Origin of the sequence: Pseudoxanthomonas composti (assembly GCF_004122095.1) — a bacterium.
In the GTDB taxonomy this organism is placed as follows: domain Bacteria; phylum Pseudomonadota; class Gammaproteobacteria; order Xanthomonadales; family Xanthomonadaceae; genus Pseudoxanthomonas_A; species Pseudoxanthomonas_A composti.
This window is the reverse complement of record NZ_SAWZ01000005.1, coordinates 228,044-390,821: the sequence shown is the minus strand read 5'-3', so window position 1 is coordinate 390,821 and position 162,778 is coordinate 228,044. Positions and strand designations below refer to the sequence as shown.

At 67.4% G+C, this 162,778-nt stretch carries 158 protein-coding genes and 2 pseudogenes; 117 read left to right on the top strand and 43 right to left on the bottom strand.

Annotated features, from left to right (window positions below; all coding sequences use genetic code 11):
* The 31 genes from EPA99_RS12015 to EPA99_RS11865 all read left to right on the top strand — a co-directional run.
* Positions 1 to 321: EF-Tu C-terminal domain-related protein (locus EPA99_RS12015; RefSeq protein WP_484573119.1), on the top strand; the 321-nt coding region annotated here is incomplete at its 5' end.
* Between the two features lie 382 nt (positions 322 to 703).
* Positions 704 to 1,015, top strand: coding sequence for a 30S ribosomal protein S10 (gene rpsJ / locus EPA99_RS12010; protein WP_014161383.1), 312 nt, complete (start codon positions 704 to 706; stop codon positions 1,013 to 1,015).
* An 11-nt stretch (positions 1,016 to 1,026) separates the two neighbouring features.
* Entirely contained in the window at positions 1,027 to 1,680 is a 654-nt protein-coding gene (gene rplC / locus EPA99_RS12005; protein WP_129471456.1) for a 50S ribosomal protein L3, read from the top strand.
* An 11-nt stretch (positions 1,681 to 1,691) separates the two neighbouring features.
* Positions 1,692 to 2,297 (top strand): 50S ribosomal protein L4, encoded by a 606-nt coding sequence (rplD, locus tag EPA99_RS12000; protein ID WP_129471455.1) that lies wholly within the window; start codon positions 1,692 to 1,694, stop codon positions 2,295 to 2,297.
* Positions 2,294 to 2,593, top strand: a complete 300-nt coding sequence (gene rplW, locus EPA99_RS11995; protein WP_129471454.1) for a 50S ribosomal protein L23 — start codon at positions 2,294 to 2,296, stop codon at positions 2,591 to 2,593. Before rplD ends, rplW begins: the two co-directional genes overlap by 4 nt.
* Positions 2,594 to 2,604: 11 nt before the next feature.
* Positions 2,605 to 3,432 (top strand): 50S ribosomal protein L2, encoded by an 828-nt coding sequence (gene rplB / locus EPA99_RS11990; RefSeq protein ID WP_129471453.1) that lies wholly within the window; start codon positions 2,605 to 2,607, stop codon positions 3,430 to 3,432.
* Positions 3,433 to 3,438: 6 nt separating this feature from the next.
* Entirely contained in the window at positions 3,439 to 3,714 is a 276-nt protein-coding gene (gene rpsS, locus EPA99_RS11985) for a 30S ribosomal protein S19 (protein ID WP_129471452.1), read from the top strand.
* A 12-nt stretch (positions 3,715 to 3,726) separates the two neighbouring features.
* Positions 3,727 to 4,068: a 50S ribosomal protein L22 gene (rplV, locus tag EPA99_RS11980; RefSeq protein WP_129471451.1), complete on the top strand. Its 342-nt coding sequence runs from the start codon at positions 3,727 to 3,729 to the stop codon at positions 4,066 to 4,068.
* Between the two features lie 4 nt (positions 4,069 to 4,072).
* Complete coding sequence (rpsC, locus tag EPA99_RS11975; RefSeq protein ID WP_129471450.1) at positions 4,073 to 4,792, top strand: 30S ribosomal protein S3; 720 nt, start codon at positions 4,073 to 4,075, stop codon at positions 4,790 to 4,792.
* A 6-nt stretch (positions 4,793 to 4,798) separates the two neighbouring features.
* The gene (gene rplP, locus EPA99_RS11970) at positions 4,799 to 5,212 is read left to right on the top strand and encodes a 50S ribosomal protein L16 (protein WP_129471449.1); all 414 of its coding nucleotides are present in this window, start codon (positions 4,799 to 4,801) and stop codon (positions 5,210 to 5,212) included.
* On the top strand, positions 5,212 to 5,397 hold the full coding sequence (rpmC, locus tag EPA99_RS11965; RefSeq protein ID WP_129471448.1) for a 50S ribosomal protein L29: 186 nt from the start codon (positions 5,212 to 5,214) through the stop codon (positions 5,395 to 5,397). Before rplP ends, rpmC begins: the two co-directional genes overlap by 1 nt.
* A gap of 11 nt (positions 5,398 to 5,408) precedes the next feature.
* Complete coding sequence (rpsQ, locus tag EPA99_RS11960; protein ID WP_129471447.1) at positions 5,409 to 5,675, top strand: 30S ribosomal protein S17; 267 nt, start codon at positions 5,409 to 5,411, stop codon at positions 5,673 to 5,675.
* Positions 5,676 to 5,690: 15 nt separating this feature from the next.
* Positions 5,691 to 6,059, top strand: coding sequence for a 50S ribosomal protein L14 (gene rplN, locus EPA99_RS11955; RefSeq protein WP_014161372.1), 369 nt, complete (start codon positions 5,691 to 5,693; stop codon positions 6,057 to 6,059).
* Positions 6,060 to 6,074: 15 nt separating this feature from the next.
* Positions 6,075 to 6,392 carry a 50S ribosomal protein L24 gene (gene rplX / locus EPA99_RS11950; RefSeq protein WP_129471446.1) on the top strand — a complete coding sequence of 106 codons (318 nt, stop codon included), beginning with the start codon at positions 6,075 to 6,077 and terminating at the stop codon, positions 6,390 to 6,392.
* Between the two features lie 11 nt (positions 6,393 to 6,403).
* Positions 6,404 to 6,946, top strand: coding sequence for a 50S ribosomal protein L5 (gene rplE / locus EPA99_RS11945; protein ID WP_129471445.1), 543 nt, complete (start codon positions 6,404 to 6,406; stop codon positions 6,944 to 6,946).
* Between the two features lie 16 nt (positions 6,947 to 6,962).
* Entirely contained in the window at positions 6,963 to 7,268 is a 306-nt protein-coding gene (gene rpsN / locus EPA99_RS11940) for a 30S ribosomal protein S14 (RefSeq protein ID WP_129471444.1), read from the top strand.
* Between the two features lie 184 nt (positions 7,269 to 7,452).
* On the top strand, positions 7,453 to 7,851 hold the full coding sequence (gene rpsH / locus EPA99_RS11935; protein WP_129471443.1) for a 30S ribosomal protein S8: 399 nt from the start codon (positions 7,453 to 7,455) through the stop codon (positions 7,849 to 7,851).
* Positions 7,852 to 7,866: 15 nt separating this feature from the next.
* A complete protein-coding gene (gene rplF / locus EPA99_RS11930) occupies positions 7,867 to 8,394 on the top strand; it encodes a 50S ribosomal protein L6 (protein WP_129471442.1) in 528 nt (175 codons plus the stop codon).
* A 116-nt stretch (positions 8,395 to 8,510) separates the two neighbouring features.
* Positions 8,511 to 8,867: a 50S ribosomal protein L18 gene (rplR, locus tag EPA99_RS11925; protein WP_129471441.1), complete on the top strand. Its 357-nt coding sequence runs from the start codon at positions 8,511 to 8,513 to the stop codon at positions 8,865 to 8,867.
* A 152-nt stretch (positions 8,868 to 9,019) separates the two neighbouring features.
* Positions 9,020 to 9,562 (top strand): 30S ribosomal protein S5, encoded by a 543-nt coding sequence (gene rpsE / locus EPA99_RS11920; RefSeq protein WP_129471440.1) that lies wholly within the window; start codon positions 9,020 to 9,022, stop codon positions 9,560 to 9,562.
* Entirely contained in the window at positions 9,555 to 9,740 is a 186-nt protein-coding gene (gene rpmD, locus EPA99_RS11915) for a 50S ribosomal protein L30 (RefSeq protein WP_129471439.1), read from the top strand. Before rpsE ends, rpmD begins: the two co-directional genes overlap by 8 nt.
* On the top strand, positions 9,740 to 10,183 hold the full coding sequence (gene rplO / locus EPA99_RS11910; RefSeq protein ID WP_164978645.1) for a 50S ribosomal protein L15: 444 nt from the start codon (positions 9,740 to 9,742) through the stop codon (positions 10,181 to 10,183). The genes rpmD and rplO overlap by 1 nt, the downstream gene beginning before the upstream one ends.
* 6 nt (positions 10,184 to 10,189) lie before the next feature.
* Entirely contained in the window at positions 10,190 to 11,545 is a 1,356-nt protein-coding gene (gene secY, locus EPA99_RS11905) for a preprotein translocase subunit SecY (RefSeq protein WP_129471437.1), read from the top strand.
* 301 nt (positions 11,546 to 11,846) lie between these two features.
* On the top strand, positions 11,847 to 12,203 hold the full coding sequence (gene rpsM / locus EPA99_RS11900; protein WP_129471436.1) for a 30S ribosomal protein S13: 357 nt from the start codon (positions 11,847 to 11,849) through the stop codon (positions 12,201 to 12,203).
* A gap of 12 nt (positions 12,204 to 12,215) precedes the next feature.
* A complete protein-coding gene (gene rpsK, locus EPA99_RS11895; RefSeq protein WP_014161360.1) occupies positions 12,216 to 12,608 on the top strand; it encodes a 30S ribosomal protein S11 in 393 nt (130 codons plus the stop codon).
* Between the two features lie 15 nt (positions 12,609 to 12,623).
* Positions 12,624 to 13,250 (top strand): 30S ribosomal protein S4, encoded by a 627-nt coding sequence (rpsD, locus tag EPA99_RS11890; protein WP_129471435.1) that lies wholly within the window; start codon positions 12,624 to 12,626, stop codon positions 13,248 to 13,250.
* A 51-nt stretch (positions 13,251 to 13,301) separates the two neighbouring features.
* Positions 13,302 to 14,300 (top strand): DNA-directed RNA polymerase subunit alpha, encoded by a 999-nt coding sequence (locus tag EPA99_RS11885; protein ID WP_129471434.1) that lies wholly within the window; start codon positions 13,302 to 13,304, stop codon positions 14,298 to 14,300.
* Positions 14,301 to 14,575: 275 nt separating this feature from the next.
* Positions 14,576 to 14,950 carry a 50S ribosomal protein L17 gene (rplQ, locus tag EPA99_RS11880; RefSeq protein ID WP_129471433.1) on the top strand — a complete coding sequence of 125 codons (375 nt, stop codon included), beginning with the start codon at positions 14,576 to 14,578 and terminating at the stop codon, positions 14,948 to 14,950.
* A gap of 192 nt (positions 14,951 to 15,142) precedes the next feature.
* The gene (locus EPA99_RS11875) at positions 15,143 to 15,649 is read left to right on the top strand and encodes a disulfide bond formation protein B (RefSeq protein WP_129471432.1); all 507 of its coding nucleotides are present in this window, start codon (positions 15,143 to 15,145) and stop codon (positions 15,647 to 15,649) included.
* A gap of 17 nt (positions 15,650 to 15,666) precedes the next feature.
* Positions 15,667 to 17,079, top strand: coding sequence for a class II 3-deoxy-7-phosphoheptulonate synthase (locus tag EPA99_RS11870; RefSeq protein ID WP_129471431.1), 1,413 nt, complete (start codon positions 15,667 to 15,669; stop codon positions 17,077 to 17,079).
* A 130-nt stretch (positions 17,080 to 17,209) separates the two neighbouring features.
* On the top strand, positions 17,210 to 18,358 hold the full coding sequence (locus EPA99_RS11865; RefSeq protein WP_129471430.1) for a mechanosensitive ion channel family protein: 1,149 nt from the start codon (positions 17,210 to 17,212) through the stop codon (positions 18,356 to 18,358).
* Positions 18,359 to 18,623: 265 nt separating this feature from the next.
* Here the strand turns inward: EPA99_RS11865 and EPA99_RS11860 are convergent, their stop codons facing one another.
* From EPA99_RS11860 to typA, 3 genes are all read right to left on the bottom strand, one after another.
* A complete protein-coding gene (locus EPA99_RS11860) occupies positions 18,624 to 20,231 on the bottom strand; it encodes an amidase (protein ID WP_129471429.1) in 1,608 nt (535 codons plus the stop codon).
* 66 nt (positions 20,232 to 20,297) lie between these two features.
* Positions 20,298 to 20,774 (bottom strand): DUF2127 domain-containing protein, encoded by a 477-nt coding sequence (locus tag EPA99_RS11855; protein WP_129471428.1) that lies wholly within the window; start codon positions 20,772 to 20,774, stop codon positions 20,298 to 20,300.
* Between the two features lie 96 nt (positions 20,775 to 20,870).
* A complete protein-coding gene (typA, locus tag EPA99_RS11850) occupies positions 20,871 to 22,700 on the bottom strand; it encodes a translational GTPase TypA (protein ID WP_129471427.1) in 1,830 nt (609 codons plus the stop codon).
* A 116-nt stretch (positions 22,701 to 22,816) separates the two neighbouring features.
* Here typA and EPA99_RS11845 point away from each other — a divergent pair, with 116 nt between their 5' ends.
* Positions 22,817 to 23,311: a peptidylprolyl isomerase gene (locus tag EPA99_RS11845; RefSeq protein ID WP_129471426.1), complete on the top strand. Its 495-nt coding sequence runs from the start codon at positions 22,817 to 22,819 to the stop codon at positions 23,309 to 23,311.
* Positions 23,312 to 23,682: 371 nt separating this feature from the next.
* The gene (locus EPA99_RS11840; protein ID WP_129471425.1) at positions 23,683 to 24,669 is read left to right on the top strand and encodes a malate dehydrogenase; all 987 of its coding nucleotides are present in this window, start codon (positions 23,683 to 23,685) and stop codon (positions 24,667 to 24,669) included.
* Positions 24,670 to 24,911: 242 nt separating this feature from the next.
* Here the strand turns inward: EPA99_RS11840 and EPA99_RS11835 are convergent, their stop codons facing one another.
* Entirely contained in the window at positions 24,912 to 26,570 is a 1,659-nt protein-coding gene (locus EPA99_RS11835) for an FAD-dependent oxidoreductase (RefSeq protein ID WP_129471424.1), read from the bottom strand.
* Positions 26,570 to 28,081 carry a polyamine aminopropyltransferase gene (locus EPA99_RS11830; RefSeq protein ID WP_129471423.1) on the bottom strand — a complete coding sequence of 504 codons (1,512 nt, stop codon included), beginning with the start codon at positions 28,079 to 28,081 and terminating at the stop codon, positions 26,570 to 26,572. The genes EPA99_RS11835 and EPA99_RS11830 overlap by 1 nt, the downstream gene beginning before the upstream one ends.
* 107 nt (positions 28,082 to 28,188) lie before the next feature.
* Here EPA99_RS11830 and EPA99_RS11825 point away from each other — a divergent pair, with 107 nt between their 5' ends.
* The 5 genes from EPA99_RS11825 to prpE all read left to right on the top strand — a co-directional run bounded on the left by EPA99_RS11825 (position 28,189) and on the right by prpE (position 33,246).
* A complete protein-coding gene (locus tag EPA99_RS11825) occupies positions 28,189 to 28,596 on the top strand; it encodes a DUF350 domain-containing protein (RefSeq protein ID WP_206733751.1) in 408 nt (135 codons plus the stop codon).
* A 23-nt stretch (positions 28,597 to 28,619) separates the two neighbouring features.
* A complete protein-coding gene (locus EPA99_RS11820; RefSeq protein ID WP_129471422.1) occupies positions 28,620 to 29,624 on the top strand; it encodes an SPFH domain-containing protein in 1,005 nt (334 codons plus the stop codon).
* A 10-nt stretch (positions 29,625 to 29,634) separates the two neighbouring features.
* The gene (locus EPA99_RS11815; protein WP_129471421.1) at positions 29,635 to 31,092 is read left to right on the top strand and encodes a DUF4178 domain-containing protein; all 1,458 of its coding nucleotides are present in this window, start codon (positions 29,635 to 29,637) and stop codon (positions 31,090 to 31,092) included.
* Between the two features lie 3 nt (positions 31,093 to 31,095).
* The gene (locus EPA99_RS18720) at positions 31,096 to 31,233 is read left to right on the top strand and encodes a hypothetical protein (protein WP_164978644.1); all 138 of its coding nucleotides are present in this window, start codon (positions 31,096 to 31,098) and stop codon (positions 31,231 to 31,233) included.
* 111 nt (positions 31,234 to 31,344) lie between these two features.
* A complete protein-coding gene (gene prpE, locus EPA99_RS11810) occupies positions 31,345 to 33,246 on the top strand; it encodes a propionate--CoA ligase (RefSeq protein WP_129471420.1) in 1,902 nt (633 codons plus the stop codon).
* Between the two features lie 57 nt (positions 33,247 to 33,303).
* Here the strand turns inward: prpE and EPA99_RS11805 are convergent, their stop codons facing one another.
* Complete coding sequence (locus EPA99_RS11805) at positions 33,304 to 34,518, bottom strand: citrate synthase family protein (RefSeq protein WP_129471419.1); 1,215 nt, start codon at positions 34,516 to 34,518, stop codon at positions 33,304 to 33,306.
* Between the two features lie 108 nt (positions 34,519 to 34,626).
* Here EPA99_RS11805 and prpB point away from each other — a divergent pair, with 108 nt between their 5' ends.
* The 4 genes from prpB to EPA99_RS11785 all read left to right on the top strand — a co-directional run bounded on the left by prpB (position 34,627) and on the right by EPA99_RS11785 (position 39,831).
* Positions 34,627 to 35,514 (top strand): methylisocitrate lyase, encoded by an 888-nt coding sequence (gene prpB / locus EPA99_RS11800; protein WP_129471418.1) that lies wholly within the window; start codon positions 34,627 to 34,629, stop codon positions 35,512 to 35,514.
* Between the two features lie 33 nt (positions 35,515 to 35,547).
* Positions 35,548 to 36,150 carry a DUF1003 domain-containing protein gene (locus EPA99_RS11795; protein WP_129471417.1) on the top strand — a complete coding sequence of 201 codons (603 nt, stop codon included), beginning with the start codon at positions 35,548 to 35,550 and terminating at the stop codon, positions 36,148 to 36,150.
* Positions 36,151 to 36,181: 31 nt separating this feature from the next.
* The gene (gene prpC, locus EPA99_RS11790; protein ID WP_129471416.1) at positions 36,182 to 37,333 is read left to right on the top strand and encodes a bifunctional 2-methylcitrate synthase/citrate synthase; all 1,152 of its coding nucleotides are present in this window, start codon (positions 36,182 to 36,184) and stop codon (positions 37,331 to 37,333) included.
* Between the two features lie 215 nt (positions 37,334 to 37,548).
* Positions 37,549 to 39,831, top strand: coding sequence for a glycoside hydrolase family 3 N-terminal domain-containing protein (locus EPA99_RS11785; protein ID WP_129471415.1), 2,283 nt, complete (start codon positions 37,549 to 37,551; stop codon positions 39,829 to 39,831).
* A gap of 90 nt (positions 39,832 to 39,921) precedes the next feature.
* Here the strand turns inward: EPA99_RS11785 and EPA99_RS11780 are convergent, their stop codons facing one another.
* The 3 genes from EPA99_RS11780 to EPA99_RS11770 form a co-directional block, all read right to left on the bottom strand.
* Positions 39,922 to 40,533, bottom strand: a complete 612-nt coding sequence (locus EPA99_RS11780) for a glutathione S-transferase family protein (protein WP_129471414.1) — start codon at positions 40,531 to 40,533, stop codon at positions 39,922 to 39,924.
* 514 nt (positions 40,534 to 41,047) lie between these two features.
* Positions 41,048 to 41,506 carry a cell wall hydrolase gene (locus EPA99_RS11775; RefSeq protein WP_129471413.1) on the bottom strand — a complete coding sequence of 153 codons (459 nt, stop codon included), beginning with the start codon at positions 41,504 to 41,506 and terminating at the stop codon, positions 41,048 to 41,050.
* Positions 41,507 to 41,821: 315 nt separating this feature from the next.
* Complete coding sequence (locus EPA99_RS11770; RefSeq protein ID WP_129471412.1) at positions 41,822 to 43,882, bottom strand: NADPH-dependent 2,4-dienoyl-CoA reductase; 2,061 nt, start codon at positions 43,880 to 43,882, stop codon at positions 41,822 to 41,824.
* Positions 43,883 to 44,422: 540 nt separating this feature from the next.
* Here EPA99_RS11770 and EPA99_RS11765 point away from each other — a divergent pair.
* From EPA99_RS11765 to EPA99_RS11755, 3 genes are all read left to right on the top strand, one after another.
* On the top strand, positions 44,423 to 45,502 hold the full coding sequence (locus EPA99_RS11765) for an OmpA family protein (RefSeq protein ID WP_129471411.1): 1,080 nt from the start codon (positions 44,423 to 44,425) through the stop codon (positions 45,500 to 45,502).
* Between the two features lie 240 nt (positions 45,503 to 45,742).
* Positions 45,743 to 46,228 (top strand): hypothetical protein, encoded by a 486-nt coding sequence (locus EPA99_RS11760; protein WP_129471410.1) that lies wholly within the window; start codon positions 45,743 to 45,745, stop codon positions 46,226 to 46,228.
* A gap of 19 nt (positions 46,229 to 46,247) precedes the next feature.
* On the top strand, positions 46,248 to 47,093 hold the full coding sequence (locus EPA99_RS11755) for a pseudouridine synthase (protein ID WP_129471409.1): 846 nt from the start codon (positions 46,248 to 46,250) through the stop codon (positions 47,091 to 47,093).
* On the opposite strand, the gene EPA99_RS11750 is transcribed toward EPA99_RS11755, so the two are convergent.
* The 3 genes from EPA99_RS11750 to tdh all read right to left on the bottom strand — a co-directional run bounded on the left by EPA99_RS11750 (position 47,026) and on the right by tdh (position 49,834).
* A complete protein-coding gene (locus tag EPA99_RS11750; protein WP_129471408.1) occupies positions 47,026 to 47,424 on the bottom strand; it encodes an HNH endonuclease in 399 nt (132 codons plus the stop codon). The genes EPA99_RS11755 and EPA99_RS11750 overlap by 68 nt on opposite strands.
* Positions 47,424 to 48,620 carry a glycine C-acetyltransferase gene (kbl, locus tag EPA99_RS11745; protein WP_129471407.1) on the bottom strand — a complete coding sequence of 399 codons (1,197 nt, stop codon included), beginning with the start codon at positions 48,618 to 48,620 and terminating at the stop codon, positions 47,424 to 47,426. Before kbl ends, EPA99_RS11750 begins: the two co-directional genes overlap by 1 nt.
* Before the next feature lie 179 nt (positions 48,621 to 48,799).
* Positions 48,800 to 49,834, bottom strand: coding sequence for an L-threonine 3-dehydrogenase (gene tdh, locus EPA99_RS11740; RefSeq protein WP_164978643.1), 1,035 nt, complete (start codon positions 49,832 to 49,834; stop codon positions 48,800 to 48,802).
* Between the two features lie 159 nt (positions 49,835 to 49,993).
* Between tdh and folC the strand changes: the two genes are divergently transcribed.
* The 6 genes from folC (at position 49,994) to EPA99_RS11710 (ending at position 56,020) form a co-directional block, all read left to right on the top strand.
* Positions 49,994 to 51,271: a bifunctional tetrahydrofolate synthase/dihydrofolate synthase gene (gene folC / locus EPA99_RS11735; RefSeq protein WP_129471405.1), complete on the top strand. Its 1,278-nt coding sequence runs from the start codon at positions 49,994 to 49,996 to the stop codon at positions 51,269 to 51,271.
* Positions 51,272 to 51,332: 61 nt separating this feature from the next.
* Complete coding sequence (locus EPA99_RS11730) at positions 51,333 to 52,298, top strand: SPOR domain-containing protein (protein ID WP_129471404.1); 966 nt, start codon at positions 51,333 to 51,335, stop codon at positions 52,296 to 52,298.
* Between the two features lie 115 nt (positions 52,299 to 52,413).
* Positions 52,414 to 53,175, top strand: a complete 762-nt coding sequence (locus EPA99_RS11725) for a CvpA family protein (RefSeq protein ID WP_129471403.1) — start codon at positions 52,414 to 52,416, stop codon at positions 53,173 to 53,175.
* 30 nt (positions 53,176 to 53,205) lie between these two features.
* The gene (purF, locus tag EPA99_RS11720; RefSeq protein ID WP_129471402.1) at positions 53,206 to 54,672 is read left to right on the top strand and encodes an amidophosphoribosyltransferase; all 1,467 of its coding nucleotides are present in this window, start codon (positions 53,206 to 53,208) and stop codon (positions 54,670 to 54,672) included.
* A 20-nt stretch (positions 54,673 to 54,692) separates the two neighbouring features.
* On the top strand, positions 54,693 to 55,181 hold the full coding sequence (locus EPA99_RS11715) for a T6SS immunity protein Tdi1 domain-containing protein (protein WP_129471401.1): 489 nt from the start codon (positions 54,693 to 54,695) through the stop codon (positions 55,179 to 55,181).
* Positions 55,178 to 56,020, top strand: coding sequence for a ferritin-like domain-containing protein (locus EPA99_RS11710; RefSeq protein WP_129471400.1), 843 nt, complete (start codon positions 55,178 to 55,180; stop codon positions 56,018 to 56,020). Before EPA99_RS11715 ends, EPA99_RS11710 begins: the two co-directional genes overlap by 4 nt.
* A 318-nt stretch (positions 56,021 to 56,338) precedes the next feature.
* On the opposite strand, the gene lpxH is transcribed toward EPA99_RS11710, so the two are convergent.
* Both lpxH and EPA99_RS11700 read right to left on the bottom strand, forming a co-directional pair.
* A complete protein-coding gene (lpxH, locus tag EPA99_RS11705; protein WP_129471399.1) occupies positions 56,339 to 57,085 on the bottom strand; it encodes a UDP-2,3-diacylglucosamine diphosphatase in 747 nt (248 codons plus the stop codon).
* A 194-nt stretch (positions 57,086 to 57,279) separates the two neighbouring features.
* Positions 57,280 to 59,361, bottom strand: coding sequence for a TonB-dependent siderophore receptor (locus EPA99_RS11700; RefSeq protein ID WP_129471398.1), 2,082 nt, complete (start codon positions 59,359 to 59,361; stop codon positions 57,280 to 57,282).
* A 146-nt stretch (positions 59,362 to 59,507) separates the two neighbouring features.
* On the opposite strand from EPA99_RS11700, the gene gltX reads away from it, so the two are divergent.
* The 3 genes from gltX (at position 59,508) to EPA99_RS11685 (ending at position 62,241) form a co-directional block, all read left to right on the top strand.
* A complete protein-coding gene (gene gltX, locus EPA99_RS11695) occupies positions 59,508 to 60,911 on the top strand; it encodes a glutamate--tRNA ligase (RefSeq protein WP_129471397.1) in 1,404 nt (467 codons plus the stop codon).
* A 17-nt stretch (positions 60,912 to 60,928) separates the two neighbouring features.
* Complete coding sequence (locus tag EPA99_RS11690; protein ID WP_129471396.1) at positions 60,929 to 61,432, top strand: transcriptional repressor; 504 nt, start codon at positions 60,929 to 60,931, stop codon at positions 61,430 to 61,432.
* Positions 61,433 to 61,536: 104 nt separating this feature from the next.
* A complete protein-coding gene (locus EPA99_RS11685; protein WP_129471395.1) occupies positions 61,537 to 62,241 on the top strand; it encodes a hypothetical protein in 705 nt (234 codons plus the stop codon).
* Positions 62,242 to 62,244: 3 nt separating this feature from the next.
* On the opposite strand, the gene EPA99_RS11680 is transcribed toward EPA99_RS11685, so the two are convergent.
* The 4 genes and pseudogenes from EPA99_RS11680 to EPA99_RS11665 form a co-directional block, all read right to left on the bottom strand.
* Entirely contained in the window at positions 62,245 to 63,474 is a 1,230-nt protein-coding gene (locus EPA99_RS11680; RefSeq protein WP_129471394.1) for an MFS transporter, read from the bottom strand.
* Positions 63,471 to 63,917, bottom strand: coding sequence for a MarR family winged helix-turn-helix transcriptional regulator (locus EPA99_RS11675; RefSeq protein WP_129471393.1), 447 nt, complete (start codon positions 63,915 to 63,917; stop codon positions 63,471 to 63,473). Before EPA99_RS11675 ends, EPA99_RS11680 begins: the two co-directional genes overlap by 4 nt.
* A 266-nt stretch (positions 63,918 to 64,183) precedes the next feature.
* Positions 64,184 to 66,118 (bottom strand): annotated as a pseudogene (locus EPA99_RS11670) (TonB-dependent receptor); the annotation flags it as partial.
* A 258-nt stretch (positions 66,119 to 66,376) separates the two neighbouring features.
* On the bottom strand, positions 66,377 to 68,524 hold the full coding sequence (locus tag EPA99_RS11665; protein ID WP_241688364.1) for a TonB-dependent receptor: 2,148 nt from the start codon (positions 68,522 to 68,524) through the stop codon (positions 66,377 to 66,379).
* 120 nt (positions 68,525 to 68,644) lie between these two features.
* On the opposite strand from EPA99_RS11665, the gene EPA99_RS11660 reads away from it, so the two are divergent.
* The gene (locus tag EPA99_RS11660; RefSeq protein ID WP_129471390.1) at positions 68,645 to 69,049 is read left to right on the top strand and encodes a MerC domain-containing protein; all 405 of its coding nucleotides are present in this window, start codon (positions 68,645 to 68,647) and stop codon (positions 69,047 to 69,049) included.
* 39 nt (positions 69,050 to 69,088) lie between these two features.
* The gene (locus EPA99_RS11655) at positions 69,089 to 69,460 is read left to right on the top strand and encodes a 30S ribosomal protein THX (RefSeq protein WP_277751645.1); all 372 of its coding nucleotides are present in this window, start codon (positions 69,089 to 69,091) and stop codon (positions 69,458 to 69,460) included.
* Positions 69,461 to 70,398: 938 nt separating this feature from the next.
* Here the strand turns inward: EPA99_RS11655 and EPA99_RS11650 are convergent.
* Complete coding sequence (locus EPA99_RS11650) at positions 70,399 to 71,745, bottom strand: chloride channel protein (RefSeq protein WP_129471389.1); 1,347 nt, start codon at positions 71,743 to 71,745, stop codon at positions 70,399 to 70,401.
* A 239-nt stretch (positions 71,746 to 71,984) separates the two neighbouring features.
* On the opposite strand from EPA99_RS11650, the gene EPA99_RS11645 reads away from it, so the two are divergent.
* Positions 71,985 to 72,722: a CPBP family glutamic-type intramembrane protease gene (locus EPA99_RS11645; protein ID WP_129471388.1), complete on the top strand. Its 738-nt coding sequence runs from the start codon at positions 71,985 to 71,987 to the stop codon at positions 72,720 to 72,722.
* Between the two features lie 34 nt (positions 72,723 to 72,756).
* Here EPA99_RS11645 and EPA99_RS11640 read toward each other — a convergent pair whose 3' ends face one another.
* From EPA99_RS11640 to EPA99_RS11630, 3 genes are all read right to left on the bottom strand, one after another.
* A complete protein-coding gene (locus tag EPA99_RS11640; RefSeq protein WP_129471387.1) occupies positions 72,757 to 73,302 on the bottom strand; it encodes a methylated-DNA--[protein]-cysteine S-methyltransferase in 546 nt (181 codons plus the stop codon).
* Positions 73,299 to 74,834 carry a DNA-3-methyladenine glycosylase 2 family protein gene (locus EPA99_RS11635; protein WP_129471386.1) on the bottom strand — a complete coding sequence of 512 codons (1,536 nt, stop codon included), beginning with the start codon at positions 74,832 to 74,834 and terminating at the stop codon, positions 73,299 to 73,301. The genes EPA99_RS11640 and EPA99_RS11635 overlap by 4 nt, the downstream gene beginning before the upstream one ends.
* A gap of 84 nt (positions 74,835 to 74,918) precedes the next feature.
* Complete coding sequence (locus EPA99_RS11630; RefSeq protein WP_129471385.1) at positions 74,919 to 76,181, bottom strand: alkaline phosphatase family protein; 1,263 nt, start codon at positions 76,179 to 76,181, stop codon at positions 74,919 to 74,921.
* A 210-nt stretch (positions 76,182 to 76,391) separates the two neighbouring features.
* Here EPA99_RS11630 and EPA99_RS11625 point away from each other — a divergent pair, with 210 nt between their 5' ends.
* Positions 76,392 to 77,480, top strand: coding sequence for a COG3904 family protein (locus EPA99_RS11625; protein ID WP_206733750.1), 1,089 nt, complete (start codon positions 76,392 to 76,394; stop codon positions 77,478 to 77,480).
* A 9-nt stretch (positions 77,481 to 77,489) separates the two neighbouring features.
* Here the strand turns inward: EPA99_RS11625 and EPA99_RS11620 are convergent, their stop codons facing one another.
* On the bottom strand, positions 77,490 to 77,720 hold the full coding sequence (locus EPA99_RS11620; protein WP_129471384.1) for an RNA-binding S4 domain-containing protein: 231 nt from the start codon (positions 77,718 to 77,720) through the stop codon (positions 77,490 to 77,492).
* 93 nt (positions 77,721 to 77,813) lie between these two features.
* Here EPA99_RS11620 and EPA99_RS11615 point away from each other — a divergent pair, with 93 nt between their 5' ends.
* The 5 genes from EPA99_RS11615 to EPA99_RS11595 all read left to right on the top strand — a co-directional run bounded on the left by EPA99_RS11615 (position 77,814) and on the right by EPA99_RS11595 (position 83,870).
* Positions 77,814 to 78,344, top strand: coding sequence for a DUF4019 domain-containing protein (locus tag EPA99_RS11615; protein WP_129471383.1), 531 nt, complete (start codon positions 77,814 to 77,816; stop codon positions 78,342 to 78,344).
* Between the two features lie 95 nt (positions 78,345 to 78,439).
* Complete coding sequence (gene ubiM / locus EPA99_RS11610) at positions 78,440 to 79,639, top strand: 5-demethoxyubiquinol-8 5-hydroxylase UbiM (RefSeq protein WP_129471382.1); 1,200 nt, start codon at positions 78,440 to 78,442, stop codon at positions 79,637 to 79,639.
* A 169-nt stretch (positions 79,640 to 79,808) separates the two neighbouring features.
* Positions 79,809 to 81,713: a DEAD/DEAH box helicase gene (locus EPA99_RS11605; protein ID WP_129471381.1), complete on the top strand. Its 1,905-nt coding sequence runs from the start codon at positions 79,809 to 79,811 to the stop codon at positions 81,711 to 81,713.
* 268 nt (positions 81,714 to 81,981) lie between these two features.
* Positions 81,982 to 82,710 carry a pseudouridine synthase gene (locus EPA99_RS11600; protein WP_129471380.1) on the top strand — a complete coding sequence of 243 codons (729 nt, stop codon included), beginning with the start codon at positions 81,982 to 81,984 and terminating at the stop codon, positions 82,708 to 82,710.
* A gap of 89 nt (positions 82,711 to 82,799) precedes the next feature.
* On the top strand, positions 82,800 to 83,870 hold the full coding sequence (locus EPA99_RS11595) for a GGDEF domain-containing protein (protein ID WP_129471379.1): 1,071 nt from the start codon (positions 82,800 to 82,802) through the stop codon (positions 83,868 to 83,870).
* Between the two features lie 161 nt (positions 83,871 to 84,031).
* Here the strand turns inward: EPA99_RS11595 and EPA99_RS11590 are convergent, their stop codons facing one another.
* Positions 84,032 to 84,979 (bottom strand): DMT family transporter, encoded by a 948-nt coding sequence (locus tag EPA99_RS11590; RefSeq protein ID WP_129471378.1) that lies wholly within the window; start codon positions 84,977 to 84,979, stop codon positions 84,032 to 84,034.
* Between the two features lie 129 nt (positions 84,980 to 85,108).
* Positions 85,109 to 85,966, bottom strand: a complete 858-nt coding sequence (locus EPA99_RS11585; protein ID WP_129471377.1) for a DUF72 domain-containing protein — start codon at positions 85,964 to 85,966, stop codon at positions 85,109 to 85,111.
* A 141-nt stretch (positions 85,967 to 86,107) separates the two neighbouring features.
* Between EPA99_RS11585 and EPA99_RS11580 the strand changes: the two genes are divergently transcribed.
* The 4 genes from EPA99_RS11580 (at position 86,108) to EPA99_RS11565 (ending at position 91,920) form a co-directional block, all read left to right on the top strand.
* A complete protein-coding gene (locus EPA99_RS11580) occupies positions 86,108 to 87,145 on the top strand; it encodes a lipid A deacylase LpxR family protein (protein ID WP_129471376.1) in 1,038 nt (345 codons plus the stop codon).
* A gap of 217 nt (positions 87,146 to 87,362) precedes the next feature.
* Complete coding sequence (locus EPA99_RS11575) at positions 87,363 to 89,207, top strand: ABC transporter ATP-binding protein (RefSeq protein ID WP_129471375.1); 1,845 nt, start codon at positions 87,363 to 87,365, stop codon at positions 89,205 to 89,207.
* Positions 89,208 to 89,264: 57 nt separating this feature from the next.
* A complete protein-coding gene (locus EPA99_RS11570) occupies positions 89,265 to 90,494 on the top strand; it encodes an HD-GYP domain-containing protein (RefSeq protein ID WP_129471374.1) in 1,230 nt (409 codons plus the stop codon).
* A gap of 205 nt (positions 90,495 to 90,699) precedes the next feature.
* A complete protein-coding gene (locus EPA99_RS11565) occupies positions 90,700 to 91,920 on the top strand; it encodes a putative bifunctional diguanylate cyclase/phosphodiesterase (RefSeq protein WP_164978642.1) in 1,221 nt (406 codons plus the stop codon).
* 22 nt (positions 91,921 to 91,942) lie between these two features.
* Here the strand turns inward: EPA99_RS11565 and EPA99_RS11560 are convergent, their stop codons facing one another.
* Entirely contained in the window at positions 91,943 to 93,754 is a 1,812-nt protein-coding gene (locus tag EPA99_RS11560; RefSeq protein ID WP_129471372.1) for a DUF885 domain-containing protein, read from the bottom strand.
* A 115-nt stretch (positions 93,755 to 93,869) separates the two neighbouring features.
* Between EPA99_RS11560 and EPA99_RS11555 the strand changes: the two genes are divergently transcribed.
* Positions 93,870 to 94,217: a GFA family protein gene (locus EPA99_RS11555; RefSeq protein ID WP_129471371.1), complete on the top strand. Its 348-nt coding sequence runs from the start codon at positions 93,870 to 93,872 to the stop codon at positions 94,215 to 94,217.
* Between the two features lie 21 nt (positions 94,218 to 94,238).
* Here EPA99_RS11555 and EPA99_RS11550 read toward each other — a convergent pair whose 3' ends face one another.
* Complete coding sequence (locus EPA99_RS11550; RefSeq protein WP_129471370.1) at positions 94,239 to 95,204, bottom strand: LysR substrate-binding domain-containing protein; 966 nt, start codon at positions 95,202 to 95,204, stop codon at positions 94,239 to 94,241.
* A gap of 207 nt (positions 95,205 to 95,411) precedes the next feature.
* Here EPA99_RS11550 and EPA99_RS11545 point away from each other — a divergent pair, with 207 nt between their 5' ends.
* The gene (locus tag EPA99_RS11545; protein WP_129471369.1) at positions 95,412 to 96,305 is read left to right on the top strand and encodes a DMT family transporter; all 894 of its coding nucleotides are present in this window, start codon (positions 95,412 to 95,414) and stop codon (positions 96,303 to 96,305) included.
* 70 nt (positions 96,306 to 96,375) lie between these two features.
* Here the strand turns inward: EPA99_RS11545 and EPA99_RS11540 are convergent, their stop codons facing one another.
* From EPA99_RS11540 to EPA99_RS11530, 3 genes are all read right to left on the bottom strand, one after another.
* Complete coding sequence (locus tag EPA99_RS11540) at positions 96,376 to 97,284, bottom strand: peptidylprolyl isomerase (RefSeq protein ID WP_129471368.1); 909 nt, start codon at positions 97,282 to 97,284, stop codon at positions 96,376 to 96,378.
* 486 nt (positions 97,285 to 97,770) lie between these two features.
* Positions 97,771 to 99,018: a polyhydroxyalkanoate depolymerase gene (locus EPA99_RS11535; protein ID WP_129471367.1), complete on the bottom strand. Its 1,248-nt coding sequence runs from the start codon at positions 99,016 to 99,018 to the stop codon at positions 97,771 to 97,773.
* An 83-nt stretch (positions 99,019 to 99,101) separates the two neighbouring features.
* Entirely contained in the window at positions 99,102 to 99,692 is a 591-nt protein-coding gene (locus tag EPA99_RS11530) for a class I SAM-dependent DNA methyltransferase (protein WP_129471366.1), read from the bottom strand.
* Positions 99,693 to 99,756: 64 nt separating this feature from the next.
* Here EPA99_RS11530 and EPA99_RS11525 point away from each other — a divergent pair, with 64 nt between their 5' ends.
* Complete coding sequence (locus EPA99_RS11525) at positions 99,757 to 100,176, top strand: CopD family protein (RefSeq protein ID WP_129471365.1); 420 nt, start codon at positions 99,757 to 99,759, stop codon at positions 100,174 to 100,176.
* Between the two features lie 74 nt (positions 100,177 to 100,250).
* Here the strand turns inward: EPA99_RS11525 and EPA99_RS11520 are convergent, their stop codons facing one another.
* Positions 100,251 to 101,954: an alkaline phosphatase gene (locus EPA99_RS11520; protein ID WP_129471364.1), complete on the bottom strand. Its 1,704-nt coding sequence runs from the start codon at positions 101,952 to 101,954 to the stop codon at positions 100,251 to 100,253.
* A 149-nt stretch (positions 101,955 to 102,103) separates the two neighbouring features.
* Between EPA99_RS11520 and EPA99_RS11515 the strand changes: the two genes are divergently transcribed.
* Together EPA99_RS11515 and EPA99_RS11510 are read left to right on the top strand one after the other, a co-directional pair.
* Complete coding sequence (locus EPA99_RS11515; RefSeq protein WP_129471363.1) at positions 102,104 to 103,423, top strand: dicarboxylate/amino acid:cation symporter; 1,320 nt, start codon at positions 102,104 to 102,106, stop codon at positions 103,421 to 103,423.
* A 593-nt stretch (positions 103,424 to 104,016) separates the two neighbouring features.
* Positions 104,017 to 104,520, top strand: a complete 504-nt coding sequence (locus EPA99_RS11510) for an acyl-CoA thioesterase (protein WP_129471362.1) — start codon at positions 104,017 to 104,019, stop codon at positions 104,518 to 104,520.
* A gap of 96 nt (positions 104,521 to 104,616) precedes the next feature.
* Here EPA99_RS11510 and EPA99_RS11505 read toward each other — a convergent pair whose 3' ends face one another.
* Together EPA99_RS11505 and EPA99_RS11500 are read right to left on the bottom strand one after the other, a co-directional pair.
* Positions 104,617 to 105,438, bottom strand: a complete 822-nt coding sequence (locus tag EPA99_RS11505) for a C40 family peptidase (RefSeq protein ID WP_164978641.1) — start codon at positions 105,436 to 105,438, stop codon at positions 104,617 to 104,619.
* Positions 105,439 to 105,559: 121 nt separating this feature from the next.
* Positions 105,560 to 106,090: a C40 family peptidase gene (locus EPA99_RS11500; protein WP_241688363.1), complete on the bottom strand. Its 531-nt coding sequence runs from the start codon at positions 106,088 to 106,090 to the stop codon at positions 105,560 to 105,562.
* Between the two features lie 114 nt (positions 106,091 to 106,204).
* On the opposite strand from EPA99_RS11500, the gene EPA99_RS11495 reads away from it, so the two are divergent.
* From EPA99_RS11495 to EPA99_RS11475, 5 genes are all read left to right on the top strand, one after another.
* On the top strand, positions 106,205 to 106,684 hold the full coding sequence (locus tag EPA99_RS11495; RefSeq protein WP_129471360.1) for an FKBP-type peptidyl-prolyl cis-trans isomerase: 480 nt from the start codon (positions 106,205 to 106,207) through the stop codon (positions 106,682 to 106,684).
* Positions 106,685 to 106,811: 127 nt separating this feature from the next.
* Complete coding sequence (locus EPA99_RS11490; RefSeq protein ID WP_129471359.1) at positions 106,812 to 108,068, top strand: DUF418 domain-containing protein; 1,257 nt, start codon at positions 106,812 to 106,814, stop codon at positions 108,066 to 108,068.
* A gap of 75 nt (positions 108,069 to 108,143) precedes the next feature.
* A complete protein-coding gene (gorA, locus tag EPA99_RS11485) occupies positions 108,144 to 109,505 on the top strand; it encodes a glutathione-disulfide reductase (RefSeq protein WP_425479198.1) in 1,362 nt (453 codons plus the stop codon).
* 130 nt (positions 109,506 to 109,635) lie between these two features.
* A complete protein-coding gene (gene mdtD / locus EPA99_RS11480; RefSeq protein WP_129471357.1) occupies positions 109,636 to 111,048 on the top strand; it encodes a multidrug transporter subunit MdtD in 1,413 nt (470 codons plus the stop codon).
* A 231-nt stretch (positions 111,049 to 111,279) separates the two neighbouring features.
* The gene (locus tag EPA99_RS11475; RefSeq protein ID WP_129471356.1) at positions 111,280 to 111,582 is read left to right on the top strand and encodes a hypothetical protein; all 303 of its coding nucleotides are present in this window, start codon (positions 111,280 to 111,282) and stop codon (positions 111,580 to 111,582) included.
* Between the two features lie 41 nt (positions 111,583 to 111,623).
* On the opposite strand, the gene parE is transcribed toward EPA99_RS11475, so the two are convergent.
* Positions 111,624 to 113,513: a DNA topoisomerase IV subunit B gene (gene parE, locus EPA99_RS11470; protein ID WP_129471355.1), complete on the bottom strand. Its 1,890-nt coding sequence runs from the start codon at positions 113,511 to 113,513 to the stop codon at positions 111,624 to 111,626.
* A 222-nt stretch (positions 113,514 to 113,735) separates the two neighbouring features.
* Between parE and EPA99_RS11465 the strand changes: the two genes are divergently transcribed.
* The 11 genes from EPA99_RS11465 to truD all read left to right on the top strand — a co-directional run bounded on the left by EPA99_RS11465 (position 113,736) and on the right by truD (position 123,502).
* The gene (locus EPA99_RS11465) at positions 113,736 to 114,773 is read left to right on the top strand and encodes a glucokinase (RefSeq protein ID WP_129471354.1); all 1,038 of its coding nucleotides are present in this window, start codon (positions 113,736 to 113,738) and stop codon (positions 114,771 to 114,773) included.
* 22 nt (positions 114,774 to 114,795) lie between these two features.
* Positions 114,796 to 115,797, top strand: coding sequence for a glycosylasparaginase (locus tag EPA99_RS11460; RefSeq protein WP_129471353.1), 1,002 nt, complete (start codon positions 114,796 to 114,798; stop codon positions 115,795 to 115,797).
* A gap of 5 nt (positions 115,798 to 115,802) precedes the next feature.
* Positions 115,803 to 116,534, top strand: coding sequence for a copper homeostasis protein CutC (locus EPA99_RS11455; protein WP_129471352.1), 732 nt, complete (start codon positions 115,803 to 115,805; stop codon positions 116,532 to 116,534).
* 129 nt (positions 116,535 to 116,663) lie between these two features.
* A complete protein-coding gene (locus EPA99_RS11450; RefSeq protein WP_129471351.1) occupies positions 116,664 to 116,921 on the top strand; it encodes a hypothetical protein in 258 nt (85 codons plus the stop codon).
* A 132-nt stretch (positions 116,922 to 117,053) separates the two neighbouring features.
* The gene (gene pyrG, locus EPA99_RS11445) at positions 117,054 to 118,712 is read left to right on the top strand and encodes a CTP synthase (RefSeq protein ID WP_129471350.1); all 1,659 of its coding nucleotides are present in this window, start codon (positions 117,054 to 117,056) and stop codon (positions 118,710 to 118,712) included.
* Positions 118,713 to 118,833: 121 nt separating this feature from the next.
* Positions 118,834 to 119,316: a hypothetical protein gene (locus EPA99_RS11440; protein ID WP_129471349.1), complete on the top strand. Its 483-nt coding sequence runs from the start codon at positions 118,834 to 118,836 to the stop codon at positions 119,314 to 119,316.
* Positions 119,313 to 120,605 (top strand): phosphopyruvate hydratase, encoded by a 1,293-nt coding sequence (gene eno, locus EPA99_RS11435; RefSeq protein ID WP_129471348.1) that lies wholly within the window; start codon positions 119,313 to 119,315, stop codon positions 120,603 to 120,605. The genes EPA99_RS11440 and eno overlap by 4 nt, the downstream gene beginning before the upstream one ends.
* A 9-nt stretch (positions 120,606 to 120,614) precedes the next feature.
* Positions 120,615 to 120,935: a cell division protein FtsB gene (ftsB, locus tag EPA99_RS11430; protein WP_129471347.1), complete on the top strand. Its 321-nt coding sequence runs from the start codon at positions 120,615 to 120,617 to the stop codon at positions 120,933 to 120,935.
* Positions 120,932 to 121,642: a 2-C-methyl-D-erythritol 4-phosphate cytidylyltransferase gene (gene ispD / locus EPA99_RS11425; protein ID WP_129471346.1), complete on the top strand. Its 711-nt coding sequence runs from the start codon at positions 120,932 to 120,934 to the stop codon at positions 121,640 to 121,642. The genes ftsB and ispD overlap by 4 nt, the downstream gene beginning before the upstream one ends.
* A gap of 239 nt (positions 121,643 to 121,881) precedes the next feature.
* Positions 121,882 to 122,376 (top strand): 2-C-methyl-D-erythritol 2,4-cyclodiphosphate synthase, encoded by a 495-nt coding sequence (gene ispF / locus EPA99_RS11420; protein WP_129471345.1) that lies wholly within the window; start codon positions 121,882 to 121,884, stop codon positions 122,374 to 122,376.
* Positions 122,377 to 122,419: 43 nt separating this feature from the next.
* Entirely contained in the window at positions 122,420 to 123,502 is a 1,083-nt protein-coding gene (gene truD, locus EPA99_RS11415; protein WP_129471344.1) for a tRNA pseudouridine(13) synthase TruD, read from the top strand.
* A gap of 42 nt (positions 123,503 to 123,544) precedes the next feature.
* Here the strand turns inward: truD and EPA99_RS11410 are convergent, their stop codons facing one another.
* A complete protein-coding gene (locus EPA99_RS11410) occupies positions 123,545 to 124,123 on the bottom strand; it encodes a Smr/MutS family protein (protein ID WP_129471343.1) in 579 nt (192 codons plus the stop codon).
* A gap of 102 nt (positions 124,124 to 124,225) precedes the next feature.
* Here EPA99_RS11410 and surE point away from each other — a divergent pair, with 102 nt between their 5' ends.
* The 5 genes from surE (at position 124,226) to poxB (ending at position 129,036) form a co-directional block, all read left to right on the top strand.
* Complete coding sequence (gene surE / locus EPA99_RS11405; protein WP_129471342.1) at positions 124,226 to 125,005, top strand: 5'/3'-nucleotidase SurE; 780 nt, start codon at positions 124,226 to 124,228, stop codon at positions 125,003 to 125,005.
* Positions 125,002 to 125,682: a protein-L-isoaspartate(D-aspartate) O-methyltransferase gene (locus EPA99_RS11400; RefSeq protein WP_129471341.1), complete on the top strand. Its 681-nt coding sequence runs from the start codon at positions 125,002 to 125,004 to the stop codon at positions 125,680 to 125,682. The genes surE and EPA99_RS11400 overlap by 4 nt, the downstream gene beginning before the upstream one ends.
* Positions 125,679 to 126,293: a YqaA family protein gene (locus EPA99_RS11395; protein WP_129471340.1), complete on the top strand. Its 615-nt coding sequence runs from the start codon at positions 125,679 to 125,681 to the stop codon at positions 126,291 to 126,293. The genes EPA99_RS11400 and EPA99_RS11395 overlap by 4 nt, the downstream gene beginning before the upstream one ends.
* The gene (locus EPA99_RS11390) at positions 126,272 to 127,072 is read left to right on the top strand and encodes a peptidoglycan DD-metalloendopeptidase family protein (protein ID WP_425479200.1); all 801 of its coding nucleotides are present in this window, start codon (positions 126,272 to 126,274) and stop codon (positions 127,070 to 127,072) included. Before EPA99_RS11395 ends, EPA99_RS11390 begins: the two co-directional genes overlap by 22 nt.
* 239 nt (positions 127,073 to 127,311) lie before the next feature.
* Positions 127,312 to 129,036: a ubiquinone-dependent pyruvate dehydrogenase gene (gene poxB / locus EPA99_RS11385; RefSeq protein WP_129471338.1), complete on the top strand. Its 1,725-nt coding sequence runs from the start codon at positions 127,312 to 127,314 to the stop codon at positions 129,034 to 129,036.
* Positions 129,037 to 129,592: 556 nt separating this feature from the next.
* Here poxB and EPA99_RS11380 read toward each other — a convergent pair.
* Both EPA99_RS11380 and yhbY read right to left on the bottom strand, forming a co-directional pair.
* Positions 129,593 to 129,967 (bottom strand): Mth938-like domain-containing protein, encoded by a 375-nt coding sequence (locus EPA99_RS11380; RefSeq protein ID WP_129471337.1) that lies wholly within the window; start codon positions 129,965 to 129,967, stop codon positions 129,593 to 129,595.
* Between the two features lie 57 nt (positions 129,968 to 130,024).
* Entirely contained in the window at positions 130,025 to 130,330 is a 306-nt protein-coding gene (yhbY, locus tag EPA99_RS11375) for a ribosome assembly RNA-binding protein YhbY (protein WP_129471336.1), read from the bottom strand.
* A gap of 86 nt (positions 130,331 to 130,416) precedes the next feature.
* Here yhbY and rlmE point away from each other — a divergent pair, with 86 nt between their 5' ends.
* From rlmE to hflX, 8 genes are all read left to right on the top strand, one after another.
* The gene (rlmE, locus tag EPA99_RS11370) at positions 130,417 to 131,049 is read left to right on the top strand and encodes a 23S rRNA (uridine(2552)-2'-O)-methyltransferase RlmE (RefSeq protein ID WP_129471335.1); all 633 of its coding nucleotides are present in this window, start codon (positions 130,417 to 130,419) and stop codon (positions 131,047 to 131,049) included.
* Between the two features lie 49 nt (positions 131,050 to 131,098).
* Positions 131,099 to 133,036, top strand: coding sequence for an ATP-dependent zinc metalloprotease FtsH (gene ftsH, locus EPA99_RS11365; RefSeq protein WP_164978640.1), 1,938 nt, complete (start codon positions 131,099 to 131,101; stop codon positions 133,034 to 133,036).
* An 80-nt stretch (positions 133,037 to 133,116) separates the two neighbouring features.
* The gene (locus EPA99_RS18715; RefSeq protein ID WP_164978639.1) at positions 133,117 to 133,287 is read left to right on the top strand and encodes a hypothetical protein; all 171 of its coding nucleotides are present in this window, start codon (positions 133,117 to 133,119) and stop codon (positions 133,285 to 133,287) included.
* Positions 133,288 to 133,401: 114 nt separating this feature from the next.
* Positions 133,402 to 133,605: a hypothetical protein gene (locus EPA99_RS11360; RefSeq protein ID WP_164978629.1), complete on the top strand. Its 204-nt coding sequence runs from the start codon at positions 133,402 to 133,404 to the stop codon at positions 133,603 to 133,605.
* Positions 133,606 to 133,646: 41 nt separating this feature from the next.
* Positions 133,647 to 134,549, top strand: coding sequence for a dihydropteroate synthase (gene folP, locus EPA99_RS11355; RefSeq protein WP_129471332.1), 903 nt, complete (start codon positions 133,647 to 133,649; stop codon positions 134,547 to 134,549).
* 60 nt (positions 134,550 to 134,609) lie between these two features.
* Positions 134,610 to 135,566: a tRNA (adenosine(37)-N6)-dimethylallyltransferase MiaA gene (gene miaA / locus EPA99_RS11350; protein WP_129471331.1), complete on the top strand. Its 957-nt coding sequence runs from the start codon at positions 134,610 to 134,612 to the stop codon at positions 135,564 to 135,566.
* Between the two features lie 113 nt (positions 135,567 to 135,679).
* Positions 135,680 to 135,952, top strand: coding sequence for an RNA chaperone Hfq (hfq, locus tag EPA99_RS11345; protein ID WP_129471330.1), 273 nt, complete (start codon positions 135,680 to 135,682; stop codon positions 135,950 to 135,952).
* Between the two features lie 95 nt (positions 135,953 to 136,047).
* The gene (hflX, locus tag EPA99_RS11340; RefSeq protein WP_129471475.1) at positions 136,048 to 137,364 is read left to right on the top strand and encodes a ribosome rescue GTPase HflX; all 1,317 of its coding nucleotides are present in this window, start codon (positions 136,048 to 136,050) and stop codon (positions 137,362 to 137,364) included.
* 191 nt (positions 137,365 to 137,555) lie between these two features.
* On the opposite strand, the gene EPA99_RS11335 is transcribed toward hflX, so the two are convergent.
* The 3 genes and pseudogenes from EPA99_RS11335 to EPA99_RS11325 all read right to left on the bottom strand — a co-directional run bounded on the left by EPA99_RS11335 (position 137,556) and on the right by EPA99_RS11325 (position 141,558).
* Positions 137,556 to 138,125, bottom strand: coding sequence for a gluconokinase (locus EPA99_RS11335; RefSeq protein WP_241688361.1), 570 nt, complete (start codon positions 138,123 to 138,125; stop codon positions 137,556 to 137,558).
* A gap of 20 nt (positions 138,126 to 138,145) precedes the next feature.
* Positions 138,146 to 139,759: pseudogene (gene zwf / locus EPA99_RS11330) on the bottom strand (glucose-6-phosphate dehydrogenase); the annotation flags it as partial.
* Positions 139,756 to 141,558, bottom strand: a complete 1,803-nt coding sequence (locus EPA99_RS11325; protein WP_129471328.1) for a glycoside hydrolase family 15 protein — start codon at positions 141,556 to 141,558, stop codon at positions 139,756 to 139,758. The pseudogene zwf and the gene EPA99_RS11325, both read right to left, overlap by 4 nt.
* Before the next feature lie 223 nt (positions 141,559 to 141,781).
* Here EPA99_RS11325 and hflK point away from each other — a divergent pair, with 223 nt between their 5' ends.
* From hflK to EPA99_RS11260, 13 genes are all read left to right on the top strand, one after another.
* Positions 141,782 to 142,927 carry an FtsH protease activity modulator HflK gene (gene hflK / locus EPA99_RS11320; protein ID WP_129471327.1) on the top strand — a complete coding sequence of 382 codons (1,146 nt, stop codon included), beginning with the start codon at positions 141,782 to 141,784 and terminating at the stop codon, positions 142,925 to 142,927.
* Positions 142,924 to 143,787, top strand: coding sequence for a protease modulator HflC (gene hflC / locus EPA99_RS11315; RefSeq protein ID WP_129471326.1), 864 nt, complete (start codon positions 142,924 to 142,926; stop codon positions 143,785 to 143,787). Before hflK ends, hflC begins: the two co-directional genes overlap by 4 nt.
* Before the next feature lie 16 nt (positions 143,788 to 143,803).
* Complete coding sequence (locus tag EPA99_RS11310) at positions 143,804 to 143,989, top strand: DUF2065 domain-containing protein (protein ID WP_129471325.1); 186 nt, start codon at positions 143,804 to 143,806, stop codon at positions 143,987 to 143,989.
* 312 nt (positions 143,990 to 144,301) lie between these two features.
* Complete coding sequence (locus EPA99_RS11305) at positions 144,302 to 145,594, top strand: adenylosuccinate synthase (RefSeq protein ID WP_129471324.1); 1,293 nt, start codon at positions 144,302 to 144,304, stop codon at positions 145,592 to 145,594.
* 184 nt (positions 145,595 to 145,778) lie between these two features.
* Complete coding sequence (locus EPA99_RS11300) at positions 145,779 to 145,958, top strand: hypothetical protein (RefSeq protein WP_129471323.1); 180 nt, start codon at positions 145,779 to 145,781, stop codon at positions 145,956 to 145,958.
* Positions 145,959 to 146,041: 83 nt separating this feature from the next.
* Positions 146,042 to 146,572, top strand: a complete 531-nt coding sequence (locus EPA99_RS11295; protein ID WP_129471322.1) for a MarR family transcriptional regulator — start codon at positions 146,042 to 146,044, stop codon at positions 146,570 to 146,572.
* The gene (locus EPA99_RS11290) at positions 146,559 to 146,888 is read left to right on the top strand and encodes a hypothetical protein (RefSeq protein ID WP_129471321.1); all 330 of its coding nucleotides are present in this window, start codon (positions 146,559 to 146,561) and stop codon (positions 146,886 to 146,888) included. Before EPA99_RS11295 ends, EPA99_RS11290 begins: the two co-directional genes overlap by 14 nt.
* A gap of 201 nt (positions 146,889 to 147,089) precedes the next feature.
* On the top strand, positions 147,090 to 149,591 hold the full coding sequence (locus EPA99_RS11285; RefSeq protein ID WP_129471320.1) for a type I restriction-modification system subunit M: 2,502 nt from the start codon (positions 147,090 to 147,092) through the stop codon (positions 149,589 to 149,591).
* The gene (locus tag EPA99_RS11280) at positions 149,584 to 150,858 is read left to right on the top strand and encodes a restriction endonuclease subunit S (protein WP_129471319.1); all 1,275 of its coding nucleotides are present in this window, start codon (positions 149,584 to 149,586) and stop codon (positions 150,856 to 150,858) included. The genes EPA99_RS11285 and EPA99_RS11280 overlap by 8 nt, the downstream gene beginning before the upstream one ends.
* Entirely contained in the window at positions 150,855 to 152,516 is a 1,662-nt protein-coding gene (locus EPA99_RS11275; RefSeq protein WP_129471318.1) for an ATP-binding protein, read from the top strand. The genes EPA99_RS11280 and EPA99_RS11275 overlap by 4 nt, the downstream gene beginning before the upstream one ends.
* 170 nt (positions 152,517 to 152,686) lie before the next feature.
* A complete protein-coding gene (locus EPA99_RS11270) occupies positions 152,687 to 156,028 on the top strand; it encodes a type I restriction endonuclease subunit R (RefSeq protein WP_129471317.1) in 3,342 nt (1,113 codons plus the stop codon).
* Between the two features lie 16 nt (positions 156,029 to 156,044).
* Positions 156,045 to 156,746, top strand: a complete 702-nt coding sequence (locus EPA99_RS11265; RefSeq protein WP_129471316.1) for a M48 family metallopeptidase — start codon at positions 156,045 to 156,047, stop codon at positions 156,744 to 156,746.
* Between the two features lie 388 nt (positions 156,747 to 157,134).
* Positions 157,135 to 157,785 (top strand): XAC0095 family protein, encoded by a 651-nt coding sequence (locus EPA99_RS11260; protein ID WP_129471315.1) that lies wholly within the window; start codon positions 157,135 to 157,137, stop codon positions 157,783 to 157,785.
* A gap of 104 nt (positions 157,786 to 157,889) precedes the next feature.
* Here the strand turns inward: EPA99_RS11260 and EPA99_RS11255 are convergent, their stop codons facing one another.
* Complete coding sequence (locus EPA99_RS11255; protein WP_129471314.1) at positions 157,890 to 158,249, bottom strand: helix-turn-helix domain-containing protein; 360 nt, start codon at positions 158,247 to 158,249, stop codon at positions 157,890 to 157,892.
* 357 nt (positions 158,250 to 158,606) lie between these two features.
* Here EPA99_RS11255 and EPA99_RS11250 point away from each other — a divergent pair, with 357 nt between their 5' ends.
* Entirely contained in the window at positions 158,607 to 159,269 is a 663-nt protein-coding gene (locus EPA99_RS11250) for a hypothetical protein (protein ID WP_129471313.1), read from the top strand.
* A 103-nt stretch (positions 159,270 to 159,372) separates the two neighbouring features.
* Positions 159,373 to 160,830, top strand: a complete 1,458-nt coding sequence (locus EPA99_RS11245; RefSeq protein WP_425479196.1) for a glycoside hydrolase family 30 protein — start codon at positions 159,373 to 159,375, stop codon at positions 160,828 to 160,830.
* Between the two features lie 489 nt (positions 160,831 to 161,319).
* On the opposite strand, the gene EPA99_RS11240 is transcribed toward EPA99_RS11245, so the two are convergent.
* The gene (locus tag EPA99_RS11240; RefSeq protein ID WP_129471311.1) at positions 161,320 to 161,757 is read right to left on the bottom strand and encodes a type II toxin-antitoxin system death-on-curing family toxin; all 438 of its coding nucleotides are present in this window, start codon (positions 161,755 to 161,757) and stop codon (positions 161,320 to 161,322) included.
* A gap of 1 nt (position 161,758) precedes the next feature.
* Entirely contained in the window at positions 161,759 to 161,980 is a 222-nt protein-coding gene (locus EPA99_RS11235) for an AbrB/MazE/SpoVT family DNA-binding domain-containing protein (RefSeq protein WP_129471310.1), read from the bottom strand.
* Positions 161,981 to 162,110: 130 nt separating this feature from the next.
* On the opposite strand from EPA99_RS11235, the gene lexA reads away from it, so the two are divergent.
* Positions 162,111 to 162,716, top strand: a complete 606-nt coding sequence (lexA, locus tag EPA99_RS11230) for a transcriptional repressor LexA (protein WP_129471309.1) — start codon at positions 162,111 to 162,113, stop codon at positions 162,714 to 162,716.
* Positions 162,717 to 162,778 lie beyond the last annotated feature (62 nt).

Sequence of the window (162,778 nt, the reverse complement as noted above, 5' to 3'; positions counted from 1 at the left end):
CGTGGCCAGGTGCTGGCCAAGCCGGGTTCGATCAAGCCGCACACCGATTTCGAAGCCGAAGTCTATGTGCTGTCCAAGGACGAGGGTGGCCGTCACACCCCGTTCTTCAAGGGCTACCGTCCGCAGTTCTACTTCCGCACCACCGACATCACCGGTGCGATCGAGCTGCCGGAAGGCACCGAGATGGTGATGCCGGGCGACAACGTGAAGATGGTGGTCACGCTGATCAACCCGGTGGCGATGGACGAAGGCCTGCGCTTCGCGATCCGCGAAGGCGGCCGCACCGTCGGCGCCGGCGTCGTCGCCAAGATCATCAAGTAAGATCAGAAGGCCCCGGTTTCGGCCGGGGCCTGATGCTGTATCTGCCGGTCCCCCCTGGGAGGTTGACCGGCCAACCGCGAAAAGAGGTGCAGGAAGCGCCTCGTGTTCGCCAGACAGGAAAGTCGCGTGTGAACCGACCGCAGGCAGATGCCTGCGGATTGTGGCGTCCGGTTGTTGACGGACGCCGTAACGCGTTCTATACTTTTCCGTCTTGGCAGGCCGGCTTACCGGCCTGCCTCGTTTTTCAGGAAGAACCCCAGGGCCTGCGGGCCTGTTCCGGTGAGGTCTTGCCGGGGCAGGGGAGTCCACAGTGCACTGGAATTAATCGGGGCAAGGCATCCCAGAGGCCGCGCCCGTCGCTCTTTAACGAAGGAAACCCGTCATGGCGGACCAAAAGATCCGTATCCGGCTGAAAGCTTACGATCATCGCCTGATCGACCGCTCGGCCAGCGAGATCGTTGAAACGGCCAAGCGGACAGGCGCGCAAGTGCGCGGCCCGATCCCGCTGCCGACCAAGATCGAGCGCTACACCATTCTCGTTTCGCCGCACGCCGACAAGGACGCGCGCGACCAGTACGAGACCCGCACCCACAAGCGCGTGCTGGATATCGTCGACCCCAACGACAAGACCGTTGACGCGCTGATGAAGCTCGAGCTGGCGGCTGGCGTTGACGTCCAGATCAAGCTGACCTAAAGGCACCGACCATGACTGCGAAGAAATATTCGTTGGGCATCGTCGGCCGCAAGGCTGGCATGACCCGGGTTTTCACCGAGGACGGCAAGTCCATTCCGGTGACGCTGATCGAAGCGACCCCGAACCGTATCACCCAGATCAAGACCACCGAAGCCGACGGCTACACCGCCGTGCAGGTCGCCGTGGGCACCCGTCGCGCCTCGCTGATCACCAAGCCGGTCGCCGGTCACCTGGCCAAGGCCAAGGTCGAAGCCGGTCGTGGCCTGTGGGAGCTGCGCGTGGAAGCCGACAAGATCGGTGACTACGCCATCGGCGGCGAGATCAAGGCCGACATCTTCGAGGTGGGCCAGAAGGTCGACGTCCAGGGCGTGACCAAGGGCAAGGGCTTCCAGGGCACGATCAAGCGCTGGAACTTCACCATGGGTGACGCCACCCACGGTAACTCGCTGTCGCACCGCTCGCCTGGTTCGCTGGGTCAGCGCCAGACGCCGGGCCGCGTGTTCCCGGGCAAGAAGATGTCCGGTCACATGGGCGCCGTGCAGCAGAGCACGCAGAACCTGGAAGTCGTCCGCGTGGACGCCGAGCGCGGCCTGATCGCCGTTCGCGGTGCCGTGCCGGGTGCCCCGGGTGGCGACGTGATCGTGCGTCCGGCGAGCAAGGGCTAAGGAGAACGATGATGGAACTCGCCATTAACGGCAGCGCCAACAAGTTGTCGGTCTCCGACGAAGTGTTTGGTCGCGAATTCAATGAAGACCTGATCCACCAGGTCGTCGTGGCTTACCGCAACGCCGGTCGCTCGGGCACCAAGGCCCAGAAGACCCGCGCGGAAGTCAACGGCACCACCAAGAAGTCCAAGAAGCAGAAGGGTGGCGGTGCACGTCACGGCGCCCTGACCGCTCCGATCTTCGTCGGTGGCGGCGTGACCTTCGCGGCCAAGCCGCGCAGCTTCGCGCAGAAGGTCAACCGCAAGATGTACCGCGCCGCGATGCAGGCCATCCTGTCCGAGCTGAACCGCCAGGGTCGCCTGACCGTGGTCGAGGCGTTCGACCTGGATGCTACCAGCACCAAGTCGCTCATCTCCAAGCTGAAGGGCCTGGAGACCGGCAAGCGTCCGCTGATCGTGACCGAAGAGGCCTCCGAGCACCTGTACCTGTCGGCCCGCAACCTGCCGTACGTCGAAGTGCGTGACGTCCAGGGTCTGGACCCGGCCTCGCTGGTCGGTGCCGACACCGTCGTCATCACCGCCGACGCGGTCAAGAAGATCGAGGAATGGCTGGCATGAGCAGCAACGAGAAAATCTTCAGCGTTCTGCGTGCGCCGCGCGTCTCCGAGAAGACCGCGCGCCTGCAGGAAGTTTCCAATCAATACGTCTTCGAAGTCTCGAACGATGCCACCAAGGCCGATGTGAAGGCTGCGGTCGAGCAGCTGTTCGACGTCAAGGTCGAGGCGGTCAACGTGGTCAACGTCAAGGGCAAGAACAAGTCCTTCCGTAACCGCAATGGTCGTCGTGGCGACTGGCGCAAGGCGTACGTGCGTCTGGCCGATGGCCAGGCCATCGACGTGTCGGCCAAGGCCTGAGGTAGACCCACATGCCATTGATGAAATTCAAGCCCACCTCCGCTGGCCGCCGTTCGGCAGTTCGCGTGGTGACCCCTGACCTGCACAAGGGTGCTCCGCACGCCCCGCTGCTGGAGAAGCAGGGCAAGACCGGTGGTCGCAACCACCACGGCCGCATCACCACCCGTCATATCGGTGGTGGCCACAAGCAGCACTACCGCCTGATCGACTTCAAGCGCGACAAGGAAGGTATCGCGGCCAAGGTCGAGCGGATCGAATACGATCCCAACCGCACCGCGCATATCGCCCTGCTGTGCTATGTCGACGGCGAGCGCCGCTACATCATCGCCCCGAAGGGTCTGAAGGCGGGCGATCAGGTGATCGCCGGCACCGACGCCCCGATCCGGGTCGGCAGCTCGCTGCCGCTGCGCAACATCCCGGTCGGTACGACGGTGCATTGCGTCGAGCTGAAGCCGGGCAAGGGCGCCCAGATCGCCCGCGCCGCCGGCGCTGCCGTCCAGCTGGTCGCGCGTGAGCAGGGTTTCGCCACGCTGCGTCTGCGCTCGGGCGAAATGCGCAAGGTGCCGATCGAATGCCGCGCCACCATCGGTGAAGTCGGCAACGACGAGCACAGCCTGGAGAAGCTGGGCAAGGCCGGTGCCAAGCGTTGGCGCGGCGTCAGGCCGACCGTCCGCGGTGCCGCCATGAACCCGGTGGATCACCCGCACGGTGGTGGTGAGGCCAAGGCCGGTCAGGGTAATCCGCATCCGGTCACCCCCTGGGGTGTCCCGACCAAGGGTTACAAGACGCGCAAGAACAAGCGCACCACGCAATTCATCGTCCGCGATCGTAGGGGCTAATCGACCATGGCACGTTCACTCAAGAAGGGCCCGTTCGTCGATCACCACCTCGTCAAGAAGGTGGAGGCCGCCGGCGGCAGCAAGCGCCCGATCAAGACCTGGTCGCGTCGCTCCATGATCCTGCCGGAAATGGTGGGTCATACCATTGCAATCCATAACGGCAAGAACCACGTTCCGGTGCTGGTCAACGAGAACATGGTCGGCCACAAGCTCGGCGAGTTTGCCGTCACCCGGACCTTCAAGGGTCACGGTGGCGACAAGAAAGCCGGCGGCAAGAAGTAAGGGGCGATGACAATGGAAGCGAAAGCAATCCTGCGCACCGCGCGCATCTCTCCGCAGAAGGCCCGCCTGGTCGCCGACCAGGTCCGTGGTCTGCCGGCCGAACGCGCCGTCAACCTGCTGAAGTTCTCGGACAAGAAGGCTGCGGCCCTCATCAAGAAGGTCGTCGAATCGGCCATCGCGAACGCCGAGAACAACCAGGGCGCCGACGTCGACGAGCTGAAGGTCACGACGATCATGGTCGACGAAGGCCCGATGCTGAAGCGTTTCATGGCCCGCGCCAAGGGCCGCGGCACGCGCATCCTCAAGCGCACCAGCCACATCACCGTGGTGGTGGGCGAAGGCAAGGGCAAATAAGACTATGGGCCATAAAGTACATCCGACCGGTATCCGTCTTGGCATCGCCAAGGACTGGAACTCCAAGTGGTACGCCAGCAAGGGCGAGTACGCCTCGTACCTGGCCGCTGACCTGAAGGTCCGCGAGCTGCTGCGCAAGAAGCTGGCCCAGGCCGGCATCAGCAAGATCCTGATCGAGCGTCCGGCCAAGACCGCGCGCGTGACGATCCACACCGCCCGTCCGGGCGTGGTGATCGGCAAGCGTGGTGAGGACATCGAGAAGCTGCGTAAGGAAGTCAGTGCGGTGATGGGCGTCCCGGCGCACATCAACGTGACCGAGGTGCGCAAGCCCGAACTGGACGCGCAGCTGGTGGCCGAGTCCATCGCGCAGCAGCTCGAGCGCCGCATCATGTTCCGTCGCGCCATGAAGCGTGCGGTGGGCAACGCGATCCGCCTGGGTGCCCTGGGCATCAAGGTGAACGTCGCCGGCCGTCTGAATGGCGCGGAAATCGCCCGCTCGGAGTGGTACCGCGAAGGCCGCGTGCCGCTGCATACCCTGCGCGCCGATATCGACTACGGTTTCGCCGAGGCGAAGACGCAGTACGGCATCATCGGCATCAAGACGTGGGTCTACAAGGGCGAAGTGTTCGACTTCAGCCAGGTGGGTCAGGAGAAGCAGGACGACGCGCGCCCCGAGCGCAGCGAACGTCCGTCGCGCCCGTCCCGCGATCGTGACGCGAGGTAACCGGCAATGTTGCAACCCAAGCGAACCAAATACCGCAAGATGCACAAGGGCCGTAACTCCGGCCTGAGCTGGAGTGCGAACCTCGTCAGTTTCGGCGAGTACGGCCTGAAGGCCACCGCGCATGGCCAGCTGACCGCGCGCCAGATCGAGGCCGCACGTCGTTCCATCAGCCGCTACGTCAAGCGCGGCGGCAAGATGTGGATCCGTGTGTTCCCCGACAAGCCGATCACCAAGAAGCCGATCGAAGTCCGCATGGGCTCCGGTAAGGGCAACGTGGAGTACTGGGTCGCCCAGATCCAGCCCGGCCGCATGATCTATGAAATCGAGGGTGTGGACGAAGCCACCGCACGCGAGGCGTTCCGCCTGGCCGCCGCCAAGCTCTCGGTCACCACCACCTTTGTGACCCGGACGGTGCGCTAATGGAACTCAAGCAACTCCGCGAGAAGTCGGCTGACGAACTGAAGTCCCACCTGGTCGAGCTGCGCAAGGAACAGTTTTCCCTGCGCATGCAGAAGGCGACCGGTCAGCTGCCGAAGACCCACGAAACCCGCCGGGTTCGCCGCGAGATCGCTCGCGTCAAGACCCTGCTCGGCAGCACGAAGTAAGGATTGCCGCCATGAGTGATAACGAACAGAAAACGCAGCGCACGATCGAAGGTCGTGTCGTGAGCAACAAGATGGACAAGACGGTCACCGTGCTGGTGGAACGTCAGGTCAAGCACGCCCTGTACGGCAAGTACATCAAGCGCTCGACCAAGCTCCATGCCCACGACGCCGAGAACACCTGCAACGAGGGCGATATCGTCCGCGTGCAGGAGATCGCGCCCATGTCCAAGACCAAGAACTGGCGGGTGGTGGAAGTTGTCACCCGCGCGGCCGAATAAGAGGAGGCCTGAATCATGATCCAGATGCAGAGCTATCTCGACGCCGCCGACAACTCCGGTGCCAAGGAACTGATGTGCATCAAGGTGCTTGGTGGTTCCAAGCGCCGTTATGCCGGCATCGGTGACATCATCAAGGTCACCGTCAAGGACGCCATTCCGCGTGGCAAGGTCAAGAAGGGCGAAGTCTACGACGCCGTCGTGGTGCGTACCCGCAAGGGTGTGCGTCGCGCCGACGGCTCGCTGATCCGCTTCGACGGCAACGCCGCCGTCCTGCTCAACAACAAGCAGGAGCCGATCGGCACCCGTATCTTCGGACCGGTGACCCGCGAGCTGCGCTCCGAGAAGTTCATGAAGATCGTCTCGCTCGCACCCGAAGTGCTGTGAGCGGAGGAAACCAAGATGGCTAACCGTATCAAGAAGGGCGACCAGGTGGTCGTCATCACCGGCAAGGACAAGGGTAAGCAGGGCGAAGTGGTGCGCGTGGATGGTGACCGTCTGGTCGTCTCCAACGTCAACATCGTCAAGCGCCACACCAAGCCGAACCCGCAGGCAGGTATCGCCGGCGGCGTGGTCGAGCGTGAAGCCTCGATCCATATCTCCAACGTGGCGGTCTTCAACTCGGCGACGGGCAAGGCGGATCGCGTTGGCTTCAAGGTGCTGGAGGATGGACGCAAACTGCGTGTGTTCCGCTCCAGCGGTGAGGCGCTCGACGCCTGAGGAATGAGGTCATGACCACTCGTCTGGAAAAAATCTACAAGGAAGAGGTCGTCCCGGCCTTGACCAAGAAGTTCGGGTACACCAACCCGATGCAGGTCCCGAAGATCACCAAGATCACCATCAACATGGGTGTGGGTGAGGCGGCGACCAACAAGAAGATCCTGGAAAACGCCGTGGCCGACCTGGCCAAGATCTCCGGCCAGAAGCCGATCACGACCAAGTCCCGGATCTCGGTGGCTTCGTTCAAGATCCGCGACGGCTGGCCGATCGGCTGCAAGGTCACCCTGCGTCGCGCCCACATGTTCGAGTTCCTGGACCGCCTGATCAGCATCTCGCTGCCGCGCGTCCGCGACTTCCGTGGCGTGTCCGGCCGTTCCTTCGACGGCCGTGGCAACTACAACATGGGCGTCAAGGAGCAGATCATCTTCCCGGAAATCGACTTCGACCAGGTCGACGCCGTGCGTGGTATGGACATCGCCATCACCACCACCGCCAAGACCGACGCCGAAGCCAAGGCGCTGCTCGAAGCGTTCAAGTTCCCGTTCCGCAACTGATCCGCAGGAAACCGAAATGGCAAAGACCTCGATGGTGAACCGCGATATCAAGCGGGCCAAGCTTGCAAAGCAGTACGCCGACAAGCGCGCTGCTCTGAAGAAGATCATCTCCGGCACCGATTCCTCCTACGAGGAAAAGATGGACGCCGCGACCAAGCTGGCCAAGCTGCCGCGCGATTCTTCGCCGAGCCGCCAGCGCAACCGCTGCGAACTGTCGGGCCGCCCGCGTGGCGTGTACCGCAAGTTCGGCCTGGGCCGCAACAAGCTGCGCGAAGCCACCATGCGTGGCGACGTGCCGGGCCTGCGCAAGGCCAGTTGGTAAGTCGTCGTACCCGACCCGCGGTTTTTTTAGCGTGGTCATCAAGGAGTCCGGTGCAAACCGGGCTCTTTGTCGTATAATCCCGCTTCTGTCTCGCCTCCAGGCGGGCAGGGCACGGGCCCTGGCCCCTCCAGGACAACTTAGATTTTCGCGAAAGCGGATATCGGTGCACTCATAGGAATCGCACATGAGCATGACTGATCCCATCGCCGACATGCTGGTCCGCATCAAGAATGCGGCCGCCGTCGGCAAGCAGACGGTGAAGATGCCGTCGTCCAAGATCAAGGTCGCCATCGCCGGCGTCTTGAAGGCCGAGGGCTACATCGCCGACTCGCGCGTCACCAAGACCGAGAACAACAAGGCTGAGCTCGAGATCGTCCTCAAGTATTTCGAGGGCAAGCCGGTCATCGAGTCGCTCAAGCGCGTCTCGCGCTCGGGTCTGCGCCAGTACCGTGGCAAGACCGAGCTGCCGAAGGTCCTCAACGGCCTGGGCGTTGCCATCATCTCCACGTCGAAGGGCATCATGACCGATGCGCAGGCCCGTCAGGCCGGCGTGGGTGGTGAAGTCCTGTGCTTCGTGGCCTAAGGGAAGGAGTAGACCATGTCCCGCGTCGCCAAGAAGCCGATCGCCCTGCCGAAGGGTACTGAACTGAACAACGCCAACGGTACGCTGACCGTCAAGGGCCCCAAGGGCACCCTGTCGCTTACCCAGCCCGAAGGCGTGAACGTGTCCGTGGACAACGGCACGATCAACCTGTCGCCGTCCTCGCTGGACCACGACGCCATCACCGGCACCATCCGCGCGATCCTGGCCAACATGGTCAAGGGCGTGTCCGAAGGGTTCGAGCGCAAGCTGGAGCTGGTGGGCGTGGGTTACCGCGCCGCCATGCAGGGCAAGGACCTCAGCCTGTCGCTGGGCTTCTCGCACCCGGTGGTGTTCCAGGCGCCGGAAGGCATCACGCTCGCCACCCCGACCCAGACCGAAATCCTGGTGCAGGGCGCGGACAAGCAGCGCGTCGGTGAGGTTGCCGCCAAGATCCGCGGCTTCCGTCCGCCGGAGCCGTACAAGGGCAAGGGCGTGAAGTACTCCGACGAAACCATCATTCGCAAGGAAGCCAAGAAGGCTTAAGGCAGAAACGAGGGGAGAGGAACGAGGAACAAGTAAAGACGCTGGTTTTTGCTTTCATCCGTTTCGCTTCACCCGTTGCTCGCTCCAAGTCGATCCGCTTCCACGAGGTCAAGAACATGAGCATCAAGAACACCGCCCGTCTGCGCCGCGCCAAGTCGACCCGCGCCCACATCCGCACCCTCGGCGTGCCGCGCCTGACCGTGCTGCGTACCGGTCAGCACCTGTATGCGCAGGTCTTCACGGCCGACGGTTCCAAGGTGATCGCTGCGGCGAATACCCTGCAGGCCGACGTGAAGGAAGGCCTGAAGAACGGCAAGAACAGCGACGCGGCCACCAAGGTCGGCAAGCTGATCGCCGAGCGCGCCAAGGCGGCGGGCATCGAGAAGGTCGCCTTCGACCGCTCGGGCTATCGTTACCACGGCCGCGTCAAGGCGCTGGCCGACGCCGCGCGCGAAGGCGGCCTGCAGTTCTGATTGATCGCCCGGGCTCGCCCGGGCCGTTCCACCTGCCGATGCGGGTTGCATCGGGCGCCACGACGCTTCTGTCGTCGCTGGCGGTCCACGGCATCAGCCCACAACGATAAGCGGCCAAGCCGCAAATCCTTCCAAACCAGAGAACGAAGACAATGGCAGAAGAACGTGCACCGCGCGGCCGCGATCGTGATCGCAACCGCGAAGAGAAAGTCGACGACGGCATGATCGAGAAGCTGGTCGCGGTCAACCGCGTCAGCAAGACCGTCAAGGGTGGTCGCCAGTTCACCTTCACCGCGTTGACGGTGGTGGGCGACGGCAACGGCCGCGTGGGTTTCGGCTATGGCAAGGCGCGCGAAGTGCCGGTGGCCATCCAGAAGTCGATGGAGCAGGCTCGCAAGAACCTGGCCAACGTCGACCTCAACAACGGCACCCTGTGGCACCCGGTGAAGGCCGGCCACGGCGCAGCCCGCGTGTTCATGCAGCCGGCCTCGGAAGGTACGGGCGTCATCGCCGGCGGTGCCATGCGCGCCGTGCTGGAAGCGGTGGGCGTGAAGAACGTGCTGGCCAAGGCCGTCGGCTCGCGCAACCCGATCAACCTGGTCCGCGCCACCCTGGCCGGCCTGAACGGCATGCACTCGCCGGCCCGCATCGCGGCCAAGCGCGGCAAGTCGGTGGAGGAATTGAACCATGGCTAATGACAAGACGGTCAAGGTCCGCCTGGTGCGTGGCCTGCGTGGTTCCCAGTCGCGTCACCGCCTGTCGGTGAAGGCGCTGGGTCTGAACAAGCTCAACGATGTGCGTGAACTCAAGGACAGCCCGCAGGTGCGCGGCCTGATCGCCAAGGTTCACTACCTCGTCCAGGTCGAGGAGTAATTCACATGCGTCTCAACACTTTGTCGCCTGCAGAGGGCGCCCGCACCGAGCGCAAGCGCGTCGGTCGCGGTATCGGTTCGGGCCTGGGCAAGACCGCTGGCCGCGGCCACAAGGGTTCCTTCGCCCGCGCCGGTAAGGGCAAGATCAAGGCGAAGTTCGAAGGCGGCCAGATGCCGCTGATCAAGCGCCTGCCGAAGGTCGGTTTCCGCTCCAAGCTGAAGAAGGACACCGCCGAGGTGCTGTCCTACCAGCTGGACCGTCTGGAAGCCGGCGAGATCGACTTCGCCGCGCTGCGCGCCGCCAAGCTGGTGCCCAGCACCGCAAAGCGCGCGAAGATCGTGAAGAAGGGCGAGCTGAGCAAGAAGTTCGTGCTGAAGGGTGTGCTGGCCACGGCCGGCGCGAAGGCGGCCATCGAGGCTGCCGGCGGAAGCGTGCAGGAGTAATCGTTGATGGCGCAGGGCAACATTGGCGGGTTGGCGGGTGGCATGGGCAGGTTCACCGAGCTGCGGCAGCGTCTGCTGTTCGTGCTGGGGGCGCTGATCGTCTACCGCATCGGCTGCTATGTGCCCGTTCCGGGTGTGAACCCGGACGCCATGATCGCGATGATGCAGGCGCAGGGTGGCGGCATCGTGGACATGTTCAACATGTTCTCGGGCGGCGCCCTGCACCGTTTCAGCATCTTCGCCCTGAACGTGATGCCGTACATCTCGGCATCGATCGTGATCCAGCTGGGCGTGCACATCTTCCCGGCGCTCAAGGCGCTGCAGAAGGAGGGCGAGTCCGGCCGTCGCAAGATCACCCAGTACTCGCGCCTGGGCGCGGTGCTGCTGGCAGTGGTGCAGGGCGGCAGCATCGCCACCGCGCTGCAGAACCAGGTCGCGCCGGGCGGCATGCCCGTGGTCTATGCGCCGGGCCTGGGCTTCGTCATCACCGCCATCGTGGCGCTGACGGCGGGCACCATTTTCCTGATGTGGGTCGGTGAGCAGGTGACCGAGCGCGGCATCGGCAACGGTGTGTCGCTGATCATCTTCTCGGGCATCGTGGCCGGCCTGCCGGGCGCGGTCCTGCATACCTTCGAACTGTTCCGCGACGGCAGCATCAGCGCCATCTCGATGATCCTGATCGCCCTGGTGGTCGCGGCCTTCACCCTGCTGGTGGTGTTCGTCGAGCGCGGCCAGCGCCGGATCACGGTGAACTACGCACGCCGCCAGGGTGGCCGCAACGCGTACATGAACCAGACCTCGTTCCTGCCGCTCAAGCTGAACATGGCAGGCGTGATTCCGCCGATCTTCGCCTCCTCGATCCTGGCCTTCCCGGCCACGCTGTCGATGTGGTCCGGCCAGGCCGCCGGCGCCACCTGGCTGCAGCGCGTGGCCAATGCGCTGGCCCCGGGCGAGCCGCTGCACATGATCGTGTTCGCGGCCATGATCATCGGTTTTGCTTTCTTCTATACCGCGCTGGTCTTCAACTCGCAGGAAACTGCCGAGAACCTGAAGAAGTCCGGCGCGCTGATCCCGGGCATCCGTCCGGGTCGCGCCACCGCCGACTACGTCGACGGCGTGCTGACCCGCCTGACGGCCGCCGGTTCGCTGTACCTGGTGGCGGTCTGCCTGCTGCCGGAGATCATGCGCACCCAGCTGGGGACCTCGTTCTACTTCGGCGGCACCTCGCTGCTGATCGTGGTGGTGGTGGTGATGGACTTCATCGCCCAGGTGCAGGCGCACCTGATGTCCCACCAATACGAAAGCCTTCTCAAGAAGGCCAATCTGAAGGGTTCCTCCCGCGGCGGTCTGTCCCGCGGCTGAGGAACAGTAATTGGGCGGCTCGTGCGGCGGTCTCGCGCGCGAGTGTGTTCGGGCCAGTTCCTGCGCAAGAGTAGCGCGGGCGGTCACCGGCCAGTTCCGGTGGTGACCAGGCCGGATCCGGCGCCGGAGCATGGGCACACTCCCCATGCCGGGCTTGACCTGTTCCCGCGAGGGGACGGGGTCGGGCTTCCATGTAACCCGAGACCTTGCTAGAATTTCGAGTTCCCTTCTGTCCGTGCCGCGCAACCCGTCGTGGGGCGTCGTGCCGGGGTCAATACATTCATCGTTGGAGAATCGCGTCATGGCGCGTATTGCAGGTGTCAACCTGCCTGCCCAGAAGCATGTCTGGGTGGGGCTGCAAAGCATCTACGGCATCGGCCGTACCCGGTCCAAGAAGGTCTGCGAAGCCGCAGGCGTCACTTCGACCACGAAAATCCGTGACCTGTCCGAGCCGGAAGTCGAGCGCCTGCGCGCCGAGATCGGCAAGTACATCGTCGAAGGCGACCTGCGTCGCGAAGTGGGCATGGCGATCAAGCGCCTGATGGACCTGGGCTGCTACCGCGGCCTGCGCCATCGCCGCGGTCTGCCGCTGCGCGGCCAGCGCACCCGCACCAATGCACGCACCCGCAAGGGTCCGCGCAAAGCCATCAAGAAGTAAGGGGCGGACAACATGGCAAAGCCAGCTGCTAAGGCACCCAAGAAGAAGATCAAGCGCGTCGTCACCGACGGCGTCGCCCACGTCCACGCGTCGTTCAACAACACGATCGTCACCATCACCGACCGCCAGGGCAATGCACTGTCCTGGGCGACCTCCGGTGGCGCCGGTTTCCGTGGTTCGCGCAAGTCCACGCCGTTCGCTGCCCAGGTGGCTGCCGAGAAGGCCGGTCGCGCTGCGCTGGACTACGGTCTGAAGTCGCTCGAAGTGCGCATCAAAGGCCCGGGTCCGGGTCGCGAGTCCGCCGTGCGTTCGCTGAACAACGTCGGCTACAAGATCACCAACATCATCGACGTGACGCCAATCCCGCACAACGGGTGCCGTCCGCCGAAGAAGCGTCGCGTCTAAAGGAGCGATAAGAAAATGGCTCGTTATATCGGTCCCACCTGTAAGCTCGCGCGCCGCGAAGGCGCCGACCTTTCCCTCAAGAGCCCGGCCCGTGCGCTGGACTCCAAGTGCAAGCTGGAGCAGAAGCCCGGCCAGCACGGCGCCGCCCGCAAGGGCAAGCTGTCCGACTACGCCACCCAGCTGCGCGAGAAGCAGAAGGTCAAGCGTATCTACGGCCTGTTGGAGCGTCAGTTCCGCAATTACTACAAGAAGGCCTCGACCAAGAAGGGCAACACCGGCGAGAACCTGCTGCAGCTGCTGGAAACCCGTCTGGACAACGTCGTCTACCGCATGGGTTTCGCCGTCACCCGTCCGGCCGCGCGCCAGCTGGTGTCGCACCGTGGCGTGCTGGTCAACGGCAAGTCGGTGAACCTGCCGTCCTACCAGGTCAAGGCCGGCGACGCGATCGAGCTGTCGGAGAAGGCCCAGAAGCAGCTGCGAGTGCAGGAGTCCCTGACCGTGGCCGAGCAGCTGGACCTGAGCCCGTCGTGGGTCGAAGTGGACTCGAAGAAGTTCAGCGGCGTGTTCAAGACCGTGCCGCAGCGTTCGGACCTGCCTGCGGACATCAATGAAGCGCTGATCGTCGAGTTGTACTCGAAGTAATTCATTCACGCTCCCCCGGTCACCCCGGGGGATGGCAGGAGACAAAGCAACATGACGGGTATTACTCAGCAAGTGCTGCGCCCCCGCGGTCCTCAGATCGAGCGCCTCACCGGCAATCGTGCCAAGGTCGTGATCGAGCCGCTGGAGCGTGGTTATGGCCACACCCTCGGCAATGCGCTGCGCCGCGTGCTGTTGTCGTCCATCCCCGGCTTCGCCATCACCGAAGTCGAGATCGACGGCGTGCTGCATGAGTACAGCACCATCGAAGGTCTGCAGGAGGACGTGCTGGAAGTCCTGCTGAACCTGAAGGATGTGGCGATCCGCATCCACACGGGCGACACCGCCACCCTGAGCCTGTCCAAGCAGGGTCCGGGCGTGGTCACCGCCGGTGACATCACCACCGATCACAACGTCGAAGTGCTGAACCCCGACCTGGTCGTCTGCAACCTGACCAAGGACACGGCGATCAACATGCGCCTGAAGATCGAGCGTGGCTTCGGCTACCAGCCGGCTGCTGCGCGTCGTCGTCCGGATGAAGAGAGCCGTGCGATCGGTCGCCTGGTGCTGGACGCCTCGTTCTCGCCGGTCCGCCGCGTGGCCTATGCCGTCGAGTCGGCCCGCGTCGAGCAGCGCACCGACCTGGACAAGCTGGTCATCGACATCGAGACCAACGGCACCATCGACGCCGAAGAAGCCGTCCGCACCGCGGCCGACATCCTCAGCGACCAGCTGTCGGTGTTCGGCGACTTCACGCACCGCGATCGCGGCGCGCCGAAGCAGCAGACCGGTGGCGTGGATCCGGTGCTGCTGCGCCCGATCGACGACCTGGAGCTGACCGTGCGTTCGGCCAACTGCCTGAAGGCCGAGAGCATCTACTACATCGGCGATCTGATCCAGAAGACCGAAGTGGAGCTGCTCAAGACCCCGAACCTGGGCAAGAAGTCGCTGACCGAGATCAAGGAAGTGCTGGCTCAGCGCGGCCTGTCCCTGGGCATGAAGCTGGAAAACTGGCCGCCGGCCGGCGTTTCCGCCCACGGCATGCTGGGGTGAACCGACGCCGCCCAGCCGTTGCCATCAGGCAACGGCTGGCGTCGGTGAACGCCCGGCGCGCTGCGCCGGGCCGGGGATGCAAACGCGGCAAAGCCGCGGCTCCAAGCAGTTGATGTACCAACGTTAGAAGCATCTGCAGTTCAAAAGCCGACGAACCAAGTTCGCGGCACGTCCGGCCAGGGATGCCGGATCCGGACCAACCGCAGTCCATGCGTTAACGCCACGATGGCGACAGCGAAATCCAATCGTTCCAACCTTCACCAGGAATCACACTCATGCGTCACCAGAAAGCCGGCCGCAAGTTCAGCCGCACCAGCTCCCACCGCGAAGCGATGTTCCGCAACATGGCCGCCTCGCTGATCAAGCACGGTCTGATCAAGACCACCCTGCCCAAGGCCAAGGAGCTGCGTCGCGTCGCCGAGCCGCTCATCACTCTGGGCAAGGTCGATGGCGTTGCCAACCGTCGTCTGGCGTTCTCCCGCCTGCGCGACAAGGAAGCCGTCGGCACCCTGTTCACCACGCTGGGCCCGCGTTACGCGAGCCGTCCGGGTGGTTACCTGCGCATCCTGAAGTGCGGCTTCCGCGCTGGCGACAACGCCCCGATGGCGTATGTCGAGCTGGTCGACCGTCCGGAAGTCGCTGCCGAGTAATCCGGCTCGCGCTTCATGGCTCACGAGAACCCCGGCCGATGCCGGGGTTTTTCGTTGGCGCCGGGGCTGGCCGTCCATGCCATCGGCATGACCGTCGACGCGATGCGGTCAAGTGCGCGGCGCCGGTGCGGGTGACGTCGATGGGCCGGCATTGCGATAATCGCCGCGTCCGTCGCTCTCATCAGAAGCTGCATGAATCCTTTCCGCTGGTCCCTGCGCGCGCGTTTCCTCACCGGCTTCGTGGTCTGCGCCGGCTTGCTCGCCTTCGCGCTGTACACCCAGTACGTCGGTGGGCTGGTGCCGTGCCCGCTGTGCACGTTCCAGCGCGGCGCCTTCCTGGTGCTGGGCCTGGTGTTCCTGATCGCAGGATTGCACGCGCCACGATCGCGCGGCGCGCGGGCCACCTATGGCGTGCTGGGCGCGGTGGCCGGTGTCGCCGGCATCGCCATCGCCGGCCGCCATGTCTGGTTGCAGCACCTGCCGCCGGACCAGGTGCCGGCCTGCGGACCGGACCTGAACTACATGCTCGAGGCCTTCCCGCTGGGCGACGTGCTGCGCCGCGTGTTCACCGGCTCGGGCGAATGCGCGCTGGTGGACTGGCGCCTGCTTGGCCTGAGCATGCCGGAATGGAGCCTGTTGTGGTTCGTCCTGCTGACCGCCTGGTTGCTGTCCACGGCCTTCGCCCGCCGCCGCCGTTGAATGTCTGAGACCACCGCATGAATTCCCCCAACGTCCCCGCCGCTGTTTCCGCATCTTCCGACACCTCGTGGAGGCCTGACAGCTGGCGCGCGCGACCGGCGATCCAGATGCCGACCTATCCCGACGCAGGCGCGCTTGAGTCCGCGCTGGGCGAGCTGCGCAAGCTGCCGCCGCTGGTGACTTCGTGGGAGATCTTCGCGCTGAAGAAGCAGCTGGCCGAAGCGCAGGAAGGCAAGCGCTTCCTGTTGCAGGGCGGTGACTGCGCGGAGAATTTCGACGACTGCGAGTCCGGCCTGATCTCCAACCGGCTCAAGGTGCTGCTGCAGATGAGCCTGGTGCTGGTGCATGGCCTGCGCTTGCCGGTGGTCCGTGTGGGGCGATTTGCCGGTCAGTACGCCAAGCCGCGTTCGGCCGACACCGAGACCCGTGGCGACATCACCCTGCCCAGCTATCGCGGGGACCTGGTCAATGGCCCGGCATTCACCCCACAGGCGCGGGTCCCCGATCCGCAGCGCATGATCCGCGCGCATTCGCGCTCGGCGATGACGATGAACTTCGTGCGGGCGCTGATCGATGGCGGCTTCGCCGACCTGCATCACCCCGAGTACTGGAACCTCAACTGGGTCGATTACTCGCCGCTGGCCAGCGAGTACCAGCGGATGGTGGCCGATATCGGCAGCGCGGTCAGGTTCATGGAGACCCTGGCCGGCGTGGAGGTGCACAACCTCAACCGGATCGATTTCTACACCTCGCACGAGGCGCTGCTGCTTCCGTACGAGGAGGCGCTGACGCGCGAGGTGCCGCGCCAGTCCGGCTGGTTCAACCTGAGCACGCATTACCCTTGGATCGGCATGCGCACCGCGGCGCTCGATGGCGCCCACGTGGAGTACCTGCGTGGCGTGCGCAACCCGATCGCGATCAAGGTCGGGCCCTCGGTGCAGCCGGACCAGCTGCTGCGCCTGATCGATGTGCTGAACCCGGACGACGAGCCCGGCCGCCTGAGCTTCATCCATCGCATGGGCGCGGCGCAGATCGCCGAGAAGCTGCCGCCGCTGCTGGAGGCGGTCAAGCGCGACGGCCGGCGCGTGCTGTGGGTCTGCGATGCGATGCACGGCAATACCGAGAGCACCTCCAACGGCTTCAAGACACGTCGCTTCGACAACATCCGCAGCGAGGTGGAGCAGTCCTTCGACCTGCATGCAGCGGCCGGCACCCGGTTGGGCGGGGTGCACCTGGAGCTGACCGGCGAGGATGTCACCGAGTGCACCGGTGGCGCCCGCGAGTTGACCGATGTCGATCTGGAGCGCGCCTATCGTTCCAGCGTCGACCCGCGCCTGAACTACGAGCAGTCGCTGGAGATCGCGATGCTGATCGTGCGTAAGCAGCGGCAGTCTGGGGGCTTGAGGCCAGGAGTGGGTGGGGAGGAGTGAGGAGTGAGGAAGGGCTGAGGTGTCGGTTTTCGCTCCCGCTCTGATTGCTTCGGTCACAGCCGCGCCGGCTGGCCGGCCCGGGCGCCTGCCGACATGATCTGAACACGGGGTTTGGCAGTTTCGGACGTCGATGAACGACCTGCACTGGAACGAGATCAGCCCCTACGCGGTTCCGCTGGGCATTTCGGCTTTGACCGGCCTGCTGGCCTGGGCCCTGTTCGCCTGGCTGGCACATCGCTCGCGCGGCAAGGATTACCGACGCGCGCGCATCACCCGCATTCTCAGCCTGCCGCTGGCCTTCCTGCTGCCGCTGGTGTTCCTGCGGGCCGGCCTGGAAGCCACGCCGCTGAAGGACACGCAGTTGGCGCTGGTGAAGCTGGCCCTGCATGTGGGCATCGTCGGCTGCGTAACCTGGCTGGGCGTGCGCGTGGTCAGCGGCATCGTCGCGGCGATCCTGCGCGATCACCGCATCGATGTGGCCGACAACCTGGCTGCACGCCAGATCCATACCCAGGCGCGGGTCCTGGGGCGCGTCGCCTCGGGGCTGGTGATCCTGCTGGGCGCCTCGGTGGTGCTGCTGCAGTTCGACGAGGTGCGTCAGCTCGGCAAGACGCTGCTGGCCTCGGCGGGCATCCTGGGATTGGTCGCCGGCATTGCCGCCAAGCCGGTGTTCGGCAATCTCATCGCGGGCCTGCAGATTGCGCTGTCGCAGCCGATCCGGCTGGATGATGTGGTGATCGTCGAGGGCGAGTGGGGGCGGGTGGAAGAGATCACCAGTTCCTTCGTGGTCGTACACATCTGGGACGAACGGCGCATGGTGGTGCCCTTGACCTGGTTCATCGAGAATCCGTTCCAGAACTGGACCCGGCGCAGTGCCGACATGCTGGGCACTGCGTTCCTGTGGCTGGACTACACCACGCCGATGGCGGCGGTGCGCAGCGAGCTGGAAAGCATCTGCAAGAGCGATCCGCGCTGGGATGGGCGGGTGTGCATCGCGCAGGTCACCGAGACCGACCAGACCACGATGCAGGTGCGCCTGCTGGTCAGTGCGCGCAACTCCGGCGATGCTTTCGACCTACGCTGCGTGGTGCGCGAGCGCATGATCGATTTCCTGGCGCGCAAGTACCCGCACGCGCTGCCGCGCACGCGCGCCGAGCTGTCTTCCGACCCGGCCGACACGCCGCGCGGTCCGCGGATCCTGCCGAGCATGGCCGATACCCAGTCGCCCGGCGCCGAGGATGGGCCACCGCCGGTGGTGCCGGACGACGCAGCGCGGTAGGCGCCATCTACAAACCTCATCTTGGCTGAGCGCTGAGTGCTCGCAAGCACACGAGGAGTGCGCTGTGTGAGCAGCTTCGCCGGGAAGGCCCCTTCGTGGCTGATGGCCCACGGCCACCTAGAGCCGCTCCCACGGGGATTTCAACGAGCGTTGCCACCACGCTTTTCTGGACAATGTTCCTCTTTCCGGTTTCCAGCTGATGTCGGCCTTGCTCTGTTCTCTCAAGGCAGGCACGTATCAGGGCGGCCGCCGCTGCTAGGGACGCTCAGCGCTTGCGCTCGCCCTTCGGCGCGGCTGTCGGCGCGCCAGGCAGGTACTGCGGCGGGCGCCGGGCGCGGGTGCGCTGTTCGTAGGCGTAGGCCAGCTCGATCAGGCGCGACTCGCTCCAGGCCTTGCCGATGAAGACCATGCCCAGGGGCAATCCGTCGCTGGCGCCGATCGGCACGCTCAGGCTGGGGTAGCCGGCAACGGCGGCCACGCCATAGCCTGCGCCCGGGAAGTCATCGCCATGGACGTGGTCGGTCTTCCATGCCGGTCCGGTAGTGGGGGCGATCAGCGCATCCAGGCGCTGCGCCTTCAGCGCGGCGTCGATGCCTTCCGGGCCGGCCAGGCGTCGCGCGCGGGTGCGTGCGCTGATGTATTCGGGCGTGTTGAGGCCGCCCAGGGCCGCCGATTGCTCGAACAGCTCCTGGCCGAAGAACGGCATCTCACGGTCGCGGAACTGCTGGTTGAAGCCGATCAGCTGCGCAAGCGTGGTCAGCGGCGCGTCGTGTTCGGCCAGATAGCGCTCCAGATCGGCCTTGAACTCGTACTTCAGCAGCAGGTTCTCGTCCTCGTCCCACTGACCATCGGTGGGGATCTGCGCATCGACCACCACCGCGCCGGCCTCGCGCAGCTGGGCGGCGGCGCGCTCCATGGCGGTGGCCACGTCCGGATGCATGTCCAGGTGCTTGCGCAGCAGACCGATGCGCGCGCCCTTCAAACCGTCGGCGCGCAGGTGGGCGGTGTAGTCCAGCGGCGCGTTCCAGGTGGCCAGGCCGGTGGCCGGGTCGGCACTGTCGCGGCCGGCGATCACCTGCAGCAGCGCGGCCGCATCGGCCACGCTGCGCGTGATCGGCCCGGCAGTGTCCTGGCTGTGGGAAATGGGGATGATGCCGTCGCGGCTGACCAGGCCGACCGTGGGCTTGAGCCCGACCACGCCGTTGACCGCGGCCGGGCAGACAATGCTGCCATCGGTCTCGGTGCCGATCGAAGCGGCCGCCAGGTTGGCCGAGGTCGCCACCGCGCTGCCCGAGCTGGAGCCGCAGGGGTTGCGGTCCAGCACGTAGGGGTTGCGCGTCTGCCCACCGCGCGCGCTCCAGCCGGAGCTGGAGTGGGTGGAACGGAAGTTGGCCCACTCGGACAGATTGGTCTTGCCCAGGATCACCGCGCCGGCCTGCCGCAGGCGCTTGACCAGGAAGGCGTCCTGCGCCGGGCGGAAATCCTTCAGCGCCAGCGAGCCGGCCGAGTTGACCATGGGCACCGCGTCGATGTTGTCCTTCAGCAGGATCGGGATGCCATGCAGCGGGCCGCGCGGCAGGCCGTTCTTGCGCTCGCTGTCGCGCAGGCTGGCTTCCTTGATGGCATCGGGATTGACCTCGATCACCGCGCGCAGCATCGGCCCGGCCTGGTCGACCTGGGCGATGCGCTCGAGATAGGCCTGGGTGAGCGTGCGGCTGTCCAGCTCCCCGGCCTGCATGCGCTGCTGCAGGCTGGCGATGTCCTGTTCGGCGTAGCGGAAATCGGTCGCCGCCGGTGGCTGGTCCGACGGCGCGTTGCTCTGGCAGCCGGCCAGCGCCACGGTCAGCAGCAGCGGGCGAAGCATCATGTTCATCCCTATCAGGTCCCCACGGGCGAGGCTACGCAGGCCCGGTGACAGGTGCAAGTCGCGCCAGGCGGCTCAGCCGCGTCGGCGCCGCAGCAGGTCGCGCGCCAGCACCCAAACCACCAGCAGGTTGATCAGCAGCACCGCCCAGGTATGCCAGCCGTGATGCTGGTACAGGGCGTAGAGGTCCAGCGGCAGATACGCTGCGGTGCCGACACAGCCCAGCCAGGACGCCCAGGCCTTGGCCCGCCACAGTCCCCAGGCTTCGACCAGGCGCCAGACGGCATAGAAGCCGACGATGGCCACGGCCAGGTGGACCGCCTGCGGATTGATCAGCTTGAGCAGCGAGGGCAGGGCGCCGCGGTCCGGATCCAGATTGAAGCGGACGATGAGATCGTCGATGAAGCGGCGGATGGGGTTGGGGCCCATCACTTCCAGGCTGGCCGCGGCCAGCAGGGCCAGGACGCCCTTGACCAGTTCAAACACGGCCAGCGCATGCAGGCCCGGATGCGTGCGGGGATCCGGGTCGTAGGGGCGCTGGGTGTCGTGCATGGGGTCGGAAGGATACGCCTGCCGGATGATGGCAGCTCAAACGAACGCCGCGCCTGCCAGCAGGCAGGCGCGGCGCGCTTTTGCGGCCCGGGCGCCTTAGGCGGCGCGCGAGGCCTTCTTGCGGTCGCTCTCGGTCAGGAACTTCTTGCGCAGGCGGATTTCCTTCGGCGTGATCTCGACCAGCTCGTCGTCGTCGATGAAGTCCAGGGCCTGCTCCAGGGAGAACTTGATCGCCGGCGTCAGCTGGATCGCATCGTCCTTGCCCGAAGCGCGCATGTTGGTCAGCGGCTTGGTCTTGATCGCGTTGACGGTCAGGTCGTTGTCCTTGGAGTGGATGCCGATCAGCTGGCCTTCGTAGACGTTGTCGCCTTCTGCGGCGAACAGCTTGCCGCGCTCCTGCAGCGGGCCCAGCGAGTACGCCGGCGTCACGCCCGGCGCATTGGCGATCATCACGCCGTTCAGGCGCTTGGCGATGGCGCCCTGTTCCTTCGGACCGTAGTGGTCGAACACGTGGAACAGCAGGCCGCTGCCCTGGGTCAGGGTCTTGAACTCGTTCTGGAAGCCGATCAGGCCGCGCGCCGGGATTTCATAGTCCAGGCGCACGCGGCCCTTGCCGTCGGGCTCCATGTTCTTCAGCTGGCCCTTGCGGGTGCCCAGCTTCTCCATCACGCCACCCTGGTGCTGTTCTTCCACGTCCACCACCAGCTGCTCGATCGGCTCCATGAGCTTGCCGTCGATCTCCTTGATGATCACTTCCGGACGCGACACGGCCAGCTCGTAGCCTTCGCGACGCATGTTCTCGATCAGCACCGACAGGTGCAGCTCGCCGCGGCCGGAGACCAGGAACTTGTCCGCATCTTCCAGCTGCTCCACCTTCAGCGCCACGTTGTGCACGGTCTCGCGCTCCAGGCGGTCCTTGAGCTGGCGGCTGGTCAGGAACTTGCCGCCGGACAGGTCCTTGTTGCCCGCGAAGGGCGAGTTGTTGACCTGGAATGTCATCGAGATGGTCGGCTCGTCCACGGTCAGGGCCGGCAGTGCTTCGGGGGTGTCCAGGGCGCACACGGTGTCGGAGATGGTCAGCTCCTGGATGCCCGAGATGGCGACGATGTCGCCGGCCTCGGCGCTTTCCTGCTCGATGCGCTCAAGACCCAGGAAGCCCAGGACCTGCATCACCTTGCCCTGGCGCTTCTTGCCTTCGCGGTCGATCACCGCCACCGGCATGTTCTTCTTCAGCGTGCCGCGCTGGATGCGGCCGATGCCGATCACGCCGACGAAGTTGTTGTAGTCCAGCTGGCTGATGCGCATCTGGAAGGCGCCTTCCGGATCCACGTCGGGCTTGGGCGCGTGCTGCATGATCGCTTCGTACAGCGGGGTCATGTCGCCCTCACGCACGCTGTCGTCCAGCGAGGCGTAGCCATTCAGCGCCGAGGTGTAGACGATCGGGAAATCCAGCTGCTCGTTGGTCGCACCGAGCTTGTCGAACAGGTCGAACACCTGGTCGATCACCCAGTCCGGACGCGCGCCGGGGCGATCGATCTTGTTGACCACCACGATCGGCTTGAAGCCCATCGCGAAGGCCTTCTGGGTCACGAAGCGGGTCTGCGGCATCGGGCCGTCCATCGCATCGACCAGGATCAGCACGGTGTCCACCATCGACAGCACGCGCTCGACCTCGCCGCCGAAGTCGGCGTGGCCCGGGGTGTCGACGATATTGATGCGGTTGCCCTGCCAGGTGATGGCCGTGTTCTTGGCCAGGATCGTGATGCCACGTTCCTTTTCCTGGTCGTTGCTGTCCATCACGCGCTCGGCCAGCACGGTGCGCTCGGAAAGGGTGCCGGACTGCTTCAGCAGGCAGTCGACCAGGGTGGTCTTGCCGTGGTCGACGTGGGCGACGATGGCGATATTGCGGAGATTTTCGATAGACATGCGGCGGCGGGCGCGCCGAATGCGCGCAGGGCTAGGGAGGGAAGGGCGCTATTATAGCCGGCTGCGCCCGCCCAACGGGTGGTTCCTGAACGCTATTTTCACAAAGTGGAGTGCATATGTCCCTCACCGCGACCTTCAACACCTCCCGCGGCACCATCGTCATCGAGCTGGCCCCGGAAAAGGCCCCGCTGACCGTGGCCAATTTCGTCAACCTGGCCAAGCACGGCTTCTATGACGGCCTGAACTTCCACCGCGTGATCCCGGATTTCATGATCCAGGGCGGTTGCCCGAACGGCACCGGCACCGGTGGCCCGGGTTACCGCTTCGAGGACGAGACCCGCAATGGCCTGGCCCATGACCGCGGTGTGCTTTCCATGGCCAACGCCGGCCCGAACACCAACGGCAGCCAGTTCTTCATCACCCACGTGGCCACCCCGTGGCTGGACGGCAAGCACACCGTGTTCGGCAAGGTGATCTCGGGCCTGGACGTGGTCGATGCGGTCAAGCAGGGCGACACCATCGATTCGGTCAAGATCGACGGCGACGCCGAGGCCGTGCTGTCGGCCCAGGCCGAGCGCGTGGCCGAGTGGAACAAGCACCTGGCCGCCTGACGCACCCGTCAGCGATGCTCTGCGCCTTGCCGGGCGCAGCTGCGCGGCACCCGCGGCGGACTGTCGCGGGTGTTGCGGGCCGGCGCGGCATCAGGCACTGCCAGCGGCCTGCGCCGATGCCTGCCGGGCCGTCTGTAGGCATTTGGTCGAAAGCCGTCGAAAACGGCCCGCATGCTAAAATTCCGCGCCGCACAATCACGGCGGCGCCTTCAGGAGTCCGTTGTCCATGTCCAGCGCGCCGGTTCATCCGCTGCAGGCGTGCGAGGTGGCGACAGCGTGCCCCGTGAGCCCTCCATCCGCCTGGCGCGCCTAGCGCCTTTCCCTTGAGGCGGGCATCAGGCCCGCCGCCCGATGCACGAGGAATCCACACCATGAAACAACCCGTCCGTGTTGCCGTCACCGGTGCTGCCGGCCAGATCGGCTATGCCCTGCTGTTCCGCATCGCCTCCGGCGAAATGCTGGGCAAGGACCAGCCGGTCATCCTGCAGCTGCTGGAGCTGCCGATCGAGAAGGCCCAGGCCGCGCTGAAGGGCGTGATCATGGAGCTGGAAGATTGCGCCTTCCCGCTGCTGGCCGGCACCGTGGCCACCGACGATCCGGAAGTGGCCTTCAAGGACGCCGATATCGCCCTGCTGGTCGGCGCCATGCCGCGCGGCCCGGGCATGGAGCGCAAGGACCTGCTGCTGAAGAACGCCGAGATCTTCACCGTGCAGGGCAAGGCCCTGAACAAGGTCGCCTCGCGCGATGTGAAGGTGCTGGTGGTCGGCAACCCGGCCAATACCAACGCCTACATCGCCATGAAGTCCGCACCTGACCTGGACCCGAAGAACTTCACCGCCATGCTGCGCCTGGACCACAACCGCGCGCTCAGCCAGCTGTCGACCAAGGCCGGCGTGGCCGTGGGCGAGATCGAGAAGTTCGTGGTGTGGGGCAACCACAGCCCGACCATGTACCCGGACTACCGCTTCGCCACCGTGGGCGGCGCCTCGCTGAAGGACAAGATCAACGACGCCGACTGGAACGCCAACGACTTCATCCCCAAGGTCGGCAAGCGCGGCGCGGCGATCATCGAGGCCCGTGGCCTGTCCTCGGCCGCTTCGGCCGCCAATGCCGCCATCGACCACATCCACGACTGGGTGCTGGGCACCAACGGCAAGTGGACCACGATGGGCATTCCGTCCGACGGTTCCTACGGCATTCCGGAAGGCGTGATCTTCGGCTTCCCGGTCACCACCGAGAACGGCAAGTACACCATCATCAAGGACCTGCCGATCGACGAGTTCAGCCAGAAGGCCATCGACAAGACCCTGGCCGAGCTGGAAGAAGAGCGCGGCGGCGTTGCCCACCTGCTGGGCTGAAGCCACGCACCGGCGCGTCCTGCGCTGGCTAATGTAAAGAGAACGCCGGGTCGAAAGATCCGGCGTTTTCTTTTGGCTTCACGGCATGCCTTGGAGGACGCGCAATCGGTTGCCGATGTTGTTGGGGCGGCCGTCGCTGATGTCCGTGCAGGTCCTCGAGGCACTCCGGCAGGCAGCGGCCGGCATGGAAGGCGTGGGCGTGCAGGGGTGCAGGCCCATGGAGGACCGCCAAGGACATTGCCTCACAGCAGCGACGTCGCCGCGTGCACGCCCCACCAGGCGGCTTCCTCGAAGATGGAATAGCCGGACAGGTCCGAGTGGGCGACCAAGACGCGCCCTTCCAGTTCGCGCAGGGCGGCCAGTCCGGGATTGTCGAGGAAGCCCGGCGTCGGGACGGCCATGGCGTGCCCGCGCACCGTGATCTCCAGCCGGCGGACGTGGCGCCAGAGTGACTGGCCGTAGGCAGCAAGCAGGTCGCTGGCCGCATGCGCGCGGAGCTGGTCCGGCCCGGCCTGCAGCAGCCAATGACGTGCGGCTTGCGGCGACTGTTGATCCAAAGCACGGTAAGCGGTGAGCACGGTATGACGCGGCGGCGCCACGCGCAGGAGCTGATGGGTCGAGACGACGTATCCGAGCCCCTGGCCGTATTCCACGACGTTGTCCCAGGCCAGCGGCTGCCCCGGCGCCTCCGTCGGCAGGCCTTCCATCAGGAAGTTGGATACCAGCCAGGCCGCGTGCGGGCTGCCGTGCTGGTCATGTCGATAGCCGCTGGACTGCAGTCCAGGCCAGAGATGTCGCAGGACGTGCAGTGGCACCGCGCTCACCACGCGCTCGGCGCGAATCGAGGTGATCTGCGATGGGAACCCAGCAGCCCCGCCTTCGGCGCAGAGCACGTCGACATGCGTGGCGGTGTCGGCAATGCGAACGGCAAAGCCCGGCCTCAACCAACGTGCGTGGCCTAGCCGCGCGGTGATGCGCTCGCGCATCCGCCTGGTCAGCTCGGACAGGCCGCCGGGCCAGGTCAGCACCGCGTCGCCCTGGGCATTTGAGGCATGGCCATTGCGGGCCGCGAAGTAATGCAGCCCGGCCCAGGCGGAGACCTGCTCGCTTCCCGCGCCGTAATCGTCACGGCAGCAGTAGTCCAGGTACCAGCGCAGCGCCGGCGCGTCGTATCGCTCGGCTTTGAGCCATTGCGCGAACGTTTGCCGGTCCAGGGCACGCCATTGCGGGTCCTGTGAGCTCAGATGCGCTGGGATGGCGAACACCCGGCGACCGTCGCTGCCGCGCTGCTCCCGCAAGCGCTCGACCACGGCGAAAAAGCGCTGCTGCTGGGTCGATTGCCGGCTGGCGGTGCTCATGTCGGGGAGCAGGCCGTCCAGCCACTTTCCTTCGCGCAGCAGGCGCTCATGTGGCGCGTGACCCAGGGCGCGCTCGTCGAACGCGGGGCGTTCGGCGTTGGGGTCGTCCAAGAGTTCGAGGTCGGCCAGCAGCTCACGCACATGCTGCGACTCGGTCGAGGGCAGCGGCAAGTAGTGGGCACCGGTGGGGCAACGCAGGTCGTCGGCGTGCGCGGCGCCTGAGCTTGCAAGATCGGCCCCCGCGGCGTTGCCGTCCGGCTCAGGACCGGCCAGGACGATGAAATCGTGCCGGCCCGCCTGCGCCAGTTTCCAGGCGCAGGTCAGACCCGCCACGCCGGACCCGAGGATGACGATGCCTGCCAGCTCCCGGGTGCCCGATGGCGGCAAGCGGACCAGATCGCGCAACTGATGGCCTTCGCGCATGCCCGGCACCGACACCACTGGCGTGGGCTCGACGATACGCTGCCGATGGTAGGCGGTACCGGCCGCAGCGCCCAAGAGACAACCCTGCCCCGCGCCAAGCAGAAACGTGCGACGTCGCATCAGCGAACGACCCTGCGCCAGTCCTCGTCGAAGTAGCGCACCAGTGACTGCTCGTTGAGGCGATTGGGCGGCATGTCCAAGCGTGGCATGTCGGCAGGAAAGCGGAACAGCGCCGCCAGGGCTTCGGGGTCGAGATAGCGGGTGGGAACGCTTAGCCTGCGCGGTGGCTGATAATCGCTGCGCTTGCCGGCCAGGATGAAACCCCAATCGCCGAAGGAGGGAACGTCGCAGTGATACGGCCAGGTATGCAGCCCGGCTTCGCGCAGGGTCGCATCGATGCTCCAGTAGGACCGTGGGGCGAAATACGGCGAGGTGGACTGCACTACCAGGTAGCCGCGCTCGGCGAGGTGATGGCCGATCAGGCGGAACACCGGCGTGGAATACAGGCGGCCGAGTCCGAAATTGGACGGGTCCGGAAAGTCCACGATGATGAAATCGAACATGTCCCGGCTTTCCTCCAGCCAGCGGCCGGCATCCTCATTGACCACAGTGATCCGCCGGTCGTGCAGCGCATCCCTGTTGAGCGCGCGCAAGGGGGCCGAGGTCGAGAAAAGGCGCGTCATCGCCGGATCCAGGTCCACCAGCGTCACCTGCTGGACCGTGGCGGACTTCAGGACTTCACGCGCGGCCAGGCCGTCGCCGCCCCCGAGGATCAGCACCCGTCGCGCGCCGGGCAACGCCTGCAGGCCAGGGTGCACCAGCGCTTCGTGGTAACGATGCTCGTCGCGCGTGGAAAACTGCAGGTTGCCGTTGATGTACAGGCGCATGTCGTCCTTCCAGCGGGTTACCACCAGGCGCTGAAAGGGCGTGGTCTCGGCGTGGATCACCCGGTCGCCATAGATGCCGTTCTCGGCCCAGGTCGTCATGCGGCCGGCGTAGCCAAGGCCAAGCGCGAGCAATCCGATCACCAGCACGCCGCGGAGGCCGCGATACCGCGCCCGACGGATCTCCCCGCGAAAGGCCAAAATGGTCCACAGGGCCACGCCCGTGTTGAGGATGCCGAACAGAAATGCGGTGCGCAGCAGGCCCAGGCGTGGCGCCAGCAGGATCGGGAACACTAGAGAAACCACCAGAGCGCCGAGATAATCGAAGGTGAGCACGCGGCTGACCAGTTCGCGGAACTCGCTGCGGCGCTGGTTGAAGATGCGCATCACCAGCGGGATTTCCATGCCGACCATCATGCCCAGCACGAAGACGGTGATGTAAAGGGCGGCCCGGAACGGCGCGGACAGCCAGGCGAATACGAGGAAAAGCACGGCCGCCGAAACTCCGCCGACGAGTCCGATCAGCATCTCGATATCGATGAAACGGTCCAGGACGTCCTCGTCCTCGACATAACGCGAAAGCCAGGAGCCAATCCCCATGGCGAACAGGTAGCAGCCGATGACCGAAGAGAACTGGAGGATCGAGTCGCCCAACAGGTAGCTGGCAAGCGCGCTGGTGATCAGCTCGTAGCCGAGGCCGCATGAGGCGACGATCAGCACCGAAAGGATGAGGGCGCGATCGCGCATCTGTCGTCTGTCCGTCAGTCAGCAGGGCGCCCGGAACCTGGGCCGCTCCAGTATATCGGCCTGTCTTTGTCCCAAGCGCTCGGTATACTGCGCTCACGCCTGTCGGAATGGATTTCAAGCACGTGGCCCTGTCTCCTGCGGTGGTTTATCTCGCCTACCTCGCCTCGGCCCTGGTCCTGCTCTGGGGGTTCGTGGCGGTATACACGCGGGTGACGCATTTCGATGAGTGGCAGTTGATCCATGAGGGCAATGTGGCCGCTGCCCTGTCACTCGGCGGCGCCACCTTGGGTTTCAGCTGCACGCTCGCCACCAGCATCGCCCTGCATGCGGGTTGGCTGATGTTCCTGGTCTGGGCCGTGGTGGCGATGGTGATCCAGCTGATGGCGTATGCGGTCATGGCAAGGGGACTGCCCGGCATCAACAAGGCCATCCACGAAGGCAACGCCGCCATGGGCGGCACGATGGGCTTCACCTCCCTGGCGGTCGGCATCGTCAATGCCGCCTGCCTCACCTAAACAGTCGAAAAAGGAATCTCGCGATGGGTCTGGGCTCGTTCCTGCGCAAGCAGCTGGTCGATATCCTGCAGTGGACCGAAGAAGGCGACGGCGTGCTGGCCTGGCGCTTCCCGATGGAGGATATGGAGATCCAGTACGGCGGAAGCCTGACCGTACGCGATTCCCAAGCAGCGATCTTCGTCAACGAAGGCAAGGTGGCCGATGTCTTCGGCCCGGGCATGTACAAGCTGTCCACCCGCACGTTGCCGCTTCTGACCGCGCTGCAACACTGGGACAAGGGCTTCGAATCGCCGTTCAAGTCCGATGTCATTTTCTTCTCCACCCGCCTGCAGCTGGGACGGCGCTGGGGAACCGCGCAGCCGGTGACCGTGCGCGACAGCGAGTTCGGCATGGTGCGCCTGCGCGCGCATGGTGTTTACAGCTATCACGTGGTGGACGTGCAGCAGTTCTACAAGGAAATTGCCGGCACGCGGGCGGTGTATACCGTCAACGATCTGGAGGCCCAACTGCGCAACCTGGTGGTGGCGGGCATGGCCGATGCGCTGGGCAAGTCCGGCGTTCCTTTCCTTGACCTGGCGGCCAACCAGGCATTGTTGGCCGAGCGCATGCTGGAGCAGCTCACGCCAGTGTTCGCGCGGTACGGGGTACGGCTGGATAGCTTTGCCGTGGAAAGCGTGTCCTTGCCCGAGGAACTGCAAAAGGCCCTCGATACCCGCATTGCGGTCGGCATGGCAGGCGATATGGACCGCTTCACTCGCTACCAGGCGGCCACGTCCATTCCGCTGGCGGCCCAGAACGAGGGCGGCATCGCCGGCATCGGGGCGGGGATCGCCGCGGGAGCGGCGCTCGGGCAGGCGATGACTCAGGCCTTGGGCAGCGGGCAGGCGCCGGTCACGACCGCACCCGGTCCCGGGGGCGACTTCGCAGCCAGGCTGCAGCAGCTCAAGGGCCTGCTCGAACAGGGGCTCATCACCCAACAGGATTACGAAACAGCCAAGGCCGACGTGCTGCGCAAGCTGACCTCCTGAAGCGACCGCCATGCACCAGGTGCTTTGTCCCCAGTGCGGGGCGCAGGCCGTCTTCCAGTCCACCGCCTCGGTCATGGTGGTGTGCAACGCATGCCACAGCACCCTGCTCAAGGATGCAGAAAGCGTGCGGTTGCTCGGGCAGCTCTCGCAGGTGCTGGAGGATTGTTCGCCCATCCGGCTGGGCAGCGTGGGTGACTACGAAGGCCGACACTTCACGGTCGTTGGCCGCCTGCAGATGCGCTATGAGGCCGGGTACTGGAACGAGTGGTACGTGTGGTTCGGCGACGGCCGCGACGGCTGGTTGTCCGACGCCTCGGGGCAGTACGCGCTGACCTTGCGCGTGGACGATCCGCATCCGTCGGTGGATCGTCCGCTTTTCGAGAACCTCAGGCCCGGGTTGCCGTTCACGTTCGAGAAGACGCCGTTCGTGGCCGCGGATATCCGCGACTGCCGCTGCGTTGGTGGCGAAGGCGAACTTCCTTTCGTTGTCGCAGACGGCTGGCAGGCGCGGGTGGCGGACTATCGCCATGGCCTGGCGTTCCTGACGCTGGACTACTCCGACGGCGTGCGCCCGACCTTCTATCTCGGCAAGTCGGTTTCCCTGGATGTGCTGCAGCCTGGCAGCCTGCGCAGCGAGGCGGAGATCCTCGAGGCGGCAGGGCGCTACCGAGGGCAGGTCAAGCCCGTCGAATGTCCGAACTGCGGCGCGCCCATCGTCATCGTGGCGGGGCTGACCACGATGGCCACCTGTGCCGCGTGCTCCTCGCAGGTCGATTTCAGCGACACGCAGGCAGTGGTGGTGCAGGCGCACCATCGGCAGCAGATGCTGCGGCCAAAGCTTCCCCTGGGAAGCAAGGGAAGGTTCTTCGACGCCGAATACACGGTCATCGGCTTGCTTCGGTTCGATGTGCCGGACGATGCGTCCGAGCCCATCTGGTCCGAGTACCTGCTGTTCAACGCCGGACGTGGCTACCTGTGGTTGATCGAGTCGCAGCAGGGGTGGCTACGCACGCTGGTCTGCGATGTGTGGCCTTTGCATTCGCCTGGTGGCAGTGCGCGTCTGGAGGGGCAGGCGTGGCACCAGCAGTACAGCTATCGCGCGCGGGTTACGGCCGTGAGCGGGGCGTTCAACTGGCAAGTGGCCAAGGGCGATATCACTCTTGTGACGGATTTTTCGCATGGCGCGCGGGTGTTGTCTTGCGAGGTCAGCGATCACGAGATGACCTGGTCCATGAGCGTTCCGATGCCGGATGCTGCCATCGCCAAGGCGTTCAATCGGCCGGACCTGGTGAGGAAGCTTGCAGCTACTCCCGTCAATGCCGAGAAGGAGAAATACCTAATCGAGTTGGCATTGCTAGCGAGCGTAGCGCTGGTAGCTTTCGCTGAAGATGTGGACCTGATGACGATCATGATCGGTCTGTTGTTCCTTTGGGCACCCGTCGCCGTGCAGTACCTGATGAAGGAGTGAGCAGTGGGGAAATGGCTATACGTGCTCTACGCGATCGTGGTGATCCTGATCGTCGCCACCGCGGCCAAGCGCAGCGATCGTACCTGGGGCGGAAGTGCCTCGGGTCACTCGGGCTGGTCCTCAGGCGGCGGTCACAAGTAATCGCGGCGCTGTCGTCGTAACGGGAACCTCCACTGGTTCGACCATGGTCGGAAGGTTGGAGCCTGCGCGCGGGCCTATGCTCAGCCCATCTTGGCGTCTGGGAGGGCGGTCATGGGCTATGAAGAGATCCATCGCAGGTCGGTGGAGGAGCCGGAGGCGTTCTGGGCCGAGGAGGCCAAGGCCATCCACTGGCACAGGCCGCCGCAGCAGATCCTGGAATACGACAAGCCGCCGTTCCGGCGCTGGTTCGTCGGCGGCCTCACCAACCTTTGCTACAACGCGGTTGACCGGCACCTGGCCGAGCGTGCCGACCAGCTGGCGTTGGTGGCGATCTCCACCGAGACCAACGTCACCCGCGAGGTGACCTATGCGCAGCTGCATGCCGAGGTCAACGCCTTCGCCGCGGTGCTCAAGCGCCTGGACGTGCAGCGCGGCGACCGCGTGGTCATCTACATGCCGAACATGGCCGAGGCGGTGTTCGCCATGCTGGCCTGCGCGCGCATCGGCGCGGTGCATTCGGTGGTGTTCGGCGGGTTCGCCGCGCACAACCTGGCGCTGCGGATCGACGACGCCCAGCCCAAGCTGCTGATCGCCGCCGATGCCGGCAGCCGCGGCGGCAAGGTGATCCCGTACAAGCCGATGATCGATGCGGCCTGCGCCGAGGCCGAGTACGCACCGCCCAGGGTGCTGATCGTCTCGCGCGGGCTGGACGCGGCCGAGCCCAAGGTCGCCGGGCGCGATGAGGACTACGCCACGCTGCGCGCGGAAGTCGGCGATGCGCAGGTGCCGGTGGAGTGGCTGGAATCCAACGAGCCCAGCTATCTGCTCTACACCTCCGGCACCACCGGCAAGCCCAAGGGTGTGCAGCGCGATGTCGGCGGCTACGCGGTGGCGATGGCGCAATCGATGCGCACCATCTTCGATTGCGCGCCCGGGCAGGTGATGTTCTCCACCTCCGACGTGGGTTGGGCGGTGGGGCACTCCTACAACGTCTACGGCCCGCTGATCGGGGGCTGCACCTCGCTGCTGTACGAAGGCCTGCCGCTGACGCCCGACGCGGGCATCTGGTGGGCGCTGTGCGAGCAGTACGGCGTGCGCACGATGTTCTCCTCGCCCACGGCGATCCGCGTGCTGAAGAAGCACGACGTGGATTTCATCAAGCGCCACGACCTGTCCGAGTTGAAGTACCTGTTCCTGGCCGGCGAGCCGCTGGACGAGCCGACCGCGCACTGGATCAACGACGCGCTGCACAAGCCAGTGATCGACAACTATTGGCAGACCGAGACCGGTTGGCCGGCGCTGTGCCTGTTGCCTGGGCTGGACATGAAGCCGGTGCGGTTCGGCTCGCCGGGCTTTGCGAATCTCGGCTACAGGATGAAGGTCATCGACGAGGCAACGGGCCAGACCGTCGGGCCGAACCAGAAGGGCGTGCTGGTGATCGAGCCGCCGCTGCCGCCGGGCTGCATGAGCACCATCTGGCGCGACGACCAGCGTTTCGTCGACAGCTACTTCAGCCATTTCAAGGAGCTGCTGTACAGCTCGCTGGACTGGGCGATCCGCGACGAGGATGGATACACCTTCATCCTGGGGCGCACCGACGATGTCATCAATGTCGCCGGCCATCGCCTGGGCACGCGCGAGATCGAGGAGTCGGTTTCCGGCTACGGCGCCGTGGCCGAAGCGGCGGTGATCGGCGTGGCCGACGAGGTCAAGGGGCAGGTGCCGGTGGTGTTCGCCACCCTGCGCCAGGTCACGGAGGAAACCCAGGCGCGCAGCGCCGCGGCCGATGGCATGCGCAAGATCGTGGTCGACCACCTGGGCGCGGTGGCGCGCCCGGCGCGGGTCTACATCGTCAACGCCTTGCCCAAGACGCGCTCGGGCAAGCTGCTGCGCCGTTCCATCCAGGCCCTGGCCCAGGGCGGCGACCCCGGCGACCTGTCCACGCTGGACGATCCCAATGCGCTGGAAGAAGTGCGCCGGGCGTTGTCGCGTGGGCCGGATGCGGGGAGTTGAAGACGAGGAACGAGTGGAGAGGAACGAGGAACGAGTGAAGGCAGGAGCGCCGGCTTTTCACTCGTTCCTCGTTCCTCGCTCCACCGCACTCGTTCCTCGCTCCACGCCCACGTACCGCGCACGCGGCCGGATCAACTTGCCCAGGCTCTGCTGCTCCAGCGCGTGGGCCAGCCAGCCGGCCAGGCGGCCGGTAGCGAACAGGGTCAGCGCGGGCGCGGCGGGCAGGCCGTGCAGCCAGCAGATCGCGGCCAGCATGAGGTCGACATTGGGCTGCAGGCCGCTGACCTCGCCCGCCCGTGCGATGACAGCCTCCAGCTGCGCCATGCGCGGCAGGTCGGCATGGCGCAGCAGCGCCAGCAGCTCGGCCGCGCGCGGATCGCCCTGCAGATACAGCGCGTGGCCGAAACCGGGCAGGTCCTCGCCGTGCTGCCAGCGCTGGGCGAGCGCCTGGGCGCCGCCTTCGATCACGGCATAGGCGCGTGCGGTGGCGCCGCCATGGCGTGGCCCGGACAGGGCGGCCAATCCACTGCACACGGTGGCATGCAGATGCGCGCCGGTGGAGGCCACCACCCGTGCGGCGAAGGCCGAGACATTTAGTTCGTGATCGGCGCACAGCACCAGGGCCGCGCGCACCAGCTCGGCAAAGCGGGGATCGCCTGGGCACAGGGCCTGGGACACCTGCAGATGCACCGGCGCGGCATCGGGCGCGCGCGCGATCAGCAGGGCGGCGTTGTGTCGCAGCAGGTCCGCCGCGATCTGTCGGCGCACCTGCGCCGACTGGTTGAACGAGTGGCGCACCTGCAGCGCCAGCAGCGGCGTCACCGCCAGCGTGCGTTCCAGCGCCGGCAGCGCGGCATCCTGGGCGATGGCGCGCACCACCGCCGGCCACGGCGCTGGCGGCGCCTGGAAGGGGTCATCGTCTTCGCAATCCCAGAGCAGGCGTGCGGTGTCCTCCAGGCTCGCCCCGTCGCGCACCATGGCGATGGCCGAGCGCCCGCGGTAGTAGGGCCCCTCGGGGCGGATCAGCGAGATCCGCGTTTCCATCACCGGCAGGCCGCGGTCCAGGCTCTGCGCCGCCCCGCGGGCTGCGCCGCGGCCCGCGCGCTTGTTCTGCAGCAGGCGCTCCACGTCCTGCCTGCGGTACATGCGGCTGCGCGCCTCGGCGCCAGGGCGCGATTCCAGCAGCCCGCGGCTGACATAGGCATACAGGGTGGCCGCGCTGATGCCAAGGATGCGGCAGGCTTCGCGGGCAGGGATGAGATCGTCGGCCATGAAGATGCGTTGATTGATGGAATCAAGATTGATCAACGTGTTGAAGAGTGCCAGATTCCTCGCCGTCCTGCCGCACCGGCGGCACCGTGCAAGTTCGAAGGAGGCCCCATGTCCATCCCGTCCGCAGGCGCGCGCTTCCGCGCCGCCCTGGCCGCCGAGTCCCCTCTGCAGGTGATCGGCGCGATCAACGCCAACCACGCGCTGCTGGCCAAGCGCGCCGGCTACAAGGCGATCTACCTGTCCGGCGGCGGCGTGGCCGCCGGCTCGCTGGGCATGCCGGACCTGGGCATCAACACGCTGGAAGACGTGTTGATCGACACCCGCCGCATCACCGATGTCTGCGACCTGCCGCTGATGGTGGATATCGATACCGGGTTCGGCGCCAGCGCCTTCAACATCGAGCGTACGGTGAAGTCGCTGATCAAGGCTGGCGCGGCCGCCTGCCACCTCGAGGACCAGGTGGGCGCCAAGCGCTGCGGGCACCGCCCAGGCAAGGAGATCGTCTCCCAGGCCGAGATGGTCGATCGCATCAAGGCCGCGGCCGATGCCAAGACCGATCCGCAGTTCTTCCTGATCGCGCGCACCGATGCGATCCAGGTCGAGGGCGTGGACAAGGCCATCGAGCGCGCCATCGCCTGCGTTGAAGCCGGTGCCGATGGCATCTTCGCCGAGGCCTCCTACGACCTGGAGACCTACCGCCGTTTCGTCGAGGCGGTGAAGGTGCCGGTGCTGGCCAACATCACCGAGTTCGGGGCCACCCCCTTGTTCACGCGCGAGGAGCTGGCCAGTGTCGGCGTCGGGATCCAGCTGTATCCGCTGTCGGCGTTCCGGGCCATGAACAAGGCCGCCGAGCAGGTCTACGAAAGCATCCGTCGTGAGGGCCACCAGAAGGCGGTCATCGACACCATGCAGACCCGCGAGGAGCTGTACGAGCGCATCGGCTACCACGCCTTCGAAGGCAAGCTGGATGCATTGTTCGCCACCAAGCGCGCATGATCGGCCTCCCCCCAGCCCGCGATCGCGCACGCCATGAACACGCCGCACCCGCCGACCTCCGAATCCAGGCACCGTAGCCGCATCGACCGGCGCCAGACCGCCCGCCAGCTGCTGCAGCGCGAGCTGGACACCCTGCAGGAAGAAGAACGCGCGATCGTGGAGCGCTTCATTTCGCGGCGCCAGGTCGCGCGCAATGTCGACCGGGAGTTCGATCAGGGCCGCAGCTTCGGCGAGCGCGTGGCCGACAAGGTCGCCGCGGTGGGCGGCAGCTGGCGCTTCATCATCGCCTTCGGCGTGTTCCTGGCGGTGTGGATGGCGCTCAACAGCCTGGTGCTGGCCAAGGCCTTCGATCCATACCCCTACATCCTGCTCAACCTGTGCCTGTCGTGCCTGGCGGCGATCCAGGCGCCCATCATCATGATGAGCCAGAACCGGCAGGCCTCGGCCGACCGCCTGCGCGCGGAGAACGACTACCAGGTCAACGTGAAGGCCGAGCTGGAGATCCTGCAGGTACACGAAAAGCTCAACCAGCTGCGCGAGCAGGACTGGGCCGCGCTGGTGGAGCTGCAAAACCAGCAGATCCAGATGCTGCAGCAGCTGCTGGCCCAGCGCACACCGCCGTCGGACCAGCGCTGACGCGTCAATGCCACCATCGGGAGGAAACACCATGTCAGACACCACCACCGCCACCGGCTTCAAGCCCAAGAAATCCGTCGCCCTGTCCGGGACCCCGGCGGGCAACACCGCTCTGTGCACCGTGGGACGCAGCGGCAACGACCTGCACTACCGCGGCTACGACATCCTGGACCTGGCCAAGAGCGAGTTCGAGGAAATCGCCTACCTGCTGGTGCATGGCAAGCTGCCGACCAAGGCCGAGCTGCGCGGCTACAAGGCCAAGCTGAAGATGCTGCGCGGCTTACCTGCGGCGGTGAAGACCGCGCTGGAACAGCTGCCGCCCAGCGCGCATCCGATGGATGTCATGCGTACCGGCGTGTCGGTGCTCGGCTGCGTGCTGCCGGAGAAGGACGACCACAATCATCCCGGTGCGCGCGACATCGCCGACAAGCTGATGGCCAGCCTCGGGTCGATGCTGCTGTACTGGTATCACTTCGCTTTCAACGGCAAGCGCATCGAGGTGGAGACCGATGACGACTCCATCGGTGGGCATTTCCTGCACCTGCTGCACGGGAAGAAGCCGGCCGAGTCCTGGGTCAAGGCCATGCACACCTCGCTGGTGCTGTATGCCGAGCATGAGTTCAACGCCTCGACCTTCACCAGCCGTGTCGTTGCCGGCACCGGCAGCGACATGTACAGCGCCATCTGCGGCGGCATCGGCGCCTTGCGTGGGCCTAAGCACGGCGGCGCCAATGAAGTGGCCTTCGAAGTGCAGAAGCGCTACGACAGCCCGGACGAGGCCGAAGCCGACATCCGCGCGCGGGTGGAGCGCAAGGAGGTGGTCATCGGTTTCGGTCACCCGGTCTACACCGTCAGCGATCCGCGCAACAAGGTCATCAAGCAGGTCGCCAGGGAGCTGTCCGAAGAGCAGGGCAGCATGAAGATGTACGACATCGCAGAGCGCCTGGAGTCGGTGATGTGGGACATCAAGAAGATGTTCCCCAACCTGGACTGGTTCAGCGCGGTCAGCTACCACATGATGGGGGTGCCGACGGCGATGTTCACGCCGCTGTTCGTCATCGCCCGCACCGCGGGGTGGAGCGCGCATGTGATCGAGCAGCGCATCGACGGCAAGATCATTCGCCCCAGCGCCAACTACACCGGCCCGGAAGATCAGACCTTCGTGCCGATCGACCAGCGCTGAGCGCAGGTCCGGTCTCGATCAGGCGCAAGCGGCGTTTCGTTGAATCGCCGCTTTGTAGGGCAGTATCGGCCGCCCGGCGATGGCGCTCGACGCTTGTCAACAGTAGGTCGGCGCGTTTTCGCTGCAGTGCGTCATGCCTTCGCCTGGGGCGGTGGTTACCGTAAACGTTTTCACCGGTCGCGCTCGCGGCCGTGCCGCTTGCCCAAGGATGCCCCATGAAAGCCCGTATGACGCGCCGCTCGCTGCTGCTTGGCGCCAGTTCCCTTGCCCTGATGTCGCGCATGCCGATGGGCCTGGCCCTGGGGCCGATGGCCGACGCCGAGCGCTCGGCCTTCATCGATGGCTTGATCGCCAAGATGACGCTGGAAGAGAAGGCCGGTCAGCTGACGCTGATGGCTTCTTCTTTCACCAGCAAGGAAGCGGCCGCGGCCAATCCTGCCGCCGCCCAGCAGCGCACCGGTCAGCAGCTCACCGAGGCGCGTGCCGGGCACCTGACTGGCGTGTTCAACGGCTCGGATGTGGACTGGCATCGCCAGCTGCAGCGCGAGGCCCTGAAGAGCCGGCTGAAGATTCCGATGCTGTTCGCGGCCGACGTCATCCATGGCTTCCGCACCATCTTCCCGGTGCCGCTGGGCGAGGCCGCCAGCTTCGATCCGGACCTGGCACGCCGCACCGCCCGTGCCGCGGCGCTGGAGGCCAGTGCGGTCGGCATCGACTGGACCTTCGCGCCGATGGTGGATATCGCCCGCGACGCGCGCTGGGGGCGCAGCGTGGAGGGCAGTGGCGAGGACCTGCTGCTGGGCAAGCGCATGGCCCAGGCGCGCGTGCGCGGGTTCCAGGGCGATGGCATCGCTCGCAACGACGCGGTGGCAGCATGTCCCAAGCATTTTGCGGCCTATGGCGCCGCTGAAGGCGGCCTGGACTACAACACGGTCGACGTGTCCGAGCGCACGCTGCGCCAGACCTACTTCCCGCCGTTCCAGGCCGGCTTCGATGCCGGTGCGCTCACCACGATGGCCGCCTTCAACGAGATCTCCGGCGTGCCCGCGCATGGCAATGCCTGGCTGCTGGACCAGGTGCTGCGTGGTGAGTGGAATTTCAGCGGGCTGGTGGTGTCGGACTACACCGGCGACAACGAGCTGATCCTGCACGGCTACGCCACCGATGAGAAGGACGCCGCGCGCCTGGCGCTGCTGGCCGGCGTGGACATGAGCATGCAGAGCGGGCTGTACCTGAAGTACGTGCCCGAACTGGTGCGCGAGGGCAAGCTGCCGCTGGAGAAGGTCGACACCGCGGTGCGCCGTGTGCTGCAGTTCAAGGCGGCGCTGGGCCTGTTCGACGACCCCTATCACCGCATGGACCGCAAGCGCGCCCAGGCTGCGCAGCGCACGCCGGAAACGCTGGCGCTGGCCCGCGAGGCGGCGGTCAAGTCGGTGGTGCTGCTGAAGAACGAGCGCAAGCTGCTGCCGCTCAAGCGCAGCGGCCAGCGCATTGCGCTGATCGGTCCGATGGCGCGCAACTGGGAGCAGACGCGCGGCCCCTGGGTGCTGTTCGCCGGTGATGACAGCAAGGCCGACCTGGCCACCGGCATGCGCGGGCTGATGGCCGATGCCTCGCAGCTGACCGTGGTCGATGGCAGCGATTTCGAAGAGGCCTTGCCCGGCGGCGTGGAAGAGGCGGTGGCCGCGGCGAACAATGCCGACGTGGTGGTGATGGCGGTGGGCGAATCGCTGCAGCAATCGGGCGAGGCGCAGTCGCGCACGGCCATCGTCATGCCGGCCCCGCAGCAGGCTTTGATCGAAGCGGTCGCCGCCACCGGCAAGCCGCTGGTGATCGTGCTCAGCAATGGCCGCGCCTTGGCCTTGGAGGGGGCCACGCTGGAGGCGCCTGCGATCCTGGTGAGCTGGTTCCTGGGCTCGGCGTCAGGGCAGGCGCTGGCTGATGTGTTGTTCGGCGAAGCCAGCCCCTCGGGCCGCCTGCCGGTCAGCTTCCCGCGCCAGCCGGGGCAGGTGCCGTACTACTACGACCACAAGCCCACCGGTCGTCCCAACCCCGAGGGCGAGAAGCTGGAGCCGTTCAAGACGCACTACCGCGGCATCCCCAACAGCGCGCTGTTTCCCTTCGGCCACGGCCTGACCTACGGCGATGTCGAGTACGGCAAGCTCACGCTCAGCGGCAAGTCGATGGCGGCAGACGGCACCATCGAAGTCTCGGCCGAAGTCCGCAACCGCGGCACGCGCGCGGTGGAGGAGGTGGTGCAGCTCTATGTGCACGACCGCGCCGCCAGCATCACCCGCCCGGTGCGCGAGCTGAAGGACTACCGCAAGGTCGCCCTGGCCGCCGGTGCCTCGCAGACCGTGCGTTTCACGCTGCGCGGGCAGGACCTGGCCTTCATCGGCTGGGACCTCAAGCCGGTGGTGGAAGCCGGCGTGTTCGACGTGTGGGTCGCGCCCTCGGCCGAAGCCGATGGCGCGCATGGCAGCTTCACCGTGCAATAAGCCGGCAGGCCCGTGCCGGGCGCACGGGCAGGGCGCAAACGAACAACGCCGCGTGAGCGGCCTTGTTCATGCGTGGGCTGACGCCGCGCTTCAGATCACGCCTTCGGCCTTGAGTGCGGCCTGCACGCCGGCATCGGCGTCCATGCGCGCGCGGAACGCGGCCAGGTTGGGCATGTCCGACAGGTCCACGCCGGTGCGCTCGGCCCAGCGCAAGGTGATGTAGAGATACGGGTCGGCCACGCTGCGGAAACCGGTCAGCCAGTCGCGTCCCTGCAGCTGCGCCTCGGCGCGCGCGAACAGCGTGCGCACGCGCTCGCGCGCCGTGGCACGCAAGGCATCGTGCTGCGCGGCATCGGCCAGGAACCGGGCCGGCCCGAACATCGGGGTAAAGGCCGGGTGCAGATCGGCATTGACGAAGGACAGCCAGCGCTGCGCCTCGGCCCGCTGCCGCGGCGAGCCATCGCCGCTCAGGCCGGCCTGCGGGGCCAGATCGGCGATGTAGCCCAGGATGGCCGCGTTCTGCGTCAGCACGAAGTCCCCATCGACCAGGGTCGGGACGCTGCCGGCCGGATTGATCGCCAGGTAAGCCGGCGCCTTCATCTCCTCGGCATTCAAGGCCTGGAACTCGAACGGCAGGCCGGACCATTGCAGCGCGATGTGGTCGGCGGTCGAACAGGCACCGGGCTTGGTGTACAGCTTCATGCTGAAATCTCTCGATGGCGGAAAAGGTTGCCGAGCATAGCCGCTGGCATTGCCACCGCGATGCCAGCGCGGCAAGTTGCGGAAGTTCCAAGCCATCTTGATACATCCTAGGGGAGCGGCTTCAGCCGCGAATGGGGCTTTACCGGGCAAGCCCATTCGCGGCTGAAGCCGCTCCCACAGAACAAAGCGCACGCAGCTTGGTCTTGGTGAAAAGAGCAGATTCGATTCCGCTTCGCCGCGAAGTCACTCTGCCGGGCCAGTCAGTGCGCAGCTGAAGCCGCTTCTATGCGGCATGTGCACTTGGCTCGTCGCCGAAAACACGTGCGGACATGCATCGACGCCGATGCGAACTCGCATCTGCATGGCATCTCCGGGTTGATACATGCGCATCGCACCTGCCGACGCTGCTCTTTGCAGGCGGCTGATCTTCGGTGCGGAAGATACGTTGACCAAAACGAAGATGCCCGGCAAGCAGGCCGGGCATCGCGTTATCGCGGCAAGTCGCAGGCGTGGGTCAGGAAGAACGAGGGCTCAGCTTCTGTACGCGATAGAACGTGTGATCGCCAATGGTCGCCACCTGGTAGGAGTTACGCCAGCTCGGGCTGGCGATGGCGTGGGCGGCGAAGTGACTCGCCCCCGGCACGATCTCCTTGCGCTCGCCCGCCGGCAGCGCCCAGTTCTGCTCCGCCTTGAGGGCGACATCGACCGAGCGGTTCCATGCATTGGAATTGCCCAGGCGCGTGCCGGGCGAGACCAGGGCGGGGGCAAACTGCTTGCGCGCAGTGACCACATCGCACATCGAGTTGCCCCACAGGCCGCTTTCCAGGCGGCGCAGGGCGACTTCGGCGACGGCCTGCTGGCCGCGGACGGACTGGTCGCGCGCTTCCAGGTAGACCGTGGTGGAAAGGCACAGCGAATCGGCGGCGGGTTGCGGCAGCAATTGCGACAACCACAGGATCCAGGCCAGTTTCATGAGACTCCTTGCTCCGTCTTGGCCACAGCATCGTGTCCAACCCCATAACAAGCTGGGGAAGGCCGATGACGTGGCAGGGCGTCATGGGGAGGCAGCCAACACGCGGGCTGCCCGGTGTTCGGTCTCAATCGAGGAGGGAGACCGAACCGGCTCGCCGTACTGGGTGGCGGGCCGGTGAGAAAGTTGGCGCACGGTACGGGCGCGGTTCCCAACACGGACTGAACGGTCCGGCTTGACTTGGTGGCCGTTCGATGGCCTCGAATTCGTGATGCGCCGCACTTTTCACCGCGCCCACCAAGCGTTGCTGGCTTGCCCTCACAGACTCGCGGCCAGGCGACTGCCTTGCGCGATGGCGCGTTTGGCATCCAGCTCGGCGGCCACGTCGGCGCCGCCGATCAGGTGCACCTCGCACCCAAGCGCCTGCACCGCCGCATGCAATTCCCTGCGCGGCTCCTGGCCTGCGCAGACCACGACGTGATCCACCTCCAGCACCTGGTGCTGTCCGTCGATCTGCAGGTGCAGTCCTTCATCGTCCACACCCTGGTAGTCCACGCCGCCCAGCATGCGCACGCCCTTGGCTTTCAATGTGGCGCGGTGCACCCAGCCACTGGTCTTGCCCAGCCGCGCGCCGGGCTTGCCCGCGGTGCGCTGCAGCAGCCACAGCTCGCGTACCGGCGGTTCCGGCTCCGGCGCAAGCAACCCGCCGGGCGCCTCGAACGCCGGGTCCACGCCCCATTCGCGCATCCAGCGCCCGGCATCCAGACTGGGCGAGGGACCTTCATGGGCCAGGAACTCGGCCACATCGAAGCCGATGCCGCCGGCACCGATCAGCGCCGCGCGCGCACCGACCTTCACCTTGCCGGAAAGCACGTCCACATAGCTGACCACCTTGGCGTGGTCGCTGCCCGGGAAGCTCACCGTGCGTGGGCTGATGCCGGTGGCCAGCACCACGACATCGAATCCTTGCAGCGCCGCTGCATCCACATGCTGGTTCAACCTCACGGCAACGCCGGTCTCCTCCAGTCGATGCTGGAAGTAGCGCAGCGTCTCGTGGAACTCCTCCTTGCCGGGGATGCGCTTGGCATAGTTGAACTGGCCGCCGATCTCGGCAGCGGCATCGAACAGAGTGACCGCGTGCCCGCGCTGCGCGGCCACGCTTGCGCAGGCCAGTCCCGCCGGCCCGGCGCCGACCACGGCGATGCGGCGCGGTGTCGTGGTGGTCAGGTAGTTCAATTCGGTCTCGGCCGCCGCGCGCGGATTGACCAGGCAACTGGCGCGCTTGTTCTCGAACACATGGTCCAGGCAGGCCTGATTGCAGGCGATGCACGTATTGATGCGCTGCGCCTGTCCACTGCGGGCCTTGTTGGCCCACTCCGGATCGGCCAGCAGGGGCCGCGCCAACGACACCATGTCGGCCTTGCCCGCGGCCAGGATGCCTTCTGCCACCTCCGGCATATTGATGCGGTTGGTCGCCACCAGCGGCACTTGCACATGCGGCTTCAACTTGGCGGTGACATCGACGAAGGCCGCGCGCGGCACCGAGGTCACGATGGTCGGCACACGCGCCTCGTGCCAGCCGATCCCGGAATTGATGATGCTCGCGCCCGCATATTCCACCGCCCGTGCCTGGGCCACGATGTCCTCCCAGGCATTGCCGCCTTCCACCAGATCCACCAGCGAGAGCCGGTAGATGATGATGAAGTCCGGGCCACAGGCCTCGCGCACCCGGCGCACGATCTCCACCGCCATGCGCATGCGCCGGTTGGCATCGCCACCCCAGGCATCGTTGCGCTTGTTGGTGCGCGGGGCGGTGAACTCATTGATGAAGTAACCCTCCGAGCCCATCAGCTCCACGCCGTCGTAACCGGCCTGGCGCGCCAGCTGCGCCGAGCGCGCGTAAGCATCGATCTGGCGTTCGACGCCGCGGGAGGACAGCGCCCTGGGCTTGAAAGGATTGATCGGCGCCTGGATCGCCGAAGGCGCCACGCTGAAGGGGTGGTAGGCATAGCGCCCCGCATGCAGCAGCTGCAGGCAGATGCGCGCCCCGTGGGCGTGCGCGGCCTGGGTCAGCTGCCGATGCGGGCGCGCTTCCCAGGGCCAGGACAGCTTGCCGCCGAAGGGCTTGAGCCAACCGCGCACGTTCGGCGCGAAACCGCCGGTGACGATCAGCCCCACGCCGCCCGCGGCGCGCTCGGCGAAGTAGGCCGCCAGTTTCGGAAAATCCCGAATGCGGTCTTCCAGTCCGGTGTGCATGGAGCCCATCAGGATGCGGTTGCGCAGCGTGGTGAAGCCCAGATCCAGTGGCTGGAACAGGTGCGGGTACGGGGAAGGAGACTCGCTCGCGGGCAGGGCGGAAGCGGCGGGCTGGCGATTCATGTGTCAATACGCTTGCGTACGGAATGCGCGAACGATGCCGGAAGGCCCGCAACGGGGCAAGCACGACCTTGGTCGCCGCTTCGATGGAAGCGCCCAAGCCGGGTATGTTCCGCAAGCAGGGCTCGGCTCGCGCTTTCGTTATGGACAGGCCAAGAAAGCGTTGGAGTGCGCACAAAGCGCTTGCATGGCGTAGAGTTCCCTGAATTGGCGCTTGCGTCAGAATGCGTTCATCTAGCTTGGCGGGGATTTCCCAGCCGCGGGTAGAGTCGCTCAAGGGCGTTTCAAAACAATAAGTTGTGTGGCGCGCGGGCGGGCGGAGCATCTTGATCTTCCTGTCTGCGGGCCGTCCGTAGGGGCAGAAAAGTGCCGAACCGGCCCCAGGTTTGTTAGATGCCTGTTAACACAGCCTTCACGACTGCGTGGCTAGTGTGCGCCCCGTTGGCGTGCGGGACATGGCCGGCCGGCAAGCAAGCATTCGCCTGCCTTGAACCATCGACAGCTGCTGATTGAGTCCATCCTCGATTTTTCTAGGAGCAATACATGAACAAGAAACTCCTCTGCGCCGCCTTGATTGCCGGCATGAGCGTTGCGCACGCCGCCTCCGCTCAGGAGACCGATTTCGATGATCGTTGGTACCTGACCGGCGCCGTTGGTTACAACTTCCAGGACAGCGACCGTCTGACCGACGACGCGCCGTTCGGCAGCATCGGCCTGGGCAAGTTCGTCAGCCCGAACTGGTCGCTGGATTTCGAACTGAACTATCAGAACCCGAACTTCGAAGCCAACAAGGATCTGAACTGGAGCCAGTACGGCGCCTCGCTGGATCTGCGTCGCCACTTCATCTCCGAAGGCCGTGGCTGGAACCCCTACGTGCTGATGGGCCTGGGCTACCAGCGCTCTGAGGAAGAGTACTCGGCCGGTATCGGCGGCCCGATCGACCGCAAGGACGGCAACTTCGCCGCCAAGGTCGGCGTCGGTCTGCAGACCACCCTGGAGAAGCGTGTCGGCGTGCGCGCCGAGGTCGCCTACCGCGCTTCCTTTGACGACCAGAGCGTTGCCGCTCCGGACGAAGATTACTTCGGTGACGTGCTGGCCTCGGTCGGCGTCGTGATCCCGCTGGGCACCCGCGCCGAAGCCGCTCCGCCGCCGCCGCCGCCGCCGCCGACCACCACCTGCGCCGATCTGGACGACGACGGTGACGGCGTGAACAACTGCGACGACAAGTGCCCCGGTTCGCAGGCTGGCCAGACCATCGGTCCGGACGGCTGCCCGGTGCCGGTCTCGATCGACCTGAAGGGCGTGAACTTCGATTTCGACAAGGCCACCCTGCGTCCGGATGCCGTCAGCATCCTGTCCGAGGCCACCGAGATCCTGAAGCGCTACCCCGAGCTGAAGGTCGAAGTCGCCGGTCACACCGACTCGGTCGGTACCGACGCCTACAACCAGAAGCTGTCCGAGCGTCGCGCCAAGACCGTGTACGACTACCTGACCAGCAACGGCGTGGACGCTTCGCGTCTGGTCGGTCCGATCGGCTACGGCGAGAGCCGCCCGATCGACACCAACGACACCGCCGAAGGCCGTGCGCGTAACCGTCGTACCGAGCTGAACGTCCAGAACTAAGGTTCCGGACGGGCCAGCACACCGGCCCAGCTGTGATATGGAAAAGCCTGGCGCAAGCCAGGCTTTTCTTTTGTGCGTTCGTTTGATCGGGCCCGGCGCGAGCTGCTGCGCACAGCGATGCGAGCGCAGCGTATTCATCCTTTTATTTCAGGGATTTGCATAAAAAACATGCAGCAGTGGTTGATCGCCGAGGCCCGGGTTTCTTACACTTCCGGGCACCACCTGCCCGGATCAATCGACATGCGTGTCGCGCTTTTCGCTGCTTCGCTTTTCCTGATGGCGCCCGCCGCCTACGCCGACACCTGCAATGCCCTGTCCCCGCAGCCGACGCCGGCCCGCACCACGATCCTGCAGCCGGTGGCGCCCGAGCTGTTCGCCAACACCACCCAGCTGGGCGCACCCAGCGGCGTGCTGGCGCAGCCGGCCGACGAATCGCAATCCGTGGATCGCGTGTTGCAGCGGCTGAAGCTGGAGGGTTGCAATGTCGCGATGGCCGCACCCGCCGCGGCGGCAACTGCCGATGCGGGCTACAAGCCCAAGACCCAATTCGACAACGGTCCGTGGCGCTTTGACATGAACCAGAACGGCAAGCGCATGACGGCCGAGGAGTTCGATGCCTGGATGAAGTCCCGTGGCGTGCGCGTGGCCAAGGGCAACGTGGTCAAGCCCGCCGCCGCAGCAGCGCCCGAGGCCGCGCCGGCCGCACAGCCGGAAAAGAAGGACTGATGCTGACGCTGCGGTCCGCATGACCACGCGCAAGCCCCAGGGCCGTCGTCCGCAAGGACGGCGGCCTTCTGCTGTCGGCGCCACGGCGGCCGCGGGCGTGCAGGCGCCGCGGCATGGGGTGGCGCGGGTGCTTTCCAAGCATGGCCTGTGCTCGCGCACCGAGGCGGCCGCCTGGGTCCGCGAGGGACGGGTGCAGGTGGACGGGCGCGTGGTGCGCGACCCGGAGTTTCCGGTGGTGGCCGGGCGCCAGGTGGTGAGCGTGGATGGGCAGGCCTTGGACGCGCCGCACCGCCACTACCTGATGTTGAACAAGCCGCGGGGCCTGGTGACCACCGCGCGCGACGAACAGGGGCGAGACACCGTCTACAGCTGCCTGCGCGAGACCGGCCTGCCCTGGCTGGCGCCGGTCGGGCGCCTGGACAAGGCCAGCGAAGGGCTGCTGCTCTTCAGCAACGATCCGCAATGGGCCGCGGGCATCACCGATGCGCAGGGCGGGGTGCTCAAGACCTACCACGTGCAGATCGACGCCGTGCCCGACCCGGCGCTGCTGCAACAGCTGCAGGCAGGCGCCCGTGTGGATGAAGCGGTGCTGCGCGCGGTGTCGGTGCGGCTGCTGCGCAGCGGGCAACGCAACAGCTGGATCGAAGTGGTACTGGATGAAGGCCGCAACCGGCATATCCGCCGCCTGCTCGAGGCCTTCGACATCGGCGTGCTGCGCCTGGTGCGCGTGGCCATCGGCGCGCTGCACCTGGGGGCGCTGCCGAAGGGGCAGTGGCGCCTGCTCGAGGCCGGCGAGCTCAGCGCGCTCGCTCAGCCTCCGGTAGCGCCCGCCAGCGCGCCAGGCGCGTGGCCAGCAGACGGCTGACGATCTCGAAGGCGCGCGGATCGGCAGGCCCGCGCGCATCCTGGCGCCGGCCCTTGGCGTGATTGCAGCTGGCGCAGGCCAGGGCGAGGTTGCGGGCGTCATCGTCCTGGTCCCCCACCTGCGAGGTCAGCGCCCGTGCGGCGGGTCGCCCGAACCAGGCGCTGGGCACGACATGTTCCAGCGAGGTCACGCCCAAGGCATCGCCCTGAGCACTGAGCTCCAGATGCGCCCTGCAATGCAGGCAGCGCGTGCGCCAGCGCTGACCATCGAACTGCGCCAGCGCGTCGGTCTGCGCCGCCAGCAGCAGCCTGCGGCGCAGTGCGCTGCGCATCAGTCGCGCTTGAGCACGCCGAGTTCGTGGCCGATGCGGGTGAAGGCGTCGATGGCGCGATCCAGGTGTTCGCGCGTGTGCGCCGCGCTCAGCTGCGTGCGGATGCGCGCCTGGCCCTTGGGCACCACGGGGAAGAAGAAGCCGATGGCGTAGATGCCTTCCTCCAGCAGCCGCTCGGCGAATCGCTGCGCCAGCGGCGCGTCGTACAGCATCACCGGGCTGATCGGATGCACGCCGGGCTTTATGTCGAAGCCGGCCGCGGTCATGCGCTCACGAAAATAACGGGTGTTCTCCACCAGCTGTTCGCGCAGTTCGCCGGCCGCCTCGAGCATCTCGAAGGCCTTGATGCCGGCGGCCACCACATGCGGCGGCAGCGAGTTGGAGAACAGGTAGGGGCGCGAGCGCTGGCGCAGCAGCTCGATGACTTCCTTCTTCGCCGTGGTAAAGCCGCCCAGCGCGCCGCCCATGGCCTTGCCCAGGGTGCCGGTGATGATGTCGATCTTCTCCAGCACGCCCTTGACCTCGGCCGAGCCGCGGCCGGTCTTGCCGAGGAAGCCGGTGGCGTGGCACTCGTCGATGTGCACCAGGGCGCCGTATTTCTCGGCCAGTGCGGTGATCTCATCCAGCGGGGCGATGAACCCGTCCATCGAGAACACGCCGTCGGTGGTGATCAGCTTGGTCTTGCAGCCGGCCGCATCGGCGGCCTGCAGCTGCGCCTCCAGGTCGGCCATGTCGCAGTTGGCGTAGCGGAAGCGCTTGGCCTTGCACAGGCGCACGCCATCGATGATGGAGGCGTGGTTGAGCGCATCGGAGATGATCGCATCGTCCTCGCCCAGCAGCGGCTCGAACAGGCCGCCGTTGGCGTCGAAGCAGGCAGCGTAGAGGATGGTGTCCTCGGTGCCGAAGAAGCGCGCGATCTGCGCTTCCAGCTGCTTGTGCAGGTCCTGGGTGCCGCAGATGAAGCGCACCGAGGCCATGCCGAAGCCGTGCGTGTCCAGCGCGTCCTTGGCCGCGGCGATGATGTCCGGGTGATCGGCCAGCCCCAGGTAGTTGTTGGCGCAGAAGTTCAGCACCGTGCGGCCATCGGCCAGGGTGATCTGCGCCGACTGCGGGCTGGTGATGATGCGTTCGGACTTGAACAGCCCGGCATCGCGGATTTCGTCGAGGGTCTCGGCGTAGCGCTGGGTCAGGGACATGGGCGAGGAGTGAGCGAAGAGGAGTGAGGAGTGAGTAAAGGCGAGGAGCGGGTGGAGCGAAGTGAGGAAAGACGGGAGCGAGGTTGAGGTGGCCGTTGAGTGGGCGGGTCGGATCGAAGCGGCGATCCCGCATTTACTCACTCCTCACTCCTCGCCTTTCCCATTCACTCCTCGCCCCATCAGTTCCAGCTCAGCACGACCTTGCCGGCCTTGCCTTCTTCCATCAGGTCGAAGCCCTTCTGGAAGTCGTCGATGGGCAACTGGTGGGTCAGCACCTTGCCCAGCGGGAAACCGCTCAGCACCAGTTGGGTCATCTTGTACCAGGTCTCGTACATCTTGCGGCCGTAGATGCCCTGCACGGTCAGGCCCTTGAAGATGATCTTGTCCCAGTCGCAGCCGGCGCCCTTGGGCATGATGCCGAGCATGGCGATCTTGCCGCCGTGGTACATGCATTCCAGCATGTCGTTGAAGGCGCGCGGGTTGCCGCTCATCTCCAGACCCACGTCGAAGCCTTCCATGTGCAGGTCGGCCATCACGTCCTTGAGCGAGGTGTTGGCCACGTTGACCACGCGGGTGGCGCCCATGTCGGCGGCCAGCTTCAGGCGGAAGTCGTTGACGTCGGTGACCACCACGTTGCGCGCACCGATGTGCTTGCAGATGCCCGCGGCGATGATGCCGATGGGGCCGGCGCCGGTGATCAGCACGTCCTCGCCGATCACGTCGAACTCCAGCGCGCAGTGCGCGGCGTTGCCGTAGGGGTCGAAGAAGGCGGCCAGTTCGGACGGGATCTGGTCCGGGATCGGCCACAGGTTGCTGGCCGGCATCACCATGTATTCGGCGAAGGCGCCGTTGCGGTTCACGCCGATGCCCACCGTGTTGGGGCACAGGTGCGGGCGGCCGCCACGGCAGTTACGGCAGTGGCCGCAGACGATGTGGCCCTCGGCCGAGACGCGCTGGCCGATCTCGTAGCCGGTCACCGCCGAGCCCAGCTCGGCGATGCGGCCGACGAACTCATGGCCGATGGTCAGGCCAGGGGTGATGGTGCGCTGGCTCCACTCGTCCCACAGGTAAATGTGCAGGTCGGTGCCGCAGATCGCGGTCTTCTCCAGCTTGACCAGCACCTCGTTGGGGCCGGGGGTGGGCTTGGCCACCTGTTCCATCCAGATGCCCTTGCCCGCTTCGCGCTTGACCAGCGCCTTCATCGTGTCCGCCATGGTGCGAAGAACCCCAACCGTAGAGGAGGCGAAGTATAGAGGGGCGGGCTTGAATCGTTTCACCTGTGATCGCTTGCGCGATGCAGCAGGCCAGGCCGGCCGTCGCGCCTGGGCGGCGTGGCGGTCACAATATCCGCCCAGTTTCCGCCGTGCCGTGCCGTGTCCACACCCCGCGCCCTTGCCGATTGGCTGTCCCATATCCAGGCCCAGCACCCCCAGGCCATTGCCATGGGCCTGGACCGCGTGCGCGCGGTGGCGGGGCGACTAGGGCTGCAGCGCCCGGCCGCGCGGGTGATCACGGTGGGCGGCACCAACGGCAAGGGCTCGACCGTGGCCTTCATCGAGGCCATCGGCCGAGCTGCGGGCTGGAAAGTGGGCGCCTACACCTCGCCGCACCTGCTGCGCTACAACGAGCGCGTGCGCATCGACGGCGCGCAGGCCGATGACGCCGCGCTGGTGGAGGCTTTCGAAGCGGTGGAAGCCGCGCGCGGCGAGATCGCGCTGACCTACTTCGAGTACGGCACGCTGGCGGCGCTGTGGCTGTTCCAGCGTAGCGCGCTGGACCTGGCGATCCTGGAAGTGGGGCTGGGCGGGCGCCTGGATGCAGTCAACGTGGTCGATCCGGACGTGGCGGTAATCACCACCGTGGATGTGGACCACACCGAGTGGCTGGGCCCGGACCGCGACAGCATCGGTCGCGAGAAGGCCGGCATTGCCCGTGCCTGGAAGCCGCTGGTGCTGGGCGAGGTGAGCATTCCCGGCACCGTGCTGCGCCATGCCTACGCCATCGCCGCGGCGGTCATCCAGGGCGGCAACGATTTCTTCCATGAGCCCCTGGAGGACGGCCGCTGGCGCTGGCGCGAAGTCGGCTACGAGCTGGAACTGCCGGCGCTGCCGCTGGACGCGCCGGTGCAGCGGGCCAACGCGGCCACGGCGATCGCGGCGGTGCGCGCGCTGGACGGTGGCGAAGCGCTGGCCCCGGCGGTGTTCGCCAGCGGGGTGGCGCAGGCCACGGTGCCCGGCCGCCTGCAGCGCCTGGAGCGCGACGGCGTGGAGATCCGTCTGGACGTGGGCCACAACCCGCAGGCCGCGCGTGCCCTGGCCGACTGGCTGCAGGCCCACCCGGTGCAGGGACCAACGGTGGCGGTGTTCGCCGCGCTGGCGGACAAGGCGGTGGAGGAGGTGGTGCAGGCGCTGGCGCCGCACATCGCCCGCTGGCAACTGGCCGGGATCGACGACGCCGGCCCGCGCAGCCTGTCGGCCGAGCAGCTCTTGCAGCGAGCGCCAACGCTGCAGGGCCGTGCGGTGCTGCACGAAACCGTGGCCCAGGCCGTGGAGGCGGCGGTGGCGCAGGCCGGCCCGGCCGGCCGGGTGCTGGTGTTCGGCTCGTTCCATACCGTGGGTCAGGCGCTGGCCGCCCTGCATTCACACAAGTAGGGCGGCGGTCCGGGGACGGGCCTTTATACTGTGCGGCGTTCTCCCGCTGCCGCTGGTCTTGATGGACACCAAGCTGAAACAACGCCTGATCGGTGCCGTGGTGCTGATTGCACTGGCCGTGATCTTCCTGCCGATGCTGATCAAGGGACCTGCGCCCGACAGCGGTGTGTCCAACGTGTCTACCGACGTGCCGGCCGCGCCGGCTTCGGGCGAATACGAGACCCGCGAATTGCCGCTGGTGGCTCCGCCGGGCGCGGCGCCGCAGGGCGGTGCCACCGGCATGCCGGCGGCCACCACCGAGCGCAACCCTGATGCGGCCGACCTGGCCGAGCCGGCGCAGCAGGCCCAGGCCGCCAGCGAGCCCGCCCTGCCGGCCACCACCGCCGGTGGTAACTGGGCGGTCAGCTTTGGCGCCTACGCCAGCGCCCAGGACGCCGACGTGGTGGTCCAGCGCCTGCGCCAGGCCAATCTGCCGGGCTTCATCGCGCCGGACCAGATCAATGGCAAGCCGGCCTGGCGCGTGCGCGTGGGGCCGTATGCCGACCAGGCCCAGGCCGAGATCGTGCGCCTGAAGGCTGTGCAGGTCCGCAACGACGTCAACGCGCAGGTGATCGCGCTCAATGCCGATGCCCCGCCGCCGGCCGCCACGGCGGCCGCCAAGCCGGCCACCCCGCCGCCGGCGCCGAAGCCGGCGCCGACCGAAACCGCGCAGGCGCCCAAGCCGGCCAGTACGCCGGCCGCGACCAAGCCGGTGGAGGCACCCAAGCCGCCGCCTCCCCCGGCCGCCAGCGGCGTCGGATTCGCCGTGCAGTTGGCCGCCTACAGCCAGCAGGCCCAGGCCGATGCGCTGCGCGACAAGCTGCGCGGCGCGGGCTTCTCCGCCTTTTCCGAGCCGGTCCGCACCGACAAGGGCACGCTGATCCGGGTCAAGGCCGGCCCGGTGGCCGACCGCGCCGCGGCCGACGCGCTGAAGGCGCAGATCGCGGCCAAGCTGGGCATCAACGGCATGGTCCGGCCGCACCCCTGAGATGCCTGCTGTGTTCCCAGGGAGGGGATGAGATGGCCTACGACGCACCTGCCCGCATGTTGCTTCCGCTGCCATCGCCACATCGCGCGGTCGCCCCGGCCATGGGGGCGTGGGCATGATCGACCTGCTGCTGGGCGCGATCATCGGCATCTCGGCCCTGCTGGGCCTGCTGCGCGGCTTCGTCGGCATCGTGGTGGGCACCGCGTCCTGGCTGCTGGCCGGCTGGGCGTCCTTCCAGTTCGGCAACGACGCCGCCCGCTGGCTGGCCGATGGCCGCGCCCCGACCATGACCCAGTCCCTGGGCGGCTACGCCCTGGCCTTCGTGGTGGTGCTGGTGGTGGTGGGGCTGATCGGCTACGTCCTGCGCACCGCGGTGCAGGCCACCCGCCTGGGCGCGGCCGACCGGGCGCTAGGCCTGGGCCTGGGGCTGGTCCGGGGTGGGTTCCTGGCGGCGGTGCTGGTGGTGCTGATGAGCTTCACGCCGCTGACCCGGGAGGCGTCCTGGCAGCAGTCGCGGATCCTGCCGGTGATCGAGCCGGGCGCGGGCTGGATGCGCGCCCAGCTGCCGCGCTGGGAGGCGCCGAACATGAACCTTGACCAGATTCGCAAAGTGGACTTGGGCAAGCTGCCGCTGGCAGGCGATAATGCACGCCTGAACGACACACTCAAGGCATCGGGGCTTGAGGGCGACGGGTTGAAGCGACTGATGTCGCAGACGCTCGAACAGGTCCGGGAACACGGCGCGCTTTCCCCGCAGGGGACGCAGGCCGATCCGGCACTGCCCACCCCGATCGCGGATCCGGCGCAGGTGCGTCCGGGCCACCCCGATCCGGCACGGGTCGAGGGCAACGGCCAGGCAAGGCCTCCTTCCCAGTAGCAACAGCCCAGCCAGCGGAGAACGCGCCCCATGTGTGGCATCGTCGGTATTGTCGGAAACCAGAACGTCGCCGGTCAGCTCTATGACGGCCTGACCGTGCTGCAGCACCGCGGGCAGGATGCGGCGGGCATCGCCACGGCCAACGGCACCCGCCTGCGCGTGCAGAAGGCCAACGGCCTGGTGCGCGATGTGTTCGACGAAAAGCGCATGGCCGTGCTGGAGGGGCGGGTGGGCATCGCCCATTGCCGCTATCCGACCGCAGGGTCCGAGGGCATGGACGAGGCGCAGCCGTTCTATGTGAATTCGCCCTACGGCATCGCCCTGGCGCACAACGGCAACCTGACCAACACCGAGGCCCTGCGCAAGCAGGTGTTCGAGGCCGACCTGCGCAACATCAACACCGACTCGGACAGCGAGGTGCTGCTGAACGTGTTCGCCCACGAACTGGACGCGCAGCGCATGCTGACCCCGGAAGCGGCGATCCGCGCGGTGGCCGGCGTGCACCGCCGTTGCCGCGGCGGCTACGCGGTGGTCAGCGTGGTGCTGGGCCTGGGGCTGGTGGCCTTCCGCGACCCGCATGGCATCCGCCCGCTGGTGCTGGGCAAGCGCGAGAACGTGGATGGCGAGGAGTACATCGTCGCCTCCGAGTCCTCGGTGCTGGACATCCTGGGCTTTGCGCGCGTGCGCGATGTGCGCCCGGGCGAGGCGCTGGTGATCACCGCCCGCGGCGAGCTGTTCTCCGAGGTCTGCGCCACCAGCACCGACCATGCCCCGTGCATCTTCGAGTACGTCTACTTCGCCCGGCCCGATTCGATGATCGACAACGTGTCCGTGCACAAGGCGCGCATGCGCATGGGCATGAAGCTGGGCGAGAAGATCCTGCGCCTGCGCCCGGACCACGACATCGACACCATCATCCCGATCCCGGACACCTCGCGCGATGCGGCGCTGGAGATGTCCAACGTGCTGGGCGTGAAGTACCGCGAGGGCTTCGTCAAGAACCGCTACGTGGGCCGCACCTTCATCATGCCGGGGCAGGGCGAGCGGGTGAAATCGGTGCGCCGCAAGCTCAACCCGATCCACCTGGAGTTCCGCAACCGCGTGGTGCTGCTGGTGGACGATTCCATCGTGCGCGGCACGACCAGCCGACAGATCGTGCAGATGGCGCGCGATGCCGGCGCGCGCAAGGTCTACCTGGCCAGCGCCGCGCCGCCGGTGCGCTACCCCAACATCTACGGCATCGACATGCCCGCGGCCGAGGAACTGGTGGCGCACAACCGCAGCGAGCAGGAAATCCAGGAGTTCCTGGGCTGCGACTGGCTGGTGTACCAGGACCTGGAAGACCTGGAGAGCGCGGTGCGCGAGGGCAACCCGCACCTGACGCGCTTCGATTCGTCCTGCTTCAACGGCGAGTACATCACCGGCATCGAGCCGGGCTATTTCGAGCGCATCCAGGCCCTGCGCTCGGATGAAGCCAAGCACAAGCGCCGCGCCTGACGGACCGGGCCGCGCGGGCGATGACGATCACCCTGGAAGACCTGTGCGTAGCGTTGGACCAGGACCTGGACCGCGCCAGTTTGCTGGCGGACTGGGAATGGCTCACCGGGCCCGGCGCGCGGGTGCTGATGCTGGGCGTGGCCGGCGATGCCTTCGTGCAGCTGGGGCAAGGGCAGGACGTGTATTTCCTTGATTGCGTCGATGGCGTGCTGGAGAAGGTCGCCGACGACCTGGGTGAGTTCCTGCAGCGCCTGGGCGATGTCGATTTCGTCGCGCATTGCTTTCGCTACGACCTGGTGGCGCCGCTGTTGCGCGAGGGCGCGCGCCTGCCGGAGGGCAGCGTGTGGGCCTTCCGGGTCCCGCCGGTGCTGGGCGGGGCGCGTGACACCGCGGCGCTCGAGCCCACCGCCCTGGCCGACTATCTCTCGCTGAGCGGGCAGATCCATGCGCAGGTCGCCGCCCTGCCGCCGGGCGTGACCGTGGGCGATCTGTCCCTCGCGGTCGAATGACGCGCCTGGAGACGGCCGCGGGCGATGTGTTCTCCGCGGCCCGGCAGTGCCTGGACGCAGCCGATCCGCAGGACAAGGTGGCCCTGACCCAGCATTACGCCGCCGCGTTCGCACGCGGCGCGCTGTCGATCCCGGCACACGCGCCGGCGCCTGTGCCGATCGGCATGCCGGGCCGGCCAGCGCGCCCTGCGCTGGTGCACCCGCGCCATCTGCGCAAGCGCGGGCTGGGCAGCGTCGAGGGACGTGCTGCGTTCCTGCATGCCATCGCCCATATCGAACTCAATGCCATCGATCTGGCCTGGGATGCGGTCTATCGCTTTCGCGGCCTGCCTGATGCGTTCTATGCCGACTGGGTTGGTGTGGCGCGTGACGAGTCGCGACATTTCGCGTTGCTGCGCGGGCGCCTGCAGGCCTTTGGTTACGATTATGGCGACTTCGACGCGCATAACGGCCTGTGGGAGATGTGCGAGAAGACCGCCCACGACGGGCTGGCGCGCATGGCGCTGGTGCCGCGGGTGCTGGAAGCGCGCGGCCTGGATGTCACCCCGGGCATGATCGCCAAGCTGCGCGCGCTGGGCGACGATGAGACGGTGCGGATCCTGGAGCTGATCCTGCGCGAGGAAGTGCCGCACGTGGCCGCCGGCTCGCGCTGGTATCGCTGGTACTGCGCGCGCCAGGGCGTGGAGCCGCGCGCGACCTTCCTGCAGCTGCTGCGCGATTACGCCGGGCCTTACTTGCGTGGCCCGTTCAACGTGCAGGCGCGCCTGCTGGCGGGGTTCGAGCAGGAAGAGCTGGATGCGCTGGTGGCGCTGGAGCCGCCGCGCTTGCCGGGGAGCTAGTGCGAAGCGAGTGGGGCTGTCTGGTATCGACCTGGGAAGAACTGTTGGAACCTGGGGCCCAAAGCGCAAGTCGAGCGCGAATCGGTCCGACTGTGCGTGGGTCTTCTGTGGGAGGGGCTTCAGCCGCGAAGAAGCTTTCCCAAGAAAGCCTCTTCGCGGCTGAAGCCGCTCCCACAAAAGTCGGCTGCCACAGAGGTCGGCTGAGGAATGAAAGGTTTCAAGGCAGCCGACCCGCTCCCGCCTGCACAGGCGGCGCACACGCTTGCAAACACCCGGCAGCCGAACACGCGACGCCATGCAAGCTCCACACGCGGCCAGTCACGCCAGCGGCAGCACCTGCAGGTCATCGCCCTCGGCGGTCACGCGCAGCACCGAGCCTTGCTCGTACCAGTCGCCCAGCACGATGCGCCGGCAGGTACGGCCTTCGATCTGCAGCTCATGCACGGCGGGGCGGTGGGTGTGGCCGTGGATCATGGTATCGACGCCGTAGCGCACGAAGGTCGATTCGACTTCCTCCGGCGTCACGTCGGTGAGGGTCTCGTACTGCGCGCGGTCGCCGTCCTTCATGCCGCCCTGGTGCGCGGCGCTGGCCGCGCGCGCCTGCTTGGCGAAGCCGATGCGCACGGCCAGCGGCTGGGACAGCATCTGCTCCTGCCAGGCCGGGTTGCGCGTCTGCGCACGAAAGGCCTGGTAGGCCACGTCGCTGGTGCACAGCAGGTCGCCGTGCAGCACCAGCACCGGCTTGCCGTACAGGTCGATCACCGAGGGGTCGGGCAGGATGCGCATGCCGCAGCGGCGGGCGTAGTCCTCGCGCAGCAGGAAGTCGCGGTTGCCGCGGATGAAGAACACCGGCACGCCTGCGGTGGACACCGCGCGCAGGCCCTGGGCGACCTCGGTGGCCAGCTCGGAAGGGTCGTCATCGCCGACCCAGGCCTCGAACAGGTCGCCGATGATGTACAGCGCATCGGCGGTCATGGCCTCGCGCTGCAGGAATTCCAGGAACAGCGCGGTGGTCTGCGGACGCTCGGCGTCCAGGTGCAGGTCGGAGATGAAGAGCGTGGTCATCGGCGCATTCTAGCCGCTGTCCCAGGCTGGTCATGCTGGCGAGCTGTTTCCGTGTTGGGTCGGCGCAGCCCCTGCGGCGCCAGTCCGGCACCACAGGTTCAGCCGGTGCGCTGGCCGTCGTGCCGGCAAACGCTTTGCCTGCTTAAGCGGCATCGCCCTGCCGGAGGGCACGACGGCAACGGCGCACCGAGCGCTCAGTACCGGAAGCCCACCTTGAATAGCAGCGTGCGCGGGTCGCCCAACGCCACCGCGCGCTGCAAGCCACCGGCGAAGTAGTCCTTGTCCAGCAGGTTGCGCACGTTGAGCGCCGCGTCCCAGCGCCCCAGCCGATAGCCCACGCCGAAGTCGGCGGTGACATAGCCGGGCAGGGTGTAGCCATAGGTGTCGCGACGGCCCACCGCGCGCAGGCCGCCGCTGAGGCTCCAGCCATCGCCCTCGCGCGCCGGGGCGTAATGCAGCCACAGGTTGCCGCTGTGCAGCGGCACGTTGTTCAGGCGCTGGCCGACCGTGTTGGCGGGTTGGCCGCCATCGTCGGTGATCCGCGCGTCGGTATAGGCGTAGCCGGCGTTGACGCTCAGGCCGCTGCCGAGATCGGCGGTGAGGTTGAGCTCCCCGCCGCGGCTGCGCTGCTCGCCCACGGCGATGCTGTAACCGTCGTTGACCGGGTCGGACTGCAGCACGTTCTGGCGACGCAGGTCATAGACCGCGGCGGTCAGGCTGGCCAGGCCGCCGGCCAGGTCGAGCTTGATGCCGGCTTCCAGCTGGCGGCCCTGTTCGGGATCGAAGCCCTGGCCGGCGCTGTCGGTGCCGGTGTTGGGATAGAACGAGGTGGCATAGCTGACGTACGGGCGCACGCCGTCGGCGGCCTCGAACATCAGCGCCGCCGAGCCGGTGTTGGCGCTGTCGCGGCTGGCTTGGCGGGTGTCGGTCAGATGGTTCTCGGTGGCCACCTCGCTGCGATCGTGGCGCAGGCCCAGCAACAGCTGCCAGCGGCGGGCGATCTCGATCTGGTCGCGCAGGTACAGGCCGCCCGAGCGCACTTGGCTGAGGTTGTCGCGGCTGAAGTTGGCCGGGCAGACGATGCCGGTGTAGACCGGCGCATACACATCCAGCGTGCCGGCGCGGCAGGTGGCCTGCCTGGAGATTTCACGGGTGCGGAAGGCGTCCACACCGAGCGTCACGGTATGGCGCAGCGCCTCGGGGCCCAGCGTGCCGGACAGGTAAGTGTCCTGCACCAGGGTGTCGCCGCCCCAGACCTGATGTACCGCGCTGCGGCGCAGGGTGCGCAGGTTGGCGGCCATGCCGTTGTTGCTGACGAAGTCGCCGGTGATGTCGAAGTCCTGCCAGCGCAGTCCGTTGTGCAGGCGCCAGCCATTGTCGAAACGGTGATCGATCAGCGTGCCGATGCGGGTCTGCTCGCCGTCGTAGGGACGCTGCGTGGGCTCGCCGGTGAACAGGTCGCGGCGGATCTGGCCGTTCGGATTGGCCAGCACGCTGCCTTCCGATGGCAGCCCCTGCTGGCGCAGGTAGCGGCGCTGCTGGTGGCTGCCCAGCACGATAAGCTCGGTACGCTCGCCCAGCTGCAGCGATAGCGCCGGCGCGACCCAGCGCTCGCGGAAGGTGACGTGATCGGTGGGGTCCTCGCTGTTCATCGCCATCGCGTTGACGCGCAGCGCCGCGCGCGCACCCAGCGGCGTGTTGGCATCCACACCGGCCTGTCGCAGGCCGTAGCTGCCGGTGCGCAGCTCGCCGCTGACAAAGGCCCGATCCTGCGGGCGGCGGCTGACCATGTTCACCAGCCCACCCGGCAGCACCTGCCCGAACAGCAGCGAGGCCGGCCCCTTGAACACCTCCACGTCCTGCACGCCGAACATCTGCTCGGCCACGCGATTGGACGAGGCCGTGCGCAGGCCGTCCACGAACAGGGAATCGGACGCGACCTGGCCACGGATGATCAGATCGTCCCAGCCGCGGCGACCGAAGGCACCCGGGGTGACGCCGGCGGCATTGCCCAGGGCGTCGGCCAGGCTGCGGGTCTGCTGGCTGTCCAGCAGGGCGCGGGTCAGCACGGAGACGGAGAAGGGCAGGCGCTCGGGCGGCGTGTCCCCCTTGGAGGTGGAGGCCGCGCCACGTGGCAGGAAGCCGGCGGCCTGCTGGCCGGTCACCTTGACCGCGTCCAGGTCGATGGCTGGATCCTTGAGACGTTCTTCCGAGCCAAGGGCCGGGGAAGCCAGGCTGCAGAGGCAGACCAGCACGAGGGGCAAGCGGAAGGTCATGGGGCGTGGGGGGATGGTAGAAAGCTTGTCTAAGATAATGAGAATCGATATCAAATGCATCCCCTCGACGCACCGGAGAGGGCATCCAGGCGCCCGCGCACGCCCTCCGGTAAAATTCATCGTTTCCCGTCGTGCCCGAGCGCTTCATGACCTGCCGTACCCGCTTCGCCCCCAGTCCCACCGGCTACCTGCACATCGGCGGCGCGCGTACCGCGCTGTATTGCTGGTTGGAAGCGCGTCACCGCGGCGGCGAGTTCGTGCTGCGCATCGAGGACACCGACCGCGAGCGCAGTACCCAGGCCGCCATCGACGCGATCCTGGAGGCGATGGACTGGCTGGGCCTGGACTACGACCAGGGCCCGATCTACCAGACCGACCGCATCGCCCGCTACAGGGAAGTGGCCGAGCAGCTGATCGCCGATGGCAAGGCCTACTACGCCTACGAGACCAAGGAAGAGCTGGACGCCATGCGCGAGGCCGCCATGGCCAGGCAGGAAAAGCCGCGCTACAACGGCGCGGCGCGCGAGCTCGGCCTGCCGTACCGGGACGACCCCAACCGCGTGATCCGCTTCAAGAACCCGCTGGAAGGCACGGTGGTGTTCGACGACCTGATCAAGGGCCCCATCGAGATCGCCAACAGCGAGCTGGACGACATGGTGATGTTCCGTCCGGACGGCTATCCCACCTACAACTTCGCCGTGGTGGTGGACGACTGGGACATGGGCATCACCGAGGTCATCCGCGGCGATGACCACATCAACAACACCCCGCGCCAGATCAACCTCTATGAAGGCATCGGCGCGCCGGTGCCGAAGTTCGGCCATATGCCGATGATCCTGGACGAGCAGGGCGCCAAGCTGTCCAAGCGCACCGGTGCGGCCGACGTGATGCAGTACAAGGACGCCGGCTACCTGCCCGAGGCGCTGCTGAGCTATCTGGCGCGACTGGGGTGGTCGCACGGCGACCAGGAGATCTTCAGCCGCGACGAGCTGATCGCGCTGTTCGACGTGCGCAACTGCAACTCCAAGGCCTCGCGCCTGGACATGGCCAAGCTCGGCTGGGTCAACCAGCATTTCCTCAAGAGCGAGGGCGCCATGGCCATCGCCCCGGCCCTGGTCTACCAGCTGGAGAAGCTGGGCCTGGACGTGTCGGCAGGCCCGGCGCCGGCGGACGTGGTCATCGCCCTGCGCGAGCGCGTGCAGACCCTGAAGGAAATGGCCGAGAAGGCGGTGGTCTGGTACCGGCCGCTGGAGACCTACGACGAGGCGGCGGTGGCCAAGCACCTGAAGGCCGGGGCGCAGGCGCCGCTGGCCAAGGCGCGCGAGCTGCTCGCCGCGCTGCCGGAGTGGACGGTGGAGACCGTCTCTCAGGCGCTGCACGAGGTGGCCGCGGCGCTGGAACTGGGCATGGGCAAGGTGGCCCAGCCGCTGCGCGTGGCCATCACCGGCACCCAGGTCAGCCCGGATATCTCCCACACCGTTTATCTGGCCGGACAGGCGCAGGCCTTGAAACGCATCGATGCGGCGCTCACCAAGGTCATAGCGGCCTGATCGAACGGAGTCATTCCATGTCCAAGCACGTCCATGCCCACGCCGAGGCCTGCACCGATCCGCATCACCACGTCGACAGCGCCGAGGCCTTCGTGCGGGCGGTGGAGCGCGCCTGCACCGAGCGCGGCCTGCGGCTGACCCCGATCCGGCTGCGGGTGCTGCAGCTGATCGCTGACGCCGGCAAGCCGGTCAAGGCCTACGACCTGCTGGACATGGTGCGCCAGTCCAAGGGCGCCGGCGCCGACGCGCCGCCCACGGTGTATCGCGCGCTGGATTTCCTGATGGCCAATGGCTTCGTGCACAAGCTGGAGTCGGTCAACGCCTTCGTCGCCTGCCACCACCCCAACAGCGCGGCCCATTCGGTGCCGTTCCTGATCTGCGACCAGTGCCATAGCGCGGTGGAGCTGGAAGACCGCGAGGTGGTGGACCAGTTGGAGGCCCGCGCCAAGGCGCTGGGCTTCAAGCCGCAGGCGCAGACCCTGGAAGTGCACGGGCTGTGCGCGCGCTGCGCGGAAGGCTGAGGTCGCCGCCGCCCGCGCAGGGTGGGTCCCGGCCTTAGCGTGGCCGGCGGCGCTCGGCCGCCGCGTTGAGTGCGTCATTCCCGGAACGGATCGACGCCATGCGCATGAGTGCAGTCCGGTCGCACGACAACACCCCGTTCTACGTCGGGCTGGTGCTGCTGACGGCCGTGGTCGGTTTCTATCCCACGTACTTCTCGCGGCTGGCCGAAGCCGGGCTGCTGCGCCACCTGCACGGCGCGTTGGCGATGGCCTGGCTGTTGCTGCTGGTCACCCAGGGCCTGCTGGCGCGCAGCGGCCGCTTCGCCCTGCATCGCACCTTGGGCTGGGCCTCGCTGGTGCTGGTGCCGCTGTTCCTGGCCAGCGGGTTTGCGCTGTTGTGCGATTCGCTGGCCGGCGGCAATCCCTTCCAGAAAGCGTTCGCGCCGCGGCTGACCTTCGTCGACCTCATCGCGTTGGGGTATTTCGCCTTCTGCTATGCCATGGCCATCCGGCACCGCCGGCACCGGCCGCTGCATGCGCGCTACATGGCCTCCACCGCGGTGCTGGTGCTGCCGCCGGCGCTTGCGCGCGCATTGGGTTTCTTCATGCCCGGCATCGACTCCTTCGAGGCGGCCTTCCATGCCGCCATGGCGATCAGCGCGTTGGTGGTGGTGGTGCTGATCGTGCGCGACGGGCTCGAGGGGCGTGTGCGCCTGCCGTACCCGCTGCTGCTGGCCATCCTGCTGGTGCAGGACCTGGGCTTCATCCTGGTCGCCGATTGGGCGTCGTGGCAGGCGCTCTGCGCACGGATGGCAGCGCTCGCCGGCTGAAGCTCAGGCGCTCGCCGGCTGCACCGCGATGGCCCGCTCCCTGATCGGCAGGTTGGCCACCGCCGCGACCAGCGCCAGGGCCATGTCGGCGTACCACATCCACAGGTAGTTGCCCGAGCGCTCCAGCGCCAGCCCGCCCAGCCAGGCGCCGAAGAAGCCGCCGATCTGGTGCGAGAGCAGGGTCAGCCCGAACAGCGTGCCCAGGTAGCGCGGCCCGAAGCGCTTGCCGATGATGCCGGCCGTGGGCGGCACCGTGGCCAGCCAGGTGAAGCCCAGCGCGGCGGCGAACAGGTAGAAGGTGATCGGCGTCGGCGGCGAGGCCAGGTACAGCGCGATCAGGACCGCGCGGCTGGCGTACATGCCGGCCAGTACGTATTTCATTGGCATGCGCTGGCCGAGCGCGCCGGCGCTGAGGCTGCCGGCGACGTTGAACAGGCCGATCAGCGCGATCGAGGTGCCAGCCACCCCCGGCGACAGGCCGCATAGGGCGATCTCCCCGGGCAGGTGCGTGACCAGGAAGGCGATATGCACCCCGCAGGTGAAGAACCCCAGGTGCAGCAGCCAGTAGCTGCGGTCGCGCAGGGCGATGCGCAGCTGCGCGCGCAGGGTCAGGTGCGCGGCCTGGGCTGCCTGGGCGATGCCGGCGGCCGGGTCGCCGCGGCGCGGCTTCACCAGCGGCGCGATCAGCGGCAGGGTCAGCAGCGAGGCCGCGGCCAGGCCGAACATCGCCGTGGCCCAGCCGGCCATGCCGATGCCCAGGGTCACCAGCGGCGCGAACACGAACTGCCCCAGCGAGCCGCCGGCATTGATCACGCCCGAAGCGAAGGAGCGCTTCTCGGCGGGGATGTGCTGGGCGGTGGCGCCGATCAGGATGGAGAAGCTGCCGGCGCCGGCCCCGGCGGCGGCCATCACGCCCAGGGTGAGGATCAGCCCCCACTGGCTGCTGACGAAGGGCGTCAAGGCGCAGCCGAAGGCCATCAGCAGGCCACCCAGCACCAGCACGCGGGTGGGGCCGTGGCGGTCGGCGATGGCGCCGAAAACCGGCTGCACCGCGCCCCACATCAGCTGGCCGATGGCCAGGGCGAAGCTGATCGAGGCGATGCCGATGCCGGTACTGGCGGCGATGGGTTTGACGAACAGGCCGGTGGTCTGGCGCACGCCCATGGTCAGCAGCAGGATGCTGGAGGCCACCACCAGCAGCATCCATGGCGTGCGATTGGCCGAAGCGTTCATGCGGCCTCCCGCAGCGGACGCAGCGCTTCGTGCAGGGCATCCAGGGCCTGGTTGAGCTGCTGCATCGGCGCGGCGCCATACAGGGCGGCCATCTGCGCCTGCGCTCGCTGCCACAGCGGGATTGCCTGGGTAATGGCGCGTTCGCCCTTGGGCGTGAGCTTGATCAGCCGCTGGCGCGCATCCTCGCCGCGCGCCTCGCGCAGCAGGCCGTTGGCCAGCAGAGGCTTGAGGTTGCGGGTGAGCGTGCTGCGGTCCATGCCGGCGGCCTGCGCCAGCTCGCCCAGGGTGCGTGTGCCCTTCTGGGCCCGACGCAGGATGGAGTACTCATTGAGGCTCAGGCCGATGGCGGCCAGCTCACGGTCGTAGAGCTGCGAGGCCTGACGCGCGGCGCGGCGCAGGCGGAAGCAGGTGCACTGCGATTCCACGGCAGGGGGCGAGGGCATGGCAAGACATCCGGCGATGGTCGACCGGATATTGCATGCATATGCACGTATTTGAAAGCGGCCAATCACCCGACAGCTGGAACGCTGGGTGCATGCCCGCGGACAGGATTGATCCGGAGGCCGAAGGCGATCCATGACCTATCGAGGATCGGCCATCTCACTGCGGCACGGAACCTCACGCGCTGTGGACCGGCCAAGGGCCAACCGCACTGGCTCATCAGCCGTCCCCGCACTGGCGGGGACGGCCACTGTCGCGCCGGTCCGACTCAGAAGAACAGGCGAACGCCCACCGCGCCGTTGCGCCCCGGGAGCATCACGTCATCCTTCAGGAAGGAGGTATGCACGCGGGCGTCCTGGTTGGTGAGGTTGTTGCCGTCGATGAACATCTCCCACGCCGTGCTGCCGGCATCGACGTGGTAGGCCAGATGCGCATCGACGAAGGTGTAGCCATCGGTGGGCGTCTCGCCCACGGCCACGCGGTCCTGCTTCATCGTGCGCGTGGCGCCCAGCGAGGCGCGCCAGGCATCGCCATGCCAATGCAGCTGCGCACCGACACGGCCCGGCGCGATGCGCGGCAGGTCGCCGCCGTCCACCAGCCGCGCGCGCACCGTGTCGCCGAACAGGCGCACGTCCCAATCGCCGCCGCGCTCGCTCTGGAGCAGGTGGAAGGTGGCCTCGCCCTCGAAGCCGTGGAAGACCGCATCGGCCTGGCTCCACTGGCGGATCGGCAGGTACTCGTCTTCCTCGTCGAAATACCACTGGTTGCCGGTGTCCACCAGGTAGATGAAATCGTTGTAGCGGTTGTAGTACGCCGACACCTTGGCATCGACCCAGCGGTTGCGGTACTGCAGGCCCAGCTCGGCCTGGTTGGCCTGTTCCTTCTTCAAGGCATTGCCGCCGATCTCGTAGGACAGGGTGGCGATGTGCGGGCCATCGGCGAACAGTTCTTCCTCGGCTGGGGCGCGCTCGGCGTGGTCGACGTTGGCGGTCAGGCGCCATTGCGGGTTGATGCGCCAGCCGCCGCTGAGCGAGACGCTGAGCGGCTTGAAGTCAGGCGACAGGCCAGTGGCGGTGTCGTACTTCACCTGGTCCAGGCGCGCGCCGAAATCCGCGTCGAAGGCGCCCCAGGTGTTCTTGGCCACGGCGAACACGCCCACGGCCTGGGTGTCGGTGCGCGGCACGAAGGACTCCTCGCCCACGGCCTGGAATTGCGACTTGCCGCCCTGCACGCCGAAGGCGGTCTTCCAGCCATCGCCGAAGTCGAAGGTGGCTTCCACGCGGGCCTCGTTGGCGCGCTTGTCGAAGGTGGTGCCCGGTTCGTCGCCTTCCCACTCGACGTGGTTGTAGTCGGTGTGCGCGAAGCTGTAGCGCAGGCCGCTGCCTTCACCCCACGGGTCGTTGAGGCCGCCCTTGAGCTCGTAGCGGTCCTGCGCCATCTGCAGCCACACCCCGCGCTCGCCCTCAGCCGGATTGCCAGGCTCGCCCGGGTTGCCGTACTCGTCGCGGAAGCGCGAAACCGACACGCCTGTGAAGCCCCAGTCGCCGGACAGCGAGGCGCCGAAGCCGCCGTTCTTGGCATCGACGTAGGAGTTGCCCTGGCGCCCGCGCGGGGTGTCGTAATCGCCGTTGTCGCGATACACGCCATCGGCATGGATGGACAAGCCGCCGTTGCCGGCATCCAGGCGGAACATGTCGGTCTGGCCCTCGGTGTCGCCCACGTTCCAGCGGGCTTCGGCACGGCCGGTGGCGCCATCGACCGGCGTCTCGGCGATGCGGCCATCGACCACGTTGACCACCCCGCCGATGGCGCCGCTGCCGTAGAGCAGGGTGGAGGGGCCCTTGAGCACTTCGATCTGGTTGGCCAGGAACGGCTCAATGGCCGGCGAATGGTCCTGGCTGACGGTGGACACGTCCTGCGAGCTCAGGCCACCGGAGGTGATGGCCACGCGCGGTCCGTCCATGCCGCGAATGATCGGCCGGCCCACGCCGGGGCCGAAGTTGGAACTCTGCACGCCGGGCAGGGCGGCCACGGTCTCGCCCAGGCTGCCGGCACGCACCTCGTCCAGGCGCTCGCCCGAGAGCACCTCCACCGGACGGCTGAGCTCATCGGCGGTGCTGCCGAAGGGGTTGGCGGTCACCCGGACCGCATCCAGGTCCTGCGCGTGCACGCCGCTGGTCTGCGCGTCGTGGCGAGTGTCCTGCGCGTGCGCGCCGTAGGCGGTCAGCGACAGGCAGATCGCCAGGCACAGGGGCGAGGGAAAAACAGCTGCTGTTTTCATGGGGAGGTACCGACGGTAGTGAAAGGGACTTGCAATGGCGCGTGCCGGATCGGCGCCCGCCTGGTTTGAGCACGTTCTTATGGATGGAGCGCGCCAAAGTCCCTTTCAGCCCTGCGGTCGTCCTGCCTGCACCTGCCGGCGGCGCCATCCAGCGCCGCCGGCCGATGCACGGGTTGCAACTCAGAAGTACGCGCGGATCCCGAAGGCCACCGCACGCCCCGGCAGCGGCGCGTAATCGCGCAGCAGCGAGGTGTGCGGGCGGGCTTCCTGGTCGGTCAGATTGTTGCCGTCCAGAAAGAGTTCCCAGGCCCCGCCGCTGACATCCCAGCGATAGGCCAGGTGCGCGTCGACCAGGGTGTAGCCATCGCTGGGCGCCTCGTTGAGGGCCACATCGTCCTGCTTGTCGTAGCGCACCGCGCCGACCGAGGCGTTGAGCCCGCCGAAGGTCCAGGACACGTCCGCCCCCACGCGCAGCGGCGCGATGCGCGGCAGATTGCCGCTCTGGGCGATCTGGGTGGAGTAGGCATGGCTGTGGTCGCCATGCGGGACCTCGAAATCCACCGTGCGTGTGCCGCTGCCATCGAGCTTGGCGCGCACGTAGTCGCCGAACACGCGCAGGTCCCAGTCGCCGGCGCTGGCCGACTCGACCAGATGCAGCTTGGCCTCGGCTTCCACGCCGCGGAAGGTGGCGTCCTGCTGGTTCCACAGGCGCACCGGCAGCTCGTCCTCGCTCACGCCGGTGTCGGCCAGGTAAATGAAATCCTTGAAGCGGGTTTCATATAGCGCCAGCTTGAACTCGGTGCGCTCGGTGTGCGCATGCAGGCCGATCTCGGCACTGCGGCTCTTCTCGGTCTCCAGCCCGGCATCGCCGATCTCGATCGAGCGCGTGGCCACGTGCGCGCCGGCGGCGAACAGTTCCTCGTTGGTCGGGGCGCGTTCGGCGCTGTCCAGGCCCAGGCGCAGGTCGAAGGCCGGTGACAGCTTCCACACCGCGGCAGCGGACAGGCTGGTGGCGTCGAAGGTCTTCTTCGCGCGCGCATCCGGCTTCAGCCGCACCTGCTCGTGGCGTCCGCCCAGTTCCAGCGAGACCGGGCCGAAGTCGCGACGCTGCACCACGAACAGCCCGGCGCTGTCGGTGGAGGTGGAGGGCACGAAGGCCTCCTCGCCGACCGCAGCGAAATCGCTGCTGCCCACCTGCAGGCCAAAGGCGCCGTTCCAGCCGGCCAGCTCCTGCTGCACCGCTTCCAGGCGCGCCTCAAAGCCTTCGTTGTTGAAGCGCGTGCCAACCTGGCCGCCTTCCAGTTCCACATGCTCGTAGTCGGTGTAGGCGCCGCGCAGGTTGATGCTCTTGAGGAAGCTCACCGGCTCGTAGACGCCGGCCTTCAGGTCGACGCGGTTCTGCACCAGGTCCACGCGCACGCTTTCCTCGCCGTGCTCGTGTTCTTCCTCGTGGTCGTGACCTTCTTCTTCATGGCCGTGATCGTGGCCTTCGGCGTGCACGTGCGCGCCATCGGGGATGCCGTAGTTGCTGCGATAGGTGCTGGTGGCCAGGCCGAAGTAGGCCGTCTCGCCCAGCCAGGTCGCACCGACCGCGCCGGCGCGGGTCTTGATCGCGCTGTTGTTGAGGCGACCGCGCGGGCCGGTCTGCTCGGCATGTTCCTCGCCTTCGTGTTCCTCGTGGCCTTCCTCTTCATGGGCGTGGCCCTCCGGCGCGATGGCATAGCCGGGGATGTCGAAGTCGTCGGTGTTGCGCACCAGGCCGTCCAGGTGGATGACCCAGTTGCCGTTGACGCCGTCCAGGCGAAACATGCCGGTGCGCTCGTCGTTGACGGTATTGCCGCGCACTTCCGCGCGCCCGCTCAGCGGTTCTTGCGGCAGGGTGCGGGCGATGCGGCCGTCGACCACGTTGACCGCGCCACCGATGGCGCCGCTGCCGAACAGCAGGGTCGAGGGGCCCTTGAGCACCTCGATCTGGTCGGCCAGGAAGGGCTCGATGCTCACGGCGTGGTCGGCGCTTACGGTGGAGGCATCCAGCGCGGTGATGCCGCCGGACAGGACCTGCACGCGCGGGCCCTCCTGGCCGCGGATGATCGGGCGGCCAACGCCGGGACCGAAATTGGTGGTCTGCACGCCGGGCAGCTTGCTGACCGTTTCGCCCAGGGTGCCGGTCTTGACCCGGTTCAGGTCCTGGCCGTGGAGCACTTCCACCGGGGTGGCCTGGCTCTCGGCATCGCCCCCCAGGGGCGAGGCGGTCACGGTGACCGCATCCAGCTCATGCGCCTTCTGCGCCTGCGCGGCGACCGGCAGCAGGGCCAGGGAGAGGGCCACGGCGAGCGGGCGGAGGGAAAGGGTGGGGGTTTGTTGCACGTCCTTGGTATCCTAAGGGTCAGGAACCAAGATGTTATAATGTTCCAACTCGAGTGCAACCGTGCCGGAAGTGACAGGCTGATGAACCCTTTGCAGAGATGGATCGACCGTTTCGGCGCCGCCGGCTCGCTGCTGTGCGCGGTGCACTGCGCGGTGTTGCCGCTGCTGCTGGCGGTGTTGCCCTCGCTGGGCCTGTCCTCGCTGCTGGGCGAAGGCGTGGAGTGGGCCACGGTGGTGTTCGTCAGCGTGCTCGGCTTGTTCAGCCTGGTCTGGGGCTATCGGCAGCACCGCATCTTCCGCGCCTTGACCTTGCTGCTGACCGGTCTTGCCCTGCTGTGGGTGGGGCTGCTGTACCAGCCGCTACACCTGTCGACCGTCCCGCACGCGGTGGTGATGACCTTGGGGGGCACCCTGGTCGGCCTGGCGCATCTGGTGAACCTGCGCCTGAATCATTGGCACGTCCACGACGCCAGCTGCGCGCACTGAGCCGGCGGGCGGCTAGTCGCGGCGGTTCAGCACCAGGCGGTGTCCGGCGCGCGCTGCCCGGCAGCCGCGCATGCATTTGCAGCGCTGCCGGCCTTGCCGATCCGCCATCCGTACCATGCCACCCGCCGCCACGCTTCGGGCACGCCGGGCGCTGTGGTAGGCTTTGCGCCCTTCGCGCATCCGCGCCCGACCTGGGCTGGCTGGAGTTGCGCGGCAACATCAACTCAGGAGTATCCGAACATGGGCAAGGGTGACCGCAAGACCGCCAAGGGCAAGCGCTACAACGCCAGCTATGGCAATGCCCGTCTGAAGACCACGAGCGCCGCCGTCGCCGCGCCGGTGACCAAGAAGACCGTGGTCAAGTCCGCCGCCAAGAAGGCCGTGGCCAAGAAGGTCGCCAAGGCCGGCTGATCGCCGCCGCCAGCGCCTGCTGAAAAACGCGACCTCCGGGTCGCGTTTTTTTTTTGAGTCATCGCCGGCCCCCGGTTCCCTGGTCGGCATGCGCGCGGTCGTGGTGAGCAGACTTGGCTAGGCAGCGCGGATCTAAGCCGGGGATGGCTGCGTGGCTTGGTCAGCCAGGCATGGCTGACTCGCCGACGCAGGCCACCATGGGCTTGCTTTCCGCCATACCGACTCAGATCCAGGCCACGCGGCGTTGGATTTGGACGCTCTTGGACCGAAGCCTTTCAACCTGACGCGTGCAGCAGCGGTCCGGCGGCCGGTGGCCGCGGCAAGCGAGGCAGGAGCCGAGCGCACGAGTCGGGGCAGGATGCCCTGACCGAGGGAAGAGCGGCCACCGGCCGCCGGACTGCTGCCCCTCCGAAGTCATGACGCGCAGACTTCGAGCGAGCGATAAGCAGCACGATAAGGAAACAGCCCTTCGTCGAATCACGGGGACTTTCAGTCTTCATGACGCGATGTGCCTGATCGCGAAAAGCCGACTTCGCCAACCAGCCTGGGCCTGAGCCGGGCATGGCTCCTCGGCTCGGTCAGCCATCCATGGCTGACTCGCCGCCGCGGGCCATCCCTGGCCCGCTTTCCGCCATACCCGGCTCAGGCCCAGGCCTGCGGCGGCTGGATTTGGACTTCGGCAGAAAAAGGCATTCGACCTGAACGCGCAGCAGCGGTTCGGCGGGCTATGGCAAGGCAGGCGAGGCAGAACGTCGAGCGGTTGAGGCGAGGCAGGATGCCCTGACCGAGCGAAAGGCGGCCACCGCCCGCCGGACTGCTGCCCCTGCGAAGCCGCATTCCCTTGGCTAAAAGACGGACCCACTTGGGCGGGCGGCTTACTGCGTGACGCAGGCGGCGGAACGACGCCGGTTCGTTGGCCGAGTTGGTGCTCCCGGACCTCAGGTGCGGTCGGAGGGCCGACTGTCACCGCGCTGATGGGCAGGGGCCGGTAGATCGGCCAGCACCCGTTGCGCCAGGGCCTTGTAGATCGGCGTGGGCGAGACCAGTGCGGACAGGGCGCGCGCCAGCAGCACCGTGGCCAGGATCGGCAGCAGCATGTCGCTGTTGTCGGTCAGCTCCATCGAGATCACCGCCGAGGTCAGCGGGGCCTGGGTGACGCCGGTGAGATAGGCGCACATGCCCAGCAGCACGATGGCCGAGGGATCCACCCCGGGCAGCAGCGCCGCCAGGTTGTGGCCGATCCCGGCGCCGACCGCCAGGGCCGGGGAGAACAGGCCGCCGGGAATGCCGGCCAGGTAGGACACCAGGTTGGCGGCGAACTTCATCAGGCCGAATTCGTGCCCGACCGTGGCCTGGTCCTGCACCAGGCTGCGCGCCTGCTCGTAGCCGGTGCCGAAGGCGCCTTGGCCAAAGCAGATGCCGATCAGCGCCAGCGCCACGCCGCAGCCGGCGGCGAACAGCACCGGTTGGCGTCCGCGCGCGGCCGCCAGCCAGCGCGGCTTGCCGTCCATGGCCGCCAGCACCAGGCGCACGAACAGGCCGCCAGCCAGGCCGCCGACCACGCCACACAGCAGCACCGCCAGCCAGCCCATGCCCAGCGCCAGGTGCGCATCGACGCGGCCAAAGTAGGTGTAGTTGCCGACCAGGCCCAGCGAAATCACGCCGCCGATGATCACCGCCGTCAGCAGCGTGCCGGAAAAGCGGTGCTCGTAGCGGTCGGACAGTTCCTCGATGGCAAACACCACGCCCGCCAGTGGCGTGTTGAACGCCGCGGCGATGCCGGCCGCGCCACCGGCCAGCAGGAAGCGGGCGGCCTCGCGCGGGTCGCTGAAACCGAAGCGCCGGCCGATCACGTACATCAGGCTGGCCCCGACGTGCACGGTCGGGCCTTCGCGCCCCACCGAGGCGCCGCCGAACAGCGCCACCACGGTCAGCGCCAACTTGCCGGCCGAGACGCCCAAGGAGAGATTCTTGCGGCGGAAGTCCTGGTCCGGCCGCTCGAGCGCGGCGATCACCTGCGGAATGCCGCTGCCGCGCGTGGGCCTGAGCGCCCCATTGGTCAGCCAGGCCAGCAGCGCGAACACCGCCGGCGTGACCAGCAGCGCCCACCAGGGCGAATGCGAAACGATGCCGCCGAACAGCGCGAAGGCCGCATCGCCGGCCTTGGCGAACACCAGCGCGGCCAGGGCGACGGCGACCGCGCCCCCCCACAGTGCGCAGCGGCGCTTCCATTGGTCGCGCGAGAGCAGCGTGCCGAGGGAGGAGGAATACGATGGATCGGCCATGATCGGGATTTTCGCATGGGCCGTGTGTGGGGCGGGTCCGCGTGCTGTACGAGAAGCGGGCGGGGCGAGGAACGAGTGGAGAGGAACGAGGAACGAGTGCTCCCCAGTGCGCATCTCGCAGCGGCAAGGTCGCTTTCACTCGTTCCTCGTTCCTCGTTCCTCGTTTCTCGTTCCTAGCCCCGCTACCATCGACAGTGCAGACCGCAAGCCCCCTCACGCCACCTCTGAAGGACCACCGAATGTCCCGGCATCCACGCTTACGACTCGGTGTGCTGCTGTGGTGCCTGGCGATGAGCGGTGTGTTGGTGGTGACGTTGACCTTGCTACTTGGCTTGCTGGAAGCGGCCAAATCGCCGCTGCCCACATGGGCGATCCTGACGCTCAGCGCGGCGCAGAGCGCGGTGCTGGTCGCAGGCGCGGTGTGGCTGGGCGTGGCGCTGAGCCAACCTTTGGGGTTGGGTGCGCCTGCCCTGCAGGCGGCAATCTCCAGCGGTGGTTCCTGGAAAGCACTTGCACCGCAGCTTGCGCCCGCAGTGGCCGTGGGCGTGGGCGTGGCGGTCCTGCTCTACATCCTGCAACAGGTCACGCCGACCGAACTCACCGTGGCCGCGTCGCGCATGGAGATCCCGTTGGCGGCCAAGCTGCTGTATGGCGGCGTCACCGAAGAAGTGCTCATGCGCTGGGGCGTGATGACCCTGATCGCGTGGGTCGCCTGGAGGCTTGCAGGCAGGCGCGAACGCGCGCTGGCGCCCTCGATCGCACTGGCCATCGTCCTGTCCGCGCTGCTCTTTGGCCTTGGCCACCTGCCGGCCGCGCGCGCGATGGGGGCGGCGCTGTCGCCGCCGGTGGTGGGTTACATCGTGCTCGGCAACGCGCTGCCGGGGCTGTTGTTCGGCCTGCTGTTCTGGCGATGGGGACTGGAGGCGGCCATGCTGGCGCATGCGCTGGCCCATCTGCTGTTCCATCTGGCCTCGTAACCGCAGCGGCGTCGCGGTGCGGGCGTCGGCGGCTTCAGTCGAACAAGCGGCTGCTGGCGCCGCGATCGGGCAAGGCGCCTTCCAGGCGCAGCAGGAATTCCTTGGTGGGCAGTCCGCCACCGAAGCCGGTCATCGCGCCGCTGCTGCCGATCACGCGATGGCAGGGCAGCACGATGGGGAGCGGGTTGCGGCCATTGGCTGCGCCCACCGCGCGTGAGGCGCTGGGCTTGCCGACGCGCAAGGCCAGCTGTCCGTAGGACCAGGTGCTGCCGAAGGGAATCGCGGCCAGGGTGTTCCAGACCTTGCGCTGGAAGTCGGTGCCGGCCGGGGCCAGTGGCAGGGTGAACTGCTGGCGCCTGCCGGCGAAGTACTCCTCCAGCTGGCGCCGGGCGAGATCGATCATCGGATGATCGCCCTCGTGCCAGCCCGGCGTGCGTCGGAGCGGGTGGCGATTCTCCGGGAACTCGATGCCGTGCAGCCCGGCATCGCTGGCGGCGATCAGCAGCGCGCCGACCGGGCTGTCGATGCGGCGATAGGCGATGGGCAGGTGCGTTGACGGCGTTGCGGTTGCGCTTGTCATGACGAGGCTCGGGTGCGGGGCTTGGGTGACACGGAAGTGGGCGCGGGGGGCGGGGTGGCAGGCGCAGGCATCGCGTCCTTCCACAGGTGCAGCACGGCGTAGCCGCGCCAGGGACGCCAGGCCTGCGCGCGCTGCGCCAGCTGGCGTGCGCCCAGGCGCGTGCCATCGGTGGGCACGGCCTTCTGCAGCACCAGGTCTTCGGCGGGGAAGGCGTCGGGATGGCCCAAGGCACGCAGCGCCAGGTAGTGCGCCGTCCACGGGCCGATGCCGGGCAGTGCCACCCAGCGCGCCACGAAGTCCTCCAGCGTGGTCTCCGGGCGAAAGTCCACTGCGCCTTCCAGCACCGCGCGGGCCACCGTGCGCACGGTCTGGGCGCGGGCCCGGGTCAGGCCGATGCCGTCCAGGTCCGCCTCGGCCAGGGCCGGCGGGGTGGGAAACAGATGTGTGTGCGGGCCTTCGCCCCACGGCGCGGGCAGCGTGCTGCCGAAGCGCTGCGCCAGCCGCGCCGTCACCGTGCGCGCGGCGGCCACGCTGACCTGTTGGCCGACCACGGCGCGGATGGCGATCTCGAAGCCGTCCCAGCCGCTGGGGATGCGCAGGCCCGGCCGACGCGCCAGCAGCGGTGCCAAGCGAGGATCTTCCGACAGCGCCAGCGAGATCGCCGCCGGGTCGGCATCCAGGTCGAACATGCGTCGCAGCCGGTCCACCACCCCCAGCATCTGCGAGGCGGCCACACCCTTGAGCTCCAGCTTCAGCGCATGCACAGCGCCCGGCCACGCACTCACGCGCAACCAGCCCGGCGCGGCGGCATCGCCGACCACGCGCGCGTACGAGACCGCGTCGACATGCTCCACCCCGGGCAGGGCACGGCCGCGCAGGAAATCCAGCATGGCGGTGAAGTCGTAAGGCGGGCGATAGCCCAGCCGCAAGGTGAGTACCTCGCCGGCCGCGCCCTGGCCCTCCTGCTTGCGCAGGTCGCGCGGGGCCATGCGGTAGGCCTCCTTGAACACCGAGTTGAAGCGCCGCAGGCTGCCGAAGCCGGAGGCCAGGGCGACCTCGGTGATCGGCAGGCCGGTCTCGGTCAGCAGCTGCTTGGCGAACAGCAGGCGGCGGGTGGCGTGCACGCCGATGGGCGAGGCGCCCAGGCGCTCGGCGAACAGCCGCCGCAGCTGGCGTTCGCCCAGCGCGACGCGTTCGGCCAGGGCCGACAGCGGTTGCTCGGCCAGCGCGCCGGCCTCGATCAGCTTCAGGGCACGCGCCACCACGTGGTCGCCGCGTCGCCAGGCGCCATCGGCCGGCGACAGTTCCGGGCGGCAGCGCAGGCAGGGCCGGAAACCGGCCGCTTCGGCCGCGGCCGCCGACACGTAGTAGCTGACGTTCTGCGGCTTGGGCGGCGGGGCCGGGCACACCGGCCGGCAGTAGATGCCGGTGCTGGAGACCGCGGTGAAGAACAGCCCGTCGAAACGGGCGTCGCGACTCAGGCGGGCCAGTTCGCAGATGCGGTGATCGGGCAGGGGGGCGTGCGCTTCCATGCCTGCAGGCTAGCACCGGCCCTGGGCAGCGACTGGCCGGATTCGGACATCAATGCGCTGGGTGGGCCGGGGGCCGCACGCCGGTTACCGAGCGGGTGCGGCCAGGGCGGGTTGCAGCGGGGCCAGGGTGCCGTCGCTGGGGCGCGGCGGCAGGCCCAGCAGCTGGATCAGCAGCGGGTAGACATCGACATTGTCGAAGGCCGGCAGGGTGACGCCCTGGCGGAAGGCTGGCCCGCGCGCGAGAAAGATCGCCCGCATCGAGGGCAGGTCCGGCGCATAGCCATGCGAGCCGCGCATCCGGCCCGTGTGTCGGCGCGCGGCCGCGCTTGCTTCCAGGGCGTCCCAGCCTTCGTCCAGCTGGCACACGATGGCGGGGATGCGGGTGTTGCCGCCGTACTGCCAGTGCGCGGGCAGCTCGCCCTTCCTCCAGCAGCTGTAGTGGTCGTGGCGGCCGAGCAGGCGGGCCTCGGCCTGCGCGCGATGGCCCGGCCGCGGTTCGAAGCCGATCACCTGGCCGTTGCTGATCCACTGGGCATCGGCCGGGTCGGCCATGTCCTCCAACGCCAGCACCTGCGCCGGCGGCACCGGTGCCATGCCGTGGTCGGAGACCACGATCACATTGACCTGGCCGGCCAGGCCGCGCTGTTCCAGCACCGCCAGCAGATGGCCGATGGCCGCATCCACCGTGCGCACCGCGGCGCGGGTTTCCGGCGCGTCCGGGCCGTAGGAATGGCCGGCGTTGTCGACCATCTCCAGATACAGCGCCGCCAGGCGCGGACGTTGCGCGACCGGCCCGGTGCTCAGCCAGTCCGCGACCTCGTTGGCCCGATCCATCGCACTGACATCGTGGTCGTAGAGGCGGTAGCGCGAGGGCCTTACCCCGTCGATCTCCGCCGCGCTGCCGGGCCAGGCCCAGATGGCGGTCGGCAGGTGCGCCTGTTCGGCCGTGACCCACACCGGCTGCGCCTGGCTCCACCAGCGGCCATCGCCGGTGGTGTCGGTGTCGGCGACCTTGAAATGGCCCAGCGCCTCCACCTGCATCATGTTGTGGATCATGCCGTGGTGGTCCGGGCGCAGGCCGGTCACCAGGGTGTAGTGATTGGGAAAGGTCAGCGAGGGGTAGGAAGGATTCATCCAGGCCGCGCGCACGCCCTGGGCGGCGAGGCGGTCCAGCGTCGGGCTATCGCCCTGGCCCAGATAGCTCGCACGCAGACCGTCGATGGAGATCAGCAGGACTTGCGCGGGGGCGGCGGGCGCAACCCCCGCAGGCGCGGGAGGGTGCGTCTGGCACGCGCACAGCAGCAGTGCGCAGACCAGGGCGAGACAAGAGGCGGGTCGCAGGAACATGCAGGGGAGGCGGGCTGGAACCGGGCAAGCTTGGCAGGTTTGTTCAGCATGCGCATGACAGCGGATGCCATCGATCGCCCAGACAGTGCTGCCTCATGGCGTGTCGGATCGGCGCTTGCGACCCGGCGGCGGGTTCACCACCTGTTGTGCAGGACCGGGCCGCGATTGCCTAGACTGGCTGGACACCTTCGACCGACGGACAGGAGACCGATGCCGCGCCGCCTGCTGTGTGCCTTGACGCTGTCGCTTGCCTTGGCTGCCTGCCGGCAGCCGACCGCGCCTGCCGTGGAGACCGTCAACGACACCCCGGTGGAAGGCAGTGGCGCGGTCAGTGCGCCGGCACCGGCGGCGCCGCCGCCCAAGCGCGATCTGTCCAGCACCACGCAGTGGCCGGCGGCCAGCGTCGGGGCGGGCGATGCCCAGCTCAGCTGCTCGCTGGATTACGCCGGCCAGGGCGATGGCGAACCGCTGGAAGACCTGGCCTTCCCGGTGCTGGAGCAGGCGCTGGGCGCGTGCAGGGACAGCGGCGTGGTGCGGGTGCGCTACAGCGGCAAGATCAACGCCAGCTTCACCGAGCTGGTGGCGCGCGTGGCCGAGATGGCCCGTCGGCTGGGCATCTCCAAGCGCGTGCTGGATCTCAATTCCACCGGCGGCCAGGTGGAAGATGCCATGCATGCCGGCGATGTGATCGGCGGCAGCCACTGGACGCTGTGGGTGCGCGAACAGTCGCTCTGCCACAGCTCCTGCGTGCTGATCCTGGCCGCGGGCGACAGCCGCATGATCTCCGGCAAGGTCGGGGTCCACCGGATGATGCGGATCGGCTCCAGCGCCAGCTCGCGCAGCGAGCTGACCGAGGAGCTCAAGGCCGTGCAGGACCAGATGCACGACTACCTGCAGCGCAACGGCGCCTCGGTGGCGGTGGCCGACCTGATGATGACCATCCCCAACCGCCAGCTGCGCTTGCTGGATGCTACCGAGCTGCGCGAGTTCGGGCTGGATGGCATCAACGCGGTACAGGACGACCTGGACCGCATCCGCCTGACCCGCGAATGCGGCGAGGAGTTCGTGCAGCGCCGCGATGCCTTCATCCGTGCCTTCGACCGGCGCTGCCTGTCGCCGGGCACGGCGGTGGAGGACATCAACGCCTGCGGGCTGGAGCTGCGCGGGCAGTTCGGCTTTCCCGACACGCGCTGTCCGGCGGCCACTCCGCTGGCCGAGCACGATGCGCCGCAGCTGGCCCATGCCCTGCGCCCGCGCGTGCCGGAACAGGACGCGCAGGGCAGCGGCCGCGGCGGCTGAACGCGGCGGTCAGGCCTCCGGCGGCAGCGCCAGCACGCGGATCAGCGTGTCCAGCGCCTGCACCTGCTGCCCCGGGCGGATCTTGCAGGTCCGGCGCAGTTCCACCGCGCCATCCACGTGCACCACGCCCTCGGACACCAGGGCCTTGCCGGCCCCGCCGCTGTCGACCACGCCGCACAGCTTGAGCAGCTGGTGCAGCTCGATGTACTCGCCATCCAGGTCGAACTCGAGGATTTGCATGCGACGGCGGCCTGGCGATAAGGGGGCGTCATGATCGCAGATGCCGGCGCGCGCGGCGCTTACACTGCCTCTTTCCCATCGATGGACGACACCATGACGCCTCGGATCCTGCTGCTGTGCCTTGCCCTGGCCCCGTTCCACGCCGCGGCGCAGACGCCGCAGGCCAAACCGGCCGCGACCGGCGCGGCCCAGCCGCAGGTCGGCAGCAGCCGGGCCTCGGCGCCGACGCAGGCGCCGCTGACCGCCGACCAGCAGATCCAGCTGCGCAAGCAGAACGCGGACATGGCCCGTGCCGCGCAGGAGGTGGTGGCGTTGATCGACGGCAATCGCGCCAACGAGGTCTGGGCCGGGGCCTCGCCCGCGGTACGCGCGGTGGTGCCGGACAAGCGCTTCCTCGAACAGGTCGCCGCCGACCGCGGCAAGCTGGGCGCGGTGACCACGCGCAAGCAGGTCGACATCGGGCGTGCGCGTTATCCGGCCGGCGGCAAGGTGCCGGAAGGGTTCTACACCACCGTGGTCTACGCCACCGAGTTCGCCAACCAGCCCAAGCCGGTGCGCGAGCTGGTGTCCTTCCACCTGGACGAGGACAAGACCTGGCGCGTGGCCGGTTACAGCCTGCGCTGAGGTCCCGGCCTTCATGCGCGAAGGCTGATCTGGATCAATGCCGACGCCGCACCGACAGGGCCACACTGCACGCCTGAGGTCATGGGAGAGCTGCGATGCGGATGGATGTGGCCATCGTCGGGGCCGGGCCGTCGGGCCTATGCCTGGCACGCGCGCTGGCGGGCATCGGCCTGTCGGTGGCGCTGGTGGAGGCGCAGCCGCGGGAGGTCCTGCGGCAGGCGCCGTTCGACGGCCGCGAGATCGCGCTGACCCATGCCTCGCGCCGCATCCTGCAATCGCTGGGCATCTGGCGCCATCTGGATCCGGCGGCGATCGCACCGATGCGCCAGGCGCGCATCGTCGATGGTCATGCCTCGTTCGCGCTGGACATCCGCCCCGAACAGGGCCAGGCCAGTGCGCTGGGGTGGCTGGTGTCCAACCACGCGATCCGCCAGGCCGCCTACGAGGAAGTGCACGCCCACGGCGGCATCGGTCTGTTCGATGCGGCACGCGTGCTCAGCGTGCAGCGGTCGCAGGACCAGGTGGACCTGCAGCTGGACACCGGCGAGCATTTGCACGCGCGCCTGCTGGTGGCCGCCGACAGCCGCTTTTCGGAAGTGCGGCGCATGCTGGGGGTCGGGGCGCAGCAGTGCGATTTCGGCAAGACCATGCTGGTGTGCCGCATGCAGCATGCGCAGCCGCACGGGCAGGTGGCGCTGGAATGGTTCTGCCATGGGCGCACGGTGGCGCTGCTGCCGCTGCCCGGCGCGCAGAGCTCGGTGGTGCTCACGCTGCGTCCCCAGCAGGCCCAGGCGCTGCTGGCGATGGGCGATGCGGAATTTGGCGAGGCAGTGACCGGCCTGTGCGAGGGCAGGCTGGGCGCCATGCAGCCGGTCGGCACCCGCCACGCCTATCCGCTGGTGGCCACCTACGCGCATCGCTTCGCCGGTGAGCGCTTCGCCCTGGTGGGCGATGCCGCGGTGGGCATGCATCCGGTGACCGCGCATGGCTTCAACTTCGGTTTGCAGGGCCAGGCGCGGCTTGCGGCGGAGCTCAAGGCTGCGCTGGCGCACGGCGCCGATCCCGGGCGGATCGCCCCGCTGCAGGCCTACGCGCGGGCGCACCGGCGCGCCACCTGGCCGCTGTACCAGGCCACCAATGCCATTGCCAAGCTCTACACCGATGACCGCAGACCCGCGCAATGGCTGCGCCAGGCGGCGCTGCGCGTGGCCCAGGGATTGCCGCCGCTGCGGCGCGCGATTGCGGCCCATCTGACCCAGCGGGCCGAGGTGATGCCGCGTCCAATGAGGTCCTGATGCGCGCTGGGGGCGATGCTGCATGGCGTCGGGCAGCTAGATTCTCGTTCGGCATGGCATCCATGCGCCACTTTTGGGCCAAATGCACGGCCCGTTCAGACGCGGGCCCGGCGGGATAGCGCGCAAAAGCGCACAATAGGCGTCACTTTCTGCTGTAACGAGCTTCCAGATGTCATCCGATCCCGCCGCGCCCCAGGTGCTTTTCTCCGAACTGGGCTTGTCCGCGGCCGTGCAGGCGGCCCTGGCCGATGTCGGCTACGAGTCGCCTTCGCCCATCCAGGCCGCCACCATCCCCGCGCTGCTGGCCGGGCGCGACGTGCTGGGCACCGCCCAGACGGGCACCGGCAAGACCGCGGCTTTCGCCCTGCCGGTGCTGTCCGGCCTGGACCTGGACAAGAAGGCGCCGCAGGCGTTGGTGCTGGCGCCCACGCGCGAGCTGGCCATTCAGGTCGCCGAGGCGTTCCAGCGCTATGCCGCCAAGATCCCGGGCTTCCACGTGCTGCCGATCTACGGCGGACAGAGCTACTACCCGCAGCTGCAGGCGCTCAAGCGCGGCGTGCACGTGGTGGTGGGTACGCCGGGCCGGGTGATCGATCACCTCGAGCGCGGCTCGCTGGACCTGTCCGGGCTGACCACGCTGGTGCTAGACGAGGCCGATGAGATGCTGCGCATGGGCTTCATCGACGATGTCGAGACGGTGCTGAAGAAGACCCCGGAATCGCGCCAGGTGGCGCTGTTCTCGGCGACCATGCCGCCGGCGATCCGCCGCATCGCCCAGACCTACCTCAAGGACCCGGCCGAGGTGAACATTGCGGCCAAGACCACGACCTCGGCCAACATCACCCAGCGCTACTGGTTCGTCAGCGGCCTGCACAAGCTCGATGCGCTGACCCGCATCCTGGAGGCCGAGCCGTTCGACGGCATGATCATCTTCGCCCGCACCAAGGCCGCCACCGAGGAGCTGGCGCAGAAGCTGCAGGCCCGCGGCCTGGCCGCGGCGGCGATCAACGGCGACATGCAGCAGGCCGCGCGCGAGAAGACCATCCAGCAGCTCAAGGACGGTCGCCTGGACATCCTGGTCGCCACCGACGTGGCCGCCCGAGGCCTGGACGTTGAGCGCATCAGCCACGTGCTGAACTACGACATCCCCTACGACACCGAAAGCTACGTGCACCGCATCGGTCGCACCGGCCGTGCCGGTCGCAGCGGCGATGCGATCCTGTTCGTGACCCCGCGCGAGAAGAACATGCTGCGGCAGATCGAGCGCGCCACGCGCCAGCCGATCACCGAGATGCAGCTGCCCAGCGTGGACGATGTCAACGACCGGCGCGTGGCCAAGTTCCTGGACCGCATCACCGACACGCTGGCCAGCGGCGAGGCGGGCGAGTACCGCAGCCTGATCGAGAACTACGAGCGCGAGCACAACGTGCCGGCGGTGGACATCGCCGCGGCGCTGGCGCGCCTGCTGCAGGGCGATACGCCGCTGCTGCTCAAGCCCGACGCGCCGCGCGCGCGCAAGGAGCGCCAGGCCACCAGCGAGTCCGGTCCGTTCAAGCAGGGTTTCGAGCGTCCGGCACGCGCACCGCGCGCCGAGCGCGAGGACGGCGGCGAGCGCCGTGAGCGTCCCGTGCGTGCGCCGCGCGAGGACTTCGACGCCGCCGCGCCGCGCGCCGAGCGCGCCCCGCGCGCGCCCAAGGCCGAGTCGGAGTTCGGCATGGAGCGCTATCGCATCGAGGTGGGCCACGCCCATGGCGTGAAGCCGGCGAACATCGTGGGCGCCATCGCCAATGAGGCCGGGCTGGAGAGCCGCCATATCGGCCGCATCGACATCCAGGACGACTACAGCGTGCTGGACCTGCCCGAGGGCATGCCGCGCGATGTGCTGATGCACCTGAAGAAGGTGTGGGTGTCCGGGCAGCAGCTGCGCATCCACAAGGTGGGCGAGGACGCGGGCGATGAAGCGCCGCGCAACTTTCGCCCGGCGCATGCGCGTCCGGGCGCGCGGCCTGGCGGTCGTCCGGGCCCGGGAGCGGCAGGGACCCGGCCCCCGCGTAAGGGTCCGCCCAGGGGCTGAAGGCAGGGACAAGTGGAGAGGAACGAGCGCAGAGGAACGAGGAACGAGTGTCGAACCGTCTCGTTTCACGCTCCTTCGGCGACCCGCTTTTCACTCTTTGCTCTGACGCGTTCCTCAGCACGCATGGCCACTGAGCAGACCTTGGTGCTGCCGACGCGCGAAGAAGACCTTTGACGCTTCGCGTAGCCGCGCCAGTCCATCAGCTGAGGCACCACTCGTTCCTCGTTCCTCTCCACTCGTTCCTCTTGGTTCGTTTCTCGCCCCAAACATGCAGCCCACCACCCGCCTCAACAAGTACATCGCCGAGACCGGCTTCTGCTCCCGCCGCGAGGCCGACCGCCTGATCGGGGAGCGGCGGGTGACGGTCAACGGCATCCCGGCCGGCACCGGCGCGGTGGTGGGTGAGGGCGATGCGGTCCTGGTCGACGGCCAGTCGTTGAAGGCGCGCACCGCGAAAAAGCCCGGCGCGCGTCGGCATGTCTATATCGCCCTGAACAAGCCGGTCGGCGTGACCTGCACCACCGAGCGCACGGTCAAGGGCAACATCGTGGATTTCGTCGGCCACGAGCAGCGCATCTTTCCGATCGGCCGCCTGGACAAGGAGTCCGAGGGCCTGATCCTGATGACCAGCAATGGCGACATCGTCAACCAGATCCTGCGCGCGGAACACCACCACGAGAAGGAATACCTGGTGGCAGTCAACAAGCCGGTCACCGAGGAGTTCCTGCGCGGCATGGCGCGCGGCGTGCGCATCCACAACCAGATGACGCTGCCGTGCAGGACTTCGCGCATCGCCAAGTTCGGCTTTCGCATCGTCCTGACCCAGGGACTGAACCGGCAGATCCGCCTGATGTCGGCCGAGTTCGGCTACCGGGTGACGCAACTGCGGCGCGTGCGTATCGACAACCTCAAGCTGGGCGCGCTCAAGCCCGGCGCCTGGCGCAACCTCACCGATGTGGAACTGCGCGGCCTGCTGCCCGGCCATACCGACTGGTAGGGTGTGACAGGCTTCACGTCGGGCCGACTGAGCACTGTGCCGCCAGGATCGATCCGGCTAACGTGCCGGCAGTCCACAAGGTCACGCGCATGATCCGACCCGAGATTCCCGATAACGAGGCGCTGCGCCTGGCCGCCCTGCATCGGTATGAGATCCTTGACACCGAGGACGAGCAGGCCTACGACGACCTGGTCACCATCGCCGCCGGCATCTGCGGCACGCCCACCGCGGCCATGACGCTGGTGGACACCGACCGGCAGTGGGTCAAGTCCCGCCACGGGCTGGAGATGACCGAGATCTCGCGCGAGATCTCTTTCTGCGGCCATACCATCCTCACTCCCGATCGGGTGATGGTGGTGCCAGACACGCTGGCCGACGCGCGGTTCCACGACAATCCCCTGGTCACCGCGCAGGATGGCGTGCGCTTCTATGCCGGTGCGCCGCTGCTGGCGCCCAACGGCCATGCACTGGGCGCACTCTGCGTGGTCGACAACAGGCCACGCGAGCTCGACGCGTTCCAGCGGGAAGCGATGCAGGCGCTGTCACGCCAGGTCATCCACCTGATGGAGCTGCGACGCACCAGCCTGGAGCTCAAGCGCCAGTTGGGTGAGCGCGACTGGTACGAGCAGCAATTGCAACTCCACCAGCAGCAGTTGGAACAGCAGAACGCCGATCTCACCGAACAAACCCGGACCGATGCGCTCACCGGCCTGTCCAACCGGCGGGCGCTGGCCGCCTCGCTGGTGACCGCGCTGGAGCGTGCCGTCAAGTCCGGTGCGCGTGTGTCGGTGGCGATGATCGACGTGGACCACTTCAAGAGCATCAACGACCTGCAGGGCCACGCGGTAGGCGACCAGGTGCTGGTCAACCTGTCTTCACTGTTGCGCTCGCAGTTCGGCGGCAGCGGCATGGTGGCCCGCTACGGCGGCGAGGAATTCGTCGCCCTGCTGGAGGATTGCGATGCCGAACAGGCGCGCATGCAGTGCGAGTACCTGCGCGAGGCGGTGGCCTACCTGCCCGGCGGCGTGCCGTTGACCATCAGCATCGGCGTGGCCGAATGCCGCCAGGGCGATGCGCCGGACGATGCCTTCCGTCGTGCCGACGAAGCCTTGTACGCGGCCAAGCGGGCCGGGCGCGACCGGGTGATCGTGGCGCCGTAGCGGCCGGCCGCCTCAGGCCGCTTCGAATGCCCTGGAGCCCAACTTGTGGGAGCGGCTTCAGCCGCGAATGGGCCTTCCTGATCAAGCTCGTTCGCGGCTGATGGCCCAAGACCGCCCAGAGCCGCCCCCACAGCATGCTTCAGGGATAGGCGAGTACGGCTTCAGTCCACGATGCCGTGCGCCTCGGAGGTTCCCAGGATTTCCGGGTGCTGCACGCGCCGGCGCCGGCCGACCAAGGGCTGCAGGAACACCGCCAGCAGGATGATCACCACCCCCAGGTAGAACGGCCAGCGCAGTTCGCGCTGCTCGCCGAACAGCACGATGGCCAGCGCGATGGCATAGACCGGCTCCAGGTTGGTGATCAGCTGTACCGCGTAGGCGCTGAGCTGGCGCAGCGCCACCAGGGACAGCGCGAAGGGCAGCAGCGTGCAGGCCAGCGAGAGCGTCAGCAGGAAGCCCAGGTCGGCCAGGCCGGGCAGCACGAACAGCGCGCCGGCGAAGTTCGGGAAGATCCATGGCATCAGCGGCGCCAGCAGGGTCAGCAGCAGCGTCCCGGCGCCCAGCTCCAGCGCGGTCACGGTGAGCGGCTCGGCGCCGTGGACCATGCGCTTGTTGAGCGAACCGAAGACCGCCACCAGCAGCGCCGACAGCGCGCCGACCGCCACGCCGGCGCGCATGCCGTCGGGCACGCCGCCCACCACCAGGGCCACGCCCGGCAGCGTGGCGATGCCGAAGAACAGCTCCTTGGACGAGAACGGGCGCCTGGCCAGCCAGGGCTCGATCACCGAAGTGCAGGCCGGCGCCAGCGCCAGGCAGGTCGCCGCCACCGAGGCGTTGGCCAGCTTGACCGCACCGTAGAAGGTCAGCCAATGCAGGGAGACCAGCGCGCCGATGCCGGCGTAGCCGAGCAGCATGGGTCCTGGCAGCGCACGCAGGCCGGCCCACACGCGTGGCAGCAGCGCCAGCGTGGCCGTCACCAGCAGCATCCGCCACCACACCAATGGCAGGGCGGCCAGCGAGATGAGCTTGCCCAGGATGGGCGTAAAGCCCCACAGCAGGACACACAGATGGATCTGCGCGGTGGCGCGCGCGTGGGCGGACAGAGGCATGGCGCATTATCGCCGGGCCGCAGAGCCTGTCGATGGCAAATGACGCGATCGCGTCCAACGCGTGCCTGGAGACCGCATCCTCGCCGGGCCGGCAGCGGCGGTGGCCTCTGGTTGCCTGCGGGCTTGCCCTCAGCGCAGGCCCAGGCGCTGCAGCAGGGCCATGGCCGCAGCCGGATTGCGTTCCTTGTCCGCGGCGATGAAGAACAGGAACACCTCGCGCGGGGCCGCCTTGGCCTGCGGCGCCTCCAGGTGCGGCAGGGCGGGCACGTCCTGTCCGTCGGCCCACGCCCGTACGTGCTTGGCCCAGCGATCCAGATCGGCATCGGTGTAGCCGTTGGGCAACGCGCTGCGCGCTCGCATGAGGCGCGCATAGACCAGCTCGCCGCTGAGGTCGGCAAAGCTGGGGTATTCGTCTGAATCGCTGAAGACCGTGGCCATGCCGCGCTGGCGCACCATGTGCAGCAGCTGGGCATCGAAGAAGTCCGCATCGCGCACATCCAGCACGTGACGCAGGCGCCGGCCACCGGCGCGGGCGGGCAGCAGGTCGAGGAAGGCCTCGAACGGGGCGCGCTGCAGCCGGGTGCCGGCATCGAACTGCCAGACCAGCGGGCCGAGCCGGTCGCCCAACTCGGCGATGCCACCGACGAAGTCCTCCACCTGCGCGCCCACCTTGTCCAGCGCCCGCGCCTGGGTGATGCGCTTGGGCGCCTTGGCGGAGAACACGAAGCCCTGCGGCGTTTCATCGCGCCACTTGGCATAGGTGGCCGGCTTCTGCGCGCCGTAGTAGGTGCCGTTGATCTCGATGGCGGTGAGCTGGCGGCTGGCGAACTCCAGCTCGCGCCGCTGCACCAGCCCCTCCGGATAGAAGTTGCCGCCGCGCCAGGGCGCGTACACCCAGCCGCCGATGCCGATGTGGAAGGTCCGGTCGGGCTTGGCGGGTGTGGCAAACAGGTCGGGAGCAGCAGCTGCGGAAGGGGCGCGGGCCATGGGCGGGGTTAGGCAGCGGAGTCGGGCCCGAGCATACCTGTGTCGATGCAATGCACCGTTTCGCAGCGCCCGCCACCTTTCACATGAATTTCAGTACTGGTGCGTTCAAGATTGCCCGCACTTCACCTCCCTGGACTTCCCATGAAGAAAGCAGCATGGCTGCTGGCTGCGGCCGCAGCGTGTGGCAGCGCGCACGCCGCCGAAGGCGCCGAACAATGCGAGCGCCGCACCGAGCTACCCCCGACGGTGAATTTCCGTATCGACAACGATCTGTTCGGCGGCCAGGACCAGGGCTATACCAACGGCGTGCAGCTGGGCTTCGTCTCGCCCAACCTGGTGGATTACACCGACGACCCCTGCCTGCCGCGCCTGGCACGCTGGATGAACCGCTATCTGGGCGCCATCCAGCCGGAGGGCTTCGAGCAGCAGAACATGGTGTTCAACATCAACCATGCGATCTACACGCCGAAGGACTTCACCCGCCGCGACGTGATCGAGGACGACCGTCCCTACGTGGGCGCGTTGTTGTTCAGCTTTGGCTACAACGCCCGCAACGGCAACAGCCTGCGGACAACCCAGCTGCGGCTCGGCATCGTCGGCCCCTCGGCCAAGGGCGAGCAGGTGCAGAACGAGGTGCACAAGGCGCTGGACGATGAGCCCTTCCAGGGCTGGGACAACCAGTTGCGCGACGAGCCGGTGGTGATGCTGCAGCACGAGCGCATGCACCGCTTCGGCGGCAACAGCAGCGGCATCTGGGGCTGGGACGCCATCACCCACTACGGTGGTGCGCTGGGCAACTACGCGACGTTCGCCAACGGCGGCGTGGAGCTGCGCTTCGGTCGCCATCTGCCGGACGACTTCGGCAGCACCCCGCTGCGGCCGGCCGGCGAAAACACCGCCCCGCGCAGCCAGATGCAGGCCGGCGGCGTGTGGCGCTTCCACGGGTTCCTGACCAGCGATGCGCGCTGGGTGCTGCACGACATCACCCTGGACGGCAACACCTGGAAGGACAGCCACAGCGTGGACAAGCGCGCGGTGGTGGGCTACGTCGGCTATGGCTTTGCGCTGATGAAGGGGCGGTGGAAGTTCGCGCTGGCCCGCTACCACAGCACCCGCGAGTTCGACACCCAGAGCGAGCCGCCGGTGTTCGGCAGCTTCACCATCAGCCGCACGCTGTAAGGCGCGGGACCTCCGGACAGTGCGAGCGTGCCGCGGATGAGCAGGTGCGTTCGGCTGCCCGGCCGGCGACGTGAGGTGACTCCCGGGCGGTTCTGCGGGAAGGCGCTTGCAGGCGCACGCCACGCGCCGCACCGGGCCGTGACATCGCAACGCAGGCCATCGCCTGCTTGCAGCGCGCAGGATTGATGAGAGCATGGTCACCCGTTGGAGGTGACCGATGCTGCGCTGGTTCGAAAACCTGATCGATGTCTTCGCCGAGTCGCCCGACCGGGCGCCGCCGGACAAGGTGTCGCGCTTCTATGCGCATTACCTCAAGCAGGCCTGGGGGCTGCTGCTGGTGATGGGGGTGCTCGGGCTGGCCGTGGCGCTGGTGGAAGTGGCGCTGTTCGAGTTCATCGGCCGCCTGGTGGACATGGCGCGCGACACCCCGGCCCCGGAATTCTTCGACCGCCACGGCCGCACCCTGGCCTGGATGGCCTTCGTGGCGCTGATCGCGCGGCCGCTGCTGATCGCCCTGGCCGACCTGTGCACGCACCAGGCCATCACCCCGGCGCTGACCGCGCGCATCCGCTGGCAGAACCATCGCTATGTGGTGCGCCAGAGCCTGTCGTTCTTCCAGAACGACTATGCCGGCCGCATCGCCAACCGCATCATGCAGACCGGGGCCTCGCTGCGCGAATCGGCGGTGCAGATCATCGATGCGCTGTGGTACGTCACCGTCTACACCACCAGCGCGCTGGTGCTGTTCGCGCAGGCCGATTGGCGCCTGACGCTGCCGCTGGTGGCCTGGGTGGTGCTGTACGCGGCGACCCTGGCCTTCTTCATCCCGCGCACCAAGGCCAAGTCCTGGGAAGCCTCGCAGAGCAAGTCCAAGCTGATGGGGCGCGTGGTCGATGGCTACACCAACATCGCCACCCTCAAGCTGTTCTCCCATACCCAGCAGGAAGACGCCTACGTGGCGCAGGCCGTGCGCGAGAACCTGCGCGGGGTGCAGGGCATGACCCGGCAGACCACCGGCATGGACATCAGCATGGCCGTGCTCAACGGCCTGCTGGTCACGGTCACCGCGGGCCTGGGCCTGTGGCTGTGGAGCCAAGGGCGCATCACCATCGGCGACATCGCCCTGTCCACCGGCCTGGTGATCCGCATCGAGAACATGTCCGGCTGGATCATGTGGGTGGTCAACGGCATCTTCGAGGATGTCGGCACCGTGCAGGACGGCATGACCACCATCGCCCAGCCCCGCCAGGTGCGCGATGTTCCCGACGCGCCACCGCTGCGGGTGGACCGCGGCGAGGTGCGCTTCGAGGCCATCGACTTCCACTACGGCAAGCGCGGCGGGGTGATTTCCGGGCTGGATCTGGTGGTGCGCCCAGGCGAGAAGATCGGCCTGGTCGGTCCGTCCGGCGCGGGCAAGTCCACCTTGGTCAACGTGTTGCTGCGGCTGTACGACCTGGAGGGCGGGCGCATTTTGATCGACGGCCAGGATATCGCCGGGGTCAACCAGGAGAGCCTGCGCGGACAGATCGGCGTGGTGACCCAGGACACCTCGCTGCTGCACCGTTCCATCCGCGAGAACCTGCTCTATGGCCGCCCCGATGCCAGCGACGCCCAGCTGCAGGCGGCGATCCGGCAGGCGCGCGCGGAGGGCTTCATCGCCGGGCTGGTCGATGGCGAGGGCCGGCAGGGCCTGGATGCCCAGGTCGGCGAGCGCGGGGTCAAGCTCTCCGGCGGCCAGCGCCAGCGCATCGCCATTGCCCGGGTGCTGCTCAAGGATGCGCCGCTGCTGGTGCTGGACGAGGCCACCTCGGCGCTGGACTCGGAGGTGGAGGCCGCCATCCAGGACAACCTGGACCAGCTGATGGCCGGCAAGACCGTCATCGCCATCGCCCATCGCCTGTCCACCATCGCCCGCATGGACCGGCTGGTGGTGATGGAGGCCGGTCGCATCGTGGAAACCGGCACCCATGCCGAACTGATCGCCGCCGGCGGCCTGTATGCCCGCCTGTGGGCGCGTCAGACCGGCGGTTTCGTGGCGGCCGACGCGCAGTCCCCGCCATGAGTGTCATCATGTGGGTCGGAACTTCAGTGCGGCGCTCGAGCTGCCGATAACGCCTCCATGCAGATCGCCGAACGTGAAATGACAGTGGCTGAGCTCCGGCCCGGGATGTTCGTGTCCCGGCTGGACCGCGACTGGGTGGGCACGCCCTGGCTGCTGCAGGGGTTCATGATCCAGGGCGATGAGGATCTCCAGGCGCTGCGCCAGTACTGCATGCGGGTGACGGTGGACGTGGACAAGAGCGAGAGCTTCGTCCGCCCGGTGCTGCTGCGCCCGCCGCGCCAGGACTACGTCATGCCGGACCTGGAAGCGGCGAAGAAAGGCGTGCCGCGCCCGGTGGTGGTCTCCCTGGAGGAGGAACTCCCGCGCGCGCAGGCGGCCACCGACGCGGCCTACAGCCTGACCCGCGACATCCTGGATTCGCTGCGCGCCGGCGATCGGCTGGACAACGCCCAGATCGAGGCGGCGGTGCAGCCGGTGATGGGGACCATCCTGCGCAACCCGGACGCCTACTTCTGGCTGGAGGCGCTGCGCGGCCGCGACGGCTATGCCTACACCCATGCCATGGGCTGCTGCGCGCTGATGGCCGCCTTCGGCCGGCACCTGGGCTTTCCGGACGAGGCGCTGTCCGATCTGGCCACCGGCGGCCTGCTGATGGATATCGGCAAGACCCAGGTCGCCCCGGCGCTGCTGGGCCGTGAGGGGCCGCTGTCGGCCGAGGAGGCCCAGGAAATGCGCCGCCATGTCGCCTACAGCGTCGCGCTGTACGACCAGATGGAGGGCGCAAGCCCGATCGTGCGGCAGATCCTGCAGTCCCACCATGAGCGCGAGAACGGCTCGGGTTACCCGCACGGGCAGGCCGGGGACGCCATTCCCTTGTTCGGCCGCCTGGCCGGCATCGTCGACAGCTACGATGCGATGACCAGCAAGCGGCCCTTCCAGGCGCCGGTTTCGCGCTATGAGGCGCTGCAGGTCATGTACCGGGCACGCGGCGAGCTCTACCAGGCCGACCTGCTCGAACAGTTCGTGCAATGCCTGGGCGCCTATCCCGTCGGCAGCCTGGTCGAACTGAGCACCGGCGAGATCGGCATGGTGATGGCGCAGAACCAGGTCCGCCGGCTGTTCCCGCGGGTCATGCTGCTGACCGATGCGGACAAGCAGCTGTTGAAGGAATTCAGGTCGCTGGACCTGCGCGACACCTGGGCCGGGCCGGACCCGGCCCGCATCAGCATCCGCAAGGGTGTCACGCCCGGCAGCTACGGCCTGGATCCCAAAGAGCTGTATCTGTGAGCGTTCGCGCAGCGCCCGATGGCCCGTGCCGGCTGCCGGGCGTGCGGGGTCTGCGGGGAGCCGCCGGCGGACGGGCCGGCAAGGGCGTTGCGACCTGCTCGCCAGGAGCGCGCAGGCCTGAGCTGACCGACCACGCCATCGGATGTTCGTTACTGGCGCTGGGCCAGGCCGGCATGCCCGGCGGAAAGGAATGCGGGGTCACGGCATGCTGAATCGTCCGGCCGTGTTCGCCGAGGTGTCGCGCGCACTGTCCGAGGCCGGCATGGCCGCGGTGCTGCGCGTGCGCGTGGCGCGCCTGCGCGAATACCAGGTGATGTTCGGCTACCTGGCGGCCGAGGCGCTGGTTGACGCCTTCCAGCGGGTGTTGCGCGTCTGCCTCCGAAACCAGGACGTGGTGATCGCCGTCGGCGAGGGCGATGTGATCGCGGTACTGCCCGGGCTGGCCGAACCCGGGCACGTGGAACTGGCCGCAGCCAAGATCAGCCGCGCCTTCGCCGAGCCGCTCACCGTGGCCGGGCGCCCGGCGCGGGTGTTCGTGGCCGTGGGTGCCTCCATCGGGGAGGCCGGTTGCGATGTCGGCGACCTGTGCCTGGCCGCCTACGCGGCCTGCGAGCAGGCGCGCAGGTCGCCCGAGCGCTATGCACTGGCGCAGGAGCGGCCGCAGCGCACCTTCACTTACGACGATCTGCACGACGCCATCTCCGCCAACCAGCTCGAGCTGTACCTGCAGCCCATCTTCGCGCTGGCCACCGGCGAGCTGCGCAAGTTCGAGGCGCTCTCGCGCTGGCATCACCCGCGCTGGGGCGCGATCAGGCCCGACCAGTTCGTCGCCATGGCCGAGCAGACCGGCCTGATCGAGGCGCTGACGCGCTGGAACCTCAATGCGACCCTGCGCATGTGCGCGCCCTACCTGCGCCGCGATCCCGGGCTGAAGTGCGCGATCAACCTGTCCCCGATCGCGCTGACCAGCGCCTTCCCCGAGCAGGTTGCAGCGGCCCTGCGCATGTGGGGCGTGGCCGCCTCCAGCGTGGTGCTGGAGATCACCGAGACCGCCTTCGTGGACAATCCGGTCGCGCTGATGCGCAAGCTGGTGCAGCTGCACGACCTGGGCATGAAGGTGGCGATCGACGACTTCGGGTCGGGCTACTCCTCGCTGGCCTACCTGCGCGATTTCCCGGTGGACGAACTCAAGATCGACATGAGCTTCGTGCGCGACATGTTCGGCAACGAGGGCCGCAACGAGCTCCTGGTGGCTTCCATGGTGGACATGGCCCATCGCCTGGAACTGCATGTGGTGGCCGAGGGTATCGAGAACTCGGCGGTGTGGACGCGCCTGGGCGAGCTCGGCTGCGACTGCGGCCAGGGCTACTACCCCGGGCGACCGGCACCGGCCGCCGAGGCGCTGGAGCGCTACGCGGGCGAGTAAGCGCCCGCGCATCGCCACGCAGTCACTGGATCGGCTGGTCCAGCATCAGCTCCCGCGCAAAGCGCACCGGCGGCGCGCCGTAGGACAACAGCTGGTCGTGGTAGGCCTTCAGGTCGAAGGCCTTGCCCAGCTTGGCCTGCACGGCCTTGCGCGTATCGAAGTGCTCCTGCACGCCGACGAAGTAGGTCGGCAGCTGCGCACTGGTGAGCTGCACCCGGATCCACTTGCCCTCGGCCTCGCTGGTCTGCTGGAAGGCGTCGTGCACCATCAGCTGCATGGCCTGCTCCTTGCTCCAGTGATCCACGTGCACGCCCTGGTCCAGCAGTGCATTGGCGATGGTGCGCAGGTAGAACTTCAGCTGCACCAGCCGGTACAGCGGGTCCTGCGCCTGGAAGCCCTGCTCGCTCATCATGTGCTCGGTGTACACCGCCCAGCCCTCGGCGAACATGCCAGAGCGCAGCACCGCGCGCAGCGTGGAGGGGAACTTGGCCGAGTGCCAGCCTTCCAGGTAGTGGCCCGGCGTGCCCTCGTGGATCGACAGCAGCTTGATCATGCGGTTGTTGTATTCGCGCAGGAACGAGTCCACCTGCTTGTCGTTCCAGTCCTCCGGGATCGGCGAAACCGCGTAGAAGGTGTCCAGCTGCTTGTCCAGCGGGCCGGGCGAGTCGCAGTAGGCCACGGCCACGCCGCGCTGGAACTCCGGCATCAGGATGATCTTCACCTGCGAATCGGGCAGGGTGACCAGGTCCTTCTCGCGCACGAACGCGGTGGACTCGGCCAGCGCCGCCTCGGCCGCCTGGACCACGGCATCGCGCGCGGGCTTGTCGGCGTAGGCCAGTTCCAGCGCCGCTTCGATCCCGGCCTGCCGCTGCGCGTCGCTGGGCGCCTCCGGCAGGGCCGGCGCGCCCGGCTTGTCCTTCAGCACCGTGCGCGCGATGCCGTACATCTCTTCGCGCACGCGCTGCATTTCAGCTTCGGCGCGCTGGCGGATGTCCTGGCGCGACAGCGAGGACGCCAGCGCGAACTTCAGCTTGGCGTCGTAGGCCTGCGCGCCGATGCGGAAATCGCCCTTGGCATTCGGGATCAGGGTGTTTTCCAGCCAGGCCTGGTGCGCTTCGACCGCCTGTTTCAGGCCCGCCGTCGCCTTGGCCAGGCGCGCCTGGTCGGCCTCGGACAGTTCCTTGGCATGCGGGGCGATCATGCCCTCGACGATGCTCAGCACGCCCTTGTTCTGCTTGGCCACCGTTTCGGCGTGGATGCGCGGCACGCGTGCCGGGTCCAGGTTCTCGCGGGCCTGCGCCAGCAGCGCCGGCACCTTCTCCATGCGCGCAATGGCCGACTGCAGGCGCTGCGGCAGCGGGGCGAACTCGCGCGCCATCACGCCGTACAGCGCACCGCCGGCCAGCCCGCTGTAGACCTGCGGATCCCAGGCCCAGGACTGCTGGGTTTGGCTCTGCCAGACCTCGTACTGCAGCTGGTTGCGCAGGATCGCCGCGTCCACCTGGTTCTGTCGCGAAAGCGCATCGACCTGCAGCGTGTCCAACTCGGCCAGCATGTCCTTGGCGAACTTCAGGGACTTGTCGCGGCCGGCCTGCGAGAGATCGTCGATCCGATTGTCGTACTTGTGCTCGCCGATCTGGGTGGCGTTGACCGGCGAGAGCTGCATCCAGCCCTGCAGCGCGCGCCCGGAGAGCTCGGCGAACTTGAGGTCGGCCTGGCCTGCGGCCTGCGCCTTGCCGGTCTGGCTGGATGAAGCATCGGGAGCCGGGCCCTGGGCCTGCTGGCAGGCGGCAAGGCTGGAGATCAGGGCGAGGGCGAGCAGGCAATGGCGCATGCCAGGGTCCTTGGAAGTGCACGGGCACGGAAGCGCGGCAGCATAGGCCAGGGGTCCCCCGAACGCACCTGTCATTGGCTTATCCTGGGCGCCAGTCTGGGAGGAAGGAACGGCCATGCTGCACTCGGGAAGCTGCCACTGCGGAAGGATCGCCTTCCAGGTCGAAGGCGACATCGACGAGGTCTACGACTGCAACTGCTCGATGTGTCGTCGACGCGGCGGCCTGCTGTGGTTCGCCCCGCGCGCTGCCTTCACCCTCACCAGCGCCGAGGCGGACGTGTCCACCTACACCTTCAACAGACACGCGCTGCAGCATCACTTTTGCGCCAGCTGCGGCATCGCGCCCTACAGCGAGGGCGTGGGCCCCGACGGACAAGCGACCGCGGCGATCAACGTGCGCTGCATTCCCGCGCTTGAACTGTCGGCGCTGAAAGTCCAGAGCGTCGACGGCGCCAGTTTTTAAGCGCTGAGGCCATCGCGCGCATCAGCGCGAGCGCTTGCCACCGCTCGCGGGCAGCACCGGGCCGCGGCCCAGCAATGAGTCGGGTACCGCCGGCATCGGCGTGCGCTCGTCCTGGGCTTCGTCCTTGAGCCACTGAATGAAGGCGCGGGCGGCGGGGCTGGGGGTGCGGTGCGAGGCATGCACGGCGTAGTAGGCAAAGCGCGCCTTGATCGCCGGGCCCGGCAGCTGCACCAGCTCGTAGCGCTGCAGGTATGGCATGGCGATGTGCTTGCGCGCCAGCGCCGCGCCCAGCCCATACACCGCTGCGCGCATCACGTCGGTGCTGTCGCTGAAGGTGTGCATCGCAGGCAGCTGCGGCACGCGCACGCCGGCCTCGCGGAACCAGTCGCGCCAGCCTTGCAGGGCCAGGTCGGCGATCAGCGGCAGCTTGGTGATGTCCTGCGCGCGGGTGATCCGCTCCACGCCGGCCAGGGCCGGGGAGGCCACCGGGAACAGGGCATCGTCCATCAGGTGGTGCGCGGTCAAACCCGGCCAGTTGCCGGCGCCGTGGCGGATCGCCAGGTCCGGTCCGTTCTCGTCGAAGCGGGCCAGGGCCGGGCTGGAATCGAAGTCCAGGCGCACGTGCGGGTGCCTGGCGCAGAACCTCGGCAGGCGCGGCAGCAGCCAGCAATAGGCGAGCGAGTGCAGCGTCGAGACACGCAGCAGATTGGTGCCTTGCGCCGGCTTGAGCGCACTGGCCACCGCGTCGATGTCGGCCAGCGCGGTGGTCGCCGCGTCGGCCAGTTGCCGGCCCTCGGGCGTGAGGGTGACGCCGCGCGCGTGGCGCTGGAACAGCGAGGCGCCCAGAAGGCCCTCAAGCTTGCGCACGTGGTGGCTGACCGCACTCGCGGTCAGGTGCAGTTCCTCGGCGGCGTGGGCGAAATTCTGGTGGCGGGCGGCGGCGGCGAACACGCCGAGCGCGGGCAGCAGGGTGGGGCGCAGATGCATGGCCGGATCCTTGAGGCCCAAATGAGATTTGTGGCTTGGATGGATACTACGCGCTTGTGGGCAGGCGCGGGCCGCGACAAGCTGCAGGTCCCCGATGTCGTGTCCGGATGCGGCCAGCCAAGCGCAGGCCGATGCGCAACGCTGTCGGCCTTTCCCCACGCAGGTCAGCCCGCGCCCCGGTGCGGATGGAGCTTTCCGATGAACGACATGAGCCGCACTCTGACGCCCGAGCCTTGCCTGCCGGCCGCCCGCGACTGGCGCACGCCGCTGGATTTGACCTTGCTCGGCGCCATCTGGGGGAGCTCGTTCCTGTTCATGCGCATCGCGGCCAAGCCCTTTGGAGCGCTGGCGCTGGTGGAAGTGCGCCTGGCGCTGGGCGCGCTGATCCTGCTGCCGTTCCTGTGGAAGGCGTGCGCCCTGTTTCCCGCGCGTCGCTGGCCGCTGCTGGCGCTGATCGCCGCGATCAACTCGGCCGTGCCGTTCCTGCTGTTCGCCTGGGCCGCGCAGCGCTCGCCAGCGGCGGTCGGCGCGATCTGCAATGCGATGACCGTACTGTTCACCGCCTTGATCGCCTTCCTGTTCTTCGGCGAGAAAATCGGCAGGCGCAAGGCGCTGGCCTTGCTGGTGGGCTTTGCCGGCGTCGTGGTGCTGGCCACGGGCAAGGCTGCGGGCGTGGATATCGGCTGGGCCGTGGTGGCCGGCGCCAGTGCCTCGCTGCTCTACGGCGTCGGCGTGAACCTGGTCAAGCGCCATCTGCAGGGCCTGCCGCCGGCGGCCTCGGCCGCCGCCACGCTCAGCGCCGCGGCCCTGTTGCTCGCGCCGCTGGCGGCCACGCATTGGCCGTCCACACCGGTTCCCACCGCGGCCTGGATCAGCGCCGGCGCGCTGGGCGTGCTCTGCACCGGGTTGGCGTTCCTGCTGTACTACCGCCTGATCCAGCGCATCGGCCCGGCCTCGGCCTCCACGGTCACCTATCTGGTGCCGGTGTTCGGCGCCCTGTTCGCCTGGCTGTTCCTGGCCGAGCCGGTCACCCCGACGATGCTGCTGGCCGGCGGGCTGATCCTGGGCAGCGTGGCGTTCAGTCAGCGAGCTAGGAGCTAGGAACGAGTGGAGAGGAACGAGAAACGAGAGAACGCAGGAAGCTGAGCCTCCACTCGTTCCTCGTTCCTACTCACTCGTTCATCGCCCTCACCGGCACCGGCACATTGCACAAATCAATATGCCTCGCCGGGCGCTTGTAGAAGTCGTCCACGCGGTTGCGGCGCGCTTCGGTGGCATCGCGGAAGGTCTGGCTGTCCGTGCGCAGGACCTGCAGCGGGGTGCGCTGGTCGGCGGGGACCTCGCTGGCCAGGCGGATGGACTTGATCGGGGTGCGCTGGGCCGGGTCGGCATAGAAGCCCATCGGGTCCGGCCCGCGTTTGATCACGCTCAGCAGCTCCATGCCCTTGACCACGCGACCGACCACGGTGATGTTGTCGTCCAGCTGGCGCGGGGACTGGCCGATGGTCACGTAGAGCTCGGCGCCGATGCTGCTGTCGTCGGCGTTGTTGCGGCCGGCGCCCAGGGTGCCGTAGCAATGCGCCAGCCAGGTCTTGCCGGCGCCATCGCTGCCGACCGGGAAGCCGTCCACGAAGCCGACCTGCTTGGCCCAGCCATCGGAATCGGGCAGCGGATCGAACTTCAATCCGGCCGAGGCCCGGTGGAACTCGGCCGGCAGATGCGTCTTGGCCGACCCCAGCGATTTGGCCTTGGCCGGGTCTTCGCCCTCGGCATCGCCGAACTGCACCACGAAGTTGTCCTGGGCGCGGTAGATGCTGGTGCCGTCCCAGAACTTCTCATGGGCCAGGGTCTTGATGTTGGCCACGTGCTCCGGGGCGAACTGCGGCGCCAGCTCGATCACCACGCGCCCGGTGTCCAGTTCCAGGTACAGCGTGCGCGTCGGGTCCAGCGCACGCCAGTCGCTGGCCGGCGAGGCGTCGAGGATGTCCTTGGGGCTGCGGTACTTGCCGGCCGCGTCGGCCTGCGGGGCAAAAGGCAGCAGGGCGAGGGCGCAGGCAAACAGCAGGGGGCGTGGCGTCATGGCGATCCATCCGGTGGCGGGTAGCGCGATTCTGGGCGAGCGCGCCGCGCCCGCCAAGCGGACAGCGCCACCGGGCCGATGACGCGCCTCCACCCACCATCGCCCCAAAACGGACAACATGGACGCGCAGGGCCGTAGGGTAGATGACGCTCTTCCATCCACCATCGCCGCGAACCGAACAATCCATGCCAGGCGGCGCGCCAGCCAACGCTCCGCAAGTCTGCCTTCGGTGAAGCACGGCGGCTTGAGTGACCAGCACGACGGCATAAGGCGACTTGACGTTGCCGCCGCAGCCGCCTTGGTGGACAAGCTTCGCGTTGTCCACCCTACGCCGCCGTGCTGATGCCGCTTTTCCCACCATCGCCGCAAGACGGACAACATGGACGCGCAGGGCCGTAGGGTGGATGACGCTCTTCCATCCACCATCGCCGCGAACCAATCAACCCGGGAGAGGCGGCCGGCCTGCCATCCCCAGCCGCCGCAGGCCTACCTGTCGTGCTTGTAGAAGAACGCCTTGACGTCCGGATAGACCACGTCGCGCCAGCGCCGACCGCTGAAGATGCCGTAATGCCCCGCGCCCTTGACCGTCAGGCTCTGCTGGTCCTTGGCGGGGATGCCGGTGCACAGGGTGTGCGCGGCATGGGTCTGGCCGGCGCCGGAGATATCGTCCAGCTCGCCTTCGATGCTCATCAGCGCGGTCTTCTTGATGTCCGCCGGCTTGACCAGCTTGCCCTTGACCTTCCATTGCCCGCGCGGCAGCAGGAACTCCTGGAACACGATGCGGATGGTGTCCAGGTAGAACTCCGAGGGCATGTCGAGCACGGCGTTGTACTCGTCGTAGAAGCGGCGATGCGACTGCGCGTCTTCCAGGTCGCCCTTGACCAGGTCCGCATAGAAATCCCAGTGCGACATGAAGTGGCGGCTGGGGTTCATGGCGATGAATCCGGCATGCTGCAGGAAGCCCGGATACACCAGGCGGCCTTCGCCCGCATACGGCGGCGGCACGGTGTGGATGACGTTGTTTTCGAACCAGGACAGCGGGTTGCGCGTGGCCAGGTCGTTGACCTGGGTCGGGCTCTGGCGCGCATCGATGGGCCCGCCCATCATCACCAGCGAGCGCGGCGTCTTCTCGCCGGCCGAGGCCATCAACGACACCGCCGCCAGCACCGGGACCGTGGGCTGGCACACGCTCATCACGTGCACCTGGTCGGCGCCGATATGGCGGATGAATTCCTGCACGTAGGCGATGTAGTCGTCCAGCCCGAAAGCACCCTCGGACACCGGCACCATGCGCGCATCGACCCAGTCGGTGATGTAGACCTTATGGTCGCGCAGCAGGGTGCGCACGGTATCGCGCAGCAGGGTGGCGTGGTGGCCCGACAGCGGCGCCACCACCAGGACCGTCGGTTGCGCCTTGAGCTTTTCGATCAGCTCGGGATTGTCGGTATAGCGCTTGAAGCGCATCAGCCGGCAGAAGGGCTTTTCCACCAGCACCTGTTCGATCACCGGGACCAGGTTGCCCTCGGACTCCACCTCGTCGATGTACCAGCCGGGCTTCTCGTAATCCTTGCCCAGCCGATGCAGCAGCTCGTTGTAGGCGCTGATGCGCTCGGCGCCCGGCAGCGTGGACAGCCAGCTGTTGGGGTCGGCGAAGATGCGGGCGTTGGCCTCGGCCTGATGGACCCAGGGCGCCATCCAGCGGCGCCCAAGTTCGTGCCAGTGGTACATGAACATGACAATCCCTTTTCAAAACATGAACTTGCTGCGCAGCAGCATAGCGCAACGTGCGCCGCCGTATGTGACGGCCGGGGCAACGGTCAGGGGCTCTCCAGGCTGGCCAGCCCGTCGCCCATCGCCGCGCCCGCCCAGCAATGTGAGCCGATCGGCCGCAACCCGGCTTTCTTGAGCTGGCGGCGGTACCAGGACGCCGGGCGCGCCTGGAAGCCGGCATGATCGCCCTCGAACTCGTCCTCCTCGGTGAAGGTCTCCAGGAAAGCGATCCCCCCGGTCAGCTCGGCCAGCCCCGGAAGGCCCCGGCGCAGCTCGGCGCTGGGCACGTAGTGCAGCACGTCCGAGCAGATCAGCAGGTCCGCCGGCGCGCAGGGGCGCAGGTAGGCGAAGTCGCCGAAAGCGGTCAGGTGCAGGTTGCGGCGGGCGCCGTGGCGGGCCACCGCATATTCGCTGCTGTCGAACCCGAGGTAGTGCACGCGCGGGCGGAGTTTCAGCAACGGCGCGCGCCAGGCGCCTTCGCCGCAGCCGATGTCCAGCACGCTGCGGATCGGGCGCTCCAGGTAGTACTCAGCCGTGTGCACGGCCAGGGCCACCTTGCGGGCCAGCCGCTGCGGGCCGCCGATGTCGCCCTTGCGGTACCAGTGTTCGAAATAGGCGCGGTCGTAGAGCTTGCTCACGGTGCGGTCCAGGACCCGATCGGTGAAAATGGCGCACATCCTAGCCTGTGCCACGGAGCCATCCATGCTGTATCTCTGGGTCAAGACCTTCCATCTGGTGTTCGTGGTGGCGTGGATGGCGACCGTGTTCTACCTGCCACGCATCCTCATCAACCTGGCCGAGACCCGCGGCGAGCCGGCGGTGCAGGCGCGGCTGCTGCTGATGGGCAAGCGCCTGTATGGCTTCGGTCACAGCATGTTCGGCATTGCCCTCATCTTGGGCCTGGTGCTGTGGCTGTACTTCGGCATGACCGGCGGCTGGCTGCACGCCAAGCTGACGCTGGTGGCGCTGACGCTGGCCCACTTCATCGTCACCGGGCGCTGGCTCAAGGGGGCAGCCAAGGGCGGCGCCCTGCCTTCACCCAAGGCGCTGCGCTGGTTCAACGAGATTCCGGTGCTGTTCCTGGTGGGGATCGTGTTTTTGGTGTTGGCCAAGCCCTTTTAGGAACGAGGGGAGAGGAACGAGGAACGAGTAATCGGCCCGGCAAGGTGGGCGCGGCTTTCACTCGTTCCTCGTTTCTAGTCACTTGTTCCTCGCTCAAACGCGCCCGCCCGCGGCAGCTCCACCGGCACGCCCTGCGCGTCGCAGGTGCCGGCCTGGCACAGGCGCTGCCGCAGGCGCGGGGTGGCCTGGACCAGGACGTGATAGATGGCGTTCTGTTCCAGCGAGCCGCGGAAGGCCTGGCTGCCGGGGCCGCGCGACCAGATGCCGACGTCGTCGCCGCCGTGCGATTCGCTGGACAGCGGCACCAGGGACTCCTGCAGGTAGTCGGGTACGGTGGTGTCGACCTGGGTCAGGTCCGGACGACGGGCCTCCGAGGTGATTTGCTTGGGCTCGTGGCTGAAATGCTTGCTGCCCGCCGGCTGCTTGTCGCTGGCGCCGGTATTGCCCGGACCGTTGGCGTAGCTGAGCGTGGTGTAGGGCAGGCCGCGCAGATCCTTGGCGTAGTCGCCGGGTGCGCCGTTGAAGGCATTCCTGCCGCGCACCTTGTCCAGGATCGGGTTGCCCCGCACCGGATAGCCGACGAAGTTGAGCACGTGCGAATGGTCGGCGGTGACCACGATCAGCGTGTCCTCGGCCGAGGTGGCGTCCATCGCCGCCTTGACCGCATCGGACAGGGCGATGGTGTCGTCCAGGGCCCGATAGGCATTGCTCTCATGGTTGGCCATGTCGATGCGCGCGCCTTCCACCATCAGCACGTAGCCATTGGCGTTGCCGGAGAGCTTGTCGATGGCCGTGCGCGTCATCTCGGCCAGGCTGGGCTGGCCGGCATCGCCGGTGTCGCGGTCGTGGTCGTAGTCCATGTGACTGCGACTGAACAGGCCCAGCACCGCCGGCGCCTGCGCGGCCTGGCGCAGCTGCGCGGTGTTGAGCACGAAGGCGCCCTGCGGATGGGCCGCCTTCCACTCGGCCACCAGGTCGCGACCGTCGGCGCGCTTGCCATGCTGGTCCGGGGTCTGCGGGTCGGCCTGGTCCTTGGGCAGGAAGTTGTAACGCCCGCCGCCCAGCACCACCTGGGGGCCACGACCGTAGCGCGCGGCGCCGAGCAGCTGCTGGGCGATATCCACGCAGCCCTGCGAGCGTGCCGCGGCCGGCAGGTCGGCATCGCTTTCCCAGTCGCGGTCCGGGACGTGCGCGTAGGTGGCCGCCGGCGTGGCGTGGGTGATGCGCGCGGTGCTGACGATGCCGGTGGCCATGTCGGCGCTGTCGGCCAGTTCCAGCAGGGTGAGCAGGCGCTTGGGCAGGCTGCCGGCGCAGTCCTCCACCGTGCCGGAGGACACGCCGATGGCGCCCATGTGGCTTTTGACGCCAGTGGTAATCGCGGTCATGGTGCCGGCCGAGTCGGGCACCTGCGAATCGGTGTTGTAGGTCTTGCTGAAGGCCGTGGCCGGGAAGGTCTCCCAGCTCAGGCGGTTCTCCTCGCCGGGGGCGCCCTTGCGCTGGCCCTCCAGCACGCGCGCGGCGGCCACCGTGGTCAGGCTCATGCCATCGCCGAGGAACAGGATGACGTTCCTGGCCTTGCCCTGCATGGCGCCGTTGGCCGCGGCCGTGGCCGCGCCGCTGCGATACCACCACTGCGGCGTCTCGCCCTGCGGATGGCGCACCGCCGGCACCTCCACCGACAGGCTGGCCGCCGCTGGCGCCCGCGGGGCCGGCGCGGTGGCGCAGGCGGCCAGGATCAGCGTGGACAGGGTGGCGAGCGGCAGCGAGCGGGCGAGCATGGGCGGCGGATCTCCGGGCAAATGGGAATCGGCATTATCGTTATGACTTCAAGTCATGACCATGACGGTGCATTTGCCTGCGCTGGCATCGTGGTGGCCCGTGCCGTGCGTTAATGTGCGAGCTCGGTCAATGTTGGCGAAGTGACACCATGAAACTGGCTTCGGCTTGGTTCCGTATTCCGTTCTGGCAACGCGTGGTCGCCGGCTTCGTGCTGGGCGCCATCGTCGGGTCGTTGATGGGCCCGGCGGCGGAGACCTGGTTCGGGCCCCTGGGCGACCTGTACGTCACCCTGATCAAGATGATCGCCATCCCGCTGGTGTTCTTCGCGGTGATCAATGCGATCTCGGCCCTGCATGGGCAGAAATCGGTGGCGGCCCTGGGCGGGCGCACCTTCCTGTGGTTCGTGATCACCGCGGTGATCGCGGTGTTGATCGGCCTGGGGCTGGGCACGCTGTTCAAGCCTGGCGCCGGCGGGCTGCAGATCGCCATCGATTCGGCGTGGAAGCCGCGCGATGTGCCCAGCCCGATCCGGGTGCTGCTGGACGTGGTGCCGTCCAATCCGTTCTTCGCGCTGGCCGGCATCGGCACCAAGGTCAACGCGGCCGGCGAGACCGTGCTGGCGGCGGGCCGTGGCTCCATCCTGCCGGTGATCTTCTTCGCCGCGCTGCTGGGCTTTGCCATCGTCAAGCTGGGCGACAAGGTCGCCGGGGCGCGCAAGCTGTTCAACGAGCTGGGCGACATCATGGTCCAGGTCACCCGCTTCGTCCTGGAGGTCACGCCCATCGGCACCTTCGGCCTGATCGCCGCGCTGGTGGGCGGCTACGGCTGGAGCAAGCTGCTGCCGCTGGGCAACTTCATCCTGGTCATCTACCTGGCGTGCGCGATCCAGATCGTGGTCGTCTACGGCGCGCTGCTGCTGATGCATGGCCTGAACCCGCTGAAGTTCTTCCGCGGCGCGGCGCCCGGCATGCAGGTGGCCTTCGCCACGTCCTCAAGCTTCGCCGCGCTGCCCATCGCCTTGCGCTCGATCACCCACAACCTGGGCGTCAACAAGGACTACGCCGCCTTCGCCTCGCCGCTGGGCGCCAGCATCAAGATGGACGGCTGCGGTGCGATCTATCCGGCGCTGTGCGCGGTGTTCATTTCGCAGTACATGGGCGTGCCCATCAGCTTCAACCAGTACCTGATCATCATCATTGCCTCGGTGCTGGGCAGTTTCGGCACTGCCGGCGTGCCGGGCACGGCGGTGGTGATGGCCACGGTGGTGTTGAGCGCGGCCGGGCTGCCGCTGGAGGCGATCGGCTATCTCTACGCCATCGACCGCATCGTCGACATGATGCGTACCCTGACCAACGTCACCGGGCAGATGGTGGTGCCGGTGCTGGTGGCCAAGGAGACCGGGCTGCTGGACCAGCAGGTCTACGATGCGGCCCCCACCAATGTCGGGATTGAGCACGGCAAGGCCTGACCTGCGTCGAGACGTTTGATGTCGCATTCCAAACCCCGCGATGGACGTCGCGGGGTTTTTTCTGTGCTCTCGTCATCCACCGATTGCGGGGCACACGCAACCCGGCCTCGGAAGGGCAGCGGTCAGGTGTGCGGTCGGCGCTCTTCCCTCGGTCAGCGCATCGTGCCCTGACTTAAGGCGCTCGCTCCTGCCACGCTCGGTGCGGCCACCGCCCGCCGGACTGCTGCCGCGCGCGCCGTGTTGGATGACTTTGGTCGACGAAGTCCAAATCCAACAGCCGCGAGCCTGGTCCTGAGCCGGGGATGGCGGAAAGCGGGCCAGGATGGCCCGCGACGGCGAGTCAGCCATGGAAGGCTGACCGAGCCGAGGAGCCATGTCCGGCTCAGGTCCAGGCGGGTTGGCGGAGTCCGCTCACCCAGAGCCGTGTTTGCCACCCGACAAGCGTCTCCGCACCATGTGGATGTCACGTTTTTCGTCCGCGGCAGTCCGCCGGCCTTGAGGATGACAGCGGTTGGGACACAGGCAGCTGCCGGTGTCTTGCCCTGCGCGGCGGCGTGGTCATACTCGTCCGATCCGACAACAGGCGACCCCCCATGATTGGACAGCAGCGCGAACTGACGTTTCGTTTCCTGGCAGAGCCGACCGATGTGAACTACGGCGGCAAGGTCCACGGTGGCGTGGTGATGCGCTGGATCGACCAGGCCGGCTATGCCGCGGCGGTCGGCTGGAGCGGGCGCTATAGCGTGACCGTGGCGGTGGGCGGCATCCGCTTCGTCGCGCCCATCCGCATCAGCGACCTGGTCACGGTGACCGCCAAGCTGGTCTACACCGGCAGCAGCAGCATGCACTTCGCCGTGGACGTGCGCGCGCGCGACCCGGGCATGCACGGCCTGTCCGAAAGCCGGTTGTGCACGCACTGCGTGATCGTGTTCGTGGCCATGGACGAGGCCACCAACCGGCCGGCCACGGTGCCGAGCTGGACCCCGCAGACCGAAGAGGACCGCCTGCTGTCCGAGTACGCCACCAAGGTGATGGAACTGAGCAAGGGCATCGAACGCACGGTCGCCGAGTTCGCCGTGGTCAAGCCCGGCCAGTAGCCGGCCCGGCCGGCGGCGCGCCATCTCGTAGCCGCCGATGCCCGAAACGCAAAGAGCCGCCCGAGGGCGGCTCTTTCGTCGGCCTTGCGAGGCGGCTTACATCGCCACGCGGCGGGCCTGCATGAACTTGTTGGACCAGTAGCCCGACAGCAGGGTGTCCACGCGGACATCCTTGCCGGTGCTGGGCGAATGCAGGAAGCGGCCTTCGCCGACATAGATGCCGACATGGTCCACGCGGCCCCGGTGGCCGAAGAACACCAGGTCGCCCTGGCGCAGCTCGTTGGTGGAGCTGATCAGCTTGGCCTCGCTGTCGGCGGCCATCTCGCGCGAGACGCGCGGCAGCTCGATGCCGACGGCGTTGCGGAACACGTAACTGACCAGGCCGCTGCAATCGAAGCCCTCGGTGGAGGTGCCGCCCCAGCGGTAGGGGGTGCCGATCAGGGCCACGGCGCTTTCCAGCAGGCTGCGGACCTTGCCGACATCGGCATTGGCCTTGGACGGCTGGGCGGCGTTGGCGGTGTACTGGTTGAGCAGCTTGCTCAGGTCGCCGGCCAGCGCCGTCGAGCGGTCCAGCATCGGGACCGAATCGCTGACAGCCAGGCGCGGCAGCAGGGCGGTCAGGGTGGCGGTGGCGGCCTGGGTGGCGCGGTCACGCATGGTCGGGGCAGCCGCGACAGCGGCGGTTGCGACGGGGGCCGTCACGCCAGCGGACTCCAGCGGGGCCACGGTCGAGACCGGTGCGTCCGGCAGCGCGGCAGGCACCGAGACCGAGGCCGGGGTGCTGTTCTGACTCGGCGCCTGCTGCGCGGCGGCCTGGAAGCTGACTGCACCGAGGACGGTCAGCATCAACAGGCCCGGGAAGCGGGAGGGACGACGGGGATGGTGGGGCTGGGCGGACGGCGTTTCGTCGTTCGTCACGGCTTCACATCTCTGGAACGCTGCGGAACAGTGATGATGCCGTGACGACCTGGTGAAAATGTTCGGATACCGTTAAAAATCCGTGAATCCAACCGCGACCCCGGTTCCACTTCCGGTCATTTCAGTGAAGGATTCGTTTAGCGCCGGTGTAATGGTCGCGCCAGTAGGCGCCATCCAGCCGGTCCAGGCGGACCGTCCCGCCCGAGCTGGGGGCGTGCACGAAGCGGCCTTCCCCCACATAGATGCCAACGTGACTGACGTTGCCGCTGCTACCGAAAAACACCAGGTCGCCGGCGGTCAGCTGCTGTGGCTGGATCCTCGGCCCCTGCACCTGGGACAAGGCGCTGGAAGTCCGCGGCAGGCGGATCTCGGCCGTGTCCTGGTACACATAGCTTACCAGTCCGCTGCAATCGAAACCCGATTCAGGGGTGTTGCCGCCGTAGCGGTAGGGCGTGCCCACCAGTCCCAGGGCGCGCATGGTGAGGTTGTTGGCGGCCACCGGGTCGGCCGGCGTGACCGTCGGCCAGACCCTGGCCGGGGCCGGCGGCGCAGGGCGGCGGACGGTTTCGCGGCTGCCGCAGGCGGCCAGCAGGCAGAGCGAAAGCGACAGCAGGACCAGGCGGATCAGGGCCGGGCGCGGGGTTGCTGGCATGCGTGCCGGAGAGTCCGGATAATGGTCGGCCTTCATCGCGGCCAATCTTGACCGCTCACCCAGCGGCCGACAAGCCGCGTCCATGCCGCGCGGCGGCCCCGTTACGAGTTCCGAATGAAAATCGCAAAAGACAGCGTCGTCCGTTTCCATTACACCGTTTCCGAAGTGGGCCAGGAGCCGCTGGAGTCTTCCAAGGACCGCGAGCCGCTGGCGATCCTGATCGGCCACGGCAACATCATCCCGGGCCTGGAGAACGCGATGATGGACAAGGAGGCCGGCGAGAGCTTCGGCGTGGACGTGTCCGCCGCCGACGCCTATGGCGAGAAGCGCGAAGGCCTGAGCCAGCGCGTGCCCAAGAAGCATTTCGGCGCCCAGAAGCTCAGCGTGGGCCAGCAGGTCGTGCTGCAGACCAACTTCGGTCCGCGCGCGGTCACCATCGAGAAGGTGGGCATGAGCGTGGTCGACGTCGATCTCAACCACCCGATGGCGGGCAAGGACCTGCATTTCGACGTGGAAATCGTGGAAGTGCGCGAAGCGGCCGCCGAAGAGCTCGAGCACGGCCACGTGCACGGCGACGGTGGCCACCACCACTGAGCGCCCCGCGGAACGCGTTCCGCGTCTGGATGTCGCAACACAACGGCCCGCCTGATGCGGGCCGTTGTCATTTCCACCATCGGGCACGCACCATCGGGTGCTCGCCCTCGATCAGGAATACGCAAGGATGTCGTCTTCGCCGGCTTACGGACCCATCGCGCCGCACGAGCGCATCGACACGCTGGATGTGCTGCGCGGCTTTGCCCTGCTGGGCATCCTGCTGATGAACATCGAGGGCCTGGCCGGGCCGCTGGCGCTGACCGCCACCGGCATCGACCCGCACTGGCAAGGCGCCGACCGCATCGTCGATGGTCTGATCTACGTGCTGGTGCAGGGCAAGTTCTACACCTTGTTCTCGTTGCTGTTCGGCATGGGCTTTGCGGTGATGTCCGCGCGCGCCGAGGCGGCCGGACGCGACTTCGCCGGGGTGTACTGGCGCCGCGGCCTGGTGCTGCTGGGCATCGGCCTGGTGCATGCGCTGTTGATCTGGGCCGGCGACATCCTGACCAGCTACGCGCTGCTGTGCTTCCTGCTGCTGGCGCTGCGGCAGGTCGCGCCGCGCTGGCAGGCGCTGCTGGGCATCGGTGCGTACGCGGCCGGCCTGGGGATGATCGTGCTGTCGGGCCTGGTCTTCACCATGATGCGGGCCACGCCCGAGCTGAGCGCGGAGCTGGACAAGATGCTGGCGGCCCAGCAGCTGGAGCCGATGGTGCAGGCGCAACGGCTGGCCTACGGGCAGGGGGGCTACTGGCAGGCCGTGCTGCTCCGGGCCCAGGACAGTGCGATGCAGTGGCAGGGCCTGACGGTGTTCGGGCCGATGCTGTTCGGCCTGTTCCTGCTGGGCAGCGCGCTGGTGGGCAGCGGCGCGATGTCCCAGCCCGAGCGCCATGGCCGCCTGTTCGCGGGCCTGCGCTGGATCGCCTTGCCGCTGGGCCTGGCGGTGGTGCTGCTGTCCTGCGCGGTGGAGACCTACTTCGATCCTGGGCGGTTCGACCTGCGCCAGGCCACGGCCATGGCGCTGTTCTCCGTCGGCGGGGCGGGCATGGCGCTGGGCTACCTGGGCTGGATTGTGCGGCTGATGCAGCGGCCGGGCGGCGCGCGTGGGCTGCGCTGGCTGGCGCCGGCCGGGCGCATGGCGCTGAGCAACTACCTCATGCAGTCGCTGGTATGCACGCTGATCTTCTATGGCTATGGCGCCGGGCAGTTCGAGCGGTTGCCGCGTGCCTGGCAGCCGTTGTTCGTGCTGGGGTTGTTCCTGCTGCAGGTGTTGATCAGCACGGCGTGGCTGCGCGCGTTCCGCTTCGGTCCGGTGGAATGGCTGTGGCGCAGCCTCACCTACCTGCAGTGGCAACCCTTGCGACGCCGTGCACATGCGGGCCATTAAGATCTGCCGCCTGGGCTCGCCCTGCGCCGGGCGTGGCCTCCAGCCCGGCAGCGGGCAGGTCGCGATCATGGAGCGGTGCAAGTGAGCGATACCGAATTCGACCTCATCGTGCTGGGCGGTGGCTCCGGCGGCCTGGCCGCCGCCTTCCGTGCCGCCGAGCACGGCGCGCGCGTGGCGGTCCTGGAACCGGGCGAGCTGGGCGGGACCTGCGTCAACCTCGGCTGCGTGCCGAAGAAGGCGATGTGGCTGGCGGCCGAGCTGGCCCAGCGCATCGAGATGGGCTGCAGGATGGGCTTCAATGTCAGCCAGCCCAAGCTGGACTGGCGCGAATTCGTGGTGCATCGCCAGCGCTACATCGCCGGCATCCATGACAGCTATCGCAAGCGCCTGGACAGCCACGGCGTGGTGCGCGTGCCGAGCTACGGCCGCCTGATCGGGGAGGGTCGCGTCGAGACGCAGGACGGCCTGCGCCTGAGCGCGCCGCATATCGTCATCGCCACCGGTAGCCGCCCGACGCGTCCGCCGGTTCCCGGAGCCGAGCTGGGTGGCGTGTCCGATGACTTCTTCAACCTGTGCGATGCGCCGGAGCGGGTGGCGATCGTCGGCGGTGGCTACATCGCCGTGGAGCTGGCCAGCGTGCTGCAGGCGCTGGGTAGCCGCGTGGATCTGTTCGTGCGCGGCGCGCGCCTGCTGGAGTCCTTCGACGCCGAGCTGTCCGCGGCCCTGGCCGACAACCTGCGACAGGTGGGCGTGCGCGGACGCTTCGGCTATCGCCTGGGCGCGGTGGAAGCAAGGGGCCAGGGCGTGCGCCTGGTGGCCGAGGACGGCACCTGTAGCGAGCACTACGACCTGCTGCTGTTCGCCACCGGCCGCCAGGCCAATACCGAAGGCCTGGGCCTGGAAGCGGCAGGCGTGGCCGCGAACGAGACGGGCGCCATCGAGGTCGACGACTACCAGAACACCTCCGCCAGCGGGATCTATGCCATCGGCGATGTCACCGGCAAGGTGCCGCTGACGCCGGTGGCCATCGCCGCCGCCCGTCGCCTGATGAACCGCGTGTTCGGCGGCCAGGCCGATGCCAAGCTGGATTACCGCGACATTCCCACCGTGGTGTTCGCGCATCCGCCGCTGGGCCGCACGGGCCTGAGCGAGGAAGAGGCACGACTGCAGCATGGCCAGGGCGCCGTATCGGTGTACCGTGCCAGCTTCCGGCCCATGCTGGACGCGCTGGCCGACACGCCCATGCGCAGCCTGTTCAAGCTGGTCTGCGTCGGTGAGGACAAGCGGGTCGTCGGCCTGCACCTGTTGGGCGAGGGCAGCGATGAGATGCTGCAGGGCTTTGCCGTGGCGATCAAACGCGGCGTCACGCTGGACGACCTGCACGATACGGTGGCCATCCATCCTTCCAGCGCAGAGGAAGTCGTGTTGATGCGCTGATTGCCACACCGCGCCCGCACCGCTGGCACGGAAGAGGTGCGCGGGGTGCACGGCGTATGCAAGGTCGCCATGGGTTCGAGCCCGTGGCGGTGAAGTTCGCCAGCGCGCGTGACGGCATCGCCTTGGACAGATGACCAGCAAAGCCCCAAGCCCGCTTAAACCCTATCGCTCGCTGCTGTGGTTGCTGGCGGCCGGGGTGTTCATGCAGACGCTGGATACCACCATCGTCAATACGGCCCTGCCGGCGATGGCGGCCGACCTGGCGCAGTCGCCGCTGCGCATGCAGTCGGTGGTGGTGGCCTATGCGCTGACCGTGGCGATGCTGATCCCGGCCTCGGGCTGGCTGGCCGATCGCTTCGGCACACGGCGGGTGTTCGTCGGCGCGGTCACGGTGTTCACGCTGGGCTCGCTGGCCTGCGCGCTGTCGCCCAGCTTCAACCTGCTGATCCTCTCGCGCGTGCTGCAGGGCGTGGGCGGCGCGATGCTGCTGCCCGTCGGGCGCCTGACCGTGCTGCGCGCGGTGCCGCGCAAGGATTTCCTTGCGGCCATCAGCTTCGTGACCGTGCCGGGCCTGGTCGGCCCATTGGTGGGACCCACGCTGGGCGGCTGGCTGGTGGAAGCCGTGTCCTGGCATTGGATCTTCCTGATCAACGTGCCGCTGGGCGTGCTCGGCGCCCTGCTGGGGACGCGCATCCTGCCGGACCTGCGCGCGGCGACAGGGCGCTTCGATGCGGTCGGCTACGGGCTGCTGGCCTTCGGCATGGTGGCCATCTCGCTGTCGCTGGACGGTTTGTCCGACCGCTCGCCGCGCCACGGTCTGCTGATGGTGCTGCTGCTGTTCGGCCTGGCCGCCCTGGTGGGCTATTGGCTACATGCCGCGCGGGTGACGCGGGCGCTGTTTCCCTTGAGCCTGTTCTCGGTGCCGAGTTATCGCATCGGTGTGCTGGGCAACCTGTTCGCGCGGCTGGGCGGGGGCGGCATGCCCTTCCTGATCCCGCTGCTGCTGCAGGTGGCGCTCGGCTTCTCGCCGGTGCGGGCGGGCATGATGATGATCCCCACCGCCGCCGCGGCGATCTTCATGAAACGCATCGTGGTGCGCATGGTGCAGCGGCTGGGCTATCGGCGGGTGCTGGTCGGCAACACCCTGCTGGTCGGCGCGATGATGGCCAGCTTCGCCAGCATCAGCCCAGGGCAGCCGCTGTGGCTGCACATCGTGCATTTCGCGTTGTTCGGCGCGGTCAACTCGGTGCAGTTCACCGCGATGAACACCCTGGCCTTGCGCGACCTGGACGCCAGCGCGGCCAGCGGCGGCAACAGCCTGCTGTCGATGGTGATGATGCTGGCCATGAGCCTGGGCGTGGCGCTGGCCGGCGGGCTGTTGGGCGCCTTCCAGGAGGCCGAGGGCGGGCAGGCGCTGACGGCCTTCCGCTGGACCTTCGTCTGCATCGGCCTGGTGACCATGTGCGCGGCGCTGATCTTCGCCCAGCTGCCGCCGACCCGGCGCGTGGATCCGACGGCGGTCGGGCAGGCCGAATCCTCGTAAAGCGGTGTCGGCTGGCATGGACGGGGCGGCGCGCCTGCGGCCGCTTGCCAGTGCCGTGCGCCTGCTGCGAGCCAGCATCGGCCATCACGCTGCTGAATTGGTCGGTGACCTTTCGTCGGCACGAAGGCCTTACGCCCAATGGCGCATGGTGGCGCGCGTGATGGCTGCGTGATAATCGCCGGGCGGCAATCCAGGGAAGTGGTGACAGCCGCGTTTCAGGGGATCACCACCATGCAGTACGCAGACCGCAGCGCCGACCTGAGTCGGCAGTTCGTCCGCCAGGCCAACGAGGCCATGGCCAATGCCCGATCCAGGATGACGCTGAGCGCGCGCGCCGCGCGCAGCCTTCGTCGTGGCACGCTCATCCTCGGGCTGATGGCGGCAACGCTGACCGCCATGCAGTTGCAGACTGTCGGCCTGTGGCACGCCCTGGCAAGCGCGTTCGGCGTGCTGGTGATCAGCACCGGGTTGGGCCTGATGGCCGAGCTGCTGCTGGGCTCGGGCCGTCTGGCGCAGGCGCCGACACAGCGCTGAGCCCGTGCCGGCCGCAAGGCCGGCGTCACCCATCGCCCGGGTCAGACCTCCAGCGAGGCCAGGTCGCCCTTGGTCTCCAGCCAGGCCTTGCGATCGCTCGCGCGCTTCTTGGCCAGCAGCATGTCCATCAGTCCGGCGGTCTGTTCGGCATCGTCCACGGTCAGCTGCACCAGGCGGCGGGTGTCGGGATGGATGGCCGATTCGCGCAGCTGCGAGGGGTTCATCTCGCCCAGGCCCTTGAAGCGAGTCACGTTGACCTGGCCCTTGAGCTTCTCACGCGCGATCTTCTCCAGCAGCAGGCGCTTTTCTTCCTCGTCCAGCGCGTAGAACACCTGCTTGCCCACGTCCACGCGGAACAGCGGCGGCATCGCCACGAACACGTGGCCGGCGGCCACCAGCGCGGGGAAATGCTTGAGGAACAGGGCCGAGAGCAGGGTGGCGATGTGCAGGCCGTCGGAGTCGGCGTCGGCCAGGATCACCACCTTGCCGTAGCGCAGGCCGGAGATGTCGTCCTTGCCCGGGTCGCAGCCGATGGCGATGGCCAGGTTGTGGACTTCCTCAGAGGCCAGCACGCTGCCCGAGGCCACTTCCCAGGTGTTCAGGATCTTGCCGCGCAGCGGCATGATGGCCTGGAAATCCTTGTCGCGGGCCTGCTTGGCACTGCCACCGGCCGAGTCGCCCTCCACCAGGAACAGCTCGGTGCGCGAGAGGTCCTGGCTGATGCAGTCGGCCAGCTTGCCGGGCAGGGCCGGGCCCGAGGTGACCTTCTTGCGGACGATCTGCTTCTCGGTCTTGAGCCGCGCGCTGGCGCGCTCGATCGCCAGCTGGGCGATCTGCAGTCCGGTCTCCACATGCTGGTTGAGCCACAGGCTGAAGGCGTCGTGCGCGGCGCCCTCGATGAAGCCGGCGGCCTGGCGCGAGGACAGGCGCTCCTTGGTCTGCCCGGAGAACTGCGGGTCGGTCATCTTCAGCGACAGCACGAAGGCCACGCGGTCCCAGACATCCTCCGGCGCCAGCTTGACCCCGCGCGGCAGCAGGTTGCGGAAATCGCAGAACTCCCGCAGCGCGTCGGTCAGGCCCGAGCGCAGGCCGTTGACATGGGTGCCGTGCTGGGCGGTGGGAATCAGGTTGACGTAGCTTTCCTGCACCAGCTCGCCCTCGGGAACCCAGGCCACGGCCCAGTCCACGACCTCGGTGTCCTTCTTGAGGGTGCCGACGAACAAGTCGGCCGGCAGCAGCTCGCGGCCGGTCATCTCGCCCTTGAGGTAGTCGCGCAGGCCGTCCTCGAAGTACCAGCTGTCCTGCTCGCCGCTGGCTTCGTCGGTCAGCTTGACCGTCAGGCCCGGGCACAGCACCGCCTTGGCGCGCAGCAGGTGGCGCAGGGCGCGCACGTTGATCTTAGGGGTGTCGAAGTACTTCGGGTCGGGCCAGAAGCGCAGGCGGGTGCCGGTGTTCTTCTTGCCCACCGTGCCGACCACTTCCAGCGGGCTGGCGCGGTCGCCGTCGCGGAAGGTGATGCGGTGCTCGGCGCCTTCGCGCTTGATGTGGATCTCCACCAGCGTGGACAGCGCATTGACCACGCTCACGCCTACGCCGTGCAGGCCGCCGGAGAAGGTGTAGTTCTTGTTGCTGAACTTGCCGCCGGCATGCAGGCGGGTGAGGATCAGCTCGACGCCGGGGATCTTCTCTTCCGGGTGGATGTCCACCGGCATGCCGCGGCCGTCATCGGCCACCTCCACGCTGCCGTCCTTGAACAGGGTCACCTCGACGGTCCTGGCGTGGCCGCCCAGGGCCTCGTCCACGGAGTTGTCGATGACTTCCTGCGCCAGGTGGTTGGGGCGCGCGGTGTCGGTGTACATGCCGGGCCGGCGCTTGACCGGGTCCAGGCCGGAAAGGACTTCGATGTCAGCGGCGTTGTAGCGGGTATTCATTCGGTCGATCAGGTCGTGTGTGAGCCACGAAGGCGGGCAAGTGTGGCGGCTGGGGGGCGGATTTGCACGCCCGCCGCCCGCAGCGGCAGACGACACGCGGGCGCATGGGGCGCGAGGCGGCTTGCCGATACAATCGGTTCCAGGCGGATAGCGGATCCGTCCGGTGCCAGCGCCCTGGCGCGTGAACGCCGGTGCCCAGGCGCCGGATGCAGGAGATCCTACGTGGTGCAAGTCGCCGCCCGTGAGACAGCGGGCGCCCCCGGCCAGGCCGGGGAGCAATTCATCGTGGCCGCCGATGTCGGTGGCACCTATGCCCGCCTGGGCCTGGTGCGCCTGGCCGCTTCCGGGTCTCCCGAACTGGTCCTGCACAAGCGCTATGCCGGCGCCGAGTTCGCCAGCCTGGCCGCGGTGCTGTGCCGTTTCCGCCAGGACCTGGCGGCCGAAGGCGTGGAGGCGTTCCCTTCCGAAGGCGTGGTGGCCATCGCCGGCCTGCTGCAGGGCGATGCCTTGCTCAACGCCAACCTGCCATGGCCGGTCTCGCTGTCGGCGACCCGGCGCGACTCGGGCCTGCAGCACTTTCGGCTGATCAATGATTTCGAGGCCCTGGCCTGGGCATTGCCGCACGTGGCTCCAGGGCAGATGCGGCCGCTGGCCGGCGGTGAGCCCGGCCCGGTGCGCTTTCCTGCGCTGCTGCTGGGGCCCGGCACGGGCCTGGGCGCGGCCCTGGCGGTGTGGGGCGATGGCGGCTTCAGCGTCCAGCCCAGCGAGGCCGGCCACGCGGCGCTGGCGGCGGCCACGCCCCTGGAGCTGGACGTGGTGCGCGTGCTGCAGCGCCGGTTCGGCCATGTCGACAACGAGCGCGCGCTGTCCGGCACCGGCCTGATGAACCTCTACGCGGCCGTGTGCGAACTGCGCAGCGCCAGCCCTGTCTACGCCACGCCGGCCGAACTGGTGGCTGCTGCCGAGGCCGGGTCCGACGCCGACGCGCTGGCGGTCGAATGCCTGGAGCTGTTCTGCCAGTGGCTGGGCAGCCTGGCAGGCGATCTGGCCATCACCTTCTGCGCGCATTCGGTCTACCTGGCCGGCGGCCTGGCCGGGCACCTGGGCCAGCATCTGCAGGCCGGCGGCTTCATGCGCCGGTTCCTGGACAAGGGCGTGCTGGCCAGCGCCCTGCGCGAAGTGCCGGTGTCGTGCATCGAACACGGCCAGCTCGGCATCCTCGGCGCGGCCGCCTGGCACGCCGCCCATCCCGCTTCCTGACCCCCACCCGGAGCCTTCGCCCATGCCCTCACGCCGCACCTTCCTGCAGTCCTCGCTCCTGGCCGCCGGCGCGGCCGCACTGCCCAGGGCCTTGGCCAAGACCGGCCCGAGTGGCGCCAAGGTGGTCTCGACCTGGGATTTCGGCGTGCCGGCCAACCAGGCCGCCTGGGCGGTGCTGGCCAAGGGCGGCAGCGCGATCGATGCGGTCGAGGCGGGCGCGCGCTGGGCCGAGACCGGGCAGTGCAATTCCACCGTGGGGCGCTGCGGCTATCCGGACCGCGACGGCTTCGTGACCCTGGATGCCAGCATCATGAAGGGCGACGGCAGCTGCGGCTCGGTGGCGGCGCTGGAGGGCATCGACCACCCGATCACCGTCGCCAGGCGGGTGATGGAAAAGACCCCGCACGTGATGCTGGTCGGCGCCGGCGCCCAGCAGTTCGCCATCGAGCAGGGCTTCAAGGCCCAGGACCTGCGCACGCCGGAGGCCGAGAAGGCCTGGAAGGAATGGCTGAAGACCTCCAAGTACGCGCCGGAGATCAACGTCGAGCAGCGTGCCATGCCGGGCAACAAGGAAAACCACGACACCATCGGCATGCTGGCCATCGACGCCAGCGGCCAGCTGGCCGGTGCCTGCACCACCAGCGGCATGGCCTGGAAGATGCGCGGCCGGGTCGGCGACAGCCCCATCATCGGCGCCGGCCTGTACGTGGACAACGAGGTCGGCGGGGCCACCGCTTCGGGCGTGGGCGAGGAGATGATCCGCAACGCCGCCAGCTTCCTGGTGGTGGAACTGATGCGCCAGGGCCGCAGCCCGGCCGAGGCCTGCCGTGAAGCCATCGAACGTGTGGTCAGCAAGCGCCCGGAGGCCAGCAAGGAACTGCAGGTCTGCTTCCTGGCCATGAACAAGCATGGCGAGGTCGGCGCCTTCGCCCTGCACCAGGGTTTCTCCTACGCGGTCTGCGATGCCGGCAAGCAGGATGCGCTGCTGCGCTCGCAGTCGATCTACACCAGTCAGAAGTCCTGAGCACGATGTCGCTCCCCGAGCGCGCGCTGCTGGAGATCGCCGCCAACTCGCTGGAGTCGGCGCTGGCGGCCCAGGAAGGCGGCGCCGACCGCATCGAGCTGTGCGAGAACCTGGGCGAGGGCGGCTGCACGCCGTCCTACGGCACCCTGGCGCTGGCCAGGGACCGCCTTCGGATTCCGCTGTACGTGCTGATCCGCCCGCGTGGCGGCGATTTCGTCTACTCGCCGACCGAGTGGGAGGTGATGCAGCGCGATATCGAGCTGTGCGTGCAGCTGGGGTGCGACGGGGTGGTGATCGGCGGGCTAACCGCCCAGGGCCAGGTGGACTGGGACGGCTGCAGCCGGCTGGTTGCGGCCGCTGGCGGCCTGGGCGTGACCTTCCACCGCGCCTACGACTGCGTGGTCGATCCTGGGACCGCGCTGGAGCAGATCGTCGGGCTGGGCTGCGAGCGCATCCTGACCTCCGGCGCGCACGACGATGCCCTGCAGGGCGCGGCCGCCATCGCCCACAGCGTGGCCCGTGCGCGCGGACGGCTCTCGATCATGGCCGGCGCCGGGGTCACGCCGCAGACCCTGCCTGCGATCGCCAGCCGCAGTGGCGCGCACGAGTTCCACGCCTCGGCCAAGACGCTGATGCCTGGCATCAGCCCGGCGAGCGCGCCGCAGGGTCTGTCGCCTGCCTATTGGCGCAGCAGCGCCGCGCTGGTCCGGCAGCTGCGCGCCAGCCTGCCGGCTTGATCAGCCCAGCGCCGCTTTCGGTCCATCGCATCACCGCATTCAGGGGGCGCTGAGCCGTCGCGGCGTAGGGTAGTGGTCGCCGAAGTGGGCGTGGCTCACTGGCGATTGGAGTTGTCGAGGAGGCTCACCATGAAAATCCGAACCGTGTTGATGCTGGCCGGTGCCGTGTTCGCGATGTCGTCGGCCGTGTCGGCCCTGGCCCAGTCCAGCGCGCCGCAGAACAACGACGGCAAGTCGGCGAGTGCGCAGAACGACACCCGCAGCGAGGCCGAGAAGCGCGCCGCGCGCCGTGCCGCCAACGAGGCGCGCGCCAAGCAGCAGGCGGCGCAGGGGCAGGGCCCCACGCCCAGCGAGGAAGAAGAGGAAGAGGGCAAGCGCAAGCCCTGAATCTCAGCGGCTCGCTTGCTCTGACCGCGCCCCGGCCTGTCCGGGGCGCGGCTTTTTCGGGGTTCGGTTCCACGAGGGGTTTGGCCCTCGGCGGGCGCACCCGGTAGACTATGGCTTTCCTGGAGCGCCTTCATGACTCCCCTGATTTTTGTGACCGGTGGCGTGGTGTCCTCGCTTGGCAAGGGCATTGCCGCAGCGTCGCTCGCGTCCATCCTCGAAGCGCGTGGCCTGAAGGTCACGATGATGAAGCTGGACCCCTACATCAACGTCGATCCGGGCACGATGAGCCCGTTCCAGCACGGCGAGGTGTACGTCACCGACGACGGCGCCGAGACCGACCTGGACCTGGGCCACTACGAGCGCTTCGTCCGCACCCGCCTGAGCCGCAAGAACTCGGTCACCACCGGCCGGATCTACGAGAACGTGATCCGCAAGGAGCGCCGCGGCGACTACCTGGGCGCCACCGTGCAGGTCATCCCGCACATCACCGACCAGATCAAGCACAGCATCGACGAGGCCACCGAGGGCTTCGACATCGGCCTGGTCGAAATCGGCGGCACCGTGGGCGATATCGAATCGCTGCCGTTCCTGGAGGCCATCCGCCAGATCCGCGCCGAGCGCGGCCCGGAGAAGGCCGTCTTCATGCACCTGACCCTGGTGCCCTACATCGCCGCGGCCGGTGAGCTGAAGACCAAGCCGACCCAGCACTCGGTCAAGGAACTGCGCTCCATCGGCATCCAGCCCGACGTGCTGCTGTGCCGTTCCGAGCAGGAAATCCCGGACAGCGAGCGTCGCAAGATCTCCTTGTTCACCAACGTCTCCGAGCGTGCGGTGATCACCCTGCGCGACGTGGACGTGCTCTACAAGATCCCGCTGGGCCTGCACGAGCAGGGGCTGGACCAGTTCGTGATCGATCGCCTGCGCCTGCCAGCCCAGGACAGCTGCGACCTGTCCGAGTGGGAAGCGGCGGTGGATGCCACGCTCAACCCGCTGGATGAAGTCACCATCGCCGTGGTCGGCAAGTACGTGGACCACAAGGACGCCTACAAGTCCGTGGGCGAGGCGCTCAAGCACGGCGGCCTGCGCCAGCGCACGCGCGTCAACCTGAAATGGCTGGAATCGCAGGACGTGGAATCGGATGCGGACGCGCTCAAGGGCGTGGACGGCATCCTGGTGCCGGGTGGCTTCGGCGACCGCGGTTTCGAAGGCAAGGTGATGACCGCCAAGTACGCCCGCGAAAGCGGCGTGCCGTACTTCGGCATCTGCTACGGCATGCAGGCGGCGGTGGTGGATTACGCACGCCATGTCTGCGGCCTGGAAGCGGCCAACAGCACCGAAAACGACAAGCTCAGCCCGCATCCGGTGATCGGCCTGATCACCGAGTGGCGCACCAGCTCGGGCGAGCTGGAAAGGCGCGATGAGAAGTCCGACCTGGGCGGCACCATGCGCCTGGGCCTGCAGGAGCAGCGCCTCAAGCCGGGCACCCTGGCGCGCGAGCTGTACGGCAAGGACGTGGTGTCCGAGCGTCACCGTCACCGCTACGAGTTCAACAACCGCTACCGCACCCAGCTGGAAGATGCCGGCCTGGTGATCGCCGCCAAGTCGATGGACGACCTGCTGGTGGAAATGGTGGAACTGCCGCGCGATCGGCATCCGTGGTTCCTGGCCTGCCAGGCGCACCCGGAGTTCCTGTCCACCCCGCGCGACGGCCATCCGCTGTTCGTCGGCTTCATCCGTGCCGCGCGCGAGCGCAAGGCCGGCGGCAAGCTGCTCAAGGAAGCCCGCGCGTGAGATCCAGCGGGCGTGCCGTGACCGGCAGGCTGTCGCCGCTGCGCGCCGATGCCTGTCCGCGCCTGCACGGGGAGCACGCCCGCTGATGCCCGCGCCTGAGGGGCCTGCCAAGCGCGCTGGCGTGGCGCTGCTGATCTGCGGTGCTTTGCTGCTTTCGCTCGCGGCCTGTTCCGGCCAGGGCGCCGATCAGGCCGCCGAGGCGGCCAAGGCCGCGCGCAAGGTCGAGCCGGACGTGGTCAACAGGCGCCTGGATGAGCTGCAGGCCTGCTCGGTGGCGTCCGGGCGCAAGCAGGGCGTGACCGGCGCCAACTACGCCCAGAAGATCGCCCAGGCCGGCGTGCAGGCCGAGCTGCTGGCCGATGCCCGGCTCATCGCCGCCGAACGCCTGGCCGTGTACAACCAGCTCTCGCCGCCGAAGACCGATGTGCAGCGCGTCAACAACGCGCTGGCCGCGATCGACGACATGTCCTACTTCGTCAAGTACGGACCGGCCGTCAATCTGCGCGCGCGGATTTATCATGCGTATTACGAATCCAAGCTCTCCGGGAATGACTGCCCGGTTCCCCCAGACCTCCTCGTCCTGATCAACAAGGCCCAACCGTGACCCAGATCGCCAAGCTCCATGCCCGTGAAATCCTCGACAGCCGCGGCAACCCCACCCTGGAAGCCGAAATCACGCTGAGCGACGGCAGCTTCGGCCGCGCCGCGGTGCCCTCCGGTGCCTCCACCGGCGCCAAGGAAGCCGTGGAGCTGCGCGATGGCGACAAGACCCGCTACCTGGGCAAGGGCGTGCGCAAGGCCGTGGAGAACGTCAACACCACCATCGCCTCGGCGCTGGCCGACTTCGACGCCGCCGACCAGGAAGGCCTGGACCGTCGCCTGATCGACCTGGACGGCACCGAGAACAAGGGCCGCCTGGGCGCCAACGCGCTGCTGGCCGTGTCCATGGCCAATGCCCATGCCGTGGCCGCCTCCAAGGGCAAGCCGCTGTGGCAGCACCTGGCCGACACCAGCGAGGCCGATGTCAGCCTGCCGGTGCCGATGATGAATATCATCAACGGCGGTGCGCATGCCGACAACAACGTGGACTTCCAGGAGTTCATGGTGCTGCCGGTGGGCTTCTCCTCCTTCTCCGAGTCGCTGCGCGCCGGCACCGAGATCTTCCACGCGCTCAAGAGCGTGCTCAAGGGCCACGGCCTGAGTACCGCGGTGGGCGACGAGGGTGGCTTCGCGCCGGATTTCCGCAGCAATGTCGAGGCGCTGGACACCATCCTGGAAGCCATCGGTAAGGCTGGCTACACCGCGGGCGAGGACGTGCTGCTGGGCCTGGACGTGGCTTCTTCCGAGTTCCACGACAACGGCAAGTACAACCTGGTCGGCGAGAACAAGCGCCTGACCTCCGAGCAGTTCGTCGATTTCCTGGCCGACTGGGCCGCGCAGTACCCGATCATCACCATCGAAGACGGCATGGCCGAGGACGACTGGGCCGGCTGGAAGCAGCTGACCGACCGCATCGGCAAGAAGGTGCAGCTGGTGGGTGACGACCTGTTCGTCACCAACCCGAAGATCTTCAAGGAAGGCATCGAGTCGCAGACCGCCAACGCCATCCTGATCAAGGTCAACCAGATCGGCACGCTGACCGAGACGCTGGAAGCCATCGCCATGGCCCACCACGCCGGCTACGCCTCCATCGTCTCGCATCGCTCCGGCGAGACCGAGGACACCACCATCGCCGACATCGCCGTGGCCACCACCGCCACCCAGATCAAGACCGGCTCGCTGTGCCGCAGCGACCGCGTGGCCAAGTACAACCAGCTGCTGCGCATCGAAGAAGCCCTGGGCAGCGGCGCGCGTTACGCCGGTCGCAACGCGTTCGTCTCGCTCAAGCGCTAAGGATCTGCGATGGCCAAGGCCCGCTGGCTGCTGCTGGTGCTGGTGGTCCTGGCGGGCCTGTTGCAGTACCACTTCTGGTACGGGCGCGGGAACTCGGGCGAGGTCAAGATGCTCGAGAACCAGGTCGCCCACCAGAAGCGGGAGAACGAAGGCCTGCGCCAGCGCAACGATGCGCTGGCCGCCGAGGTGGAGGACCTCAAGTCCGGCGAAGCGGCCGTGGAAGAGCGCGCCCGCAGCGAGCTGGGCATGATCAAGCCCGGTGAAAAGTTCTACCGGGTCGTGGAGACGCCGCAGCCCGCGGCGCCTTCCGACAACGCGCCCGCCCCATGACCCGACCGCTGTGGGTGGTGCTGCCAGCGGCCGGCCGCGGCACGCGCTTCGGTGCGCCATTGCCCAAACAGTATCTGCAGGTGGGCGGCAAGCGGCTGATCGAGCACACGCTCGACGCGCTGATGGCGCACCCACGCATTGCCGGGGTCATGGTGGCGATCTCGCAGGGCGATGCCGACTGGCCCGGCTGGACCACGCACGCAGGCAAGCCGGTGCTGACCTGCATCGGCGGCGCCACACGTGCCGACTCGGTGCGTGCCGGGCTGGCCGCGCTCGATGCCGTGACCGGCGAGCAGGACATGGTGCTGGTGCACGACGCGGCGCGCCCGAACATCGCGCCGCAGGATCTGGATGCGCTGTTGGCCCAGCAGTCGCACGCGGTCGGCGGCATTCTCGCCGCGCCGGTGCGCGACACCTTGAAGCGTGCCGCGGACGATGGCGCCATCGAGGCCACCGAGCCACGCGCCCGCCTGTGGCGCGCCCTGACCCCACAGATGTTTCGCCGCCGCCCCTTGCTGGAGGCGCTGGATGCGGCATCCGCGGCGGGCGTGGAAGTGACCGACGATGCGATGGCGATGGAACGGCTGGGCCTGCGCCCGCTGCTGGTGGAAGGCCGCGAGGACAACTTCAAGGTCACCACGCCGGCGGACCTGGAGCGTTTTGCCTTCGTGCTGGCGTGTAAGCGAGGAGTGAGTGGAGAGGGGTGAGAAGTGAGTGGAACAGCCCAGGTGCATGATGCTGCATGCCGCCTCGGCGACCGCTCATCGTGACTCCTTTCTACCCGGTTGCCGCGAGAGGGACGAGGAGTGAGCGAAGAGGAGTGAGAAGTGAGCGGAACAGCCGAAGCTTCGGCTTTCCGAATTCGGCGGGCCCCGGCGCTCACTCCTCACTCCTCTCCACTCACTCCTATAAAATGGCGGCCGTTTTCGCCGCTTCGGACCCGCCCATGAGCTCGCTTCCTCCCTTCCGCATCGGCCAGGGGTTCGACGTGCATGCCTTCGGCGAGGGCGATCATCTGATGATCGGTGGCATCGCGGTGGCCCACACCCAGGGCGTGCTGGCGCACAGCGATGGCGATGTCGTCATCCATGCGCTGTGCGATGCCATGCTCGGCGCGCTTGCGCTGGGCGATATCGGCCAGCATTTCCCGCCTTCCGATCCGCAATGGAAGGGCGCGGACAGCGCGGCCTTTCTCACCCACTGCAACGCGCTCATTGCCGGCGAAGGCGGCTGGCGCGTGGGCAATGCCGACATCACCGTGATTTGCGAGCGTCCCAAGATCGGCCCGCACGCATTGGCCATGCGCGAACGCCTTGCCGGTCTGCTTGGCGTTGCGCTGTCGCAGGTCAGCATCAAGGCCACCACCACCGAAAAGCTGGGCTTCACCGGGCGCGGTGAGGGCATCGCCGCGCAGGCCGCCGTGCTGCTGGTGCAGGGATGATCGCGCGCATGTCCAACGCCGCGCGCTTGCGCGTGGGCCCCGCATGAGCGGCTCGGCGCTTCCCAACGCCTTCGGCACTCCGGTGCTCGAGTCGGTCATGCGCGCCACGCCGGAAGACTTCCGGGTGGACGAGCTGGACGGCTTCCAGGCCCATGGCGAGGGCGAGCACTTGCTGCTCACCATCGAAAAGCGCGGCCTCAACACCACCGACGTGGCGCGCAGGCTGGCGCGTTGGGCCGGGATCGGTGAGGTCGGCATCGGCTATGCCGGCATGAAGGATCGGCATGCGGTCACCACCCAGCGCTTCAGCGTGCACCTGCCCAAGCGCGTGGCACCGGCGCTGGAGGCCTTGCAGGAAAGCGCGTCGGGCGAGGGCACGCTGAAGGTCGTGCATCAGCACTGGCACAACCGCAAGCTGCCGCGCGGTGCGCTGGCAGGCAATCGCTTCACCCTGACCTTGCGCCAGGTGCGGGGCGAACGCGAGGCCATCGCCGCGCGGCTGCAGCAGATCGCTCAGCGCGGTATTCCCAACTGGTTCGGCGAACAGCGCTTCGGGCGCGGTGGCGGCAATGTCGCGCAGGCGCTGGCGATGTTCGCCGGGCGCCGGGTCAAGCGCGAACAGCGCTCGATGCTGCTGTCAGCCGCGCGCTCGCAGCTGTTCAACCAGGTCCTGACCCGGCGCGTGGAAGCGGGCTGCTGGGACCAGCCGATGGAGGGCGAGGTGTGGATGCTGGCGGGCAGCCGCAGCGTGTTCGGTCCGGAAGCCTGGAGCGAGGCCCTGGCCGAGCGCCTGGCGAGCTTCGACATCCATCCCAGCGGACCGCTGTGGGGCGAAGGCGAGTTGCGCAGCGCACACGCCTGCGCGGCGCTGGAGCTGGACGCGGTGTCCGATGCGGCCTCGCTCAAGCTGCGCCAGGGCCTGGAGCAGGCCGAGCTGAAGCAGGAGCGCCGCGCGCTGCGCTTGCGCCCGGAGCAGTTCGCCTGGCAGTGGCTGGCCGAGGACGTGCTGGAGTTGCGCTTCGCGCTGCCGCCGGGCGCCTACGCCACGGCGGTGCTGCATGAGCTGGGGCAGGTCGGTGAGGCCGGTCGCGATGAACGCGGCGAGGCGCAGGCGGACGCTCGCTGAGCGCAGGCGGTGTCCAGAGCCGGAAGCTTCCAGATCGATCCTTCAGGGCGATCCGGGCCGGCGCGCACTCAGCAGCACCACCACCGCGCCAGTGCCACCCTGGGCGGGAATGGCCGAATGGAAGCCCAGCACGTCCGCGCGCTGGCGCAGCACCCGGTCCACCACGTTCTTCAACACCGGGATATCCGCATCCGAGCCCAGGCCCTTGCCGTGCACGATGCGGATGCAGGCCGTGCCGGCGCGCTGCGCCTCGCGCAGGAACATTCGCAGCAGCTGTTCGGCCTGCGCGGCGGTGGCGCCATGCAGGTCCAGTTCGTCCTGGATGGAAAACTGCCCGCGCTTGAGCCGCTGCCAGATGCGCGCGGGCAGCTCGTTGCGATGGTAGGACAGGGTGTCGCCGGCCTCGATGGGCATGGCCTCCAGGCCGCGCCGGAACTCGCTCAAGGCGGCCTGTTCATCGTGCTCGGCCATGCGCGCGCGTGGACGCGGGCGCGGCTTCTGCGGCGCGGGCGTCTGGCTGTGCACGCGGCGCACCTCCCCGATGGCCTGGCGAAACAAGGCGGCATCGTCCGCCTCGGGAGCCTGGGGCGGTGCGGCGGGCGGATCGGCGGGCTTGCGCATGCGTCCAGGGTAGCGGCCAACGCCAGCGCTGCAAGCGGCCGCAAGGCCGGCAAGCCGGTCGCCGGCTTCCGGTATCATTGCGTGCGCAACTGAAGGAGCACCATGCGCGTACTGGTTTCAAACGATGACGGCGTCGACGCCCCCGGGATCCGCATCCTAGCCGAGGGCCTCCGTGCGGCAGGACATGACGTGTGGGTGGTCGCCCCGGATCGGGACCGCTCCGGCGCCAGCAACTCGCTCACCCTGGACCTGCCGATCCGCACCCGCCAGATCGACGAGCGCACCATCCGCGTCAACGGCACGCCCACCGACTGCGTCCACCTGGCGCTGACCGGCATGCTGGACTTCGATCCGGACATCGTGGTGTCCGGCATCAACAACTCCGCCAACCTGGGCGATGACGTGATCTATTCCGGCACCGTCTCGGCGGCGATGGAAGGGCGTTTCCTCGGGCTGCCGGCGGTGGCCGTGTCGCTGGTGACCCGCGATCATTTGCCTCGGCATTTCGAGACCGCCGCGCGCGCCGCGGTGGAGGTGGTGGCGCGGCTCAAGGCCGATCCGCTGCCGGCCAACACCATCCTCAACCTCAACGTGCCGGACCTGCCGTGGCAGGAGGTCAAGGGCTTCGAGGTCACCAGGCTGGGCAACCGCCATCGCTCCGAGGCCTGCATGCCGCAGAACGATCCGCGCGGCGGCACCGTGTACTGGATCGGTCCGGCCGGGGCCGAGCAGGACGCAGGTCCGGGCACCGACTTCCACGCCGTGCGCACCGGCAACATCTCCATCACCCCGATCCATGTCGATCTCACCCGTTACCAGGCGCTGGAGAACGTGGCCAGCTGGGTGGGTGGACTGACCGCCGCGCTTGAGGACGGGGCATGACCCCACGTCTGCGCCTGCAGCCGGAGGCCATCGGCGTCGGGATGACCTCCCAGCGCGTGCGCGACCGCCTGGTCGAGCGCCTGCGCGATGCGGGCATCGCCGACGAGCACGTGCTCAACGCCATCCGCACCGTGCCGCGGCATCTGTTCATCGATGAGGCCCTGGCAAGTCGCGCCTACGAGGACACCGCCCTGCCGATCGGCCATGGTCAGACCATCTCCCAGCCGTGGGTAGTGGCGCGGATGACCGAGGTGCTGCTGCAGGGCGATGCCCCCCACAAGGTGCTGGAGATCGGCACCGGCTCGGGTTACCAGGGCGCGGTGCTGGCTGCGCTGGGGCTTGAGGTTTATACCGTCGAGCGCATCGGCGACCTGTTGCGCCAGGCGCGCAAGCGCCTGCGTGGGCTGGGGTTGAACGTGCGCAGCAAGCACGACGATGGGCGCATCGGGTGGCCCGAGCATGGCCCCTTCGACGCCATCATGGTCACTGCCGCCGCACCGGCGCTGGTGCCGGCGCTGGTCACCCAACTGCGCGTGGGCGGCACCTTGATCGCGCCGGTGGGCGAGAGCGGGGGACAGTCCCTGATCAAACTGGTCAAGCGCCAGGACGGGGGCGTGGATGAAACCGTGCTGGCCCCGGTGGTGTTCGTTCCCCTCCTGTCAGGAACCCTGGATTGAAACTCTTCGGCCCCCTTTATGACCGTGCGCTGCGCTGGTCGGCCCATCGCCATGCGCCGCGCCTGCTGACCGGATTGAGCTTCATCGAGGCGATCTTCTTCCCGGTCCCGCCGGAAGTCATGCTGGCGCCGATGTCGTTGGCCCAGCCCAAGCGCGCGCTGTGGTTCGCCACGCTGAGCCTGGCTGGCTCGCTGGCCGGTGCGGTGGTGGGCTACGCCCTGGGCCACTTCGCCTATGCCGCGGTGCAGCCGCTGATCGATGCGCTGGGCTGGCGCCATGCCATCGATGAGCAGGTCAACCACCTGCGCCAGGTCGTGGCCGAGTCGCCGTGGAAGGCGTTCTGGCTGCTCGTGCTCGCCGGCTTCACGCCCATCCCGTTGAAGATATTCACATGGGCCTCAGGCATCGTCGGCGTGCCGCTGCTACCGTTCCTGCTCAGCATGTTCGTGGGGCGTGGCAAGCGGGTGTTCCTGCTGGCCATCGCGCTGCGGTTGGGCGGGGCACGCGCGGCCAATGCGCTGGAACGATGGATCGAGCCGATCGGCTGGATCTCCGCGGCGGTCCTGGCCGCGGTGGCTGGCTGGTTTGTCTGGAAAGCAACGAACGGATGATGGAACCGATGAAGAAGTCTGTGGGCGTCGCGCTGCTGGCCAGTCTGTTCGCGCTGGCGGCCTGTACGACCACGGTCGTTCGGACACCGGGCGGCTCCTCCGCCGGGCGGACTTCAACGGCCGCGCCGGCCAAGGTCTCCAAGCCCAAGTACGGCAAGACCGTGCGCATCGAACGGGGCGACACGCTCTACGGCGTGGCCTCGCGCAACGACATCCTGGCGACGGACCTGGCGGCGTGGAATGGCATCGCACCGCCGTACACCATCTATCCCGGGCAGACGCTGCGCTTGTATCCCTCGGGCGCCAAGGGTGGCAGCACCGCTGGAACGCCCGCGCCGGCCACGCCGCGCTCGAGCACGCCGACCGCAAGCCCGCCGCCAGCACCGGCCCCGGCGCCGATCAATAGCGGCATCGCCTGGCGCTGGCCTGCCGACGGCCAGGTGGTCGGCCGTTTCACCAACGGCGACCAGACCAAGCAAGGCATCGACATTGCCGGCAGCAGCGGCCAGGCGGTGCGCGCCACGGCCGATGGCGTGGTGGTGTATTCCGGCGCCGGACTGGTGGGTTACGGTGAGCTGATCATCGTCAAGCACAACGAATCGTGGCTGTCGGCCTACGGCCACAACCGCAAGCGCCTGGTCAACGAGGGCCAGAACGTCAAGTCCGGCCAGCAGATCGCAGAGATGGGGCGCAGTGGCGCGGCCCGCGACATGCTGCACTTCGAGATCCGCTACAACGGCAAGCCGGTCGATCCGATGTCCTACCTGCCGGCGCGCTGAGCGCGTCGATACGCCGCCGGTGAGCCGGATCGCCGGCGGCACGCCATCGAGGCGGGGGGCTCGAAGACGTCCAAGGCGATGCGATGCGCCAAGGACGCGGAAATCGCGGCTAATCGGCATGGGTGGCTGGACGCCAACGCAAGCCCGGACGACGCTCAAGGCTGGCCGCTTGAAGGGCGACAAGACAAGAAATGCACTCGGGGCTCGGCATGCTGTGGTCTTTAGACCGGAGAACCCCCATGGCAGTTAAGACTGTTGCCGATCTACTCGTTGCGACCCTGGAAGCGGCCGGCGTGGACACCATCTGGGGTCTGCCAGGGGATTCGCTCAATGGCCTGACCGAAAGCCTGCGCCAGCGCGACCAGATCCGCTGGCGGGGCGTGCGCCACGAGGAAGCGGCGGCCTTCGCCGCCAGTGCCGCGGCCGATGCCACCGGTCGTCTGGCGGTCTGCGCTGGCTCCTGTGGCCCCGGCAACCTGCACCTGATCAATGGCCTGTTCGACGCCCAGCGCAGCGGCGCGCCGGTGCTGGCCATCGCCGCGCAGATTCCCTCCAGCGAAATCGGACTGGGTTACTTCCAGGAGACGCATCCGGAGCGGCTGTTCCGCGATTGCAGCGACTACTGCGAGGTGGTGTCCCATCCCGAGCAGCTGCCGCGCATCCTGGAGACCGCGATGCGCTCGGCCATCCTCAACCGTTCGGTGTCGGTGGTGGTGATCTCCGGTGACGTCGCCTTGGCAGATGCGCCGACCAAGCAGGTGAAGTGGAGCGAGCCGGTGCGTCCGGTGGTGGTACCGCCGCCGGAAGAACTGGACGCCTTGGCCGAACTGCTGGCGGGCGAGGAGCGCATCACCCTGCTATGCGGCGCCGGCTGCGCCGGGGCCCACGCGCAGGTGGTCGCCCTGGCCGAGCGCCTCAAGGCGCCGGTGGTGCATGCGCTGCGTGGCAAGACCCATGTGGAGTACGACAACCCCTTCGATGTGGGCATGACCGGCCTGATCGGCTTTTCCTCCGGCTATCACGCGCTCAAAGAGTGCGACCTGCTGGTGATGCTGGGCAGCAACTTCCCCTACCGCAACTTCTACCCGGACCACGGCCGCGTGGTGCAGATCGACCTGCGTGGCGCCCGCCTGGGCGTGCGCACGCCCCTGCTCAAGGGCTTGGTGGGCGATGTCGGCGCCACCCTCAACGCCTTGCTGCCGCGCTTGCAGCACAATGCCAACAGCCGTTTCCTCGACAAAGCGCAGGCGCACTACCGCAAGACGCGCGCCGAGCTGGACGAGCTGGCCAGCCCGACCCCAGACGACACCCCCCTGCACCCGCAGTACCTCACCGCCCGGGTCAGCGCACTGGCGGCCCAGGACGCCTTGTTCACCTGCGACGTGGGCACGCCCACGGTCTGGGCAGCGCGCTACCTGGCGATGAACGGCGAGCGCAAGCTAGCCGGGTCTTTCAATCACGGCTCCATGGCCAATGCCGTGCCCCAGGCAATGGGCCTGCAGGCGGCCTTCCCCGACCGTCAGCTCGTGGCCCTGGCCGGCGACGGCGGGCTGTCGATGCTGATGGGCGAGCTGGCGACCCTGGCCAGCCAGGCGCTGCCGGTCAAGGTCATCGTCTACGACAACGCCACCTTAGGCTTTGTCGCCATGGAGATGAAGGCTGCCGGCATGATCGATGAGACCACCGATCTGTCCGCCATCGATTTCGCCCAGGTGGCGCAGGCCTGTGGCGTACAGGCCTGGACGGTGGAATCGGCCAGCCAGCTCGATGCGACGCTGCAGGCGGCCTTTGCCCATCCCGGGCCGGCGCTGGTGGACGTGCGCATCGCCAAGCAGGAACTGTCGATGCCACCGAAGATCCAGGCCGCCCAGGCCAAGGGCTTCAGCCTCTACATGCTGCGCGCGGTGATGAGCGGGCGGGGCAGCGAGTTGGTGGAGCTGGCCAAGACCAACGTGCTGCGCTGACCCGACCGCCCCGCCCAGCCAAGCCGTGGCCGTAGGGTGGATGACGCTCTCTCATCCACCATCGCGAGAGAGGGCAGGCTAGGCGTAATGGCGTGCGAGCCCCACGCGCCACCAGCTGCGCGGCGCGCAACACAAATGCGCGGAGACGCCGTTCGAGGTTTTCGTGGGAGTCTCGCCGCAGCGGGCGCCTCGGTGGACAAGCTTCGCGTTGTCCACCCTACGGCCGATGGCGCTCCTTCGTCCGCCAACGCCGAGGACGGCAGCGTAGGCAATCGGCCCGCCACCCGCCAAGCGCGGCGCGGCGACACTGATACGCCGCGACGCGCCCTGAGGTTCTTGCGTGATCTTGCCGCAGCGGGCGCCTTGGTGGACAAGCTTCGCGTTGTCCACCCCACGTAGGGTGGATGACGCTTTCTCATCCACCGCCTCGCACCGAATCACGCCATTGACGGCCAGGCCGCACCCGCATGTCAGCGTTGAGATGGCCAAATGCGGCTTGGCCTCTTGCGCAGAGACCGGTGCGGCGATGCACGCGCCGCAGGGGCGCAACCGCAACTCAGGCCTCGAGCATGAACCCGGCAACCACGCGCCGGCCTTCGCTGGCCAGGATGTTGTAGGTGCGCGCGGCGGCATCGTTGGCCATGACTTCCAGGCCCACGCCCCGGCCCAGGCAGGCGGCCATGGTCTCGGCCGGCGGGAACACCTGCCGGCTGCCGGTGCCCAGCAGGATCAGTTCAGGCTTCAGGTCCAACAAAGGAGCCAGGTGCTCGGGCTGCAGCACCTCGCCTGCGACCACCTGCCACTGCGGCAGCAGGGACTCGGGCGCCAGCACGAAGCTGGCGGTCAGCGTCTGGTCGTTAACCCGCGCGCTACGCCCGTCGGCGCCGCGCAAGGTGTAGGTGTAATCGGGCAGTTCCTGGGCGAGCGGCATGGGACGTGTTCCTCAAAAGCGGCAGCGCGACCGACCCACCAGCCGGGCGAGGGACCCTCAGGCCCGCGGCAGCACGATCTGGCGCTTGTCTTCGCTGGGGCGGTAGAGCACCGCGGTGTGGCCGATCCGCTGCACCAGGGCAGCGCCGGTCTGCTGGACCATCTCGTCGATGATGGCATCGCGCGCCGGGCGGTCCTCGGCGCCGACCTTGACCTTGATCAGCTCGTGGTGCTCCAGGGCCAGGCCGAGTTCGGCAATGAAGGCCGGGGTCAGGCCCTTGCCGCCGATCTGCAGCATGGCCTTCAGGTCATGCGCCTGCCCGCGGAGGAATCGGATCTGGGAGGCGGTCAGGGCAGGGGACATGCAGGATCGTAAGCGGTGACATAGGGGAGATCAGGGTAACATGGGGGCGAACTTCCGCCCCCGATTGGTGCTGGACGGCACCGCATATGGCCACCCGCAGTAAAAGCAGCCAGCGCTGGCTGAAGGAACACTTCTCCGACCCCTACGTGAAGAAGGCCCAGGCCGAGGGCCTGCGCTCGCGTGCAGCCTACAAGCTGGAAGAGCTGCTGGAGCGTGACCGCCTGCTCAAGCCGGGCATGGTGGTGGTCGACCTGGGGGCCGCCCCGGGCGGCTGGTCGCAGTTCGTCCGCCAGGCCATGGGCGACAGCGGGCGGGTGGTGGCCATGGACATCCTGGACATGCCGCCGCTGGCCGGGGTGGATTTCCTTCACGGGGACTTCAGGGAACAGGCCGTGTTATCGCAGCTGGAAGGCATGTTGGACGGCCAGCCGGTGGACCTTGTGCTGTCGGATATGGCCCCCAATAAGAGTGGTGTCGATGCGGTTGATCAGCCGCGGGCGATGTACCTGGCGGAGCTGGCGATGGAGTTCGCCGACACCCACCTGAAGCCCGGCGGCGCGTTCCTGATCAAGTTGTTCCAGGGTGTGGGCTTCGACGACTACATCCGGGACCTGCGCAAGCGCTACGCACGCGTGGTGATCCGCAAGCCGGACGCCTCGCGCAAGCGGTCGCCGGAAGTGTATGCACTCGGGCAAGGCAAGCACGCCACCCCGCGGTGAGAGTAGAGTTCAAACGGCCTGAGCCACGGGAATACCGAGAGTCATGAGGATGAACGACTTGACCAAGAATCTTCTGTTGTGGGTTGTCGTCGCCGTCGTTCTGATGGTGGTGTTCCAGAGCTTCTCGCCCCGCATGGGCGGAGCGGCCGGGGCCGGGCAGACGACCTACACCGACTTCCTGCAGGAGGTGAACGCGGGCCGCATCAGCTCGGTCAACTTCACCAACAAGAGCAGCCTGACCACCAATGCCATCGCCTTCAAGCGCACCGATGGCACGCAGGGGACCGTGTTCGGCCCGCAGGACGACCAGCTGGTCAACCAGCTGGTGAACAAGCAGGTCACCATCGTCCGCGAGGAGCCCGATAGCGGCATCTCGCTGGGCGCGATCCTGCTGAACTTCCTGCCGGTCCTGCTGATCATCGGCTTCTGGCTGTTCATCATGCGCCAGATGCAGGGCGGCGGCGGCGGTGCCAAGGGCGCGATGTCCTTCGGCAAGTCCCGCGCCAAGCTACAGGGCGAGGACCAGATCAAGGTCACCTTCGCCGACGTCGCCGGGTGCGATGAGGCCAAGGAAGAAGTGGGCGAGCTGGTGGAATTCCTGCGCGACCCGACCAAGTTCCAGAAGCTCGGCGGCAAGATCCCGCGCGGCGTGCTGATGGTGGGCCCGCCCGGTACCGGCAAGACGCTGCTGGCCAAGGCCATCGCCGGCGAGGCCAAGGTGCCGTTCTTCTCGATCTCCGGTTCGGATTTCGTGGAAATGTTCGTCGGCGTGGGCGCCAGCCGCGTGCGCGACATGTTCGAGCAGGCCAAAAAGCACGCGCCGTGCATCATCTTCATCGATGAAATCGATGCGGTGGGTCGCCACCGCGGTGCCGGCCTGGGCGGCGGCCACGACGAGCGCGAGCAGACCCTGAACCAGCTGCTGGTGGAGATGGACGGGTTCGAGGGTGGCGAAGGCGTGATCATCATCGCCGCGACCAACCGTCCGGACGTGCTGGACCCGGCGCTGCTGCGCCCGGGCCGGTTCGACCGACAGGTCACCGTGGGCCTGCCGGACGTGAAGGGCCGCGAGCAGATCCTGCGCGTGCACATGCGCAAGCTGCCCATCGCCGACGACGTCGAGCCGATGGTGGTGGCACGCGGCACCCCGGGTTTCTCCGGCGCGGACCTGGCCAACCTCTGCAACGAGGCGGCGCTGTTCGCCGCGCGCGGTAACGAGAAGGAGGTCCGCATGGACCACTTCGACCGCGCTCGCGACAAGATCCTGATGGGCGCCGAGCGCCGCTCGATGGCCATGAGCGAGGACGAGAAGACGCTGACGGCCTACCACGAGGCCGGCCACGCCATCGTCGGCCGCTGCGTGCCCGAGCACGACCCGGTCTACAAGGTCACCATCATCCCGCGCGGTCGCGCGCTGGGCGTGACCATGTACCTGCCCGAGGGCGACAAGTACAGCTACAACCGCACCGCGATCCAGTCGCAGCTGTGCTCGCTGTACGGTGGCCGCGTGGCCGAGGAGCTGATCTTCGGCACCGAGAAGGTCACCACCGGTGCCTCCAACGACATCGAGCGCGCGACCAAGATGGCCCGCAACATGGTCACCAAGTGGGGCCTGAGCGACGAGATGGGTCCGATCGCCTACGGCGAGGAAGAGGACGAGGTGTTCCTGGGCCGCTCGGTGACCCAGCACAAGAACGTGTCCGACGCCACGGCGCGCAAGATCGACGAGGTCGTGCGCGGCATCCTGGACAACGCCTACCAGCGCACCACCCAGATCCTGACCGAGAACATCGACAAGCTGCACACGATGGCCAAGCTGCTGCTGCAGTACGAGACCATCGACGCGCCGCAGATCGACGCGATCATGGAAGGCCGCGAGCCGCCGCCGCCGGCCGGTTGGGGCAAGTCCAACAAGGACGGCGGCAACGACAAGGGCGGTACGCCGCGGCCGCTGCCGCCGATCGCCGGGCCTGCCACGCAGAGCTGAGGCGTAGCGTTGAGGCATGTGAGAAGGGCCGGGGATTCCCGGCCCTTTTCGTTTGGATGGAGTCGACCGGGGAGAAGGCCATGCGCCGTCATGTGGGTTGGAGCGTGGCCATCGGCGTGATCCTGGGCCTGGGCATGGGCGTGGCGTTCGGCCTGGCAATGCACGACATCGGCAAGGGTCTGGGCGCGGGCGTCGTGATCGGTGGGGCGCTGGGGGCCTACATGGGCAGCAAGCGGTCCCGGGGCGGCTGACCGCGTCCCAGACCCCGGTCCGGCGCTGCGTCACATCTGCGGCCACTGCGTGTCCTTGCCTGTAGCGGAACGAAGCGGCGCATGGTGCGCCGAGCTCCGCCAAGGAGCGTATGCATGAAATGTCAGCGTGGAACGACCTGGCTTGCCCTGGGCGTGGCGGTGGGCGCCAGCCTGGGTGCGGCAACTGGCGAGATGGGCTTTTGGCTGGCGATCGGCGCCGGCATCGGCGGCGGCCTGATGTCGCTGGCCTATGGTCTGGAGGAGCAAGGCAAACGGCGGTGCGGCCGCAAAGATGCGCCCGGCCCGTCCAAGGACTGAGGCCGTATCATCACGCGCCCAAGGTTTCGTTGGAGCGCGCCATGTTCGATCTCACGCCGACGCTGGACTGTGGCGGCCGCCCCTTGCCCCTGGATCGCACGCGGGTGATGGGCATCGTCAACGTCACCCCCGACTCCTTCTCCGATGGCGGGCGCCACGACACGGTGGAGGCTGCCCTCGCCCACGCGCTGAAGCTGGTGGAGGAGGGGGCCGACCTGCTGGATATCGGCGGCGAGTCCACCCGTCCCGGCGCCGATGCGGTGCCGGTGGAGGAGGAGATCCGGCGCGTGGTGCCGGTCATCGAGGCGCTGTCGCGGCAGGTGCGGGTGCCGATCAGCATCGATACCTTCAAGCCCGAGGTGATGCGCGCGGCGGTGGACGCGGGCGCCGGCCTGATCAACGACATCCGCGCCTTGCGTGAGGACGGCGCGCTGGAAATGGCCGCGCAGCTGGGTGTGCCGGTGGTGCTGATGCACATGCAGGGCGAGCCGCGCTCGATGCAGGACGCGCCGCATTACGAGGACGTGGTGGGCGAAGTGCACCGCTTCCTGGCCGAACGCATCTTCGCCGCGGAGATGAGCGGCATCGACAAGCGCAAGCTCATCGTCGACCCCGGCTATGGCTTCGGCAAGACCACCGCGCACAACCTGATCCTGCTGGCCGGACAGTCGCGCCTGACCGAGCTGGGCGTGCCGGTGCTGGCCGGGATCTCGCGCAAGCGCAGCATTGGGGAGTTGACCAGTCGCGAGCGGCCTGCGGACCGGCTCGCCGGGTCGGTCGCCGCCCACCTGATCGCCGCCCAGCGCGGCGCGCGCATCGTGCGCGTGCACGATGTGGCCGCCACCGTCGATGCGCTCAAGGTGTGGCAGGCGGTCGATGCGGTGCCGGCCCCGCGCAAGGATGCGCCCGCTGCGGCAAGCATCCGCTGGCCGGACGAGGACTGACCGCGCACGCGGACGCAAGGCGCCGTTTCCGTCGCAGGCGGCCGCGGGCGACAATGCGCCATGTCCGCTCCGCGTCCTGCCGCCATTGCCCTGATGGGCCCCACCGCTTCGGGCAAGACCGCCCTGGCGATGGAGTGGGCGCATCGCTTGAACGGCGAGATCATCAGCGTGGATTCGGCGCTGGTCTATCGCGGCCTGGATATCGGCGCGGCCAAGCCGGACGCAGCCATGCGCGCGGCTGTGCCGCACCACCTGATCGACGTGCGCGACCCGTGGCAGACCTTTTCCGCGGCCGAGTTCGCGCAAGCCGCACGCGCAGCCGCGCGCGAGATCGCCGCCCGTGGCCGCCTGCCGATCCTGGCCGGAGGCACCGGGCTGTACTTCCAGGCGCTGCTGCAGGGCCTGGCGCCGATGCCGCCGGCCGACCCGGCCCTGCGCGCGCAGATCGCCGCCGAGGCGGCGCAGGTGGGTTGGCCGGCGCTGCACGCGCAGCTGGCGCAGGTGGATGCCGAGGCCGCCGCGCGCATCAAGCCCACCGACCCGCAGCGGATCCAGCGGGCGCTGGAGGTGTTCCGCCTGAGCGGCCAGCCGATCACGCACTGGCAGCGCCAACCCGGCAGCGACCGCCTCCCCATGCGCGTGTTGAAGCTGGCCATCGCACCGCCCGAGCGCGCGGTGCTGCATGGCAGGATCCAGGCGCGCTTCGACGCCATGCTCGCCGAAGGCTTTCTCGATGAAGTCCGCGCCCTGCGCGCGCTGCCGCAGATGCAGGCCGTCGCCGCGCCGCTGGACCTGCCTGCGGTGCGCGCGGTGGGCTACCGCCAGGCGTGGGAGCACCTGGATGGCCTGATCGATGCGGCGGGCTTTCGCGAGCGCGCCATCCAGGCCACCCGGCAGCTGGCCAAGCGGCAGCTCACCTGGCTGCGTGGCCAGCCGGATCTGCGCTGGTTCGACCCTGCGGCCGACCAGGGCCGGTTGGAGGATGCGCTCGCGCTGTTTCTGGGACTGGGTCGCTGACCACGACGATCCGGTTGTGTACTATCGGGCGACCGGTCGCTCCAGGGGACGCTGCGACTACCGGCGGATCACAACAATCACAGCCCATCGAAATGGGCGGGGGAAACAACATCATGTCCAAGGGCCAATCCCTCCAGGATCCCTTTCTGAACGCGCTGCGCCGCGAACGCGTGCCGGTGTCGGTCTATCTGGTCAATGGCATCAAGCTGCAGGGCACGGTCGAGTCGTTCGACCAGTTCGTGGTCCTGCTGCGCAACACGGTCAGCCAGATGGTCTACAAGCACGCCATTTCCACCGTCGTGCCGGCGCGCAACGTGCGCGTGGGGCCCGGTGGCGGCTACGTGCAGCAGGGCGATTCGCCCGACGGCGAGGTCGAGGGCGAGTAATCGCCGCGGCCAGACCGCAGTCACGGTTGAAGAAGGGCGCCCCCGGCACCATGTCGGGGCCATGACGTCCTGTTTGCCAAGCCATGCCCACTGAGTTGTTCGAACGCTCCAAACGGGGCGAGCACGCCCTGCTGATCCAGCCGGTGCGCGGCGGCGCGTCCGCCGCCACGGCCGACGAAGACGCTGCCGAGGAATTCACCGAGCTGGCGCGCTCGGCCGGGGCGACCATCGCCGCGGTGCTGACCGCGCGCTCGGACAAGCCCAGCCCCTCGACCTTCATCGGCAGCGGCAAGCTGGAGGAGGTCAAGGCCGCGGCCGATGCCACCGGCGCGGACCTGATCCTGGTCAATCACGCGCTCACGCCCGGCCAGGAACGCAACCTGGAAAAGGCCTTGGAGCGCCGCGTGCTGGACCGCACCGGCCTGATCCTGGACATCTTTGCCCAGCGCGCCCGCAGCCACGAAGGCAAGCTGCAGGTCGAGCTGGCTCAGCTCAAGCACATCGCCACGCGCCTGGTGCGCGGCTGGACCCACCTGGAGCGCCAGCGCGGTGGTTCCATCGGCCTGCGCGGCCCGGGTGAAACTCAGCTGGAAACCGACCGCCGCCTGTTGCAGAAGCGGGTGGACCAGCTGCAAAAGCGGCTGGAAAAGGTCGAGGTGCAGCACACGCAGATGCGCCGCGCCCGCGTGCGCAGCGAGCTGCCGCGCGTGGCCCTGGTGGGCTATACCAATGCCGGCAAATCCACCCTGTTCAACGCCATCACCGGGGCCGAGGCCTACGCGGCCGATCAGCTCTTCGCCACCCTGGACCCGACCGTGCGCCGGGTGAATCTGCCGGGTGGCGGCATCGTGCTGGCCGACACGGTCGGCTTCGTGCGGGATCTGCCACACGAGCTGGTCGCCGCCTTCCGCTCCACGCTGTCCGAGGCGCGCGAGGCCGACCTGCTGCTGCACGTGATCGATGCGGCCGACCCCCTGCGCGATGAACGCATCGCCCAGGTGGATGAGGTGCTGCACGAGATCGGCGCCGGCGATATCCCGCAGCTGCTGGTCTACAATAAGATCGACCGCATCGAGGGCGCCACCGCGCGCCACGATCAGCCCAACGAGGGGCGCGAGCGGGTGTGGTTGTCCGCCCGCGACCGACTCGGCCTGGACGTGCTCAACGACGCCCTGGCGCAGCTGCTGGACCTGCAGCGCATCCAGGGCGAGATCGCCCTGCCGGCCAGCGCCGGGCGCTTGCGCGCGCGCCTGCACGCGCTGGAAGCCGTGCGCGAGGAGCATTTCGAGGAAGGCGGCTGGCGACTGGTGCTGGACCTGGCCCGCGCCGACGCCGAGAAGCTGGCGGCGCAGCCGGAGGGTCACCTGCTGGAGGCCCTGCTGCCACCGGTCGCGCAGGACGAGTGGGCCTGAAGCTCGCTACGAAGCGGGTCGCGATCGCCATCGGAAGCTGAGCCGGGTAAGACCGCGCTCGCCGTGGTACCTGTTGGGACTCGCGACGCGCCTTCCGCTTGAGCGCAAATGCGTGTGTGTGCCGGCAAACCCGGATGCGTTGTGCGTGCAGGCGCGCAGGAAGGCCAACCCCGTGCGCGCCATGTCTTGCCCTAGGCCTCTTGCTCGGACGCCTCCGCGTGGCGGGCACGTTTGCGCAATGCCTTGATGACCGCCTTGGCTGTGTCCTTGGCCTTGGTCTTCGGGGTCACCACGTAGGTGGCCTCGTCGGCCTGCGGCGGTTCCAGGGTTGCCAGCTGATCGTCGAGCTGGCTGGGTGGCATGAAGTGGCCTTCGCGCTCGCGGATGCGCAGCTCCAGTTCGGCGCGGTCGCGCTTGAGGAAGACCAGCAGCAGCTCGGCATCGGCCCGCCGCAGGTGATCGCGATAGACCCGCTTGAGCGCCGAACACGCCACCACGCAGCGCTTGCCGTCCTGGCGTTGGGTGGCGATCCAGTCGGCCACCGCGTCCAGCCAGGGCCAGCGGTCCTCGTCGGTCAGGGGAAAGCCGGCCGCCATCTTCTCGATGTTGGCCTTGGGGTGCAGGTCGTCGGCATCCAGCCAGGCGCGGTCCAGGCGTTTGGCCAGGCGGCGCGAGATGCCGGTCTTGCCCGAGGCGGACACGCCCATGACCAGCAAGGTGGCGGGCAGACGCTTGGAATCGCGGTGCGGGTGATGGCTCATGTACGTGACTTGCGTGGCTTCTTGGTGGCGGGCGCACTGTCCGGCTTGCTGCGCTTGGCCTGCGCGCTCTTGCGGTGCGGCGGTGGCTTGCGCCCGGCGGTGAGCGGCCGCCAGGTGCGGCCCTGGTCCAGCGCCAGCAGTGCATCGGCTGCCCCCGGGCCATCGCTGCCGGCCGGATAGTTGGGGAAATCGGTTGGCGGCTGCGCGGCCCAGGCATCGAGCACCGGCTGCACGATGCGCCAGGCCGCATCGACCATGGCCGCATCCTGGAACAGGCCCGATTCCCCGCGCATGCAGTCGTGCAGCAGGCGCTCGTAGCCCACCGAGTACTCGCGTGGAAACCAGTCGCGGTAGCGGAAGTCCATGCGCACCGGCGCCAGGCTCACCGGATAGCCCGGGCGCTTGACGTCGAACTGCAGCGAGATGCCTTCGTCCGGCTGGATATGCAGCACCAGCCAGTCCGGTCCGTAGCCGCCCACCGCCGTATGCCGGAACGGCGCCAGCGGGGCGGGCTTGAAGCGGATGGCGACTTCGGTGGTGCGCTCGCGCATGCGCTTGCCAGTGCGCAGGTAGAACGGAACGCCGGCCCAGCGCCAGGTGTCGATGGCCAGCTTCATCGCCACGAAGGTCTCGGTGTCGGTGGTCGGCGGCACGGTGTCTTCATCGCGGTAGCCGGGCACCTGCTGGCCGGCGATCGTGCCGGCCGCGTATTGGCCGCGCACCACGTCTTCCGGCGCCAGCGGACGTACGGCTTCGATCACTTCCGTGCGCCGGCGCAGCATGGCCTGCGGGGTGAAGTCGGCCGGTGGCTCCATGGCCACCATGGCCAGCAGCTGGAACAGATGATTGGGCACCATGTCGCGCAGGCAGCCGGTGGGGTCGTAGAAGCGGCCACGCCCCTCCACGCCGATGGTCTCGGCGGCGGTGATCTGCACATGGTCGATGCGGTCGCGGTTCCACACCGGCTCGAACAGGCCATTGGCGAAGCGGAAGGCCTGGATGTTCTGCACCGTCTCCTTGCCCAGGAAATGATCGATGCGGAACACCTGGTCCTCGGTCAGGACCTTGGCCACCACCGCGTTGAGGTCGCGCGCGCTCTGCAGGTCGTGGCCGAAGGGCTTTTCCACGATCACCCGGCGCCAGCCATTGCTGCCGCCCTGCTTGACCAGGCCGGCGCGGCCCAGCTCCTTCAGCGCCGGGGCGAAGAAGCTCGGTGCGGTGGCCAGGTAGAACAACACGTTGCCTTCGGTGGCATAGCGCTTGTCCAGCTCGGCCAGCTGGGTCTTCAGGGCGCGGTAGTCGGCGGCCTTGGTGAAATCGCCACGCAGGTAGTGCATGCGCTTGTTGAGCCAGCCCCAGGCTTCCTCGTCCAGGCCATCGGCCTGGAACTCGCCGCCGCCCTTGGTGGCCTGCGCGTACATGGCATCGCTGATCGTGCGCCGCCAGTTGCGCTCGCTGATATCGCCGTGGTCGAAGCCGATGATGGCGAAGTTGTCGTCCAGCTGGCCGGCGCGCTTGAGGTTGTACAGCGCCGGCATCACCAGCCGCTTGGCCAGGTCCCCGCGCGCGCCGAAGAGCACCAGCAGGCAGGGCGGGGCGCTGCCGTTCTCCGGGGCATGGGCGATCTCGTTCATGACTGAACCTCCTCACTGGGATGGTGGTGGTGGCCGGCATCGGCCAGGCGATAGGCGGCGTTGACCAGGGCCACGTGCGAGTAGCCCTGGGGGAAGTTGCCGAGCATGCGGCCGCTCCTGGGGTCGTATTCCTCGGCCAGCAGGCCTACGTCGTTGCACAGGCCGCACAGGCGCTCGAACAGCGCCTCGGCATCGGCATGCCGGCCGATCATCACCAGGCATTCGACCAGCCAGAAGCTGCAGGCCAGGAAGGTGCCTTCGCCTGGCGGCAGGCCATCGCCGGCGGCGTCATCGGTGCGGTAGCGCAGGACCAGCCCGTCCACGGTCAGCTCGCGCTCGATGGCTTCCACGGTGGCCACCACGCGCGGGTCCTGAGGTGGCAGCAGGCCCACCATCGGGATCAGCAGCAGTGCCGCATCCAGCCGCTGGCTGCCGTAGGACTGCACAAAGTAACCATCGGCGTGCACACCCTGGTCGAGGATCTGCGCCTTGACGCGATCGGCCAGCTCTCGCCAGTGCGCGCGCTGCGCATCGCTGTAGGCGCGGCTGGGGTTCTCCGCGGCACGGTCGAAGGCCAGCCAGGCCATCAGTTTGGAATGGACGAAGTGGGCGCGGCCATCGCGCATCTCCCAGATGCCTTCGTCCGGCTCCTGCCAGCGCTTTTCCAGTTCGTCGAGGAAGGCGCGTTCCAGGTCGTGGATGGTGTCATCGGCCGGTACGCCCTTGCGCTCGGCGAACTCCATCAGGCCGATCACCTCGCCGTACACATCCAGCTGGAACTGCTTGGCCGCCGCGTTGCCAATGTGCACCGGGCGGCTGCCTTCATAGCCGGGCAGCCAGTCCGCGTCCCACTCGGCCAGACGTCGCTCCCCGCCCACACCGTACAGCGCCTGCAGCTCGCCAGGCGTGCCGGCCACGGCGCGCTTGACCCAGTTGCGGAAGGCCGCGGCCTCCTCGAGATAGCCGGCGTTGAGCAGCGCCAGCAGCACGAACACGCCATCGCGCAGCCAGCAGTAGCGATAGTCCCAGTTGCGCTCGCCGCCCAGCTGCTCCGGCAGCGACGCGGTGGGCGCGGCGATGATCGCGCCCGTGGGCAGATAGCTCAGCCCCTTGAGCACGATCAGCGAGCGCTTGACCAGCTCGCTCCACTTGCCCGCCTGCATGCAATGGCCGGACCAGTCGTGCCAGAAGTCCTCGGTGGTGGCCAGCGCCTGTGCGGCATCCAGCGGCGCCGGCGCTTGCGTGTGCGAAGGCCCATGGCTCAGCACGAAGTCCACGGTCTGGCCCTGGCCGATGTCGAACGTGGCGTCGGTGATGAAGTCGTGGCTGCGCAGCGGCACCTGGCTGCGGATGACGATCTGGTCAGGCCCGGCGATGGCCAGCAGGCCGCCATCGACCTGCGTGACCCAGGGCGTGACCTTGCCGTAGCCGAAGCGCAGCACGATCTCCGTGCGCAGCTGCATCGTGCCGCGCAGCCCTTCGACGCGACGTACCAGGTGGCTGTGCGGCTGGCCGTCGTGGCTGGCGACCATGAAATCGATCACCCGCACCGCGCCGCCTTCGTTCTCGAAGCGCGTCTCCAGCACCAGGCTGCCATCGCGGTAGTGCCGCGAGCTGCTGGCCTGGCCGGTGGGGCCGATGAGCCAGCGGCCGTGCTCGCTGCTGCCCAGCAGGCCGGCGAAAACGGCATCGGAATCGAAGCGGGGCAGGCAGAGCCAGTCGATGGAGCCGTTGGAGCAGACCAGCGCGGCGCTGCGGCAGTTGCCGAGCATGGCGTAGTCCTCGATATGTGCCGGCATGGGAGCCTCGTGCGGAAACCAGGCGCCAGAGATAGCAGCCGGCTCGTCAGGCCCGCGTGGGCATTGCCCGACCGTTGGCTTGCCCGCCGCTGACGGCCCTGTCGGACAGCCCCGGTCCCGGCCGCCTTGCCCACGGCGGGCGGCGCCCCATCTTGTAGAATCGGACGATTCTTAAGATCCGCACGGCGCCAGCGCCGGTGTGGGTCACCAATACGGAGTGGGCATGGCCTGGAACACCCCTGGAAGCTCGGGCAACAACGGATCGGGCGGCAACGGGTCCAACAACAATCCCTGGCGGCGCAACACGCCGTCCGGTGGCGGTGGTGGCGGCTTCAACGCGCTGATCGAGCGTCTGCGCGAGCTGTTCAGTGGCGGCGGCGGCAATCCGCTGCGCTGGGTCGGGCTGGCGGTGCTGCTGTTGCTTGTGCTGAGCAGCTTCCAGCTGATCGGCGAGCAGCAGCGGGGCGTGGTGCTGCGCTTCGGCAAGTTCGCCCGGGTCATGCAGCCTGGCCCCAACTTCAAGTGGCCCTGGCCGGTGGAGAGCGTGCAGAAGGTCAACGCGACCGAGATCAAGACCTTCAGCAACACCGTGCCGGTGCTGACCAGCGACGAGAACATCGTCAGCGTCACCCTCAACGTGCAGTACCGCATCAACGACCCCTATCTGTACCTGTACGGCACGCGCAGTGCCGATGAGATGCTCAAGCAGTCCGCGCAGAGCGCGGTGCGCGAGCAGGTCGGCCGCTCGGACCTGGAGTCGGTGCTCAACAAGCGTGGCCCGCTGGCGGCCGCGGCCAGGACCCGCCTGCAGGGCGCGCTGGATGCCTACAAGACCGGCCTGGTCGTCACCGGCCTGACCCTGCCCAACGCGCGTCCGCCGGATCAGGTCAAGCCCGCCTTCGACGAGGTCAACGGCGCCCAGCAGGTGCGCGAGCGCCTGGTCAACGAGGCCAATGCCTACGCCGCCAAGGTGGTGCCCGAGTCGCGAGGCGAAGCCGCGCGCACCCGCACCCAGGCCGAGGGCTACAAGGAGGCGGTCATCGCCAACGCCCAGGGCGATGCCGAGCGCTTCACCCTGTTGCAGAAGCAGTACGCCAATGCCCCGGACACCACGCGCAAGCGCCTGTGGCTGGAGACGGTGGAGAAGGTGCTGGCCAGCAACCGCAAGGTCATCGGCGCCGATGGCCGCCAGCTGATCTACGTGCCCATGCAGCCGGGCCAAGCCGCGCCGCAGCAGTCCGGCAGCAACCCGCCGGTGATGCCGCCGCAGACCTACATGCAGCCTGCGACCGGTTCCAGCGACAGCACCACCGTCACCCCGATGGAGCGCCCCGCGCGCCCGGCCGGTCGTGAGGAGACCACCCGATGAAGACTTCCGTGATCGTGGCGATCTTCATCGCCGTCCTGCTGGGCCTGATGGGCTCGGTGTATGTGGTGCGCGAAGACCAGACGGCCATGGTGCTCAACCTGGGCCGCGTGGTGCGCGCCGACGTCAAGCCCGGCCTGCACTTCAAGGTGCCGCTGGTGGAAACCGCGCGCGTGTTCGACCGCCGCTTCTCTGTGCTGGAGACTGCACCGGAGCGTTATTTCACCAGCGAGCAGAAGGACGTCAGCGTCGACTTCTTCGCCGTGGGCTACATCTCCGACGTGCGCGCCTTTTATCGTGCCACCAGCGGTGATGAGCGCATCGCCGCCGCACGCCTGGCGCCGATCATCACCGACTCGCTGCGCAACGAGATCAACTCGCGCACGCTGACCCAGCTGGTGGCGGGCGACCGCAGCGAGATCATCTCCAACCAGCTCAAGGCCATCAACGAGGCCAGCAAGGGCCTGGGCATGCAGATCAAGGACCTGCGCCTGAAGCAGATCGACCTACCCACCGACAGCCAGGTCATCACCGATGTGTACGAGCGCATGCGCGCCCAGCGCAAGCAGGTGGCCAGCAAGCTGCGTGCGGAAGGCGAGGAGCAGGCCCGCACCATCCGCGCCGAGGCCGACCGCCAGCAGACGGTGATCGTGGCCGAGGCCGAGCGCGATGCCCAGCGCCTGCGCGGCGAGGGCGATGCCGAGGCCGCGGCGATCTTCGCGCGTGCGGCGCAGGCCGACCCCAGCTTCTATGCGTTCTACCGCAGCCTGGAGGCCTACCGGAACTCGCTGGCCGACGGCAACGGCGTGATCGTGCTGGACGACAACGACCCGTTCCTGCAGTACCTCAAGTCCGATCGCTAAAGCCGCCACCGCAAGCATGAAAGACCTATTCGCCGCGCTCTGCCTGGTGGCGGTGCTGGAAGGGCTGTTCCTCTTCGCAGCCCCGCTGGCCTGGAAGCGGATGGTGGAGCAGCTGCACGCGCTGTCGACCACGCAGCTGCGCACCTACGGCGGGGTGGTGATGTTCGTGGGCGTGGGCGTGCTGTGGTTGGTGCGGCATTGAGAGGGGTTGGGGCCGCCCAGCCCTGGTCGATCCCCACTGCTGACGGATGTAACGCCAAGGCCAGGGCGCCAGGCTGAACCGTCTCAGGGCTTCGCTGGGCAGGGGTGGCTCCGGTCGCCGGAAACCCGGATAATGCACAAAAGCCGGATGGGCCCGCTGACCTAAAGCGATCCTTCTCCGGCTTTTTCCGTGTCAGGGCGGTCGGCAGGCCTGGAAGCTCCCCGATGGAGCCTCCCCGCAAGGCGTGCCACCCGGTCTGGGACGGCCCAAGTCCGCGGCCCCGATGGCCGCAACAAAACAGGAGTACCCGTCATGGGTCAGTCAGTGGTGGTGTTGGGCGCCCAGTGGGGCGATGAAGGCAAGGGCAAGATCGTCGACCTGCTCACCGAGGAGATCGGCGCGGTCGTGCGGTTCCAGGGCGGCCACAACGCCGGCCATACCCTGGTCATCAACGGCAAGAAGACCGTGCTGCACCTGATCCCTTCCGGCATCCTGCGCGATGACGCGCTGTGCCTGATCGGCAACGGCGTGGTCATCAGCCCGGCCGCGCTGATCAAGGAAATCGACGAGCTGGAAACGGCCGGCGTGGAAGTCCGTAGCCGCCTGAAGATCTCCCCGGCCGCCCCGCTGATCATGCCGTACCACATCGCCCTGGATCAGGCCCGCGAGAAGGCGGCCGGCGGCAAGGCCATCGGCACCACCGGCCGCGGCATTGGCCCGGCCTACGAGGACAAGGTGGCGCGCCGCGGCATCCGCATCGCCGACCTGCATTACCCGCCGCAGCTGGAAGAGCTGCTGCGCACCGCGCTGGACTACCACAACTTCGTGCTGACCAAGTATCTGGGCGTGGAGGCGGTGGACTTCCAGAAGACCTATGACGAGGCCCTGGCCTTCGGCGAATACGTGCAGCCGATGAAGTCCGACGTGGCCGGCATCTGCCACGACCTGCGCAAGCAGGGCAAGCGCGTGCTGTTCGAAGGCGCGCAGGGCGCGCTGCTGGATATCGATCACGGCACCTATCCCTACGTCACCAGCTCCAACACCACCGTCGGCGGCGCGCTGGCCGGTACCGGCGTGGGCGCGCAGGACATCGACTATGTGCTGGGCATCGCCAAGGCCTATGCCACCCGCGTGGGTGGTGGCCCGTTCCCCACCGAGCTGGACGACGAGATCGGCCAGGGCATCCGCGACCGCGGTGCCGAGTACGGCGCCTCCACCGGCCGCCCGCGCCGCTGCGGCTGGATGGACATCGTCGCGCTCAAGCGCGCGGTGGCCATCAACGGCATCTCCGGCCTGTGCATCACCAAGCTGGACGTCCTGGACGGCATGGAAAAGCTGAAGGTCTGCATCGCCTACGAGTACCGCGGCAAGCGCACCGAGTACGCCCCGCTGGACGCGCAGGGCTGGGAAGAGTGCACCCCCGTGTACCTGGAGTTCCCGGGCTGGAACGAGAACACCCACGGCGTGACCGAGTGGGACAAGCTGCCCGCCGCCGCCCGCGCCTACCTGCGCGCGCTGGAAGAACTGGCCGGCTGCCCGATCAGCATCGTCTCCACCGGCCCGGACCGGGATCACACGATGGTGTTGCAGGATCCGTTTGCTTGATCTTCCTGCCGGCGTAAGCCGTCAGTGTCGATCCACCAAACCCCGCGCAAGCGGGGTTTGGTGTTTCTGGGCAACAGAAAACTCGTGAGTCGCGTATGTGGTGCCGGGCGTAGATCGACAAGCTGGCCGATCCCCGCCTTGCCCCGCTGCTACCCCAGGGGGCGTCAGCTCCAAGGACCTGAAGATGGTGGGCAAGATCAAGGCGTACGCCTATCAGTACATCGCCCAACTTCGCGCCGTGCGGCCAAAACCTCATGATCTGCACCAGGCCCTCGTCGAACTGCGCGCCGAGCGCCTGCCGCAGATACGGGCGTGGTTGAAACAGCAGAGGGGCCCAGATCTGGTGAACGGGGTACAAAACTAGGCTTCCGTCGAGAGCCATTCTTTTGCTTGCAAAGTCGAGCCTCGTAGGCAATATTCGCTATTCGCGAATAGCGAATATGAGCAATGGACCTGAAGCCACAAGAGTTGCTGGTACTGCTGAAGGTGTCCGCCCATCCGGAGCGGAAGTTCACATTCGCCGTGCTCGCCCAGGAGCTAGGGATGAGCGCTGCCGAGGTCCACGCCAGCGTCAAGCGGGCAACTGCGGCCGGACTGGTCAACGAACGGGGCAGGGGCGACTGGTCGCCGATCCGCCCGGCCTTGTTGGAGTTCATGCTGCACGGCGTGCGCTATGCCTTCCCCGCGGAGATCGGCCCGGTCAAGCGCGGCGTGCCGACGGCGCATGCCGCCGAGCCACTCGCCAGTCAACTACACAGCGAAGCCGACACACCTGTATGGGCGCATCCCCAAGGCAGCGCCCGCGGTCCGTCGGTGTCACCCATCTACCGCACCGCGCCAAAAGCGGCACTGGCCGACCCTGGCTTGTACCGCCTGCTTGCACTGCTGGATGCCCTACGCATGGGGCGCGTGCGGGAGCGTGAGCTTGCGGCACAGGTGTTGACCAACGCATTGAAGCCGCTCGATGCTGCGGCCTGATCCCAACCTGCCGCATCTGGAGGTCATTGCCGCCGCTCTGGGTGATCTGCGAGAACGGGTCGTCTTTGTCGGGGGCTCGACGGCAGGCCTGCTGTTGACCGACCCGTTGGCCGAGGGCGTGCGCCCCACGCTGGATATCGATGCCATCGTGCAGGCCGACACCCTTGTACAGTTCCATCGCGTTGAAGCCCAGCTGGAGCAGCGAGGCTTTGTTCGCGACGCAGCCAGCGGCGTGCCAGTCGCATCGGCAGATCAATTTGATCAATGCGCGGAAGTTGGTGGAGCTATGGACCACGCCCTGTGCACAACTCAGTAACACCGGCCGCACACATAGCTGCCGTGGAAGCTCGATTGGTTGCTCGCGTCAGAAAGCAGGCGAACCCCTGCGAAAAGCCAGTGATCTCAATGCGATGCCTGCACAAAAACGCATCATCTAGCACCGTCACTCCGTGCTGAGAGGCGAAACTGATGCCGATCTGTAATTCGAATTAAGCGTTGCTAAAGAGAAGTTTGATTTATGCCATTGACCCTTCCCCAACTGGAACGCCACCTGTTTAAGGCCGCCGACATCCTGCGCGGCAAGATGGATGCGTCCGAATTCAAGGAGTACATCTTCGGGATGTTGTTCCTCAAGCGTTGCTCCGATGTATTCGAGCAGCGCCGCGAGCAGGTCATCGCCGAGCGCAAGGACGCGGGCGAAAGCGACGCGCAGGCCAAGGCGTCCGCCGAAAATCCGCGCTGGTACAAGGTGGAAGATGTGGTCTGGGTGCCGCCGAACTCGCGCTACCAGACGTTGCTCAACGATGCCCACCAGAACGTGGGCAACGCGCTGAACAAGGCGCTGTCGGGGATCGAGGACACCAACAACAGCCTCGAAGGCGTGCTGGAGCACATCGACTTCACCCGCAAGGTCGGCCAGAGCAAAATTCCCGACATCAAGCTGCGCCAGTTGATCACCCACTTCGGCCTGCACCGCCTGCGCAATGAGGATTTTGAGTTCCCCGATCTGCTGGGTGCCGCCTACGAATACCTGATCGGCGAATTCGCCGACTCCGCCGGCAAGAAAGGCGGCGAGTTCTACACGCCGCGCTCGGTGGTACGGATGATGGTGCAGCTGCTCAAGCCCGAGCAACATCACGACATCTACGATCCCTGCAGCGGCTCGGGCGGTATGTTGATCCTGTCCAAGGACTACATCGACGAACACGGCGGCGACGGCCGCAAGGCCAACCTGTTCGGGCAGGAATTCAACGGCACGGTCTGGTCGATCTCCAAGATGAACATGCTGCTGCATGGCATCAGCACCGCCGATCTGCGCAACGAGGACACGCTGGCCGAGCCACAGCATGCCGCCGGTGGCGAGCTGCAGCGCTTCGACCGCGTGCTGACCAATCCGCCGTTCTCGATCAACTGGGGCACCACCGACAAGAGCACCGACGGCAGCCCCGCCTGGGCGCCGAAGTTTCCCGAGCGCTTCCGCTACGGCCAGGTGCCGCTGGGCGCGAAGAAGGCCGACCTGATGTTCCTGCAGCACATGGTGGCCGTGACCCGCGACGGCGGCATGATCGCCACGGTCATGCCGCACGGCGTGCTGTTCCGCGGTGGCGACGAGGCGCGCATCCGAGCCGGGCTGATTGCCGACGACCTGCTGGAAGCGGTGATCGGCGTGGCGCCCAACCTGTTCTACGGCACCGGCATCCCGGCCTGCATCCTGGTGCTGCACCAACAGGTGCAGCACGGCGGCAACCGCGTCAGCGGCAAGCCGGCGCAGCGGCAGGGAAAGGTGCTCTTCATCAATGCCGACCGTGAGTATTTCGAGGGGCGGGCACAGAACTACCTGCTGCCCGAACACATCGAAAAGATCGTCACCACGTTCGACGAATTCCGCGCCATCGACGGCTTCTCCGCCATCGTCGACAACGCCACGCTGCTGCAGAACGGCTGCAACCTCAACATCCGCCGGTATGCTGACAACGCCCCGGCGCCGGAACCTCACGACGTGCGCGCGCATCTGGTCGGCGGCGTGCCGAAGGCCGAGGTGCAGGCCAAGGCCGCGCTGTTCGCCGCGCATGGCCTGGAACCGCAGGAGCTGTTCGTCGTGCGTGACGCGGCGTATTTCGATTTTGCGCCGATGCTGACCGCCCGCGCCCAGCTAAAGCCTGCCGTCGAAGGCAATCCCGGCCTGCAGGCGAAGGAGGCCGCGCTGCGCGGCGCGTTCGAGGGCTGGTGGCAGGCGCACGGCACCCGCATCACCGCGCTGGCGGGGCGCCAGAACGATGCCGCCGCGCTGGTCGCGCTGCGCCATGAGCTGCTGGCCAGTTTCAGCGAGGCGCTGGAAGCCGTTGGCCTGCTCGATCCATTCCAGGTGCGCGGCATCATCGCCGGCTTCTGGGTGCAGACCCGCTACGAATTCCAGACCCTGATGGCGCGCGGCGCCCGCGGCGTCATCGACGCGTGGCGCACCAGCATCGTCACCGCACTGGAGGACAAGGCCAGCAAGGACAACCCGCTGGACCACAAGCTGGTGCGCTTCCTGTTGTCCGAGTTCGTCGAGGCCATCGCCGAACTGGAAGCGAAGAAGGCAGAGCTTGATAGTCAGATCAAGGCGGCTGACCCGAAGGCATCGAAGGACGCTGATGGCGAAGACGGCGATGCTGAAACCGCCGATGCGAGTGAAGACGAAGAGGCCGTGGATGAGGCGCAGCTCAAGGCCTGGAAGAAAAACCTGGCTGCGCTGAAAAGGCAGCTCAACGTCCAAAAGGACAGCTTCACCGACGAACTCGATCGCAAGGTTGCCGCCCTGGACGAGCCGGCCGCCGCTGCGCTGTTGCTGACCATCCTGCACGACGACATGCGCGCCATCGTCGAGCGCTACGTCGCTGCGCAGCGCAAGGAAGTAGTCGCGGCGTTCGAGACGTGGTGGGACAAGTACCGGGTGACCCTGGCGGATATCGAAGGCAAGCGCGATGAGGCGGCGCGGGCGTTGCAAGGGTTCTTGAAGGGGCTGGGGTATGTCTGAGGATCTTCCGGCTGGTTGGCAGAGTCGCAGCCTGAGTTCGCTTGGCGAGTATTCGAACGGGTACGCCTTCAGTAAGCGGCATTGGGCTGAGCATGGCCTCCCCATCGTACGTATTGCCCAGATTACCGGGACGCAAGGAGTCGAAGACCGTTATCCAGGCTTGCTGCCAAGTGGTTTTCGTATCACAGATGGAGACCTGATCTTCTCTTGGAGCGGCACGCTCTCAGTCGTGAAGTGGCAGGGTGGGCCGGCCTGGCTGAATCAGCACCTTTTCAAGGTGACGCCATCCGAAGATGTTGATCGAAGACTGCTTTTCCACGTTCTTCGGGCTTCCGTAGCCGAGATGGAAAAGCGGACTCATGGCAGCACCATGAAGCACATAAAGCGTAGCGAGCTCGAGGAGTTCTCTGCTGCTCTTCCATTGTGTGGTCAAGAACAAGCCCAGATTGCAGAGATCCTCGACACCCTCGACACCGCCATCCACGGAACCGAGGCGCTCATAGCCAAGCTCAAGGCCGTCAAGCAGGGTCTGCTGCACGACCTGCTGACGCGCGGCATCGACGCCAACGGCGAAGTGCGCCCTCCACAGTCCGAAGCACCGGATCTCTATAAGTCATCGCTACTCGGTTGGATTCCTTGCGACTGGGAAGCAGGGCCACTTCAACTCTGGTTGTCTGATAAGCCAAAGAATGGATATTCGCCGAAAGAGGCGGAAGAGTGGACGGGATGCCAGATGTTGGGCCTAGGATGCCTAACCGGCGTTGGATTTGAGCCAAATCAGTTGAAGAACGCTCCTTTTGCAGACGCGAGACTCGATTCGGTGATGCTATCTGATGGTGATTTGCTCATGAGTCGAGCGAATACGCGTCAACTCGTAGGTCTTGTAGGCGTCTACTCGGATGTTGGCACTCCATGCGGCTATCCCGACTTGATGATGCGATTGAAGCCAACTGTCGAGACCAGTGCTCAGTATCTGCAGTTTGTCCTTCGATCCCCTATGCTGCGCAGACAGATCCAGGCTCACGCAGTGGGGACGTCAGAAAGCATGGTGAAGATAAGCGGAAGGATTGTTCGCGACCTTGTCGTTGCGATGCCAGACAGGCAGGAGCAAGCTCGAATTCTGGATGCTCTTTCTGCTGCTAGCACCAATCTTGATTCCGAATCGAAAGCTGTATCAGCATTGCGTGATCTTAAATTCGGCGTCATGGACGACCTCCTTACCGGCCGCGTCCGCGTCACCCCACTGCTGGATGCCGCCACCGCATGACCCGCACCCTGCCACCTGCCGAATCGCTGACGGTCGAGTTCAAGAGCGACCGCAGGAAGCTGTCCGACAGCGAGTTGGCCGAGGCCGTGGTGTGTCTGGCCAACGCGGAGGGTGGCGCGCTGTGGTTGGGCGTGGAAGATGATGGCACCGCGACCGGTCTGCATGCCGACCACCGGCAGCTAGCCGGCTTGCCCGGCCTGATTGCCGCGCGCACGTCGCCGGCCATCGCGGTGCAGGTGGAGGCAGTCGAGATCGATGGTGTGCCCGTCGCGCGCATCCTGGTGCCGAAGGCCGCCACGGTGGTGGCCACCGCCGCTGGCGTCTACCTGCGCCGCCGCGTGAAGCACGACGGCACGCCCGAATGCGTGCCGATGCTGCCGCATGAGCGCGATAGCCGGCTCGGCCAGCTCGGCCTGGTCGATGCGTCGGCGCAGCCGGTGGCCGGCGCGCAGTTGTCCGATTTCGACCCGTTGGAACGCGAGCGACTGCGCCAGGCCGTGCAGCAGTACGGTGGCGACCGGGTGCTGCTGGAGCTGGACGATGAGGCGCTGGACGGTGCGCTGGGCTTCACTGCGCGCCAGTCCGACGGCCGCCGCGTGCCGACGCTGTGCGGCCTGTTGGTGATCGGCCGGGTCGAGGCGCTGCGCCAGCATGTGGCCTCGCATGAGTTCGCGTTCCAGGTGCTGGCCGAACAGGCGGTGCGCTTCAACGAGTTCCGCCGTGTGCCGCTGCTGCAGGCCATCGACTGGCTGGAGACCAACTTCCGGCCTTACAACCCGGAAGAGGAGCTGCAGGTCGGGCTGTTCCGCGTGCCGGTGCCCAAGGTCGACATGGCCGCCTACCGAGAGGCGGTGGCCAATGCGCTGATCCACCGCGACTACCATCGCCTCGGCGCGGTGCATGTGCGGTTGGAGAACGACGCGCTGGTGGTCAGCAACCCTGGCGGTCTGGTCGATGGGGTGACGCTGGACAACCTGCTCACTACCGAGCCGCGTCCACGCAACCGTACCTTGGCCGATGCGATGAAGCGCATCGGCGTGGTGGAACGCTCGGGGCGCGGGGTCGACACGATCTATCGGGGTCTGTTGCGCTTCGGCCGCTCGGCGCCGGACTACTCTCGCACGGACAGCCACAGCGTGGTGGTGCGGCTGGATACTGGTGCGGCGGATCTCGACTTCGGCCGCATGGTGGTGGAGCGGGAGCGGCGCAGCAACGGCGAGCTGCCGATCGACAGCCTGATCGCGCTGGCCGCGTTGCGCGAGCTCAAGCGTGTGACCGCCGACGAGTTGGCCACGCGCATCCAGCGCGACCCCGCCAGCGCCAAGCGCACGCTCGAGGCGCTGACCGAGGCCGGCCTGATCGAGGCGCATGGGCAGACCCGCGCGCGCAGCTACACACTGTCGGCCGCCGTGTATCAGCGCCAGGGCGAGAAGGCCGCCTATACCCGGCAAGCCGGCTTCACCAGCTTGCAGAACGAGCAGTTGGTGCTGAACTACGTGCAGCAGCACGGGCAGATCCGCCGTGCCGAGGTGATGGAGCTGTGTCGATTGGGTGCCTTGCAGGCCAAGGCGCTGTTGGGGCGGCTAAAAGCGCAAGGGCGGCTGTCCCAACATGGGACACGCCGGGCGGCCTACTACACCCTTGAACCTGACGACTGAAAGGGTGGCGCCAGGAGAACGGGGTCCTTTGGAGGTCTTTGGGACTCTTTGGAGGTCTTTGGACATCTTTGGACATCTTTGGATGTCTTTGGATCGCTTTGGAGTTCTTTGGAGGTCCATGAGAATGTTGGGATGTTCATGGATGCCTGCATCCAGCCGGGGAGATGCTGATGGGTTGGGAGTTGGAAGACGTCGAAAAGCCTTTCGTGACGCAACTGCAGGCGGTGGGTTGGACGCACCTGGCCGGTAGCCTGGACGACCCCGCCGCCACGGAACGCAGCGGCTTTGCCGAGGTCGTTCAGGAAGCCCGGCTGCGCGAGCGTCTGCTGGCGCTGAATCCGGGGCCGGACGGCCAGCCGTGGCTGGACGATGCCCGCTTGGCTGACGCGGTGGCCGCCATCACGCGCCTGGGAGGACACAAGTTGATGGAGGCCAATCAGCAGGCCACCGAGCTGCTGATCAAGGGCCTGACGGTCGACGGGCTGCCGGGTTGGGAGGGCGGGCGCGGGCAGACGATCCGTTATATCGATTGGGACACACCGGCCAACAACCGTTTAACCGTGGTCAGCCAGTACCGCGTGGACTGCCCGCCCGGCTCCAACAGTGCCAAGGCGTTCATCGTGCCGGACCTAGTGCTGCTGGTGAATGGCATCCCGCTGGTGGTGGTGGAGTGCAAGAGTCCGTCCATCCCCGAGCCGTTGAGCGAGGCCGTGGACCAGTTGCGCCGCTACAGCAACCAGCGCAAGGCCGCGCTGGAAGTGGACGAGAACGAAGGCAACGAGGCGCTGTTCGCCACCAACCAGTTGCTGGTGGCCAGTTGCGTGGACGAGGCGCGGGTTGCAAGCATCGGTGCGGGCTTCGAGCACTTCGCGCAGTGGAAGACCGTGGTCGGGCCGGACGGTGCAGGATCTGAGGCGGAGGCGGCGCACCGCTTCGGCAAGCAGAAGCTCAACGCCCAGGAGCGATTGATTGCCGGCCTGCTGGCGCCAGCGAACCTGCTGGATGTGGTGCAGCACTTCCTGCTGTTCATGCAGGTGGGCGGGCAGACGATCAAGTCGGTGTGTCGCTATCAGCAATACCGTGCGGTGAACCGTGCGATCGCGAAGCTCAAGCGCGGCCAGACCCGGCTGCAGCATGGCGAAAGCGATCAGCGTGGCGGCATCATCTGGCACACCCAGGGCTCGGGAAAGTCGCTGACCATGGTCTTCCTGGTGCGCAAGATGCGCGCCGACCCAGCGCTGCGACGCTTCAAGGTCGTGGTAGTTACCGACCGCAAGGACCTGCAAGGCCAGCTCTCCGTGACCGCCACGCTCACCGGCGAACCGGTGGAGGTGGCCAACAGCACGTCAGGCCTGAAAGCCCTGGCACGGCGCAAGGGGCCGGGGTTGGTCTTCGTCACCATCCAGAAGTATCGCGATGGCGACACGGCCAACGATGCGCCGCTGAAGGCCGAGGATCTGCCGGCTGCTGGACACGCGGTCAAGGAGGCGCGGGCGCTATATGGCAAGGCCAGGGCGGCTGCGGAGCATTTCGAGGTGCTCAATGACGACGATGCCATCCTGGTGCTGGTGGACGAGGCGCATCGTACCCAGGCCGGCGACCTGCATGCCAACCTGCTGGCGGGATTGCCCAACTGTGCGCGTATCGGCTTTACCGGCACGCCGATCATCATGGGCGAGAAGAAGCGGACTCACGAGATCTTCGGCGAGTTCATCGACCGCTACACCATCAAGGAGGCCGAGGCCGATGGGGCGACGGTGCCGGTGCTCTACGAAGGGCGTACCGCCATCGGGGCCATCAAGGGTGGCGCGGACCTGGACGAGCTGTTCGAGGATCTGTTCCGCCAGCACACGCCGGAAGAGCTGGAAGCGATCAAGCAAAAGTACGCCACCAAGGGTCACATTTTCGATGCGCCCGCACTGATTGCCGACAAGGCGCGCGACATCCTGCGCCATTACGTCGCCAACATTCTGCCCAATGGCTACAAGGCCCAGGTGGTGGCTTACAGCCGGCTGGCCGCCACGCGCTACTTCGCCGCCTTGAAAGCCGCACGCGACGAGCTGCTGCAGGAGGCCGATGCGCTGAGCCTGCAGGACCAGGAGATGGACGATGAGGCCCTGTGCCTGCGGCCGCCGAAGCTGCGGGCGGTGATCCAGGCCTGGCGCTATCGCGAGGTGCTGGCGCGGATCGAGTTCGCGCCGATCATCTCCGGCAGCAACAACGACGATCCCGGCTGGAAGCACTGGACCGACAGCGCCACCCATGAGTCGCTGATCAAGCGCTTCAAGAAGCCGCTGCTGCATCCGGATGCGACCAAAGCGGATCCGCTGGCGTTTCTGGTGGTCAAGTCGATGCTGCTGACGGGATTCGATGCGCCGATTGCAGGCGTGATGTACCTGGACCGGCCCATTCGCGAGGCCGAGTTGCTGCAGGCCATTGCGCGCGTCAATCGCACGGGCTTTGGCAAGCGCCGCGGCATCGTCGTGGACTATTACGGTGTGGCCCAGCACCTGAAGGAAGCGCTGGCTGCCTATGCCGACGAAGATGTGGTCGGCGCGCTAGCAAGTTTGAAGGACGAAGTGTCGGTGCTGCGCGACCGGCATGCGCGGGTGGTTGAGTTGTTTCGCGAACGGGGTATCGCATCACTAGCCGATACGGAGGCCTGTGTGGATGCACTAGGTGACGAGAGGTTCAGAGCGGAGTTCGTGGTCAAGCTCAAGGCGTTTCTTGGATCGCTGGACACAGTGTTGCCACGTCCGGAAGGCCTGCCGTTCTCCGCGGATGCCAAGCGCCTGGCATACATCCATGCGCGCGCCCGCAATCGTTACAAGGACACACCAGTACTTGGAAAAGACGTGGGTGCCAAGGTGCGCAAGTTGATCGACGATCATGTGATCTCGCTGGGCATAGACCCGAAGATTCCGCCGATACAGCTGACCGACGCCCAGTTCGATGCCCATGTGGGCCGGGCCGCGAATGACCGCGCCAAGGCTTCGGAAATGGAACACGCGGTGCGCTCGCATATCCGCAAGCATGCCGACGAGGACCCGGTGCTGTACCGCAAGCTTTCTGAGCGATTGAACGAGATCTTGCGGGCGTTGGGCGAACAATGGAGTGAGGTGGTTGCCCAACTGCAGGCGCTGGTCGACGACGTGCGCAACGGTAGCGTCGGTGCCGCCGATACGCCGGCGGGTGTGCCGGAGTATTGCGCGCCGTTTCTTCGCACGGTGATGGACGTGGTCTGCGCCGGGCGCGAGCCGACTTCGGCGGAGCTGCTTCGGTTGATGGACGTGACCGTGGAACTGGTCGAGCTGCTGGTGCAGGAACTGCAGAGCAACCGCAATATCTGGAGTCCGCACAAGCGAGCGGCACAGGAGCAGCTCAACGGTTTGCTGTTCGACCGTCTGATGCGGCTGCGTCCTCCACTGATGGACGCAGCTGCGGCGGGGCTGCTCACCGACAAGCTGATGGAACAGGCGCGTGCCAGCCATGAGCGGCTGATGCACGTGTGATGCCATGCGAGCTGCCATGACTGCCTCCAATCTGCAGGTGGACGATCTGCTGTTCACCGTGCGGCATAGCGCGCGCCGACGGACGATGGAGATCACCGTCGAGCGTGATGGTGCGCTGGTGCTGTCTGCACCGCCGGACGTGGCGGAGTCCAGGTTGCGCGCCTTCGTGCAGGAAAAGCGCTTCTGGATCTACACCCGGTTAGCGGAGAAGGATCGCCTGCAACGCTACGCCCCGTGCAAGAAGTTCGTTGGCGGCGAGGGCTTTCTGTACCTCGGGCGGAGCTACCGGCTGAAGATGGTGGCTGATCAGAGCGTGCCACTGAAGCTCGCCGCCGGGCGTTTCTGTCTGGTATCGGAGGCCTTGCCAGAGGCCAGGGAGCACTTCATCCGATGGTATGCAGCGCGTGCCAAAGCATGGCTGTCCACGCGCATGGTAGAGCATGCGGCCCTGATGGAGGTCGCACCGGCGGGCGTAAAGGTCCAGGACCTGGGCTACCGCTGGGGTTCGTGTGGCAAGGGCGATTGGTTGTACTTCCATTGGAAAACCATCCTGCTTCCGCCGCGCATCGCCGAATACGTGCTGGTGCATGAGATGGCGCATCTGCATGAGGCGCATCACACCCCGGCGTTCTGGCTGCGGTTGGAGCGTGCGATGCCGGACTATGCGCTGCGCAAGGTGTGGCTTGCCGAGCATGGGATGGACGTAGAAGGGATTTGAAAGACCTGATTATTTGCGCCGATCACACGGTTGGGCTGGTCTTGTGGCGGGGCCAACGAGCTGTTGGATTGAACCCGCTCTGATCGGATCGCAGGTAAGGTCGATGATGCGATTGTCGGCGAGGCTTGACGTCAAGCCTTGCCAGTAGCACGATCTCCTCACGGAGCCTCGAAACTCCTCAAACAGCGGTACCCACCTCCGAAATACTGGTGGGTTTTTTGTGCCTGCATGTTTTGCAGGCGCAACCGACGCGATGCCTGCGTCGGGAGGGCGGCGAATACAACACCCGCAAGGGGAATAAGCCCGCCGGCTGTTTGCGGTTTCGAGCCTCCCGACTTCCCGTCCGCCATTCCGGCGGACGGGTCCATCATGGAACGAGGAGGCAATGATGTCGCACGACCATTTGGACGATGAAGACACGCAGGACTATCCGCTGCCCGAGGACGGCCAGCAGCTGCTGAGAATGTTGGGGACGCATCTAGGCTTTTTGGCGCGGTTGGCGCAGCCCGGTAGCACTGATCCCTTGCATAAGTGGACCTCCCAAGCGCGACAGCAGGAGTTGGCATCGGGCCTGCGAGCCCTGTCGATGCAGGTGGAGCAGCGATTGAAAAAGGTTGTGCCATGGGCCCGAGCTGAAGAGCAGACGGCGGCGTCAACGGATGACGATAGCCGCGCTTATGACACCGCAGTGTCTGAGCCGCTTGTACTCGGTATGACGATGGAGCAGTTCGACCGACTCGATCACCTGCTGCGGCTGCTTGCCGCGCAGGGCGATGCGGTGTCTGCCAATTGTGCGGCCGGCTTTGCCAAGGGCACTGTGTCATTGCTGGGACAGTCGATCTTCGACGGGGCTTTGGTCGTGCGTGAAATCCTGGATGAGATTGAGCAGCAGCGGCTGCCCGCGTTGGACGGCATGCAGCGGAGCGTGAGCGAAGAACGGGCGCATTACGCTGTCATGGCGTCTATCGACCGAGATTCGGCAGGTGCGCGCTTGTTCGACAGGGCGTCCTTGCCGATTACAACGCCGCGCCTTCACTGACTCAAGTTGTCGCGGGGCTGTCTAGCAATCGACAGCGCGGCCACATGGTTGAGGCAAGGCGGGGCATGCTGCGGCCACTGCTTGGACAAGCCGCTGCGTCGCGCTCAGGAAAAAAACTGCAGCAGCAGCTTGCGCTTGTCTTCGGGCAAGGTGTTGAACAGTTGCAGCACCCGCACCTCGGCATTGGTCAGCTGGCGATAGATGGGCGGGGATTCGTTGATGCGCAGCTGGACCTCTCCACGGCCGGTGGCCAGCCATTCGAAGCTGGTGTCGAGATCCTTGGCCAGCTCGATGATGCGCGCCAGCTCGGGCAGGGCCAGGCCGGTCAGCCATTTGCGTGCGGTCTCGCGGGAGACGGCGTAGCGGTCGGCCAGGGCGCCGGTTCGGGCGCGACCAGACGCGAAATCGACTCGGTCCAGCGCGTGCCGCAGGCGCTCGGCGAAGTCTTCGTAAGGTGCAGCCATCGGATTCCCCGTCATGTCGTGCGCGGCGAGGATGGCCGATGCGGCGTCCGTCCATGCATGAGCAAGGATTCTCCATAAGAGGCCTTATGGGGGCGACAATTTTTGATTGTTGACAATGCCAATTATTAATTGCACATTGAGTGCGAGCAGGTATTTTGAGCGCCGCGAACTGGCTGGAAGCGGTCGGCACTCAACCGCAGTACGCCTTCCGATTGCCTTTTTACGGGGCGCAGCGATTCGAACCGCGGCAGCTCGTCTCTGCGGGCGCGTTTATTCGTGTCTACCGACGTATGGCGGTTTGGAAAGTCCCGAACCCGGCCAAGGGCCTGATCTTTTTCCCACGCACGGAGCAAGGCAATGAGCGAAGCCTCAGATGATCTGAACGGAGAAGCGGGTGCGCAGTCATCGGACGCCGCGCAACGGCTGGCGATGCTGGAGCATGAGCTGCACGGGTTGATGCGTTTGGTCCAAGCGCTTGGCGAGGGTTCCGAGGAGCGCTGGACGGTGCAGGCGCGATTGAAGGCGGCCACCTCTGAATTACAGGCCTTATCACGGCGGTTCGGCGAGTCTTCGGATGCAGGTGTGTTGCAGGCCACGGACACGGAGGCTGCGATGACGTCCGCTGACGATCGTTCCGATGCTGACGAGTTCGAGCTTGATGTCCACGCTGACGATGCATCATTCGCTTATGGCGTGACGATGGATCAGTTCGATGCGTTGGATCGACTGATCCAGCTCATCGGGGCGCACGGCGATGTGTTGTCCACGCTGGAAACGGCCGGATTGGCCCGGGGGACCTTGGCGACGCTGGGCCAGGCAATCTTCGACAACGCGCTGGAGGTGCGGCGGATTCTTGATGAGGTGGAACATCAGGGAGCGAGTCGTCCAGCCGCGCGGGTGGGCGATGAACGGGCAGTCTATGGATCTGCGCCGGCTTTGAGGTGGCCAGGGCCGAAAGCGTGGCCGATGCCGAGCGCGTCCCGAGCCGCAGGCTTGCAAAGCGCGGTGTGCCTGCACTGATCCAGACCGGCAAGGGGACTGCCTGGCGGGTCTAAATCAGATGCCGTGCACAGGTGTGGGGAGTATCCTCGCGGCCATTCGACTTTGGCCTGGGAGGGCACGCGTGAAGCAGACCATTCTTTTGTCGGCGCTGGGCGCCTTGCTGACGTCCACCGTGGCGCATGCGGCGGAACTGACCACCGCCGCCTACACGCCGGCCGGTGGCGCGGTCACGGTGTACACCACGGCCAAGGGTGCCGCGCAGCAGCTGGCGCGCAGTGAAGCCAAGGCGCTGCAGCCGGGACATGCGCTGACCGAGGTGGAGAACTCCATCTTCGTCAACCCGACCAAGCGCTTTCAGACGGTGATGGGCGTGGGTGGGGCGATCACCGATTCGGCCGCTGAGACCTACGCCAAGTTGAGCAAGGCCAAACAGGCCGAGTTCATGAAGGCCTACTACGACCCCAACGAAGGCATCGGATACACCTGGGCACGCACGACCATCCACAGCTCGGATTTCTCCAGCGCCAGCTACACCTACGTCAAGGAAGGCGACAAGGACCTGAAGTCCTTCTCGGTGGCGCATGACCGCAAGTACCGCATCCCGATGATCAAGCAGGCCATCCAGGCCGCGGGCGGCACGCTGCCGATGTTCGCCAGCCCATGGAGCGCGCCGGCCTTCATGAAGGACACCAAGACCATGCTCAAGGGCGGCCACCTGCTGCCGGAGTATGCGCAGGCCTGGGCGAGGTACTACACCAAGTTCATCGCCGCCTACGAGAAGGAAGGCATCCCGATCTGGGGCATCAGTGTGCAGAACGAGCCGATGGCGATCCAGAAGTGGGAGTCGATGCAGTTTTCGGCCGAGGCAGAGCGCGACTTCCTCAAGAATCATCTCGGCCCGACCATGGAAAAGGCCGGCTACGGCGACAAGAAGATCATCGTGTGGGACCACAACCGCGACATGATGGTCCACCGCGCCAACACCATCTTCGATGATCCGGAAGCGTCCAAGTACGCCTGGGGCATGGGCTTCCACTGGTACGAGACCTGGGCGGGCTTTGAGCCGATGACCGACAACGTGGCAGCGGTGTCCAATGCCTATCCAGACAAGCCGTTGCTGCTGACCGAGGCTTCGATCGAGAAGTACGACTTCGCCCGCCTGCAGGACTGGGCCAACGGCGAGCGCTACGGCACCTCGATGATCCACGACTTCAATGGCGGGGCGGTGGCCTGGACCGACTGGAACATCCTGCTGGACGAGCAGGGTGGCCCCAACCACGTCGGCAATTTCTGTTTCGCACCGTTGCAGGCCGATACGCGGACCGGCGAGCTGATCTACACCCCGCCGTACTGGTACATCGGCCACTTCTCCAAGTTCATCCGCCCTGGCGCGCAGCGTGTGAGCGCTGCCAGCAGTCGCAGCAACCTCAGCACCACGTCCTTCCTCAACAAGGACAACAAGCTGGCGACGGTGGTGATGAATGCCAGCGACAAAGCCATTACCTACAACTTCTACGTCGGCGATGCGTCCACGCAGGTGGAGATTCCGGCGCATGCGATTCAGACGTTGGTGTATTGATTCGCGGCGTGGTGCCGGCTTGATGTGGAAGTGCAGGCGGGTTTGCGTGCTGTCCGCTTGAGCAGGTGGGGCCGTGGCGGTGAGTTTTGTGCGGCTACGGACTTGGCGGCGATGGTGGATGAAAGAGCGTCATCCACCCTACGGGGTGGCGCGTTGCTACGTCTGTGTTGGTCGTTTTGCTGCGGTGGTGGATGGAGGAGCGTCGTCCACCTTCCGGGGTGACACGTTGACACGTCCGCGTTGGTTTGTTCGCTGCGATGGTGGATGAAAGAGCGTCATCCACCCTACGAAGTGCGTGTGGCCACGTCTGTGTTTGTCAATTCGCTACGGTGGTGGGTGGAAAAGCGTCACCCATCCAACGGAGTAGGGTGGACAACGCGGAGCTTGTCCACCGAGGGGGCCGCTGCGGCAGGCCCACGAACAGGTTGTTCGAGGCCGGGTGACGAACTCTTTCTTGGTGACGGGCGATGGTGGCGCCGAGGCCGCGCGTTACTCAGCGGTGTTGGCGTAGGCCGGGCTGGATTCGTGGACTTTGCCTGGCGTGGAGGGTTTGAGGTGTTGACGAAGCCAGTCGGCAAACTCTCCATCGCTGAGACTGCCATCTGCCAGTCCAAGATATTTCGGATAAAGCGATAGATCATCCGCATGGAGCCTTGCGCCGTTGAGGATGATGAAGGTTTCGCACGCCACGGCCGCGGTACGTTTGTTTCCGTCTACGAAGGGATGATTGCGCGCGATGCCAAAAGCGAGACTTGCCGCCAGTGAGGCGATGTCAGGCGGCGGGTCGCCGTACGAAAGAAGTTGCTGTGGTCGTGCCAATGCCGAGTCCAGCAGGGCATCATCGCGTACACCGCTGCCACCGCCGTGCTCGGCAAGCTGCCGATCATGGATGGCCATGGCCAGAGCGCGATTGATCCAGATGATCATGTCACTGGGCCAGCTTGTGCAGCAGAGCGCGTCGATCACGCATCACGCGCTCGGCCACCTCCATCTGTTCGGCCAGGGTCGGGTCGAAGACCGTCAGCTTGACGCCGTCGGGGGTCTCCAGGGCATACAGCTCGTCACCCTTGCCCAGGCGCAGGCGGGCGAGCAGCTCCTTGGGAAGGATGACGCCGGCGGAATTGCCGATGGAGGTGATCTTGAGCTTCATGGTGACCTCGCTGTTGTTATAACGAACGTTATACCAAACATTAGCGGTTTTCGGCGTGGAGCAGGCTGCTGAAGGAATCGGGGCCCGTATCTCGTGCCCTGCGACAGGATAGGTGTACAAATGTACACCTATGGACACTCTACCTCCCAAGCGCGCGGCCGTTCTGGCTTTCCTCCGTCAGCAGTCGCTGCGCGGGCATACCCCCAGCCTGGCTGAAATCGCGGCCGAGTTCGGCTTCTCCTCGCGCAATGCCGCCCAGAAGCACATCCAGGCGCTGGCCGAGGCTGGGCTGATCCAGCTGATGACGGGGCAGAAGCGGGGCATCCGCGTGCCGCAATCCACAGGTCGGGACAGGCTGCTGTCCCTGCCAGTGCTGGGCCGGGTTGCGGCGGGTGTGCCGATCGGGGCGGATATCGGCCTGGACGAACAACTGTTGCTGGATGCGGGCGTGTTTTCGCTGCGGCCGGACTACCTGCTGAAGGTGCAGGGCGATTCGATGATCGATGACGGCATCCTCGATGGCGACCTGGTGGGCGTGCACCGCAGTGCCGAGGCGCGCGATGGGCAGATCGTGGTGGCACGGGTAGACGGCGAGATCACCATCAAGCGGCTGGAGCGCGGAGAGCGCCGGATCCGCCTACTGCCGCGCAATCCCGCGCACGCACCGATCGTGGTGCCGGCCGGGGTGGACTTCGCCATCGAAGGCCTGTACTGCGGCCTGGTGCGCAGGGGCTAGGGCGTGCCATGGTCGCCAGGCTGTACTTCGAAGATGCGAGATTGTGTCGAGGCGAGCTGCAT

Coding starts and splice junctions, on each gene's coding strand:
- rplQ (WP_129471433.1), top strand. CDS start 14,576: ATGCGTCACCAGAAAGCCGGCCGCAAGTTCAGCCGCACCAGCTCCCAC.
- rpmC (WP_129471448.1), top strand. CDS start 5,212: ATGGAACTCAAGCAACTCCGCGAGAAGTCGGCTGACGAACTGAAGTCC.
- kbl (WP_129471407.1), bottom strand. CDS start 48,620: ATGTCCCTGACCCAGCGCTACGCCGAGACCCTCGACGAAATCCGCGAT.
- EPA99_RS11700 (WP_129471398.1), bottom strand. CDS start 59,361: ATGACCTTCCGCTTGCCCCTCGTGCTGGTCTGCCTCTGCAGCCTGGCT.
- tdh (WP_164978643.1), bottom strand. CDS start 49,834: ATGGCGGACACGATGAAGGCGCTGGTCAAGCGCGAAGCGGGCAAGGGC.
- EPA99_RS11635 (WP_129471386.1), bottom strand. CDS start 74,834: ATGGAAGCGCACGCCCCCCTGCCCGATCACCGCATCTGCGAACTGGCC.
- EPA99_RS11770 (WP_129471412.1), bottom strand. CDS start 43,882: ATGAATCGCCAGCCCGCCGCTTCCGCCCTGCCCGCGAGCGAGTCTCCT.
- EPA99_RS11250 (WP_129471313.1), top strand. CDS start 158,607: ATGAGCGAAGCCTCAGATGATCTGAACGGAGAAGCGGGTGCGCAGTCA.
- EPA99_RS11815 (WP_129471421.1), top strand. CDS start 29,635: ATGCACCAGGTGCTTTGTCCCCAGTGCGGGGCGCAGGCCGTCTTCCAG.
- EPA99_RS11765 (WP_129471411.1), top strand. CDS start 44,423: ATGAACAAGAAACTCCTCTGCGCCGCCTTGATTGCCGGCATGAGCGTT.
- rplV (WP_129471451.1), top strand. CDS start 3,727: ATGGAAGCGAAAGCAATCCTGCGCACCGCGCGCATCTCTCCGCAGAAG.
- folP (WP_129471332.1), top strand. CDS start 133,647: ATGTTCGATCTCACGCCGACGCTGGACTGTGGCGGCCGCCCCTTGCCC.
- EPA99_RS11870 (WP_129471431.1), top strand. CDS start 15,667: ATGAATTCCCCCAACGTCCCCGCCGCTGTTTCCGCATCTTCCGACACC.
- EPA99_RS11495 (WP_129471360.1), top strand. CDS start 106,205: ATGAAAATCGCAAAAGACAGCGTCGTCCGTTTCCATTACACCGTTTCC.
- rplN (WP_014161372.1), top strand. CDS start 5,691: ATGATCCAGATGCAGAGCTATCTCGACGCCGCCGACAACTCCGGTGCC.
- EPA99_RS11830 (WP_129471423.1), bottom strand. CDS start 28,081: ATGCGCGATCGCGCCCTCATCCTTTCGGTGCTGATCGTCGCCTCATGC.
- EPA99_RS11630 (WP_129471385.1), bottom strand. CDS start 76,181: ATGTTCCTGCGACCCGCCTCTTGTCTCGCCCTGGTCTGCGCACTGCTG.
- EPA99_RS11550 (WP_129471370.1), bottom strand. CDS start 95,204: ATGCATCTGCGCCCCACCCTGCTGCCCGCGCTCGGCGTGTTCGCCGCC.
- EPA99_RS11410 (WP_129471343.1), bottom strand. CDS start 124,123: ATGCGCAAGCCCGCCGATCCGCCCGCCGCACCGCCCCAGGCTCCCGAG.
- rplP (WP_129471449.1), top strand. CDS start 4,799: ATGTTGCAACCCAAGCGAACCAAATACCGCAAGATGCACAAGGGCCGT.
- lexA (WP_129471309.1), top strand. CDS start 162,111: ATGGACACTCTACCTCCCAAGCGCGCGGCCGTTCTGGCTTTCCTCCGT.
- EPA99_RS11710 (WP_129471400.1), top strand. CDS start 55,178: ATGACGCGCCTGGAGACGGCCGCGGGCGATGTGTTCTCCGCGGCCCGG.
- EPA99_RS11305 (WP_129471324.1), top strand. CDS start 144,302: ATGGGTCAGTCAGTGGTGGTGTTGGGCGCCCAGTGGGGCGATGAAGGC.
- secY (WP_129471437.1), top strand. CDS start 10,190: ATGGCGCAGGGCAACATTGGCGGGTTGGCGGGTGGCATGGGCAGGTTC.
- rpsS (WP_129471452.1), top strand. CDS start 3,439: ATGGCACGTTCACTCAAGAAGGGCCCGTTCGTCGATCACCACCTCGTC.
- EPA99_RS11535 (WP_129471367.1), bottom strand. CDS start 99,018: ATGTTCATGTACCACTGGCACGAACTTGGGCGCCGCTGGATGGCGCCC.
- EPA99_RS11640 (WP_129471387.1), bottom strand. CDS start 73,302: ATGACAAGCGCAACCGCAACGCCGTCAACGCACCTGCCCATCGCCTAT.
- rpsE (WP_129471440.1), top strand. CDS start 9,020: ATGGCAGAAGAACGTGCACCGCGCGGCCGCGATCGTGATCGCAACCGC.
- ispF (WP_129471345.1), top strand. CDS start 121,882: ATGAGCTCGCTTCCTCCCTTCCGCATCGGCCAGGGGTTCGACGTGCAT.
- ubiM (WP_129471382.1), top strand. CDS start 78,440: ATGCGGATGGATGTGGCCATCGTCGGGGCCGGGCCGTCGGGCCTATGC.
- EPA99_RS11400 (WP_129471341.1), top strand. CDS start 125,002: ATGACCCCACGTCTGCGCCTGCAGCCGGAGGCCATCGGCGTCGGGATG.
- hflK (WP_129471327.1), top strand. CDS start 141,782: ATGGCCTGGAACACCCCTGGAAGCTCGGGCAACAACGGATCGGGCGGC.
- rpsC (WP_129471450.1), top strand. CDS start 4,073: ATGGGCCATAAAGTACATCCGACCGGTATCCGTCTTGGCATCGCCAAG.
- EPA99_RS11520 (WP_129471364.1), bottom strand. CDS start 101,954: ATGCTCGCCCGCTCGCTGCCGCTCGCCACCCTGTCCACGCTGATCCTG.
- rpsM (WP_129471436.1), top strand. CDS start 11,847: ATGGCGCGTATTGCAGGTGTCAACCTGCCTGCCCAGAAGCATGTCTGG.
- EPA99_RS11545 (WP_129471369.1), top strand. CDS start 95,412: ATGAGCCGCACTCTGACGCCCGAGCCTTGCCTGCCGGCCGCCCGCGAC.
- hfq (WP_129471330.1), top strand. CDS start 135,680: ATGTCCAAGGGCCAATCCCTCCAGGATCCCTTTCTGAACGCGCTGCGC.
- EPA99_RS11780 (WP_129471414.1), bottom strand. CDS start 40,533: ATGAAGCTGTACACCAAGCCCGGTGCCTGTTCGACCGCCGACCACATC.
- EPA99_RS11560 (WP_129471372.1), bottom strand. CDS start 93,754: ATGCGCCATTGCCTGCTCGCCCTCGCCCTGATCTCCAGCCTTGCCGCC.
- EPA99_RS11310 (WP_129471325.1), top strand. CDS start 143,804: ATGAAAGACCTATTCGCCGCGCTCTGCCTGGTGGCGGTGCTGGAAGGG.
- EPA99_RS11285 (WP_129471320.1), top strand. CDS start 147,090: ATGCCATTGACCCTTCCCCAACTGGAACGCCACCTGTTTAAGGCCGCC.
- hflC (WP_129471326.1), top strand. CDS start 142,924: ATGAAGACTTCCGTGATCGTGGCGATCTTCATCGCCGTCCTGCTGGGC.
- EPA99_RS11785 (WP_129471415.1), top strand. CDS start 37,549: ATGAAAGCCCGTATGACGCGCCGCTCGCTGCTGCTTGGCGCCAGTTCC.
- prpB (WP_129471418.1), top strand. CDS start 34,627: ATGTCCATCCCGTCCGCAGGCGCGCGCTTCCGCGCCGCCCTGGCCGCC.
- EPA99_RS11235 (WP_129471310.1), bottom strand. CDS start 161,980: ATGAAGCTCAAGATCACCTCCATCGGCAATTCCGCCGGCGTCATCCTT.
- EPA99_RS11820 (WP_129471422.1), top strand. CDS start 28,620: ATGGGTCTGGGCTCGTTCCTGCGCAAGCAGCTGGTCGATATCCTGCAG.
- yhbY (WP_129471336.1), bottom strand. CDS start 130,330: ATGTCCCCTGCCCTGACCGCCTCCCAGATCCGATTCCTCCGCGGGCAG.
- EPA99_RS11290 (WP_129471321.1), top strand. CDS start 146,559: ATGCTGCGGCCTGATCCCAACCTGCCGCATCTGGAGGTCATTGCCGCC.
- EPA99_RS11500 (WP_241688363.1), bottom strand. CDS start 106,090: ATGCCAGCAACCCCGCGCCCGGCCCTGATCCGCCTGGTCCTGCTGTCG.
- prpC (WP_129471416.1), top strand. CDS start 36,182: ATGTCAGACACCACCACCGCCACCGGCTTCAAGCCCAAGAAATCCGTC.
- rplW (WP_129471454.1), top strand. CDS start 2,294: ATGAGCAGCAACGAGAAAATCTTCAGCGTTCTGCGTGCGCCGCGCGTC.
- EPA99_RS11845 (WP_129471426.1), top strand. CDS start 22,817: ATGTCCCTCACCGCGACCTTCAACACCTCCCGCGGCACCATCGTCATC.
- parE (WP_129471355.1), bottom strand. CDS start 113,513: ATGAATACCCGCTACAACGCCGCTGACATCGAAGTCCTTTCCGGCCTG.
- EPA99_RS11590 (WP_129471378.1), bottom strand. CDS start 84,979: ATGCCTCTGTCCGCCCACGCGCGCGCCACCGCGCAGATCCATCTGTGT.
- EPA99_RS11270 (WP_129471317.1), top strand. CDS start 152,687: ATGGGTTGGGAGTTGGAAGACGTCGAAAAGCCTTTCGTGACGCAACTG.
- EPA99_RS11760 (WP_129471410.1), top strand. CDS start 45,743: ATGCGTGTCGCGCTTTTCGCTGCTTCGCTTTTCCTGATGGCGCCCGCC.
- EPA99_RS11525 (WP_129471365.1), top strand. CDS start 99,757: ATGCTGTATCTCTGGGTCAAGACCTTCCATCTGGTGTTCGTGGTGGCG.
- surE (WP_129471342.1), top strand. CDS start 124,226: ATGCGCGTACTGGTTTCAAACGATGACGGCGTCGACGCCCCCGGGATC.
- EPA99_RS11840 (WP_129471425.1), top strand. CDS start 23,683: ATGAAACAACCCGTCCGTGTTGCCGTCACCGGTGCTGCCGGCCAGATC.
- EPA99_RS11715 (WP_129471401.1), top strand. CDS start 54,693: ATGACGATCACCCTGGAAGACCTGTGCGTAGCGTTGGACCAGGACCTG.
- EPA99_RS11275 (WP_129471318.1), top strand. CDS start 150,855: ATGACCCGCACCCTGCCACCTGCCGAATCGCTGACGGTCGAGTTCAAG.
- truD (WP_129471344.1), top strand. CDS start 122,420: ATGAGCGGCTCGGCGCTTCCCAACGCCTTCGGCACTCCGGTGCTCGAG.
- EPA99_RS11300 (WP_129471323.1), top strand. CDS start 145,779: ATGGTGGGCAAGATCAAGGCGTACGCCTATCAGTACATCGCCCAACTT.
- EPA99_RS11855 (WP_129471428.1), bottom strand. CDS start 20,774: ATGCACGACACCCAGCGCCCCTACGACCCGGATCCCCGCACGCATCCG.
- EPA99_RS11325 (WP_129471328.1), bottom strand. CDS start 141,558: ATGCCGGCACATATCGAGGACTACGCCATGCTCGGCAACTGCCGCAGC.
- EPA99_RS11675 (WP_129471393.1), bottom strand. CDS start 63,917: ATGCCCTCGCCCCCTGCCGTGGAATCGCAGTGCACCTGCTTCCGCCTG.
- EPA99_RS11460 (WP_129471353.1), top strand. CDS start 114,796: ATGCCCTCACGCCGCACCTTCCTGCAGTCCTCGCTCCTGGCCGCCGGC.
- EPA99_RS11750 (WP_129471408.1), bottom strand. CDS start 47,424: ATGCGCAGCGCACTGCGCCGCAGGCTGCTGCTGGCGGCGCAGACCGAC.
- rplD (WP_129471455.1), top strand. CDS start 1,692: ATGGAACTCGCCATTAACGGCAGCGCCAACAAGTTGTCGGTCTCCGAC.
- EPA99_RS11615 (WP_129471383.1), top strand. CDS start 77,814: ATGACGCCTCGGATCCTGCTGCTGTGCCTTGCCCTGGCCCCGTTCCAC.
- EPA99_RS11775 (WP_129471413.1), bottom strand. CDS start 41,506: ATGAAACTGGCCTGGATCCTGTGGTTGTCGCAATTGCTGCCGCAACCC.
- mdtD (WP_129471357.1), top strand. CDS start 109,636: ATGACCAGCAAAGCCCCAAGCCCGCTTAAACCCTATCGCTCGCTGCTG.
- rplR (WP_129471441.1), top strand. CDS start 8,511: ATGAGCATCAAGAACACCGCCCGTCTGCGCCGCGCCAAGTCGACCCGC.
- poxB (WP_129471338.1), top strand. CDS start 127,312: ATGGCAGTTAAGACTGTTGCCGATCTACTCGTTGCGACCCTGGAAGCG.
- EPA99_RS11540 (WP_129471368.1), bottom strand. CDS start 97,284: ATGACGCCACGCCCCCTGCTGTTTGCCTGCGCCCTCGCCCTGCTGCCT.
- EPA99_RS11825 (WP_206733751.1), top strand. CDS start 28,189: ATGGATTTCAAGCACGTGGCCCTGTCTCCTGCGGTGGTTTATCTCGCC.
- rplC (WP_129471456.1), top strand. CDS start 1,027: ATGACTGCGAAGAAATATTCGTTGGGCATCGTCGGCCGCAAGGCTGGC.
- EPA99_RS11335 (WP_241688361.1), bottom strand. CDS start 138,125: ATGAGCCATCACCCGCACCGCGATTCCAAGCGTCTGCCCGCCACCTTG.
- EPA99_RS11680 (WP_129471394.1), bottom strand. CDS start 63,474: ATGAACGCTTCGGCCAATCGCACGCCATGGATGCTGCTGGTGGTGGCC.
- EPA99_RS11620 (WP_129471384.1), bottom strand. CDS start 77,720: ATGCAAATCCTCGAGTTCGACCTGGATGGCGAGTACATCGAGCTGCAC.
- EPA99_RS11625 (WP_206733750.1), top strand. CDS start 76,392: ATGCCGCGCCGCCTGCTGTGTGCCTTGACGCTGTCGCTTGCCTTGGCT.
- EPA99_RS11475 (WP_129471356.1), top strand. CDS start 111,280: ATGCAGTACGCAGACCGCAGCGCCGACCTGAGTCGGCAGTTCGTCCGC.
- EPA99_RS11605 (WP_129471381.1), top strand. CDS start 79,809: ATGTCATCCGATCCCGCCGCGCCCCAGGTGCTTTTCTCCGAACTGGGC.
- EPA99_RS11240 (WP_129471311.1), bottom strand. CDS start 161,757: ATGATCATCTGGATCAATCGCGCTCTGGCCATGGCCATCCATGATCGG.
- EPA99_RS11565 (WP_164978642.1), top strand. CDS start 90,700: ATGCTGAATCGTCCGGCCGTGTTCGCCGAGGTGTCGCGCGCACTGTCC.
- EPA99_RS11455 (WP_129471352.1), top strand. CDS start 115,803: ATGTCGCTCCCCGAGCGCGCGCTGCTGGAGATCGCCGCCAACTCGCTG.
- gltX (WP_129471397.1), top strand. CDS start 59,508: ATGACCTGCCGTACCCGCTTCGCCCCCAGTCCCACCGGCTACCTGCAC.
- EPA99_RS11875 (WP_129471432.1), top strand. CDS start 15,143: ATGAATCCTTTCCGCTGGTCCCTGCGCGCGCGTTTCCTCACCGGCTTC.
- prpE (WP_129471420.1), top strand. CDS start 31,345: ATGGGCTATGAAGAGATCCATCGCAGGTCGGTGGAGGAGCCGGAGGCG.
- EPA99_RS11805 (WP_129471419.1), bottom strand. CDS start 34,518: ATGGCCGACGATCTCATCCCTGCCCGCGAAGCCTGCCGCATCCTTGGC.
- EPA99_RS11265 (WP_129471316.1), top strand. CDS start 156,045: ATGACTGCCTCCAATCTGCAGGTGGACGATCTGCTGTTCACCGTGCGG.
- rplB (WP_129471453.1), top strand. CDS start 2,605: ATGCCATTGATGAAATTCAAGCCCACCTCCGCTGGCCGCCGTTCGGCA.
- lpxH (WP_129471399.1), bottom strand. CDS start 57,085: ATGACCACGCTCTTCATCTCCGACCTGCACCTGGACGCCGAGCGTCCG.
- EPA99_RS11885 (WP_129471434.1), top strand. CDS start 13,302: ATGACGGGTATTACTCAGCAAGTGCTGCGCCCCCGCGGTCCTCAGATC.
- ftsH (WP_164978640.1), top strand. CDS start 131,099: ATGAACGACTTGACCAAGAATCTTCTGTTGTGGGTTGTCGTCGCCGTC.
- EPA99_RS11510 (WP_129471362.1), top strand. CDS start 104,017: ATGATTGGACAGCAGCGCGAACTGACGTTTCGTTTCCTGGCAGAGCCG.
- EPA99_RS11580 (WP_129471376.1), top strand. CDS start 86,108: ATGAAGAAAGCAGCATGGCTGCTGGCTGCGGCCGCAGCGTGTGGCAGC.
- ispD (WP_129471346.1), top strand. CDS start 120,932: ATGACCCGACCGCTGTGGGTGGTGCTGCCAGCGGCCGGCCGCGGCACG.
- EPA99_RS11490 (WP_129471359.1), top strand. CDS start 106,812: ATGTCGTCTTCGCCGGCTTACGGACCCATCGCGCCGCACGAGCGCATC.
- rpmD (WP_129471439.1), top strand. CDS start 9,555: ATGGCTAATGACAAGACGGTCAAGGTCCGCCTGGTGCGTGGCCTGCGT.
- EPA99_RS11295 (WP_129471322.1), top strand. CDS start 146,042: ATGGACCTGAAGCCACAAGAGTTGCTGGTACTGCTGAAGGTGTCCGCC.
- purF (WP_129471402.1), top strand. CDS start 53,206: ATGTGTGGCATCGTCGGTATTGTCGGAAACCAGAACGTCGCCGGTCAG.
- EPA99_RS11725 (WP_129471403.1), top strand. CDS start 52,414: ATGATCGACCTGCTGCTGGGCGCGATCATCGGCATCTCGGCCCTGCTG.
- EPA99_RS11360 (WP_164978629.1), top strand. CDS start 133,402: ATGAAATGTCAGCGTGGAACGACCTGGCTTGCCCTGGGCGTGGCGGTG.
- typA (WP_129471427.1), bottom strand. CDS start 22,700: ATGTCTATCGAAAATCTCCGCAATATCGCCATCGTCGCCCACGTCGAC.
- rpsD (WP_129471435.1), top strand. CDS start 12,624: ATGGCTCGTTATATCGGTCCCACCTGTAAGCTCGCGCGCCGCGAAGGC.
- ftsB (WP_129471347.1), top strand. CDS start 120,615: ATGGCCAAGGCCCGCTGGCTGCTGCTGGTGCTGGTGGTCCTGGCGGGC.
- rpsN (WP_129471444.1), top strand. CDS start 6,963: ATGGCAAAGACCTCGATGGTGAACCGCGATATCAAGCGGGCCAAGCTT.
- EPA99_RS11280 (WP_129471319.1), top strand. CDS start 149,584: ATGTCTGAGGATCTTCCGGCTGGTTGGCAGAGTCGCAGCCTGAGTTCG.
- rpsH (WP_129471443.1), top strand. CDS start 7,453: ATGAGCATGACTGATCCCATCGCCGACATGCTGGTCCGCATCAAGAAT.
- EPA99_RS11650 (WP_129471389.1), bottom strand. CDS start 71,745: ATGGCCGATCCATCGTATTCCTCCTCCCTCGGCACGCTGCTCTCGCGC.
- EPA99_RS11600 (WP_129471380.1), top strand. CDS start 81,982: ATGCAGCCCACCACCCGCCTCAACAAGTACATCGCCGAGACCGGCTTC.
- EPA99_RS11865 (WP_129471430.1), top strand. CDS start 17,210: ATGAACGACCTGCACTGGAACGAGATCAGCCCCTACGCGGTTCCGCTG.
- rplE (WP_129471445.1), top strand. CDS start 6,404: ATGACCACTCGTCTGGAAAAAATCTACAAGGAAGAGGTCGTCCCGGCC.
- EPA99_RS11690 (WP_129471396.1), top strand. CDS start 60,929: ATGTCCAAGCACGTCCATGCCCACGCCGAGGCCTGCACCGATCCGCAT.
- EPA99_RS11570 (WP_129471374.1), top strand. CDS start 89,265: ATGCAGATCGCCGAACGTGAAATGACAGTGGCTGAGCTCCGGCCCGGG.
- EPA99_RS11555 (WP_129471371.1), top strand. CDS start 93,870: ATGCTGCACTCGGGAAGCTGCCACTGCGGAAGGATCGCCTTCCAGGTC.
- EPA99_RS11730 (WP_129471404.1), top strand. CDS start 51,333: ATGGACACCAAGCTGAAACAACGCCTGATCGGTGCCGTGGTGCTGATT.
- EPA99_RS11255 (WP_129471314.1), bottom strand. CDS start 158,249: ATGGCTGCACCTTACGAAGACTTCGCCGAGCGCCTGCGGCACGCGCTG.
- EPA99_RS11660 (WP_129471390.1), top strand. CDS start 68,645: ATGAACCCTTTGCAGAGATGGATCGACCGTTTCGGCGCCGCCGGCTCG.
- EPA99_RS11575 (WP_129471375.1), top strand. CDS start 87,363: ATGCTGCGCTGGTTCGAAAACCTGATCGATGTCTTCGCCGAGTCGCCC.
- EPA99_RS11595 (WP_129471379.1), top strand. CDS start 82,800: ATGATCCGACCCGAGATTCCCGATAACGAGGCGCTGCGCCTGGCCGCC.
- rplF (WP_129471442.1), top strand. CDS start 7,867: ATGTCCCGCGTCGCCAAGAAGCCGATCGCCCTGCCGAAGGGTACTGAA.
- rpsQ (WP_129471447.1), top strand. CDS start 5,409: ATGAGTGATAACGAACAGAAAACGCAGCGCACGATCGAAGGTCGTGTC.
- pyrG (WP_129471350.1), top strand. CDS start 117,054: ATGACTCCCCTGATTTTTGTGACCGGTGGCGTGGTGTCCTCGCTTGGC.
- EPA99_RS18715 (WP_164978639.1), top strand. CDS start 133,117: ATGCGCCGTCATGTGGGTTGGAGCGTGGCCATCGGCGTGATCCTGGGC.
- rplX (WP_129471446.1), top strand. CDS start 6,075: ATGGCTAACCGTATCAAGAAGGGCGACCAGGTGGTCGTCATCACCGGC.
- EPA99_RS11645 (WP_129471388.1), top strand. CDS start 71,985: ATGTCCCGGCATCCACGCTTACGACTCGGTGTGCTGCTGTGGTGCCTG.
- rlmE (WP_129471335.1), top strand. CDS start 130,417: ATGGCCACCCGCAGTAAAAGCAGCCAGCGCTGGCTGAAGGAACACTTC.
- EPA99_RS11380 (WP_129471337.1), bottom strand. CDS start 129,967: ATGCCGCTCGCCCAGGAACTGCCCGATTACACCTACACCTTGCGCGGC.
- EPA99_RS11835 (WP_129471424.1), bottom strand. CDS start 26,570: ATGCGACGTCGCACGTTTCTGCTTGGCGCGGGGCAGGGTTGTCTCTTG.
- EPA99_RS11515 (WP_129471363.1), top strand. CDS start 102,104: ATGAAACTGGCTTCGGCTTGGTTCCGTATTCCGTTCTGGCAACGCGTG.
- EPA99_RS11795 (WP_129471417.1), top strand. CDS start 35,548: ATGAACACGCCGCACCCGCCGACCTCCGAATCCAGGCACCGTAGCCGC.
- EPA99_RS11450 (WP_129471351.1), top strand. CDS start 116,664: ATGAAAATCCGAACCGTGTTGATGCTGGCCGGTGCCGTGTTCGCGATG.
- EPA99_RS11260 (WP_129471315.1), top strand. CDS start 157,135: ATGTCGCACGACCATTTGGACGATGAAGACACGCAGGACTATCCGCTG.
- rpsK (WP_014161360.1), top strand. CDS start 12,216: ATGGCAAAGCCAGCTGCTAAGGCACCCAAGAAGAAGATCAAGCGCGTC.
- EPA99_RS11585 (WP_129471377.1), bottom strand. CDS start 85,966: ATGGCCCGCGCCCCTTCCGCAGCTGCTGCTCCCGACCTGTTTGCCACA.
- EPA99_RS11860 (WP_129471429.1), bottom strand. CDS start 20,231: ATGAACATGATGCTTCGCCCGCTGCTGCTGACCGTGGCGCTGGCCGGC.
- rpsJ (WP_014161383.1), top strand. CDS start 704: ATGGCGGACCAAAAGATCCGTATCCGGCTGAAAGCTTACGATCATCGC.
- EPA99_RS11685 (WP_129471395.1), top strand. CDS start 61,537: ATGAGTGCAGTCCGGTCGCACGACAACACCCCGTTCTACGTCGGGCTG.
- miaA (WP_129471331.1), top strand. CDS start 134,610: ATGTCCGCTCCGCGTCCTGCCGCCATTGCCCTGATGGGCCCCACCGCT.
- EPA99_RS11755 (WP_129471409.1), top strand. CDS start 46,248: ATGACCACGCGCAAGCCCCAGGGCCGTCGTCCGCAAGGACGGCGGCCT.